The organism is Streptomyces sp. NPDC093149, assembly GCF_044754145.1.
In the GTDB taxonomy this organism is placed as follows: domain Bacteria; phylum Actinomycetota; class Actinomycetes; order Streptomycetales; family Streptomycetaceae; genus Streptomyces.
On sequence record NZ_JBIVON010000009.1, the window covers coordinates 57,672 to 285,663 of the forward strand.

A 227,992-nucleotide genomic window follows, 5' to 3' on the forward strand; every position below is an offset into this window, starting at 1 on the left:
CGTACTGCCCCAGCCGCAGACCCTGTACGGACTCGGCGGTGTCGGTAAGACCCAGGTCGCCCTGGAGTACGTGCACCGCTTCATGGCGGACTACGACCTGGTCTGGTGGATATCGTCCGAGCAGACCGACGACGTGGTGGCCTCTCTCGCCGAGCTGGCCGTGCGGCTCGGCGCCCAGGGCGGCGACGACATGGCTGCCGCCTCCCAGGAGGCCGTGGACCTGCTGCGGCGCGGTGTGCCCTCGGACCGCTGGCTGCTGGTCTTCGACAACGCCGACGACCCCGAGCGGCTCAGGCGCTACTTCCCGCAGGGCGGTTCCGGACACATCCTCGTCACCTCCCGGAACCAGGCCTGGTCCCAGCACGGCGACGCCCTGCCCGTCGACGTCTTCCTGCGAGAGGAGTCCATCGAACACCTTCAGCGCCGGGCCCCGGGGCTGAGCGACGAGGACGCCGCCCAGGTGGCCACCGCGGTCGGTGACCTGCCGCTCGCCGTCGAACAGGCGGCGGCCTGGATCGCGGAGACCGCCACCCCGATCGACACCTATCTCGAACAGCTGGCGCAGCAGGCCCCCGAGGTCCTGGCGCTCAACCAGCCGGCCGGTTATCCGGAGCCGGTCGCCGCGACCTGGAACATCTCCATCCAACGGCTCAAGGAGCGTTCCCCCGCCGCGGTGCGGCTGCTCCAGCTCTGTGCCTTCTTCGCTCCCGAGCCGATCTCGGGGAATCTCCTCTACAGCAAGGAGATGATCGAGGCGCTGAAGCCGTACGACGCCTCGCTCCAGGAGAAGCTGGTGCTGGGGCGGGTCATCCGGGAGATCGGCCGGTTCGCCCTCGCCAAGGTCGACCAGGTCTCCAACTCCATCCAGGTGCACCGGCTCGTCCAGGCCGTCATCCGGGCGCAGCTCAGCGAGCAGGAGCAGCGGGACGCCCGGCACGCCGTCCACCGCATTCTGGCCGGCGCCCGGCCCGACGACGACGAGCCGATCGACAACCCCTCGACCTGGCCGCAGTTCGCCACCATCTGGCCGCACCTCGGTCCGTCCGACGCACGTAACTGCAAGGAGCCCGAGGCCCGCAGACTGCTGATCGACCGGGTCCGCTACCTCTGGAAGCGAGGCGACTTCAGGACCGCCGCCACGCTCTGCGAGGAGCTGCGCGCCATCTGGAAGGAGACGCTGGGGGAGCGGGACATCCAGTACCTCTACCTCTGCTTCCACCTCTCCAACATCTACCGCTCGCGCGGCCGTTACGTGGAGGCGAGGGAACTCGACGAGATCACCCTGGCGACGCAGCGGGAGGTCCTGGGCCCGGAGCATCCGCACACGTACATGAGCACCAGCAGCCTGGCGACGGACCTCGGCACGCTCGGCGAGTACACCAGGGCGATCGAGCTGGCGACCGAAGCCACCGACGGGTTCAACCAGATCTTCCACGATTCCCACCCCAGGACCCTGGCGGCGGCCAACAACCTGGCGTTCACCCTGCGGTCGATCGGGCAGTACGCCAGGGCCAGGGAGATCGACCAGGACGTCTTCGACCGCCGGGTCGAGGTGCTCGGTGCGGAGCACCCCTACAGCCTCTCCTCGGCCATGAACCTGGCCCGCGACCTGCGTGACGTCGGACGGTACGAGGATTCCGTCGGCATCCTCAGCCGTACGTACGACAGCTACAAGGCCACGCTCGGCCGGGCCTTCCCCGGCACGCTGAGCGCGGCGAAGAGCCTGGCGGTGTCGCTGCGCCGGGCGGGCAGGCTGGAGGACGCCCGCAGGCTCACGGTGGCCACCCGGGCCCGGTACCGGGCCAAGTACACCGCCGCCAACCCGGAATGGCTCGCCTGCGACCTCAACCTGGCGGCGGACCTGTACGCGGCGGGCGAGGCGAGCGAGGCCAGGGACACGGCACAGGAGGTCGTCGACCAGTACATGAAGGTGCCGGGCGAGAAGCACCCGTACACTCTCGCCGCCCTGAACAACCTCGCCGTCTACCAACTGGGCGTCGGCGCGGTGGAGGAGTCGGAGCGGGTGCTGACCCGGGTGGTCGCGTCGATGCGGGAGGTGTACGGGCGGGAGCACCCCAACACCCTGTTCTGCGTCATGAACCTGGCCAACGCGACGGCCGAACAGGGCGACCTCGGCATCGTGCTGGAGACCGAACGGAAGGTGGCAGGACAGCTCAGGCGCGTCCTCGGGGCGCACCATCCCGAGACCCTGGCCATGATGTCCAACATGGCGGTCACGCTCGATGCGTTGGGCCGCAAGGACGAGGCGTCGCGGCTGCGGGCGGAGACGGGGGACGAGCTTGCCAGACAGCTCGGCGACGACCACCCGATGACCCGGATCGCCCGGAACGAGAACCGGTTCGAGCGCGAGCTGGAGCCGATGCAGGTCTGAGAGGGCGGGAGCGTCCGGCCGTCACCGGACGCTCCCCATTCTCCCGGGACTCACCTGACAGCGGGGTCCAGCAGCCAGTTGAGGATGTCGGGCAGGGCGTGCAGTGCGTCGAAGTGCGCGGCCGCCGGCTCCACCACGACGGTGGAGTTCGGGATGCGCCCGGCCAGCCAGCGGGAGTGACCCACCGGCGAGAACACGTCCTTCTCGCCGTGCCACAGCAGCACCGGACCCGTGATGTCCGCGGGGTCGAAGCCCCAGGGCCGGCTGAACGCGAGCGCGTCGTCGATCCATCCCCATGCCGAAGTACGCAGACCCTCACGGTAGTTGCGCAGCAGCATGGTGCGGACGCCGGCGTCGTTGACCACCATCCGGTCGGATTCGGTCAGCTCCCGGCGCAGATCGTCGATGAGCCGGACCGGGTTCTTCCTGATCACCGCGGACCGTGAGATGAACGACTCCGCGAGCTCGTCCGGATCGGCCGCCGCGGTGGAGTACGCGAGCACATTCGAGGCGGCCATCCCGTCGAACCAGTCGAGCCCGTCGGCGCCCCAGGGGGCCAGTCCGACCAGCGCGGCGGTGCGGGTCACCCGTTCCGGCATCAGCGCTGCGCAGGCCAGGGCGTGCGGGGCACCACCGGACCGGCCCACCACGGCGAACCGGTCCAGCCCGAGATGGTCGGCGATGGCCCGTACGTCCTGGACGGCGTCGGCGACACAGCGGCCCGGCAGCCGGTCGGATTCGCCGTATCCCGGCCGGTCGTAGGTGATCAGCTGTGTCTTGCGCTGGTACAGCACCATGCCGCGCGGAGCAGGCCCGAGCCTGCTGCCGGGCATTCCGTGCAGGAGGAAGACCGGTCTGCCACGGGGATCACCGAGACGCTCCACCACCAGATGCCGCCCGTCCGTTGCGCGCACCCGACTACGCACTCCGTGCCTCCTCCGTATGGTGCGGACACGGTGTGTCCGACTTTTCCCGCCCAAGTCGATGATGGCCCATCAGAGCACTTACCGGGACGGTGCGTTGGGAAACCGTGGAGGTCTTCGGGGGCGCGTTCGACCGCCCGGCCGGAGGGTCAGTCGACCGTCGAGCCGAACGGTGGACGGGCGGCGGCGGCGTCCGGTCCGCGGCGCATGGAGAGCAGGAGCGTGACGAGCGTGCCCGCCGCCGCCCACGCGGACAGCACCAGCAGGGGGCCGGTGACCGCGTTGCCCTTGAAGTACGCGATCGAGCGGGCCACCCAGGTGCCCGCCCCGGGCGGCAGTGCGGGGCCGATCGTGCGCCAGAAGTCCGGGAGCATCGGCAGCGGGAAGGCGCCGCCGGCGCTCGGGTTGCCCGCGATCACCACGATCAGGACGGCCAGCCCGATGCCGACGATGCCGGTGAGGGCCTGCAGGGCGAGGGTGAGCATGCCGACCGCGAAGACGGTCAGCGCCCCCAGTCCCGACAGGCCCCAGAAGCTTCCGGGCAGGGCGCCGAGGACCGGTCCGATGATGATCGCGCCGCCGATCCCGCCCACGACGGAGTACAGCGCCATGACGCCGGTCCGGATCAGCGCGCGGTGCAGGTTGGCGGGTTTGGACCCGGCGCTGATCGCCAGGATCGAGGCGCAGAGGTAGCCGCCCACGCACCAGCCCACGACCAGGTAGAAGGACGAGATTCCGTTGAAGTCCTGGTCGGAGGCGGGGGCCAGGTCCACGGTCCGCACGGTGCGCTGCCGGGCCAGGTCCACCTTCGTGAGGGTTCGCGTCAGGGTGTCGGCCATGGCGGTGCCCCCGCCGGAGGCGACGAGGACGGTGTCGGTGGTGCCGGTGGGGCCGACGATCAGGGCGCCGTCGATCTCGCGGTTCAGGATCTGCTCGCGGGCCGTGGCCGCGTCGGCGACCGTACGGGGGTCCAGCGGGCCGCCCGGGAGATTCTTCAACTCGGTGAGGAGTCGCGCGGACATCTGCCGGGGCGCGACGACCCCGAAGGGTACGTCCGTCGGCTTCGGCTTGTGCAGCGCCCCGACGTAGGACGCGATGAACAGCAGTTGCAGCCCGAGCACACCGATGACGAGCAGTGCGGCCCGTGGGGTGACGGCGTTCTTCACCTCGTCAGCGAAAGTCATGCCCCCACGCTCCGGGGCGTCGGCCATTCGTGCAGGTGGGGCTGGGCCGAATGGCTGAGAGGGCCGACGGTCCGGGCCGGGTGAGGGGCCCGCCCTTCGGGTATCGTACGAATGTTCGAAACTTGGTCTATGGTGGAGAGCGAGGGGGTGGTGAGTACGGATCGGTCCAGGAGGTGCGGGTGCCCGGGTTCACGCATCTGCACACCGTTTCCGGGTTCTCCCTGCGGTACGGGGCCTCGCACCCGGAGCGGCTGGCGGAGCGCGCCGCGGAGCGGGGGATGGACGCCCTCGCGCTGACCGATCGCGACACGCTCGCGGGGGCGGTCCGCTTCGCCAAGGCCTGCGAGAGGGCCGGGGTGCGGCCGCTCTTCGGGGTGGATCTCGCGGTGGGTTCCGCGGCGGCGGAGCATACGAGAGGCGACGGGCGTACGCATCGGCTGCGTCCCCCGGTCCGCGGCGGTGCCTTTGTCGACGAAACCGCACCCCGGGTCACCTTCCTCGCCCGGGACGGTGCCCGGGGCTGGGCGGAACTGTGCCGGCTCGTCACCGCGGCCCACGCCTGCGCACCCGACGGCGCCGGTGCCGGGCAGCCTCTGGTCGACCGGTCCGAGCTGCCCGCCGAAGGGCTCACCGTGCTGCTCGGCCCCGCCTCCGACGTCGGCAGGGCACTGGCCGCCGGCCGCCCGGACCGGGCCGCCGCGCTGCTCGCCCCCTGGCGGGAGATCCACGGGGACGACCTGCGCCTCGAAGCCGTCCACCACGGACGCGCGGGCACCGGCCCCGGGTCGCTGCGGCTCGCCGCCCGTACCGTCGGCTTCGCCGCCGATCAGGGGGTACGGGCCGTACTGACCAATGCCGTCCGGTACGCCGACCCCGGGCAGGGCCCGGTCGCCGATGTGCTCGACGCGGCCCGCGGGCTGGTCCCCGTCGACCCCCGCCGCGCCCCGCTCGACAGCGGCGAACGCTGGCTGAAGGATGCCCGGGCGATGGCGCGGACCGCCGAGCGGATCGCCTCCGCCGCCGGGCTCGGCCGGGACGCCGGGGCGCGGCTGCTCGCGGAGACCCGGCACACCGCCGATGCCTGCGTCGTCGACCCCGAGGGCGACCTCGGCCTCGGGGCCGTCCACTTCCCCGAACCGCATCTCGTCGGCGCCGGTCGGCGCACCGCCCAGCGGGTGCTGGCCTCCCGCGCCGCCGCCGGCATGGTGCTGCGCGGCTACGACCACAGGCGCGACTACTGGGAGCGGATGCATCAGGAGCTGGACATCATCGCCTACCACGGGTTCGCCTCCTATTTTCTGACGGTTGCTCAAGTCGTGGACGACATAAGGGCGATGAGGATTCGGGTCGCCGCCCGGGGCTCCGGCGCGGGTTCCCTGGTCAACCATCTCCTCGGGATCGCGCACGCCGACCCGGTCGAGCACGGGCTGCTGATGGAGCGCTTCCTCTCCAAGCGCCGTGCCGTGCTGCCCGACATCGACATCGACGTCGAGTCCGCCCGCCGGCTCGATGTCTACCGCGCGATCATCGGGCGCTTCGGCACGGAGCGGGTCGCGACCGTCGCCATGCCCGAGACCTACCGGGTGCGCCACGCCATCCGGGACGTCGGTGCCGCGCTCTCCATGAACCCGGCCGAGACCGACCGGCTCGCCAAGGCCTTCCCGCACATCCGGGCCCGCGACGCCCGCGCGGCCATGGCGGAGCTGCCCGAACTGCGTGAGGTGGCACGGGAGAAGGACCGGTACGGGCGGCTCTGGGAACTGGTGGAGGCGCTGGACGCCCTGCCGCGCGGCATCGCCATGCACCCGTGCGGGGTGCTCCTCTCGGACGCCTCCCTGCTGCGCCGGGCACCCGTCGTGCCCACCAGCGGCGAGGGCTTCCCGATGGTGCAGTTCGACAAGGAGGACGTGGAGGACCTGGGGCTGCTCAAGCTCGACGTGCTGGGTGTGCGGATGCAGTCGGCGATGGCGCACGCGGTCACGGAGGTCAAGAGGGTCTCGGGGCGTGACGTGGATCTGGACGCCGTACCGCCGGGCGATCCGGAGACGTACCGGCTGATCAGAAGCGCCGAGACGCTGGGCTGCTTCCAGATCGAGTCCCCCGGTCAGCGCGATCTGGTCGGCAGGCTCCAGCCCGCCGGTTTCCACGACCTGGTGGTCGACATCTCGCTGTTCCGCCCCGGGCCGGTCGCCGCCGACATGGTGCGGCCGTTCATCGAGGCCCGGCACGGCCGGGCGCCCGTGCGCTATCCGCACCCCGATCTGGAGGGGCCGCTGCGCGAGACGTACGGCGTGGTCGTCTTCCACGAGCAGATCATCGAGATGGTCGACATCATGACCGGCTGCGGCCGGGACGAGGCCGACCGGGTGCGGCGAGGGCTCTCCGACCCCGGGTCGCAGGGCCGGATCAAGGTGTGGTTCGCGCAGCGGGCGGCGGCGAAGAACTACAGCGCCGAAGTGATCGCCCGGACCTGGGAGATCATCGAGGCGTTCGGCAGTTACGGCTTCTGCAAGGCGCACGCGGTCGCCTTCGCCGTACCGACGTACCAGTCGGCGTGGCTCAAGGCGCACCATCCGGCGGCCTTCTACGCCGGGCTGCTCACCCATGACCCGGGGATGTACCCGAAGCGGCTGCTGCTCGCGGACGCCCGGCGGCGCGGGGTGCCGGTACTGGGGCTGGACGTGAACAGGTCGGCGGCCACTCATCAAATCGAACTGGTGTCTGATGCTGAAGGAGGGAAGGGGGCCTGGGGAGTGCGGCTGGCGCTTTCGGACGTCCATGGCATCAGCGAGGCCGAGGTCGCCCGGATCGTGGCCGGGCAGCCCTACACCTCGCTGCTGGACTTCTGGCAACGGGCCAGGCCGGGAAGGGCGGTGGCCGAACGGCTTGCCCAGGTGGGCGCGTTGGACGCGTTCGGCGCCAATCGGCGCGATCTGCTGCTGCATCTGTCCGAGCTGCGCCGCGCCCAGCGGGGCGCGGGTTCCGTCGCCGCCGGTGCGCAGCTTCCGCTCGGCGACGGACACCGGACCGGCTCCATCGGGCTGCCCGACCTCAACGCGGCCGAACGGCTCAGCGCCGAGCTGGGCGTACTGAGCATGGACGTCTCCCGTCATCTGATGAGTGATCACCACGCGTTCCTGAAGGAGCTCGGCGCGGTCTCCGCCAAGCGGTTGCGCGAGGCGCGGCACGGGGAGACCGTGCTGGTCGCGGGCGCCAAGGCGGCCACCCAGACCCCGCCGGTCCGCTCCGGCCGCCGGGTCGTCTTCACCACCCTGGACGACGGTACGGGCCTGGTCGACCTGGCCTTCTTCGACGACAGCCATGCCGCCTGCGCGCACACCGTCTTCCACTCCTGGCTGTTGCTGGTACGCGGAGTGGTGCAGCGGCGCGGACCGCGGAGCCTGAGCGTGGTCGGCGCGGCAGCCTGGAATCTGGCGGAGCTGGCCGAGTTGCGGCGCACCGGCGGACTGGACGCGGTCGCCGCCCGGTTGGCGGCTGAGCCCCCGTCCGAGGAGGACGCCCCCGAGGGGGCCGAGCCCGCTCCCGACGGCGACGGCCGGCGTATCCGGATGTCCACCGGATACGAGATGAACCCCTGGTCCGACCTCCAGCCGCCCGGCGAAGGCGTCGCCACCGGAAAGAAGTTGTGGCATCAGAGCCCGGGGAGCGCGGGATGAGCACGGCACACGACGAGCCAGGAATCCTGTACCTGCGGTTCCGCAGGATCGGCGGCGGCCTCCCGGACAGCGCCGGTTACGAGGGGCTGCTCGCCCTTCTCGGCGCGTTCACCCCGATGGTCGAGGCGGTCCCGCCCGACGGGGCGCTCGCCGATGTGCGCGGCGCACTGCGCTATTTCGGGCGGGATGTGACGGGGCTGGCCGCAGTGATCCGGATCCGTGCGCTCGCCCTGCACGGTGTGGACTGCGCGATCGGGGCCGCGGAGAACCCGATGCTGGCCCGGATGGCGGCACGGCAGGCCGCGCCCGGAACGACCTTCGTGGTGCCCGGGGGAGAGGGGGCCGGGTTCCTCGCGGCCAAGCCGGCCGCGGCGCTGGACGGCGTCGGGGCGGCGACGGCCCGCGCCCTGTGCGGGTACGGACTCGATTCCGTCGGCCGGATCGCGGCGACCCCGCTCGGCACCCTGCAGCGGATCACCGGTGTGCGGACCGGTCGCGAACTGTGGGAGCGGGCGCGCGGCATCGACCGCACGACGGTCGTTCCGGGCGCCGCCGCCCGGTCGATCGCCGCCGAACGCTCCTTCCCGCGTGACGAACTGGACCGGGAGCGGCAGCGCCGCGCGCTCATGTCGCTCACCGAGGAGCTGGGGGCCAGGATGCGCGGGGACGGACAGGTGTGCCGGGGGCTGGCGGTCTCCGTGCGCTATGCCGACCGGACCGGCTACTCGACGCTGACCCGCAGCCGTACGCTCCGGGAACCCACGGCCCACTCCGCGGCGCTCACCGAACTCGCGTACCGGATCCATGATTCGTTCGCTCTGCAGCGGGCCCGGGTGCGGGGGATCGCGCTGCGCGCGGAAGGGCTGATGGACGGCGAACGGGCCACGCACCAGCTGTCGTTCGACCCGGTGGACGAGCGGGCGCGCCGGATCGAGGCGGTGGCGGACCGGCTGCGGGCCAGGTTCGGCCCACAGGCCGTGATGCCGGGCCGGCTCGCGGGCCGATCGGCCCTGTGACGGCCTCTGGGAGCGCCCGCCGGGGAAAAGTTGTTGCCCGCGGCAGTGGATGGGGCGATCATGACGAAGATGTCGGATCTGCTTGAGCGCGTGACCGCCTTCCGCGCCGCCTTCGCCCGCCGCCAGGCCGCTGAGACAGTCGAGCTGCCCGGGGCCTTCGCCGTCCGCGACCCGGACTTCTCCCGATCCCAGGAGCACAACCGCCTGATCGTCGACGCCTCGGACGCCGACCCGGCGGCACTGCCCGAACTGGCTGCACAGGGCCTCGGGCCGCGCCGGCAGTACCGGATCACGGTGCTGGACGAGGCGCTCGGGGAGCGGGCCACCCCGGTGCTGGCGGCGGCCGGCTACGACCGGGACACCGAGCTGATACTGGCCCGGGAGACAACCGGCTGCGCGCTGCCCGAACCCGCCGCGCACCCGGTCGAGCTGGATGAGCTGCGAGCGGCGGTGTTCCGCCAGCAACTGGACTGGGGCTTGGACGAGGATCTCGCACGAGAGCTCACCGAGCGCCGCACCGCCCGCCTGCGCGGCTCCGAGGAGGTGTTCTTCCTGGCCGCCCGGACACCGGACGGGGAGATCGCGGCCTGGGCCGACCTCTACCTCGACCGAACCGCCGGGCTGGCTCAGCTGGAGGACCTCGTCACCGCCGTGCCGCACCGCAAGCAGGGCCACGGAGACACCCTGCTCGCCACAGGGCTGGCGTTGGCCGCCGCTGCGGGGATCCCGCAGCTCTTCCTCGTCGCGGACGTGGCCGACTGGCCGCGCGAGTGGTACTCCTGCCGCGGCTTCACCGAGCTCGGCCGCAGCTGCTCCTTCCTCAACCGCTGACGGCGGGGATGAACCGGAGCCCCCTGCTGCCGAGCACCCTGAGCCCAGGTCCGGCCGCAAACCAGTGACAGTGCGCCAACTCCCCCGAGGCGTATGCGAGTAGGCGATACTCGTCAGTCAACGACTTCCCCGTAGCCCGAAAGGCAGGGGAGGGGCCCGCTTCGCGTCGCCTACCTCCTCCGTCCTGCAGCTGCACGCACCCGGCCCCGCTCCTTCTCCCACCCTCATTTGCCGGCGGCCTTATTGATGAACCCTCAGTTTTTACCGACGCGTAACTTCCCACGCCGCTCTACTCGTGCGTAATTTGGCATGAGCGCACAGAAATTCAGCAGTCAGAACTTGTGGTCCGGGCCGCAGGGCGCACCGACATCGCAACTCCCTTGAGCCGCAAGGAGACCACACGATGCTGCCCCGGAACCGTGCGCCGCGCACCCCACGTGCGCGGAGAACCCTCGCCGCACTGCTCCTCGCCGTCGCCGCAGTCGCCACCCCCACGGCCGCTGCCGCTGCGGCCACCCCCACCGTCGCCACCTCCCGTGGCTGGAACGACTACTCCTGCAAGCCCTCCGCAGCCCACCCCCGCCCCGTCGTCCTGGTCCACGGAACCTTCGGGAACTCGATCGACAACTGGCTGGTCCTCGCCCCCTATCTCGTCAACCGGGGCTACTGCGTCTACTCGCTGGACTACGGGCAACTGCCCGGCGTGCCTCTCTTCAACGGCCTCGGCCCGATCGACAAGTCGGCCGGCCAGCTCGCTGCGTTCGTCGACAGGGTGCTCGCCTCCACCGGGGCGTCCGAGGCGGATCTCGTCGGGCACTCCCAGGGCGGCATGATGCCCAACTACTACCTGAAGTTCCTCGGCGGGGCCGCGAAGGTGAACGCCATGATCGGGATCGCGCCCGACAACCACGGCACCACCCTCCTCGGCCTGACGAAACTGCTGCCGTACTTCCCGGGAGCGGAGGACCTGCTGAACGCCAACACGCCAGGTCTCGCCGACCAGGTGGCGGGCTCGCCCTTCATCACCAAGCTCAACGCGGGCGGCGACACCGTGCCCGGCGTGCGCTACACGGTCATCGCGACCAGGTACGACGAGGTCGTGACCCCGTACCGCACGCAGTTCCTGGACGGGCCGAACGTACGCAACGTCCTGCTCCAGGACCTGTGCCCGGTCGACCTCTCCGAGCACGTGGCGATCGGCACCGTCGACCGGATCGCCTACCACGAGGTGGCGAACGCCCTGGATCCGGCCCACGCCACTCCCACCACCTGCGCCTCCGTCATCGGCTAGGCCTTTCGTTCGGACCGGAACGGAACCACGAGACGCCCCGCCCGTGGAACCCCGGGCGGGGCGTCTTTCCGGCCGACGGGCCGCCGCTGTCGGTGGCGGGTGGCACGATCGACCCATGACGACGATCGACTGGGACTCCGCTGCCGACTCCTTCGACGAGGAGCCCGACCACGGCCTGCTCGATCCGGCGGTCCGGCACGCCTGGGCGCGGCGGCTGGAGAGCTGGCTGCCCGGCGAGCGTTCCGAGGTGCTCGACCTGGGGTGCGGCACCGGAAGCCTTGCCCTGCTCGTCGCCGGTCAGGGACACCGGGTCACCGCCGTCGACCGGTCGCCGCGCATGGTGGAGCAGGCACGGGTCAAACTCGCCGGGACCGGCACCGGGGTGCACCTCGGGGACGCGTCCCAACCACCGGTCGGCAAGCAGCGGTTCGATGTGATCATGGTCCGGCATGTGGTGTGGCTGCTGCCCGATCCGGGGGCGGCTCTGCGCCACTGGTTCACCCTGCTGCGCCCCGGCGGGCGGCTGATCCTGATCGAGGGCGTCTGGGGCGGAGTCGGCCTCTCCGCCGAGCGGCTGACCGGACTGCTCTCGGGGCTCACCGAGCGCATCCACCACGAGCCGCTCTCCGGCGATCCGGCCCTGTGGGGCAAGCGGGTCGACGACGAGCGCTACGCCCTGGTGGCCCGCGCCGAACCGCCGCGGCGGCACACCGAGGTCGTCGATGTGCATCTGATCCTCCGCCGCGGCCCCGACGTCCTGCTCGCCCGCCGGGCCGGCACGGGGTACGCGGACGGGCTGTTCAACGGCCCGTCCGGACACGTGGAGGACGGTGAGGACGTCCGCGAGGCGATGATCCGCGAGGCCGCCGAGGAGATCGGCGTCGAGCTCGGCCCGGACGAACTGCGGGTCGCCCTCGTCATGCAGCACCGCGGCCCCGGCGGCAGCCCGCGGACCGGCTGGTTCTTCGAAGCGGAGTACGACCCCGGCCGCCCGCCGTACAACCGCGAACCGGACAAGTGCTCCGAGCTGGCCTGGTTCCCGCTGAACGCCCTCCCGGACGACATCGTCGCCTACTGCCGGGCGGGGCTCGACGGCTACCGTGCGGGTGAACACTTCCTGATCCACTGGCACGAGGACGGCGACTCCGTCGCGTACCAGCCGCACGGCATCCGCCGCGCCGTCCCGCTGCCGGCCGGCGGGGCCCGTACCGGCGGGGTGCACCACATCGAACTGTGGGTGCCCGACCTGCCGACGGCCGAGCGGGGGTGGGGCTGGCTGCTCGGCGAGCTGGGTCATGTCCCGTACCAGCGCTGGGAGAACGGACGGAGCTGGCGGCGCGGAGACACCTATGTGGTGGTCGAGCAGTCACCCGACCTGACCGGGCGGACGCACGACCGCCGCCGCCCCGGGCTCAACCATCTGGCGTTCCACGTCCGTGACCGCGCCACCCTCGACGCACTGGTGGCCGGGGCCCCCGAACACGGCTGGCGGCCACTCTTCCCGGACCGCTACCCCCATGCGGGCGGCGACGGGCACACCGCCGCCTATCTGGAGGACGCGGCGGGGTACGAGGTGGAGCTGGTCGCGGGCGTCGCGCCGGCCCGCCCGGGGCCGGAGGCCCCGGCGCCGCACACCGACGTATGGGCGTGGCGCCGGGACTGAAAGGGCGTTCGGCTCCGGTTCGGAGCGACTTCGCGCACCCCACACCGTGCGGGACGGCGGCAGGCCGGGTGCCGCACCGGTGGCGGGTCGACCTCGAAGAGCGGGCGGCGACTTGTCCGGGCGTGCCCGGCCCCGCGACGGAGCACCCGGTCCCCGGTTCCGGCGGCCTGACGTCACGTCAGAGCACCGGGACACTGCTCCAGGGCCGGACGGCCTCGATCGCCGCCGCGACACGGAACACCGTGGCGTCGTCGTAGGTGCGTCCGACGACCTGCACCCCCGTCGGTACTCCGGTCGACGCGAAACCGGACGGCACGCTCAGCACCGGGCAGCGACTGGCGATGTTGAACGCCGTGGTCATCGCGGATTCCAGGTAGAAGTCCAGCTCGACGCCGTTGATCACGACCTTGGTCGAGAGGTGGTCGTCGTCCGCCCTGAGCGCCGGGACGGCGGTCGTCGGGCACAGCAGGACGTCGTAACGGTCCAGCAGCACACCGAGCGTCGTCTGCACCGCGGCCTCGATCTCGAGGCCCTGCAGGAAGCTGCCGGGCTCGCGGACGGCCTCGGCGGCCCGCCGGGCGAAGTCGAGCGCGTACGTGGTGAGCCGGTCGCCGTGCTCGGCGGCGACCGAGGCGACGTAGGGGCCGAAGATCGAGCCGAAGTGGATCATCGACGCCCGCATCACGTCCGCCCGCATGATGGGGACCTCCACCTCCTCGACGACGGCACCGGCCGCGCGCAGCGCCTTTGCGACCGCGCGGGTGTTGGCCTCGACCTCGGGATCGACCGGCCAGTCCCCGAGGGTGACCGAAAGCGCCACCCGCAGGCCTTCGGCGCTCTCGAACCGTTCGGGCAGGACGAGTTCGGACCGCAGCGAGACGGCGTCCAACGGGTGGGGTCCCGCGATGACGTTCTCCAACAGGGCGCAGTCGGCGACGGTGCGCGCCATCGGGCCGTCGTGGCAGTACGTGTCGAGGTTGAACGGCGTCATCGCCGGCACACGCCCGTACGGCGGCTTGAAGCCGACCGTGCCCGTGCACGAAGCGGGGATGCGGATCGAGCCGCCGATGTCGGAGCCGGTCGCGAGCGTCGTCTCACCCGCGGCGAGTGCCGCGCCCGCGCCGCCCGAGGAGCCGCCCGGGGAGAACTCCGGGTTCCACGGGTTGCGTGTGACGCCCCACAGCCGTGATTGCGTGTATCCCGCGCAACTGAACTCCGGGGTCGTGGTCCGGGCGTGCACGATGCCGCCGGCGGCCTGGACCCGCTCGATCACCGGGTGCGTCTGCTCGGCGATCTCCCCCTGGAAGGCCAGGGAGCCGTCCGTGATGAGACGGCCCGCGATGGGCTGTTCCTCCTTCGTCGCGACGGCGAGGCCCTCCAGTGCGCGAGGTGCTTCGCCCCTGCCCCCGTACCGGGCCTCGGCCTCGCGGGCGGCGGCGAGTGCCTCTTCGAAGGTCTGCTCGGCAAGGGCGTTGACCTTCGGCTCGACGGCTTCGGCACGCGCGATGATCGCGGTCATCAGCTCGACCGGCGACAGGGAGCGGTCGCGGAAGCGGCGCAGGGCCTCGGTGGCCGGCAGATGGGCGAGGTCGGTGAGGTCGGTCATGTGAGGGTCCTTGGTGATGAATCAGATGGATCAGAGCAATCAGATGGATCAGAGGAACCGGATGAATCAGAGGAGTCGGGTGGGTGCGCGGCGCTGTTCGCCGGGTCGGACGGCGGTGCTGAGCTCGCCGTCGACGGTGGCGTCGCGGGCGGGGGTGAAGTAGGGCGACCGGCGGTGCCAGCGGGCCCACGCGGCGGCCAGCAGTCCGGAGCCGATCATCAGGACCGGGACGAGCAGTGCGAACCAGCCGTTGTCGGCGGAGACTTCGAAGTGATCGGCGGAGCGGTAGAAGGTCCAGGCGAGGTAGCCGCCGGTGGCGAGCAGCGCGAGCGCGCCCAGCACGGGTCCGACGACAGCGCGCAGGGCCTCCAGCGGCGACGTGCGCAGCAGGTGTCGGAAGCGCACCGCGGCAGCTGCGGCGGTGAGTGCGTAGTAGAGGGCGACGACGATGCCGATCGCGTTGACGGCGGCGAAGATCAGGTCGTTGACGGTGGGGATGACCAGCGCCATCGCGGCGAGGACCAGAGCGATCGCGGTGATCAGCAGGGTGCCGACGGCGGGGGTCCCGTGCCGGGGGTGCAGCCGCGTCCAGACGGAGCCGAGAACGCCGTCGCGGCCCATCGCGTACATCCCGCGGGCGGTGGGGATGACCGAGGCCTGGAGCGAGGCCACCGCGGAGAACATGAGGGCGATGAGCGGCAGCGCGGCCAGCGGCTGCTCGGCGAGCTTCATACCGAAGTAGGCGAGTCCTTGAGCGCCGTTGTCGGCCAGTTCGTCCAGTGGCAGGACCCGTTGGAAGGCGGTTCCGGCGAGCAGGAAGAGGAGCAGCATGACGGTCAGGGCGATGAACCCGCCACGGGAGGCGTCCCGCGGGTCGCTGACCTCTTCGCCGACGCTGAAGACCGACTCGAAGCCCCAGTAGCAGAAGACCGCGAGCACCATGCCCTGGGCGAGGGCCGCTGCTGACGGGATGTCGAAGGGGTTGAACCACTGGAGCGAGAAGGGCTGGTCCCCGGCGAACAGGCCATAGCCGCAGAAGGCGAGCAGCACGCCGTACTCGAAGATCAGCAGGTACTTCTGCAGACGTGCCGCGAGGTCGAGCCCGCGAACGGCGACCAGCGCGGCGGCGACCAGGACGGCCATGCCGAGCAGGGTGGACTGGAGGGTGGAGTCCGGATCGAGGGAGAGGCCGGCGACGCTGTGGACGGAGGCCTGGCCGAGGAGCTGGATGGTCGCCGAGCCCGTCACGGTCGTGGTGTAGGCCATGAACACGATGGTGCCGACGACGTTGACCCATCCGATCAGGAATCCCAGCCAGGGGCTGAAGATGTGGCCGACCCACTTGTAGCTGCTGCCGGCGTTGGGCTCGACGCGGTTGAGCCGCCCGTATCCGCCGGCTATGCCGAGCACGGGCAGGAAGGCCAGCAGCATGATCGCCGGTAGGTGCAGGCCGACGATGCTCGCCATCAGGCCGAGCCCGATGCCGATACTGCTGGTCGCCGCGGTGCTCGACGCGGCGAGGACGATGCCGTCGACGACGCCGATGGACTTCCGCATCGCGGCCTGTGGGGCCTGGACGCTGCTCCTCGGCGTGCTGCTTGCACTTTTCACTGGTACCACCAACGGTCGTCGCCTCGCTCGGGGAAGGTGGCCGGAGGGTCCGGATGGCAGGCCATGAAACCGTTGCCCTCTTCACACGTCAATGCTGTTGTCATAAGCTCCGCGCCATGAATGAGCGTGTGGTTCCGGAGCCGCAGCGGCGGCGCAGAAGGCCGACGAAGCAGGGCACGGTACTGTCCGAGCGGATCATCGTGGAGACGGCCCTGCGGCTGGTCGGTCAGCATGGTGCGGAGGCGCTGACGGTCCGGCGACTGGGAGCGGCTCTGGGCGCCGACCCCAGTGCGCTCTACCGGTACTTCCGCAACACCGACGACCTGCTGCTCGCGATCGCGGACGAGCTCATCGGCCGTGCCCAGCACGGCTGGAAGTCCACCGGTGAGTGGCGTACCGACCTGTGCGAGCTGGGTCTGCGCGTCCATGCCTCGTACCAGGCGCATCCGCAGGCCGCCCTGCTGGCGGCGCACCGGACGACCGGGCGGGACAACGAGATGCGGGCCGTGGAGACGATCCTCGGCGTGCTGCGGTCGGCGGGCTTCCGGGACGGGGAAGCGGTGCGGATCTATCACGCCTTCGTGGACCAGGCGCTCGCCTTCGCGGCCCTGGACGCGGCGGCGCTCGCCCTGCCGGCTCCCGCGCAGGCGGCCGATCTCCAGGTGTGGCAGGACCGCTACGGCCGCCTGGACGCGAGCTCCTATCCCCACATCGCCGCCACCGCGCAGCTGCTGGCGGCCGACATGATGCTCAGTGGCTATCCGTTCGCGCTGGAGCTGCTGCTCGACGCCGTCGAGGCCAGGCTGCCCCGGGCGGGCCGGGAGGCCGGTTGAGCCCGGATCGGGTGCTCGCGCCACGCGGCCCGCCCGGGCACGGGCCGGACGGGCACGGGCCGGGATCCTGGCCGTGCCGGCCTCCGTTCCGGGCGAGCCGCGGCGCCATGAGGCTTACGTCAACACCGTTGACACACTTCGCAGGGTGGCGTGTGATGGCGGGACCCATAGGCCCAGCCGCACAACGAACCACCCGAGGAGTCCTCCATGGATCCCGTCCACGCGCTCCGGGATGCCTGCCCCACCCCGTTCTGGCTGGACGACCCCGGTCGCCCGCAGGTCACATCGGCCCTGGTCGGCGACACCCGCTGCGATCTGCTCGTGGTCGGTGGCGGCTACAGCGGCCTGTGGACCGCCCTGATCGCCAAGGAGCGCGACCCCTCCCGTGACGTCGTCCTGATCGAGGGCGAGGAGATCGGCTGGGCCGCGTCCGGGCGCAACGGCGGATTCTGCGAATCCAGCCTCACCCACGGTCTGGGCAATGGCTTCGAGCGCTGGCCCGACGAGCTTGCCGAGCTGGAACGGCTCGGCATCCGGAACCTCCAGGCGATCGAGGACACGATCAGGGGTTACGGCATCGAATGCGACTGGGAGCGCACCGGCGCCCTCAACGTGGCGACCGAGCCGTACCAGGTCGACGACCTGCACGAGATGGCCGCGCTCGCCGCCCGCTACGGCTCCGAGCAGACGGTGCTCGACGCCGACCGGACCCGCGCCGAGATCAATTCACCGACCTTCCTGGGCGCGCTCCGGGACGACGAGGGCACGGCGATGCTCAACCCGGCACGTCTCGCATGGGGCCTCAAGCAGGTCTGTCTGGACCTCGGCGTACGCGTCCACGAGCGCACCCGGGCGACGGCCGTCGAGGAGTCCGGCCCAGGGATCACGGTGCGCACCCCGTACGGACGCGTCCTGGCCGACCGGGTCGCCCTCGCGACCAACGCCTTCCCCTCGCTGGTCAAGCGGCACCGCCTCTACACCGTCCCCGTGTACGACTACGCGCTGATGACGGAGCCGCTGACGGACGAACAGCTCGCCTCCGTCGGCTGGCACAACCGGCAGGGATTCTCCGACGCCGCCAACCAGTTCCACTACGTGCGGCTCTCGACCGACAACCGCATCCTGTGGGGCGGCTACGACACCCTCTACCACTACCGGGGCCGGGTGCGTGCCGAGCACGACCAGCGGCCGGAGACCTTCGCCACCCTGGCCCAGCACTTCTTCCGGACCTTCCCGCAACTGGAAGGGCTGCGCTTCACCCACGCCTGGGGCGGCGCCATCGACACCTGCACCCGCTTCTCCGCGTTCTTCGACACCACCCACCGGGGCCGGGTCGCCTTCGCGGCCGGATTCACCGGCCTCGGCGTGGGTGCGACCCGCTTCGGTGCCGAGGTGATGCTCGACCTGCTGGCGGGCGAGCGCACCGAGCGGACCCGGCTGGAGATGGTGCGGCGCAAGCCCCTTCCGTTTCCGCCGGAACCGGTCCGCTGGGCGGGAATCCAGGCCACCAGATGGTCTCTCGCCCGCGCGGACGAGAACTCCGGGCGACGCAACCTCTGGCTCAAGACCCTCGACCGGCTCGGTCTCGGCTTCGGAAGCTGATGTCCCGCCGCCCGGTCGAGGCCGTTCACCGGAAGAGTCGGACCGTTCGCTCCGGCCGGTGATCCGGTCGGGGCGGCGGCCGGCCCGACCGGCGGGGAGCACCCCGGCGCCCCCGGTGTACGCCCCCGTGCGTATCGCCGGCCGGTGCTCCTCCCGGCGGACGCGTACCGCCTCGGCGTTCTGCCCGACGGTCCGCTTCTCCGGGCGCCGGACGGCCCGACCCCGGTGGCGCAGGGGCCTGACCGCCCCTGCGACCACGGGACAGCCCTCAGGGCCTGTCCGGCCCCGACCCCCCGGGCAGGCCCCGGGGGCTGTCCGGGGCGTCGTGGCCCCGGCTCACAGGGTGCGCTCCAGGCGGTCGGCCATCAGCCTGACGAATCGCGACGGGTCGCCGAGTTCGCCGCCCTCGGCCAGCAGCGCCAGGTCGTGGAGGAGCTCGGTCGTCTCCTCCAGGCCGGTGCCGGACTCCTCGCTCCTCTCGGAGTGCGCCCGCCTGAGGCCGCTGACCAGTGGGTGCTCCGGGTTGAGTTCGAGGATGCGCTTGACGTGCGGGACGGGCTGGCCCATGGCGCGGTACATGTTCTCCAGCGCCGGTGTCACGTCGTGCGTGTCCGAGACGATGCAGGCGGGCGAGACGGTGAGGCGCGAGGAGAGCCGTACCTCCTTCACGGTCCCGCTCAGCCGGTCCGTCATCCAGGCGAGCAGATCCGCGTACTCCTGCTGCCGGTTCTCGCGCTCGGTCGCGGCCTCCTTCTTCTCCTCCTCGGTACCGAGGTCGACCTCGCCCTTGGCGACGGACCGCAACTGCTTGCCGTCGAACTCGGGTTCCGCCTCGACCCACACCTCGTCGACGGGATCGGTCAGCAGCAGCACCTCGACGCCCTTGGCCCGGAACGCCTCCATGTGCGGGGAGTTCTCGATGGCCTGCCGGGACTCACCCGTGAGGTAGTAGATGTGCTCCTGGCCGTCCTTCATCCGTTCCACGTACTGCCGCAGCGTGGTCGGCTCGTCCTTGTTGTGGGTCGTGGCGAAGGAGGCGACGCCGAGGATGGCGTCGCGGTTCTCGAAGTCGCTCAGCAGCCCCTCCTTGAGGACGCGGCCGAACTCCCGCCAGAGTGTGGCGTAGCGCTCCGGGTCGGCGGACATCATGTCCTTGACCGTCGACAGCACCTTCTTCGCCAGACGCCGGTGCATCAGCTGGATCTGGCGGTCCTGCTGGAGGATCTCGCGCGACACGTTGAGCGACAGGTCCTGCGCGTCGACGACACCCTTCACGAAGCGCAGGTACGGCGGCATGAGCGCTTCGCAGTCGTCCATGATGAAGACGCGCTTCACATAGAGCTGGATGCCACGCTTGTACCCCTGCATGAAGAGGTCCTGGGGCGCGTGCGACGGGATGAAGAGCAGTGCCTGGTACTCGAAAGTGCCCTCCGCCTGCAGCCGGATGGTTTCGAGCGGGGCGATCCAGTCGTGACTGATGTGCTTGTACAGCTCGTGGTACTCGTCGTCCGTGACCTCGTCGCGCGAGCGTGCCCAGAGGGCCTTCATCGAGTTCAGGGTCTCGGGCTCGCGCGGGGCGTCGCCGTCGGTCCCCTCGACGGGCTTCGAGGTGTCGTCGGAGGCGGTCTCCGCGGCCATGCGGACGGGCCACGTGATGAAGTCCGAATACCGCTTGACGATTTCCCTGATCTTCCACGGGGCGGTGTAGTCGTAGAGCCGGTCGTCGGCGTCCTCGGGCTTGAGCCGCAGCGTGACCGCGGTGCCGTGGGGGGCGCTGTCGACGGTCTCGATCGTGTACGTGCCCTCGCCGCTCGACGTCCAGCGCGTGCCCTGGCTCTCGCCCGCGCGCCGGGTCAGCAGCGTGACCTCGTCGGCCACCATGAAGCTGGAGTAGAAACCGACACCGAACTGGCCGATCAGCCCTTCGGCCGCGGCGGTGTCCTCGGCCTCCTTGAGTTCCCGCAGGAACTTCGCCGTGCCGGAGTTGGCGATGGTCCCGATCAGCTGGACGACTTCGTCGTGCGACATGCCGATGCCGTTGTCCCGCACGGTCAGCGTGCGGGACTGCCGGTCGGTCTCGATGTCGATGTGGAGGTCGGACACGTCGGCGCCGAGCGAGTCGTCGCGGAGTGCTTCGAGTCGCAGCTTGTCGAGCGCGTCGGAGGCGTTGGAGACGAGTTCGCGCAGGAACACGTCCTTGTTCGAGTAGATCGAGTGGATCATCATCTGCAGAAGCTGGCGCGCTTCCACCTGAAACTCGAACGTCTCAGTCGGCATAATCCGTGATTCCTTCTCAGGTCACCGGTGGGGAACTGGCCTGAGCACTTTAGACCGACCGGCACATGGGGGGTGGAAGAAGGAGCGGGGCCGGGTGCGTGCGGCTGCGAGGCGGAGGAGGGAGTCGACGCGGAGCGTTGGTGACCGGCGACAACGCCGCAGATGTGCGTGCCCGGCCCCGCGACGCCGCCCCCCATTGCCGGTCGGTCTCGGATCAACCGCTGATCACGGAAACCGCTCCCGGCCGGTGCGCAGGGGGGCGGGAGCGAATCCCGGACCCGTCGCCGTGCACGGGGCGCACGCCACCGCCCCGTGCACGGCGGACCGCCACGGCCGGGTTTCGACCGCCCGGGGTCCCGGCGGCGGGAACCCCGGCGGACGGACGGGGCTCGGCGCGTCAGGCCAGCAGCGCCGCGAGTCCCTCCGTGCGTGCCAGGTGTTCCAGTTCGTCCAGTGCCCGGCGGGCCGCCCCGGCCGCCGCCGGATCGCGTTCGGCGAGCCCGCTCTCCTCGAACTCGTCCTCGTCCAGCCGGAGCACGGACGAACCGTCCGCCGACACCCACAGATCCAGGTCCAGATCCTCGACCAGGAGCTCCCCGTCCCGCAGCACGGCGGGGCGGGTGATGTCGCAGTACCAGCCCTTGAGCCCGCCCGTGCTGCCACGGACCTCCTTCACGGCGAACCAGCGGTCGCGCCAGTAGTGCTCGGTGAACACGTCGCCCGGCTCGAACCGTACGAAGCCGAAGTCGCGGACCCCCGGTGCCGCCCAGGGCGCACGCACCGTCACCCGGGTGCCGTCGTCGCGGACCACGTCCGCCGGATAGCGGATCTTGGTCCGCCCGGCCTTCACCAGGGCGACCACCAACGCGGTCTCAGCCGAGCTTGCGGACATGGCGCACCTCCGTGGCGCAGATTTCGTAGCCGAACCATCGGTTGACGGCCAGCATCGGGCCGTTGTCCGCGTCGTTGCCGGTGTACGCGTCCGTGTATCCGGCGGCGCGCGCCCGGTGCAGCGAGTCGTTCTTGGCGAGCCTGGCAAGGCCCCGGTTGCGGTACGCCCGGCGGGTTCCGGTCATCCCCGACATGTAGCGGGTCAGTCCGTCGGTCTGCGCCGCGCTGAACGCCGCCACCTCCCCGTCCACCATCGCGACCGAGGTGAGCTCGTGGTCGAGCGCGGGGTTGCGCCAGGTGTGATTCAGCCAGTCCTCGTAGTCGGACAGTTCCATCGGGGTGTCGCTCGGCTCGTCGGCCGTGGTCTCGGCGTCCGCCTCGAAGAGCGGGCGCGGGTCGTCCGCGAAGTCGGCGGCGGTCCGCAGCTCGACGCCCCTCGGCAGTTCCTGACGGGGCGGCAGTGTCCCGTGGGCCAGGTCGAGGTGGAGGAAGTGGGCCGAGCGGCTGGCCGTGTAGCCGCGCTTCTCCGCGAAGGCGCGGTTCGACGGGGTGTCGAGCACCCAGGTGTAGATCGCGAGCGCGCCCTCCTGCGCCAGATGCTCCTCGGCCGCGCTCAGCAGCAACCCACCGGCCCCGCGCCCGGTGCGATCCGGATGCGTGTACGGGTTGAAGAACGCCTGGCCGGGTTCGGGGCTGTCGTGGACGAGGCCGACCTGCGCGGTCCCGATGAGCTCCCCGTCCTCCTCGGCGACCAGCAGCCGGTAGCGCTTGCCGGGATGGGCGCAGGACAGATCGAAGGCGACCAGCTCGGGAGTCGTCACGATGTAGGGCAGTGCGGCACGCCGGACCCGCACCCAGGCCTCGGCATCGGCGGGCAGGAAATCGCGAACGAGGACAGTCATGGGCCGGACGTTACGTGTGGGCACGCACGGGCCGCCCCTGATTTTCCCGCCGGTGGGGGAGAATCGGGGCGTGACCCTGAAGATCGCGCTTGATCCGGACGCCGGTACCGCCCCGTACGAGCAACTGCGCACGCAGATCTCCGAGCTGGCCCGCTCCGGCGCGCTGCCCGTCGGCTTCAGACTTCCGACCGTACGCGGCTTCGCCGAGGAGCTCGGCCTCGCCGCGAACACCGTGGCCAAGGCGTACCGGGCCCTGGAGACCGACGGGGTGATCGAGACCCGTGGGCGCAACGGCACGTTCATCGCTGCCGCCGGGGACGCGGCGGACCGTCATGCGGCGGCCGCCGCCCAGGAGTACGCGGAGCAGGCCCGGCGGCTGGGCCTGTCGCGGGCCGAGGCGCTGTCCCTGGCCGAGGACGCGGTGCGGGCGGCGTACGCGACGCGTTGATCCGTTGCCGTTGCCGTTGCCGTTGCCGTTGCCGTTGCCGTTGCCCGTTGCCCGTTGCCCGTTGCCCGTGCCCGTTGCTGTTGCCGGGGCCGGGGCCGGGGCCGACCGGTGGCGGGTCTGCCCTCGGTCGCCCGCACCGGCTCGGTCCTGCGGCCCGTCAGGGGCGGCCGAGGGCGGCGGGCCGCCGGGCTCAGAGGTACAGGCCCGCGTCCGCGCCTGAATCCTGCTTCGGCACCGACGCGGGACCGCTGCCGCGCCGCAGCGCGTACAGCTCGGCGAGTGTGGCGCCCTCGCGGCCGAGCCCTTCCTCCGTACCCAGCCAGCCCACCGCCTCCTTGCGGGTCAGCGGGCCCACCTCGATCCTGGCGAGGCAGCGGCCGGGCCTGACCACCGCCGGGTGGAGCCGCTCCAGGTCCTCGTTGGTGGTGACACCCACCAGCACGTTGCGTCCCTGGCCCAGCAGTCCGTCGGTGAGGTTCAGCAGCCTGGAGAGCGCCTGGCCCGCCGTGTGTCTGGCCTCGCCGCGGATCAACTCGTCGCAGTCCTCCAGGAGCAGCAGCCGCCAGCGGCCCTTCGCCGTGCCGTCGTCCTCGCCGATGGCGATGTCCATCAGATAGCCGACGTCGTTGAAGAGCCGCTCCGGATCGAGCACGCAGTCGACCTGGCACCAGTCCCGCCACGAGCGCGCGAGGGTGCGCAGCGCGGAGGTCTTGCCGGTGCCGGGCGGACCGTGCAGCAGGAGCAGCCGGCCCGCGATGTCATCGGGGGTGACCTTCATCAGCCGGTCCATGGCATCGGCCACGGGCGCGGTGTAGTTGGCGCGGACCTCGTCCCAGGCGCCGGCGGCGATCTGCCGGGTGGTGCGGTACGGGCCGCGTCGCGGGGACACGTACCAGAAACCCATCGTCACGTTCTCGGGCTGCGGCTCCGGTTCGTCCCTCGCACCGTCCGTCGCCTGGCCGAGGATCTTCCTGGCCAGCTCCGCGCTGGTGGCGGTGACCGTGACGTCGGCGCCGCGGTTCCACCGCGAGACGAGCAGCGTCCAGCCGTCGCCCTCGGCCAGCGTGGCGCTGCGGTCGTCGTCGCGCGCGGCACGCAGCACCTCGGCCGCCGGAGGCAGCAGGGTCGCCTTGGCCTTGACGCGATCCAGGGAGGAGCTGTGCGAGTACGGCTGCTCGCCCGTCGCGAAGCGGCCGAGGAACAGCGCGTCGACGACGTCGGACGGGGAATCGCTGTCGTCGACGGTGAGCCGGATCGGCAGCGCGGACTCGGGGTTGGCAGGCATGGCGCCCATGATCCGGCAAGGGGACACCCGACGCACCCGGGTTTCACCACCTTCCTCCCCGCTTCGGACGGTCGGGCAGCGGATCCGACGTGTCCTCAGGGGGGCGCGGAGGACAACTCGTTGGACCAACTTGGCATGGACACTTCCGGTAGAGGTGCAGGTGCTGCTACCACGGACTCGGCAGACCAGGCGGAGATCCTGCCGGTCGGTCCAAGGGAGGTTCCATGAAGATGTCCAGACTCGTGGCGTTCTCGTCATCGGTCCTGCTCGGTGCCGTACTCGCGCTGACCGGAGCGGCCACCGCCGATGCCGCCTCGTCCGTCCAGGCCGTCGACTACGTCGCACTCGGCGACTCGTACTCCTCGGGTGTCGGATCCGGCAGCTACGACAGCGCCAGCGGCGACTGCAAGCGCAGCACCAAGGCCTACCCCGCACTCTGGGCCGCCGCCAACTCGCCCTCGTCCTTCGCCTTCACCGCTTGCTCGGGTGCCCGCACGGGTGATGTCAAGGCCGGTCAGCTCGGCCCCCTGAACGCCTCGACCGACCTCGTCTCGATATCCATCGGCGGCAACGACGCGGGCTTCGCCGACGTCATGACCACCTGTGTCCTCCAGTCGGAGGCCACCTGCCTCAGCCGGATCGCCACGGCTCGCAGCTTTGTCGACACCACCCTGCCCGGCAACCTCGACTCGGTGTACTCGGCGATCCGCGCCAAGGCGCCGTCCGCCCGCGTCGTCGTCCTCGGGTACCCGCGCTTCTACAAGATCGGCGGCAGCTGCGTCGTCGGCCTGAGCGACAAGGTGCGTACCGCGATCAACGGTGCCGCCGACTACCTGAACGCGGCGACCGCCAAGCGTGCCGCCGACCACGGCTTCACCTACGCCGATGTCGCGGGGAAGTTCACCGGACACGAGATCTGCTCCGGAGACGCCTGGCTGCACAGCCTCAACTGGCTCAACATCGGTGAGTCCTACCACCCCACCGCGGCCGGACAGTCGGGCGGCTATCTGCCCGCGTTCAAATCGGCGGCCTGATCCACGCTCGTCATGCGCCGGGCCCGTCCGGCCGGCCGACGGGCAGGAGACCCCCGTCCGCAGGGGTCTCCGTCCGGCAGGCCGGCGGTCCATCGCGGACGAATCACTTCCGATCTGTCCAACTCGCCCTGGAATCGGGCGGATTCGGATGTCGACCGTCAACCTCCGTATGTGTGTGCTCAATCCCGCGACCGGGATACACGGGTGTCGTCGCGGGGGGTTAGGGTTAACCTGCCCGGGCCGGGTGCCCTCGTACGGGTGGGGAGTGACATGGAACAGATAGCGATGCGCAGCAGGCCGCGTGTGCCTGCCATCACATGCGGAAGCAGTGCGACGAGTTCGCGCCTCGACCGCCATCTCGCGGTGCTCGGCGGCCCTGCCGTCCCGCAGCGGGAGGCGGCGGAGGCGACACTGCTGATGCGCGAGCTCACCTCGCGCGACGCCGCCCACAGCCATCGGAGCAGGAGTGCGCGGGTCTCGCTCTTCGCGCCGCTGCGTCGGCTGCGCCGCTCGCTCTTCGGCAGCCGCCACTGACCCGACGGCCCGTCACGGCCCCATCGGTCCACTGCTCGGGCTCCCCGGCCAGGCCGCCCGCTCGGGTGACCACACCGTCCCGGCACTGCGCTGCTGTCAGTCCTCCCGTCATCCCCAGGGCTCGCAGCGGCGCTTCGGTGTGCTCGCCGAGGCATCCGGCCATGCCGAGCGGTATGCCGAAATAATTCGGTGCCGAAGTACTTACTAGACTGCTCGCATGCCCGAAAAGCGAGCCGCGCGCCTGAGCCCCGACGAACGAAGGGCCCAGTTGGTCGCCATCGGGCTCGACATGCTCGCCGACCGGTCACTGGACGAGCTCTCCACGGACGAGGTGGCGCGCCGCGCCGGTATCTCGCGGGGGCTGCTCTTCCACTACTTCGACTCCAAGCGGGACTTCTACCGCGCCGTCGTGCGGCAGGAGTGCGACGGCTTCGCCGCAGCCACGGAACCGGACTCCTCGCTGGAGCCCGTCCCCTGGCTGCGGTCGTTCATCACCGGCTTCGTGGCGTACGTACTGGAGCACCGCAAGGTGTACCTCGCCCTGGTCCGCGGCGCCGCCGGCAGTCAGCCGGCGGTGGAGGACATCGTCGAGCGCACCAGAGGCGTCCTCGCCCGGCGGGTGGAGGAGGCCCAGCGACGGCTCGGGATGCCGGACTCGCCGCGGCTGCCGGTCGCGGCCAGGGCCTGGATGGCGTTCGCCGAGGAGGCCGTCACCAGCTGGCCGTCCGGCGGGCCCGACGGTCCGGCGGAGCTCGGCGCCTTCCTGGAGTCGAGCTTCATCAGCCTGCTCGGCGCCCTGGACCGCCCCACCGCGCTGCCGCATTGACGGCGGTGCGCCGCGGTCATTCGCCGCCGCGCGCGTAACGCCGTACGGTCAGCGGCACGAACGCCGCGAGAAGCACTGCCGACCAGGCGAGCGTCCCGGCCACCGGATGGGCGACCGGCCAGGCGCCGTCGACGGACGGGGACGCGTTGCCGAACAGATCGCGGGTGGCCGAGGCCATGGCGCTGATCGGGTTCCACTCCGCGACCGTGCGCAGCCAGCCGGGCAGGTTGTCGGTCGGAATGTACGCGCTCGACATCAGCGGCAGGATGAAGGTGGCACTGCCCAGCTGGCCGGCCACCTCCTCGTTGCGGATCAGCAGACCCAGCCAGCAGCCGAGCCAGGACGTGGCGAACCGGAGGAGCAGCAGCAGCCCGAAGGCGACCGCAGCGGCGAGCGGGCCGCCCTCGATCCGCCAGCCCACCGCGAGTCCGACCAGGATCAGCGGAACCATGCCGATGGCCGTGGTCAGCAGATCCGCGGCGGTCTGGCCGAACGGTACGGCGGTCCGGCTCATCGGCAGCGTACGGAACCGGTCCATCACTCCGCGGTCGCAGTCCTGCGACGCCTGGAACATTCCGACCATGATCCCGTTGGCCGCCGTCGCCGCCAGCAGGCCCGGCACCAGGAACGCGCGGTACTCCTGGCCGGGCATGGCCAGCGCGCTGCCGAACACGTAGCCGAAGAACAGCAGCATCGTGATCGGCATGGTCTGGGTCAGGATCATCACGCCCGGCGCGGCCTTGATCCGCTGCAGATGGCGGCCCAGCATGGCCAGGGCGTCGGCGGCCGGGGTGCTCGTGGCGGACGCGACGGCCGGCTCGTGGGCCGGTGCGATGCTGCTCATGCTGCCGTCTCCTTCGGGGGCGGGGAGGTGCGGCCGTCGTTGCGGCCGGTCAGGCGGAGGAAGACCTCGTCGAGCGTCGGCGGGCGCAGGCTCGCGTCGACCAGCGGTACGCCGGCCGCGTCGAGTTCGCGGACGATGCGGGGGAGGGTGAGCGTGAGGTCGGTCGTGACGGCGCCCACGGTGCGGCGCTCGCGGTCGAGCACCGGTTGTGCGCCGGTGAGCTGATCGAGGACGGCTGCCGCCGGGACCAGCGCCGACTCATGGGTGACGACCACTTCGGCACAGCTGCCGATACGGGACTTCAGTTCGGCGGGGGTGCCGCGGTGGGCGGCCCGGCCCCGGTCGATCAGCACGATGTCGTCGGCCAGTCGGTCGGCCTCCTCCAGATACTGCGTGGTGAGCAGCACGGTGGTGCCCAGGCCGGCCAGCTCCCGTACCGCCGCCCAGATCTGGTTGCGGCTGTGCGGGTCGAGCCCGGTGGTCGGTTCGTCCAGGAAGAGCACCCGCGGCCGGGTCAGCAGACTGGCGGCGAGGTCGAGACGGCGGCGCATCCCGCCGGAGTAGGTGCGGGCCGGGCGGTCGGCGGCGTCGTCCAGTTCGAAGCGTTCCAGGAGTTCGTCGGCCCGGCTGCGCGCGGCCTCGCCGCGGAACCGGAGCAGCTTGGCGAAGAGCCGCAGGTTCTGCCGGCCGGACAGTTCGCCGTCGACCGAGGCGCTCTGCCCGGTGACGCCGATCGCCGCGCGCACCGCGCCCGCCTCGCGCACCACGTCGTGGCCCGCGACCCGGGCGCTTCCGCCGTCCGGCACGGTCAACGTGGTGAGGACCCGGACCGCGGTGGTCTTGCCCGCGCCGTTCGGCCCCAGTACTCCGCAGACGGTGCCCTCGGCGACCGCGAGATCGAGCCCGCGCAGCGCGTGGACATCGCCGTACCGCTTCTCCAGACCTTCACTAAGTACAGCGTACGTAGTTGTCATGCGACTCACCGTACCGCACTACGTACGGTGTACGTAACTACCATGGTGGGCGAGGTGATGATCCATGGTGGGGCGACCCGCTGTACCCGAAGTGATCTGGGCGCGCCCCGAGCGTGCGGGCCGCGGCCCCAGGCCCGCGTTCAGCCGCGCCGACATCGCGGCGGCCGCCGTCCGGATCGCCGACGCGGAGGGCTTCGACGCGGTCTCCATGCGGAAGGTGGCGGCGGAGCTGGGCTGCGGCACGATGTCGCTCTACAACTACGTGCCCCGCAAGGAGGACCTCCACGAGCTGATGCTCGATGCGGTCAGTGCCGAGTACGAGTACCGGGAGCCCACCGGCGACTGGCGCGCCGATCTCGTCGCGCTGGCCCATCAGGCCCGCGCGATGATGCGCCGTCACACCTGGGTGCCCCGGCTGATGTCACCCGTGTACGGTTTCAGCCCGAACTCCCTGCGGTATCTGGAGTACTCGCTCAGCTGCCTGGACGGGGTCGACGCACGGTTCGGCGAGAAGATGGAACTCATCGCCTTGGTCAACGGCGTGATCACCACCTATATGGCCAACGAGATCGCCACGGCGGAGCGCAGCCGGTCGCTGCCCTGGTCCGAGGAGCAGGAGCACGCCGTGCGCACCGGCTATCTGGTCAGCCGGATCGCGACCGGGAAGTATCCACGGATCGCCGCGGGATTCGCGGAGGATCCCGGACCGATCGATCTGGACGGGGTCTTCGACCGGATGCTCGACCGGGTGCTGGACTCCTTCGACCGGTAGCGCGCGGCCCCGGCGCCCCGTCACAGCAGCGCGAACTGCCCGTCCGGGCCCTCTTCCCGGTGATCGAGCACCGACGCGGGCCGCCGGGCCGCCGCCGGGGCCGGCAGGACGCCCGCCGCGCGGAGCTCGCCGGCCGTGATCCGCGGACCGTCGGCCAGGCCCTCCCGCCGGGGCCGGAGCCCGTCGAGCAGCGCGAGCACGGTGATCAGTTCCAGCAGCTCCGAGGTCCACTCCTGGGGCCAGACACGGGGCCGGACCGCTTCCAGAGTGTCCGTGCCCGCCGCTCCCGCGCCCGCGCGCCGCTCGAACCACAGCTCCAGCATCCGGACCCCGCCGACCCGGAACTCCCAGGCCCCGGCCGGCACGGGCGAGATCCGGCCCGTGCCCAGCGTGAGCGTCTCGTCTGCCGGGTCGTACCCCAGTGCGGTCGGTACGGGCGGAACCGAGGCCCGCACGTAGGGGCGGCGCCCACCGGGCAGCCGCGGGCGCTCCCCGCCACGGGCACCGCGCAGCTCCAGCCGCAGCAGCTCCTGTCCCAGCTCCACCCCCGCGGACCAGCGCTCCGGGTCGGCGGGCAGGGGCACCACGCAGCCGGCGGGGGAGTGGCGGGCCGCCGCGAGCGTCCAGGCCAGCACGGAGCGCTCGGTGACCGTGTCCCCGTGGCGGTCACGGAGCAGGGCGAGCAGTCCGGGGGCCAGATTGGGTTCGAGGCCGCCGGGGCGCCGGTACAGCGGCCGGATCCGGCCCGGCCGGCCGGCGGGGGAATGGCCGCCCGGCAGCAGCGCCGTCACGGACAGGGCGGGCCCGGTGTCCTGGGGCACGTACCCGTGCTCGACGGCGAAGAGCTGGTGCCCGTCGGCGACCCGCCACAGCTCGGGACGGGCGGCATCGATCAGCCGGTGGTCGGGGATCAGCCACTGTTCGTCGAACGGGCCGTGCAGGATCCGTACCGGCTCGGGACACGGCCCTGACTCGCGGGCGAACCGGCCGGTGCCGGTGGCCTGCCCGGGAAGCGCCGCCACCGGGGTCTGCGGGGTACGGGAACGAGTGGGCCGGAACAGCCGTTCGCGCTCGGCGGCCCCGGCCCGGACCAGCCGCTCCCAACGGGCCTTGAGCGAAGCGGCGTCCGGGGCGGTCACCCAGGGGCGACCGGTCCGCAGGGGCCGTACGGACCACGGCATGAGGTCGTCGAGCAGCGGGCTGTCGTCGTCCCCGCCGGCTCCGGCCGCCGCCTGTGCTGCCACCGTGTCGTCCTCCCCGTCGCCACGCCGCCCCGGCATCGTAACGGCGTCGGAGGGCGGACCGTCAGTGCGCTTCCACCGTCACCGAGAACGAGAACCGATCGCCCCGGTAGCGGATCTGCGCCACATCCACCACCTGTCCGCTCTCGTCGTACGTCACGCCCGTGTAGAACAGGATCGGGCTCAGCAGCGGTACCTGGAGGAGTTCGGCCGTGACCGGGTCGGCGAGGCGCGCCTCGACCGTGTCGGTGATGCGCGCGATCCGGACACCGACCCGGTCGCGCAGCACCTTGGTCATCGGCCAGCGTTCGAGATCGCGGACGTCGAGCCGGGCCGCGACCTCGGGACGCACCGCGTTCTGCGCCCAGTTGGTGGGCTCACCGCTGTCCCCGTCGCGGCGCAGCCTGCGGTAGCTGACCACCTCCGCGCACTCGGGGAAGTACTCGGTGAGATCGCCCGGTACGGCGACCGGGCCATGGCCGAGGACCGCGGTCCGCTCGCCCGACTGCTGGGCCACGATCGCGTCGATCGAGCCCAGCAGCCGGACCGGCGAGACGCGGCGGGCGCGCGGCTCGATGAAGGTGCCGCGCCGCCGGTGCCTGCTGATCAGCCCCTCCGTCTCCAGCTCCTTGAGTGCCTGGCGCATCGTCAGCACGCTGACGCCGTAGTGCGCGGCGAGCTGTTCCTCGGTCGGCAGCCGGGCCGAGGCGTCCTTGGCGCGCCCCAGTATCGAGGCGCGCAGGGACTGCGAGACCTGGTACCAGAGCGGCAGTTTGCGGTTCAGGACCAGCGAATCGGGAGCGAAGGCGGTCCCCTGGGACGTCTTGGGCATATGAGGCACCTGGGTCACCTGGTCTCTCCGTACTGCGACACGGTGGCCGCGACGACGCGGGGGCCGGGAAGCGGCGTCGTTGCCTACGGCCTGAAGTTGCGGCTCAGACCCTGCCACACGTCGTCGTAGCCGTGCTGAAGATGCCCGGCGGTCGCCGCCTGCCCGGTCGCCGTCACCGGCCAGCGGGTCTCGAACATGAAGGCGAGACCGTCATCGATCTTCTGCGGTTTCAGCTCCGCCGCGCTCGCCCGGTCGAAGGTCTCCCGGTCCGGGCCGTGCGCCGACATCATGTTGTGCAGCGAGCCGCCGCCCGGGACGAAACCGCCCTTGCCGGCCGTCTTCGCGTCGTACGCGCCCTCGATCAGGCCCATGTACTCGCTCATCACGTTGCGGTGGAAGTACGGGGGCCGGAAGGTGTCCTCGCCGACCAGCCAGCGCGGTGCGAAGACGACGAAGTCGACACCCGCCAGACCGGGGGTGTCGGACGGCGCGGTCAGCACCGTGAAGATCGACGGGTCGGGGTGGTCGTAGCTGATCGAGCCGATGACGTTGAAACGGTGCAGATCGTAGACGTACGGAGCGTGGTTGCCGTGCCAGGCGACCACATCCAGCGGCGAGTGGTCGTAGGTCGCGGACCAGAGATTCCCGCAGAACTTGTTCACCACCTCCACCGGGCGTTCGGCGTCCTCGTACGCGGCGACGGGGGCGAGGAAGTCCCGGGCGTTCGCCAGACCGTTGGCGCCGATCGGGCCGAGGTCGGGGAGTGTGAACGGCTGGCCGTAGTTCTCGCAGACGTAACCGCGGGCGGTGGCGTCGAGCAGTTCCACGCGGAAGCGGACGCCGCGCGGGATCAGTGCGATGTGCCCCGGATCGGCGCGCAGCAGCCCCAGTTCGGTACGGAGCAGCAGGCCGCCCCGCTCCGGGACGATCAGCAGCTCGCCGTCCGAATCGCTGAACACCCGGTCGGTCATGGGCGCGTTGGCGTGGTAGAGATGCACGGCCATGCCGGTGCGCTGCGTCGCGTCGCCGTTGCCGCCGAGGGTCCACAGACCGGCCAGGAAGTCCGTCCCGGGCGCGGGCTCGGGGAGCGGATCCCAGCGCAGCCGGTTGGGATCGGGCACGGATTCGGTGAACGGGGCGGTCCGGATCGCGCCGTTGTCGATGCGGGCGAGCGGTGGATGGGCGGCCGACGGACGGATCCGGTAGAGCCAGGAACGGCGGTTGTGCGCCCGTGGTTCGGTGAAGGCCGAGCCGCTCAGCTGCTCCGCGTAGAGCCCGAGGGGCGCGCGCTGAGGCGAGTTGCGGCCGATCGGCAGCGCTCCCGGCACCGCCTGTGAGCTGTGCTGATTGCCGAAACCGGCGGAATGTTCCAGCCCTTCCGCCGTCTTCCTCGCCTGCTCGATGCCGCTCATGTGCGCTCCCGGTGCCGAAGGAATCCTATGGACAACCGTAGGAATCGGAACGGGGTGCGTCAACGGTATTCAGGGCGCACAGGGGGGTTGCAAGAGTTGAACAATGCTCTACTCTCCCGCACATGTCGTGGACACGAAGACTCCTGGCGGTCCTGGCGGCGCTCGTCGCCGCCCTCCTCGCGGCTCCGGCCGCCCAGGCGCACGAGGAACGACCGGTCACCCTGCCCGACGGAACCGGCAGTGTCCCCGTGTATCGCACCGGCGAACCGGATCTGCTGGTCTGCAAGAGCGACCGGGCGGACTTCGAACGCCGCATATCCGGTTTTCCGCAGGAGCTGCGGTCCCGGAACCTGAAGCTGTTCGACCGCTGCCAGAAGTCCGGCTACCGCCATCTGCAGCAGGCCGTCGACGCGGTCGGCAGGCCCGGCATGAACATCGCGATCCTGCCCGGCCTGTACGAGGAGGAGCCCTCGCTGCCCAAGCCCACGGGGGAGTGCGCCCGACTGAAGGCGCCCGACTCCAAACTCGGCTACCAGATCCTGTCCTACGCGCAGCAGGCGCGGTGCCCGCACAACCAGAACCTGGTGGCGATCCTCGGGAAGAAGAACCTCCAGATCGAGGGGACGGGCGCCGAGCGCACGGATGTCGTCGTCGACGCCAAGTACCAGAAGCTCAACGCGATCCGCGCGGACGGCTCCGACGGCATCTACTTCAAGAACTTCACCGCCCAGCGCACCACGTTCAACTCCCTGTACGTCCTCGCCCAGGACGGCTTCGTCATCGACTCCGTCCTCACCCGGTGGAACGACGAATACGGCTTTCTGACCTTCGCGAGCGACCACGGGCTGTACAAGAACTGCGAGTCGTACGGCAACGGGGACTCGGGCATCTACCCCGGCAGCGCGTCGAACATCAACGACGGGTACGGCTACGAGGTGCCGCGCTACTCGATCGAGATCACCGGCTGCCGAAGCCACCACAACATGGTCGGCTACTCCGGCACCGCGGGTGACTCCGTCCACATCCACGACAACGAGTTCGACCACAACATGGGCGGCGCCTCGATGGACAGCGCCTTCCCCGGCCACCCCGGACTGCCCCAGAACCACGCCCGCTTCGAACGCAACCTGATCCACGACAACAACGCCGACTACTACCCGTACGTCGCCGACGGCACCTGCGCCAAGCCGCCCGTGGACCGGGGGTACGAGGACGGGGTCGTCTGCCCGCAGATCTCCATGCCGCCGGGCACCGGCATCATCACCGCGGGCGGCAACTGGAACCTGTACGAGAACAACTGGATCTACGGTCAGAAACGCGCCGCCTTCTTCCTGAGCGCGGTCCCGGCCTTCATCCGCGGCGAGAACGCGCTGTCCGAGCAGGCCGACACCTCCCACCACAACCGGTACGCGGGCAACCACCTCGGTACGGACAGGGCGGGCAACTCCCGGCCCAACCGCACCGACGTGTGGTGGGACGGCCAGGGCGACGGCAACTGCTGGCAGTCCGACACCGGTCCGTCCTCCCCGCGCGCCCTGCCCGTCTGCGGATCCGAGCGCGGCGCCGTGTCCGGGCGCACCGACCGGCTCGTCGGCGAGCCGGTCAAACTCGCCCAACTGCTGGTCTGCGCCGACTACGACGTGCAGGCCCGGCGGCTGCCGGCCGGCTGCGACTGGTACGGAGCACGGGGCATCGAGCGCATCGAGGTGCAGTCGGCGCTGGCGGTCGCGGTGGTGCTCGTGCTGGTCGGCGGGGTGCTGTGGTGGCGCAGACTGCGCGACAGCCGGCTCGCGACCGTGGCCACGGTGCTCGGTGCGATCGGCCTCGGACTGGATGTGGCCGGATCGACCATGGGGCTGGCCGCCACCCATGTGCCCGCGCTGGCCCTGCTGCTGACCGGGGTGTGGTGGACGGGGATCGGGCTGGCACTGCGGGGCGAACGGCCCTGGCTGGGCCGGACCACGGTGGTCCTGGGGGCGCTCACCCTGCTCGACGCCGTCGACAAGGCCGTGTTCATGATCCCGTGGATTCCCCTCAGCCCGGCCTGGGTGCGTGGACTGCTCGGTGTGATCTGGGTGGTGTGGGCCGTGGTGGCCTCCGCCCGGCACGGCGAACGGGGCGACGAACGCCACGGCGAACGGGGCGCGCCGGACGACGGCCCGGGTGCGTCGGACGGAAGGGGACCGTCGGCGCAGGACGCGGCGCCGGACGCGGGCGTGGCGCCGGACCCGGGCGCGGTGCCGGCCCGGGGCTCGGGCCGCGCCCCGGCCCCGGCGCAACCCGCCTCCCCGACGTCCGCTCCCGAAGGAGACGCATCATGAACCGCCCTCGCGGGCACGGGCGTTCCGACCGGTTCGCCCGGACCGCCCTCCGTGCCGTCACCGTGCTCACCGCAGGCGTCCTCGTGTTCGGTGCGAGCGCCTGTGGCGGGCGGGCCACCACCCACCACAGACCCGGCACCAGCCACGAGCAGGCCGGCGGCAGCGTCGGCCGGCTCCTGACGGCCGACGACGGTTCCGGCCACCGGCTGCGCCAGGTCGACGCCAAGGGTGCCCCCGCGGTGACGGTCGCCGTGCGGCCGGACTCCGAGGACGGGTGGAACGTCCATCTCTCCGTACGCAACTTCCGGTTCACCCCGGACAGCGTGGGCGGCGCCGCCCTGCTCGGGCGCGGCCACGCCCGGCTGTTCCTCGACGGCCGCCCCCTCGCCCGGGTCTACGGACCCTGGTACCACCTTCCCGCCTCCCTCGTCCGCAGCGCCGGTGGCGGCACCGGCCTCATCGCCCGGCTGTACGCCGACGACCACACCGCCTGGGCCGTCGGCTCCGCCCCCGTCCAGGCCGCCGCCTCCCTCGCCGCCACCGCACCGCCCTCCGCCCCTGTCGATCCCCGTCCCGAAACGTCCCCACCCGCATCGCCCCGGCCCGACACGACCCTGGAGATCGTCGTCTCCCACAACAGGGTCAGCCCGGCCCCCGGCCGCACCGAGATCGAGAAGGGCCGGACCGTCAGGCTCCGGGTCCGCAGCGACCGCGCCGACACCCTCCATGTCCACGGCTACGACGAGGAGGCCCGGCTGCCCGCGGGGAAGACCGTCACCCTCACCTTCACCGCCGACCGCACCGGGCTCTTCGAGGTCGAGACGCACGAGTCCGACCTGCTCCTGACCCAACTCGTCGTACGGTGAGCGTCCTCGCCCATGGCATCGGTGCCCAGCACGACCTTCCGCTGTCCCCCTTCTACGCCTTCGCCGGAGCCTTCGCCGCGCTCTTCGTCTCCTTCCTCGCGCTCGGCCTGCTCTGGTCCGCCTCCCGATTCCGCGGCGACCGGGCGGGCCGCCCGGTCCCGGCCGCCGTCCAGCGTCTCGCCGACGCCCGGCCCACCCGTACCGCCGCGCGCGTACTCGGGCTGGCAGCCGCCTCGTTCGTCACGCTCCACCTCCTCCTCGGACCGGACGACCCGGACCGCAACCCGGCCCCCGGTGCCGTCTACGTACTCCTCTGGGTCGGGCTCGTCCCCGCCTCACTGCTGCTCGGCCCCATCTGGCGAACGCTCAACCCGCTCCGTACCGTCCACCTCCTCGGCTGCCGCGCGCTCGGCCGTGACCCCGCCGCAGGCCGCCCCCTTCCCGAACGCCTCGGTCTCTGGCCCGCCGCGACCGGGCTCCTCGCCTTCACCTGGCTCGAACTCGTCGCCCCCGACCCCGCGTCGACCACCACCCTCCTGCTCTTCCTCTCCCTCTACGCCGCCGTCCACCTCGCCGGCGCCGCCCGGTACGGCGCCGGATGGTTCGACCGGGCCGACGCGTTCGAGGTCTACTCGGGGCTGCTCGCCCGGCTCTCCCCGCTCGGCCGTCGCACCACCGACCGCCGCCTCGTGCTCCGCTCCCCGTTCAACGGACTCGACGGCACCCCGCAGATTCCCGGACTCGTCGCCACCGTCTGCGTCATGCTCGGCTCCACCGCCTACGACGGCTTCTCCGACGCCCCCTCCTGGATCACCACCGTCCAGACCTCGCCCCTGGGCCGCACCACCGCCGCCACGCTCGGGCTCCTGGGCGCCGTCGCCCTCGTGGCCACGCTCTACGCCCTCTGCGCCGGCGCCACCCGGCTGATCTCCGGCCGACTCGCCCACCCCCTCACCTCCTTCGCGCACTCGCTCGTCCCGATCGCCCTCGGCTATCTCGTCGCGCACTACTTCACGCTCTTCGTCACCGAAGGGCCACGCACGGTCATGGTGGCATCCGGCACTGACAATCCGCTCCCGCCCGAGCCGCCGCTCGGGCCCGGCGGCGTCGCCACGCTCCAGGTCGCCGCGATCGTCCTAGGGCACGTACTCGGGGTCATCGCCGCCCACGACCGGTCCGTGCGCCTCTTCCCGCCCGGCCGGGCCGTCGCGGGGCAACTCCCGCTGCTGGTCCTGATGATCACCTACACCATCGGCGGGCTCTCCCTGCTCATCGCATGACGGCCGCGCCCCGCACCGACCCGTCACCCGCAGAGGAGACCCACGGCATGATGGAGCCCGTGCCCCAAGCGAACACGAACCTCCGCCGCGCCCCCGTGCAGCAGCGCAGTGCCGAACGCCTCGCGCGGATACTCGACGCCTGCGCCGAACTCCTCGACGAGACCGGCTACGAGCAGTTGTCCACCCGGGCCGTCGCCGTCCGCGCCGAGGTCCCCATCGGCTCCGTCTACCGGTTCTTCTCCAACAAGCGCGCGCTGACCGACGCGCTCGCCCGGCGCAACCTGGACAGCTACGCCGAACGCATCACCGTCCGCCTCGCCGCCATCGAGGCCGCCGACTGGCGCGGCGCCATCGACGCCGTCCTGGACGAGTACCTGGCGATGAAGCGCTCCGTGGCCGGTTTCGCGCTCGTCGACTTCGGCGCACCCGCCCCCGACGACGACCCGGCCAGTGAAGCCAACCGCCGGGTGGCCGGCCGGCTCACCGAACTGCTCTCCCGGCACCTCGGCAGGGCCCCCGACGACGACCTGCTCCGGACGGTCCTCGTCTGCGTCGAGGCCGCCGACGCCCTCCTCCAACTCGCCTTCCGCACCGACCCGGCGGGCGACCGGGCCATCGTCGCCGAGACCCGCGTCCTGATCCGGGCCTACCTGGCCCAGGTCCTGGACTGACCGGGAGGGCTCCTTCCAGGGATCGCCGACGGCGTCGCGACTGCGCCTCCCCGCCATGCGTACCGGTCCGTGTGGTCGACCGTGCCTGCCCGCGTACGCGCGCCACCGCTGCCGCCGCCCCGGGGAGGGCCCATGGCGCACGAACTCGGCAGCTCCCGCACCGCTTTGCGCATCTGCCCCCTGTGCGAGGCCACCCGCGGACTCGCCCTCACCGTCGAGGGGACGAGGGTCACCGGCGCCCGGGGCGACCGGTACGGACCGCGCGCGCTCCTTCTCGTCGGCCGCCGCCATCTTTGCGCGAGTCATTCCCACCACCCGGGACCGTGGGCTAATTTCGGCCCACTGCAGCCGCTGCTCACCGCTCCACCCCACCAGTCCCGGGCGGAACCACATGACTCGCGCCATCTCCCTGCACAATGTCAGCAAGACGTACGGACGGGCCACGCGTGCCGTCGACCGTCTCTCACTCTCCGTCGACCCGGGCGAATTCGTCGTCCTGCTCGGCCCCTCGGGATGCGGCAAGTCGACCGTGCTCCGCATGATCGCCGGCCTGGAGGAGATCACCGAGGGCGAGCTGTTGCTCGACGGTGAACACGCCAACGACCTGGCGCCCCGCGAACGCGGGATGGCCATGGTCTTCCAGAACTTCGCGCTCTATCCCAGCATGACCAACCGGGCCAACATCGGCTTTCCGCTGAAGCTGGAGAACCCCGGCCTGGACCACACCGACCGCGTCGAGCACACGGCCAGGATGCTCGGCATCGAAACGGTCCTCGACCGCTATCCCGGTCAGCTCTCCGGCGGTGAACGCCAGCGGGTCGCCATGGGCCGCGCCATCTCGCGCCGCCCCTCCGTCTTCCTGATGGACGAGCCCCTCTCCAACCTCGACGCGAAGCTGCGCAACCATCTCCGGGCAGAAATAGCGCACCTCACAAAGGAGTTGGGTGTCACCACCGTCTATGTGACGCACGATCAGGCAGAGGCGATGTCGCTGGGCGACCGGGTCGCCGTGCTGCGCGGTGGCCGGCTCCAGCAGGTGAGCCCGCCGCGCGAGGTCTACGCCCTGCCGGAGAACGTCTTCGTCGCCGCGTTCATCGGCACCCCGCGCATCAACCTGTTGCAGGCCGTCGTCCATGCCCCGCTGGAGGGGCGCATGTCGATCGACCTCGGCCGTCAGCGGCTGCCGCTGCCCGAACCGCTCAGCCCGGACCACCAACTGCTCCGCATCCAGCAGGGCCGCCCGCTCATCGTCGGACTGCGCTCCGAGGCCGCCAGGATCGCCCCGCCCAGCCAGGCCCGCCCCGGCGAGGTCGCGCTGAGCGGCATCGTCGAGCATGTCGAGTACCAGGGCCACGAGGCACTGGTCCACCTCAACACGGGATCGCGGCCCGCCGTGGTCCCCGAACTCGAATCGGCCCGCCCCGGCAGAGCCGCGCCACGTCGGCGCCGCACCGGCCCCGGTGGCGGGGTCGGCGTACTGGAACGCCTCAGGGAACGCACCATCGGGTACATCGGCGGGCCCGCCGTCGCCCTCGACGAGCCCGGCCCGGAGAACGACCCGAGCGCCACCCGGGGCCCGGACCGCCCCGCGATCACGGCAGCCGACCTCGTCGTCCGAACCGGCCCCGACATGCGGCTGCGCACCGGCGGACAGGTACCGCTCCTGGTCGACCTCGCCCATCTGTACGTCTTCGACCACCACGGCCGCCGGATCTGCCCCCTGCCCAAGGAGGTTCCGGGTCTCGACGTCTAGTGGCACGTTCCCGGCCGGTGCCCCTCCGGATCCGGGAAGCGGACCTCGGGAGCCGGTCGGACCCCGGCGTTGACCTCAAGTCCACTGGAGGTCTTACGTTCCTCCCATGAGCATGGAAGCCACCGCGTGGACGCAGCTCCACAACGTCATGAACGCGCAAGCGGACCGACGCCCCTTCGACCGAGCCACCCTGCGGCGCATCGCCGCGTTCGCCCGACCGCACCGGCGCCGGGTCGCCCTCTTCATGGTCCTGAGCGTGGCGACGGCGCTGCTCGCGGTCGCCACCCCGATCCTGGCCGGCCGCGTCGTGAACGCGATCGTGGCCGGAAAGGAAGGGGGCACCGTCACGCGGCTGTCCCTGCTCATCGCCGTGATCGCCGTGGCGGAGGCGGCGCTCGGCCTGGTCGGCCGGTGGCTCTCGGCCAACCTCGGCGAAGGGCTGATCCTGGATCTGCGCACCGCCGTCTTCGACCATGTGCAACGCATGCCGATCGCGTTCTTCACCCGCACCCGCACCGGCGCGCTCGTCAGCCGCCTCAACAACGACGTCATCGGAGCCCAACGCGCCTTCAGCAACACCCTGTCCGGCGTCGTCAGCAATGTCGTGACGCTGCTCCTCACCCTCGGCGTGATGCTCTCCATCTCCTGGCAGATCACCGTGCTCGCGCTGGTACTGCTGCCGGTGTTCGTACTGCCCGCGCGCCGCATGGGTGCCCGGATGGCGCGGCTCCAGCGCGAGGCGGCGGCGCACAACGCCGCGATGGGAACCCGGATGACCGAGCGCTTCTCCGCCCCCGGCGCCACACTGATCAAGCTCTTCGGCCGGCCCGCCGACGAATCCGCCGAGTTCGCCGCCAGAGCGGGCCGGGTGCGTGACATCGGGGTGCGTACGGCCATGGCCCAGTCCGCGTTCATCACCGCCCTCACCCTGGTGTCGGCTCTGGCGCTCGCCCTCGTCTACGGGCTCGGCGGGTTCTACGCGCTGCGCGGGCAACTGGACGCGGGCGCGGTCGTCGCCCTCGCCCTGCTGCTGACCCGGCTGTACGCGCCGCTCACCTCCCTCGCCGGGGCACGCGTCGAGGTGATGAGCGCCCTCGTCAGCTTCGAGCGGGTCTTCGAGGTCCTCGACCTCAAGCCGCTCATCGACCAGAAGCCGGACGCGCGGACGGTCCCTCAGGGCCCGGTGGCCGTGGAGTTCGACCAGGTCCGGTTCGGCTACCCGTCCGCCGACAAGGTCTCCCTCGCCTCGCTCGAGGACGTCGCGACCCTCGACACCCGAGGCGGCGGCGAAGTGCTGCGCGGGGTCTCCTTCCGCGCCGAACCCGGCCAGACGGTGGCGCTCGTCGGCTCGTCCGGCGCGGGCAAGTCGACGATCGCGCAACTGCTGCCGCGCCTGTACGACACGGACGGGGGTTCCGTACGCATCGGCGGCATCGACGTACGCGATCTGTCCGCCGACACCCTGCGCGACACCCTCGGCATGGTGACGCAGGACGGTCACCTGTTCCACGAGTCGGTCCGCGCCAACCTCCTGCTCGCCCGGCCCGAAGCCACCGAGGAGGACCTCTGGGACGCGCTGCGCCGCTCACGCCTGGACGGTCTGGTCGCCTCACTGCCCGACGGGCTCGACACCGTCGTCGGCGAACGCGGCTACCGGCTCTCCGGCGGCGAACGCCAGCGGCTGACGATCGCCCGGCTGCTCCTGGCCCGCCAGCGCGTCGTCATCCTGGACGAGGCCACCGCCCACCTGGACAACACCTCCGAGGCCGCGGTGCAGGAGGCGCTCACCGAAGCGCTGGCCGGACGTACCGCGATCGTGATCGCCCACCGGCTCTCCACCGTACGGGCGGCCGACCTGATCCTGGTCGTGGAGAACGGGCAGATCACGGAGCGGGGAACCCATGAAGAACTCCTCGCGGCGGGCGGACGGTACGAGGAGCTCTACCGCACCCAGTTCGAGAGTCCCGGCGCGGAGCCCGCGGAGCTCGGCTGACCGCCGCCACCGTCGCCCACCGCGCCCGCGGCGGTGTCGAGAAGGCCGGTGCCGGGACCCGCGCCCGGCGCCGTCCGCGCGCAGGCGGGCCGATCCCCGCCCCGGGACCGGGGGAGGAGCCCGTCACCGGGGAACCGCCGAGCGACGCACACCGGGTGCGCATCGAGGGGGCTCACGTGACGGGCGTCTCTGGCGCCCGAAAACCAACGGCGTTAATTTGGGCGCGGGTGGCACCGTCCGCAATCCGTGTCCGGGAGGAACAGCCATGAAGGCCCACGACGGCATGTACATCGACGGGACCTGGCGGCCCGCCGCGGGACGGGACACCATCGCGGTCGTGAATCCGGCGGACGAACAGGTCATCGCCCATGTCTCGGCGGGAACGGCCGAGGACGTCGACGCCGCGGTACGCGCCGCCCGCGCCGCTCTTCCCGCCTGGGCCGCCACCGCACCCGCCGAGCGCGCCGCGCGGATCGGGGCCCTGCGCGACGTGCTGGCCGCCCGCCAGGACGAGATCGCGGAGACGGTCACCGCCGAACTGGGCTCACCGCTCCCGCTGTCGCGCACGGTGCACGCGGGTCTGCCGGTCCTGGTCGCCGGTTCGTACGCGGAGCTGGCCGCCTCGTACGCCTTCGAGGAGAAGCACGGCAACTCCACCGTCCTGCTGGAGCCCGTCGGTGTCGTCGGGGCCATCACCCCGTGGAACTACCCGCTGCACCAGATCGTCGCCAAGGTCGCACCCGCACTCGCCGCGGGGTGCACGATCGTCCTCAAGCCCGCCGAGGACACCCCGCTCACCGCCCAGCTCTTCGCGGAGGCCACCGAGGAGGCCGGTCTGCCCGCCGGTGTCTTCAACCTGGTCACCGGCCTCGGCCCGGTCGCCGGACAGGCCCTCGCCGCGCACGAGGACGTCGACCTGGTCTCCTTCACCGGCTCCACCGCCGTCGGGAAGCAGATCGGCGCCGTCGCGGGCGGGGCGGTCAAGCGCGTCGCCCTGGAGCTCGGCGGCAAGTCCGCCAACGTCATCCTGCCCTCCGCCGATCTGGCTCGGGCCGTCAATGTCGGCGTCGCCAACGTGATGTCCAACTCCGGCCAGACGTGCAGCGCCTGGAGCCGGATGCTGGTCGACAGCGAGCGCTACGAGGAGGCCGTCGCCCTCGCCGCCACCGCCGTCGCCAAGTACGTGCCGGGGGAGCGGGTCGGCCCCGTCGTCAACGCCAAGCAGCAGGCCCGGGTGCGCGGTTACATCGAGAAGGGCATCGAGGAGGGTGCCCGCCTCGTCGCAGGCGGACCCGAAGCCCCTTGCGAGCAGGGCTACTTCGTCAGCCCCACCGTGTTCGCCGACGTGACCCCGGAGATGACCACCGCCCAGGAGGAGATCTTCGGCCCGGTCGTCTCGATCATGAAGTACGAGGACGAGGACGACGCACTCCGGATCGCCAACGGCACGGTGTACGGTCTCGCGGGCGCCGTCTGGGCCGCCGACGACGCGACGGCCGTCGCGTTCGCCCGCCGGATGGACACCGGGCAGGTCGACATCAACGGCGGCCGGTTCAACCCGCTCGCCCCGTTCGGCGGGTACAAGCAGTCCGGCGTGGGCCGCGAACTCGGTCCGCACGGGCTCGCGGAGTACCTGCAGACCAAGTCCTTCCAGTTCTGACCTTCCCGACCCCGCTCGCTCGCTGCCGACCGTCAAGGAGCCCGTTCGTGGTCCGCGCCGCCGTACTGCCCGCCGTCGGAGCTCCCCTGGAGATCACCGACATCGAACTCCCGGAGCCCGGCCCCGGCCAGGTGCGTGTCCGTCTCGCCGCCGCGGGGGTCTGCCACTCCGACCTCTCGCTGTCCGACGGCACCATGCGGGTGCCCGTACCCGCCGTCCTCGGGCATGAGGGCGCGGGCACGGTCGTCTCGGTCGGTGAGGGCGTCACCCATGTCGCACCCGGTGACGGGGTCGTGCTCAACTGGGCGCCTTCCTGCGGAAGTTGTCACCACTGCGGGATCGGTGAGGTCTGGCTCTGCGCCGACGCCCTGTCCGGTGCGGCGGGCATCCACGCCCGTACCGCCGACGGCACGGCACTCCATCCCGGCCTGAACGTGGCCGCGTTCGCCGAGGAGACCGTCGTCGTCTTCGGCATCGGCGGGGTGGGCCTCGCCGTGCTCCAGGCCGCCCGGATCGCCGGCGCCTCGAAGATCATCGCGGTCGATGTGTCCCCCGCGAAGGAGGAACTGGCTCGGCGGGCGGGCGCCACCGACTTCGTGCTCGCCTCCGACACCACCCCTCGCGCGATCCGCAAGCTCACCGACGGCCACGGCGCGGACGTGGCGGTCGAGTGCGTCGGGCGGCCCGTCACCATCCGCGGCGCCTGGGACTCCACCCGCCGCGGCGGCCGCACCACGGTCGTCGGCATCGGCGGCAAGGACCAAACGGTGTCCTTCAACGCCCTGGAGATCTTCCACTGGGGCCGCTCGCTGACGGGTTGTGTGTACGGGAACAGCGATCCGGCCCGTGACCTGCCGGTCCTCGCCGAACACATCCGGGCGGGCAGGTTCGACCTGTCCATGATGGTCACCGAGCGGATCGCGCTGGACGGCATCCCCACGGCCTTCGGCCACATGATCGAGGGCCGGGGCGGTCGCGCGCTCGTGGTGTTCTGAGCCCCATTCCGGTGTTCCGAGCCGTGGGGGCGGGCGGAAGCCCGCCCGCCCCCGGCCGGAGTCGAACCACACCGGCACCCCTGGACCGTCCGGCGTGATCACAGGCACCCGTGCCTCGTCGGTCTCGTGGGTCCGGTTCTCGTCCCGTCGCAGGTCGTGCGGCTCCTCGACCTGGCCGTCAGGGGTTTCGCCGTGTCCGCGGGCTGCGGATCCCCGCACGAGGTTCCGGAATCACGGTGGGTGTCGTGGCCTCGGGCGACTTCGGCTGCGAGCGCGCTGTCACTGCATGTTCTGCACGTGCGGGTGGTCGTAGGAAGCGGTGCACACGTACAGCTGCAGGCTGTGGCCACGGCCGATGTTGAGCTGCGTGGCACGGGCCGGGCCGAGGAAGTGCAGACCGGTGTAGCCGGCATCCTCGACCGGTCGCCAGCTCCCGCTGCCGCCGTCCCACTCGCTGCCGTCGATGGTGAGCAGCGGGCGGACGTCCGAGCCGCACTCGGGGCAGGCCATGGGGAACGGCTCCTCCTACGGCCGGCCGGTTCCTTGGCGCTGCGTGTCATGCCGGGGTCCCTCCACCGGCCGTGCCGGCTTCTTCCGCGTCGGGCCGGTGCCCGTACGCAACCGGGAGACCGCCACCCCGGCCAGGCAGAGCAGACCCCCGCCGACGGCCAGCGGCGCCGGTACCTCGTCCAGCAGCAGCCAGGACATCAGCACCACCAGGGCGGGCACCGCGTAGGTGGTGGCGCCCATCCGTCCCGCGGTGGTCCTGGCGAGTGCGTAGGCCCAGGTGGTGAACGCCAGCGCGGTCGGGAAGAGGCCCAGGTAGACCATGTTGAGGGTCGCGGACAGGGGTGCTTCGGCCACGTCGGAGACCAGCGCGCCGGCGAACGGCAGACAGCCGACGGCTCCGACCAGGCAGCCGAATGTGGTGATCTGCAGCGCGGAGCCGTACTGCAGCGCGGGCTTCTGGCCGACCACCCCCAGGGCATACGCCGCCGCGGCCAGCAGACAGAGCACCACGCCGAGCACCGATGTCCTTCCGTGCCCCGACATCGAGAGCCCGACCACCGCGGCGCCCGCGAACGACACGGCCATGCCCGTCAGCAGCCTGCCGGACAGCGCCTCCCCGAGCATCCCGGCGCCGAGCAGCGCGATCAGGAGCGGACCGATGTTCACCACCATCGCGGCCGTGCCCGCGTCGACCTGCTGCTCACCCCAGTTGAGGAGCACCATATAAAGGCCGAACCAGAGCAGCCCGGACTTCAGGATCCCGGGCCAGGCGGCCCGCGGCGGTATCCCCTCGCGCCGCAGCAGCAGGAGCGCGCCGAGCGCCAGGGAGCCCGTGAGCAGCCGGCCGAGCGCGAGCGCGCCGGGCGAGTAGGCCTCGCCGGCGCTGCGGATGGAGACGAAGGCGGAGGCCCAGAGCAGCACGGTGGTGCAGGCCGCGGCGGGGGCCCGCCAGTCACGGGGTGCCGAGGGCGTCGTCGTCGGGTCGGGTGTCGTCGTCATGGAGCCGACCGTAGGGCAGCGACCGTTCGGCCCCTACCGAATTGCCGACGCCTCGATGCCGAGGTGCTCGTACAGCGCCCGTTCCCCGGCCGGTGTCGCCTTCACCGCGCGCCCGGACCCGATCCGGACGCACCAGCCGGAGTCCAGCACGTGCCGGCACAGCGCGGCGCCCGCGACGCCCGCCAGATGCGGCCTGCGCTCCGTCCAGTCCAGACAGCTCCGTACGAGCGGACGCCGCGTCCTCGGTTCCAGCGCGATGCCCCGTGCCTCGAACCAGCCGAGGCCGTCGTCGGTGAGTGCGAAGCCGGTGTCCTGCTCCAGCAGCCCCCGGTCGGTCATGGCATCGGCGATCGCGATGCCGATGCGGCCCGCGAGGTGGTCGTAACAGGTGCGTCCGCGGGCCAGCGCGCTGCCCGCGCCGCTCGCGCCCAGGGAGCGCGGCCGCTCGGCCGTGGAGCCGGGGACCGCCTGGGCCGCCAGATCCTCGACGAGGTGCGCGGTCCGCTCGTCGGCGAGCCGCAGATAGCGGTGGCGGCCCTGGCGCTCCTCGGCCAGCAGCCCGCCCGCGACGAGCTTGCCGAGATGTTCGCTGGCGGTGGACGGTGCCACCGAGGCGTGCCTGGCCAGCTCGCCCGCGGTCCAGGCGCGGCCGTCGAGCAGGGCCAGGCAGAAGGTGGCGCGGGTCTCGTCGGCGAGGAGCGCGGCCAGGGCGGCGAGCCGGGGCGCGGCCGGGTCGGGGTGTGCCATGCGTGCCATGTTTTCCAGGATGCGTCAGGAACGCTTCGGTGCCGGCCGAACGGTCCCGGCGATTGCGAGCTGCTCGTACTGGAGGGAGAGCCCGTCGATCAGGGCCCGCAGCCCGGTCTCGAACGCCCCCTCGTCGACCTTCTGGCGGCGTTCGGCCAGCAGGTGGGCCTGACCGAGGTGCGGATAGTCCGCCGGGTCGTACGCCGTCTCGTCGTCGACGAAGCCGCGGGCGAACGAACCGAGGGCCGAGCCGGTGATGAAGTAACGCATGAGGGCCCCGATGTACGTCGCCTGGGCCGGCGGCCAGCCCGCCCTCACCATGGCGCCGAAGACCGCGTCGGCGACCCGCAGCCCGGCCGGGCGGCGGCCGGGCCCCTGGGCGAGCACCGGGACGATGTGCGGGTGCTCGGTGAGCGCCGCACGATAGGAGACGGCCCAGTCGTGCAGGGCGGCGCGCCAGCCGCGAGTGTCCGACGCGTCGAGCATCGACAGATCGACCTGGGCGGAAACGGCGTCCGCGACCGCCTCCAGGATCTCGTCCTTGTTGCGGAAGTGGTTGTAGAGCGAGGGTCCGCTGACCCCGAGTTCGGCGGCGAGCCGACGGGTGGAGACGGCGTCGAGCCCCTCGGAGTCCACGAGTGCGCTCGCCGTCTCGACGATCCGGTCTCTGCTGAGCAGGGGCGTGCGCGGTCGGGCCATGCGGCACATAGTAGGGCCTGTGCACAGAAAACTAGCAGTGCTAATCAACGTGGAGAGCCGAAGGATGAACCTGGAACCCGACGAGGAGCAGGAGGCCGTCCGGCAGCCCGCCAGGGGACTTCGTCGCCCATGAGATCGCTCCTCACGCCGTGGAGTGGGACCGGACCGAGAACATCGACGAGTCGATCGTGAAGAAGCTGGGCTCGGTCGGGTTCCTCGGGCTGACCGTGCCCGAGGAGTGCGCGATGCCCGGGTGATGACGCCGTACGAGGGCGCCGGCCAGATCCGGAAGCTCGTCATCGGCCGCGCGCTGACGGGGGTCTCCGCCTTCTGAGCCCCACGGTTCCCGGCCGCTTCGTCGAACGGGAGTCTGAGTACCGGACTGAGTACGGGGACGGATGTGGCGCACACCACGTCGGCCGATGCTGGGCGCCATGAGTGAGACAACATCGGTCAAGCAGCAGAGCACCGCGGCCTTCTACGGCCAGGCCGTCGCGTCCTTCGGGGTGGCGATGGCCGCGGTGGCACTCGGTATCTACTCACTGGACGCCGACGCCTGGGTCCGCGGATTCCTCGCGATCGGCGTCCTCTACCTCGTCACCTCCTGCTTCACCCTGGCCAAGGTCATCCGTGACCGTCAGGAGGCGGGGCGGATCGTCAGCCGCGTCGACCAGGCCCGGCTGGAGAAGATCCTCGCCGAGCACGACCCCTTCCAGAAGCTCTGACGATCCCGCCGGACAGGCTCTAAGCGCTTGCTCAGGTTCGGGGTATGGTGTTCGTCCTGCTGACGAGAGGGGCGAGTGACGATGAGCACGGCGGAGGAGACCGACGGCGACGGCGCGCCGTGGGCCGAGGTGACACCCGAGGCGGCCAGGCGGCTCCTCGTCGCCGCCGTCGACGCCTTCGCCGAGCGCGGCTACCACGCCACCACCACCCGTGACATCGCCGGCCGGGCGGGGATGAGTCCCGCCGCGCTCTACATCCACTACAAGACGAAGGAAGAGCTGCTCCACCGGATCAGCAGAATCGGTCACGACCGTGCACTGTTCGTCCTGGAGGCCGCCGCCGACGGCGACGGCACGGCCGCCGAACGGCTGGCCGAGGCCGTGCGGTCCTTCGTCCGCTGGCACGCCGAGCGGCACACCACGGCCCGCGTGGTCCAGTACGAGCTCGACGCCCTCGGCGAGGAGCACCGCGCCGAGATCGTCGAGCTGCGCCGCAGGAGCGACGCCGTGGTGCGCCGGATCATCAGCGAGGGCGTGCGGGCCGGGGAGTTCGACGTCCCCGACATCCCGGGCACCACGCTCGCGGTGCTCTCGCTCTGCATCGACGTGGCGCGCTGGTTCAACGCGCAGGGCAGCCGCACGCCGGACGAGGTCGGTGAGCTGTACGCCGGCCTCGTGCTGCGCATGGTCGCCGCCGAGCGGTGACGCCCACCGGTCGCGTCGTCGGAAGCGGGGGCGCGGCTCAGAAGTAGTAGCGCGACACCGACTCGGCCACGCACACCGGCTTGTCGCCGCCCTCGCGCTCGACAGTGACGACGGCGGTGACCTGCACACCGCCCCCGGCCTCCTCGACGCTCCTCAGGACGGCGGTCGCGCGCAGCCGGGAGCCCACGGGCACGGTGGACGGGAAGCGGACCTTGTTCGTCCCGTAGTTGATGCCCATCTTCATGCCCTCGACCCGCATGACCTGCGGCACCAGGGCCGGCAGCAGCGAGAGCGTGAGGTAGCCGTGCGCGATCGTCGTGCCGAACGGTCCGGTCGCGGCCCGCTCCGGGTCCACGTGGATCCACTGGTGGTCGCCCGTGGCCTCGGCGAAGAGGTCGATCCTCTTCTGATCGATCTCCAGCCACTCGCTGTGGCCCAGCTGCTCGCCCACTCCGTCGCGCAGCTCCTGTGCGGACGTGAAGATCCTCGGCTCTGCCATGTCCCTGCCCTTCCAGCTCTCGGCCATCCGGCGTGCCTGTCCAAGCGCTTGCTCAGCATGGTTGCCGGGTGCGTTCCTGTCAACGACGGACCGGCCGGGGGCGGGCACGTAGGGTGGGAGGGGTGCCCCAGATCCCACAGACACTTCATGAACTCACGGTCGGCCAGCTCTCCGCGCGAAGCGGGGCCGCCGTTTCGGCCCTGCACTTCTACGAGGCCAAGGGCCTGATCAGCAGCCGCCGCACCAGTGGCAATCAGCGCCGCTACACCAGGGACGCGTTGCGCAGGGTCGCGTTCGTCCGTGCGGCGCAGCGGGTCGGAATCCCGCTCGCCACCATCCGGGACGCCCTCGCCGAACTCCCGGAGGAACGCACCCCGAACCGCGACGACTGGGCACGGCTCTCGGCTGCGTGGCGCTCCGAACTGGATGAGCGCATCGAGCAGTTGGCTCGGCTTCGGGATCACCTCACCGACTGCATCGGCTGCGGCTGCCTGTCGCTGGAGAACTGTGTGCTCTCCAACCCGAACGACGTGTCGGGCCGACGGATCAGCGGCTCGCGCCTGATGCCGGAGCGCCCGTCGGCCGACTCCCGGTAGCGGCGCGGGCCCGCCCCATCGGGCGCCGGGCGGGCCGCCGGACGCTCCCGCCGCCCGTCACGCCGCCGACGCCAGGTCCCGGTGCCGCGCGTTCCGGGCCTTCCGCAGCGCCCCCGGCGCGAGCACCGGCTGCGGCACCAGGATCCCGCACCCCGCACAGACCGGCCCCGACCACGGCTCGGACCGCAGGTCCGGCCGCCAGGTGATCTCGGCGCCCGCGCACACCGGGCAGACCGTCCCCGGCTCCGACTCCAGGGCGGCGATCAGCCGGCCGAGAACCTCGGCGAGGGGTGCCGAGGGGTGAACCGTCGGATCCTCGCAGCGCGCGACCCCGTACCCGCCCCAGGTGCGCCGGTGCCAGTCGTCGAACGCACCGGGCCTGCGCAGTCCTTCGTGCTTCTCCCGCCTGCGGCGCTCGGCGAACCCCGTCTCGTATCCGAGCCAGACGGCCCGCGCCGCCTCCAGTTCGTCCAGTGCGCGCACCAGTCGCGCGGGATCGGGGGACCGGTCCTCGGGCTCGATCCCGTGCCGGACGCACAGGTGGTCCCAGGTCGCCCGATGCCCGTAAGGGGCGAACCTCTCCAGGCACTTGCGCAGCGAATACCGTCGCAGCGCCAGGTCGCCCAGCGGATCGCGGACCTGTCTCGCAAGACTCCGGAATCCGGCCATTGCACCGTCACCTCCGTCGCTCGTACTTCGGCGTCAAGTAATGGACGTACGACTGCCCGTTCCGGATCCACCGATGTGCGACGACGTCCACGATCCGGGACGTCCCACCGTCGTGAGGTCCGCGGCTGCGCATGTGACGATTCGGAAAAGGTGACTGTTGTTCACCTCAACGGTCGGTCATACCGCCGGTAACCTCCGGCGCATCGGCCTCTCGGAGGAGCACGCATGCCCCCACGCACCGTCAAGTTCAGAGCCGCCACCGTCGCGGCGGTTCTCGCGCTCGGCACCACCCTGCTCGCGGCCTCGCCGCAGTCCGGCGCCGCGGCGGCGGAACCAGCCCCCGTGACCGACTACTGCCAGGGGCAGTGCGACGACATCCTGCCACCCGGCGAGAACGGCAACGCCACCCTGGTCGACATCCTCGGCAACAAGGCGTTCGGTACGCACCCCGCCCACAGCGACGATCAACTCGACCGCTACAACGGCCTGGTGGCCGGACACGCCGGTCTCACCGACCAGAAGCTGACCGATTTCTTCAACGACGCCTCGTTCGGTGTTCCCAAGGACCAGATCGAGTCCGTCACCTCGCCGCGCGACGACGTCACCATCACCCGTGACAAGGCGTCCGGTGTCCCGCACATCAAGGGAACCACCCGCTACGGCACCGAGTTCGGCGCCGGATTCGCCGCCGGGCAGGACCGGCTCTGGCTGATGGACCTCTTCCGGCACATCGGACGCGGTGAACTCACCTCGTTCGCCGGCGGCGCACTGGCCAACCAGGGCCTGGAGCAGCAGTTCTGGCCGCAGGCGCCGTACACCGAGGCGGATCTCGAAGCGCAGGTCGAGTACATCCGGACCCACGAGGGCGACCGCGGCGAACAGGCCATGGCGGACGCCCAGGCGTATGTCGACGGCATCAACGCGTACCGCGAGAAGTCCAAGAAGGGCCGGTACTTCCCCGGCGAGTACGTGCTCACCGGCAAGATAGACGCCATCACCAACATCGGGGAGATCCAGCCGTTCAAGCTGACGGACCTGATCTCCATCGCCTCCGTGGTCGGCGGTCAGTTCGGCGGAGGCGGCGGCGGCGAGGTGCAGGCGGCGCTCTCGCTGCTCTCCGCGCAGCAGAAGTACGGCGTCGCCGAGGGCACCAAGGTCTGGGAGTCGTTCCGCCAGCGCGAGGACCCCGAGGCCGTACTGACGATCCATGACGGCACGGCGTTCCCGTACGCGGGCAAGCCCGCCACGGCGCGTGGCACCGCGCTGCCCGACGCCGGGTCCGTCACGGCCGAACCCCTGATCCACGACCGGACCGGCTCCGCGGGCACCGACAGGAAGGCCCCCGTCAAGGCCCCGGCCGCGCTCAGGAAGGCCCAGGGCATCTACGACGACGGGGTCGTCCCCGAGGGCTCGCTGCCCGGCTCCGGTTCCGGCGCCCAGAAGCGCGGCATGTCCAACGCCCTGCTGGTCTCCGGCAAGCACACCGCCGGCGGAAACCCGATCGCCGTGTTCGGGCCGCAGACCGGCTACTTCGCCCCGCAGCTGATGATGCTCCAGGAGCTCCAGGGTCCCGGCATCAGCGCCCGCGGCGTCTCCTTCGCCGGCGTCGGCATGTACATCCAGATGGGCCGCGGCCAGGACTACGCCTGGAGCGCCACCTCGGCCGGTCAGGACATCACCGACACCTACGCCATCGACCTGTGCGAGCCCGACGGCTCCGCACCCACCAAGGACTCCACGCACTACCTCTACCGCGGCACCTGCACCGCCATGGAGACCCTGGAGCGCACCAACTCCTGGACGCCGACCGTCGCCGACTCCACGGCGAAGGGCTCCTACCGGATGCAGGTCCGGCGCACGAACTACGGCATCGTCACCCACCGTGCCACCGTGGGCGGCAAGCCCGTCGCGTACACCTCGCTGCGCACCACCTACCGGCACGAAGCCGACTCGATCATCGGTTTCCAGATGCTCAACGACCCCGCGTACGTCAAGGACGCCGCCTCCTTCCAGCGGGCGGCGAGCAACATCGACTACGCGTTCAACTGGTTCTACGCCGACTCCCGCACCGCCGCGTACTACAACAGCGGCATGAACCCGGTGCGCGCGGCGGGCGTCGACCCGGCGCTGCCGGTGAAGGCCGAGCGGGCCTACGAGTGGAAGGGGTACGACCCGGCCGCCAACACCGCCGCGTACACCCCGTTCGCCGAGCACCCGCACTCCAGCGGCCAGGACTACTACGTCTCCTGGAACAACAAGCAGGCCAAGGGGTATGCCGCCGCGGGCTTCGGGCTCGGCGCGGTGCACCGGGCCGATCTGCTGGACGACCGGGTGGCGAAGCTGGTCGAGGAGGGCGGCGTGACCCGCGCCTCCCTCACCCGGGCGATGGCCCAGGCCGCGGTCACCGATCTGCGCGGCGAGCAGCTGCTGCCCGAACTGCTGAAGGTGATCCGTTCCCGGCCGGTCACCGACCCGGAACTGAACGCCGCCGTACAGCAGTTGGAGTCCTGGCGGGCGGCCGGCTCGCAGCGCAGGGAGAGCAGTCCCGGATCGCACGCGTACACCTACGCCGACGCGGTACGGATCATGGACGCGTGGTGGCCGAAGCTGGTCGAGGCCGAATTCCGGCCGGGCCTCGGCGACGGGCTGTACGAGGCGCTGACCGCCAACCTCGCCACCGACGAGTCCCCTGCGGCCGGCCACGGACCGAGCGGGGCGCACAGCGGTTCGGCGTTCCAGTACGGCTGGTGGGGCTTCGTGGACAAGGACCTGCGCCGGGTCCTCGGACAGCCCGTCAAGGGACCACTGGCCAAGGCGTACTGCGGGAACGGCGACCTGGCCGGCTGCCGCGACGCGCTGCTGTCCTCCCTGAAGCGGGCCGCGGCCGAGCCGGCGGCGGAGGTCTACCCGGGCGACGACAACTGCAAGGCCGGCGAGCAGTGGTGCTCGGACTCGATCGTCCACCGGCCGCTGGGCGGCATCGCCCAGAAGTCCGTCCACTGGCAGAACCGCCCGACCTACCAGCAGGCGGTGGAGTTCCCCGCCCACCGGTAGGCCGTCCGCGGACCGTCCGCCCTTCGGGGACGGAACGCGTGCGCCGGGTGGGCCCGGACTCCCGGACCCACCCGGCTCCACCGTGTCACCGGTACTGGAGATACCTCTTGCGGACCGACCGGAACGCGGCGAGGTCCTTCGCCCAGGCCCCGACCACCTCATCCGTGTCCGCCCCCGCGTCGATCATCGTGCGGACCCGGGTGTTGCCGGTGAGCTTGTCGATCCAGTTGTCCGAGCGCCACTCGAACCCGCTCCAGGTCCGTTTCGCCGTCACCAGCAGCGCGATCCCGGTGCGTACCGGGTCGAAGGCCGCACGGTCGTGGACGTGCAGCTGCAGCCCGCCGACCGTCTTGCCCTGGAACTTGGAGAACGTCGGCGCGAAGTACGCCTCGCGGAACGCGACCCCCGGCAGACCGAGCGCGTTCACGGCCGCCGCCCAGCGGTGGTCGATGCCCTCCGCGCCGAGCAGTTCGAACGGCCGGGTGGTGCCGCGCCCCTCGGAGAGGTTCGTCCCCTCGAACAGGCAGGTCCCCGAGTACACCAGCGCGGTGTCCGGCGTCGGCATGTTGGGGCTCGGCGGCACCCAGGGCAGCCCGGTCGTGTCGAAGAAGTCCGAGCGCTTCCACCCCGACATCTTCACGATGCGCAGGTCCACCGGCCGCTGGGTCAGGAACTCCGCGTTGAAGAGCAGCGCCAGCTCGGTGACCGTCATGCCGTGCGCCTGCGCGATCTCCCGCCGGCCCACGAACGTGGCGAAGGCCGGGTCGAGCACCGGTCCGAGCGCCGCCCGCCCGGTCACCGGGTTCGGCCGGTCCAGGACGACGAACCGCTTGCCCGCGAGAGCCGCCGCCTCCATGCAGTCGTACAGCGTCCAGATGTACGTGTAGAAGCGGGCTCCGGCGTCCTGGATGTCGAAGACGATCGTGTCCACACCGGACGCGGTGAAGACGTCCGCGAGCGGCTGACCGCTCTTCAGATACGTGTCGTAAACCGGGAGTCCGGTCGCCGGATCGTCGTAGCGTCCCTCCGAACCGCCCGCCTGCGCGGTGCCGCGGAACCCGTGCTCGGGCCCGAAGACCGCGACCAGGTCCACCCGCTCGTCCGGGTGCATCACATCGACGATGTGGCGTACTCCCCCACTCTCGGCTCCGCTCGAGCGGGAGGGGCCCCCTGAGGTGATCCCGGTCGGGTTGGTGACGACCCCGACCTTCTGCCCCTTCAACAGCGCGTAGCCGTCCGCGGCCAGCCGGTCGAAGCCGGTGAGGACCCGGCTCTGCCCCTTGCCGGTGGCGGGGGCGGCGCTCGCGCCCCCGGTCCCGGCGGCCGTCGCCGCGAGGGCCCCCACCGCACCGCCGGCGGCCAGCAAACCACGTCTGGACAGGCTCATTCGGCTACCTCCATGATCGCGACCTCTGTCATGGTCACGCACGCTAGCGCGCGTTCAGGCCATACGGAATGAGCCGGACGCGACGGGTGTGACAGGAGTGGCGTCCAAGCGGCGTCAACCTCTTCCACTGCGACATACCGACTGGTTAGTCTGCCGGTGCAGTCGGCTGAGAGAGGCGGGACCCGATGAGCACGGTGCACGGCGCGGGCGTAGTGGTCACAGGGGCCGGAGGCGGCATCGGAGCCGCCCTGGCCCGCCGGTTCGCCGCGGAAGGCGCACGGGTCGTGGTCAACGACCTCGACGAGGCCGGGATCGGTCCGCTGGCCGAGGAGATCGGTGCCACGGCCGTCGCCGGTGACGCCTCACGGATCGTGGACGCCGCCCGGGACGCGCTGGACGGCACCGTCGACATCTACTGCGCCAACGCGGGCCTCGCCTCGCCCGGCGACGCCTTCGCCGACGAGGAGGTCTGGGCCGCCGCCTGGGACGTCAATGTGATGGCCCATGTCCGTGCTGCCAGGGCGCTGCTGCCCGACTGGCTGGAGCGCGGCAGCGGCCGCTTCGTCTCGACCGCCTCGGCCGCCGGACTGCTGACGATGATCGGCGCCGCACCGTACAGCGTCACCAAGCACGGTGCCGTCGCCTTCGCCGAATGGCTCTCGCTCACCTACCGCCATCGCGGCGTCAAGGTCCACGCGATCTGCCCGCAGGGCGTGCGCACGGACATGCTCACCGCCGCCGGATCGGCCGGCGAGCTCGTCCTCGTCCCCGGCGCCATCGAGCCCGAGGCGGTCGCCGACGCGCTCTTCGACGCCATGGCCGAGGACCGCTTCCTCGTCCTGCCGCACCCCGAGGTCGCCGGGTACTACCGGGCCCGCACCAAGGACACCGACCACTGGCTCGGCAACATGAACCACCTCCAGCGGAAGTGGGAGGAGTCCGGCGCATGACCGAGTCCAGCTACCCGGCCGAACCCTGGATCCCGCTGCTCGGCGACGGGGTGCCCGGCGCGCTCTACGTCGTCGACCGGAAGAAGGACCTGATCAACGCCTCCGGCTCCGAGATCTGGTCGCGTGAGGTGGAGGACGTCCTCCGCACCCGCCCGGCGGTCAGGGAGGCGGCCGTCGTCAGCGAGGTCGAGATCCTGGCCGGACTCCCGAAGGCGGCGAGTGGGAAGATCCTCAGGTGGGAACCGCGTTCCCCCCGATAGACCGTCTCGGGCATGACGGACCGCTTCACGCACGGTGGTCCGCCCCACGCACAGCACGGATTCGCGCACGGTACGGAAGGAAGGTGGCGGCAATGGCCAAGGCGACGGACGGGGAGACGCCTCCCGTCCCTCAGCGGCTGCTGGCCGCCGCCACCCGGCTCTTCGCCGAGCGGGGCTACGACCGGACCTCCGTCCAGGAGATCGTCGAGGCGGCGGGCGTCACCAAGGGCGCCCTCTACCACTACTTCGGTTCCAAGGAGGACCTCCTCCAGGAGGTCTACGCCCGGGTGCTCCGGCTCCAGCAGGAACGCCTCGACGCCTTCGCCGACGCCGACGCCCCGGTCGAACAGCGGCTGCGGGACGCCGCCGCGGACGTGGTCGTCACGACCATCGAGAACCTCGACGACGCCTCGATCTTCTTCCGGTCCATGCACCATCTCAGCCCGGAGAAGAACAAGCAGGTGAGGGTCGAGCGACGCCGCTACCACGAGCGCTTCCGGGCCCTGGTGGAGGAGGGCCAGCGCAGTGGAGTGTTCTCCACGGCCACCCCGGCGGACCTGATCGTCGACTACCACTTCGGCTCGGTGCACCATCTGTCGACCTGGTACCGCCCCGACGGCCCGCTCAGCCAGCAGGAGGTCGCCGACCACCTGGCCGATCTGCTGCTGCGTGCCCTGCGCCCCTGAGGGCTCTCCCGCAGTCACCCCCGTCCGGGTCGGGCCGGGCTCGCGTCGCCGGTGCCCGGGGCCCGTCAGGTGGTCAGCCGGCCGAGGAGCGCCTGCGCCGCGGGGTTGCGCGGGCGGGGCGCCCTCCCCGCGAGCACCACCGTCCGCCCGGGTTCCGGCTGGCGGATGCCGACACACGGCAGCCCCGCGTCCTCACCGATCCGGCGCGGCACGATCGCCACCCCGATCCCGGCCCGTACGAGTTCGACGAGCAGCCGGATCTGGGTGACGTCACAGGTGATCCGGCGCTCCAGCCCGCAGTGCGCGGCCAGCCGCCGCACCGCGGTCTCCAGACCGGTGCCCGCGCGGAAGTCCACGAACGGCTCGTCGGCGAGATCCTTGATCAGGGTGCGTCCGGCCGCGGCCAGCCGGTGACCCGGCGCGGTGATCAGCACCAGGTCCTCGTGCCAGGTCGCGAACCCGACGATGCCCTCGGGGAGTTCGGCCGCGTCCGGCGCGACGAAGGCGAGGTCCAGCTCACCGGCCCGCACCCCCGCGACCAGCTCCGGCGTCGTCGCCTCGCGCAGCGAGATCTGCACCCCCGGCCAGAGCCGGTGGTACGCGGCCAGCTCGGCCGCCAGGTCCACGCAGGTCAGCGTCTGGATGGTGCCGATACGCACGCGTCCGGCCGTCAGCCCCGACACGGCGGCCACCGCGTGCCGCCCGGCCTGGGCCCCGGCGAGCACCGAGCGGGCCGACGGCAGCAGCGCCCGGCCCGCCTCGGTCAGGATCACCCGCCGGCCGGTCCGGTCGAACAACTCGGCACCCAGCTCCCGTTCCAGGTTGCGTACGGATGTGCTCAGCGCGGACTGGACGATCAGCTCCGCACGAGCGGCGGCGGTGAACGTGCCGTGCGTGACCACCGCCATGAAGTGGCGGAGCTGGCGAATCTCCATCCATCCACGATATCGATGACAGCCAGCTGAACCATCTGTTGGACCGACCTCCGGAACGGGTCGAAGCTGGTTGTATGACTCACATCCAGCGGTCCGCGCACGTCCCCGCGCTCTGGGCGGCGGCCTACGGCCCGCGCCACGGACCGGCTGTCCGCCTTGCCGCCCGGTGCCTGTTGCGTGTGAGGGCCTTCGCGCGCGACCTGGCCCTGGCGGATCACGTGCCGTTCGGCGGCTACTGACGGCGGAGAGGCGAATTTTGTTGGTGGGGCCGGGAACGACCCGGTTAGCATCCGACGGTGAAGACGCCGGCCGACGAACAGTTCCACGACACCGTCCACAAGGCCGACATCGGCCGATTGTCCCGGATCCTGGACGCGCACGACTGCTCGACGGCGGTGCTCGGACAGCTGATCCGGCACGACGACCCCGGCGTGCGTCATCTGGGGGCGGTCCTGCTCACCGAGCGCGTCGCCGCGGGACTCTCCGACGACGCGGAGACGGCCGAACTCGCCGCTCTGCTCCCGGTGTCGCTGATGGGGCCGCCGGAGGCGGATCTCCTCCTGGCAGGGCTCCACGAGCGGCTCGGCCCGCGGCTGAAGGACCGGCCCCGCCCGACCTGGCGCACGGCCGGGCCGCCGGTACGGGTGAGGATCGCATGGCTGCGCGCCGAACTCCTCGTCGAACCTGCGGTGATCCGTGACGAAGCCCCGGGCGAACTCCTCTACCAGGCGGCGCGGGAGGCGGACATCACCGCTGCGCACCGGCCGGCGCGCCTGGTGGGCGAACTGGCGGACAGCGGCGATCCGGTGCTGCAGGCCGAGGCGCTGCGGCTCGCCCGGCAGGGGCTGCACGCCGGACTGCTGGCTCCCGCGCTGGTCCGCGAGAGCCTGATCGGCCTGCTCGGCGCCGACAGCGACCGGGTCGTCGCCGACGCGCTGGGCGAACTCGCCGAGCCGTGGGCGGCGGTGGAGCCGCTCCCGCAGGGACGCCTCACCGCTTTTCTCGCCGCCGGTCCGGTCCTGACGAGCCCCGCGGTGGCCGACGCGGCCCTCACGGCCGCCGCTCGCCACGGCCACAAGGAGCTGCTGCGCCGGGCCGTCGCCGATCCGGACCTTCCGCCGCGACTGCGCCGACGGGGCATGGAACTGCTCGGCGATCTGGCGGACCGCGACGACATCGGTGGACTCGTGGCCGTCGCCGCGGACGACCCGCTGTTGTTCGGCGGACCGGCCATGGCCTGTCTGCGCGGACTGCACCGGCGCGGGCACTTCGTGGGCGGTCCGGACGTCGCGGCCGTCATCGGCCTGGCCCTGTCCGACCACTCGATTCCGCCCGGTGAGGTCGCGACGATCCTGTACACCTGCCGGAAGCAGGTGTTCGGGCTGCTGACGGAGGCGATCGCCGACGATCCGGGCCGGTCCCGACGGCTCGCCCTGCTGGTGGCTCTGGCCGGGCAGGGCACGGGCGAGCTCCCGATCGGCGAGGCGATCACCCGTGCGCTCTCCTCGACCGCCGTCCCCGGTCCGTTCCTCGAAGCGATCCGTGAGCTGCGCCACGCGGACGCCGAGGACGCCGTGCTCGCTGTGCTGCCCTCGGCCCCGGCGGCGGCCCTGGAGGCCCTGGAGGCCATCGGCGGGCAGCGGACGGTACTGGCCCTGCGAGAAGGACTGGGCCTGGGCCCGTCCCGGGACGTCATCGCGCCCCATCTGCGCGCCGTACGCCACCGCGCCCTCGAACTGCTGTGGCAGCTGACCCGGGACCCGGATCAACGGCACGACCTCCTCCTGCGCCTGGACCCCGCCGACCTGCCGGCGCGCATCGCGGCCGGCCTCGGCGGCCCGGACGAACGCGAACTGGCCCTGCTGAGCCTCCGCCCGGACCCGGACGAGCCGCTGGCGGCGCTCCGCAGGCTGGCGGCCCACGCCGGCCCCGGCACCCTGCCCGTCGTCGCCGATCTGCTGCTGCGCGTCGTGACCGACCTGGCGGCGTCGGCGGATCGGGAACACGGACGGCCGGGCGGTGAGCCCGTGGTGCCGCAGGAGGCCCTGGACGCCGTGCACGGCCTCGGCCGCCGGCTCCACGGGAGGGGTGCGATCCGGCCCGTCTGCCTGCTGGACACGGCGGACGCGCGAGAGGCCGGTCACGCGCTCGTCGCGACCACGGCTCTGGATCTGCTGGACCGGCCCGGTCTGTCCGACCGCGAACAGGCGATCCTGCTCGAACTGCTGGGGCGGGCCCCCTGGGCGGGCACCCGCGCCCGGGTGCACCGGCTGCTGCGCCACCGCGACCGGCATGTGCGCAAGCACGTCATCGCCCTGCTCGCCCGCGACGCCGACGGCGAGGACGCACAGGCGTTGTCGGCCGGCCTGATCGCGCTCACCACCGCCCAGGACATCCAGACCGTCCGGCAGGCCCTCCTCGCCCTGGGCCACGCACGGGCCCACTGGGCATCCACCGCGATCGCCGCCTGTCTCGGCCGTCCGAACATGAACATCAAGAAGACCGCCGCCGAGGCGCTGGTCCGCGCGGGCACGCCGGCGGCGCTGCCCGAACTGCTCTTCCGGCTCGGGCACCACGACAACCCGGGGCTGCGTGGAGCGCTCGTCGCCGCCCTGCGCGCCGTCCTCGGCGACGCCTACGCGGCGACACTCCTCGCCGCCGCCGAGCACAGCCGGGACGACCGTACCCGCGCACTGCTGCTGGAAGGGCTCGACGGCGTGCTCACGGCCCGGTCGGTCCTCGCGCTGGACGACCAGGCGTCACCGGTGGCGGCCGGCCTGCTCTCCCTGGTGGCCGAGGGGCGGGTGGGTCTGGCCTCCGGAGAGGTGAGGGAACTGGCGGTACCGCTGGCCAGGCACGGGATCACCGCATCGCCCGGCGGCCGACGGCCGGTGGCGGACACCGCGGCGGAGCGTGACATCAGGGCGCTGGTGGACGGCGGTTGGAGCCCCTCGGTGGCGTTGCGCGTCGTGGAGCGGGACGCGCCGCCGTGCCCCGAGCGGCTGAACGACCTGCGGCCGATGCTCGCCGACTGGCTCCGCCTGGCCGGTTCCCGGCCCGCAGTGCGGGACAGAACGGTGCGGTTCGCGCTGCGTGCCTGCCCCGCACCCCGCACGGCCGGGGAACTGGCGGTGTTCGCCCGGTCCACCCCGGTCCTGCTCGACGCGCTCGCGGACGCCCGGGACGAGGACCGGCACGACCTGCTCGCGGTACTCGAAGCGGTCGCGCCGGAACTGACGGCGGCCGGCCGGTCGGTCGCCGTCGCCGCGATACGGGCCCTGCGCCCCGCACCCGCGACGCCCGGCCGGTCCACGCTGACGCTGCTGCGCGGCCTCGGCGCGGTACTGGTCCGCACCGACCTCGACCAGGCACTGGAGTCGGCCCGGCTCGACGCCGACCCCCGGCGGGCCGGGACCGCCGTGCTGAGGGAGGCGTTCGCCGTTCCCGAGTCCGCCACCGCGGGCATGTCGGCCCGGGCGCGGGCATGGCGGGCGGCTCTGGACGCCACGGTGCGGGCCCCCGGCACACTGGAGGAGTTCCGCCGACGGGACGACGGCACGGTCGGCTCACGGGACCGGCTGAACGCGCTGATCGAGGTCCACCACGGCGCGGCCCCCGACGTCCGGGGCGAGCTGCTCGACTGGATGACGGCGCTCCAGCCCCTCGACGCACCGCCCTGGACCGTCGCCGAGACCGCCCGCACCCCCACGCCGCCGCCCCGGCAGGTGCATGCCGACGATCTCGACCAGCCCCGCTCGGCCGCGTTGCGGGAACGCCTGCTGGACATGCTGGAGTCGACCCGCCCGGAACGCAGGGAGACCGCCGCCCTGGCGCTGGCGCGGTGGCCCGAGCCCGAGGCCCGGCTGCCGGTGCTTCGCGCGTTCCTCCGGGGGCGCGTCGGCATACCCGTCGGCGCCGACCTCGCCCGCGCACTGGACGCCGTCGGCGAGGCGGAGCTGAGAGGGGACGACATCCTGCGCGACCGGGTGGCTCTCGTGGCCTCGAAGCTCGACCCGTGGGCACTGGAACCGCTCGTACCACTGCTGCTGGAGTGGTGGGAACAGGCTCCGCCCCCCGCCGGAGCCGTGATCGGCCACACACTGCGCGCGTACCCCGCCGACGCGCTCGCCAGGGCACTCGGCGACCGTCTCGACGCCGGGGCCTGGGGCTTCCTGGACCTGCTCCTCGGCCGCGGACTGCTGCGGACCCCGGCGCTCACGCGGACCTGTCGCCGGCTGCGCGCCGAGGGACGCGATGAACTCGCGGACCGGCTCCTGCTCGTCGACGGTCCGCTGCGCGGCCCGGACGCCCTTCCGCGGGACGAGGCGGCTTCGGCCGCGCTCCGCGCCCGTGCCGCTGCCGCGCCCGCCGGAGCCCCGCGCCGCCGGTCCCGGCGGGAACTGTTCGACCTGGCCAGAGCCGGTACTCCGGAACAGATGGGCCGGGCCCTCACGGAACTGGCCGAGGCGCATGCGGGCCCGGCGCCGGACGAGGATCCCGGACTGCGCGATCTGCTCGCGGAGTTGCTGACCCATCCGCGGGTCGGGGTCCGTCTGCGCGCCCACCGCACCTCACGGACGATGCTGGACCGGCAAACCCACCTGGGTCACACGATGCTGCTGCTGGACGACCCCCGTCCGGACGTGACGCGCGCGGCGATCCGCACTCTCTGCCACGCCGGCTGGGAGCCCGCGATCCCCGCCGTGACGGCACTGCTCGCGCACCCGCACCCCGTCGTGCGCAGGACGGCGGCCGAGGGGCTGGCCGGGATGGGCGAGGCGGCGATCCCGGCCCTCCGCAGGGCCGCCGCCCACGCCCGCCCCGACAGACGCTCCCTCTACACCGACGTCCTCGACCGGATCGGACGATCGGACCCGTACGGCAGCACCCCGGACGCGTCCGGGGGCGACGCGAGGCGACCCGGCAACGACCGGAGCCCGCGCGGGGATTGAGGACGATCGGTCACGAAGGGGCCCGGCGCCGAGGGCCGGGCGGCAACCGGGCGGGCCCCCGCACACCCCGCGCCGGGCCACCGCCTACATGTACCGCTTGATCTCGCGCCGTGCCAGGGACCGCTGGTGGACCTCGTCCGGTCCGTCCGCCAGCCGCAGCGTCCGTGCCGCCGCCCAGAGTTCGGCCAGCGGGAAGTCCTGGCTGACGCCCCCCGCGCCGTGCAGCTGCACGGCCCGGTCGAGGATGTCGACCACGGCACGTGGGGTGGCGATCTTGATGGATTGGATCTCCGTGTGTGTGCCCCGGTTGCCCACCGTGTCCATCAGCCACGCCGTCTTCAGGACGAGCAGCCGCAACTGCTCGACCGTGACCCGCGCGTCCGCGATCCAGTTCTGTACGACGCCCTGCTGGGCGAGCGGCTTGCCGAAGGCCGTACGGGACACCGCCCGCCTGCACATCAGCTCGATCGCCCGTTCGGCCATGCCGATCAGCCGCATGCAGTGGTGGATGCGGCCCGGCCCCAACCGCGCCTGGGCGATGGCGAAACCGCCGCCCTCCTCGCCGATCAGGTTCGCGGCGGGCACCCGTACGTCCGTGAGGACGACCTCGGCGTGACCGCCGTGGTAGTGGTCCTCGTAGCCGTACACCCGCATGGCGCGCCGCACTTCGAGGCCGGGTGTGTCGCGCGGGACCAGGATCATCGACTGCCGGCGGCGGACGTCGGCGCCGCCGGGGTCATCGGCGGTCGCTGTCTTGCCCATCACGATGAAGATCCGGCAGTCCGGGTTCATTGCCCCGGAGATGTACCACTTGCGGCCGTTGATGACGTAGTCCTCGCCGTCCCGCACGATCCGGGTCTCGATGTTCGTCGCGTCCGACGAGGCCACCTCGGGCTCCGTCATCGCGAACGCCGAGCGGATCTCCCCGGCGAGCAGCGGCTCCAGCCACTGCTTCTTCTGCTCTTCGGTGCCGAACTGGAAGAGCACCTCCATGTTTCCGGTGTCCGGGGCCGCGCAGTTGAGTGCGGTCGGGGCCAACTGCGGGGAACGGCCGGTGATTTCGGCGAGCGGGGCGTACTGGAGATTGGTCAGCCCGGCACCGTACCCGGCGTCGGGGAGGAAGAGGTTCCACAGCCCCTGCCGTCGCGCCTCGGCCTTGAGGTCCTCGACGATCCGCGGGGTGTCCCACGGGGAGGCCAGCTGTGCGCGTTGTTCGTCCGCGATCCTCTCGGCCGGGTGGACATGCTCGTCCATGAAGGTGAGCAGCTTGGCGCGCAGCTCCTCGGTACGGGCGTCGAAAGCGAAGTCCATGGCGGTGATCAGCCTTCCTGGAGGGTCGTGAGGCCGTGCTCGATGAAGACGGGGACGAGGTCGCCGATGCGGTCGAAGCCGGTGCCGACGGTCCGGCCCAGGGTGTAGCGGTAGTGGATGCCCTCCAGGATCACGGCGAGCTTGAACCAGGCGAACGCCGTGTACCAGGAGACGGCGGAGGTGTCCCGGCCGGAGCGCGCGGCATAGCGCTCGATCAGTTCGGCGGGAGCGGGGTGGCCGGCCGCGCCGCTGGTGGTGGAGACCGGGGACTTCTCCAGGCCGAGGTCGGAGCTGTACATCACCAGCAGGCCGAGATCGGTCAGCGGGTCGCCGAGCGTCGACATCTCCCAGTCGAGGACGGCCTTGATCCGGTCGTCGGAGCCGATCAGGACGTTGTCCAGGCGGTAGTCGCCGTGTACGACGGTGGGTGCGGGGGAGCCGGGCAGCTCACGGCCGAGCGCGGCGTGCAGTGCGTCGATGCCGGGCAGTTCGCGGTTGCGGGAGGCGTCCAGCTGCTTGCCCCAGCGGCGCAGCTGCCGGTCGAGGAAGCCCTCGGGGCGGCCGAAGTCGCCGAGCCCGACGGCCCCGGGGTCGACGGCGTGCAGTTCGACCAGGGTGTCGACGAGGCCGAGGACGGCCTTGCGGGTGCGTTCGGCGCCCAGCGGGGCGAGCTGCTCGGCCGTGCGATAGGGGGTGCCCTCGACGTACTCCATGACGTAGAAGGGCGACCCGGTCACCGAGTCGTCCTCGCAGAGCAGTACCGGTTCGGGCACCGGAACGGCCGTCGGGTGCAGGGCGCTGATGACCCGGTGCTCGCGCTTCATGTCGTGCGCGGTGGCCAGCACATGACCCAGCGGCGGCCTGCGGACGACCCAGCGGCCGGCACCGTCCGTGACGACGTACGTCAGGTTCGACCGGCCGCCCTCGATGAGCCGGGCTTCGAGCGGTCCGTGCACCAGACCCGGCCGCTCGCGGTCGAGATGTCCGCGCAGTCGGTCGAGGTCGAGACCTGGCGGGTGGACTGGGCTCATCGTGCGCACCTCCGGGGTGAAAGACGGTCGGTGCTCATGATGCCGACCAGTCGGTATGTCGTCCAGCGAACTGCCCGGATCCGGTGGGCGGACTCCGGTCCGGCGTGGCCCGGAGTCTGGTGTGGAGTCGTATCCCTGAATATGGTTCACGTATGAAACCAGAGCTCTTGATCGAAGACGTCCGGCTGACTCCGATCCTGATAGCCGACCCGCCCCTGCTCAACACCCAGGGCGTGCACCAGCCGTACACCCCGCGGCTCATCGTGGAAGTCGTCACTCGCGGGGGAGTGACCGGTGTCGGCGAGACGTACGGGGACGGCAAGTACCTCGAACTCGCCCGGCCGCTCGCCACCGCCCTCGTCGGACGCCCGGTCAGTGATGTGAACGGCCTGTTCGCACTGGCCGAGGCGGTGTGCGGTGATTCACGCGCGGCCGACGAGCGTGTCGACGCCGGGGGTCTGCGCGGCGTCCAGAGCGCCGACAAGCTCCGGCTCTCCGTCGTCTCCGGCTTCGAGGTCGCCTGCCTGGACGCGCTGGGCAGGTCCCTCGGCCTGCCCGTGCACGCCCTGCTCGGCGGCAAGCTCCGCGACGACGTCGAGTACAGCGCGTACCTCTTCTACCGCTGGGCCGCTCACCCCGAGGGCGGCGAACCGGACGACTGGGGCGCCGCCGTCGACCCGGCCGGAGTCGTCACCCAGGCCCGGCGCTTCGCCCGCAAGCACGGCTTCACCTCCTTCAAGCTCAAGGGCGGCGTCTTCGAACCCGACCGGGAGATCGCCGCGATCCGCGCGCTGGCCGAGGAGTTCCCCGGCCGGCCGCTGCGCCTGGACCCCAACGGCGCCTGGTCGGTCGCCACCTCGCTGTACGTCGCCGAGCGGCTGAAGGACGTACTCGAGTACCTGGAGGATCCGGCGAGCGGCACGGACCTGATGGCCGAGGTCGCCGCCGCCACCGACGTACCCCTCGCCACCAACATGTGCGTGACGACCCTCGCCGAGGTCCCGGAGGCCTTCGCCCGTGGCGCCGTCCAGGTGGTCCTCTCCGACCACCACTACTGGGGCGGGCTGCACCGCACCCGCGAACTGGCCGGGATCTGCCGCACCTTCGGCGTCGGACTCTCCATGCACTCCAACACCCACCTCGGCGTCAGCCTCGCCGCGATGACCCATGTAGCGGCCACCGTCCCCAATCTCGACTACGCCTGCGACAGCCACTACCCCTGGCAGACGGAGGACGTCATCACCACCCGCCACGTCTTCCGGGACGGCCGGCTCACCGTCTCCGACGCGCCCGGACTCGGCGTGGAGCTCGACCGCGATCGCCTGGCCGTGCTGCACCGGCGCTGGCTCGACGACGACGGCACGATGCGCGAGCGCGACGACGAGGCCGCGATGCGCAAGGCCGAGCCCGGCCGGCGCGCCCCCTCGGTCCCGCGCTGGTGACGGAGCGGTTCCCCGGGGCGCCCACGGCCTGAGTTGCGGGTCCCCCGGCCCGCGTCGAGGGTCGATACATGAAGGCGATCAGCTACAGCAGCTACGGCGGGGCCGACGTCCTGGAGTACGGGGAACGGCCCGACCCCAAGGTCGGTCCCGACACCGTCCTGGTGAAGGTGCGGGCCGCGGCGGTCAACCCGGTCGACTGGAAGGCCCGCGAGGGCCACCTCGACTCCGGTCTGGACGCCGTGTTCCCGGTGATTCCGGGCTGGGACGTGTCCGGTGTCGTGGTGCAGCCCGGCATCGCCGTCGACGAGTTCGCGGTCGGCGACGAGGTGATCGGCTATGTGCGGGAGGACTTCCTCTGCCGCGGTACGTTCGCCGAGTACGTCGCCGCACCCGTGCGCACCCTCGCCCGCAAGCCGCTGAGCCTGAGCTTCGAGGAGGCGGCGGGCCTGCCGCTGGCCGGCCTCACCGCGTACCAGGTGCTCCACCGCACCCTGAGGATCCGGGACGGCGAGACCGTGCTCGTCCATGCGGCGGCGGGCGGCGTGGGCTCGCTCGCCGTCCAGCTCGCCCGCCACGCGGGCGCCCGTGTGATCGGCACCGCGAGCGAACCCAACCACGACCATGTCCGGGCGCTCGGCGGGGAGCCGGTCGCCTACGGGGACGGCCTCGCCGACCGGCTGCGGGCACTGGCCCCGGACGGTGTCGACGCGGCGTTCGACACCGTCGGCGGGGAGGCGCTCCGCGTCAGCGCCGAAGTGCTGAGGCCCGGCGGCCGGCTGGCCTCCATCACGGACGCCGAGGTCCTCTCCTACGGCGGCCGCTACGCCTTCGTACGCCCGGACGCCAAGGATCTCGCCCACCTGGCCGAACTGGCCGAGCAGGGTGTCGTCACGGTCCATGTGGACCGGGTCTTCCCGCTGGAACGGGCGGCGGACGCCCACCGGCTGAACGAGCAGGGGCGCACCCGGGGAAAGATCGTCGTCACCGTCCCCTGGGAGACGCCGGAGGTCTGACCACCGCGGTGTGCCGGGCCCCGGAACTCAGAACAGCGTGGCCGCGGCGAACACCGCGAGCGCGACCGTGCACGCCGCCGCGGTCAGGGCGCCGGGCGCCGGGAGCGGCCGCGGCCGTGCGGTCCCCATCCCCAGCACCCGCCGGTGCGCCACGATCAGGAAGCCCAGCCAGGCCAGCGTGCTCAGCGACACGGCGAGGATCCCGACCGGTGTCGCGCCGCCGCGCAGCGCCTGCCGGACCGCCAGCAGCGCGACCACCGTGCAGGACAGCGTCGTACGCCGCCACGCCAGCCTGGTCCGCTCGGGCTGCAGCCCGGGATCGCGCCCGCCGTCCGTCACCGGCCCTCCCAGCCGAAGAGGACCACCACCACCATCGCCACGGCGACGACGGCGACCGCGAGACCCAGCAGCGACGGGAACCGGGAGACCGGCAGATCCTCCCCCCGTCGCATCGCCCGCTCGCACCGCACCCAGTGATTGACCGCCCGCAGCGCGCACAGCACACCGGCCGCCAGCAGCGCCAGCGCCAGCCCCGTCCGTATGCCCCACGCCAGCTCCGGAAGGAACTGGTCGACCGCGAAACCACCGCCGATCAGCGCGAGTGCCGTACGGATCCAGGCGAGGAAGGTGCGCTCGTTGGCGAGCGAGAACCGGTAGTCGGGGGTGTCGCCCTCTTCGCGGACGCGCTCCGGTGCGAACCACAGGCGCAGGCTCTGTACGAAATCGCTCACGTGTGAACCCTAACGGCCTCCCCCACGGCGGAGAGCGGACCAGCGGGCGGCCGGCCTCAGGAGGCTGCTCCGCCCGCCCGGAAGGCGCGCAGCCGGTGGTACGTCTCCAGCCCGTCCGGCACCCACTCCCAGTCGCCGAGCCGGGCCGCGAGCTCCGCGTCGGTGAGGAAGGTGTGCCAGGCGACCTCCTCCGCCTGCGGGTTCACCGGCAGCGCGCACCGCACCTGGTAGACGTGGCTCCACCAGGAGTGCTCCGCGCTCTCGTAGAGGAACTCGAACAGTGGCTCGGGGCGCGGGAGGCCGGAGACGCCCAGCTCCTCCTCGGCCTCCCGCAGCGCCGCTTCGTCGTACGACTCGCCCGCCCCGACCACCCCGCCGACGAACATGTCGTAGTGGGACGGGAAGACCAGTTTGGTGGGGGTCCTGCGGTGCACGAACAGTCGGCCCTCGGGGTCACGGACCTCGATGAAGACGCAGCGATGGCGAAGGCCCCGCGCGGTTGCCTCGCCACGCGGGGCCTGCCCCACGACCACGTCGTTCTCGTCGACGATGTCCAGGATCTCGTCAGAAGGAGACATGTCGGAAGGAGTCATGTCGGAAGGAGTCATGCCCCCCATCCAACATCGGACCACCGGTGGTGATCACTGACCCATGACGTACTTCACGGTCGGTCCCGTGGTCCAGCCGCCGTCCACGGCCAGCTCGGCACCGGTGATGTACGAGGCGGCGTCCGAGAGCAGGAAGGCGACCGCCTCCGCGATCTCCGTGGCCTCACCGACGCGGCCCATCGGGGTGTTCGGGTAATTGCCGTCGCCCTGCTGAATGCCGACGGACGCGGTCATCGGCGTGTAGACCATGCCCGGGTGCACGGAGTTCACCCGTATCTTCGCCGTGCCCAGCTCCACCGCGCCGACCTTCGACAGACCGCGGACACCCCACTTCGAGGCACCGTAGCTGGAGGTCAGGGCGAGGCCCATCAGCCCGGCGGCCGAGGAGATGTTGACGATCGAACCGCCGCCGTTCTCCTTCATCACCGGGATCACCGTCTTCATGCCGATGAAGACGGCCGTCAGGTTGATGTCGATGACCTTGCGGAAGTGCTCGACCGTCTCGGTCTCCAGCGGCTGACCGGTCGATACACCGGCGTTGTTGACCAGGCCGTCGATCCGCCCGAACTCGGCGACGGCGAACTCGGCGACGCGCTGCCAGTCCGTCTCGGAGGTCACGTCGTGGTGGAGGAAGCGGGCCCGCGCCCCGAGCTCGGCCGCGGTGGCGGCTCCCTCTTCGTCGAGCACATCGGTGATCACGACATTGGCGCCGCGCGCCACGGCGAGACGGGCGGCCTCGGCGCCGAGGCCCCGGGCGCCGCCGGTGATGACGACGGTCTTGTCGCTGAGCTTGTTCTGGTCGGTCATGACACTGTCCTTCGTGTGGTGCGGGTGATTCACGCGTCGCCCGGTACGGGCGCGTGCAGGAACGCGGTGGTGGTCTCGACGAGATCGGCGAGGAAGAACTCCTCGGCGGTCAGCGACCGGGTGCCGTCCAGGCCCTGGCGGGCGCGGTCGGCCAGCGCCGCGCCGATCAGGGTGAGCGCCAGATCCAGGCGCTCCAGACGCACGGGTCCGGGCAGAGCGCCGAGGCAGTCCCCGACGCGTCCGATGAGCCGCCCGTAGGCGGTGCCGTCCAGGGCGGGGTGCAGCCGGCCGGTGCGCAGCCCGGTCTCGTGGCTGAGCTGGGCCGAGATCCGCAGACAGCGGCGGCCCCGGTCGTCGGCGAGCAGGCTCGCCTCGGCCGTCACCAGCGCGGTGAGCAGTTCCCGTACGCCGCAGTCCGCGGCCAGTTCGTCGAGCAGCGGTGCGATCACCCGTTCGGTACGGGCCTGCCGCCCCTCCATCACCGCGTCGAGCAGCCCGGCCCGGGAGCCGAAGTGGTACTGGACCGCGGAGGGGTTGCTCTGCCCCGCGAGCCGGACGATGTCCCGCAGCTGGGCGCCGTCCGTGCCCTGCGCGGCGAAGACCTCCTCGGCCGCGCGGATCAGCTTGTCCCTGGTCTCTGTCCCTGACGTTCTCGCCATGGGGCCACTCTAATGCTGGCCATTATTAATAACCAGGGCGTTCGCCCCCTTGTGACCGGACAGACGCCGCTCAGTTCGGCTGGAGGCTCTTCTCCCGGCGTCCGCCCACGGGCCCCTCCGGCATCGCCGGATGCAGTCCCAGCAGGACGATCCCGACGACGATCGCCGCGAGGCCGGAGGCCTGCCAGGCCAGCGCGCCGGCGTCGGTGCGCAACTGGTCGCCGAGGAAGCCGACCCCGCAGGCGATCCCCGCCAATGGCTGGGACGCGGTCAACGGGGGCAACGAGACCCGCAGCGGGCCCGTCTCGAACGCGCTCTGCACCAGCAGCAGCCCCGTCACCCCCAGCACCACCACGCCGTACGGCTGCCACGACGTCACCAGTTCCATCCAGCCGCCCGCGGACAGGCGCTGGCCGCTGAGCCGGGTGAGGGCGTCCTGGAGTCCGTACAGCAGTCCGGCCGCCACCGCGAGCAGCGCCGGGGCGGCCCCGGACTGCGAACGCTTGGCGAAGGTGGTGAGCAGCAGGGCCGCGCCCACCACCGCGCCGATCGCCAGCCAGTGCCGCAGCGGATCGGTCACCGCCTCGCCGCCCCTGGGCTCGCCCGCCAGCAGGAACGCGGTGACCCCGCCGGCCAGCAGCCAGAGCCCGGACCAGCCCTGGCGGCCGAGCCGCTGCCCGGTGCGATGGCGTGACAGGGCCATCGCGAAGAGCAGGTTGGTGGCGAGCAGGGGTTCGACGACCGACACCTCGCCCTTGCCGAGAGCCAGGGCGCCCAGCACCATGCCGCAGACCATCAGCCCGATCCCGGCCAGCCAGCTCGGCACCCGCATCAGGTCGAGCAGCAGCCGGGGCGAGAGGTAGTCGCTCCTCGGGGCGTGCGAAGCGGCGGCCTGCTGAAGGACGAAACCGAACCCCAGACAGCAGGCGGCACTCACGGCGAGCACGAAGACCAGCACCGACACGCTTCTACCTCAAGTCAGGCCGGAGGCGGGTGATTTGTTTCGACGATAGCGCTTGCGCCCCAGGGGTGCGGCCGGAGTGCCGCCGACCGGGCGGTTGACGCCGCAGCGGTCGGTGCAGAGGATCTGACGCACGAGTAACTTCCGGCGTCCGAGCCGGACCGCCATCGTGGCCGTGACCGGATCGCCCCGAAAAGGATGGAACCCATGGCGTACGACGCTGATGTGATCGTTGTCGGGGCAGGGCTCGCGGGGCTGGTGGCCACCGCCGAGCTGGTCGACGCGGGCCGGTCGGTGATCCTGCTCGACCAGGAGCCCGAACAGTCGATCGGAGGCCAGGCGCACTGGTCCTTCGGCGGCCTCTTCCTCGTCGACTCGCCCGAGCAGCGCCGGCTGCGCGTCAAGGACAGTCATGAGCTGGCACTCCAGGACTGGCTCGGCACGGCGGGCTTCGACCGTGAGGAGGACCGCTGGCCACGGAAGTGGGCCGAGGCGTACGTCGACTTCGCCGCCGGTGAGAAGCGTTCCTGGCTGTACGCCCAGGGGCTGCGGCTCTTCCCCGTCGTCGGCTGGGCGGAGCGCGGCGGCTACGACGCGAACGGGCACGGCAACTCCGTGCCCCGCTTCCACATCACCTGGGGCACCGGGCCCGGCGTCGTCGCTCCCTTCGAGCGACGGGTCCGCGAGGGCGTGGCCAAGGGGCTCGTCCGGCTGAGGTTTCGCCACCGGGTCACCGGGCTCGCACGCACAGCGGGCTCCGTCGACACGGTGACCGGGGAGATCCTGGAGCCGAGCGCGGCCGCCCGGGGCACCGCGTCCAGCCGGGTGACGGCCGGCACCTTCGAGCTGAGGGCCCAGGCGGTGATCGTCACCTCCGGCGGCATCGGCGGCAACCACGACCTCGTGCGCAAGCAGTGGCCCGGCCGGCTCGGCACCCCGCCCGCGAAGATGCTCTCCGGCGTCCCCGCCCATGTCGACGGACTCATGCTCGGCATCGCCGAGGAGGCCGGCGCCCACCACATCAACCGCGACCGGATGTGGCACTACACCGAAGGCATCGAGAACTGGAACCCGATCTGGGCCAGGCACGGCATCCGGATCCTGCCGGGGCCGTCCTCGCTCTGGCTGGACGCCCACGGCAAACGGCTGCCGGTCCCGCTCTTCCCGGGCTTCGACACCCTCGGCACCCTCGAACACATCATGAGGTCCGGCCACGAATACACCTGGTTCGTCCTCGACCGGAAGATCATCGGCAAGGAGTTCGCGCTCTCCGGCTCCGAGCAGAATCCCGACCTGACCGGGAAGTCGGTCCGCGACGTGATCGGCCGGGCCCGCGCGGACGTACCGGCCCCGGTGCGGGCGTTCATGGACAACGGGGTGGACTTCGTCGTCGAGAAGGACCTCGGCGCGCTGGTCCGCGGGATGAACGCGCTCACCGACGAACCGCTGATCGACGAGGCCGGACTGCGTCGCGAGATCACCGCGCGCGACCGCGAGATCGCCAACCCCTTCACCAAGGACCTCCAGATCACCGCGATCCGCGGGGCCCGCACCTATCTCGGCGACAGGCTGATCCGTACGGCGCGGCCGCACCGCATCCTGGACCCCGAGGCCGGTCCGCTGATCGCCGTACGGCTCAACATCCTGACCCGCAAGTCGCTCGGCGGGCTGGAGACGGATCTGTCCTCCCGGGTGCTCACCGAGGACGGCACGCCCTTGTCCGGCGTGTACGCGGCGGGGGAGGCGGCCGGATTCGGCGGCGGTGGGATGCACGGCTACCGCTCGCTCGAGGGGACCTTCCTCGGTGGCTGCATATTCTCCGGCCGCGCGGCGGGCCGGGCGGCCGCGCAGGCGGTGGGGTAGGGCACGCGCGCCCTTGGAGCGACGGCTTCCGGGCCCCTCCCGGCTCACTGGGCATCGGCCGGGTGGGGGCCTCGCGCATTCCCTGGCCCGAGCAGGGTTGAAGGGACCTCGAAGTGAGCAGATACCGTCATCCGAATGATCTCAATCGTGTTGATCATCACGCCGTGATGACCGAACGTATGAGCTAGCGTTCCGAAGCGTGATCAAGAACTCGCTCTCCTCCGACCTGGCAGCTTCAACCGCTGCGGCGCTGAAACGGGCGCTGTTCGGCGAACAGATGGAGCAATTCCACGAGCCCTGGCGCAAGCTGTTCAGCACTGAGCCGTTCCGGTTCAGGGAAGGGCTGTCGCCCGACGAACGCGCCGCGCTGTCCTACGAGCGTTTACACCTGATCAACGACGCACTCGACAGCCCCGAGGACTTCGTGGTCGACGTGGAACGACTCGCGGCACTCCACGAGTGGGTCGGCCCGGTGGACGCGGGACTCGGAACAGTGGCGAGCATCCACTACAACCTCTTCCTCGGCAGCCTCCTCGATCACACGGCGGGCCCGGACCGTGATCTGCGGGAGTTCGCCGAGCTGCGGCGCACGGGAACGTTCCTGTGCACGGAGGCGGGGCACGGCAACAGCGCCGCGCAACTGGAGACCACCGCCACGTACGAACGGACCACCGGCGAGTTCGTGCTGAACACCCCCCATGCGGCCGCCCGCAAGTTCATGCCGAACACCAGCTCCACCGGCGGTCCCAAAACCGCTGTCGTCGCCGCCCGCCTCATCGTGGACGAGAAGGACCAGGGCGTCTTCCTGTTCCTCACTCCGCTCAGCGACGATGCCGGGCTCCCGATGCCAGGAGTCGAGATACGCAGGCTGCCGCAGACGGCGACTGCCCCCGTCGACCACTGCGTCACGTCCTTCGACCATGTCCGGCTGCCGCAGGAAGCGCTTCTGCAGTCCGACCACGGAGCTCTCACACCGGAAGGCGTCTTCACCAGTTCGATCGGCAGCCCCCGCAAGCGCTTCCTGCGTTCCATCGGCCGTGTCACCACCGGCAAGCTCTGTATGAGTGGTTACAGCCTCGGTGTCACGCGCCACGCGCTCGCCGTGGCCGTACGGCACGCCCACACGAGGCAGACTTCCGGCGTGTCGGCCCGTGGCAGCGTTCCGCTGTTCGCCCACCGCAGCCACCACACCCCACTCCTCGACGCCATCGCCACCACCTACGCCGCGACGCTCCTGCACCGCGCCGCGGTACGGCAGTGGGCGCAGGCGACGGAATCGGAGCGGGAGAACGGTGAGCGGTTCGCGGCCATAGCCAAGGGCTGGATCACCTGGCGGGCCCGCGCCGTCATGACCGAGTGCCGCGAACGCTGCGGTGCGCAGGGGCTCTTCCTGGCCAACGGAATCGCGGGCCAGCTGGCAGCCAACGAGGGAACCATCACGGCAGAGGGCGACAACCTTGTCATCTGGGTCAAGGCGGCCGGCGAGATGCTCCTCGGGCACTTCACTCCGAAGGCGTCCCATGATGCGGCGCCCGAGGACCGCGAGCTCGACGATCCGGTCTTCCTCCAGGACCTCTTGGCGGACATCGAACGCATCTGGCATCAGCGTGCGCGTACCCGTCTGCGCAGCGGAAAGGCCGGCGACCCGCTCAACCGATGGAACACCACCGTCACACCGGCGCTGGAACTGGTCGACGCCTACGCACACCGCCAGGCCGCACAAGCCCTGCTGGATGCCGCCACCGAGGCTGCTCATCCCGAGGCGCAGCGGCAACTGCGCTTGCTTCACCGTCTGTTCGCCCTGCGGCGCGTCGCGGCCCACAGTGGAGACCTGCTCGCGGAGGGGCACCTGACCAGTGATCAGGTGAGGCAGCTCCCCGACGCGGCCGAGAGTGTCGTCGCGGAGCTCGCACCCCAGGCCGTGACCCTCACGAACGGGTTCGCCGTTGTGGACGAGGTTCTCCTCGACCACCCGATCAACCGTCCTGAAGGCCTCGAAGGCAGTCCGCTGTCCCTGTGAGAGCCTTCTGGACCGGTCGGCGGAGGGCCGATTCGACACGGTCGGCGAGGGACGGGTCGCCCCCACCCCGGGGTGGGTGCGACCCGTCCCTCGCCGACCGTCGGTGCCGCCTTCGCCCGTACCGGCCGTCCCGGCACCGTCGCCCCCACCCCTGACCTGCCACGCGATCCCCGTCCCGCGGCCGTAGGGCCCGACCGGGTCCCGCCTACCGTTCCGCCGCGCCCACGACGGGATCGAGCAGTTCGACGACCCGGAACCGTTCGGCGACGACCATGGTGTCGTCGTCGACCGTGAACTCCGGGTCGCCGAGCGCCTCCCGCATCTCCTGGCTGTGCCAGAACTTCTCGTGCCCCGCACGCCACTGGGCCACCGAGGTGTCGCCCTCGCCCTCGTCGATCGCATGCTGAAGATCGATGTCCCCGAGGCGCAGCACCCGCACCTCCGTCACCTCCAGCACCGCGATCTCCCGGCCGTCCGAGTCGATCAGCGCGGACCGCTCACCCACCGGGGGCAGCTCCTCCTTCTCCGCCTCGTACTCCGCGAGCAACCCGGTCGTCGACACCTTCTCACCGGCGAGCACTGCCCCCACCAACCGGTCGCGCAGCGGCCCGGGGAAGGTGAGCAGAAAAGGCTTGAGAGGTTCACGGTTCGACATGGCGCCAAGTCTGACATGTTCGACCGGGCACGGCGCCGGGACGCGCCCCCGATCGGGGGTCGTCAACTGTGTGGTGGACGGGCGGAGTTGGCATCGGGCACGGGCAGGCGCCCGCGGCCCGGCGCCACGCGGTAACGGCCTCGCGATCGGGATCGTGCCGGCCGGGCACATGGCGAAGGCGCTCGCCGACCCGGAGGCACGCCGTGGCATGCGTACCGGGTCGGTCGAGCGCCATCGGGCACGGTCCCGTACGTGCTGTGGGGGGAGGACCGTGCGGGCAGCCGGTCACAGCCCAGGGCGTGTTTCGAAAGTCCCGCCTGCCGGGCGGCGTCCGGCACGCACGCTCGCTGCGTTGTCGGGCTCGCCCCGATACGACCGGTATCGGGGCGGCTCTCCGCCTTGCGATCGCACGCACCGGGCGCCGCCCGGCCCGCCCTGCGGGCGGACGACGCTACGTTCGAAACACGCCCTAGAGGACCAGCGAGAGCAGCAGGATGAAGGCCAGCGAGACCACGGAGATGATGGTCTCCATCACCGACCAGGTCTTGATCGTCTGACCGACGTTCATTCCGAAGTACTCCTTCACCAGCCAGAATCCGGCGTCGTTGACATGGCTGAAGAAGAGCGAGCCCGCGCCGACGGCGAGGACCAGCAGGGCGGCGTGGGACGTCGACATGTCCGCGGCCAGCGGGGCGACCAGACCGGCTGCCGAGATGGTCGCCACCGTCGCCGAGCCGGTCGCGAGCCGGATCGCGACGGCGATCAGCCAGCCCAGCAGCAGCGCCGGGATCGACCAGTCCTTGGAGAAGTCCAGGATCATCTGGCCCACGCCGGCGTCGATGAGCGTCTGCTTGAAACCGCCGCCCGCACCCACGATGAGCAGCACGCCCGCGATCGGGGCGAGGGACTTCTCGACGGTGGTGGAGAGCCGGCCCTTGGAGAAACCGGCCGCCCGGCCCAGCGTGAACATGCCGACTATGACGGCCGCGAGCAGCGCGATCAGCGGCGAGCCGATCACATCGGTGATCCGCTGGACGTGGTTCTCCGGGTCGTCCACGATGATGTCGACCAGGGCCTTGACCAGCATCAGCACGACGGGCAGCAGAATCGTCGCCAGGGTGGCGCCGAAGCCGGGACGATGGTCCAGCTCCTCCGAGGGGCGCTGCGGGATCATCTTCTCCGGCGCCTTGATGTCCACCCAGCGGGCGGCGTAGCGGGAGAAGACCGGGCCCGCGATGATCACGGTCGGGATGGCCACCAGCACACCCAGCGCCAGCGTGACACCGAGGTTGGCACCGAGGGCGTCGATCGCCACCAGCGGGCCGGGGTGCGGCGGGATCAGCCCGTGCATCACGGAGAGACCGGCCAGCGCGGGGATGCCGATCCGCATCAGCGAGTAGTTGCCGCGCTTGGCGACCAGCAGCACCACCGGGATCAGCAGCACGATCCCGACCTCGAAGAACAGCGGCAGGCCGATGATCGAAGCGATCAGGACCATCGCCCACGGCATGGCCCGCCCGCTCGCCTTCGCCAGAATGGTGTCGACGATCTGGTCCGCGCCGCCGGAGTCGGCGAGCAGTTTGCCGAGAATGGCACCGAGCGCGATGAGGACACCGACGCCCGCGACGGTCGAGCCGAGGCCGGCGGTGAAGCTGGCGATCGTCTTGGCCGGTGCGGCGCCGGCGAAGGAGCCGAGCGCCAGCGAGCCGATGGTCAGCGCGAGGAACGCGTGCATCTTGAACTTGGTGATGAGCAGAACGATGACGGCGATGCCCGCCAGGACTGCGATGCCCAACTGCGCGTTGCCTGCCGAAGTGATGGGTTCGACGGCGTCCGCTGCCAGCATCTCGACGCTGAGACTGGTCACGGTGGTGATCCTTAGTTATCGAGCCGGCGCAACGCGGCGACGGCTCGCTGGGTGATTTCTTCGGGGGTGCCGGACACATCGACCGAGACGCCGGCCTCGTCCTCCTGCAGCGGCTGCAGGGTGGCGAACTGCGAGTCGAGCAGCGCGGTGGGCATGAAATGGCCCTTGCGCTCCGCCATGCGCGCCTCGATCAGAGCCCGGTCGCCGGTCAGGTGGAGGAAGACGGCGCCGGGCGCCTCGGCCCGCAGCCGGTCCCGGTAGGCGCGCTTGAGCGCCGAGCTGCTCACCACTCCGCCGAGCCCCGCCCGTCCGTGCGCCCACTGGCCGATCGCATCGAGCCAGGGCCACCGGTCGGAGTCGTCCAGCGGCGTGCCGGCCGACATCTTGGCGATGTTCGCCGCGGGATGGAAGTCGTCGCCCTCGGCGTACGGAACGCCGAGTTCGGCGGCGAGCAGGGGGCCGATCGTGGTCTTGCCGGTCCCTGCGACGCCCATCACCACGACGACGTGGGGGGTGCTCATTGGTGGTGCCTCGCTGTCCTCTTCGACGTCTTCCTCGACATCGGTCCGTCGCGCTACTGAAACCCATACGTACGACTTATTCAAGATGCTGTGACATAAACGTCGTACTTTTTGTTCCCGAAGGGGGCCCCGTAGGCTGGTGCCCATGACCACACAGGGCCCTGGGCTGCATACACATGTGCTGGACACCCTGGGCCTGGAGATCGCCGCGGGGGAGCACCGGCCGGGACAGGTACTGCGCACCGACGAGCTGGCCCAGCGCTTCGACGTCTCGCGCACGGTCGTACGCGAAGTGGTCCGCGTCCTGGAATCCATGCACCTGGTCGAGTCCCGGCGCCGTGTCGGCGTGACCGTGCGTCCGACCGAGGCGTGGAACGTCTACGACCCGCAGGTCATCCGGTGGCGGCTGGCCGGCGCCGACCGGCCGCGCCAACTGCGCTCCCTGACCGTGCTGCGTTCGGCGATCGAACCGGTCGCGGCCGGGCTCGCCGCCCGTAACGCGACCCCGGAGCAGTGCGCGGCCCTCACCGAGTGCGCGCTCGGCATGGTCGCCACCTCGCGCGGCCAGCAGCTGGAGGGCTATCTGGAGCACGACATCGCGTTCCACCGGATCGTGCTCAACGCCTCCGGCAACGAGATGTTCGCCCGACTCGGCGACGTCGTCGCCGAGGTCCTGGCGGGACGAACCCACCATCAGGTGATGTTCGAGGACCCGGACCCGGCCGCGGTCACGCTCCACGTACGGCTCGCCGAAGCGGTGCGCGAGGGCGACGCGGTGGCGGCGGAGCGGCTGACGAAGGAGATCGCGGTGGGCGCCCTGCACGAGCTGGACGTACTCGCGCCCTGAGGCCCGTACCGCGAGCCCGGGGGATTCCCCTCCATGGAGCCTCCGTGCGCGGGTGCCGCAGCCGCGCCGCGCAGCCTCGGACCGGGGGAGCGCGGGTCGGCCGCCGGTCGCCCGCGGGACGCCGGGTGCGCAGCGTACGGCCGGGCGGGTCCAGGAGGTCCGGGACACACGACCGCCCCCGCCGGAAGAACGACACTGTTGGCGAGTCCGGGAGACGCGTGACGTCGCGGGGGGCTTCGCACGCTCGCCGGTTCACCGATTGGCGTTCGGTGACCCGTCTTGTCCTTCCCTCCCGGCAGTGGGGTGGATACGGTTTCGTCCACCAGTGATCGCAGATAGTCATGCTGTCAGGTTGCAGGGGAGTTGGGGGAAATGGTGTTGAGTAAGCGGGCCCGTACCCGCGGAGTTTCTGGGTTAGTTCTGTCTGTCCTTCTCACGACAGCCATCACTTCCTGTTCAGGCGACGACAGTGCATCGCCTGGGCCGTCCCGGCACGCGTCACACAAGCAGACGTCGGAGCAGCCCGCCCCTGCTGCAAGCGATGCGCCCAGCGACGACGATCTTCGCCGCATGCTGCCCACCACTGCGGAGCTGCCCGTGGGGTGGAAGCTCTCCGGATCGAATTCGGTCGGCTGGCGTGACGGCGATACGTCTGAGGAATTCGCCAAGTATCTGCCGTGCTCCGCGACGGCTCAGGAGTCCGCCGAGCGGCACGGCTACGGGAGCGTCGTGGTCGATAGCCCCGGCAACGGGGGCGAGGGGATCGACTTGCGCCTATCCGTGCCGCGGTCACCGGACACCTACGATGATGGGCCCGCGCCCAAAGCCGAGGCTGTCACCCTGGTCGAGGAGAACCTGACGCTTTACCGGAAGATGTACGACTGCTACAACCCCAAGAGTGCCAGCATCGGAGACTCCTCGATAGTGTTCACCACCGAGCGCTTCACGCACATCATCATGCGCGTAGGGCCGGTGGAAGTGGCCATCAATGGTGTTCCTGACGGTCGGCCGACGGCCGAGGAGTGGGCGCGCGTCATGACGGAGCGGGTGCGGGCGGTGCTGGACGGGAAGCAGCCCACCGCTCGGGTCGGCTGACCCACCTCCAACCACCGCACCCCCGCCGACACTACGACACGGTTGGCGAATCCGGCCCGCTGGTCTCGATTCCGGCCCGTCGAGTTCTACTCGGCGGCCTCAGCGGGTGCAGACCCTGCGCGCAAACCGTGCTTCGCGGCGGCCTGTAAGACCTGGTCCAGGAGCTTGATCCCGGCGTCTCCCGAGATCAGCCGGTCCCTGAACTCGGTGAGCACCGAGTAATCGAAGCCCGGATCGGCCAGCTCCAGCCCCAACAAATACTTCCAGTCCAGCCGTCCGCGGACCGCGTCCGCAGCCTGCCGGTCGGACAGACCCTCGGCGAACTGCATGACCGACACCAGCGCCAGCCGGCCCGGCGACCACGCCGGCTTCCCCCTGCTCGGATACAGGTCGGCGAAGTCCGCGTCCGAGAACAGCTCGCCCAGTTCGTCACGGATTCGCATCGCCAGGCTGCCCTTCGGGAACGCAGCCCGCGCTACCCGGGCCGTCTCCTCAGGAACCCCGTCGACCATCCTGGCGTGCAACGACACCGACACCCTCCCCAAACGCAACGTCGACCCCTCACGACCACAACGGGGTCGCGAGGGCGGACGTCACGTTCAGCCCCAGAATTCGCCAACAGTGTCGAAGAACCCGCGGGGGCGGTCGGCAGGAGCCGGGGCTGCGGGTCAGCCGCCGTGCCCCGGGTGGCCGTCGTGCCCGGCGCCGTGGTCGAACTTCATCGCCTCCGGCGGCATCACGACGAACGGCCGCATCATGCCCATGTCCTCGTGCTCCAGCAGATGGCAGTGGTACATGAACCGCCCGTACGCTCCGTCGAATGTGCCGAGCACCTTCACCAACTGCCCCTGGGGCACTCGGAAGACATCCTTCCAGCCCTGCTCGTTCGGCGGCGTCGGGATCTTGGTGCCGTGGTCGAACGCCACGGGGGAACGGGTTCCGCCGACCGCGGGATCGAAACCGTCCAGCGAGTACGCCTCCCGGCCCATCACCTGGAAGTCCGTCAGATGGATGTGCATCGGATGCGTCGGGCCGCCCAGGTTGAGGAACGACCACTGTTCGTACGCGCCCTCGCCGACGGTGAAGCCGAGCCCGTCGTTGAACGTCCGGGCGATCCTGCGGTACGTGCGCACCGTGCCGTCCTCGCCCCGCACCTGGATGACCCCGTCCGAGGGCACCCGCACATCGGCGCCCTCCTCGACCTCGGCCATCTCCCAGATCTCCGGGTGGCCACCGCCCCCGACCGTGCCCGGCGCCGTCAGCACGACGAGCCGGTGCCCGTGCTCCACCCGGCCGTGCTCGTACCGTCGGAAGGAACCGGACAGCACCTCGGGCAGCTCGAAACCGTCCCGCCGCCCCGTCTCCCGCACCCGGAACTCCATCACCTGCGGGAACGGCACACTCGCCGCCGGATCCGGCACGCCCGCCGCGAGCCTGCCCCGGTTGACCAGGCGGACCCGGCGGCCGGCCAGCGCCGAGAAGTCGATCAGCAGATCCATCCGCTCGGCCGGGGCGATCGTCAGCTGCGGCAGCACCTCGTCGAAGTCGACCGGCACCGGGCGCGGCAACAGTCCGCCGTCGCTGCCGATCTGCCGGATCACGCCCGGGACCGGGTTGTTCTCGTCGTCGACCAGCACCAGATCGTAGATCCGGGCATTGGACGCGTTGACGAGCCGGAAGCGGTACCACGCGTCGTCCACGTCGAGGTGCGGCCAGATGCGGCCGTTGACCGTCGTGTACGGGCCGAGGAACGGAATGGACACCGGCTTCCCGGTCTCCGGGTCGGCCGCCACGACCACCGTCGTCTTGTGCAGCAGCCGCCCGTTGAGCCGGCCGTCCTCGTCGGTGTCCAGGTTGCGGTCGGCGAGGACCAGCGGCAACTCCCGCTCGCCGGACGGCAGACCGAGCGCGTCCTCCTCGTCGTCCCTGATCAGATACGTACCGACGAGCCCCGCGTAGACATTCCACCGGGTGATGTTCATGGCGTGGTCGTGGTACCACCACTGGGCGGCCTGGTGGTCGTTCGGGTACTCCGAGAGCTGCGCGTCGCCGAAGCCGACGGCGTTGTCCGCCCAGCCGTCGTTCCCGCCACCGGTCTGCGCGCCGTGCAGATGCGTCACCGTCCAGGCGGGCAGCGCGGCCACGTCCGCGTTCGGCTCGACCCCGTCGCGACCGGGCCGGTTGTGCGGCAGCGGCTCGCCCGGCTTCACCGGGCCGACCTCCACGGCCGTGACCGGGTACTCGCTGCCCCTGGGGATGCGGTTGGTCCAGGCGATCCTGATCCGCTCCCCGCGCCGTACCTCGATGGTCGGCCCCGGCACCGTGCCGTTGTACCCCCACATCAGCGTCGGCGGCAGCTGCGCGTGCAGCCGCACCCAGGTGGGTGACAGGGCGATCTCGGTCTCGCGGAGCACGTCGCCGCTTTCCGGGCGCAGCACCGGCGGCACGGGCAACGCGTCGGTGTACGGCACGAGTCCGCCGACGGGCGCACCGAGCGCGGTCGCCCCGGGAGCCGGGCCGGGCCCGTCGGCCCGCTCGCTGATCTTCTCCGTGATCTCGGCAATCTCGGTCAAGGTGCTTCCCCCGTGATCCGTCATTCCTCTGCGGCCGGACCGACGAACCCCTGCCCCCGCAGGTTTCGGTTCCGCGGTCCCTCTGCATCGAAGGACCCCCTGAAGACCGGCGAAGTTCAGCAGTCGGCATCATTTGACCGGAACCGGTACATCCCGACGAGCGGACGGCAGTCGTTTCCCGCCAATGCGGCGCGCCGCCGTGACACCCTCGCGGGGCGTACGGTTGTTCGTGTTCGATCTTCGCGAAATGACGGAAACAGGGAGACCACGGTATGTCGCAGCAGGTGCAAGGGGTCATCGCACCGGGAAAGAACGAGCCGGTACGGGTGGAGACGATCGTGATCCCGGACCCGGGCCCCGGCGAGGCCGTGGTGAAGATCCAGGCATGCGGCGTGTGCCACACCGATCTGCACTACAAGCAGGGCGGCATCAACGACGACTTCCCGTTCCTGCTCGGCCATGAGGCCTCGGGCGTGGTGGAGTCCGTCGGCGAGGGCGTCACGGATGTCGAGCCCGGCGACTTCGTCATCCTCAACTGGCGTGCCGTGTGCGGACAGTGCCGCGCGTGTCTGCGCGGCCGCCCCTGGTACTGCTTCAACACCCACAACGCCCGGCAGAAGATGACCCTGCTCGACGGCACGGAACTCTCTCCGGCGCTCGGCATCGGCGCCTTCGCCGAGAAGACCCTGGTCGCCGCCGGTCAGTGCACCAAGGTCGACCCGGAGGTCTCCCCGGCCGTCGCCGGACTGCTCGGCTGCGGCGTGATGGCCGGCATCGGCGCCGCCATCAACACCGGGCAGGTCGGCCGCGGCGACTCGGTCGCCGTGATCGGCTGCGGCGGCGTCGGCGACGCGGCGATCGCGGGCGCGCGGCTGGCGGGCGCGGCGAAGATCATCGCCGTGGACATCGACGACCGCAAGCTGGAGACGGCGAAGGCGATGGGCGCCACGCACACCGTCAACTCCCGCTCCACCGACCCGGTCGAGGCGATCCGCTCCCTGACCGGCGGCAACGGCGCGGATGTCGTCATCGAGGCCGTCGGCCGCCCGGAGACGTACAAGCAGGCCTTCTACGCCCGCGACCTCGCCGGCACCGTCGTCCTGGTCGGTGTCCCGACCCCGGAGATGCAGGTGGAACTGCCGCTCATCGACGTCTTCGGCCGCGGCGGCTCGCTCAAGTCCTCCTGGTACGGCGACTGCCTCCCCTCGCGCGACTTCCCGATGCTCATCGACCTGCACCAGCAGGGCCGGATCGACCTGGGCGCGTTCGTCACCGAGACCATCGGACTCGGCGACGTCGAGCAGGCCTTCGACCGGATGCACGAAGGTGACGTGCTGCGCTCGGTGGTGATCCTCTGATGGCCGCCCGCATCGACCACCTCGTCACCTCCGGAACCTTCGCCCTCGACGGCGGGGAGTGGGACGTCGACAACAACGTCTGGATCGTCGGCGACGACAGCGAGGCGATCGTCATCGACGCCGCCCACGACGCCGCCGCCATCGAGTCCGCGCTGAACGGCCGTACGCTGCGCGCCATCGTCTGCACGCACGCGCACAACGACCACATCGACGCGGCCCCGGCGCTCGCCGACGCCACCGGCGCACCGATCCTGCTCCACCCCGACGACCTGCCGCTGTGGCAGCAGACCCACCCGGACCGCGCCCCGGACGGCGAACTGGCCGACGGGCAGGAGCTGGAGATCGCCGGGACGACGCTCCGGGTCCTGCACACGCCCGGTCATGCCCCGGGCGCCGTCTGTCTGTACGCCCCCGAGCTGTCCACCGTCTTCACCGGCGACACGCTCTTCCAGGGCGGGCCGGGCGCCACCGGGCGGTCGTTCTCGCACTTCCCGACCATCATCGACTCCATCCGGGACCGGCTGCTCGGCCTTCCGCCCAGGACCACGGTCCGGACCGGACACGGCGACTCCACCGCCATCGGCGTGGAGGCCCCGCATCTGGGCGAGTGGATCGCCCGCGGTCACTGAGAACGGCGGCTCACCGGTCCGGCCACGCGGAGAGCCGCAGCCCGCTCTCGAAGCGGCGCGGCTCGCCTGTGACCGGATCGGTGAATTCCAGCAACCGGGCGAGGAGCTGGAGGGGGTGCGACCAGTCGTCGGTCGCTCCCTCCGGCCGGACCACGGGGTAGACCGGGTCGTGGACGAGCGGCAGTCCCAGGCCGTTCATGTGGACCCGCAGCTGATGGGTGCGCCCGGTGGCGGGCAGCAGCCGGTAGCGGCCCAGCCCCTCCCGGTGCTCCAGCAGCTCGATCCGGCTCTCGCTGTTCGGCTCGCCCGGCTCCTCGCGGGCGGCGATGACACCGCGCTCCTTGACGACGCGGCTGCGCACGGTCCGCGGGAATTCCAGCCCGGGATCGTACGGAGCCACCGCCTCGTACTCCTTGCGCACCAGGCGGTCCCGGAACAGCGTCTGGTAGGCGCCCCGCTCCCCGGGCCGGACGACGAAGAGGACGAGACCCGCGGTCAGCCGGTCCAGCCGGTGTGCGGGCTGCAGCTCCGGCAGGTCCAGCTCACGGCGCAGCCGGGCCACAGCCGTCTCGGTGACGTGCCGGCCGCGCGGCGTCGTCGCCAGGAAGTGCGGCTTGTCGGCGACGACGAGATGTGCGTCGCGGTGGACCACACCGACCGGGAACGGTACCGGCTCCTCCGGCGCGAAGTCCCGATGGAACCAGATGTACCCGCCCGCGGCGTACGGCTCGTCGGCGGCCACCGGGCCGCGCACGGAGACGAACCGGCCCTCGGCGAACATGGCGTCCACCCGCGCCGCCCCGATCGCGCCCGCGAACCGCGCCAGCAGATGATCACGGACCGTCGCCCACCGCCCGTCCGGATCCTCGGGAAGGCGCAGCCGGACCGGATCGATCCCGTCCCGCTGCGGCAGCGGCGCCGACGGGGGCTTCGCGCGCCCCCTCATCGGAGTGCGCCTGCCGGTACGGCGGTGAACATGGTGCGGTGGGCCCCTCTTGTCGTCTCCCGGGTGTGCGCACAGTATCGCCCGTTCCGCCCGCCCGGCGGGGCCCTGCCCCCGGGCTCAGGCGCTCGGTGACGTCACCTTCTCCGGGCCGCACCCGATGCGCTCGGCCTCGGCGGCGACATAGCCGGGCAGCAGCCGACGGGCGAGGTCGATGTCCTTGTCCGTCGGCCGGCCCAGCTGCTCCACCATGAAGATCACGGGCCCGGTCTGACAGCTCGCCCGGTAGACGGCCCGCGATCCGTCGAGCCGGCCGAACCCCTTGGAGCCCTTGAGCGGCAGACCGGCCTTGTGCGTCTCCCCGGAGAAGATCTCGGTCAGCGCCGGGTCCGTCACCGTGGTCATCCGCACGATGGGTTCGTAGCCCCCACTCGCCTCGCAGACCCGGGCGGGCCCGCCGTCGTCGGTGACGCGAGTCCGGCTCAGAGCCTTGCGGTACGCTGCGGGGACGGTGAGGCCCTTGACGCCGCAGAAGGCATCGGTCTCCGTTTCCTGCCGGTCCGCGAGGGCGGGCAGGGCGCGAGGTGTCCGGTAGGTGCCGGAGCAGCCGAATTCGCGGATGACCCCATTCGTCGCCTCCAACACCGCACGGGTCAGGGCGGCGCGGTCCCTCCGGTCGTACTCCGACCCGTCGTCCGATCCGGCCGGTCCCATGCCGATGTCCACCACGGTGGGACCGGTGAACCCGTGCCGGCCCGTGCAGGTCTGCGGCAGCGCCAGCCAGGCGCGCGAGGCCGAGGTCATCCCGGGCAGCCCGTCGCCGAGCGACACCATGCCCGCCGCGAGGAACTCCTGCGGCCACTCGTGTGCGTCGGTGCCCCGGAGGCCGTCCAGCTCGTGCACCCGCAGGGTCACCTGACGGCGGGGATCGCCGTCCTTGTAGCTGGTGATGCGGCACTGCCCGAACGACGGCCCCTGCCCGCGCGGACTGGCCTTCAGGGACTCCTCCTCGACCTCGGTCCGGCGGTCGCCGAAGAGGTCCGACATCGTCGTGTCGCCGAGCGAGTCCCAGCAGGGCGCGGGACCGAGCAGCGGGAGCGTGTCCGTCCGCCAGGCCACCGCACCGGCGCCGAGGAGCGCGCCGACCAGACCGGCGGCGGTGACGGCGAGGGCGGTGCGGCTGCGGAACAGGCGGCGCGGTGCGGGCGGGCGCCCGGGAGCGGGCGACTGCTCGGGGGACGGGCCGGGCCGGGGCTCCTGCGCCTGTTCCCCCTGCTCTTCCCGTTCTCCCTCAAGCTCTTCCCGTTCTCCCTCCAGGGGAGCCGAAGGCCGTTCCCCTTCCCGAGGAACCGGGGTCTGCCCGTCGTCCACTGCCGATGCCCTGCTCTCCGCGGTCTCTTCGCCGTTCACGCGACCTCACCGGCCTCGCAGCCGATGCGCCTGCTCACGGACTCGGTGAAGTTCATGAACACCTGCCGCTCGTGTTCGCGCGCACCCTTCAGCCCCGACCGGACGTTTCCGTAGAACACCGTCTGCCGCCCATGGCACTCGGCGCGCACGAGCCCCTTGTCGGCTCCTTCGGGAAGCCCCTTGAACAGCGCGACCATGCGAGGCTCGCCCGCCATCACGAACTGCGCCGCCGGCTCGTCCGGTTCCCTCGGCGTGCGCCACACCACCGAACAGGTCTGAAGGCGCTCGGCGACCACCCCGACCTGCTCCCGGTACCGGGAGCCCTGGCCGAAATCGAGAGTCAGCCCGGGTATCCGGCACAGCGGGTTCCCGGCGGTCTCGTCGTCCTCGGCGACGGTCACGATGGGCGATGTCGCGCTCAGGGGCTTGTCCGGTGCGCAACCGGCCGCCCGCATACCGGTGTTGGCGGCATCCAGCAGCATCCGGGTGACGTCGGACCGGCTGCCGATCGTGAACGGCATGTTCACTCTGCCCAGATGGCCGTCACCGGCGCTCTCGCTGTGGATCGTCACCGTGGACGGCCTGCCGTCCACGTCGCAGCCGGCGGGCAGTACCAGCATGGCACGGTCACCGGCGACCAACCCGTCGAGCCCGTCGGGCAGTCGGGAGGCCGAGCCGTCGAAGTACCGGGCCGTCCAGGCGCGATGCTCCGCGACCCCGGTGGGAACGGGACCGTACTCGAGCGTCACCTGTTCCTTGAACCTGAGCGGCTCGTCCGAGTCGTCGTCGGGGACCGTGGAGGTCACCGCGACGGTGCAGCGGGCGTGGTGACGTCCGGCCGAGGGCGGCGCGGACTCGGTGGCGCGGCGCTCGGAGCCGGACTTGGCGACACCGCCGTCACCGAGGAAGGCCGCCCCGCTGTTCTGCTTCCACGCGCCCCAGCAGTAGCTGTCCCGGAAAGGCCAACTGTCCGTCGCCCAGAGCCCGATGCCGGAGACGAGCACCGCTCCGGCGACCGCCCCGGCGAGGAGCGTGCCGCGCCGCCTGCGACTGCCGCCCATCACTTCCCCCTTGCGAAGTACGAAGATCGCGCAAAACCTTGATGCTACGTCGTCCGGCTTCCGGGGCGGCTCCGGGCCTCGACCGCCCGGTTCGGCCGGGCACTCGGCGCGATCCGCCCGGCATCCGACCCGGTGTACCGGGCCCGCGGCGCCGGTCCGAGCGAACCGGGACCCATGCCCTCGTACCTCCCGTAACGGGGTGGGGCGGGTATATGTGTACGGCCCATGGGGCACGGTGCGGTGAACCGATTCAACAAGGACGGCCCGGCCGGGCCCGTGAACAGCCGGAGAGATGCAACGCAGAAGTGCCGATCAGGATCTCTCCTGATCGGCACTTGCTCTGTGTCCGAGGGGGGACTTGAACCCCCACGCCCGATAAAGGGCACTAGCACCTCAAGCTAGCGCGTCTGCCATTCCGCCACCCGGACAAGGTGTCTGTCTCGCGGGCCCGGCCCGTTCCGACGTGGAAAACAATAGCAAACATTCGGGGGTGCTCGATCACGCCAGGGGGAGTGTGAAGGGCGCATGACGGGGGGTGGGGGGCCTTGGGCGCGCGGGCCGGGCGCGGGAGGATGAGGGGGAGCACCTCAGCGACAGTGGAAGGAACCAGTGTGAGCGAGACCAACGCGGCCCGGACCGTCTCGGGCGAGGACGAGGTCGTGGACCTCTGTCGTGAGCTGATCCGGATCGACACCAGCAACTACGGGGACCACTCGGGGCCGGGGGAGCGGGTCGCCGCCGAGTACGTCGCGGAGAAGCTCGCCGAGGTCGGGCTGGAGCCGCAGATCTTCGAGTCCCACAAGGGCCGGGCCTCCACCGTGGCGCGGATCGAGGGCGAGGACCCGTCCAAGCCCGCCCTGCTGATCCACGGCCACACCGACGTGGTTCCGGCCAATGCCCATGACTGGACGCACCACCCGTTCTCCGGCGAGGTCGCGGACGGCTGTGTGTGGGGCCGCGGCGCGGTCGACATGAAGGACATGGACGCGATGACCCTCGCGGTCGTCCGTGACCGGATGCGCAGCGGGCGCAAGCCTCCGCGCGACATCGTGCTGGCCTTCCTCGCGGACGAGGAGGCCGGCGGCACGTACGGCGCGCGGTACCTCGTGGACAAGCACCCGGGCCTCTTCGAGGGCGTCACCGAGGCGATCGGCGAGGTCGGCGGTTTCTCCTTCACGGTGAACGAGAAGCTGCGGCTCTACCTCGTCGAGACGGCCGAGAAGGGCATGCACTGGATGCGGCTCACCGTGGACGGCACCGCCGGTCACGGCTCGATGACCAATGACGACAACGCGATCACCGAGCTCTGCGAGGCGGTCGGACGGCTCGGGCGCCACAAGTGGCCGGTCCGGGTGACCAAGACCGTACGGTCCTTCCTCGACGAGCTGTCCGACGCGCTCGGCACCCCGCTCGACCCGGAGGACATGGATGCCACGCTCGCCAAGCTGGGCGGCATCGCCAAGATGATCGGCGCCACGCTCCGCAACTCCGCGGCTCCCACCATGCTCGGCTCCGGCTACAAGGTGAACGTGATCCCCGGACAGGCCACCGCCCATGTGGACGGCCGTTTCCTGCCCGGATTCGAGGACGAGTTCCTGGCCGACCTGGACCGGATCCTCGGCCCGCGGGTGAAGCGCGAGGACGTGCACGGGGACAAGGCGCTGGAGACCAGCTTCGACGGCTCGCTCGTCGATGCGATGCAGATCGCCCTCAAGGCCGAGGACCCGATCGCCCGTGCGGTCCCCTACATGCTCTCCGGTGGCACCGACGCCAAGTCCTTCGACGACCTCGGTATCCGCTGCTTCGGATTCGCTCCGCTGAAGCTGCCGCCGGAGCTCGACTTCGCGGGCATGTTCCACGGTGTGGACGAGCGTGTCCCGGTGGACGGTCTGCAGTTCGGTGTGCGGGTGCTCGACCGTTTCATCGACAACTGCTGACTCCCGCCGCCCGGCTCCGGCGCCCGGCCGGTCCTGCGGTGATTCTCCGGCGATTTTTCGCGCCAACAATCGTCTGCGTGTGCGCATTTGACCGGAACGAGTGAAAGGAACCATACGCTCGTAGCCCAATTACCTCTTCCTCGTTACAAGTGATGCGGTCCGCGGCTGGGACCGCATTGTCAACTAGGAGGAATAATGATCAAGAAGGTCGTCGCTGCTGCGGCTGTCACTGGTGGTCTGGTGCTCGCGGGTGCGGGCATGGCCGTCGCGGACTCCGGTGCCCAGGGCGCCGCTGTCGGCAGCCCCGGCGTGCTCTCGGGCAACGTCGTCCAGGCCCCGATTCACGTGCCGGTGAACGTGTGTGGCAACACGATCTCCGTGATCGGGCTGCTGAACCCCACCTTCGGCAACACCTGCATCAACGCCTGACGTTGTGCGTCAACCCGTAAGGGTTTGAATCCGGTCGGCCCCGAAGTGCACACCATGCGCTCCGGGGCCGCTGGGTACCCCGCCCCCGCACGGTCGAGTCCGGGGGTACTCCGGAAGGCAGAAGGCAGGGAACAACCTATGCGACAGGTCACGCGTAAAGGCCTGATCACCGTGGCGGCCGCGGGCGGCGTGCTCGCGCTGAGCGGCGGATACGCGCACGCCGACGCGGGAGCGTCCGGCGGCGCATCGAATTCCCCGGGGGTGATTTCAGGGAATTCGGTCCAGATCCCGGTGCACGTACCGGTCAATGTCTGCGGCAACTCCGTGAGCGTCGTGGGACTGCTCAACCCGGCGGCGGGAAACGCCTGTGGAAACGGTTCGGGCAGCACCGCGCAGGGCCGGCACGCCTCGGGCAACCAGGTGTCCGGGGACCGGACCCAGGCCCACAGGGCGGGGACCGGCAAGCACCGGGCCGTCACGAGCGACGCCGGGAGCGGGGCGACGGCCGAGGGGGTCGCGCAGGGCTCGCCCGGTCTGCTCTCGGGCAACAACATCGCGGTGCCCATCGACATCCCCGTGAACGCCTGCGGGAACAGCGTCACCATCGGCGGGCTGCTCAACCCCGTCACCGGCAACGCGTGCGAGAACGGCACGGATGTCGTCACACCGCCGGTCGGCACTCCGGTCACGCCGGTCACCCCGCACAAGCCGCCGGCACCGGGACCGCGAACCGTGCCGAACACGCCCGAGGTGCAGAGCGTCGCGCAGCTCGCACACACCGGAGCAGGCGGGCTCGACCTGCTGATCCCGGCCGGTGCGGGCCTGCTGCTGGCGGGTGCGGGCACGGTCCTCTACCGCCGCGCCCGGATGTCCGCGTAACGGACCGGACCGGCGACGAGAGCACGGCGAAGGGAGCGGGTCCCGCGACTGCGGGGCCCGCTCCGTCTCACCAGGTGGCCCGGAGCTGGCGGATGATCCGTCGGCGCAGCCGCACCCTGCGGCTGCCGTCGCGGCGCAGCGTCAGTCGGTCCAACTCCCAGTGCCCGTACTCGGCGTGGTCGGTCAGCAGGCGTGCCGTCTCCTTGCGGGACACCCCGCGTGGCACGTACACATCGACAAATTCGTATTCCGGCATCGCATCTATTGTGCGGGCAGAGCCCGTGTACGGATAGCGTCTGCACTATGTCTGATGCTGCGCAGCCCACCGCTGCCGAGGTACGCGCCGCCGCCGAAGCGATCAAAGCCGCGCTCGACCGTCACCTCGATGCGGTCGAACGCCGGACCGGGAACGACGATCCCGCCGTCTACGAGGCGTTCAACGCACTGGCCGCCGCTGCCGAGTTCTACGACGAACTGCTCTACGACCGCTACGACGAGGTCACTCCCTTCGAGATCCCGGGTGCGGAGGACTCCCTGCCGCCGTACGCCGGCCCCGAGGAGCCGAACGCGCTCAGCGTGCTGATCCGGCGCGACTACGCGGTGGCGGAGCCGCCGCGCCTGCTCGCGCAGGCCCAGCGGATCGCCGACCTCGACTCGGACGACCGTGCGCACGGAAGCGCCGCGGTCGTCGGCTCCAGCGTCCACGCGGCGCTCGGGGTGCTCTTCGGTGAGTACGAACCGGACGAGATCGCTTCCCGGCACACGGAATTCGGTCTGGAGGAGGGCGACTCCACGCTCTGGGTCACGGCCGCGGAGGAGCTTCCCGAGGCCGGGGAGTGGCTCGGCGCACCGTTCGACGAAGCCGATCCCCAGCTGGTGGTCTGCCGCTTCGACGTCAGCGCCGTCTTCGACGAGGACGAGTCGGACGAGAAGCCGACGGGCCTGGTGGTGGACGGCTCCTGAGCCGCACTGCCGGACGGGCCCCGGGGCCCGTCCGGCAGTGCGGGACGGGCTCCGGCCCGGTCTCATCGGGCCGGAGCCTCCAGCAGGGTGCGCAGTCGTGTCGTGCGGTCCTGGGCCGGTGACTGGGCGACCGCGCGCTGGAGCGCCTGATCCACCCCGTGCACGACGGACAGATGCCGCTCCGCACGGCTGAAGGCGGTGTACACCCAGGGGCGGCTGAGACCCTGCGCGGCGTCGCCCGGCAGCACCACGACCACCGCGGGCCAGCGCATCGCGGCCGCCTGGTGGGCGCTGAGGGCCCAGCCGTGGCGCACGGACGCCTCCACCCGGCCCTGGGGCACGACGGTCTTCGTGCCCGCGCAGTCCAGGTGCAGGCCCTCGGCGTCGGCCGAGACGACCACCCCGGGCACGGTCCTGCCCGGCGTCGGGACGTGGACGACGCGGTCGCCGGGGTCGAAGCCGCCGAACCGCCCCGGACCGGGGTTGAGCCGCTGCTTCAGCGCCGCGTTCAACGCCCGGGTGCCCGCCGAGCCGCCATGGCCGACGGTGATCACCTGGGTGTCGGCCGACGGCACGCCGATGGCGCGCGGTACCGAGTCGGCGACCAGCTGCACGGTGCGGTGAACCGCCTCGCCCGCGTCGCGCACGGGGACGATCACCACCTCCTTGCCCGGCGCCTCGACCTGGTTCAGCTCACCGATGCCGATACCGGAGACCAGCTCGCCGATCGGCCCCGGATCCGGCGTACGGGACACGATCTGCGGGCAGGCGCGGGCCGCCAGCACGTCCGCGAAGACCCGTCCCGCACCGGCCGAGCCCAGTACGCCCGGGTCGCCGCTGAGGACCAGCCGGGTGCCGTCGGCCAGCGACTCCACGAGGACGGCGGCGGTCTCGACGTCCAGCTGCGGGGCGTCCAGCACGACGAGCAGATCGACGGCGATCGCACCCTCCTCGTCCCGGCCGGGGCCCTCCGTGCCGCAGAGCAGTCCGGCGAGGGTGACGGCCGCCGACGGATCGCCGGCCGCCTCGGCCAGCCGATGCCTGCCGTCGACGCTGTGCACGGCGCCCAGGGCGCGCAGTCCGAGGCCGCGTGCCGCGGCGAGCAGCGCGGCGGGCTCGGCCCTGGCGGCCTCGCCGCCGGTGTGTGCCACCAGGCCGTGGGCGGCGACCGCACGGATCAGCTCGGCCGCCGACGGGGAGGCCGCGGCCGAGGCCGCCTGTGTCCAGTCGGCGTCCTTCTCGCAGGCGTTGACGAGCCGGGCCAGACCGTCGGCGAGGCTCTCCTCCGCGAGCGCGTACCGATCGAGACCGAGCAGCACCTGTACCGGCTCCCGCACGCCTTCCTCGGCGTCCTCGCCGGGGCCCTCGGACGCTTCGGAATCCCTGACGTCCTCGTCGTCCTCGTCGTCCTGGAACACCAGGACGACGCCCTCGGCGACCGCGTGCCGGACGGCCGCCGCGGGGTCGGTCACCGAGCGCTCGGCGAGGGCGGCGCGAACCGCCGTCGCGTCGAGCGCCGTGTGGCCCTGGAGCGCGGCCCGCTCCAGCAGCCAGCCGACCAGGGCGGCGGTCCGCCGCTCGTCGTCCGGTCCGCACGCGGAGCCCAGCAGGGCGCGGGCGAACCCGTCGGCCTGCTCGGGCCTGACCCCCGGCACGGTCAGAAGCCGCCAGGGATCCTCGCGCAGTGCGTCGCCCGCCTGCTCACCGAGCGCCTCGGCCGCGGGGCCCGCCAGCGCTCCGGGAGCCCCGCCCCCGGCCAGCACGGCGGCTGTGGCGGCCACGGCCTCCGGCGAGGCGCCCTGCGGAGCCGGGGCCCGCTCGGGAATGCGGGGGCGGGCCGGCGCGGGTGCGGGAGCGGCCCGGCGGGGAGCGGTGGGCGCGGGCGAGTCGAAGAACGCGGCAGCGGGCTTCTCGCCGCTCTCCACGGCACGCACGGCCGCGAGCAGATCGGCCGCCCGGCCACTCAGCTTCGCACCGGCGGCGATGGGGCCGCCCTTCTCGGCCTTGCGCTTCTCGATCCTCTCCCGGAGCTCCCGCTGGGCGGCCAGCTCGGCCTCGGCCTCGGAGAGCGGCGCGGGGGCGTCGGCAGCCCCTTCCGCGGCGCCGTCGGCCGCGGTTGTCCGGTCGGTGTCGGAAGTGCCGTCGGTGTCGGTGGCCGCCGCGTCGGACTCGGCGTCCGCGCCCCCCGCCTCGTTCGCCCCGGAGCCGGAGCCGGAGCCGGAGCCGGAATCAGAGCCGGAATCGGTGCCGGCGCCGCCGTCCGTCTCCTCGGCGGCACCGACGTCGGCCGTCGGCGACCCCTCGCCCGCCTCGTGACCCTCGTCCTGCGCGGACGGTGCGGGCGCGGCGGTGGAAGGGGCCGCGACATCGGCGTCGTCGGCGGCCGGGGAGCCGGGGGTTTCCCCCCGGGGAAGCGCAGTCACAGCGTGCTCCAGTCCTGGTCGGGATAGCGGTGCACGGGCGCCGACACATCGTCGAGCGCCTGGCAGATCTCGTCAGGAAGACTAAGCGCCTCCACTGACAATGCCTCCGTGAGCTGCTGGGCGTTGCGGGCGCCGACGATCGGGGCCACCACTCCGGGCCGGTCCCGAACCCAGGCGAGAGCCACCTGGAGCGGCGTCGTGGCCAGACCGTCGGCGGCGGTCGCGACCGCGTCCACGATGCGGCTCGCCGGGTCGTCGAGATAGGGCTCGACGAACGGAGCCAGCAGTTCCGAGGCGCCGCGCGAGTCCGCCGGAGTGCCCGTCCGGTACTTGCCGGTCAGGACCCCTCTGCCCAGCGGGGAGGAGGGCAGCAGCCCCACCCCCAGATCGAGCGCGGCCGGCAGGACCTCGCGTTCCACGCCCCGCTGCAACAACGAGTACTCCATCTGCGTGCTCGCCAGCCGGGTGCGCACCCCGGGCGAGGCGAGCTGCCACGTGGCCGCCTTGGCGAGCTGCCAGCCGCAGAAGTTCGACACGCCCGCGTACCGGGCGCGCCCGGTGGACACCGCCATGTCGACCGCCTGAAGGGTCTCCTCCAGCGGGGTCACCGGATCGAAGGCGTGGATCTGCCACAGGTCCACGTAATCCGTGCCGAGCCGTTCCAGGGAGGCGTCCAGGGCGGCCAGCAGATGCCCGCGCGAGCCGTTGAACCGCCGGTACGGGTCGGCCACGCTGCCCGCTTTCGTGGCGATGACCAGATCGTGCCGTGGCACCAGGCCCTCGGTGAGCCGACCGAGCAGATATTCGGCCTCACCGCCGCCGTACACATCGGCCGTGTCGACCAGTGTGCCGCCCGCCTCCCAGAAGGCCTTCAGCTGTTCGGCGGCGTCGTGCTCGTCGGTGTCCCGGCCCCATGTGAGGGTGCCGAGCCCGATCCGGGACACTCGAAGGCCGGTGCGGCCGAGATGCCTCTGCTCCATGGGCGCTGAGATTACTGGCCAGAACCCCACTCGGCGGAAGCCTGTGGACAACCCGGCACCAAGTCGCCACTGCCGGATCACCTCGCCGCGCGCTAGAGTCCGGAGCTCAGGGACGTTACTGATCAGTAAGGGGAGCGGTTATGCGGCTCGGCATCAATCTCGGTTACTGGGGCGCGGGGATGGACGGCGACAACCTCGCCGTCGCCCAGGAGGCGGACCGCCTCGGATACGACGTCTGCTGGGCGGCCGAGGCGTACGGATCCGACGCACCGACCGTGCTCTCCTGGGTCGCCGCCCAGACCGAATCCATCGACGTCGGCTCCGCGATCATGCAGATCCCGGCCCGCCAGCCCGCCATGACGGCGATGACCGCCGCCACCCTCGACTCGCTCTCCGGCGGCCGGTTCCGGCTCGGCCTCGGCGTGTCGGGACCGCAGGTCTCCGAGGGCTGGTACGGAGTCAAGTTCGACAAGCCGCTGGCCCGCACCCGGGAGTACGTCGAGATCGTCCGCAAGGCGATGTCCCGCGAGCGGCTCTCGTACGAGGGACAGCACTGGACGCTCCCGCTGCCGGACGGTCCGGGCAAGCCCATCAAGCTCACCGTCCACCCCCAGCGCGAGCACATCCCGCTCTACATCGCCGCGATCGGCCCGAAGAACCTGGAACAGACCGGCGAGATCGCCGACGGCGCGCTGCTGATCTTCCCCTCCGCGGAGCACCTCGAGGACACCGCCGTGAAGTACCTGCGGGCGGGCCGGGAGAAGGCCGGCCGGACCCTGGAGGGCTTCGACGTCTGCCCGACGCTGCCGCTCGCCGTCGGTGACGACGTCAACGGTCTCGCGGACATGTTCCGCCCGTACACCGCGCTGTACGTGGGCGGCATGGGAAGCCGCAAGCAGAACTTCTACAACCAGCTTGCGCAGCGCATGGGGTACGAGAAGGAAGCCGCCGAGATCCAGGACAAGTACCTGTCCGGCGACAAGAGCGGCGCCGCCGCCGCCGTGCCGCACCGGCTGATCGACCAGACCACGCTGCTCGGTCCGGTCGAGCGGATCGCCGAGCGCATGCAGGCGTATGCCGCGGCGGGTGTCACGACGCTCACCCTGGCCCCGGCCGGCTTCACGCTCGACGAGCGGATCGCGGCGCTGCGGGCCGGTACGGAGGCGCTGGAGCGTTCCGGTCTCGCGTAGCGCCGACACCCGGCCCGGGGCTGCGGACGGCGCCACGGCCGTGGTGGGGGCTCGGGGGTCCTCCCCGCCACGGCCGTTACGCGGAACAACGCGTTCGGGCGCCCGGGGTTACGCCGAACGGTGCGCGGGGCCGAGGGCGTCGCCGTACGCGGCGGGCCGGAGCGGCCCCGTCCGGCGTAGCCGGGGGGCGTTCCTGTTGCCTGGCCGGGCGCGCCGCATTTGACTGGCGATGGTGTGACGCCGGTACGGAGGTGGCAGCGATGCTCTCGGCAAGGAACCTGTTCCAGGAGATTCTCGACGAAGACGAGTCGTTCCGGCTGTTCTGTTCCATCGCGGCCAGCGGGGAGTCCCAGGGCGGCTGGGAGAACGGCCGGATCGCGGAGCTCGTGCCCGAGAGCCAGCGGGCCCTCGCACCCAAGATCGCGCGGCACGGCGCCGACGAGGACAAGCACGGCCGGATCTTCCACGCGCTGCTGAGGAAGCGCGGACTGCAGCCCGTCGAGGTTCCGTACGAGACCGACTACACGATGCTGCTGGAGAAGCACGGCATCGGCCTCGCGCACGAGCAGCTGGGGCGCCGGGAACCGCTCTCCGAGCGCGACATCATCACCTACCTCGCGCACAGCCGGGTCACCGAACAGCGCGCCTCCGAGCAGATGGCGCTGTTGCGCAAGTACTTCGCCGACCACCCCGACGTCGGCCGGGCGGTGAGGATGATCTCGAACGACGAGGACAACCACCTGGCGTACTGCCACGAGGAGTTGCTCCGCTTCGCCCGCTTCGGGCACGGCCGTACGATCCAGCGCATCCTTCGCGAGTGCGCGCTCGCGGAGATCCGGGTGTACCGCGACGTCAGCCTCGCCGTGATGGACCACATGGGCCGCATCCTGCACTGGTCACGGGCCAGGGCGGCGGTGCTGGCCGCCGGGATCCACGGGGTCTACGCGTACGAGCGGCTCGTGGGATGGCGGCGCATGGTGAGTCTGGAGCCGCCCGAGCGGCGCGACGCGCTGGGCGGCCCCGCGGCACAGGCCCACGAGTTCGCCTGATCCGTCGTACCGGGCCGCCCCGAGCCGCGTCGTACGGTGTCCCGCCGGGCGGCCCGCGGGGGCGTGGCCGGGGCGCCGCGCCCGGCCCCCGTCAGAGCCAGCCGCGGCGCTTGAACTGCCGGTACAGGCCGAGGACCACCAGGAGCATCAGCAGGACCACCGCCGGATAGGCCCACACCCATCGGAGCTCCGGCATGTGGTCGAAGTTCATGCCGTAGATGCCCGCCACCATCGTCGGTACGGCGGCCATCGCCGCCCACGCCGAGATCTTGCGCATGTCGTCGTTCTGCCGCACGCCCACCTGGGCCAGGTGCGCCGAGAGGATGTCCGAGAGCAGCCGGTCCAGCCCTTCCACGTACTCGTTGGCGCGCGTCAGATGGTCGCTCACGTCACGGAAGAACGGCTGCGAGTGCTCGTGGACGAACGGCACCTCGGCGCTCGCCAGCCGGGCCATCGGGGCACTCAGCGGCCCGGCGGCCCGGCGGAACTCCATGATCTGCCGCTTGAAGGTGTAGATGCGGGACGCGGTGTTCTTGGTGTCCACGGTGCCGGTGGGCGCGAACACCTCGGTCTCCAGTTCCTCCAGGTCGACCTGGAGCTCGCCGGCCACTTCGATGTAGTGGTCGACGACGGCGTCACTGATCGCGTACAGCACCGCGGTCGGCCCGTGCTTGAGCACCTCCGGCTCCGACTCCAGACGGCGGCGCACCGCGGCGAGCGGCGCGCCCTCCCCGTGGCGGACCGTCACGACGAACGAATCGCCGATGAAGGCCATCAGCTCGTCGGCGGTGACCGTGTCGCTCAGGTGCTCGTACACCACCGGTTTGATGACCGCGAAGAGCGAGTCGTCGTACACCTCCAGCTTGGGCCGCTGGTGCGCGCTCAGGGCGTCCTCCACGGCCAGCGGATGGAGTCCGAACTCGCTGCTGACGCGTTCGACCTCCTTCTCCGTCGGCTCGTACAGGCCGATCCACAAGAACGCGTCACCGGTCGCCCGCGCCTCCGCGAGAGCTTCGGAGAGGTCGGCGGGGCCTTCGGTACGACGCCCGTCCCGGTAGATCGCACAGTCCACAATCACGGCGCGCATTCTTCCCTGCTCCGGTCCCCGGCGCACCTCACCGGCCCCGGCGGCCTACGCTGGCCCGTATGCCCACCCTGATCCTCGTACGTCATGGACGCTCCACCGCCAACACGGCCGGGGTGCTCGCGGGCCGCACACCGGGTGTCGCGCTCGACGAGCGCGGAGCCGCACAGGCCGCGGCGCTCCCCGGGCGGCTGGCCGAGCTGCCCCTCGCCGCCGCCGTCAGCAGCCCCCTGCAGCGCTGCCAAGAGACCCTGAAGCCGCTCCTGGACGCCCGGCCGGAGCTGGTGCTGCACACCGAGGAGCGGATCAGCGAGTGCGACTACGGCACATGGTCGGGACGCAAGCTGGCGGAGCTGACCGACGAACCGCTGATGAGCGTCGTGCAGCAGCACCCGTCGGCCGCGGTGTTCCCCGGCGGCGAGTCCATGCGCGCCATGCAGACGCGTGCCGTGGACGCCGTGCGGGACTGGAACGCGCGGATCGAGTCCGAGTACGGTGACGACGCCGTCTATGTGATGTGCTCGCACGGCGACATCATCAAGGCCCTCGTCGCCGACGCGCTCGGCATGCATCTCGACCTCTTCCAGCGGATCCACGCCGACCCCTGCTCGGTCACCGCGATCCGCTACACCAGGCTGCGGCCCTTCCTGCTGCGGCTCGGCGACACGGGGGATCTCGCCCCGCTGGCGCCGCGTGAGAGCACCGCCGGGACGGAGCCGGGACGGCGTCCGGCGGCGGAGAGCGATGCGGACGCGGCGGTCGGGGGCGGCGCTGGGGCGCCGTGATCGCTTCGCGCAGTAGGGTGGACGCGCCGTAGGCGCCTTCCCCGGGGGAATTCCCCGGACCCCGGCCGCCCCTCATCTGCCGTCAATTTTCAAGGGAGACAGGACGTGTCCCGTCAGGTGTTCCTCTACGACCCCCCGGACCGCTTCGTGGCCGGTACGGTCGGGTTGCCTGGACGTCGTACGTTCTTCCTGCAGGCCTCCTCAGGCGGACGCGTCACCAGCGTGGCCCTGGAGAAGACTCAGGTCGCCGCGCTCGCCGAGCGCATCGACGAACTGCTCGACGAGGTGGTGCGGCGGACCGGCGGAAACTCTCCGGTGCCTGCCGTGGCACCCATGGATGTCACCGACACCGCCCCTCTCGACGTGCCGGTCGAGGAGGAGTTCCGGGTCGGCACGATGGCGCTCGCCTGGGACGGCGAGGAACAGCGCATGATCGTGGAGGCGCAGGCGCTGGTCGAGCTGGACGTGGACTCCGACGAGGATCTCGCGGAGGCCGAGGAGCGGCTGCTGCAGGACGAGGAGAACGGTCCGCCGATGCTCCGGGTCCGCCTCAGCGGTGCCCAGGCCCGTGCCTTCGCCAAGCGCGCCCTGGACGTCGTGAACGCCGGGCGTCCGCCGTGCCCGCTGTGCAGCCTGCCGCTCGACCCGGAAGGACACGTATGCCCGCGCCAGAACGGGTACCGTCGCGGAGCCTGACCGACACCGAGCCGGCCACCGTGCTCACGGTGCTCGCCGAGGGGCGGCTCACCGTGCGCGGCCAGGTCCGCGGGGCGTCCAACGCGGTGCTCTACTGCACCGTCGCCCACGAGGGCGAGGAAGTGACCTGCGTCTACAAGCCCGTGGCGGGCGAACAGCCCCTGTGGGACTTCCCGGACGGCACGCTCGCCCAGCGCGAGGTGGCCGCGTACGAGATCTCCGAGGCGACCGGCTGGGGGCTCATACCGCCCACCGTGCTGCGGGACGGGCCGTACGGCCGGGGGATGTGCCAGCTGTGGATCGAAGCGGCTCCGCGGGACGAGGGGCCGGACGAGGCCGGGGAGCCCCCGCTCCTCGCGCTCGTCGAGGACGAGGAGCCGGGGGAGGGCTGGAAGGCCGTCGCCCTCGCCGAGACCGGGGAGGGGAGGACGGCCCTGCTGGTGCACGCGGACGATCCGCGGCTGCGGCGGCTGGCGGTCCTCGACGCCGTCATCAACAACGGTGACCGCAAGGGCGGCCATCTGCTGCCCGCGCCCGACGGCCGGCTCTACGGCATCGACCACGGCGTGACCTTCAACACCGACGACAAGCTGCGCACGCTGCTGTGGGGGTGGGCGGGGGAGCCGTTGACGGCCGAGGCCGTCGCCGTCGTGGAGCGGCTGGGCGCGGAGCTGGCGCCGGGGACCGCGCTCGTCACCCGGCTGGGCGAGCTGATCACCGCCGTCGAGATCGAGGCGTTGCGGGGGCGGGTGGAGGGGTTGAGGGCGTCGGGGAGACATCCGGAGCCGAGCGGTGAATGGCCGGCGATCCCCTGGCCGCCGGTGTGAGGACAGCGGGCCGGTCGAGGGTCGGGCAGAGCGGCGGTACGGGGCGGAGCGGCCGTACCCGAAACAGATGAAGCCACGAAGCGCAAGACCGCCTCTTCGGCCAGGTTCCGGTATCCGGTTCGTATCCGGAACATGCATCCGGTTACGCTCGTGGCATGCATGCCTGGCCCGCTTCTGAGGTCCCCGCCCTGCCTGGCAAGGGCCGCGACCTTCGGATCCACGACACCGCGACCGGCGGACGGATCACCCTTGACCCCGGTCCCGTCGCCCGCATCTACGTCTGCGGCATCACGCCGTACGACGCGACCCACATGGGTCATGCGGCGACCTACAACGCGTTCGACCTCGTTCAGCGCGTGTGGCTCGACACCAAGCGGCAGGTTCACTACGTCCAGAACGTGACGGACGTGGACGACCCCCTGCTGGAGCGGGCCGTGCGCGACGGTGAGGACTGGACCGAGCTCGCGGAGCGCGAGACGGCCCTGTTCCGCGAGGACATGACCGCCCTGCGCATGCTCCCGCCGAAGCACTACATCGGTGCCGTGGAGGCGATACCGGGCATCGTCCCGCTCGTCGAACGGCTCCGGGACGCCGGCGCCGCCTACGAACTCGACGGGGACGTGTACTTCTCCGTCGAGACCGACCCGCACTTCGGCGGGGTCTCCAACCTCGACGCCGAGGCGATGCGGCTGCTCTCCGCCGAGCGCGGTGGCGATCCGGAGCGCCCCGGCAAGAAGAACCCGCTCGACCCGATGCTCTGGATGGCCGCCCGTGAGGGCGAGCCGAGCTGGGACGGGGCCTCGCTCGGCCCCGGCCGGCCCGGCTGGCACATCGAGTGCGTCGCCATCGCCCTGGACCACCTCGGCATGGGCTTCGACGTCCAGGGAGGCGGGTCCGACCTGGCCTTCCCGCACCACGAGATGGGCGCCTCCCACGCCCAGGTGCTGACCGGCGAGTACCCGTTCGCCCAGGCGTACGTGCACGCCGGAATGGTCGCCCTGGACGGCGAGAAGATGTCCAAGTCCAGGGGCAACCTGGTCTTCGTCTCGAAGCTGCGCCGCTCCGGCGTGGACCCGGCGGCGATCCGCCTCGCCCTGCTGTCGCACCACTACCGGTCCGACTGGGAGTGGACCGACCAGGTGCTCGCCGATGCCGTCGAGCGGCTCGGGCGGTGGCGTTCCGCCGTCTCCCGGCCCGACGGACTGCCCGCCGAAGCCCTCGTCGAGGAGGTCCGCGAGGCCCTCGCCGACGACCTGGACGCACCGGCCGCCCTGGCCGCCGTGGACCGCTGGGCCGAGCGTCAGATCGCCCAGGGCGGTACGGACGAGGGCGCACCCGGCCTCGTCTCGCGCACCGTCGACGCGTTGCTGGGCGTCGCACTGTAGTGCCGCGCGCGGTGACGTTCCGCTGACCTTCATCCGCCGAGCCGGCCCTGGACTTCTTGACGAAGTTCAGGGCCGGTTCCGTTTTGTCCATGGTCAAGTGCTCGATGTTGCGCTAAAAGCGCTCTATGCAATCATCAACGAGCATCAGAACGGCGGCAGTTGCAGCCTTGCTGGGGCTGCTCGCCGTCTTCGCGGGGCCCGGCGCCGCCGAGGCCGGCGCCGCCGAACCGGACACCACCACGGTCGGCGACCTCACCGGATTCTTTGCCGACGGTCCCGTCTACCGCCTGACGGCCGGCACCGCCGAGGCCCGGGTCAGCTTCGTCTCCGACGAGACCTTCCGGATCGAACTCGCCCCGGACGGTGCGTTCTCCGACCCCACCGGCGACGACATCGTCCTGCCGCAGGGCACCCCGCCGCGCACCCGGTGGAAGGAGCGGGGCGACCGCTACGAACTCTCCACCGGCAGCGTCACCCTGCGCGCCTACAAGTCACCCCTGCGCTTCGCGCTGTACCGCGCGGACGGCACCCGGGTCTGGTCCGAGGCCAAGGGGCTGAGCTGGAACGGGAAGCAGACCACCCAGACCCTGGCCCGCGGCGCCGACGAGCAGTTCTACGGTGCCGGGATGCAGAACGGACGCGGCAACACCTCGCACCGCGACAAGACCGTCGAGGTCGGAGTCGACTACAACTGGGACGACGGCGGCCACCCCAACTCGGTGCCGTTCTACCTCTCCTCGGCGGGGTACGGCGTCTTCCGCAACACCTACGCGCCGAACACCTACGCCTTCACCGACCCGGTGACCACCACGGCGAAGGAGAAGCGTTTCGACGCCTACTACTTCGCGGGCGACGGCGCCAAGGACGTCATCGGCCAGTACACGAAGCTCACCGGCAAGCCCTTCCTGCCGCCCGTGTACGGCATGGAGATCGGCGACGCGGACTGCTACCTCCACAACGCCAACCGCGGTGAGCGCCGCACCCTGGACTCCCTGAAGGTCGCCGACGGCTACGTCGAGCACGACATGCCGAACGGCTGGATGCTCGTCAACGACGGCTACGGCTGCGGCCACGAGAACCTCGCCGAGACCGCCAAGGGCCTCCAGGACCGCGGCATGCAGCTCGGCCTGTGGACCGAGGACGGCATCGACAAGATCGCCGACCAGGTCAAGGCGGGCCAGCGGGTCGCCAAACTGGACGTCGCCTGGGTCGGCTCGGGCTACAAGTTCGCGCTCGACGGCTGCAAGGACGCCTACCGGGGCATCGAGGACAACAGCGACGCCCGCGGCTTCACCTACGCCCCGGAGAGCTGGTCGGGCGCGCAGCGCTGCGGTGTCCAGTGGTCCGGCGACCAGTACGGCACCTGGGACTACATCCGCTGGCAGATCCCGACCTACGCGGGCGCCACGATGTCCGGTCTCGCCTACACCACCGGCGACGTCGACGGCATCTTCGGCGGCAGCGCCAAGACGTACACCCGTGATCTCCAGTGGAAGATGTTCCTCGGCACCACGATGACCATGGACGGCTGGGCGGCCAGCGACAAGCAGCCCTTCCGGTACGGGGAGCCGTACACCTCCATCAACCGCGACTACCTCAAGCTCAAGGAGTCGCTGCTGCCCTACCAGTACTCCTACGCGCACGAGGCGACGAAGACCGGCGTCGGCATGGTCCGGCCCCTGGCCCTCGAATACCCGGACGACCCGAAGGCGGCGACGGACGCGGCGAAGTACGAGTTCATGTCCGGCGAGGACTTCCTCGTGGCGCCGGTCTACCAGGACAGCACCGAGCGCAACGGCATCTACCTGCCGAAGGGCACCTGGACCGACTACTGGAGCGGCCGCACCTACGAGGGGCCGACCACCCTCGACCACTACAGCGCTCCGCTCGACACCCTGCCGCTGTTCGTCAAGGGCGGTGCCAGTGTGCCGATGTGGCCGGGCATCCGCTCGTACCAGGACCGCACCGCCGACTCGCCGCTCGCCTGGGACATCTACCCGCAGGGCACGTCGTCCTTCACGCTGTACGAGGACGACGGCGTGACCCGGCAGCACCGCGACGGCAAGTACGCCACGCAGACCGCCGAGGTGAAGGCGCCGCTCCGGGGCGCGGGCGACGTCACCGTGCGGATCGGCGCGAGCGAGGGGCAGTTCACCGGCAAGCAGCGCACCCGTCCGTACGAGTTCAGCGTGCACACCGGCTCCGCGCCGAGCGCGGTCCAGCTCGACGGCAAGCTGCCCCGGCTGGCTTCGGCGGCCGCGTACAAGGCGGCGAAGCAGGGCTGGTGGTACGACCAGGACGACCGCGGCGGTGTCGTGAAGATCAAGACCCTGCCGCTCCCCACCGACAAGAAGTTCTCCGTGAAGCTGCGCGGGACGAGCGCGGTCGGCGGGCGGAACGCGGCGACCACGGCCGTCGTCTCCGCGCCGGCCGGGCAGGAGATCGGTGCCGGGGCCGAGGGCACCGTCGCCGTCGATGTCACCGCGGGCGACGCCGATGTGACGGACGCGGCGGTCACCCTGGACGTCCCCGAGGGCTGGCAGGTCGCGCGGCCCGCGACCGTGGACCGGATCCCGGCGGGCACCACCCGGCGGGTCGAGGTGTCGGTCACCCCGGCGAAGGACGCCGCGGCGGGGGAGGCGCGGCTCACCGCGCTCGCCCGGTACCGGGCGGCCGGTGAATCCCGCACCGCCGTCCAGCGGTTCGCGGCCGGAGTGATGCCACCGCCGCCCACCGGTGAGGTGTGGGCGAGCGACATGGTGTGGCTGAAGTCCGTCAACGGCTACGGCCCCGCCGAGCGGGACCGCAGCAACGGCGAGTCGGGCGCGGCCGACGGGCACCGGCTGACCCTCGCGGGCAAGACGTACGAGAAGGGCATCGGCACCCATGCCGACTCCGACATCGAGGTCTACCTCGGTGGGCGCTGCACCGTCTTCACCGCGGATGTCGGGATCGACGACGAGATCAATGGCTACGGCGAAGTTGCGTTCTCCGTCGAGGCGGACGGCAAGGTCCTGTGGACCTCGCCGAAGGTGACGGGGGCGTCGGCGACCGTACCGGTCGAGGTGAAGCTCGACGGTGCGCGCCATGTGCACCTGAAGGTCACGGACACCAATGGGTCCAAGACCGGTGACCACGGGGACTGGGCCGCGGCGCGGTTCACCTGTTCCTGAACGACCCGCACCGCACAGGAGCGCCGGGCGTGTGTCCGCCCGGCGCTCCGCCGGTTCCGTCAGTCCTCCGAAGGGTCCTCCGACGAATCCTGCGGGCCCTCGCCGTCGCCGTCTTCGTGCTCCTTGTCGGCCGCCCGCCGTCGGCCGGGCCCGCTCGTGGGCGGCGTCCCGGGACCGGGGGCGCCGTCGGCATCGGGCCGGACCGGCTTCGGCGGACGGGTGCGACCGCTGGAGGTGTCGCGCAGATACGAGGCGTCCCCGCTCTCCGTCGCGTGACCGCCGGGCGGCTGTCCCGGTCCGACGTCCCTGCGGCGCAGATAGCGCTCGAACTCCCGGGCGATGGCCTCGCCGCTCGCCTCGGGAAGCTCCGCGGTGTCCCGGGCCTCCTCCAGCGTCTGCACGTATTCCGCCACTTCGCTGTCCTCGGCGGCCAGTTGGTCGACACCGAGCTGCCAGGCGCGGGCGTCCTCCGGCAGTTCGCCCAGCGGGATACGCAGACCGACGAGGTCCTCCAGGCGGTTCAGCAGCGCGAGCGTCGCCTTCGGGTTGGGCGGCTGCGACACATAGTGCGGCACCGCCGCCCACAGGCTCACCGCGGGCACGCCCGCGTGCGTACAGGCCTCCTGGAGGATGCCGACGATGCCCGTCGGGCCCTCGTACCGGGTCTCCTCCAGGTCCATGGTCCGGGCCAGATCCGGGTCGGAGGTCACCCCGCTGACCGGTACCGGTCGGGTGTGCGGGGTGTCGCCCAGCAGCGCGCCCAGGATCACCACCATCTCCACGCCCAGTTCATGGGCGAAGCCCAGGAGCTCGTTGCAGAACGAGCGCCAGCGCATGGACGGCTCGATACCGCGGACCAGGACGAGATCGCGGGGCGTCTCCCCGCCGATACGGACCACGGAGAGGCGGGTGGTCGGCCAGGTGATCTTGCGTACCCCGCCGTCCAGCCAGACCGTCGGCCGGTTGACCTGGAAGTCGTAGTAGTCCTCGGCGTCCAGTGCCGCGAAGACCTCGCCCTTCCACTCCCGGTCCAGGTGCGCGACCGCCGTGGATGCGGCGTCACCCGCGTCGTTCCATCCCTCGAACGCGGCCACCATGACCGGGTCGATCAGCTCGGGAACCCCCTCGAGCTCGATCACCCAGGCCTCCTTCCGAAGTTCCCTTGCTTACGAACCAACCTTACGGCTTCCGGCCACTCCCGCCGCAGCCCCTGCGCACAGCCGGGTGAACCTGCTCCACGAGGGTGCATCACCGGTCGAATCAGGGCATGGCCTCTGGATACATCCGAGCTGTGTTCGGTCAATTTCGTACCGGCCCTGGACGTTGGGGCCTGCATGACGCTATACATCGGATGACCAGAACAGAGGTCCGATGTTATTCCCCTGGGGGCGCACATGAGTCAGACCGTCACGGATTTCGAGGTCCACGACATCCGTTTTCCGACCTCGGAACAACTGGACGGCTCGGACGCCATGAACCCCGATCCCGACTATTCGGCCGCCTACGTCGTACTGCGTACCGAACCCCTGCACGACGGCGCGGTCTTCGAGGGACATGGCTTCTGCTTCACCATCGGGCGGGGCAACGAGGTGATGGCCGCCGCCATCGAGGCGCTGCGGCCGTATGTGGTCGGACGTCCGGCGCCGCGCACCGCGGCCGATCTTGCGGCACTGCACCGCGAGCTCACCCACGACTCCCAACTGCGCTGGCTCGGCCCCGAGAAGGGCGTGATGCACATGGCGGCCGGCGCGGTCGTCAACGCGGCCTGGGACCTCGCGGCGAAGCAGGCGGGCCGGCCCGTCTGGCAGTTCCTGGCCGAGATGACGCCCGAGGAGCTCGTCTCCCTCGTCGACTTCCGCTACCTCACCGACGCGCTCACCCCCGATGAGGCCCTCGCGATCCTGCGCGCCGCCGAACCGGGCCGCGCCGAGCGGGCCGAGCGGCTGCGCGCCGAGGGCTACCCGGCGTACACCACCTCCCCCGGCTGGCTGGGATACACCGACGAGAAGCTGGTCAGGCTGGCGAAGGAGGCCGTCGCCGACGGCTTCACCCAGATCAAGCTGAAGGTCGGCGGCGACCTCGGCGACGACGTCCGCAGGCTCGCCCTGGCCCGCGAGGCCGTCGGGCCCGACGTCCGGATCGCGGTCGACGCCAACCAGCGCTGGGACGTGGCCGACGCGGTGGAGTGGATGACCGCGCTCGCGCCGTACGAGCCGCACTGGATCGAGGAGCCGACCAGCCCCGACGACGTCCTCGGCCACGCCGCCGTCCGTGCCGGGCAGCCGGTCAAGGTCGCCACCGGCGAACACGTCGCCAACCGGGTCGTGTTCAAGCAGCTGCTGCAGGCCGGGGCCGTCGACTTCGTCCAGATCGACGCGGCACGTGTCGCCGGCGTCAACGAGAATCTGGCGATCCTGCTGCTCGCCGCGAAGTACGGCGTGCCGGTCTGCCCGCACGCGGGCGGTGTCGGGCTGTGCGAGCTGGTCCAGCACCTCTCGATGTTCGACTATGTGGCGGTCTCAGGAAGTTGGGAGAACCGTGTGATCGAGTACGTCGACCATCTCCACGAACATTTCGCCGACCCCACCGTGATCGAGTCGGGCCGCTACGCCGCCCCGAGTTCCCCGGGCTTCTCCGCCCGGATGCTCCCCGAGTCGATCGCCGCACACCGCTATCCGGAGGGCCCCGTATGGCAGGCCCGCCGCACCACCGAGGAGGCTGCCCGATGACCGGCACAAGCGACTTCGAGGGAATGAACGCCCTGGTGACGGGCGGTGCCTCCGGCATCGGCGCCGCCGTCGCGACCATGCTGCTGGCGCGTGGCGCGCGGGTGGCCGTACTCGACCGGGAGACCGCGGGCGCCCCCGAGGGCGTGCTGGCCGTCACGGCGGACGTCACCGACGACGACGCCGTGCGCGAGGCGGTCGACCGGGCCGCCGCCGAACTCGGCGGCCTGCACACGCTCGTGTCCAACGCGGGCATCGGTTCCATCGGCACGGTCGAGGACAACGCCGACGAGGAGTGGACCCGGGTCCTGGACATCAACGTCCTCGGCATGGTCCGCACCGCCCGGCACGCCCTGCCCCATCTGCGCAGGGCGGCGGCCGACCGCCCCGGCGCCGTCTCCATCACCCAGACCTGCTCGATCGCCGCGACCGCCGGGCTGCCGCAGCGTGCCCTGTACAGCGCGAGCAAGGGCGCGGTCCTCTCGCTGACCCTCGCGATGGCCGCCGACCACGTCCGCGAGGGCGTCCGGGTCAACTGCGTCAACCCGGGCACGGCGGACACCCCGTGGATCGGGCGGCTGCTGGGCCAGGCCGACGATCCGGCCGCCGAGCGCGCGGCGCTCGACGCCCGCCAGCCGCTGGGACGGCTGGTCTCCGCCGACGAGGTGGCCGCCGCGATCGTCTATCTCGCCAGTCCCGCCGCCGCCTCGGTCACCGGCACGGCACTGGCCGTCGACGGCGGCATGCAGGGGCTGCGCCTGCGCCCCGCCCAGAGCTGATCAGGGGCGCGCGGCCCCGGGCCTGTCCGGCCCTGATCCGCCGGACGGGCCCGAGCCGCGTCACCGGGCCGCGCCCCCGGCACCACGCACCGCCGCTTTGCCCACAGAGCTCCGAGCCGGTACTCCACGAAGGACGGGACACCAATGAGAGTGCGCACGACGAGTGCGGCAGCCTGCGCCGTACTGCTGGCCGTCACTGCCCTCGCGGGCTGCAACCGCGAATCCACCGCCGACGGCGCGGGCGGCGGAAAGGTCGGGATCGACCTGCCGCGCAGCGACAGCGACTTCTGGAACTCGTACCAGAACTACGTGGAGAAGGGGGTCGAGGCGGGCGAGGTCAAGGCGCTGCCGCTGACCAACTCCCAGAACGACATCGGCAAGCTGGTCGCCAACGTCCAGACCTTCACCGACCAGGGCGCCAAGGCCGTCGTGATGGCGCCCCAGGACACCGGTGCGATAGCCGAGTCGCTCAACACGCTGAACGAGAAGAAGATCCCGGTCGTCAGCGTCGACACCCGCCCCGACAAGGGCGACATCTACATGGTGGTGCGGGCCGACAACAAGGCGTACGGGGCCAACGCCTGCAAGTACCTCGGCGAGCAGCTGAAGGGCAAGGGCAAGGTCGTCGAGTTCCAGGGCGACCTGTCGTCGATCAACGGCCGGGACCGGTCCGAGGCGTTCAAGGCCTGCATGGACAAGGACTTCCCCGGCATCAAGGTCTTCGAGCTGGCCACCGACTGGAAGGGCGACGTCGCCTCCGCCAAGCTCCAGGCCACCCTGGCCGCCAACCCCGACATCAACGGCATCTACATGCAGGCCGGCGGGGTCTTCCTGCAGCCCACCCTCGCGCTCCTGGAGCAGAAGAAGCTGCTGAAGCCGGCCGGTACGCCGGGCCACATCACGATCATCTCCAACGACGGCATCCCGGAGGAGTTCGACGCCATCAAGGCCGGGAAGATCGACGCCACGATCTCCCAGCCCGCCGACCTGTACGCGAAGTACGCGCTGTACTACGCCAAGGCGGCGCTGGACGGGAAGACCTTCAAGGTGGGCCCGACCGACCACGACTCGAACATCATCAAGATCCCGAACGGTCTGGAGGATCAGCTTCCGGCGCCGCTGGTGACCAAGGACAACGTCGACGACCCGAAGCTGTGGGCCAACCAGCTGGAGAAGAAGAGCTAGCCATGGACCAGGCACCACCACCCGCCGTACAGGCGGAAGGCGTTGTCAAACGCTTCGGGCCCACCGTGGCGCTCGACGGGGTCCGGCTCACCGTGCGGCCCGGTGAGTCCCACGCCCTCGTCGGCCGCAACGGCGCGGGCAAGTCGACGCTGGTCGGCGTCCTGACCGGGCTCCACAAGGCGGACGCGGGCACGGTCACGTTCGGCGGGGAGCCCGCGCCCGCCTTCGGGGACACCGCGGCCTGGCAGTCGAAGGTCGCCTGCGTCTACCAGAAGTCCATGGTCGTCCCCGATCTGACCGTCGCCGAGAACCTCTTCCTCAACCGGTTCGACGAAAACTCCCGCTGGATCAGCTGGGGGAGGCTCCGCAGGCGCGCGGAGCGGCTCCTGGCCGACTACGGCGTCCGGGTCGACCCCGGCACCAGGGCGCGCGATCTCGCCGTCGAGCAGCGGCAGTTCGTCGAGATCGCGCGGGCGCTGTCGTTCGGCGCCCGGCTGATCATCCTGGACGAGCCGACCGCCCAGCTCGACGCCCGCGGCATCGGGCGGCTCTTCGACAAGCTCAGGGAGCTGCAGAGCCAGGGAGTGGCGTTCCTCTTCATCTCCCACCATCTGCAGGAGGTGTACGAACTGTGCACGGCGGTCACCGTCTACCGCGACGCCCGCCATGTACTGACCGCCCCGGTCGCCGACATCGCCAAGGCGGAACTGGTGGCGGCGATGACCGGCGAGCAGTCCGCCGGCGCCACCGCCTGGCACGCGGGCGCCGACGGCGCGTCGGTACGGGACGAGTCGGCCGCGCCCGTCCTGCGTACCGAAGGGCTCACCCTGGAAGGCCAGTTCGAGCCACTCGACCTGGAGGTCCGTCCCGGTGAGGTGCTCGGCCTGGCCGGCTCCGCGGCCAGCGGCAACACGGCCCTGGGCGAGGTCCTGGCGGGCATGCGCAAGGCGGGCGGCGGCACGGTCCGGGTGCACGGCAGGGCCGTGCGCTCGGGCAGCGTGCCGCACGCGCTGGACGCCGGGATCGGCTACATCCCCGAGGACCGGCACGACCAGGGCCTCGTACTGGACCGCAGCGTCGCCGAGAACGCCACCCTCACGGTCACCGACCAGCTCGGCCCCTGGGGGACCGTACTTCCCTCCCGCACGAGGGAGTTCGCACGGTCGATGATCGCCTCGCTGGACATCAAGACACAGGGGCCCGAGCAGCCCGTCGCCGGGCTCTCCGGCGGCAACCAGCAGAAGGTGGTGGTCGCCCGCGCGCTGGCCCGCAGGCCCAGCGTGCTGGTGGCGGTCCGTCCCACCGCGGGTGTGGACATCAAGTCCAAGGACTCGCTGCTCGGGGTCGTACGGCGGGTGGCCGACGAGGGCGACGCCGCAGTGATCATCTCGGACGAACTGGACGATCTGCGGGTCTGCGACCGGGTGCTCGCCCTGTTCCACGGGCGCGTGGTCGCCACGTTCGCAAGCGGGTGGACCGACGGGGAACTCGTCGCCGCCATGGAAGGTGTGGGGGAAAGGGAATGACCGGCACGGTACGGCCCCCGGCGGCCGACGGCATCGACGGAGGGCTGAAGGGCTCCCTTACGGGCGAGAGCCCGCTGGACCGGCTGAAGCTGATCCGGTGGAGCGACTTCTCCCTGGTACCGGTGATCCTGGTGCTGATGGTGATCGGGTTCATCGTCTCGCCGGTGTTCCTGACCTCCGAGAACCTGATCAGCGTCGTCCAGCAGTCCTCGGAGCTCAGTCTGCTGGTCCTGGGCCAGGCACTGATCCTGATCTGCGGACGGATGGACCTGTCGCTGGAGTCGACGATCGGCATCGCACCGGTCGTCGCGATGTGGCTCGTCCTGCCCGCCGAGGGCGGCCGCTTCGCGGGCCTGGGCCTGCTGCCCACCTGGTCGGCGATCCCGCTCTGTCTGCTGGTGGGCCTCGCCATCGGGGCGGTCAACGGCTTCCTGATGCTGAAGCTGCGGGTCAACGGCTTCATCGCCACGCTCGGCATGCTCACCATGCTGCGCGGCCTCCACATCGGCATCACCGAGGGCAAGTCCATCACCGACGTCCCGGAGTCCTTCCGCTACCTCGGCAAGAGCGAGTGGCTCGGCGCACCGGCCGCCGTCTGGATCTGCCTGGCCCTGTTCGCCGTCGGCGGCGCAGCGCTGGCCTGGCTGCGGCACGGCCGCTCGCTGTACGCCATCGGCGGCAATCCGGAGGCCGCGCGCGCGGCGGGCATCCGAGTGGACCGGGTCACCTGGACCGTGCTCGCCATCGGCGGTCTGCTGGCGGCCTTCGCGGGCATCCTCTACACCGGCCACTACGGATCGGTCGCCGCGACCCAGGGCAACGGCTGGATCTTCCAGGTGTTCGCCGCGGCGGTGATCGGCGGCATCAGCCTCAAGGGCGGACGCGGCACCCTGTTCGGCGCGCTGACCGGTGTACTGACGCTCCAGCTGGTGGTCAATGTGATGACCCTCGGCGGTGTCCCGGCGCTCTGGAACCAGTTCCTCAACGGCGCGATCATCATCGTCGCCCTGGTCATCTCCCGCTTCGCGAGCGGAGAGAAGCAGGACTGAACGGGTCGGGTCCCGCCGCCGGCGTGCGAGCCGCGCGGTCCGGGGCGGAGTCCGGCAACGGGGAAGGGGCGGGCGGGGATTTCCCCGCCCGCCCCTTCCCCGTGACCGCGCTAAAGCGTCGACCGCAGCCACTGCTCCACGCTCGCCACATGCACCGTCGCCCAGGCCCGTGCCGCCTCCGCGTCCCGGTCGCGCAGCGCCGAGACGATCGCCCGGTGCTCGTGGAGCGTGCGGGTCACCGCGTCCTCCTGCGTCAGACCGCGCCAGATCCGCGCCCGCGTCGTCGGCCCCGAGAGTCCGTCGAGCAGCGAGCAGAGCACCGAATTCCCGGACGACTGCACGATGCCGCGGTGGAACTCCAGATCGCTGGCGACCAGCTCCTCCACCGATGGCTGCGCGCCGAGGGCGTCCAACTGGGAGCTGAGCACGTCCAGTTGGGCCTCGCTGATCCGGGTGGCCGCCATCGCCGTCGCGGCCGGTTCCAGGATCCGGCGGACGGCGAGGAATTCGAGCACCGTGTCGTCGCGGTGGAAGTCCACCACGAAGCTCAGCGCTTCCAGCAGCAGCTGCGGATCGAGGCTGGTCACATAGGTGCCGTCGCCCTGCCGCACATCGAGAATGCGGATCAGCGACAGGGCGCGCACCGCCTCCCTCAGGGAGTTGCGGGAGAGTCCCAGCTCCGCCGCGAGTTCGCTCTCCTTGGGGAGCCGGTCGCCGGGTCGTAGCGCACCCGAGACGATCATTCCCTTGATCTTCTCGATCGCCTCGTCGGTGACAGCCATGACGGTCCTCCTGGATCCGGACTGGAATCAGACATCCGATGTCTCTCCTCATTATGCGGGTCGGGGGAGCCGCATGAGCCAGGTCTGCCGCAGGTCGGGTCGTCCCGGGCAGGCGCCGGCCGGGCGATCATCGGGGCCGCCCGGTCAGTCCCAGAGTGCCGACGGCGCCTCACGCCGTACCACCGGGGCGATGTCCTCGGCGAACCGCTGCAGCGTCTCGATCTGCTCGGGGCGGCTCAGTCCGAAGCCGTCCACGGTGATCGACTGGAGGTCGTGCCCGTACACCTCGTGCCAGCCGAGGATCTTGTCGATGATCTGCTGCGGGCTGCCGATCAGCTGGGGCCCGTCCGCGATGGCCTCCTCGATGGTCCGGAACGGCGTGTTGTAGCCGGCCCGGCCTTCCAGATGCGGCCGGAAGGACTGTGCCACCTTCGCCTCGTACAGCTCCTTGTAGCGCTCCACCGCCTGCTGCGAACCGTCGGCGATCAGCAGCCCGCCGGATCCCGCCGCCACGTGCGCACGGGCCGGATCGTGTCCGTACGCCTCGAAACGCTCCCGGTAGTGGTCGACCAGCCGGGCATAGGCCGCACGGGGCTGGATGGCATTGGCCGTGAACAGCGGATCGCCGTGGAGCGCGGCCAGTTCGGGGGAGTTGAGGCTGGTGGCCGAGCCGTGCCAGATCCGCGGCGCCCCGGCGTACGGGCGGGGCAGGGTCGTCGTGTTCTTCAGCGCGGGCCGGAACTCGCCCTCCCAGTCGACGCCCTCCTCGGTCCAGAGCCTTCGCAGCAGCTCGTACTTCTCCTTCTGGAGGTCCCACTGCCGCTCCTCGTCGAGCCCGAACAGGTCGAAGTGACCCGCCTCCGCGCCCTTTCCGACGACCAGTTCGACGCGGCCCCTGGAAATCTGGTCGAGCGTCGCGAAGTCCTCGGCCACCCGCACCGGATCGAGGATCGCGACGACCGTGACACCGGTCAGCAGGCGGATGACGGACGTGCGGGCCGCCAGCGCGCCGAGCACCACGCTCGGGCTCGACGAGAGGTACGGACCGGCGTGCCGCTCGCCGATCGAGTACGCGTCGAAGCCGAGCCGCTCCGCGACGACCCCGGTTTCGATCACTTCCTCGAACCGGTCGGCGGGGGAGGGGAGTCGGTGGTCGAGCGGGTGCGGGGCATGGCCGATGAGGGAGAGCACGGAAAACTTCATGGCTCAACTGTCCCCGCGCCGTATTGCACCCGTATGGCAGCCGTATGGCGCGTTCACCGCACGGCGAGCCGCCGGACACATGCGGACAGGGCGGCTCCAGCGCTGGAACCGCCCCGTCCGCGTGTCCGGCCCCGTCAGTCCCGGTCGCCCAGCACGGCCTCGACACCGGCCCGGATCTCGTCCGTCGCCAGGCCCCGGATCGTCAGCGTCGTCCGGCGGCGCAGCACGTCGTCCGCCGTCTCGGCCCACTCGTGGTCACGCGCGTAGGCGACCTGCGCCCAGATCTCCGGCGCGTCCGGGTGGATGCGTTCCGCCAGCGCCGGGTTCTCGTTCGCCAGCCGTGCGATGTCGAAGGAGAGCGAGCCGTAGTGCGTGGCGAGGTGCCGCGCCGTGTCGGCAGCCATCCGCGGGCCCGGCGTACCGCCGTCGATCAGCAGCCGGTGCGCCACCGCGTTCGGGTTGGCGATGCCGGGCAGCGGGAGCTTCTTCGGCAGGTGCGACATCGGCTCCATGTCGTCCGCCAGGGGGTGCCCGGGGAGCGCGGCCAGCTTGTTCATCACCGTACGGCCGATGTGGCGGAAGGTCGTCCACTTGCCGCCCGCGACCGACAGCATGCCGCCGCGCCCCTCCGTCACGACCGTCTCGCGCTTGGCCTTGGACGTGTCGCCGGGACCGCCCGGCAGCACCCGCAGGCCCGCGAAGGAATAGGTGATCAGATCGCGCGACAGCTGCTGGTCCCTGACGGAGAAGGCGGCCTCGTCCAGGATCTGTGCGGTGTCCTTCTCGGTGACCGCGACGTCCGCCGGATCGCCCTCGTACTCCTCGTCCGTCGTGCCGAGCAGCAGCATGTCCTCCCAGGGCAGGGCGAACGTGATGCGGTACTTGTCGATCGGGGTGGCCAGCGCGGCCCTCCACGGGCTGGTGCGCTTCAGCACCAGGTGCGCGCCCTTGGACAGACGGATCGAGGGCGCCGCGTTCGGGTCCTCCATCGCGCGCAGATGATCCACCCACGGACCGGTGGCGTTCAGCACGAGCCGGGCGTCGACGCCGAACTCCGTGCCGTCCGTGCGGTCCTCCAGGTCGGCGCCCGTCACCCGGCCCTTGGTGAAGCGCAGCCCGGTCACCGCCGCGTGGTTGAGGACGACCGCGCCCGCGTCGACGGCCGCGCGGACCGTCATCAGCGCCATCCGGGCGTCGTTCATCTGGTCGTCGCCGTACACCGCGACGGCCTTCAGATTGTCCGTGCGCAGCTCCGGCACATCGCGCTGCGCCTTCGCCGGGCTGATCACGTGCCCGACCCCGTCACCGAACGCGGAGAGTGCCGAGTACGCGAACACACCCGCACCGAGCTTGGCCGCGCCGTGCGGTCCGCCCTTGTAGACCGGCAGGTAGAAGGTGAGCGGGTTGGCCAGGTGGGGAGCCACCTGACGGGACACCGCACGGCGCTCGAAGTGGTTCTCCGCGACCAGCTTCACCGCACCGGTCTGCAGGTAGCGCAGACCGCCGTGGAGCAGCTTGGAGGAGGCGGAGGAGGTGGCGCCGGCGAAGTCGCCGGCGTCCACCAGGGCCACCCGCAGCCCGGACTGCGCGGCGTGCCAGGCGGTGGAGATGCCCAGGATGCCGCCACCGATCACCAGGAGGTCGTACGCCGCCTTGGACAGCTGCTCCCGAGTCTCGGCGCGGCTCGGAAGGGAGCCGGAGGCCGGGTGTGTCCCGAGTGCCGGGACGCTCTGCAGGGTGGTCATGGTGATTACTCCTCGTCTTCGAGCCAGCCCATGGTCCGTTCCACGGCCTTGAGCCAGCTCTTGTACTCGCGGTCGCGGGTGTCCGCGGCCATGCGGGGTGTCCACTCGGCGGCCCGGCGCCAGTTGGCGCGCAGCGCGTCGGTGTCCGGCCAGAAGCCGACGGCCAGACCGGCGGCGTAGGCGGCGCCGAGGCAGGTCGTCTCGGCGACCATGGGCCGCACCACGGGTGCGTCCAGGAAGTCGGCGAGCGTCTGCATCAGCAAGTTGTTGGAGGTCATGCCGCCGTCGACCTTGAGGGCGGCGAGCTCGACACCGGAGTCCTTCGTCATGGCGTCGGTGATCTCACGGGTCTGCCAGGCGGTGGCCTCCAGGACGGCACGGGCGATGTGCGCCTTGGTGACGTACCTGGTCAGACCGGCGATGACGCCGCGGGCGTCGGAGCGCCAGTAGGGGGCGAACAGACCGGAGAACGCGGGCACGAAGTACGCGCCTCCGTTGTCCTCGACCGAGGAGGCCAGCGTCTCGATCTCGGCCGCGGACTTGATCAGACCCATCTGGTCGCGCATCCACTGCACCAGCGAGCCGGTGACGGCGATGGAGCCTTCCAGCGCGTAGACCGGCTTCTGGTCGCCGATCCGGTACCCGACGGTCGTCAGCAGTCCGTTGTACGAGTTGACGGGCGTCTCGCCGGTGTTCATGAGCATGAAGGTGCCGGTGCCGTAGGTGGACTTGGCCTCGCCCTCGGAGAAGCAGGTCTGGCCGAAGAGGGCCGCCTGCTGGTCGCCGAGCGCGGAGGCGACCGGGACACCGGCCAGGACGCCGCCCTTGGCGGTGCCGTACACCTCGGCGGAGGAGCGGATCTCGGGCAGCACGGCCGCCGGGATCTCCATGGACGCGAGGATCTTGTCGTCCCAGGCCATCGAGTGCAGGTTCATCAGGAGGGTGCGCGAGGCGTTGGTGACATCGGTGACATGGACGCCGCCGTCGGTGCCGCCGGTCAGGTTCCAGATGACCCAGGAGTCCATGGTGCCGAAGAGGATGTCGCCGCGCTCGGCGCGCTCGCGCAGGCCCTCGACGTTGTCCAGCAGCCAGCGGACCTTGGGGCCCGCGAAGTACGAGGCGAGCGGCAGACCGGTCTCGCGGCGGAAGCGGTCCTGGCCCACGTTGCGGCCGAGCTCCTTGCAGAGCGCGTCGGTGCGGGTGTCCTGCCAGACCAGGGCGTTGTGGACGGGCTCACCGGTGTTCTTGTCCCAGAGCAGCGTGGTCTCGCGCTGGTTGGTGATGCCGATCGCCTTCACGTCGGCGGCGGTGATGCCCGCCTTGACGACGGCGCCGGCGACGACTTCCTGGACGTTCTCCCAGATCTCGGTCGCGTCGTGTTCGACCCAGCCCGGCTTGGGGAAGATCTGTTCGTGCTCCTTCTGGTCGACGGAGACGATCCGGCCGTCCTTGTCGAAGACGATGCAGCGGCTGGAGGTGGTGCCCTGGTCGATGGCCGCGATGAACGGGCCGGTGGTGTGTGCGTCGGTCACGGTGTGCTCCCGGAAGTCTGTGTGGTCTGGAGGGTCACGGCTCTGTGCGTCACGGCTCAGGCGAAGGCGACGTTGTAGAGCCCGCCCGCGATCGCGCCGCCGATGAGCGGTCCGGCGACCGGGATCCAGGCATAGCCCCAGTCGGAACCGCCCTTGTTCGGCAGCGGCAGCAGCGCGTGCACGATACGCGGGCCGAGGTCGCGAACCGGGTTGATCGCGTAACCCGTCGGGCCGCCGAGCGAGAGACCGATACCGACGACGACAAGAGCGGTGACCAAGGCGCCGAGCGTGCCGAGGCCGTTCCCGTCGTTGTTGAGGCCCTGGGTGAGGATCGCCAGGACGAGCACGACGGTGGCGATGACCTCGGTGGCGAGGTTCTGCACGGCGTTGCGGATCTCGGGACCGGTGGAGAAGACGCCCAGGACCGGGCCGGCCTTCGGGGCGGAGGCCTGGTCGACCATGGCCTCTTCACCCGGCTGGGCGCCCGTGATCTCCGGATCCGTGAGATGCGCCCGGAACTGCCCGTAGTACGTCAGCCAGACCAGCACCGCGCCGATCATCGCGCCGAGCAGCTGGGAGCCGAGGTACAGCGGTACGTCGCTCCACTTGGTGCCGCCCTCGATCGCGAGAGCGATCGTGACCGCCGGGTTGAGATGCGCGCCGGAAACGCCACCGGCCAGATACGCGCCGGTCAGCACGGCGAAACCCCACCCGAAGGTGATGGCGAGCCAGCCGGCGTTCTGCGCCTTGGAGCGCTTGAGAGTGACGGCGGCACAGACACCACCGCCGAGCAGGATGAGTACGGCGGTACCTATGGTCTCGCCGATGAAGATGTCGGAGCTGGACACCCGCGACTCCTTTGTCCTTCGTCCAGGGAAGCCGAACCCCGGGTCCCTCCGGTGGTCCGCGCCCTCACGTGAGGGCGTTTTCCGGCCCTTGGCGCTGTCACACCCTAACGCGGATTTCCGTTAGCTGTTCGACAATGCCGACCGATGAACGGCAGTGTTTCTCCCAGGTGAATCAGGCGTCAAGGGTTGTGTGGCCTATAACTCGATTAACTCGATCGCCACCGCCGGCCGCGGCGGTCAGAAGGGCCGGGCGCCCAGGTCCCTGGAGACGGCGCGGGCGCAGTCGCGCACCGCGGCGATCAGCTCGGGGCGCAGCTTCCCGTCCGCGCAGACCCGCTCCACCGCCCCGGTCACGGCGACGGCGCCGACCGGCATCCGGCGCCGGTCGTGGATCGGGGCGGCCACCGCGGCCACGCCCTCCCAGGTCTCCTCCACGTCGGCCGCCCAGCCGCGCGCCCGGATCAGGTCGAGCATCGCCTCGAACTCCTCCGCGTCGGTGACGGTGTGCGGGGTGAAGGGCTGCCGCTCGGCCTCCAGGGCCTCGGTGTGCGCCACCGGGTCGTACGCCGCGAGCACCTTGCCCAGGGCCGTGGAGTGCAGTGGCTGCATGGCCCCGACCTCCAGGACCTGCCGGCTGTCGTCGGGCCGGAAGACGTGGTGGACGATGAGCACGCCCTGCTGGTGCAGGACTCCGAGGTGGGCGCTCTCGCCGCTGGAGCGGGCCAGGTCGTCCGTCCAGACGAGCGCGCGGGCCCGCAGCTCGTGGACGTCCAGGTAGCTGTTGCCCAGCCGCAGCAGCTCGGCACCCAGCTGATAGCGGCCGGACGCCGTGTCCTGCTCGACGAAGCCCTCGTGCTGGAGCGTGCGCAGGATGCCGTGCGCGGTGCCCTTGGCCAGGCCCAGTGAGGAGGCGATGTCGGACAGTCCCAGCCGACGCTCGCCACCTGCCAGCAGGCGCAGCATCGCCGCCGCCCGTTCCAGCGACTGGATGTTCTTGGCCATCGCGCCGTACTCCTCCACCTCGGTTCGACAATGCTGAACACTATCGGTCGATGCCGACCCATGCTCGATCACACAGGAAAACCGCGGGCACCACTCGATTCGGACATCCCCCCGCACAGCATGCCGTCCGTTCCGTGGGACGGAGTGACGGCCCCGGGTGCCGCCCGGCTAGGCTGGCCTGGTGCGCCTTCCACCGAAGCCGCAAAGCCGACAGCCGTCGCATCCCAGGGAGTACATCCATGGCCTCGTTGCCGACCCCTTCCGCCGACAGCCGGAACCGAGCCGAAGCCCTCCGTGAGGCACTCGCCACCCGGGTGGTGGTGGCCGACGGTGCCATGGGCACCATGCTCCAGGCACAGGACCCGACCCTCGAGGACTTCCAGAACCTCGAAGGCTGCAACGAGATTCTGAACATCACCCGCCCGGACATCGTGCGCTCCGTGCACGAGGAGTACTTCGCCGTCGGAGTGGACTGCGTCGAGACGAACACCTTCGGGGCCAACGCCTCGGCCCTGGGCGAGTACGACATTCCCGAGCGGATCCACGAGCTCTCCGAGTCGGGCGCGCGCATCGCCCGCGAGGTGGCGGACGCGTTCACCGCGTCGACCGGGCAGCAGCGCTGGGTGCTCGGCTCCATGGGTCCGGGTACGAAGCTGCCCACGCTGGGGCACGCCCCCTACACCGTGCTGCGGGACGGCTTTCAGCAGAACGCCGAGGGGCTGATCGCCGGCGGCGCGGACGCGCTCATCATCGAGACGACGCAGGACCTGCTGCAGACCAAGGCCGCCGTACTGGGCGCGCGGCGCGCCCTGGAGGCGATGGGCAGCGACCTCCTGGTGCTGTGCTCGCTGGCGTTCGAGACCACCGGAACGATGCTGCTCGGCTCCGAGATCGGGGCCGCGCTGACCGCGCTGGAACCGCTCGGCGTCGACATGATCGGCCTGAACTGCTCGACCGGCCCCGCCGAGATGAGCGAGCACCTGCGCTACCTCACGCGCCACTCCCGTATCCCGCTGCTCTGCATGCCGAATGCCGGACTGCCGGTGCTCACCAAGGACGGGGCGCACTTCCCGCTCGGTCCCGAGGGGCTCGCCGACGCCCAGGAGACGTTCGTCCGGGAGTACGGCCTCTCGCTGGTCGGCGGCTGCTGCGGTACGACCCCCGAGCATCTGCGTCAGCTCGTCGAGCGTGTCCGCGGCTCCGAGCTCACCTCCCGCGCGCCCCGTCCCGAACCGGGCGCCGCCTCCCTGTACCAGACCGTCCCGTTCCGCCAGGACACCTCCTACCTGGCGATCGGCGAGCGTACGAACGCCAACGGATCGAAGAAGTTCCGCGAGGCGATGCTGGAGGCCCGCTGGGACGACTGCGTGGAGATGGCGCGCGACCAGATCCGCGAGGGCGCGCACATGCTCGACCTCTGCGTGGACTATGTCGGCCGGGACGGCGTCGCCGACATGGAGGAGCTGGCCGGACGTTTCGCCACCGCCTCCACCCTGCCGATCGTGCTGGACTCCACCGAACTGCCGGTCCTCCGCGCCGGCCTGGAGAAGCTCGGCGGCCGGGCCGTTCTCAACTCCGTCAACTACGAGGACGGGGACGGCCCCGAGTCACGGTTCGCCAAGGTCACCGCGCTGGCCGTCGAGCACGGCGCCGCGCTGATCGCCCTGACCATCGACGAGGAGGGCCAGGCCCGTACCGTCGAGCACAAGGTCGCCGTCGCCGAGCGGCTCATCGCGGACCTGACCGGCAACTGGGGCATCCACGAGTCGGACATCCTCATCGACACCCTGACCTTCACGATCTGCACCGGCCAGGAGGAATCCCGGGGCGACGGCATGGCCACCATCGGGGCCATCCGCGAGCTGAAGAAGCGCCACCCCGACGTCCAGACCACGCTCGGCCTGTCCAACATCTCCTTCGGCCTCAACCCGGCCGCCCGGGTCGTCCTGAACTCCGTCTTCCTCGACGAGTGCGTCAAGGCCGGCCTCGACTCCGCGATCGTGCACGCCTCCAAGATCCTTCCGATCGCGCGCCTCGACGAGGAGCAGGTGAAGGTCGCGCTCGACCTCATCCACGACCGCCGCGCCGAGGGCTACGACCCCCTCCAGAGGCTGATGGAGCTGTTCGAGGGCGTCAGCACGAAGTCGATGAAGGCCGGCAAGGCCGAGGAACTCCTCGCCCTGCCGCTCGACGAGCGCCTCCAGCGGCGCATCATCGACGGCGAGAAGAACGGCCTGGAGGCCGACCTCGACGAGGCCCTGCGGTCCCGCCCCGCCCTCGACATCGTCAACGACACCCTCCTGGAGGGCATGAAGGTCGTCGGCGAACTCTTCGGCTCCGGTCAGATGCAGCTGCCGTTCGTGCTCCAGTCCGCCGAGGTCATGAAGACCGCGGTGGCCTATCTGGAGCCCCACATGGAGAAGTCCGACGCCGAGGGCAAGGGCACGATCGTGCTGGCCACGGTCCGTGGCGACGTCCATGACATCGGCAAGAACCTCGTCGACATCATCCTGTCCAACAACGGCTTCAACGTGGTCAACCTCGGCATCAAGCAGCCCGTCTCCGCGATCCTGGACGCCGCCCAGGAGCACCGGGCCGACGTCATCGGCATGTCCGGTCTCCTGGTGAAGTCCACCGTGATCATGAAGGAGAACCTGGAGGAGCTGAACCAGCGCAAGCTGGCCGCCGAATACCCGGTGATCCTCGGCGGCGCCGCGCTCACCCGCGCCTACGTCGAGCAGGACCTCCACGAGATCTACGAGGGCGAGGTCCGCTACGCCCGTGACGCGTTCGAGGGGCTGCGTCTGATGGACGCCCTGGTCGCGGTCAAGCGCGGCGTCCCGGGCGCCACCCTGCCCGAACTCAAGCAGCGCCGCGTACCCAAGCGCGACACGGCGGTGCTGGAGGTGGAGGAGCCCGAGGAGGGCGTCCGCTCCGACGTCGCCGTCGACAACCCGGTCCCCGAGCCCCCCTTCTGGGGCACCCGGGTCGTCAAGGGCATCCAGCTCAAGGAGTACGCGTCCTGGCTGGACGAGGGCGCGCTCTTCAAGGGCCAGTGGGGCCTCAAGCAGGCCCGCGCCGGCGACGGACCGACGTACGAGGAACTGGTCGAGACCGAGGGCCGCCCGCACCTGCGCGGCTGGCTCGACAAGCTCCACACCGAGAACCTGCTGGAAGCCGCCGTCGTGTACGGCTATTTCCCCTGCGTGTCCAAGGGCGACGATCTGATCCTGCTCCACGAGGACGGCTCCGAGCGCACCCGCTTCACCTTCCCGCGCCAGCGCCGCGGTCGGCGCCTCTGCCTGGCGGACTTCTTCCGCCCCGAGGAGTCCGGGGAGACGGATGTGGTCGGCCTCCAGGTCGTCACCGTCGGCTCGAAGATCGGCGGCGAGACCGCCAAGCTCTTCGAGGCCAACTCCTACCGCGACTACCTGGAGCTGCACGGCCTGTCCGTACAGCTGGCCGAGGCGCTGGCCGAGTACTGGCACGCCCGGGTCCGCGCCGAGCTGGGCTTCGGCGGCGAGGACCCGGCCGATGTCGAGGACATGTTCGCGCTGAAGTACCGCGGCGCGCGCTTCTCCCTCGGCTACGGCGCCTGTCCCGAGCTGGAGGACCGGGCGAAGATCGCCGAGCTGCTCGGGCCCGAGCGGATCGGGGTGCATCTCTCGGAGGAGTTCCAGCTCCACCCGGAGCAGTCCACCGACGCGATCGTCATCCACCACCCCGAGGCGAAGTACTTCAACGCGCGGTAAGACCGCGTTCAACGCGCCGTAGCAGGTCAAGTCGTACAATTGTCGGTCCAGTGCAGGCCGGTCGTCCTTCCCACGGGAAAAGACGGCCGGCCTTCTCGTCCCTTACGGAAGGTGTGCCGGATGACCAGCACGGTTCCCGCGTCCATGACCCGCACGGCCGAAGGCGCCGCGCTGCAGGCCGTCCTGCTCGACATGGACGGCACCCTCGTCGATACCGAGGGCTTCTGGTGGGACGCCGAGGTGGAGGTCTTCGCCGAGCTCGGGCACCAGCTCGACGAGGCCTGGCGGGACGTGGTGGTCGGCGGGCCGATGACCCGCAGTGCCGGCTACCTCATGGACGTCACCGGTGCGGACATCACCCTCGCCGAACTCACCGTGCTGCTCAACGACCGCTTCGAGGAGCGCATCGGCCGCGGTGTGCCGCTGATGCCGGGCGCGGCACGGCTCCTGGCGGAACTGGCCCGGCACGAGATCCCCACCGCCCTGGTCTCCGCCTCGCACCGGCGGATCATCGACCGCGTGCTGGACTCGGTGGGACACCACCACTTCTCCCTCACCGTCGCCGGCGACGAGGTCTCCCGTACCAAGCCGCACCCGGAGCCCTACCTCACCGCCGCGTCCGGCTTCGGGGCGGAGCCCGAGCGCTGTGCGGTCATCGAGGACACGGCCACCGGCGTCGCGGCCGCGGAGGCCGCGGGCTGCCGGGTGGTCGCCGTCCCGTCCGTCGCACCGATCGCCCCGGCGTCCGGCCGGGTCGTCGTACGGTCGCTGGAAGAAGTCGATCTCGCATTTCTCCGGGGCCTGGTAACGGGAATGCAGTGATCCGCGCACCGAGAGTATTTCTGTGAATGAACCGAAAAGCTCTCGGCGTCGAATGGTGCGCTTTCTGTCGTACGTCGGTGTGTGAGCCGGGCGCGCGGCAGGGACGAGAAAGGGGACTGGGGCGTGAGCTTTGTCACCCGAATCGCCACCGAAGGCTTTTCAAGATCCGCCCGCGTGTCCGTTTCGTGGTGTCGAACTGTCCCGGTTGGTGGGGACCTGTGCGAAACGGCCCTGGCGAGGGAAAACGGCTCGCCGTTATCCCCATCACCGTCCGATTACACATCCGGACAGCTCTGGTCCGGCATTGCCTACGGCGCGCACTAATCTCGCTGTCTCAATGCCGGGATGAGGGAGAGCGTCCAAGATGAACCGCAAGACTCTGGTGCTGCCGGCCGTCGTCGGCCTGCTCGCGCCCGTACTCGCCGCCTGCGGCGCATCGGGCGACGGGGACGACGGCAGGGCCGCCATCGTCGTCGGCACCACGGACCAGTTCGTCGCCTCCAAGGACACCCCCGCGCCGCTCGACCCCGCCATCGGCTACGAGGCGGGGGTGTGGAACGTGCTCCGGCAGACCGTGCAGACCCTGATGCACGTGCCGCGCGGCGGCGGGCAGCCGGTCCCCGAGGCGGCGCAGAGCTGCACCTTCACGGACACGCAGAACGAGAGCTACCGCTGCAAGCTGCGCAGCGGTCTGAAGTTCGCCGACGGCAGGGCCGTCACCGCCGATGACGTGAAGTACTCCATCGACCGCGTCATCCGCATCAACGCTCCCAACGGGCCCGTCGCCCTGCTCGCCAACATCGACACGGTCGAGACACAGGGCGAGCGGGAGATCGTCTTCCATCTCCGCACCCCGGACGCGACGTTCCCGTACAAGCTCGCCACTCCGGTCGCCGGGATCGTGCCGCGGAACAAGTACGCGGCGAAGTCCGCACGTACCGGATTCCAGGTGGACGGATCCGGTCCGTACACCATGAAGCCGGAAGTCGAGCACAATCAGGTCGTCAAGGTGGTCTTCACCAGGAACCCCCACTACAAGGGGGATCTGAAGGTGCGGAACGAGAAGGTCGAGCTGGATGTCTTCCCCGATTCGACGGCCATGGGCAAGGCCTTCGACGACAAGAAGATCGACATGATGACCCGCACCATGTCGCCCGAGCAGGCCCAGCAGTTGCTCGAAAAGCCCGAGGACGGTATCAAGCTCACCGAGATTCCCGGACTCGCCATCCACTTCCTGGGCTTCAACACCGACGACCCGGCCGTGAAGAACAAGGCCGTCCGTCAGGCCATGGCCCAGGTCGTCGACCGCGGAGAGATCGCGAGCAAGGTGTACGGCGCCACGGCCGAGCCGTTGTACTCGCTGATCCCGTCCGGCATCACCGGGCACGCCAACTCGTTCTACAACAAGTACAGCGAACCCAGCCCCACGAAGGCCGCGGCGATCCTGGAGGCCGCAGGCATCGACACCCCGGTGAAGCTCACCCTCCACTACCCGTCCGACCGTGCCGGCGCCGGCAACGCCGCCGAGTTCGAAACCCTGAAGAAGCAGCTCAACGGCACCGGCCTGTTCGACGTCACCGTCCAGAGCTCCCCCTGGGCGAAGTACCGCCCCGCACAGGTGCGCGGCGACTACGCCGTGTACGGCATGGGCTGGTTCCCCGACTTCCCGGACCCCGACAACTACATCGCGCCGTTCCTCGACAAGAACAACTTCCTCAACTCGCCCTACAGGTCGACGCTCGCCCAGAAGACGCTCATTCCGCAGTCGCGGCGCGAGGCCGACCGCAGCGCCTCCGCCAAGACCTTCGAGCGGCTCCAGGACATAGTCGCCGACGACGTCCCCGTACTGCCGATCTGGCAGGGCAAGCAGTACGTCGCGTCGCGCGAAGACCTCACCGGTGTCGAATGGGCGGTCAACTCCTCCGCCGACCTCCAGCTCTGGGAGTTGGGCGACGGCACCGTCCGAACCTCCTGAGCACGGACGACGCCCCGGCCGAACCCGGCCGGGGCGTCGTCCGTGCCCCGGACCGATTCCGGGGCCGCCGCTCGGGGCCGCTCACTGGGCCCCGGGGCGCACCAGACCGCTCTCGTAGGCGTACACCGCCGCCTGCACCCGGTCGCGCAGACCGAGCTTGGTCAGCACATGGCCGACGTGCGTCTTGACCGTCGTCTCACTGACGAACAGGTCCGCGGCGATCTCCGCGTTCGACAGCCCGCGCGCCACCAGCTTCAGCACCTCGACCTCACGGTCCGTCAGCGTGTGCAGGGTGTCGGGCACCGGCTCCTCGCCGGACGGCAGATGGTCCGCATACTTGTCGAGCAGCCTGCGGGTGATGCTCGGCGCCAGCATCGCCTCACCCGCCGCGACCACGCGGATCGCCTGCACCAGCTCATTGGCGGGAGCGTCCTTCAGCAGGAAGCCGCTGGCGCCCGCGCGCAGCGCCTCCACCACGTACTCGTCGAGATCGAACGTGGTCAGCACCAGGACCTTCGCCGGACCGTCCCGGCCGGGACCGGTGATCTGACGCGTCGCCTCGACGCCGTCCATCCGCGGCATGCGGATGTCCATCAGCACCACATCGGGCTGCAGCGCGCGCACCTGGTCGAGAGCCTGGAGACCGTCACCGGCCTCTCCCACCACCGCGAGATCACCTTCCGCCTCCAGGATCATCCGGAAGCCGGTGCGCAACAGCGGTTGGTCATCGACCAGTAGGACGCGGATAGCCACAAGGTCTCCTCAAGGTCCTTCGGGGGCCACAGGCCGGCCGGCCTCGGTACGGACCGGATCCATTCTGCCCTGCACGTCCTGCTCCGACTCCGCCGGGCGTACCGACAACGGATAGACCGGGGGAGTGCCGCCGAATTCGGGACAGACCGCCTGGTGGTCGCACCAGCCGCAGAGCTTCGTCGGCCGGGGCCGCCACTCACCCGTCTCGGTCGCCAGCCGGATCGCGTCCCAGAGCGCCAGCAGCTTGCGCTCCACCCGCTCCAGGTCCGCGACGACCGGGTCGTACGTCAGGATGTCGCCGCTGCCGAGATAGACGAGCTGGAGCCGGCGCGGCACCACGCCCTTCAGCCGCCAGATCACCAGCGCGTAGAACTTCATCTGGAAGAGCGCGCCCTCCGCGTACTCCGGGCGCGGCGCTTTCCCCGTCTTGTAGTCGACGATGCGGACCTCGCCCGTGGGCGCCACGTCGATCCGGTCGATCACCCCGCGCAGCCGCAGCCCCGACTCCAGCTCCGTCTCGACGAACAGCTCGCGCTCGGCGGGTTCCAGCCGCGTCGGGTCCTCCAGCGAGAACCACCGCTCCACCAGGTTCTCCGCCTCCGAGAGCCAGCGCGCAAGACGCTCGCCCCCGGCATCCTCCGAGAACAGCTCGGACAGCTCCGGCTTCGACTCCAGCAGCCGGTCCCACTGGGCGGGGATCAGCGCCGTGGCCCGGCCGGCCGTGCGCTCCGCCGCCGGGTGGTCGAAGAGCCGCTCCAGCACCGCATGCACCAGCGTGCCCCGGGTAGCTGCTTCGCTGGGCTTCTCGGGCAGTTTGTCGATGACCCGGAAGCGGTACAGCAGAGGACATTGCATGAAATCACCGGCCCGCGACGGCGACAGCGACGTGGGCGGCTGAGCGGGCCGCGGCAGGGAGGTCATGTCGAAGACCCTACGGCCCGCCACCGACACTCGGCGGCATACCATCGACCACACACTCCCGAACACTGAACGACCGTGCCGCAGGGCACCGACCGAAGGGACCTCGTGGACGAGAGCGGCGACAGCGGGCGGCCGCAGCCCGGCGCAGGGGGAACGGCCCCCGGCGCCGGCCCCGACAAGGGCGGACCGCGGCGACCCGAAGAGCCCGGAGGCGGCCTTCTCATGGGCCGTCCTTTCGGTGTGCCCGTGTACGTCGCGCCCAGTTGGTTCATCGTCGCCGCACTGATCACCTGGGTCTTCGGCGGCCAGCTCGAACGCGTGCTGCCCGAGCTCGGAGCGGCGCGCTACCTGGTCTCCCTCTTCTTCGCGATCGCCTTCTACGCCTCCGTGCTCGTTCACGAACTCGCGCACACGGTCGTCGCCCTGCACTACAAACTGCCGGTGCGCCGCATCCAGCTCCAGTTCTTCGGCGGTGTCTCCGAGATCGAGAAGGAGTCCGAGACCCCCGGCCGCGAATTCCTGCTGGCCTTCGTGGGCCCCCTGCTCTCCCTGGTGCTCGCCGGACTCTTCTACGCCGGGATGACGTTCGTCGCCCCCGGCACCGTGCCGGGAGTCCTCCTCGCCGGGCTGATGATCTCCAACCTCCTGGTGGCCGCCTTCAATCTCCTCCCCGGCCTCCCCCTCGACGGCGGACGCATGCTCCGTGCCGTCGTCTGGAAGATCACCGGCCGCCCCATGAGCGGCACCGTCGCGGCCGCCTGGGCCGGCCGCGCCCTCGCCGTCGTCACCCTCATCGGCCTCCCGCTGCTCACCCGCACCGGCTCCTTCGGGAACAACCCCCGCGACGTCAGCGGCATGGACACCGTCACCGACGCGCTGCTCGCCGCCATCCTTGCCGCCATCATCTGGACCGGAGCGGGCAACAGCCTGCGCATGGCACGCCTGCGCGAGCACCTTCCCGAGCTGCGTGCCCGCACCCTCACCCGGCGCGCCGTCCCGGTGGAGGCCGACACCCCGCTCTCCGAGGCCCTGCGACGCGCCAACGAAGCCGGTGCCCGCGCCCTCGTCGTCGTCGACGGCCTCGGCGAACCCATGGCCGTCGTCCGGGAAACCGCCATCGTCTCCATCCCCGAACACCGCCGCCCCTGGGTCGCCGTCAGCGGCCTCGCCCAGGACCTCACCGAGGGCATGAAGATCTCCGCCGAGCTGTCCGGCGAAGCCCTGCTGGACCGGCTCAAGGCCAGCCCCGCCACCGAATACCTCGTCCTCGAGGAGACCGGCGAGATCTACGGCGTGCTGTCCACCGCAGACGTCGAGCGGGCGTTCGTCGCGGCCCTGGCCAGGCCCGCCGCCTGACCGTCCGGCATCGTCCGGGCTCGCGGTCGGGGCGCGGGGAATCACCGGTAGGCTGGTCACATGTCTGAACCGACCGGTGCCGCCCGCCGACGCGGGCCCTTCAAGGTCGGGGACCAGGTCCAGCTCACCGATCCCAAGGGACGCCACTACACCTTCACGCTCGAAGCCGGGAAGAACTTCCACACCCACAAGGGTTCCTTCCCGCACGACGAGCTGATCGGTGCCCCCGAGGGCAGTGTTGTCCGAACCACGGGAAACGTCGCCTATCTCGCGCTGCGCCCCCTGCTCCCCGACTACGTCCTGTCCATGCCCCGCGGCGCCGCCGTGGTCTACCCCAAGGACGCGGGGCAGATCCTGGCCTTCGCCGACATCTTCCCCGGCGCCCGCGTCGTGGAGGCCGGTGTCGGCTCCGGCTCGCTCTCCACCTTCCTGCTGCGCGCCATCGGCGACCAGGGCATGCTGCACTCCTACGAGCGCCGCGAGGACTTCGCCGAGATCGCCCGGCAGAACGTGGAACGCTACTTCGGCGAACCGCACCCCGCCTGGCAGCTCACCGTCGGCGACCTCCAGGACAACCTCTCCGACACCGACGTCGACCGCGTCGTCCTCGACATGCTCGCGCCCTGGGAGTGCCTGGAGGCCGTCTCCAAGGCGCTCGTGCCCGGTGGCATCCTGTGCGCGTACGTCGCGACCACCACCCAGCTCGCGCGGACCGTCGAGTCCATCCGCGAGATCGGCTGCTTCGCCGAGCCGCAGCCCTGGGAATCGATGATCCGCAACTGGCACGTCGAGGGCCTGGCCGTCCGCCCGGACCACCGCATGATCGGCCACACCGGCTTCCTCGTCACCGCCCGCCGCCTGGCCGACGGGGTCGAGCCCCCGCTGCGCCGCCGCCGCCCCGCCAAGGGCGCCTACGGCGAGGACTACGACGGTCCCGGCAGCCAGAGCGGCTCCTCCCGCGGCTGAGCCGCACAACGTACCGACGCCGCCGCCGAGTTCCCGGACCGACCCGGGAACTCGGCGGCGGCGCCCTTTCGTTGCCCGTACGGAACGCACGTCCGGGCCGACCCCACCGTTCCACTGCTGCGCGTGGTGTGGCACGATGCTGGCCACCCCGCGCCATCGCGGACGTCCCACCGGCAGCAGCGCCCGCCCAGTTTCTCGAACCACAGGAACCACAGGAGACATCCCGCGTGCAGACCTCCGAGCTCCCGGACCTCGCGCACACCGACACCAAGCCGCTGCACTGGCTCGCCACCGCGACAGCCATGGCCGCGGTCGTCGCAGCCGCCGGCATGCTCCAGCCGGACCCCGCGGCCTCCGCCTCGACCCCGCATCGCACCACCGCGCAGCACGGCACGGCGCCCGCCGCCGCGCCCGATCCGGAGCGGGCGACCTACCCCCTGGAGTGCGGGGGAGCGGGGAACACCGTGGCCGAACAGCAGCCCGGCGACCTGGACGGCGACGGCCGGCCCGAGACGGTCGCCGTGGTCCACTGCGCGGCAGGCTCCGGCACCCCGCCCAGCGGCGTCTACGTCCTCACAGGAGGAAGCGGGGCCACTCCCCGGGTCGTGGCGACCCTGGTGGACCCCGCCGAGAAGCTGAGCGTCGGCGACTTCGCGGTGCGTGACGGGATCATCTCCGCCACCCTGTTCGGCTACTCCTCGGCCGATGTGCCGCAGTGCTGCCCCGACCAGCAGGAGAAGGTCACCTGGCAGTGGCGGGGCGGCGCCTTCGTCCGAGCCACCCGGTCCGCCCCGGGCAGTGCCTGAGCGGCCACTGCGCGTGCTCCACCGCCCGCAACCGCGACGTCACGCGGCCTCGGGGCCGTACACCTCGACCCTGTCCGAAACGCGACGTACATGGATGCAGTCGCCCGGGCACTCCTTGGCCGAATCGACGACATCCTGGAGGAGCGGCAGCGGCACCGGTGTCGTCGCGCCCTTGTCCTGCAAGAGTTCGTCGTCACCGCTCTTCACATACGCCAGACCGTCGATGTCCAGCTCGAACACCTCCGGCGCGTACTGCACGCAGATGCCGTCTCCCGTGCAGAGGTCCTGATCGATCCAGACCTCCAGATCCTGCGTGTCGCTGCCGGTGGGAGCGTCCTGCTGCACGGTCATTTCTCCTGCCGTTCCCTGCGTATCCGAACCAAAAGAAGCCAGCCCTGACGGGTGTTGACCGGTTCGACGATACAACCGGCCGCTTTCCGATGTTGAAGGGTGGGTATTCCCCTGACACGAGGGGGAACGCAAGGGTGAAGATCGGACACGCCCCGCAGTCTTTGTGATCTAGGGGTTTCAATCATCACCCACCCAGGTAGGGTCAGGAAGCGTCCAGCTCCCCTTGGAGGAGGTGAGGACCGTGGCAGCCCACGACGACGACATCAACCGCGGCATCCGGCCCGGGCGGGGGTCCGAAGACCCAGCCGGCCAGGTCGCCTATCTTGAGCAGGAAATCGCCGTCCTGCGACGTAAGCTCGCCGACTCTCCGCGCCATACGAGGATTCTCGAAGAGCGGATCGTCGAGTTGCAGACCAACCTGGCGGGCGTGTCCGCGCAGAACGAGCGGCTCGCCAACACACTCCGCGAGGCCCGCGACCAGATCGTGGCCCTCAAGGAAGAAGTCGACCGGCTCGCACAGCCGCCGGCCGGATTCGGTGTGTTCCTGCAGGGCAATGAGGACGGCACCTGCGACATCTTCACCGGGGGCCGCAAGCTCCGGGTGAATGTCAGCCCCAGTGTCGAGCTCGACGACCTCCGGCGCGGCCAGGAAGTCATGCTCAATGAAGCGCTCAATGTGGTCGACGCCATGGAATTCGAGCGGGCCGGGGACATCGTCACCCTCAAGGAGATCCTTGAGGACGGCGAGCGGGCCCTGGTCATCGGGCACACCGACGAGGAACGGGTGGTGCGGCTCGCCGAGCCGCTGCTGGACATCACCATCCGCCCCGGCGACGCCCTGCTGCTCGAACCCAGGTCCGGCTACGTCTACGAAGTGGTCCCCAAGAGCGAGGTCGAAGAACTCGTCCTCGAAGAGGTACCGGACATCGACTACGACAAGATCGGCGGTCTGGGCGACCAGATCGAGCTGATCCGGGACGCGGTCGAGCTCCCCTATCTCCACCCCGACCTCTTCAAGGAACACGAACTGCGACCGCCGAAGGGCATCCTGCTCTACGGCCCGCCCGGCTGCGGCAAGACGCTCATCGCCAAGGCGGTGGCCAACTCCCTTGCCAAGAAGGTCGCCGAGGTCACCGGCCAGCCGGCCGGCAAGAGCTACTTCCTCAACATCAAGGGCCCGGAACTCCTCAACAAGTACGTCGGCGAGACCGAGCGGCACATCCGCCTGGTCTTCCAGCGTGCCCGTGAGAAGGCGGGCGAGGGCACCCCCGTCATCGTCTTCTTCGACGAGATGGAGTCCCTCTTCCGCACCCGGGGATCCGGCGTCAGCTCGGACGTGGAGAACACCATCGTTCCCCAGCTGCTCGCCGAGATCGACGGTGTCGAGGGCCTGGAGAACGTCATCGTCATCGGCGCCTCCAACCGCGAGGACATGATCGACCCCGCGATCCTGCGTCCCGGCCGCCTCGATGTGAAGATCAAGATCGAGCGCCCCGACGCGGAGGCCGCGAAGGACATCTTCGCGAAGTACCTCACTCCTTCGCTGCCCCTGCACGCGGACGATCTCGCGGAGCACACCGGCTCCAAGGAAGCCGCCGCGCACGCCATGATCCAGTCCGTCGTCGAGCGGATGTACACCGAGTCCGAGGAGAACCGCTTCCTCGAGGTCACGTACGCCAACGGCGACAAGGAAGTCCTCTACTTCAAGGACTTCAACTCCGGCGCGATGATCCAGAACATCGTCGACCGGGCCAAGAAGATGGCCATCAAGGCCTTCCTCGACCAGGGCCAGAAGGGCCTTCGCGTCTCCCATCTCCTCCAGGCCTGCGTGGACGAGTTCAAGGAGAACGAGGACCTGCCGAACACCACGAACCCGGACGACTGGGCCCGGATCTCCGGCAAGAAGGGCGAGCGGATCGTCTTCATCCGTACGCTCGTCACCGGAAAGCAGGGCGCGGACACCGGTCGCTCCATCGACACGGTGGCGAATACCGGGCAGTACCTGTAGAACGCCGACCGGCTGCGGATGCCCGGCCGGGCATCCGCAGCCGGTTGCTTTCCGGACAGCTCGCGCGACACCGCAGCAATGACGTAATTGATCTCCCCACCACCGCAGAGTCGCTCTAGGCTCTTGCGTACCGCCCGGTCGCGCAGTGCGGGGACGGGCACCGCACACGCACCGGACAAGCAGCGGTACTTGAGCGCCGCCCCCTCGAGGGGGCGCCGCCGGGCAAGGAGGGCCGCATGACCGTACGGCGAGTAATGGGCATCGAGACGGAGTACGGGATCTCCGTCCCCGGCCACCCCAACGCCAATGCCATGCTCACCTCGTCCCAGATCGTCAACGCCTACGCAGCGGCGATGCACCGGGCGCGCCGCGCCCGCTGGGACTTCGAGGAGGAGAACCCGCTGCGGGACGCGCGAGGATTCGACCTCGCCCGTGAGACCGCGGACTCCAGCCAGCTCACCGACGAGGACATCGGCCTCGCCAATGTCATCCTCACCAATGGGGCCCGCCTCTACGTCGACCACGCGCACCCCGAGTACAGCTCCCCGGAAGTGACCAATCCGCGTGACGCGGTCCTCTGGGACAAGGCCGGCGAGCGGATCATGGCCGAGGCGGCCGACCGCGCCGCCCAGCTTCCCGGCGCCCAGCCGATCCACCTCTACAAGAACAACACCGACAACAAGGGCGCCTCGTACGGCACGCACGAGAACTACCTGATGAAGCGGGAGACCCCCTTCTCCGACATCGTGCGCCATCTGACCCCGTTCTTCGTCTCCCGCCAGGTGGTCACCGGGGCCGGACGCGTGGGAATCGGCCAGGACGGCCATGAACACGGCTTCCAGATCAGTCAGCGTGCCGACTACTTCGAGGTCGAGGTCGGTCTGGAGACCACCCTCAAGCGCCCCATCATCAACACCCGTGACGAACCGCACTCCGATGCCGAGAAGTACCGCAGGCTCCATGTGATCATCGGCGACGCGAACCTCTCGGAGATCTCCACCTATCTCAAGCTCGGCACCACGGCCCTGGTCCTCTCCATGATCGAGGACGGTTTCATCAACGTCGATCTCGCGGTCGACCAGCCGGTGCGCACCCTGCACCACGTCTCCCACGACCCGACGCTGAAGCACCTGATCACGCTGCGCAGCGGCCGTACCCTCACCGCGGTGCAGCTCCAGATGGAGTACTTCGAGCTGGGCCGCAAGTACGTCGAGGAACGGTACGGGTCGGACGCCGACGAGCAGACCAAGGACGTCCTGATCCGCTGGGAGGACACCCTCAACCGGCTGGAGAACGATCCCATGAGCCTGTCCGGCGAGCTCGACTGGATCGCCAAGCGGGAGCTCATGGAGGGCTACCGCCGCCGGGACAGCCTGGACTGGGACGCTGCGCGTCTGCACCTGGTCGATCTCCAGTACGCCGACGTGAGGGCCGAGAAGGGTCTGTACAACCGTCTGGCGGCCCGCGGGAAGATGAAGCGCCTGCTGGACGAGAACGACGTCGAGAAGGCCCGTACGGCCCCTCCGGAGGACACCAGGGCCTATTTCCGCGGCCGGTGCCTGGATCAGTACGCCGACGACGTGGCCGCGGCGTCCTGGGACTCGGTCATCTTCGATCTCCCGGGCCATGACTCGCTGCAACGGGTGCCCACCCTGGAACCGCTCCGCGGCACCCGTAATCACGTCAAGGAGCTCCTGGACCGCTGCCGCACGGCGGAGGAGCTGGTCCAGGTGCTGTCGGGAGGCTGAAACGGCCGCGATCGGGGAATCATCGGGATGACCCCCGGACGTCTGGACAAGTACCGGGCCAATGTCGGACCCCGTGGGTAGGGTCTGATCAAGTGCTTCGAACCGAGCGGGGTGAGCTAGATGGCGACCAAGGACACCGGCGGCGGACAGCAGAAGGCGACGCGCTCCACCGAGGAGGTCGAGGAGCAGGCGCAGGACGCGCAGGCGTCCGACGACCTCAAGGAGCGCCAGGAGAAGCTGAGCGACGATGTCGACTCGGTTCTGGACGAGATCGACGACGTACTCGAAGAGAACGCGGAGGACTTCGTGCGTTCCTTCGTTCAAAAGGGTGGACAGTAGTTCACGAATGTGAACTACTGCGGAGTGGGACGTGCGCGCGGTACGGGCCGGGTCGGCCCGTACCGCGCGGGCACAGGCGGGGCCGCAGGCCGGGCGGAGCCGCCCCTGCACTTCATGTGGATCACCGCCACGGGACGGGTAGGGTCCGTGGCGTAAACCGCATCGACTGCAATTCGGCCATCGGTATGTCGGGAGACGCTCCTGACACCCTGCGCAGGGCCGTCGCTTACCTGGAGGGAAACGCGTGGAAGCCAACACTCGTAGCACCGGGCGTCTACCAGCTGCCTTCCTGACGCCGGGATCCTCTTCGTTCATGGATTTCCTGTCCGACCATTCTCCCGAGATGCTCCCGGGCAACCGCAGCCTGCCGCCCCTGCAGGGGGCGATCGAGGCGCCGCACGGGACGACCATCGTCGCGGTGACGTTCCCCGGCGGAGTGGTCCTCGCCGGTGACCGGCGAGCGACCATGGGCAATGTGATCGCGCAGCGTGACATCGAGAAGGTCTTCCCGGCCGACGAGTACTCGGCGGTGGGCATCGCCGGTACGGCCGGCCTGGCCGTGGAGATGGTCAAGCTCTTCCAGCTGGAGCTGGAGCACTTCGAGAAGGTCGAGGGCGCCCAGCTCTCCCTGGAGGGCAAGGCGAACCGGCTCTCCACGATGATCCGCAGCAATCTGGGGATGGCCATGCAGGGCCTCGCCGTCGTGCCGCTCTTCGCCGGTTTCGACCTCGACCGCGAGAAGGGCCGGATCTTCTCGTACGACGTCACCGGCGGCCGTTCCGAGGAGCACGGGTACGCGGCCACCGGCTCCGGGTCGGTCTTCGCGCGCGGGTCGATGAAGAAGCTCTACCGCGAGGACCTGACGGAGCAGCAGGCACTCACCCTGGTCGTGCAGGCGCTGTACGACGCCGCGGACGACGATTCGGCGACCGGCGGCCCCGATGTGGCCCGGCGGATCTACCCGATCGTCACCGTCATCAACGACGAAGGCTTCCGGAGGCTGGACGAGGCGGAATCGTCCCAGATCGCCCGCTCGATCCTGGAACACCGGATGGAACAGCCCGACGGCCCGCGCGCCGCGCTGCTCTGACCGCCGTTCCGCTGCTTCTCCGATGCTCCAGTCACTGACAGAAAGGGACGGATAACCGGTGTCGACGCCGTTCTATGTCTCACCTCAGCAGGCCATGGCCGACCGGGCGGAATACGCCCGGAAGGGCATCGCCCGTGGTCGCAGCCTGGTTGTGCTGCAGTACGCCGACGGCATTGTGTTCGTCGGCGAGAACCCGTCCCGTGCGCTGCACAAGTTCAGCGAGATCTACGACCGGATCGGTTTCGCCGCCGCCGGCAAGTACAACGAGTACGAGAACCTCCGCATCGGCGGTGTGCGCTACGCCGATCTGCGCGGATACACCTACGACCGTGACGACGTGACGGCCCGTGGGCTGGCCAACGTCTATGCGCAGACGCTGGGCACCATCTTCTCCAGCGCGGCCGAGAAGCCGTACGAGGTGGAGCTGGTGGTCGCCGAGGTGGGGGTCGAACCCGAGGGCGACCAGATCTACCGGCTGCCGCACGACGGCTCGATCGTCGACGAGCACGGCTCGGTCGCGGTCGGCGGGAACGCCGAGCAGATCAGCACCTTCCTGGACCAGCGCCACCGGGACGGGATGACGCTCGCCGAGGCGCTCAAGCTGGCGGTGCAGGCACTGTCCCGCGATCCCAACGGCAGCGAGCGGGAGATCCCCGCGGAGCGGCTGGAGGTCGCGGTCCTGGACCGTACGAGGCCGCAGCAGCGCAAGTTCAAGCGGATCGTCGGCCGCCAGCTGGCGCGGTTGCTGGAGGCGGACGGCGGCTCCGCACCGACGGACGCGCCCTCCGACATCGAGGACGACGAGGGCGCTGGGTCCTCCGGGACGGCGTCCCCCGCGACGGACGTCACCAAGTCCACCGATTCCGGTGGGGACGTGGAGTCCTCCGAGGAGTAGCCGAGCACTGCGCCGGTGCCCCGGTCCGCCTTGTCCGGCGGGCCGGGGCACCGTCATGAGTGCGGGCCGTTCGCCGGTGGGGGCGCGGAGGAGCCGCGGGCCACCAGGTGCACCGGCAGGCTGCCGGGCTCTGCGGGGCGGCCGCCCAGGACCGCCAGCAGGGCCGCCATGCCCCGTTCGCCGACCTGCTCGGCGGGCAGCCGCACGGTGGTGAGCTCCGGTTCGACGGCCGTGGCCAGGGCCAGATCGTCGAAGCCGGTGACGGAGAGGTCGTCGGGGACGCGGAGTCCGAGCCTGCGAGCGGCCTTGCAGGCGCCCGCGGCGAGGATGTCGTCGTCGCAGACGATGGCCGTGGGCCGGGGGCCGGGGGCGGCGAGTGCCCGCTCCGTCGCCTCCCGGCCCGCGTGCACGTCGAGCGCCGCCGCGACGGTCCGCACACAGGTGCCCGGGGCTGCCGCCAGGGTGTCGTGGAGGGCTCGGGCCCGGACGGCGAAGGTCCAGGAATCGACCGCCGACGCGAGGTGGACGAATTTGCGGTGGCCGAGCGCGAGCAAATGGTTTGCGACCTGCCGCATGCCGTCGGCGATGTCCAGGTTGACCCGGGCCGCGACCCCGGTGTCGGCCGGGTCGCTGTCGAGCATGACCAGCGGTAGGCCGGCGCCGCGCAGCGCGTCGAGCGCGCCCGCGGCCATGGAGGAGGCGATCACCCCGTCGAGGGAGGCACGCGCCGAGGCGAAGGGGTCCCTGGCCGGCCCGGTGCCCTCGGGGGACGGGTAGAGGACGACTCCGAAGCCGTGCTCGGCGGCGACCGCGGCGGCGCCGGTGTAGACGCGCGCGAAGAACTCGTTGGTGAGCGCGGGGACGACCAGGAGCGCGGTCCTGGTGCGGCCGAGCCGGAGATTGCGGGCGGCGAGATTGGGCTGGTAGCCGAGGCCGCGGGCGGCGTCCCGTACGCGTCCGGCGGTCGCCTCGGAGACTCTTCCACGCCATTTGTCGCCGAGCACGAGGGAGACGGTGGCCTGCGAGACGCCTGCGGCCCGCGCGACATCGCGGCTGGTGGGCCGGGCCGGGGCGGGCTGTGGTGCGCTGGTCACTCGGGCCTCCGGGCCGATCGGGGGCAGGCGCCGTGCGGTGGACCTGCGGACTGGGCACATGGTACGTATGGACCTCGACGTTATACGTAAAACCTCAGGGCGCCGGAGCGTGCCCGAAGGAAAGGGCGGGACATGGCCGCGGGATATCTGGACATCCTCCGGGCGCGGCATGCCGCCCGGCTGCTGGCGGGGACCCTGGTGGGGCGGCTGCCGAACGGCACCGCGCCGGTCGCGATCGTGCTGTTCACCCGCGCCGAGGGCGGCAGCTACACCCTCGCAGGCGCGCTCGCGGCCGTGTACGGGCTCGCCACCGCGGTCGGGCAGCCGCTGCTGGGCCGCGCGGTGGACCTGTACGGCCAGCCCCGCGTCCAGCTCCCGGCCTCCCTGGCATCGGCGCTGGGCATGATCGTGCTGGCCCTGGTGGGCCTGGGGTCGCTGCCGCTGGCCTACGGGGCGGTGATGGTGGCCGGTGTCTTCACCCCGCCGCTGGAGGGCGGTCTGCGGGCCCTGTGGCCGTCCGTCCTCGGCAGCGAGGACCGGGTGCACCGGGCGTACGCGATGGACGCCGTCGCCCAGGAGGTCATGTTCACCGTGGGCCCGCTGCTGGTGACGGTGCTCGTCTCCCTCTGGTCACCCGCCGCCGCCCTGCTCGTCATCAACGTGATCGGCGTCCTGGGGGCGCTCTCGGTCGTCCTCTGCGAACCCTCGCGCGCCTGGCGTTCCGCGCCCCGCGAGGCACACTGGCTGGGCGCGCTGCGCTCGCCGGGGCTCCTGTCGCTGCTCGGCTCGTTCTTCTTCGTCGGGCTCGCGCTCGGTTCGATCACCGTGGCCGGGGTGGCCTACGCCGACGACCACGGCCGGGAGTCGGTGTACGGCTGGCTGATGGCCGCGCTCGGGCTGGGTGCGCTGATCGGCGGTGCGGTGTACGGGGCGCGCCGGTGGGCCGGGGCGCCGGAACGCCGGCTGCGGGTCATCGTCGCGCTGCTGGCACTGGGCTATCTGCCGCTGATGCTGACCCCCGGAGTGGTCGCCATGACCGTTCTGGCGGCGGTGTCCGGAGTCTTTCTCGCGCCCGCGATCGCCTGCTCGTTCATCGTGGTCGACCGGCACGCTCCGCGGGGCACGGTGACCGAGGCGTTCTCCTGGCTGGTGACGACGTTCGGGGTGGGTGCGGCGGCGGGAACGGCCGTGGCGGGCCCGGCCGTCGAACTGGGCGGCACGACGTGGAGTTTCGCCGTCGCGGGGGCCGGTGGGGTGGCGGCACTGCTGGTTCTGCTGGCCACGGGAAGGTTCCTCGCAGTTCCCGGACATACGTCTGTTGCCGTACGGGGATCGGAAAATGATCGAAACGGTGCTGTCGAACCCGGTTTCAGCTCAGGCCATCAGGCGTAATGTTCAGTCATGGACCGCCGCATTTTCGGGCTGGAGAACGAGTACGGCGTCACGTGCACGTTCAGGGGACAGCGCCGACTGTCCCCTGATGAAGTGGCGCGCTACCTCTTCCGCCGTGTTGTGTCATGGGGCCGCAGCAGCAACGTCTTTCTGCGGAACGGCGCCCGCCTCTACCTCGACGTGGGATCGCATCCGGAATATGCAACCCCCGAATGCGACAACCTGACTGAATTGGTCACGCACGACAAGGCCGGCGAGCGCATTCTCGAAGGCCTGCTCGTCGACGCCGAACGCCGCCTGCACGAGGAGGGAATCGCGGGCGACGTCTATCTCTTCAAGAACAACACCGACTCGGCGGGAAACTCCTACGGCTGCCACGAGAACTATCTCGTGGCGCGGCACGGGGAATTCTCCCGGCTCGCGGACATCCTCATTCCCTTCCTCGTCACGAGGCAGCTGATCTGCGGCGCGGGCAAGGTGCTGCAGACACCGCGGGGCGCCGTCTACTGCGTCAGCCAGCGTGCCGAGCACATCTGGGAGGGCGTCAGCTCCGCCACGACGCGTTCCCGCCCGATCATCAACACACGCGACGAACCGCACGCGGACGCGGAGCGGTACCGCCGCCTCCACGTCATCGTCGGTGACTCCAACATGTCCGAGACGACCATGCTGCTCAAGGTCGGGGCGACGGACCTGGTGCTGCGGATGATCGAGGCGGGCACCGTGATGCGGGATCTGACGCTGGAGAACCCGATCCGGGCGATCCGGGAGGTCAGCCACGACACCACGGGGCAGCGCAAGGTGCGTCTGGCCAGTGGCCGTGAGGCGTCCGCCATCGAGGTGCAGCGCGAGTACTACGAGAAGGCCGTCGACTTCGTCGACCGGCGCGGCATCCGTACCGGTACCGTCGCGCGGGTCCTGGAGCTGTGGGGCCGTACGCTCGACGCGATCGAGGCCGAGGATCTCGACCGGATCGAGACCGAGATCGACTGGGTCATGAAGTACAAGCTCATCGAGCGGTACCGGGCCAAGCACAACATGACCATGTCGCATCCGCGGGTCGCCCAGATAGACCTCGCGTACCACGACATCCACCGCCGTCGCGGGCTGTACTACCTGTTGGAGCGCAAGGGACAGGCCGCCCGCGTCTGCAACGACCTGAAGATCTTCGAGGGGAAGTCCGTGCCCCCGCAGACGACCAGGGCGCGGCTGCGCGGGGACTTCATCCGCCGGGCCCAGGAGCAGCGGCGGGACTTCACCGTCGACTGGGTCCATCTCAAGCTCAACGACCAGGCGCAGCGCACAGTGTTGTGCAAGGACCCGTTCCGTTCGGTGGACGACCGGGTGGAGAAGCTGATCGCGGGTATGTGAGCCGGCGACAGGACGACCTCGGCCTCCGACGCGACGCGGGCCCCGTACGTTCCTCGTACGGGGCCCTGCGTACGCCCTAGAGTGTCGGGGACTCAACCAACCGTGCCGTCTGAGATCTGAGGAACAAGTGCGCCGACTTGCCGGCCTTCTCGTCGTCCCCCTGTTGCTGCTGGCAGCGGCATGTGGCAACGAGAAGGGCTCCGCTTCAGCTTCCGCTTCTGCTTCCGCCGCGTCCGAGAACGGGTTCCCCGCCATCACCGCGGGCGCGAAGTTCGGCGAGAAGCCCACGCTGTCCAAAGGGACCGGGAACCCGCCCAAGGAGCTGAAGACCAGAGTCGTCAGCCAGGGTGACGGGGCCACGCTCAAGAATGGCGACGCGATCCAGGTCAACTACCTCGGGCAGGCCTGGGACTCCGACAAGCCCTTCGACAACAGCTTCGACCGCAAGCAGCCGTTCGATCTGACCCTCGGCGCCGGCATGGTCATCCAGGGCTGGGACAAGGGTCTCGTCGGCCAGAAGGTCGGCAGCCGGGTCGAGCTGGTCATTCCGCCGGACCTCGGCTACGGGGCGCAGGGCCAGGGCGACATCAAGCCGAATGCCACGCTCGTCTTCGTCGTCGACGTTCTGAAGGCGACGCAGATCCCGGCGTCCGCCAAGGGCACCGAGGTGGCCCAGGACAACGCCGACCTTCCGAAGGTCGGTACCAACACGGACGGCAAGGCCCCGAAGGTCACCGTCCCCACCAAGACCGCCCCGCCGACGAAGCTCGTCTCCAATTACATCCTGGAGTCCAAGGGCGATGTCGTGAAGGACACCGACAGCGTCGTCGTGAACTACGTGGGGCTGCTGTGGAAGGACGGCAAGACGTTCGACAGCACCTACTCCACCGGCAAGACACAGACCTTCCCGCTCGCCCAGGTCACCCTCAAGGGGCTCAAGAACGGCCTCGTCGGCAAGAAGATCGGCAGCCGCGTGCTCCTCGTCATTCCGCCGGACCAGGGTTTCGGGGACAAGGCGCAGCAGACCATTCCGGCGAAGTCCACGCTGGTCTTCGCCGTGGACATCCTGGCGAAGATGTAAGACTGTCCCGGTTGCCCAGTTCATCAGTAAGAGGAGCAAGTCAGTGAGCATCGAGAAGCCCGAGATCGACTTCCCGGGTGGCGAGCCGCCGGCCGACCTGGAGATCAAGGACATCTGGGAAGGCGACGGCGCGGTGGCCGAGGCGGGCGCCACCGTCTCCGTCCACTACGTGGGCGTGGCCTTCTCCACCGGCGAGGAGTTCGACGCCTCCTGGAACCGCGGCGCCCCGCTGCAGTTCCAGCTCGGTGCCGGCCAGGTCATCTCCGGCTGGGACAAGGGCGTGCAGGGCATGAAGGTCGGCGGCCGTCGCCAGCTGACCATCCCCGCGCACCTCGCGTACGGCGACCGCGGCGCCGGTGGCGGCCGTATCGCCCCCGGCGAGACGCTGATCTTCGTCTGCGACCTGGTCGCCGTCTGATCCGCGCCCATACGCCGCCAGGGCCCGTGCCGCAAGGCGCGGGCCCTCGCTTTGGCCCGGACACCGCGTAGCGGTACGGTCGACCGTCGTAGAGCAAAACAGAAAGGGCGTCGATGGCGATTGCCAAGGCCGAGCGGCTGATGAACCTGGCCCTGTGCCTGCTGGGGACCCGGCGCCCGCTGAGCAAGCGCGAACTGCGCGGCTCCATCGAGGCCTATCTGGAAGCGGGCTCCGACGACGCCTTCAACCGGATGTTCGAGCGCGACAAGGACGACCTGCGCGAGCTCGGTCTGGTCATCGAGACCGTGGAGAGCCTGGACGGCGACACGGGCTATCTCGCCCGCCGCGACAGCAACCGGCTGCCCCCCATCACGCTGGACGCCGAGGAGGCCGCCGCGCTGGGACTGGCCGCCAAGGTCTGGCAGCAGGCGCGGCTGGCCGGTGCAGCCAGCGGTGCGCTGCAGAAGCTGCGGGCCGCGGGCATGCCGGAGGCCGAGGACGACTACGAGGTGCACAGCGCCCTCGAACCCCGCATCCCCGTTCACGAGGCCGCGTTCGAGCCGTTGATGCTGGCCTGCCGGGACCGCCGCCCGGTGACCTTCGACTACCGCAAGGGCAACGCCGCCCGGCCCGAGCAGCGCCAGGTCGAGCCGTGGACGCTGGAGTGCTGGCGCGGTCACTGGTACCTGGCCGGCTGGGACCGGGACCGCGGCGCCGAACGGGTCTTCCGGCTCTCCCGGATCACCGGCCGGGTCCGCTCCCGGGCCGGAACCTTCACCGCCGAGGTGCCCGACGTCGTGACCGTCCGCGAGACGGTGGAGAGCTGGGCGGGGGAGACGGCGACCCGGACCGCGCTGATCAGGCTGCGGACCGGTGCCGGATACCCGCTGCGCTCGCGCGCCATATCGGTCCGGGAACTCGGCGACGGATGGGACGAGTTGGAGATTCCGTACGGACACGGTCTGGACGCCTGGCTCGTCGAGTTCGGTCCGGACGTCGTCGTACGGGAACCCGCCGATCTGCGGGCCGATGTGGTGGACCGGCTGCGCGCCGTGGCCAAGGACTGAGGGGGCCCGATCATGGCCACGAACGCGATCGACCAGACCCGCCGGATGCTCTCCCTGGTGACTTATCTGCGTGAGCGCCCCGGTGCCCACGTCCAGGACGTGGCCCGCGCCTTCGGGATCAGCGAGGACGAGCTGATCTCGGACCTGGACGTGCTGCCCATGTGCGGCACGAGCTTCCGCGGCGGGGACCTGCTGGACATCGACACCGACGGCGACCGGATCTGGTGGCACAACCCGGACGACGTCGCGGAGCCGCTGCGGCTCGCGGCCGACGAGGCGACGGCGCTGCTGGTCGCCGCCCGCGCCGTGGCCACGCTGCCGGGGCTGCGCGAGAGCGACCGGCAGGCGCTGCTGCGGGCCACCGCGAAGCTGGAGACCGCGGCCGGCGAGGTCGGAGCGGCGAGCTCGCGGCTCTCGGTCACCTTCGAGTCCGAGGGCGGCGTCTTCGCCGACGTCGACCGGGCGATCTCCGAGCGGCGCCGGCTGTGGCTGCGCTACTACTCGCCCGCGCGCGACGAACTCACCGAGCGCGAGGTGGACCCGATCCGGCTGTTCGCCGTGGGGCACACGTACATGGAGGCCTGGTGCCGGTCCTCGGAGGACCGGCGCACGTTCCGGCTCGACCGGGTGGCCGAGATCCGGCTGCTGGACGAACCGGCCGCGCCGCCCGAACTCGAACTGCGGGATCTGTCCGAAGGGCTCGTCCAGCCGGCGGCCGAGGACCCGGAGGTCGTGGTCGAGGTGGGCCCCGGCGGACGCTGGGTCGCCGAGTACTATCCGCACGACAGCGCCCAGGAACTGCCCGACGGAGGGCTGCGGATCACCCTGCGCACCCCCGACCCGGCTTCGCTGCGCAGGCTCGCGCTGCGGCTCGGAGGAGAGGGTCGCATCGTCTCCCCGCCGCAACTGGCACAGAGCGCGCAAAGAGCGGCCCGTGCGGCGCTCGCCGCCTACGACGACCCGGCCTGAGCGGATACCCGAGGGAGAAATGAGCAATATGCCTGTGGTGTCGGGCGTTCCGACCGTGGTGGTGCCCGAATCCGTACGGTTCAAAGCCGCATGCCCGGACTGTGGCGAACGGTTCGAACTGGCCGCCGGTGCCATCCGCCTCGCAGTGGGTGGCAGCCGCCGGACGACGTTCTACTCGTTCACCTGCCCGGCGTGCGGCGCGGCCGTCCGCAAGCCCGCCGGGGAACGGATAGTCGAACTCCTCACCGTCGGCGGGGTGCGGACGTTGCGTCTGCACACCAGCCTTTAGGCCGGCCGGCGTACCGGTCGATCTCGGAACTTCGGACACCTAGACACATTTGAGGCTCTGCGCATGTTCTGGCCCATGCTCGCCATCGCCCTGGGGTTTCTCGGGATCGCCGTCCTCGGGGTGCTGGCCGTCAAGGTATTCGTCGAGGCCCAGCGCCTGGGCCGTCAGGTGACCCGGACCACCCAGCGCATCAACCGGGCGGCCGAGGACCTCGAACGGGCTGCGACGGATCTTGCCGCCACGGGTGAATCGCTGCGCTGAGGGCTGTCCCACGGCCCCTGACACCCGTCAGGGATCATGGGACGGGCCCTGGGGCCCTCGCTCGGATCCTGCCGGGCCCGCGCGCCGGACGAACGACCCCGGATCCACCGACCCCACGTTCGTGCGAGGCTGTGAGCTGGGCCGATGGATCGGCGCGGGCGCGGCCTCCAGTTTCCCGGGTTCGGAGGGTACGCTGCTGACGGCGGCCCTGAGAGCGAGGCATGGGCCGTAATCGCAAGGATGCATGGGTATTGCCCTGCGTTTACTCCTGCGGGATACGATCGCTGACAGTACGACGATCGGACGTCCGTCCGACGTTCGGTCCGCCCCACCCCTGCTGCCTCGGTGAGAAGGTACACGCATATGTTCGGAAGGCTCGGCGCTCCCGAGATCATCCTGATCCTCGTCGTCATTGTTCTGCTGTTCGGCGCGAAGAAGCTTCCTGACATGGCTCGCTCGCTCGGCAAGTCGGCCCGCATCCTCAAGAGCGAGGCCAAGGCCATGAAGTCCGAGGGCAGCCCGTCGGCCACCCCGGCCGAGCCGGCGAACGACACCGCCCAGGACCAGGCCGCCCCGCGCACCATCAAGGCCGCGCCCGGCGACGTGACCAGTTCGCGTCCGGTCGCCGAGCCGACCGACTCGACCAAGCGCTGACAAGAACCGGGCCGACGCGGGCGCCGTGACCGGTGGGGCCTGCTGCACGAGATGAGGACGTGGGTTGCTCAAGTCTGCCCGCAAGCAGGAGACGGACCCAGAGGGCCGCATGCCCTTGGTGGAGCACCTGCGTGAACTGCGTAACCGGCTGGCGAAAGGCCTGCTCGGGATCGTCGTCGTCACGATCGTGGCCGCGTTCTTCTACAAGGGGATCATCGAGTTCTTCACCGACCCGGTACTGAAGTCGGTCGGTTGCGAGTCCAGCTTCGCCGAGCTCGCCAAGAAGGAGGACGGTACGTGCGCGCGTATCGTCCTGAACGGCCTCCTCACCCCGTTCACCCTCGCACTCAAGGTCTCCTTGATGGCAGGCGTCGTCCTCGCCTCGCCGGTCTGGCTCTACCAGCTGTGGGCCTTCGTCGCGCCGGGACTGCACAAGCACGAGAAGAAGTACTCGCTCGCCTTCGTCGGCGCGGGCTTCCCGCTCTTCCTCGCCGGCGGATTCTTCGCGTACAAGACCCTGCCCACGATGGCGCGGGTGCTCCTGGACTTCTCGCCGGGCGGCGTCGACAACCAGTTGCCGCTGGATGAACTGCTCGATCTGATCACGCGCATGGTGGTGGTCTTCGGGCTCTCCTTCGAGCTGCCGCTGCTGCTCGTCATGCTGAACTTCGGCGGGGTCATCACCGGCAAGCGGATGCTCGGCTGGTGGCGGGGCATGATCATGGGCATCACGGTCTTCGCCGCGGTGGCCACCCCCAGCACCGACCCGATGACCATGCTGATGCTCGCCGGACCCATCTGGTTGCTCTACTTCGTGGCCACCGGGATCTCGCTGCTCAACGACCGACGCAAGGCAGAGCGCGCGGCGGCGGGGCCCGCCGACGACGAGGCGTCGGAGCTGGACCTCACCCCCGAGGACATCGGTGAGATCGAACCCGTCTCGTCCAGCCGTTCGCTGCCCAACCAGGCGAACTCGGACCATGACCGGGTCAACGGTTACGACGACATCACCTGACCTTGTAGGGTCCCCGGGTGACCAGCGAGATCACCCTCTTCGTCAATCCCACCGCAGGTAGCGGCCGGGGCGCGCGCGCCGCGCAGCCGGCCGCTTCCGCGTTGCGGGACGCCGGATTCTCCGTACGCACGGTTCTCGGCGAGGACGCCGACGACGCGCTGCGACGGGCCCGTGAGGCCGTCGCCGGGGGGACCGGAGCGCTGATAGCCGTGGGCGGGGACGGCATGATGTCCCTCGCCCTGCAGGCCGTCGCCGGGACGACGACGCCGCTCGGAGTCGTCGCCGTGGGGACCGGGAACGACTTCGCCCGCGCGCTCGGGATGCCGATACGGGATCCGGCCGCTGCCGGACGGCTGGCCGCGGAGGCGCTCAAGGGCGGTGCCGTCCGCGAGATCGACCTCGGCAGGGTCGGCGAGCGGTGGTTCGGCTCCGTCCTCGCCTCCGGCTTCGACTCCCGGGTCAACGACCGGGGCAACCGGATGCGCTGGGTCGGCGGACGGTTCAAGTACGACCTCGCGATCCTCGCCGAACTCGCCGCGTTCAAGCCCATCCCGTACCGCGTCAGGCTGGACGGCGGACCGGTCCGGGAGATCGAGGCCACGCTCATCGCCGTCGGCAACGGGTCGACCTACGGCGGAGGCATGCGGATCTGCGCGGACGCCGCCATGGACGACGGCCTCTTCGACGTGACCGTCGTCGGGGACTGCAGCCGCACCACACTCCTCAAGGTCTTCCCCCGCGTCTACAAGGGGACGCACCTCAGCCACCCCCGGGTCACCGTGCACCGGGTCACCTCGATCGAGCTCGCCGCGGCCGGTGTCACCGCGTACGCGGACGGTGAGCAACTCGGGGCGCTGCCGCTCACCGCGACCTGTGTGCCGGGTGCGGTGCGAGTGCTGGCCCCGGGTTCTCCCGGCGGGATTTAAAGATCGCGTCACTGTCGGAGGTGGCGGGTAGGCTCATAAGCAAGATGACAGAGGACCTCTCACCAGCTGAGCGATACCAGGCTTCTCGGATCCGCGCCGCCGAGCTGGCCACCGCGCTCGCGCCCTTCCGCGAGCTGTACGAGTTCGATCTGGACCCCTACCAGATCGAGGCCTGTGAGGCGCTGGAGGCCGGCAAGGGGGTGCTCGTCGCAGCCCCCACCGGCTCGGGCAAGACGATCGTCGGCGAATTCGCGGTGCACCTCGCCCTCGAACAGGGCCGCAAGTGTTTCTACACCACCCCCATCAAGGCCCTGTCCAACCAGAAGTTCACCGACCTGGTCAAGCGCTACGGGCCCGACAAGGTCGGTCTGCTGACCGGGGACAACAGCGTCAACGGCGATGCCCCCGTGGTCGTGATGACCACCGAGGTGCTGCGGAACATGCTGTACGCGGGTTCGCAGGCGCTGCGCGGCCTCGGCTATGTGGTGATGGACGAGGTGCACTACCTCTCCGACCGCTTCCGGGGCGCCGTCTGGGAGGAAGTGATCATTCACCTCCCGGACTCCGTGACCCTGGTGTCACTGTCGGCGACCGTGTCCAACGCCGAGGAGTTCGGCGACTGGCTCGACACGGTCCGCGGTGACACCCAGGTCATCGTCTCCGAGCACCGCTCGGTGCCGCTCTGGCAGCACGTGCTCGCGGGCCGCCGGATGTACGACCTCTTCGAGGAGGAGACCGATCACGGCGGCCGGGGCACGGGGCGCCGTGAGGTCAACCCCGACCTCGTGCGGCTCGCCCGCATGGAGAACCAGCGGGGATACAACCCGCGTGAACGCCGTCGCGGCAAGATGGTCCGTGAAGCGGACCGTGAGCGCGAGCGGCGCCAGCGCGCCCGGATCTGGACCCCGGCCAGGCCCGAGGTCATCGACCGGCTGGACGCCGAGGGGCTGCTCCCCGCCATCACCTTCATCTTCAGCCGGGCCGGCTGCGAGGCCGCCGTGCAGCAGTGCCTGCACGCCGGACTGCGGCTCAACGACGAGGACAAGCGGCGCCTGGTCCGCGAGATAGTCGAGGAGCGGACCGCGTCCATCCCCGGCGAGGACCTCCACGTCCTGGGCTACTACGAATGGCTCGAAGGGCTGGAGCGGGGCATAGCCGCGCACCACGCGGGCATGCTGCCCACCTTCAAGGAAGTCGTCGAGGAACTGTTCGTACGAGGCCTCGTCAAGGCCGTCTTCGCGACGGAGACCCTCGCCCTCGGCATCAACATGCCCGCGCGTTCGGTCGTCCTGGAGAAGCTCGTCAAGTGGAACGGCGAGCAGCACGCCGACATCACTCCCGGTGAGTACACACAGCTGACCGGCCGGGCCGGGCGGCGCGGCATCGACGTCGAAGGCCATGCGGTGGTGCTGTGGCAGCGCGGCATGGACCCGGGCGCCCTGGCCGGACTCGCGGGCACGCGGACGTATCCGCTGCGCTCCAGCTTCCGGCCCTCGTACAACATGGCCGTCAATCTGGTGCATCAGTTCGGGCGGCACCGTTCGCGCGAGCTGCTGGAGACCTCCTTCGCACAGTTCCAGGCCGACCGGTCGGTGGTCGGGATCTCCCGGCAGGTCCAGCGGAACGAAGAGGGACTGGAGGGGTACCGGGAGGGCATGACCTGCCACCTCGGTGACTTCGAGGAGTACGCGCGACTGCGCCGCGACCTCAAGGAGCGGGAGAACGAGCTGGCCAAGCAGGGCGCGTCGCAGCGGCGGGCCGCCGCCGCGGCCTCCCTGGAGAAGCTCAAGCCCGGCGACGTCATCCATGTGCCCACCGGAAAGTTCGCCGGACTGGCACTGGTCCTCGACCCGGGGCTCTCCGCGGGACGCACCAACGGGCACGGGCACCGCGGGCTCGAATACCACGACGGACCGCGGCCGTTGGTGCTGACCGCGGAGCGTCAGGTCAAGCGGCTCGCCTCGATCGACTTCCCCGTTCCGGTGGCGGCCCTGGAGCGGATGCGGGTGCCGAAGTCGTTCAACCCGCGCTCACCGCAGTCACGCCGCGATCTTGCCTCCGCGCTGCGGACCAAGGCCGGGCACATAGCGCCCGAGCGGCACCGCAAGGGGCGCTCCGTCGCGGCCGACGACCGTGAGATCGCCCGCTACCGGGCGGAGCTGCGCGCACACCCCTGTCACGGCTGCGACGAGCGCGAGGACCACGCGCGATGGGCCGAGCGCTACCACCGGCTGCAGCGCGACACCAGGCAGCTGGAGCGGCGGATCGAAGGACGGACGAACACCATCGCCCGCACCTTCGACCGGATCGTCGCACTGCTCACCGAGCTCGACTACCTGCGCGGCAACGAGGTCACCGAGCACGGGCGGCGGCTGGCGCGGCTCTACGGCGAGCTGGATCTGCTGGCGAGCGAGTGCCTGCGGGCCGAGGTGTGGGAGGGCCTGAACCCCGCCGAACTCGCGGCGTGCGTCTCCGCGTTGGTGTACGAGGCGCGGCAGGCCGATGACGCGGTGGCGCCCAAGCTGCCGTCCGGGCCCGCGAGGACGGCGCTGGGCGAGATGGTCCGGATCTGGGGCCGCCTCGACGCCCTGGAGGAGGACTTCAAGATCAACCAGGCGGAGGGGGTCGGGCAGCGCGAACCCGATCTGGGGTTCGCCTGGGCCGTCTACATGTGGGCGTCGGGACGGACGCTGGACGAGGTGCTGGGCGAGGCGGACATGCCGGCGGGCGACTTCGTGCGGTGGTGCAAGCAGGTGATCGACGTGCTGGGGCAGATCGCGGCGGCGGCCCCGCGCGAGGGGAGTTCCGTGGCGCGCAGCGCGCGCAAGGCGGTGGACGCGGTGTTGCGGGGGGTCGTGGCCTACAGCTCCGTGGGGTGAGGGCGCGGTGTTGCGGGCGGAGCCGGACGCGCGGGGTGAACCTGCGGCCGTCCTGCCCCGCCCTCCGGGGAACCGGAGGGCGGGGGTGGGCTTCACCGGGCCGCCCCGCACCGCCGGTACTACGCGGCCGTACGGGCCGCGTCCCGCTTCGCCACTTCCTCGCGGACGATCGGGATGACATACCGTCCGAAGTCGATGGCGTCGTCCAGCAGGTCGTAGCCGCGGGCGGACAGGATCTCCACGCCCAGGTCGTAGTAGTCGAGCAGCGCCTGCGCGACCGTCTCAGGGGTGCCCACCAGGGCCGTCGAGTTGCCGGCCCCGCCCGTTTCCGCCGCGGTCGGCGTCCACAGTGCCCGGTCGTGGCGCTCCCCCTCGGCGGCCACCGCCAGAAGCCGTCGGGAGCCGGCGTTCTCCGGGCTGTTCGACGGGTGGCGGCGGTTCGGCGGCGCACCGGCCTTGCGGGCCTTGATCCGTGCCAGCGTTCGGTGGGCCTTCTCCCAGGCGAGTTCCTCGGTCGGGGCGATGATCGGCCGGAAGGCGACCTGGATCCGCGGTACGTCCGTACGGCCCGCCGCCTGCGCCGCTGCCTTCACCGAAGCGATCTGCTCCGCGGTCCGGGCCAGCGGCTCGCCCCACAGGCAGTAGATGTCGGCTTCGGCACCGCCGGCCGCGTACGCCGCCGGTGAGGAACCCCCGAACGAGACGCGCGGGCGGGGCTGCTGCACGGGGAAGGTGTCGCTCACGAAGTCGTTGAAGCGGTAGTGCGTGCCCTCATGGTCGAAGGGTTCGTGCGAGGTCCATGCCTTCTTGATGATCCGGATGGCCTCACGGGTGCGCGCGTACCGCTCGTCCTTGGTGAGGAAGTCGCCCTCGCGCTGCTGCTCGTGGTCGTTGCCGCCGGTGATGAAGTGCACGGCGAGCCGGCCGTCGCTGATCCGGTCCAGGGTCGCGAAGGTCTTGGCCGCGAAGGTCGGGTACGAGACGTTGGGGCGGTGCGCCACCAGGATCTGGAGCTTCTCGGTGCGCGCCGCGACGTAGGCCGCGGCCGGGGACGGATCCGGGGAGCCGGATCCGTAGGCGAACAGCACCCGGTCCCAGCCGTGGTCCTCGTGCGCGCGGGCCAGTTCGAGCGTGTATTCCTTGTCGAAGGACGCCCCGGAGCGGGGGGTCACCTCGGAACCTTCGTTGGTTGCTGCGATGCCGAGAAACTCGACGGGCATGGCGAAGCCTCATCTCGTGCTGCGGAAAACCGGTCGTGTGAAGTGCTGACGTCGGAGCTGTCAGGAACAACACGAGGCGGACCACACTCGACCGAAGTCGATGTGGTCACGGGTGACCAGCCGCAGCTGAGGGCGCATCTGCCCAGTGGAACAGGCGTGTTGGTGCCGCGTCAACCGTTTCTGGTGTCGACGGCCCCGGGACGCCCGCCGGCGTTCGCGGCAGCGCGGGAGTCAGGGCCCGGCGGCCGGCGGTGCGGACGGCTCGGCGGGGCGCGTGGACAGGCCCGCGCGGCAGGCCAGTTGGAGTGCGAGGCGGACATCCGGCTCGTTCAGATCGGCGCCCGTGAGCTGGACGATCCTGCGGATGCGGGCACCCACCGCGTTCCGGTGCAGATGCAGGGCCTGTGCCGCGCGGGCGGGCGAGTTGTTGTGGTCCAGGTACCCCTGGAGCGTGCGCAGCAGTGGCTCGGCACGCTCAGGACCCAACGCCAGGACCGGGGCGAGGAGTTCGGCCACCGCCTCGCGCGCCGTGTCCGAGGCGTACCACTCCATCAGCATGCGGTCGAGGCCCACCGCGTCGTGCGCGGCCACCGCCGCCCCCGCGCCGCGCGGTACGACCGCGCGGGCCTCACGGGCGGAGGTACGGATGCCCAGCGGACCCCGGTGCGGTGAGCCCACACCGCATCTCAGCCCGGCCTCCGGGCGCAGTCCGGCCAGCCGGTCCACCACGCGCCGGGCACGGGCCAAAGTGGCGTGCCGCCCGTCCGCCCCCGGATCGGCGGGCCAGGTGCTCAGCAGGACGAGGGCGTCGTCGACCAGGGCGGCGTTCCACTGAACGGTGTCCGCGGGCGGGGAAGCGGGCGTACCGGGAGACGGCGTCGGCCGGTCCCACGTCCGCAGCAGGGTCAGTGCCTGGGACATCACCGCGTCCAGGGTCCTCGGCCGGTCCGTCGCGTCGACGCCGCCCGCCTCCACCCGCAGCGCGATGTGCCAGCCGTCCACGGGCAGCGCGAGCGCCCGGCCCCGGGCGGCCAGCCGGGCGGCCTGGTCCTGCGGCGCCACGAGCAGCTCGGCCAGCAGCCGGCCACGGGAACGCACGGGGACGTCGCCGTGGCCGCCGCCCGCCGCGGCGAGGGCCGCCAGCGCGAGCACGGAACGCACCGCCGCTCCCGCGTGACCGGGGCGGGCCGGGGCCGCGAGCCGGATCTCGCCGTCCGGGCCCGCGGCGGCGGCACCCTCCTCGCCCGGACCCGCCGTCCGCAGCTCCACCGGTACGCCGAGGGCGCGGGTCGCCGCCGCGGCCACCCGGTCCGGGTCGCCCGCGACCGTCGTCACCTCCTGCGCCGCGGCGGCGACCCGGGCCAGCGCGTCGGCCGCGGACCCGGCCACCGCCCGTTCCACGGCCACCACGAGCGCGGCGAGATCCCCCTCCGCGTACAGCACCGCGACGCGGCCCCGCTCGGCGAGGGCCCGTGCCGTGGCCGTCACCTCGGCGGGCAGCCCGTGGGGTGCCTCCGTCACGCCGGTCAGCACCAGCGCGGCGGCCCCGGCCGCCGCCGCGTCCCGCACCGCCACGTCCAGCAGATGCCCCGGCACCGGCGTCAACAGCACGGCGATCGTCCCCGTGGGCATGGCGGCGAGCCGGTCCGGGCGCGGCTCCAGACGCACCCCCGTGACCTCCATCGCGTCGAGCGGACCCACCAGCGGGCGGACCTCGTCGAGTCCGGGGGAGGAGAGGAGCTCCAGGATGCTCGGCATGTGTTCAGTGTGCCGGAAGCACATCGACCCGTTCAATCATGGGCCATCAGCCCATTCGGGGCGCGTACCGTCTCCCTACGCTGGATTCATGCACGTGGACGCCGGAGCACTCGCCGACTTCGCGCGGGGCTGTGCCGTCCTGGGATCAGGGGGCGGCGGACCCGCCGATGTGACCCTTCCCGTCGCCGGACAGGCGATCGAGGAGTGCGGTCCGGTGCCGGTCGTCGACCCGGCCACGCTGCCCGTGGACGCGCTCGTCATGCCCGTCGGGCTGGTGGGGTCGCCCGCGGTCGCCGCCGAACGGATCGGCGGCCGGGACGAACCCGCACGCCTGCGCGCCCGCTTCGAGGCGCTGCACGGTGCGCCGGTGGCCGCGGTGATGAGCAGCGAGATCGGCGGCCTCAACGGCTGCGTGGCCGTCGCCTGGGCGGCCCGGCTGGGTCTGCCGCTGCTCGACGCCGACTCGATGGGGCGCGCCTTTCCCCGCATGGACCAGAACGTCCTGGAACTCGCCGGACTGCGCCCGGGACCGGCCGTCCTCGCCGACGAGCACGGCCACACCGTCGTCATCGACGAGGTGGACGGCACGCACCTCGAACAGTTCGCCCGCGCCGCCGTCGTCGCCTTCGGCGGGCGTGCCGCCTCCACCGACTACCCCCTCACCGCCGCGCAGGCGGCCCGGTACGCCGTCGCCGGATCGGTCACGCGCGCACTCGCCCTCGGCCGCGGTGAGGGGCCCGCCCCGCTGCTCACCGGCAAGGTCTCCTCGGTCCGCAGATACGCCACCGAGGACGCCGACGGCGACGACGCGACGGGCGTCCTGCTGGAGGGCGCGGGCCCCGACGCGGGACGGCTGGTGCTCGTCGAGGGCCGCAGCGAATTCGTCGCGGCCCTGGAGGACGGCACACCGCTCGCCGTCGTGCCGGACGTGATCGCCCTGGTCGACGTGACGACGGGCTGGGCCGTTCCGGTCGAGGAGGTCCGCTACGGTCTGCGCGTCCATCTCGTCACGATGTCCTCCGCCCCGGCCTGGTACACGCCGAGCGGCCTGCGCCTGGCGGGTCCGTCCGCCTTCGGCCTCGCGGGCCTCGGGGCCGGCGGAGGGGCCGACGGAGGGGCCGATGGTTCCCCGGGATCCCGTGGACGTGCGCGGGACGGCTCTTCGAGCACCGGCGGCCGCCCCTCGCAGGGAGGCACCCCGTGATCCTCGGAGTGGATGTCGGACCCACCAACACCGATGCCGTCCTTCTCGACGGCGACCGGGCGGTACGGGCCGTCAAGGTGCCCTCGATCCCCGGTGACGCCGTCGGGTCGCTCGCCGCCGCCGTCGGTGCGCTGCCCGCCGAACCGCGCCGCCGGGCCACCCAGCTCGCGGTGGGTCTGCGGGTCGCCGCCCGCGCGGTGCGGGAGCGGGACGGGCTGGCCCGGGTCGGAGTGCTGCGCGTCGGAGGCGCCGCCGCCGACGCCGTGCGGCCGCTGTTCGGCTGGCCCGAGGCGCTGCGCGACGCCGTGTGCGCCGGTACCGCGAACGTCGCGGGCGGCGGGGGCCTCGCACCCCGTGACACCACACCGCTCGACCGGGACGCCGTCGCCCGGTTCGGCGCCGCGCTCGCGGGCCGTGCCGAGGCCTTCGCCGTCACCGCCGTGTTCTCGCCCGTCGACGGCAGCCAGGAGCGGGAGGCCGCGGAGATCCTGCGCGCCGAGACGGGCCCGGACACGACCGTTCTGCTCTCCAGCGACGTCGGCACCCTCGACCTGCTGGCCCGCGAGAACGCCACGGTCCTCGACGCGGCGCTGTCCGTGCTCGTGGCGCGGGTCGCCGACGAACTGACCGCCACCCTGCCGGGCCTCGGCCTCGCTCCCGGCGCCGCCGTCCTCGTCACCCGCAGCGACGGCACGCTGATGAGTCTGGAGTATCTGCGCCGCCAGCCCGGACTCAGCCTGGGCAGCGGCCCGGCCTGCACCATCCGCGGCGCCGGGCTCCTGGCCGGACTCCGCGACGCCGTGGTCGCCGACATCGGTGAACTCCGCGCCCGGGTCGGCGCCCTGACCGGCGGCTACCCGCAGGAAGCCGGTCCCGGCGAGCGCATCGGCGGCGTCCCGGTCGCCCTGCGCTTCCCCGACCTGATCACCGTGGGCGCCGGCGCCCACCGCGAACTGGCCGAGGCGGCCGACCGGATGCGCCCCTCGGCCGGCCTGCTCCCGCTGATCCTGGTCGGCGGCGGCGCGGACGGCGTGCCCGGCCGCGTCCTGACCGGATTCGACGTCGTACGGCCCGAACACGGCGGCGTCGCCGGGGCGTTCGGCGCGGCGGCCAGCCCGGTCGGCGGGCAGTACGACCGCATCGTCCGCCGGGGCCCCGGCCGCCGTCTCGACGCCGTGCGCGACGAGGTGCGGGACCTGGCCCGCGCCGGTGCCGTACGGGCCGGGGCCGATCCCCGGCGTGTGCACACCCATGCGGAACCGGACCTGCCGGTGCCCTATCTGCCGGGCGCGGTGCTCCTTCGCGCACGAGCCGCAGGACCGCCGCTCCCGCTCTGAACCCCTCTCCCCACCCCCGATTTCTCCCCTTCGGAGCAGCCCGGTGCCGTGCTGCTGCGCCCTCCTGCCCGCCCCGCCCACCCGAGGACCGTCCCCATGACCCAGCAGTTCGATGTGCAATCACAGCCATCCGTGCGCCGACAGCCGGAGCGACAGGAGTCGCAGGCGGACGACGACTACCCGCTGGAGCGGGTGCCGCGCGCGGCCCGCTACTCCTGGTTCAACGTCGCCGTGCAGCGCTTCGGCCAGCTCTCCGACCTGACCCAGTTCCTGCTGGGCGCCGCGCTCGGCGCCGGGCTCTCCTTCTGGGGCGCGTTCTGGGCGTTCACGCTCGGCTCCGTGATCCTGGAGATCGTCTGCATCTTCGTCGGCATCGCCGGTATGCGGGAGGGCCTGTCCACCTCGATGCTGGTCCGCTGGACCGGCTTCGGACGGTACGGCTCCACCCTCATCGGACTCGTCATCGCGGTCAGCCTCTTCGGCTGGTTCGGTGTGCAGACGGCCGTGTTCGCGGCCGGACTGCACTCCATCGTCCCCGCGCTGCCCGTCTGGGCGTGGTGCCTGATCTGCGGACTCGGGGTCACCGCGCTCGTGCTGCGCGGCTTCCGCGCCATGGGCTGGACCGCGTTCGTCACCGTCCCCGCCTTCCTGGGCCTGGCGGGCTGGGCGATGGCGGTCGAGTTCTCCCGGCACGACATCGGCGATCTGGTGGCGTCCGCGCCGTTCGGCGCCCACATGTCCATCGCCACCGGCGCGACGATAGTCGCCGGCTCGTACATCGTCGGTGCCGTCACCACCCCCGACATGACCCGCTTCAACCGCAACACCGGCGATGTCGTCAAGCAGACCGTCGTCGGCATCAGCCTCGGCGAGTACGTCCTGGGCCTCGGCGGTGTGCTGCTCGCCTACGCGGTGAAGTCCTCCGACCTGATCGCCATCATCACGTCCTCCTCCGGCGTCATCGGCGTCATCGTCCTGGTCTCCGCCACCGTGAAGATCAACAACTGGAATCTGTACTCGTCGTCACTCGGCCTGATCGGCGCCGTCGAGGCGCTCTTCAAGGTCCGGCTGAACCGGGTCGGTACGACCGTCGCGATCGGTGTGCTCGGCAGCCTCGCCGCCGCGGCCGGAATCCTGGACCGCTTCACCGACTTCCTGACGGTGCTCGGCGTCCTCACCCCGCCGGTCGCCGGGATCATGGTCGCCGAGTACTTCGTGGTGAAGAAGTGGCGCCCGCAGCTCGACGCGTCCCGTTCCCTCGGACGGCTGCCCGAGACGGAACCCGGCTGGGTTCCGGCCACGATCGTCCTGTGGGCCGCCGCGTCCCTGTTCGGCTGGCTCGGCGACCACTACCAGTGGTGGGGGATCCCGGCGCTCGACTCCCTGCTGCTGGCCGGGCTCGGCTATGTCGTCCTCGGCAAGCTCGGCCTGGTGCGCGGCGCCCGGGAACTGCCGTTCGACCAGCCCGCACGCCCTGCCGCGGCGATCGAGGCGGAAGCCGGCACGGCCTGGTCGGCGAAGGCCACCGCCTGACCCGTACGCCCCACCCGAAACCCCACCCCCTACGAAAGACGGACACACCATGCGCATCGGAATCGACGTCGGAGGCACCAACACCGACGCCGCCCTCCTGGGGGACGACGACCGCATCATCGCGACCGCGAAGACCCCCACCACCTCCGACATCACCTCCGGTGTCACCTCGGCGATCCGGGCGCTCGACCCGCCGATGGACTCCGTCGACGCCGTGATGATCGGCACCACCCACTTCCTCAACGCCCTGATCGAGGGCGCCCGCCTCGCACCCGTCGCCGCCGTACGCCTCGGCCTGCCCGCGACGGCCGCTCTGCCGCCGATGACCGACTGGCCCGAGCGCCAGCGGGCGGCCGTCGGCGGACACGGCTACCTCTGCCACGGTGGACGGGAGTTCGACGGACGGCCGTTGTCGCCGCTCGACCCGGAGGAACTGAAGCGCACCGCCGCCGACATCGCCGCGCGCGGACTGACGTCGGTGGCCGTCTCGTCCGTGTTCTCCCCGGTCGCCGAGGACGACGAGCGCCGGGCCGCGGAGATCCTCGGTGCGGAGCTGGGACCCGGCGTCCACTTCTCGCTCTCGCACGAACTGGGCAGGGTCGGGCTGCTGGCCCGGGAGAACGCCACGATCATCAACGCGGCCCTGCGCGACCTGGCGACCGCGATCGTGGAGTCCTTCGCCAAGTCGCTCGCCGAGGTCTCGCTGACCGCCCCGTTCTTCCTGTCGCAGAACGACGGCACCCTGATGGACGTGGACTTCGCCCGCGCCTACCCGGTGGCGACCTTCGCCTCCGGGCCCACCAACTCGATGCGCGGCGCCGCGTTCCTCTCCGGTCTCGGCGACTGCGCGGTCGTGGACGTCGGTGGTACGACGGCGGACGTCGGCATACTGGCCGGCGGCTTCCCGCGCGAGGCGGCGGGCGAGAGCGAGGCCGCGGGCATCCGCACCAACTTCCGCATCCCCGACGTCCTCTCGCTCGGCATCGGTGGCGGATCCCTGGTGGCGGCCGACGGCGAGACAGGCCCCCGCTCGGTCGGCTTCCGGCTCACCGAGGAGGCGCTCGTCTTCGGCGGCAGCACCCTGACGGCGACCGATCTCGCGGTCGCGGCGGGCCGCGCCGACATCGGCGACCGCTCGCGTGTCGCCCACCTGGACCGTGAGTTCACCGCCCGCGCCCTCGACCGGATCGCCGAGCGGCTGGCCGAGACCGTCGACCGGATGCGCACCTCGGCGGGTCCGCTGCCGGTCGTCGCGGTGGGCGGCGGCAGCGTACTGGTGCCCTCGGCGCTGCCCGGCTTCGACGATGTGCGCCGCCCCGGCCACTTCGGCGTCGCCAACGCCGTGGGCGCCGCCATCGCCCAGGTCGGCGGAGAGGTGGACCGGGTCTTCCAGGTCCCCGAGGGGCGTCGGGACTCCGTACTCGCCGAGGCCCGCGAGGAGGCCGTGGCGCGGGCCGAGAGCGCGGGCGCCAGGCCCGGCACGGTCCGCATCGTCGACGTGGAGGAGGTGCCGCTCGCCTATCTGCCGGGCGGCGCGACCCGCATCCGGGTCAAGGCGGTCGGGGACCTCGACCTGAACGGCATCGGCAGCACCCACGCCCCGGCCGGGGCGCGCGACACCCATGGAGCAGCGTCACATGCGTGAGATCAACCTCGACAACCTGGACGACATCGCGCGCGGCGCGGGCATCCTCGGCACCGGCGGGGGCGGCGACCCGTACATCGGCAAGCTGCTGGCGCGGGAGGCCATCCGTGCGCACGGCCCGGTCCGGCTCGTCGCCTTCGACGAGGTGCCGGCCGACGCGACCGTCGTACCCGTCTCGGGCATGGGTGCGCCGACGGTGCTGCTGGAACGCGTCCCGGCCGGCGGCGAGGAAGTCGCGGCGCTGCGGGCCCTGGAGAAGCACATCGGCCGCCCCGCCACCCACATCGCCCCGATCGAGGTCGGCGGCGTCAACTCGATGCTGCCCATCGCCTGCGCCGCCGAGGCGGGGCTGCCGCTGGTCGACGGCGATGCCATGGGCCGCGCGTTTCCCGAGGCGCAGATGGTGCTGCCCGGCCTGATCGGAGTGGCCAACACACCGATGGCGCTCGCCGACGACAAGGGCAACAGCATCATCGTCGACGCCGTCTCCAATCACGCCGCCGAGCGCATCGCCCGAGCCGTCTGCGTGGAGCTCGGCTGTCAGATCTCCAGCGCCGACACCGTGATGCGGGGGGACCAGCTCGCCGACGGTCTCGTCCCGGCCACGATGACGCTCGCCGAACGTCTCGGCGCGGCCGTCCGCGAGGCGCGTGCGGCGCATGCCGACCCGGTGGGCGCGGCCCGTGCCATGCTGTCCGGCACCCATCTGCTGACCGGCAAGGTCGTCGACGTCAGCCGTCGCACCCAGGGCGGTTTCGCCCGCGGCGGGGCCCGTATCGAGGGCATCGGTGACGATGCGGGCCGGGTCCTGGAACTCGGTTTCCAGAACGAGCACCTGCTCGCCACCCGCGACGGCGAGACGGTCGCCACCACGCCGGACCTCATCTGCGTGCTGGACACCGACACCGGTGACCCCGTGACGACGGAGGGCCTGCGCTACGGCCTGCGTGTCAGCGTCCTCGCGGCCCCGTGCGACCCGCGCTGGACCACCCCGGGCGGTCTGGCCCTCGCCGGGCCGCGGTACTTCGGGTACGACGTGGACTACCTCCCGTTCCGGGAGGCCTGACCACCCACGGACCCGGGCATCGGACCGGCGTCACCGTTCCCGTCCGTCGACGGCCGGTCCGCTTCACGCGGACCGGCCGGGGCGCCTTGTTTCAGACCGACTTCCTGTTCCTGCCGCTCTTCATCGAAGCGCCCACGCAGACCAGACCCAGCAGCACGGTCAGTCCGCCGATGATGACGTTGTTGAGGATGACGCCGAGGCTCGGACCGCTGCCGACGACCCACGTCGAGATGATCATCCAGGCGCCGATCGCGCAGATGGCCCAGCTCAGGCCATACATCCGCTCCGGCATGACGGTGAACCCGAGGCCCAGCGCCGCGATCGCGATGCCCATGATCAGGTTGTGCGCCACGAGGGTGGGCTGAGTTGCCGTGAAGTGGAGCACCCAGGGCGAGATGGCACAGTACAGACCGATGAGGAACACCGGTGCGTCCACGAGGGCCACGTCACGGCCACCGAGCATTCGGGCATAGCGGTCGCGCATTTCGGAAACATCGGGGTGACCGGCCATGTCGCGTTCACGGCCGGCGTGCGAGAGGTTCGACATGGGTTCGTCTCCTTCGCTCGGGCAGGCCCGAATTCCGTTCTGTGCGCCGAATGGCCTGCATGTCCATTCTGCGCTTATCTCACCCTTATGTGTAGATTCAGGGTGTGCGGATGTCCGCCGAATCCGCAACGGGCGGGCCCGAGTCCAGCCGTCGGGCGAGGGAGGCGAGATCGGCAGTCCGCAGCACGCGGTCCCCGTATCCCGGCAGCGGCACATGCAGGGGCCCGGTCCAGCGCACCGGAATCGCGGCGAAGCCGTACACCGCCCCCGCCAGGCCACCGGTCACCGCCGCGACCGTGTCCGTGTCACCACCGACGTCGACCGCCGCGGCCAGGGCGTTCTCGAATCCACGTGTCGTGCGCAACGCCCACAGCGCGGTGCCCAGGCACGGCCACACCGCACCGTTGAACTCCGTCGCGGCGTCGGGGTGCCAGCCGGGCGCGAGGACGGTGGCCCAGCGCTCACGGTGATCCTCGTGCACGAGGTCCAGGACACCCGGCACGGCGGCGAGCGGATCGCCACCGTCCAGCGCCACCCGGATCAGCTCGTGCAGCACGGCGGTGCCCTCCCAGGCGGCCCGGTCGCCATGCGTCAGCGCGGCGATCCGGCGGGCGGCGTCCATCGTCGCCGCCCGGCCCGCCCGCGCGAAGTACACCGCCGGTGCGGCGGCCCGCATCAGCGAACCGTTGCCCGCCGCCCGCCCGCCGCTCTGGAAGTGCAACGCTGCCGCGATGTCCCACGGATCACCGCTCATCAGGACGGACTCGGTCTGCAGGCCGATGTCCTTCGGCTCACCCGCCGCCCATCGGCGGAACCGGCCGAACATGTCGGGGAGGTCGAGGCCGCCCCGTTCCAGCAGGGACTCGGCGGCCAGAACGGCCATCTGGGTGTCGTCCGTGGCCTCGCCCGGATCCCAGCCGCCGCCTGCGCACATGGCGCCGACGCCGTCGGGGAAGCGGGTCGTGTACGCGCCCGCGGGGCCGAACTCGAAGGGCGCGCCCAGCGCGTCCCCCACCGCCGATCCGACAACGGCGCCCACCGCCCGATCCTGCCGGTCGACCGCACTCCGACGCTTCATCCGGCCAGCGTACGGAGCGCGATCCACGGGGGTGCCCGCCGGGGTGGCGCCTCGTCCTGTGCCGGCGGCCCGCCGTTCGTACGGGTGCGGTGAGCCGTGCTCCGAGGAGCGGTCCGTGCGATCGGCGCGTGCCCCGGCTCAGGGCACGTCGACCACCACCGAGTGCCAGCCGGTCGCACCATCGGGTACGGTGCCGACGCGGTCGCCGGTCTGGGTCGCACCGGTCCCGTCGGTGGCGCGGACCTCCAGGGTGTGCCGGCCGGAGGTGGCGGGCCACTCCCACACCCACTGACGCCAGGTGTCACGGCTGTCCGCGGCGGCCAGCCGGGCCGTCTGCCAGCCCCCGCCGTCCACCCGGACCTCGACCCGGGAGATGCCCCGGTGCTGGGCCCAGGCGACCCCGGCCACCGGCACGACGCCGGCCTTCGGGGAGGCGAACGGGCGGGGGGTGTCGATCCGTGACTCGGTCTTGATCGGTGCCTGCTGCGACCAGGACCGTTCGACCCAGTAGGCGTCGTAGGCACCGAACGTGGTGAGCTCGATCTCCTTGATCCACTTGCAGGCCGACACGTATCCGTAGAGACCGGGAACGATCATCCGGACCGGAAAGCCGTGCTCGAAGGGCAACGGCTCGCCGTTCATGCCGAGAGCGAGCATCGCGTCGCGCCCGTCCATGACCGTCTCGACCGGTGTGCCGATCGTCATGCCGTCGACGGAACGCGCCACGATCTGGTCGGCCGGACCGCCTTTCGACGGGGGGCGCACACCGGCCTCGCGCAACAGATCGGCCAGCCGTACACCGATCCACCGGGCGTTGCCGACCAAGGGTCCGCCGACTTCGTTGGACACACACGTGAGCGTGATGTCCCGCTCGATGATCTCGCGGCGCAGCACATCCCGGAAGCCGATCTCCAACGGCCGCGCGACACCCCTTCCATGGATCTTCAGACGCCATTCGCCGGCGTCGACCCGGGGTACGACCAGAGCCGTGTCCACCCGGTAGAAGTCCTTGTTCGGGGTGATGAAGGAGCTCAGTCCCCGGATCCTGAGATCGGCGCCCGACGGGATGGCCGGTGCTGCGGAATCGGGTACCGGGAGGACCAGGTTGTGACGTGAGGCGGCGGCCCCGGCCTGGACGGATGACGTGAGCCGCCGACCCAGGAGTCCCGCGCCCGCGGAGGCCGCCGCCGCCGCGGTCGCCGCGACCACGAAGCCGCGCCGGTCGAAGGTGGCTTGCGCTTCCGTGTCCCTCTCCCCAGCCGCGGGAGAGGGGTACGGAACCGGTGCGAGCCGTCCGGCCAGGAGATGCAGCACTCCTGCGGCCACCATGGCACCGGCCACCGAGGGCAGGGCGTCGGCCGGTGCGCCTTCCGGACGTCCCACCGCCGACACGGCCCCGACCAGACCGAAGACCAGGACGGCAGCGGAACCGAGCCGCCGGTGCCGCAGCGCCAGCATTCCGATTCCGGCGGCGAACAGCGCCAGGAGAAGCAGAATGCCGAGCTGGAGCACCAGCTTGTCGTCGGTGCCGAAGTTCCTCACGGCGAAGTCCTTCACGGCCGGGGGAGTGCGGTCGATCACCGCACCGCCCACCGCCGTGACCGGTCCTGCCTCGGGACGTACGACAGCCGCGACCAGTTCGGCGACGGCCAGGGCGCAGAACCCGGCGATCAGACCGCTGAGCGCGGCAAGAGCCGCGCGTGCCCGGCGGGACCGCCCGGACCGTGCGGCCCCGGCCTGCTGCGAATCGTCTCGGTCTTCACTCACGAGGGGGATTCGTCGCCGGAGGCCGGACGGATTGGTCCCTCACCCGAATGGGCGTGAGCTCCTTCCGGCCGACCCGGCGGACGACCTGTGACGAACCATCACCGACCGGCATCCGGCAGATGCCGAAGACGCAGGACCGCCCGATGGGCGCGGACCGGGGTGGGGGAGCGGCACGGCCACGCGGCGGGACGGACGGCCGCGGTGGGCGGCAGGATGGCCGGGCCGGTCGCCGCGTGCATCCTGCGCACCGCCCACGACATGACGCTGTTCCAGGCGGACCACCAGGTCGGCGGACCACGGAATGCTCAGGCTCGGCGGACCTCCGGTGTGCCGGACCGTCACCGGGGGACGACACCACCGAGCCGTTCGGCGCGGTCGTCATCCGGATACGTTCCCCTGTCGGTCCAGGTCCCGCGCCCGCTCGAACCGGGCCCGTGCCTCCGCCAGGTCGACGAGCGGATCCGGGTAGTCGATCGCGGCCCGGCGCGCACCGGTCAGCTTCCACGGCTCATGGATCTCGCCGTCCGCCAGCTCGGCGAGCTCCGGCACCCAGCGGCGCACATACGCCCCGCGCGGATCGAACCGCTTGCCCTGGACCACCGGGTTCAGGATCCGGTTGGGGCGGGTGTCGGTGCCGGTACCGGCCATCCACTGCCAGTTGAGCTGGTTGTTCGCCAGGTCCCCGTCGACCAGGAGGTCCAGGAAGTGCCGGGCGCCGACCCGCCAGTCCACGTACAGCGTCTTGGTGAGGAAGCTCGCCACCAGCATGCGCCCCCGGTTGTGCATCCAGCCCTCGTGCGCCAGCTGCCGCATCGCCGCGTCGACCACCGGGTAGCCGGTGCGTCCCGTGCGCCAGGCCTCGATCTCGTCCACGTCGGACCGCCAACGGTCGTGCCGTGGACGGTAGTCGTCCCGGGCGGCGTCCGGCCGGGCGGCGAGCACCTGGTGATGGAAGTCCCGCCACGCCAGCTGCCGCACGAACGCGTCGGCGCCCGGCCCGCCCCGCTGCCGCGCCCGGTCGATCACTTCCACCGCCGAGACAGTGCCGAAGTGGAGATGGGGGGAGAGCCTGGAGGTCGCGTCGCCGGCCAGATCGTCGTGGCCGCTCTCGTAGTCGGCCACGGGGCCGTTCAGCCAGGAGGACAGCAGCCGGCGTCCGGTCCTCTCGCCGCCCCTGGCGAGCCCGGGGGAGACCCCGGCCACCTCGGCCCGTTCCGGCAGCGGCTCGGACTTCATGCCTTCGGGCAGCCGCACCGTGCGCGGGGCGGCCAGTGTCCCCCGTACCCCCGCCGCCTCCCAGCGGCGGAAGTACGGGGTGAACACCGCGTAGTGATCACGGCCCGCCGGGACGACATGGCCCGGTGCGAGCGCGGTGACCACCGCGTCATGGACGTGCAGCGTGCAGCCGACCTGGGTCAGAGCCGCGCGCAGACGCTCCTCGCGCCGTAGCGCGTACCCGCTCACCCCGCCCGCGATGTGCAGGCTGCGCGCGCCGGTCTCCGTGACCACGTCGAGGACGCCGGCCACGGTCTCCGCGTCGCGGACGATCAGCCGGCCACCGCGGCGGCGCAGCTCCGCGTCGAGATCGGCCAGGCAGTCGGCGAGGAACGCCCGCCGGTTCGGTGCGTCGAAGCCGGTCCGACGGATGCCCGCGTCCCGTACGAAGAGGGGGACGACACGGTCCGCGTCGCGCAGCGCGGCGTGCAGTACGGGGTTGTCGTGCAGCCGTAGGTCCGAGGTGAACAGTGCCACCGAGACGGTCATGGTCGAGTACCTCTCAGCGAAGGGTGGGTCGGGCGGTCGGGAAGGTCAGCAGGGCCGCCGGCGCGGATGTCGGTCGAGTGGACCCGCCGGCCGGTTCCATGGTGATGCCTGTGCCGGAGGCCCGGTCGACAGGGCCGTCCAGCAGCGTCGCGTACTGCGTCGTCGACGTGTTCGCCGCCTTCATGAGGCCCGCGGAGCGCATCGTGCCGGCGCCGTCGAACCACAGCTGGTACACCTTGCCGCCGGGTGGTTCCCGCATGCCCGACGCCAGGAGGACGGCGCGGTTCTCCTTCTCGGAGAAGACCATGGTGCCCCTCGCCCCGCCCCCCGGCGTGCGGGTCCCGGTACGGGCGTCCGGTGCTGCCAGGACTTGGGTCAGCTGCTCGTTCTGCCGCTGTGCGGTGCGGGCGTCCTGTCGCGCGGCGCGGGCCTCCTGGTGCTGCCGCACGGCGATCCCGCCGCATCCGGCGGCCGCCAGACATGCGGCGAGGGCGAACCCCGGCCACCGGCCCGTCCGGTTCGTACTGCCCCCGGTGCGCGACCGCCGGGTGTCCGACGGCGGCTCCTGCCGTACGGCCGCGATCTCCCGCAGCACCCGTTCGCGCAGGTCGCGAGGCGGGATCCCGGCCACCGCGAGCCCGAGCCGAACAGCGGTCCCGGACAGTTCCCGTACCTCGACGGCGCACGCCCGGCAGTCGGCGAGATGACGTTCGAACTCGTCGCGCTCGGAGTCCGGCAGCGCGTGCAGGGCGTACGCCCCCGTCAGCGTGTGCAGTTCGGCGTTGCTCATGTGCTCACCCCGAGGCAGTCGCGCAGCCGGATCAGTCCGTCGCGCAGGCGTGTCTTGATCGTCCCGAGCGGTACGGAGAGCAACTCCGACACCTCGCGATACGTCAGCCCCCGGTAGTACGCGAGGGTCACGGACTGTCGTTGCAGTTCGGAGAGGGTCCGCATGCAGCGGCGGACCTGCTCGCGCTCCAGCCGGCTCTCGACCTGCTCGGTGACCTCGTCGAAGGCCGGAGTACGGTCCAGCAGCGCGGCCCTGTGCTCGCGGGCCGCGGCTGCCTCGGCCGAGCGCACCCGGTCCACGGCCCGACGATGTGCCAGTGTCAGCACCCAGTTCATGGCGCTGCCGCGGGCGGCCCGGAACCGAGGGGCCGTGCGCCACACCTCGACCAGCACCTCCTGCGCGACCTCCTCGGACTGGGCGGGGTCGCGCAGCACGCTCCGCACCAGTCCGAGGACCGGCCCGCTGACCGCGTCGTACACCTCGGCGAAGGCGTCCTGGTCACCTCGGGCGACCATCCCCAGAAGCTTCTGGAGATCGGGCCCCGCCGGGGGCGCCCCGCCGATGTACACGGCTTCTTTCACGCGGGCTTCCTCCCTGATCGCACGTCTGCTCTCCAGGCGATCCGGAGCCGACGGCGGCGCGGATCGGTCAGTGCGCGAGATCCTTCCACGCCACGTTCATTTCGCGATACATCGTGGTTGACCCGTCCGGGTGAACGAGATATGTTCGCCCACGAGTATTCGACGACGAGGTGAAGGGCGGTGAGGGTCGGGTGGCAAGGCGGCGCAAGCTCAGCAATCCACTGGCACTCACGGTCATGGTGCTGCTCGCCGAGCGATCCATGCATCCGTACGAGATCGCCCAGACGCTGCGGCGACGCGGCAAGGAGCACAGCGTCAAGATCAATTTCGGTTCGCTGTACACCGTCGTCCAGAACCTGGAGAAGCACGGATACGTCGAGGTCGCGGGCGTCCAGCGACAGGGCAACCGTCCCGAGCGCACGCTCTACGGGATCACCGCGGCCGGGCGGGCGGAGATGCTCGAATGGCTCTCCGATCTGCTTGCCGTGCCGGCCGCCGAGTATCCGGTCTTCGAGACGGCGCTCTCACTTCTTCCGGTGCTCCCGCCGGAGGACGTGGCGGAGCTGATGGAGACCAGGGAGGCGGCGCTGGAGGTCCAGGCCGCGGCGCTCCGGGGAGTGCTCGGCCAACTGGGGGAGAAACTGCCCCGCGTCTTCGTCGTCGAGACCGAGTACCAGCTCCACATGATCGACGCCCAGCTGGAGTGGATCAAGAACTTCCACACGGAACTCACCGAATGCACGATCAGTGGCATCGACGAGTGGAAGTCCTTCCACGAAACCGGTGAAGTCCCGCGGAAATGGCAGGACCTGGACGAACAGGAAATCGTCCTGGACCCGGAGCGGAAGGCCTGACACAGGACCGAAGAAAGAGAAAGACCCCGGTGGAGGCTGTTGGAGCAGCGACCGCCGGGGTCTCGAACCCCGGACCGGCCACGCCGTGAAGGCGAGCCTGGCGATCGAGGTGCGGCACACCCAGGATAGCCCGGCGCTCTTCACGCGGATCGGCTCGGCATGCCCGAGTGCTCGGTGCACCCGAGCACCCCGCTGACCACAGGAGAGCTCTGTCATGAGCACCCGTGCGCCCGCAGTCGCGGCGCGACACCTGATCAAAACCTATCCCGGCGACGTCACCGCACTGGCCGGCATGGACCTCGACATCGATGCCGGCACGGTCTTCGGACTCCTCGGCCCCAACGGCGCCGGGAAGTCCACGACCGTCAAGATCCTCACCACCCTGGCCCGCCCCGACTCCGGCACCGCGAGCGTCGCCGGACACGACGTGCTGCGCCACCCCGACCGGGTCCGCCGCGCGATCGGCGTCGTCGCCCAGAAGTCCGGCGCCGACCCGGTCGCCACCGGCCGCGAGAACCTCCTGCTCCAGGGCCGGCTCCACGGAATGCGGGGCGCCGCCGTCCAGCGCCGCGCCGATGAGCTGCTGGACCGCTTCGCTCTCGCCGACGCCGCGAATCGCCAGGTCAAGGGGTATTCCGGCGGAATGCAGCGACGCCTCGACGTGGCGCTCGGCCTGGTCCACCGGCCCGAGGTGCTCTTCCTCGACGAACCCACCACCGGACTCGACCCCGAGGCCCGCACGGCCATGTGGGACGAGATCTCCCGGCTGGCCGGTGACGAGGGGCTGACCATCGTCCTCACGACGCACTATCTGGAGGAGGCCGACCGGCTCGCCGAACGCATCGCGATCGTCGACCGCGGCCGGGTCGTCGTCGAGGGAGCCCCCGACGACCTCAAGGGCGAACTCCGCGGCGACGCCGTCCATCTGGAGCTGCGTGCGGACGGCGACACGAGGGCGATCGGCGCCGCGCTCACCGGACTGCCCGGGGTGCACGAGGTGCTGGTCGACGGCCGCCGCGTGAGCGTCCGTGCCGAGGACGGCGCCGCGGCGGTCCCCGTCCTGCTCGCCGCCCTGGAGCGGGCCGGCGCGGCGGTCGCCGCCGCCACCGTGGCCCGCCCCTCCCTCGACGACGTCTATCTGCGCTACGCCGGACGCCGTTTCTCCGAGGCCGAGGCCGCGGATGCCCGGCAGGCCCCTGCCCCCACCCCCGCAGGAGACGTCCGATGAGCAGTCGAGCTCTGGCACAGACGTGGTACATGACGCAACGCCAGCTCATGGCGATCGTCCGGCAGCCGATCTTCCTGGCGATCTCCCTGGTCCAGCCGGTGATCTGGCTGTTCCTGTTCGGCAACCTCTTCAGGAAGGTCGTCGAACTGGGCGGCTTCGGCACCACGTCCTATCTGGACTACCTGATCCCGGGCATCGTGGTGATGAGCGCTCTCGGATCCAGCATGTGGGCCGGCATGGGAACCCTGGAGGAGATCGAGCGGGGCACGCTCAACCGCTTCCTGACCACCCCGGTCAGCCGTAACGCGCTGATGAACGCCAACGTCGTGCAGAACGGCATCAGCACCGCCGCGCAGTCCGTCGTCATCGTGCTGCTCGGCCTGGCCGCCGGGGCCACCTATCCGGGTGGCGCGGGCGGGCTGCTGATCCTGGTCGTGGCGTCGATCCTGCTCGGCACGGTCTTCGGCGCGCTCTCCAACGCCCTGGGCATGCTGGTCCGTGAGCGTGAGTCGATCATCGGCATCAACACCTTTCTGCTGCTGCCGCTGACGTTCCTCTCCTCCTCCTTCATGGCTCCGAGTCAGATGCCGTCCTGGATGCGGCACATCGCCGACTTCAATCCGGTCAACTGGGCTATGGTCGCGGGCCGTTCGGCGCTGAGCGCCGAGCCCGAATGGGGTGTGGTGCTCAGCCGCGGGGGAGCCCTGCTGCTACTCGCCGTGGTGGCGGTCCTGCTGTCGACCCGCACCTTCCGCTCGTACCAGAAGTCCGTCTGACGGACACCGCTGCGGCGACGCGCGGCCGGCCCGGTCCGGGGTCCCCTTCCCGGGCCGGGCCCTCGGCCCCGGCACCGCCCGTAGCGCGAGGAAGACCAGCAGCGCGATCGGCGACAGCAGAATCGTCAGTGCCAGCAACGGCCCCATCACCAGTGGAGAGATCCCCAGCCGGCGGCCCTCCAGGAACATCCACTGGCCCAGCAGCAGATCCCAGGCGATGACCTGCGCCCAGACCGCCCCCGCGCCGTTGGCCAGGGCCGTCAGATCGCGGAAGGTGTCGATGTCGGGGCTGCGCACCGCGTCCCAGAGCTCGGGGAAGACCGGCAGGGCCATGACGAGATGGACCGTCAGCACCGGCAGAACGGTGAGCGGGGAGGCGGCGAGGCGTGCGGTGGGGCGCCAGTTCGGCGCGAGGATCATGAGCAGCCAGAACGGGGCTGCCAGCAGGAACGAGATCTCGAAGAGCGCGCCGGTCATGCCGCAGCCTCCCGCTCGGCGGAACCGGAGTCCGCATCGGTACGGGCCGCCCGCGGCACCGGAGCCGACCGCAGTGCCCCGTAGCCGCACACGCCGGTCGCCGCCACGATCAGGGCCGCGGCGCCGAGTGTCGCGCCGTCCGGGTGGATCAGCGGTTGGCCGCGCAACGCCTGCCAGGTGACCAGTGCGACGAGCGCCGCGTACGCACCGGAGGCGACCATCACCAGCCGCAGCCGGACGCGTGGGTCGCGCAGCCGGGGGAAGCGTGCGGCCAGGGAGACCAGCGCGAGCAGGAAGAGCGGCAGCAGTTGGAGCGCGTGCATGCCGACGAAGTGCGGTATGCGCAGATCGCCACCGGTCGTCGACCAGCCGGTGAGGGGCATCGACGGACCGCCGTCCGGTACGCCGACGGAATGCGCGCCTATCACATCGGCGGTGTCCAGGTTCCCGGCCGCCCGCTGCTCGGGCGTCGGCCGCGTCATCAGGAAGCCGAATCCCGCGCCCACCAGGGCGAGCAGGACACCCGAGCGGATCGCCCAGGCGGCGGCCCGGTCGGCGATCCGGGCGCGGAGCAGCAGGACGGCTATGACCAGCGTGCCCACCCAGAGCACGGCCACCGTGACGCCCATGACGCTGAACAGCGTCTCGTCGAACGGGGTGGCGTGGTTGAAGTGGCTGCGCTTCCCCCGGATCACCTGACCGGTGATGATCACCATCTCGCCCAGGCCGGACAGGGCGACCACGGTCCCGGCCCACCATCCGGCGCGCCGGCCCCGGGTGACCGGCGTCAGCATCCAGGCGAGCGCGAGTGCGTACACGACGAACGAGACCGCGAACTTGAACGGTTTGAACCAGATCGCCGAGCCGGCCAGCACCCGGTCGTCGGCCACCAGTCCCACGGCCGAGACGACCGTCATCACGGCCATCGCCGCCGCGAAGAGGACTAACGGCCGATGCCAGGAACGCCAGGAAGTCATGAGGATCCCCCCTCGAAATTATGGATAGTGGAACTTACCGCTATCCGATAGCGGAACTATCTATGATGGTTCGGGGGGTTGGCAAGCGCGGAAGGAAGAACACGCGGTGCGCATCGGTGAGTTGAGTCGCCGGTCCGGGGTCCCGGTACCGACGATCAAGTTCTATGTACGTGAAGGGCTGCTGCCTGCCGGGCAGTTGACCAGCCCGAACCAGGCGAGCTACGACTCCGGGCATGAGCGCAGGCTGCGGCTGATCCGCGCGTTGCTGGATGTCGGAGGGCTCTCGCTCGCGTCCATCGGTGATGTGCTGAGGGCGGTCCAGGACCCGGAGCAGCCGGTGCACAAGGTGCTGGGCGTCGCGGCCAAGCGCCTTGCCCCGCTGCAGGGGGACGAGCCGGGGCCCGAACTGGACGACGCCCGCGAGGAGGTGGCGGAGCTGGTGGAGCGGCGCGGCTGGCGGGCCGAGGCGCACGGCCCGGCAGGTGAGTGTCTGGCCGGAGTGATCGTCGCGCTGCGGCGGGCCGGGCACGGCGGGTTCGTCGAACTGCTCGACGACTACGCGGCCGCCGCCGAGCCGGTCGCGCGGGCCGACCTCGACTATGTGGGGCGCCGGGTGGCGCGCGAGGACATGGTGGAGAGCGTGGTCGTCGGCACGGTGCTGGGGGAGGCGATGTTCAGCGCGCTGCGACGGCTCGCGCATGTGGACGCGTCCTCGCGTGCGTACAGCGACGGTGGTGGCGACGGCAACGGCGACGGTGTCGGTGCGGTCGGGGGCCTCGTCGGGGGCGGCCCGGGTGGCGGCGGGAGTGGTCCGGGCCGGGGCGGGGCGGGAGCCGACGGGCCGGGTCCGGTCCTGTAGGCCGCGAGGCCGGTCCGCGCGGCGCGAGACGGGGCCGGGCGGACGCGGGTCCGGCCGGGTCGACCGCGAGGCCGGTCCGGGCGGCGGCGACCGGGAACGGTGCGGGCGGCGGTGACCGGGGACGGTGCGGGCGGCGGTGACCGGGGACGGTGCGGGCGGCGGTGACCGGGGACGGTGCGGGCGGCGGTGACCGGGGACGGCGCGGGCCTCCGGTGAGTGTTCAGGCGGCCTTCCGGGACGGTGCGCCCCTCCCGGAAACACCTGTGCCCCGGCCTGCGGGCGGGGCACAGGGGCCGTGCGTGCCGGTCAGGCCGCGTTCTCCTGCTCGCGCTCCACCTGCGCGTTCCATTCGCGCTTGACCGAGCGCCAGGCGTCGTCGTTCTGGCCGAGCCGCCAGTAGCCGGAGATCGACAGCTGGGGCAGCGGGATCCGGCGGTCCAGGCGCAGATGGCGGCGGATCTCCTTCACGAAGCCCGCCTCGCCGTGGACGAACGCCTGGACGTCGCCCGCCGGGAACTCCAGATCCTTCACCGCGGCCGTCAGTGCCTCGCCGACCGGGCGCTCCCCGCGGTGCAGCCAGGTCACCTCCACCCCGTGGGGCGTCACGATCTTCTGCTCCTCCGTCGCGTCCGACACCTCGACGAACGCGTGCACCACCGCGCCCGCCGGCATCTGCTCCAGGGCCGCGGCGATGGCCGGCAGGGCGCTCTCGTCGCCCACCAGCAGGTGCCAGTCCGCCGACGCGTCCGGACCGTAGCCCCCGCCGGGGCCCAGGAAGGTCACCTCATCGCCCGGGGCCGCCCGCATCGCCCAGGGGCCGGCGAGACCCTCGTCGCCGTGGACCACGAAGTCGATGGCCAGCTCCCGGGCGACCGGGTCCCAGGAGCGCACGGTGTAGGTGCGCGTGGTCGGCCACAGCTCGCGCGGCTGCTCCTCGCGGATGCGGGCCACGTCGAACGGGTGCGGGTAGTCCGCGCCCTCGGGGGCGAAACAGAGCTTGACGTAATGGTCGGTGAACCCGGAGAGCCCGAAACCGGCGAGGCCGTCACCGCCGAGCACGACACGCACCATGTGCGGGGTGATCCGCTCGGTGCGCAGAACGCGGGCCCCTTGCGCCTTGGGTGCCTGCCGCGCCGGTCGTTCTGCCACGAGGTTCTCCCTGCTCCGATTGCTTAGGCTTACCTAAGCTAGCACCTCATGCGCGCAGTGTGGAGCGCAGGCGCTGCAGCGCACCGCCCAGTCCCCACCGCTTCGCGAGGGCTTCGAGGGCGTCGGGATCGCGCGGCTCGGCTGGCAGCGCGGGGTCGAACTCCGGCAGGGGCACGTCACCGGCGACGCGGACCACCCTCGGCGCGACGGCCACGTAGTCCCGGGCCTCGTCGAGCCGCTTGCGCTGCGAGGGCGTCAGCTTGGCGGCCGGGTCGTCGACCGCCGCCATGATCCCGTCCAGATCGCCGAACGCGTCCAGCAGCTTCGCCGCCGTCTTCTCGCCGATGCCGGGGACGCCCGGCAGTCCGTCGCTCGGATCGCCGCGCAGCAGGGCCAGATCGGCGTAGCCGGAACCGTCCACCCCGTACTTCTCCCGCAGCCAGGCCTCGTCGGTCAGCTGGAGCGAGCCGACCCCCTTCAGCGGGTAGAGGACCCGCACCCCGCGGGCGTCGTCGACCAGCTGATAGAGGTCCCGGTCGCCGGTGACGATGTCCACGGGGCCGGTGGCCAGGCCGGTGAGCGTGCCGATCACGTCGTCCGCCTCGTAGTCGGCGACACCGACGCGTGCGATGCCGAGCGCGTCGAGAACGGCCTCGATGACCGGCACCTGCGGGGCCAGGGTGTCGGGGGTCTCCTCCTCGTCGGGCAGCCCCTCGGCCGTCTCCACCGCCACGCGGTGCGCCTTGTAGGAGGGGATCAGCTCCACCCGCCAGTGCGGCCGCCAGTCGGCATCCATGCAGGCGACCAGCTCGTCCGGCCGGTGGTCCTGCACCAGGCGTCCGATGAAGTCGAGCAGCCCGCGCACGGCGTTGACCGGCGTTCCGTCCGGGGCGCGTACCGAATCGGGAACCCCGAAGTAGGCGCGGTAGTAGAGGGAGGCGGTGTCGAGGAGCATCAGGCGTCGCGTCACACACCGATCATGCCGCACCCCACTGACAGCGGCCGTCCCGTACACCGGTGGGTGTCGAGGTCAAGAGGTGTGCGGCCCCATGGCGGCTATTTATATGTGACTCGGGTCACTCTTCTGTTTGGCTCGTGTAAGTGGGGGCAGGCGCGCAGCCGGAGCGGATCACGTAGCAATTTCAACTGATGCACGTGCCATGCGGGCCGAATCCGTGCCGCTCCACGGTCTGCCGGAGGGGGTGGCGGACCGTTTTTCGGTTCAACGCGCGAGGTGTATGTGTCAAGGCTGCAAGCCGAGCACTTGTACAAAGTGTTCGGCAGACGACCCGATCAAGCCGTGCAGAAGCTCGAAAGCGGCGCCGACCGCGACGAGCTGCGCGCCGACGGAACGACCGCAGCGGTGATCGACGCCTCGTTCACCGTCGACCCGGGACAGATCTTCGTCGTGATGGGTCTGTCCGGGTCCGGGAAGTCCACGTTGCTGCGCATGCTCAACGGGCTTCTGGATCCCACCGCCGGACGCGTGTTGTTCGACGGCCAGGACCTGACCGCCCTGAGCCCCGCCGAACTGCGCCACGTCCGGTCCTCCAAGATCAGCATGGTGTTCCAGCACTTCGCGCTCTTCCCCCACCGGAGCGTGCTGGAGAACGCCGCGTACGGACTGGAGGTGCAGGGCGTGCCGCGCGCAGAGCGCGAGAAGCGCGCCGCCGAGGCGTTGGAGCTGACCGGTCTCGCCGGCTGGGAGAAGTCCTGGCCCGACGAGCTGTCCGGCGGCATGCAGCAGCGCGTCGGCCTGGCCCGCGCCCTGGCCACCGACGCCGACCTGCTGCTGATGGACGAGTCCTTCAGCGCGCTCGACCCGCTGATCCGCCGTGACATGCAGGACCAGCTGCTCGAACTCCAGAAGCGCCTGAAGAAGACCATCGTCTTCATCACCCACGACCTCAACGAGGCCATGCGCCTCGGGGACCGTATCGCCGTGATGCGCGACGGGAGGATCGTCCAGCTCGGCACCGCCGAGGACATCCTCGTCACCCCGGCCAACGACTACGTCGCCTCCTTCACCCAGGACGTCGACCGCACCCGGGTGCTGACCGCGGGCGCCATCATGGCGGAGCCGCACACCGTCATGGGCACCGGCACGGACGACGGCGAGGAATTGCGTACCGCCGACGACGTCCTCAGGGCGGCCCCGGCCACCGTCACCGAGTCCACGCCGATCATCGAGCTCTTCACGCCCTGCTCGCGGAGCGGAGTCGCGGTCGCCGTGACCGATGCCGAGGGCAAGCTCGTCGGCGTCGTGCCGCGGGCCCGGCTGCTCGCCGTCCTCGGCGAGCCGATGACCCCCACCGAGGCCCCCGAGGACGTCACGGCCACCGCGAAGAAGGTGGCCAGTGTTTAGGCTCCACCTGGGTGACTGGGTCGACTCCGCGGTCGACTGGCTGCAGACCCACCTGTCCTGGCTGTTCGACGCGATCAGCTCCGTCGTCAGCGGCATGTTCGACGGCATAGCCGCCGTCCTCTCCGCCCCCGCGCCGCTGCTCTTCGCGGGCATCGTCGCCGTCATCGCCTGGTGGCTGCGCGGTCTGCTCGCGGGGGTGCTCGCGTTCGTCGGCTTCGCCGTCATCGACTCCGTCGAGCTGTGGGACGAAGCGATGGACACCCTCACGCTGGTTCTCGTCGCCACCATCATTGCGCTGGTGCTGGCCGTGCCGGTGGGCATCTGGGCGTCCCGCTCCAAGACCGTCAGCGCGGTGATCCGGCCGGTCCTGGACTTCATGCAGACCATGCCCGCCATGGTCTATCTGATCCCCGGCGTCATCTTCTTCGGCGTGGGCGTGGTGCCCGGCATCATCGCCACGATCATCTTCTCGCTGCCCCCGGGCGTCCGGATGACCGAACTCGGCATCCGCCAGGTCGACGCCGAGCTCGTCGAGGCGGCCGAGGCCTTCGGCACCACCCGGCGCAACACCCTGCTGCGGGTGCAGCTGCCGCTGGCCCTGCCCACGCTCATGGCGGGCATCAACCAGGTCATCATGCTGGGCCTGTCCATGGTGGTCATCGCCGGCATGGTCGGCGGCGGCGGCCTCGGTGGCGCCGTCTACCGCGCCATCGGCAATGTCGATGTCGGCCTCGGCTTCGAGGCGGGCATCTCCATCGTCATCGTGGCGATGTATCTGGACCGCATGACCAGCGCGCTCGGCCGTGAGGTCTCCCCGCTCGCCCGGCGTGCGCTCGCCAGGGCGCAGGCGATGGCCGGCGGGCTGAAGATCTGGAACCACCGCCCGCAGCCCGTCGTCGCGGTCGCCGGCATCGTCGTCCTCGCACTCGTCGCGGGCGGCCTGGGCCTCTTCGGCTCCTCCCGCTCGGACAAGTCCACCGCCGCCGGCGCCTCGGACATCGGCGCGGGCAAGAAGATCAGCATGGGCTACATCCCCTGGGACGAGGGCATCGCCTCCACCTTCCTGTGGAAGGAGATGCTGGAGCGGCGCGGCTTCCAGGTCGACGTCAAGCAGTACGAGGCCGGTGCGCTCTACACCGGTATGGCCAACGGCCAGATCGACTTCGAGACCGACTCGTGGCTCCCGGTCACCCACGCGAGCTACTGGAAGAAGTACCAGGACCGCCTGGAGGACATGGGCTCCTGGTACGGCCCCACCTCGCTGGAGCTGGCCGTCCCCTCGTACCTGAAGGACGTCCGGTCGCTGGACGATCTCAAGGGCAAGTCCTCGCAGTTCAAGGGCCGGATCGTGGGCATCGAGCCGAGCGCCGGCGAGATGGGCCTGCTCAAGGACAAGATCCTGCCGGGGTACGGCCTGGACAAGGAGTACAAGGTCGTCGACGGCTCCACGCCGTCGATGCTGGCCGAGCTGAAGCGCGCCTACGCCAAGAAGGAACCGATCGTCGTCCCGCTCTGGTCGCCGCACTGGGCGTACAACCAGTTCGAACTGACGAAGCTCAAGGACCCCAAGAACCTCTGGGGCAAGGGCGACGGCATCCACACCCTGGCCCGCAAGGGCTTCTCGTCCGACAACCCCGAGGTCGGCACCTGGCTCAAGAACTTCAAGATGAGCGAGGACCAGCTCACCGGCCTGGAGGCGGAGATCCAGAAGGCCGGCTCCGGCAAGGAGCAGGAGGCCGTCCGTACCTGGCTGAAGGCCAACCCGGGCGTCGCCGACAAGTGGACCCCCGTCGCCGAGGCCGGTGCGGCCAAGAGCACGAACGGCAAGGACGAGCGCGACCGTGCCGTCGAGATGGCCTGGTTCCCCTGGGAGGAGGACATCGCCGCCACGTACCTGTGGAAGGCGGTCCTGGAGGAGCGCGGCTACAAGATCAACCTCAAGCAGTTCGAGGTCGGTCCTATGTACACGGCGATGTCCCGCGGCCAGATCGATGTGCAGTTCGACGGCTGGCTCCCGTACACCCAGAAGAACTACTGGGAGAAGTACGGCTCCCGGCTGACCGACATCGGGTCCTGGTACGGCCCGACCTCGATCGAGGTCGCGGTGCCCGACTACGTCAAGGACGTCACGTCCCTCGCCGACCTCAAGGGCAAGTCCTCGCAGTTCAAGGGCCGGATCATCGGCATCGAGCCGGGCACCGCCACGATGGAGAACCTCAAGAAGAACGTCCTGCCGACCTACGGCCTGGACAAGGAGTACAAGGTCGTCGACTCCTCGACGCCCGGCATGCTCGCCGAGCTGGAGCGCGCGTACGCCAAGAAGGAGCCCGTCGCGGTGCTGCTCTGGACGCCGCACTGGGCGTACGACGAGTTCGGCATGACCAAGCTGAAGGACCCGGAGAAGGCCTTCGGCGACGGGGACCGGCTGCACACGATCGCCAGCAAGGAGTTCCCGAAGCAGTACCCGCAGCTGACGAAGTGGTTCAAGGACTTCAAGCTGAGCGAGGACCAGCTCGCCGGCCTGGAGAACGAGATCCAGCAGCGCGGCACGGGCCATGAGGAGGAAGCCGTGAAGGCCTGGATGGAGAAGAACCCGGGTATCACGGACAAGATGGCTCCGCAGTAGGGCCCGGAGCACCGGAAAGGGGTGGGCGCCGCCGTCGGCGGGCCCACCCCTTCGGGCTGTCCGGACGCTCGTGAACCGGCCGACCTTGCGCAACCGTATGCGTAATGTGCCCGCAGCCGGAAGGATGACGAGTCGGGAGGGAGCCGGACATGGACGACAAGGAAGCACTCCGCGTGGGCGCCGCGGTCCGCCGACGACGCAGATCCCTGGGGCTCACCCTGGCGGCGGTCGCCGGCCGCAGCGGCCTGTCCGTGCCGTTTCTCAGCCAGATCGAGAACGAGCGCGCCAGGCCCAGCGCCCGGTCCCTGGACCGGGTCGCCGAAGCCCTGGAGACCACCACGGCACGGCTGCGGGCCGCCGCGGACTCGGCGCGCGCCGTCGACGTCGTGCGGGCGGGCGAGGGAGACGGGGTGCGCAGGGTGGTGCGCGGACGCCACCAGCTCAGCGCCCTGGAGTTCACCGGCGAACTCGACCTCGGGCGCGAGTTCCAGCACCGCAACGACGAGCTGATGTACGTGGTGCGGGGTGCGGCGGAGGTGGAGGCCGAGGGGCAGGCACACCGGCTGGAGGAGGGCGACACGCTGTTCCTGTCCGGCGGGGTACGACACCGCTGGCGGGCCACGATGCCTGGTACGCGGCTGCTGGTCGTCGCGGTCGCCGAGCACATCGACGCCACTTTCGAGCCACGTCGCTGAGGGAGGAGCAGTCGCCGTGCGAGTCGTCTCCCTGGTCCCCTCGCTCACCGAGGCCGTCGCCGTCACCGCCCCGGGCCTGCTGGTCGGCGTCACCGACTGGTGCACCCATCCGCCGGGCCTGACCGCCGCCCGGATCGGCGGCACCAAGAACCCCGACGTGGCCGCCGTCGTCGCGCTCCGGCCCGATCTCGTCGTCGCCAACGAGGAGGAGAACCGCGCGAGCGATCTCGCGGCGCTCGGGGACGCCGGGATCGAGGTGCTCGTCACCGAGGTCCGCACCCTCGACCAGGCCTTCGAGGAACTGGAAAGGGTCCTGGTCACCGCCTGCGGACAGGCCAGACCGCGCTGGCTGGACGAGGCCGAGGCCGCCTGGGCCGCGCTCCCGACGCCCCGCGCCCCGCGCCGTGCGGTCGTGCCCGTCTGGCGCAGGCCCTGGATGGTGCTGGGCCGTGACACCTTCGCCGGGGACCTGCTGGCCAGGCTCGGTGTCGACAACGTCTACGCGGACCACGCCGAGCGTTATCCCCGGATCCCGCTCGACGCGCTCAACACGGCGGGTGCCGATCTGGTCGTCCTGCCCGACGAGCCGTACCGCTTCACCGCGGACGACGGGCCCGAGGCGTTTCCCGCACTGCCCGCCGCACTCGTCGACGGGCGATTCCTCACCTGGTACGGGCCGTCGCTGGCGCAGGCGCCTTCGGCGCTGCGAGCAGCGCTCCGCTGAACAGCCCGCGCAGCGTCCGGAGCCCGGCCACCGCCCACGCCGTCACCAGCAGCACGTACAGCGCGACGGCCAGCCAGGTGTACGCCGTCAGCCCGGTGTGCCGGGCCAGACCCGTGGCGCCGGTGACACACGTACCGACCGGGAAGGTGAAGCCCCACCACGTCATGGTGAAGGTCATGCCGTTCCGCGCGGCCCGCACCACCATCGCGAGGGCCAGCGTCAGCCACATCAGCGCGAAGCCCATCACCGGCACCCCGTACAGCACGGCGAACGCCTTGAGCCCTGAGACATAGGGCTCCCCGATCGCGCCCGACGCCACATCGGCGAGCTGGTTGACAGCCGTCGTCGACTGGCCCAGCGGACCGAGGACCAGGAACAGCGTGGGCGTCAGCGCGAGCGGCAGCGGGCCCTCGTGGACGAGGCGGGCGAAGATCAGCGGCAGCATCACCAGCGTGGCCAGCAGACTCAGCCCGAACATCGCGTAGCAGGCCAGCAGCAGCGCCTCCCGCCACTGACCGGCGGGCAGCTCGGGCACCAGCAGTGGGCCGAGTGCCGCGGAGACCATCGGGGCCACCACCGGCAGCAGCCAGACAGGCGACGCGGTGCCGGGCGCGACCCGGTGGCGTACGACCATCAGGTACGGGATCGCGACCGCGGCGGCCAGCCCGATCAGGGTGCCCGCCGTGTACAGCACCACATCGAGCGCCAAGGCCGCCTGGTGCCCGATGACGTCCCGGCCGACCACCATCGTCGAACCGCCGACGGCGAGCAGGGCCATCGCGAGACAGCCGTAGAACGGGGCGACGGTCGGGTCGAGCAGATGGGTGCGGGCCTGGTCGCGATGGGCGATCCAGTGCCCGGTCCGGGCCGTGAGTATCACCGCGAGCATCACCGTGGCGAGCGCCCACACCACCGTGCAGGCACCCCGGAGTCCCGGGATGTGCACGGGCAGCGTCGCACCCGCGCTCGCGACGATCGAGGTGCCCATGACGCTTGCGTACCAGTTGGGGCCGATGTGCCGCAGGTGCGGGAGCCGTGGAGCGGGCGCATGCGTGGCTGGGGACTGCTGAGTCTGCGGAAAGATGGCCATGCCACGATTTTCGGCGCGCGGGTCCGGCCCCCACCAGGGATCCCGTCTCTATGAGGTCATAAGCTGACTTTATGTCCGGTGAACAGTACATTCCGCTCGGGCACCGGGTTCCCGACCTCGGTGCGCTGGAGCTGCTCCTCGCCGTCGCCCGGCACGGCAGTCTGGGGCGCGCGGCACGGGACGTGGGCGTCACCCAGCCCGCGGCCAGCAGCCGCATCCGGTCGATGGAGCGGCAGCTCGGCCTGGCCTTGCTGGACCGTTCACCACGCGGCTCCCGGCTCACCGACGCGGGTGCGCTGGTCACCGACTGGGCGCGCAGGATCGTCGAGGCGGCGGAGGCGTTCGACGCCGGAGCGCAGGCGCTGCGCGACCGGCGCGACTCCCGGTTGCGGGTCGCCGCCTCGATGACGATCGCCGAATACCTGCTGCCGGGCTGGCTGATAGCGCTGCGCGCCGAACGGCCGGACACCGCGGTCTCGCTGCTCGCCGGGAATTCGGCGGCGGTCGCGGGGCGGCTTCTCGTCGGTGAGGCCGACCTCGGTTTCGTGGAGGGCCTCTCCGTGCCGGAAGGGCTCGACGGCACGGTCATCGCCCACGACCGTCTTGTCGTCGTGGTGGCCCCGTCGCACCCGTGGGCCCGCCGCCGCACCCCCCTGACCCCGCAGGAACTGGCCGCGACCCCGCTGATCCTGCGCGAGTACGGCTCCGGCACCCGCCAGGTCCTGGACGCCGCCCTGGCCGTGCACGGCGGCCTCGCCCAGCCCCTGCTCGAACTCTCCTCGACCACCGCGGTGAAGGGGGCGGCCGAGAGCGGCGCGGGACCGTGCGTGCTGAGCGAACTGGCGCTGGGCGAGGAGCTGTCCGCCAGGCGGCTGGTCAAGATCCCGATCGCCGGAGTACGGCTCCGCCGTCAGCTCCGTGCCGTATGGCCCTCGGGCCACCGCCCGACCGGCCCGGCCCGGGATCTGCTGTCGCTCACGGGCCGCGACCTGTAGCGGTCCGGGCGGCGGGCACCGCGGCGGCGCGCCCTCAGGCCTCCGCCGTCCGCGGTGGCGTGAGGTCCGCGAGCGGCGTACGGGATCGGACCGGCCGGGTCGTGCAGGCCGTCACCAGTGCCTGTGTCAGCCGTGGGTCGTCGCCCATCTCCGGATGCCACTGCACCCCGAGCACCCACTGCGCTCCCGGCAGCTCGACCGCCTCGACCGTGCCGTCCGTCGCGTGCGCGGACGCCACCAGCCCCGGTGCCAGCCGCTCCACGCACTGGTGGTGGTAGGTGGGGACGTCGGTCTCCTCGGGCACGATCGACGCGTAGAGGGTGTCCGGTACGGGGGTCACGGGGTGGGTGCCGAGGAATCCGGTCGCGCCCAGTGGGCCGGCGTGCCCGTCGAGGTGCTGGACCAGGGTGCCGCCGAGCGCCACATTGAGCAGTTGCATACCGCGGCAGATGCCCAGCACCGGTGTGCCGGACTCCAGTGCGGCCCCGATCAGGGCAAGCTCCCAGGCGTCGCGCTCCCGCGCCGGCGGACCGGTCCGGAAGTCGCGCTCCGCGCCGTACCGTTCCGGTTCCACATCGGCACCGCCCGCGATCACGAGACCGTCCAGCCGGGCCACCGCGGCCGCCGCCCGGCCGGGGGCGTCCGGGGGGAGCAGCGCGGCGAGGCCGCCGGACCGTTGGACCATGCGTGGATAGGCGGCCGGGAGGAGGGCGGCGGGCAGCTCCCAGACACCCCAGCGCGCCACGGGCTCCAGATAGGTGGAGACGCCGATGAGAGGTTCGGACACGGGACGGTCCCTCCGGTCGGCCGCCTGTGCGGGCGGACTCGGTTCCATGATGTCAATGGTGGCAGAGGATACCTTTGCGATTCCGCGGGCCGGTACAGCAGCGACGGCGGTGCACCCGGCGGGCTCTCAGGTCAGGAACCCGCGCAGCAACGCGGCCGTGCCCGCACAGTGCTCGCGCATCACCGCACGCGCCGCCTCCGCGTCCCCGTCGAGAACCGCCTCGACCAGACTCGTGTGCTGATGCTGCGAATGCTCCAGGTTCCGCACCAGCAGCGGTATGCAGTCGAGCAGGTCGTTGAGCGTGGCCCGGACCGCCGCGTACTGCGCGGTCAGGGTTGCGGAGCCGGAGAGTTCGGCCAGGGTGAGATGGAACAGGGTGTCGATCCTGCGGTACTCGGGCAGAGGTGCTTCGTGAGTCGCCGTCAGAGCCGCACGCAGCCGGTCCGCGCCGTCGTCCGTCAATCCCTGTGCGGCGCACAGCCCGGCGGCCCCGGCCTCCAGCACCTCGCGGAAGCGCAGCACGTCCTCGATGTCGACGGACTCGACCTTCCGGCGCAGCTCGTCCTCGCCCGGACTGCCGGTGCGGGGCAGCACGAACGTCCCGCCGTACCGCCCCCGTCTGCTCTCCACCAGGCCCTGGTCCTGCAGGACCTTCAGCACCTCGCGCAGCGTGACGCGGCTGATCCCCATCAGCTCGGCCAGCTCGCGTTCGGCCGGCAGCCGCCCGCCGCCGGGCACCAGGCCGAGCCTGACCACCTGGAGGATCTGCTCCAGCGCCTCCTCGAAGCCGTTCCCCGCCCGGACCGGCCGCAGTACGGGCATCGGACGGTCGGTGAACTCGCTTTCCTCGGCCACGTCCCGATTTCCCTTCACAATTAATGGTTCTCTCGCATACCTTAAACGTTCCGGCTGACCGATGTTCCGGCCGACCGAAGGAGGAGTATCCCGTGTCAGACCGAACCCCACCGCTCGGGATCGAGGAGCTGCGCGCCCTCGTCGCAAGCGGTGAGATCGACACCGTCGTCCTCGCCTTCCCCGACATGCAGGGACGGCTGCAGGGCAAACGGTTCGCCGCCCGCTTCTTCCTCGACGAGGTCGTGGAGCACGGCACCGAGGGATGCAACTACCTGCTCGCCGTCGACACGGACATGAACACCGTCGACGGATTCGCGATGTCCTCCTGGGACCGCGGCTACGGCGACTTCGCCATGCACGCAGACCTCTCCACCCTGCGCCCGGCGCCCTGGAACGAGGGCACGGCCATGGTCATGGCCGACCTCACCCAGGAGGACGGCTCCCCCGTCGCCGCCGCGCCCCGGCGGATCCTGGGCCGTCAGCTGGAACGGCTGGCGGAGCTCGGCTACACGGCCCATGTCGGCACCGAACTCGAATTCATCGTCTTCAAGGACACCTACGAGCAGGCCTGGGACCGCAACTACCGTGACCTGACCCCGGCCAACCAGTACAACATCGACTACTCCGTCCTCGGCACCGGTCGCGTCGAGCCGCTGCTGCGCCGCATCCGCAACGACATGACCGCCGCGGGGCTCACCGTCGAGTCCGCCAAGGGCGAGTGCAACCCCGGCCAGCACGAGATCGTGTTCCGTTACGACGAGGCCCTGGTCACCTGCGACCAGCACGCCGTCTACAAGACCGGCGCCAAGGAGATCGCCGCCCAGGAGGGCTGCGCGCTCACCTTCATGGCCAAGTTCAACGAGCGCGAGGGCAACTCCTGCCACATCCACCTCTCGCTCCAGCCCGTCGGCGAGGCCGGGCACAACGCCATGGCGGACGAGGACGGCGGCATGTCCGCGGTGATGCGGCACTTCCTCGCCGGACAACTGGCCGCCCTGCGCGACTTCTCCCTCCTCTACGCGCCCAACATCAACTCCTACAAACGCTTCCAGCCGGGCTCCTTCGCCCCGACCGCCGTCGCCTGGGGGCACGACAACCGCACCTGTGCGCTGCGCGTCGTCGGCCACGGCCGCTCGACGCGCTTCGAGAACCGGCTGCCCGGCGGTGACGTCAACCCGTACCTCGCCGTCGCCGGCATGGTCGCGGCGGGCATCCACGGCATCGAGAAGGGGCTCGAACTCCCCGAGCCGTGCGGGAGCAACGCCTACACCGCCGCATACGACCACGTTCCCACCACGCTGCGCGAGGCCGCCGAACTCTGGGAGAGGAGCGAGATCGCCACGGCGGCCTTCGGCGACGACGTCGTCGCGCACTACCGCAACATGGCCCGCGTCGAACTCGAAGCCTTCGACGCCGCAGTGACCGACTGGGAGCTCCGCCGCTCCTTCGAACGACTGTGAGGCACTGAGTGACCACACCCGACCACCCGGTGGAACACCACGTACTCAACCCGGCGACGGAAGAACTCCTCGCCACCGTCGCGTCCACCACCGTCGCCGAGGTCGACGCGGCGGTCGTCCGGGCCGCGGCCGCCCAGCGCACCTGGGCCGCCCTCGCCCCCGCCGACCGCGCCCGGCTGCTGCGCCGCTTCGCCCTGGCCGTCGACGGCGAAGCCGAGCAACTGGCCCGACTGGAGGTTCAGGAGGCGGGCCACACGCTCGGCAACGCCCGCTGGGAAGCGGCCAACGTCCGTGATCTGCTCGACTACGCGGCCGGGGGAGTGGAACGGCTCACCGGCCGGCAGATCCCGGTGCCCGGCGGACTCGACATCACGCTCCTCGAACCCCTCGGTGTCATCGGTGTCATCGCACCGTGGAACTTCCCCCTGCCGATCGCCGCCTGGGGCGTCGCCCCCGCCCTCGCCGCAGGCAACGCCGTACTCCTCAAACCCGCCGAGACCACCCCGCTCACCGCCCTGCGACTGGCCGGGATCGCCCTGGACGCAGGGCTTCCGGAACACCTGCTCCAGGTGCTGCCGGGTGCGGGCGACGTGACGGGCGATGCCATGGTCGAGCATCCCGGCATCGCCAAGATCGTCTTCACCGGCTCCACCCGGGTCGGCAGGCACATCATGGCCAAGTGCGCCGCCCGGGTGAAGCGGCTCACCCTCGAACTCGGCGGCAAGAGCCCCAACATCGTCTTCGCCGACGCCGACATCGAGGCCGCCGCGGCCGCCGCCCCCATGGCGTTCCTGGACAACGCGGGGCAGGACTGCTGCGCCCGCACCCGCATCCTGGTCCAGCGATCCGCGTACGACCGCTTCCTGGAACTCCTCGCCCCCGCGATCGAATCGGTCGTCGTGGGCGACCCGTCCGACGAGAACACCCAGATGGGCCCGCTGATCTCCCGGGCGCAGCTGGAACGGGTCCGCGGCTACGTCCCCGAGGATGCGACCGCCCTCAGGGGCAAGGCACCCGAAGGCCCCGGGTTCTGGTTCCCGCCGACCGTCCTCACCGACGCCCGCCCGGACTCGCCCGTCGCCACCGAAGAGGTCTTCGGACCCGTCGCCGTCGTCCTGCCCTTCGACGACGAGGCCGACGCCGTCCGGCTCGCCAACGCCACGGAGTACGGCCTGGCCGGCTCGGTCTGGACCCGTGACGTGGGCCGCGCGCTGCGCGTCTCGCAGGCGGTCCGGGCCGGAAACCTCTCCGTCAACTCCCACTCCAGTGTCCGCTACTGGACCCCGTTCGGCGGCTACGGGCAATCCGGACTCGGCCGCGAACTCGGCCCCGACGCGCTCGCCGCATTCACCGAGACCAAGAACGTCTTCTTCAGTACGGAGGCCTGAGCCCGCATGACCACCACCGACAGCGAGAACATCTGCCGCCGCCTGGTCGGCCGCACCGCCGTCATCACCGGAGCCGCCAGTGGCATCGGCCTCGCCACCGCACGCCGCCTGGCGTCGGAGGGCGCGAACGTCGTCTGCGGGGACATCGACGAGAACGCGGGCAAGGCCGCGGCCGAGGAGGTCGGCGGCACCTTCGTACGCGTGGACGTCACCGACCCGGAACAGGTCGAGGCGCTCTTCAGGGCCGCGTTCGACACCTACGGTTCCGTCGACATCGCCTTCAACAACGCGGGCATCTCCCCGCCCGACGACGACTCCATCCTCACCACCGGCCTGGAGGCGTGGAAGCGCGTCCAGGACGTCAATCTGACCTCCGTCTACCTCTGCTGCAAGGCCGCCCTGCCCTACATGCGCCGCCAGGGCCGCGGCTCGATCATCAACACCGCGTCCTTCGTCGCGATCATGGGAGCCGCCACCAGCCAGATCTCGTACACCGCGTCCAAGGGCGGCGTCCTCGCCATGTCCCGCGAACTCGGCGTGCAGTTCGCCCGCGAGGGCATCCGGGTCAACGCGCTGTGCCCGGGACCGGTCAACACCCCGCTGCTCCAGGAACTGTTCGCCAAGGATCCGGAACGCGCTGCCCGCAGGCTGGTGCACATCCCGGTCGGCCGCTTCGCCGAGGCAACGGAGATCGCGGCGGCGGTCGCCTTCCTCGCGAGCGACGACTCCTCGTTCGTCAACGCCACCGACTTCCTCGTCGACGGGGGCATCTCCGGCGCGTACGTCACACCCCTCTAGTGCCGTGACCGGAAGGGTTACCGGCTCGCGGCGCCCGGTACGGCACCTCGCCGCGTTGTCGCATCACCCGAGTGCGTCCGGTACGAGGGCGATCCTCCGCCTTGCGACGCATCGCACCGGACGCCGTGAGCCTCCCGGCAAACCTTTCCGGCCACAGCACCGGACCCTTCCGCGCGAAGCGGCCGAAGCAGGCCGGCAGGGGCTCGAAGGGCCCCTGCCGGCGACCGAAACCCGGAGCGGGGGGACGAGCGACGCGCCACCGCCCGGCCGGATCCGCAAGCCGCGACGCCGGGCACCGATCCGGCCGATCGACGACGGCCGGACGAGCGGCGGCACGGGCAGTTCCGTGGCGCCCGGACCCCGGCCGGGGACCCCGGCTCAGAGAAACGTACGACCCTCGCCCCGGTACGTCGGCACGGCCGCCGTCACCCGGTCGCCCTCGATCAGCTGCAACTCGTCGAAGCGCTCGCACAGTTCACCGGCCTTCGCATGCCGGAACCACACCTTGTCGCCGATCAGCAGATCGTCGGCCGGGGCACCGAGCAGCGGGGTCTGCACCTCGCCCGGCCCCTCCTGCCCGTCGTAGCGCAGCCCCTCCGGCAGATACGGGACCGGCAGCCGGTCCGCGCCCGCGGGCCCGGACGCCGGATAGCCGCCCCCGAGGACCGTCACCACACCCACACCCGGCCGACGCACCACCGGCTGGGCGAAGAGCGCCGCCGGACGCGCCGTGAACGACGTGTAGTTGTCGAACAGCCGCGGTACGTAGAGCCCGGAGCCGGCCGCGATCTCGGTCACCGCGCGCTCCGCCGCCGTGTGCTGGACGCTGCCGGTGCCACCGCCGTTCACGAACTCCAGGTCCGGTGCCACCGCCCGCACCGCCCGCACCACCTCGGCCCGCCGGACAGCCAGCTCCCTGCGGCCCGTGGCCTGCATCAGCCGGATCGCCCGGGAACGCAGCGGCCGTCCCGCGACCGAGTCGCCGACCCCGGCGATGTGCCCCTCGTACGCCATCAGACCCACCAGCCGGAAGCCCGGCCTGCGTGCCACCGAGCGTGCCAGCTCGGCCAGTTGGGCGGGGGAGCGCAGCGGTGAGCGCAGGGCGCCGATCCTGACCCGGCCGCCGAGCAGCCGCAACGAGGTGTCCAGCTCCAGGCAGACCCGGATCTCCTCGCGGCCACCGGCCCGCGCCGCGTCGATCAGCTCCAGCTGCGCGTGGTCGTCCACCATCACCGTCACGGCGGCGGCCAGCTTCGGGTCGGCGGCGAGCTCCGCGAAGGCGGCCCGGTCGGCCGACGGATAGGCCAGCAGTACGTCCTCGAAACCGGCCCGCGCCAGCCACAGCGACTCGGCCAGCGTGAACGACATGATCCCCGCGAACCCGGGCCGCGCGAGCACCCGCTCCAACAGGGCCCGGCAGCGCACCGACTTGCTCGCCACCCGGATCGGTTTCCCGGCGGCCCGGCGCACGAGATCGTCGGCGTTGGCGTCGAACGCGTCCAGGTCGACGATGGCGATCGGGGCGTCCAGATGGGCAGTGGCCCGGTCGTAGCGGGTCCGGTCAGCGGCGCGGGCAGTCATGGCCGCAGCTTGCCAGACGTCCGTACCGCTGGGTAGGGGGATGATCTGCGCAGATCCTCCAGGGGCGGCGGCGTCCTGCTCCCGCAGGGGCCGTCCCACCCCGTAGAGTGACGGGCACGCGGCAACCAACAGGCCTGCCTGTGACGTCGATCCGCGCACGGTACGGAACAGGATCAGGGGGGCGGATGAGTACCGAGGCGCACCGTGCTCCCGTCCCGCCCCGCCCCACGACCCCGCCGCCATCGACGACCGCGGACCCGGCGCGACGTCCTGCCGACACCTCGGCCGCCGCACCTCTTCCGCCGCGTCCCGGGACCCCGCCGCCCGGAGCGCCGACGCCGAACCCCGGTCCGGCGGTTCCTGTGGTCCCGGCCGCCCCGGCGCCGCACTCCGCGCCCCGGCCACCGCAGCCGGAGCAGCAGCCGGATCAGCCGCCGCATCAGGGGCCGCGGCCGGTGGTGACACCTCAGGCGCCGCCCGCGGCCGGAGCGCCGCCCGTGGAGACGACGACCCGGCTCCGGCCCGTTCCCCCGGCCCCCTCACCCGTCGTCCCCTCCGCCGCCCCGCTCCGCCCCGGGCAGCCGCCCGCCCCGACCCGCCGGCGGCCCGTCGGTGCCGTGGACCTCACCCCGCACCCGGGTGCGGGGGCACCACCGACCGGGCCGACTCGTCTCCCGCACGCCTACCAGCAGCCCCGGCCGCACCCGTTTGGTCACCCGCCGCCCGAGACCCCCGTCGAGACCACGACCCGGCTGCGCCCGATCCGTACCCGCCACCCCCTCAGGACCGCGAGCGCCGCCGCCTGTGTGGTGCTCGGGCTCGGACTGATCGGCGGCGCGGCCACCGGCGCCTGGCTGACCAGCGATTCCTCGGCCGACCCCGCCGCCCACAGCGCCTACACCGTGGGTCGCTCGGCCTGGCACAGCGTCCCCGTGGACACGCTTTTCCCGCGCACGCTGGCCGGTGACGGAGCGGGGCCCGGCGGTGCCGACCGGGTCTGGACCCGGGTCGCCGTCGCCCCGGACGGCGGCTGCGCTTCGGCCCTGGACCCGCTGCTGGCCAGGACCCTCGCCCCCGTCGGATGCGAGCGCCTGCTCCGGGCCACCTACGCCGACGCCACCAGCAGCAGCGTCACCACGGTGGGGGTGATCTTCACCGAGGGCGACACCGACGCCATGAGGGCGCTGAGCACCCGCTTCACCGACCAGCACCTCGACCGGCGCGCGGATCTGATGCCCCGTGCGTACCCCGTCGAGGACACCGTCGCCGCCGGATTCGGCGACCGGCAGCGCGCCAGCTGGACCATCCACGTTCTGACCGAGGTCCCCGTCGTCGTGTTCGCCGTCTCCGGATTCGCCGACGGCCGCACGGTCCCCGATCCGCAACCCGCCGCCAGGGCCATGGCCGCGAACGCCACCACGGCCGCCGCCCAGGCCGGACTCGGTCATGAGGCCGAGGGAATCGCCGACCGGATCGAGCGCGGCCTGCGCCGGACCGTCACCGACCTCACGGAGAAGCCGGAATGAGCCGCCGCACACGCCGCCGCGTCCTGGGCGCCGTCTGTGCCGCCACCGCGTTCGCGTTGCTGCCCGCGGTGCCGGCCAGGGCAGACGCCATCCGGGACCAGCAGTGGGGTCTTCAGGCACTCCACACCGATCAGGCCTGGCGGACCACCAAGGGCAGGGGAATCACCGTCGCCGTCGTCGACACCGGGGTCGACGGGAGCCTCCCCGACCTGGCGGGCCAGGTGCTGCCCGGCAAGGACATGATCGGCTTCGGCGCCGGGCGGGGCGACCGCTCCTGGGCCCGGCACGGCACCGCGATGGCCGGGATCATCGCAGGTCACGGCCATGGCGACGGACGCGGCGACGGCGTCCTGGGCATCGCGCCCGAGGCGAAGATCCTTCCGGTCCGGGTGATCCTCGAAGCCTCCGACCCGTCTCGCGCCAAGGCCCGGGAGTCCCGGGGCACGGCCCTCGCCGACGGCATCCGCTGGGCCGCCGACCACGGCGCCGACGTCATCAACCTCTCGCTCGGCGACGACAGCGAGTCGGCCCACCCCGAACCGGGCGAGGACGCCGCCATCCAGTACGCGCTGAAGAAGGGTGCCGTCGTCGTCGCCTCGTCGGGCAACGGGGGCGAGAAGGGCGACCACATCTCGTACCCCGCCGCCTATCCCGGCGTGATAGCGGTCGCCGCCGTCGACCGGTACGGCACCCACGCCGCGTTCTCCACCCGCCGCTGGTACGCGACCGTCAGCGCCCCCGGGGTGGACATCGTCGTCGCCGCCCCCGACCGCCAGTACTACGTGGAGTGGGGCACCTCCGCCGCCGCCGCGTTCGTCTCGGGCGCGGTCGCGCTGGTCCGCGCCGCACACCCGGGACTGACCCCCGCCCAGATCAAGCGCCTGCTCACGGACACGGCGCGCAGCGCCCCCGCGTCCGGCCGGGACGACGCCCGGGGATACGGGATCGTCGATCCGGCCGCGGCGATCAGGGCCGGGGCCGCGCTCCGTCCGGCCGGCCTGCGCGCCGAGTCCGCCGAGGCCGGATACCGGAAGCGGTACTTCGGCGCCGGCCCCACCCCCGTGCGCCATGACAGCGGCCCCGCGGGCTGGCTCGCCCCCGCCGCGGGCGGTCTCGGAGCGGTCCTGCTGGCACTGGCCGTGGTGCTGTGGCGAGGCAGGAGCGGCAGACCGGCGACCGTGCGGCGCTGACCGCGGCACCCGCCCGTCGTCCGCTCACCGTGCGGCGTCGAGCACACCCACCGCCGCTCTCGCCACCGACTCGACGAGCGCGATGCCCGTCTCCTTCGTCCGCTGCCCGCCCGAGAGCACCGCCACCAGATAGGTGCGGCCGTCCGCCCGCACCTCTCCGATGCTGTTGATGTCCCACAGCCCGGTCGCCGTCCGGGGCAGCCAGCCGTTCTTCAGGGCCCAGTCGCTGCCCGCCGCCGACACCCCCCACTGCTGGTCGGCCACGACCTGCCCCATCAGTCGCCGCAGATAGGTGCGGGAGGCCGCGCTCAGTTCCGATCCCGTACCGAACACCGCCTTCAGCAGGGTCAGTTGATCCGCCGCAGTGGTACTGGTCAGGCCCCATGCGTGCGCGGCCGTCGTCCCGGTCAGGCCGAGGCGGGCGTTGGCGGCGTCGAGTGCTTCCGACCCGCCGATCGCTTGTAGCAGCGCGGTGGCGGCGGCGTTGTCGCTCCGCTCGATCATGGCGGCCGCGAGATCCCGCTCGTCGGAGGTGAGCACGCGCCTCTCGTCCTGGGCCCGGAGCAGCAGCGCCGCGAGTATGTCGACCTTCACGATGCTGGCGGTGTCGTACGCCCCGTCCCCGTAGACGGCCTGCGCCCCGCTCCCGGTGTCCAGCACCGCGACGGACACCTTCGCCTCCCCCGCGTCGGTCAGCAGCGGTTCCACCGCCGCGGCCAGCGCCGTGTCGAGATCCACCGTCGGCTCCTCACTCGTCGATGCCGGGGCCGGGGTGGCCCCGGCGGCGGGTACGGACGATACGGAGGCCGCGGCGCGGGGCTCGTGCTCCGACGACCGGCCGACCTGCCGGATGCCGCCCGCGGCCACGGCCGCGACCAGGATCGTGGCCGTCACGGACGAGGGCAGGGCGACACGGCGGAATCCGATGCGGGACATGGTCCGGACGTTAGGAACGGCACCTGGGAGCCGGCTGGGTCCGACCTGTCGGCAAGGTAGGAAACCCCAGGCACTACGCTCGCCCTGTGGCGCAGAAGAACATTCCGGACCCCGGTTACTCCGACGACGACGGCACGGCTGATCCGGCCCTGAGCGCGGCGCTGGCCGCGTGGGCGGCAGACCGGAAGGCCGTCGGCCCGGTCCTCGAAGCACTCAAGGGCACCCGGCTCCTGGTCCCCGTCGTCGCCGTGCTCGGGGAGGTGGAGGAGGACGAGAAGGGGCTGCGTCGCGAGAAGACCAGCGACATGGCCGTCCCCACCCTTCAGGCGGGAGACCGCCGGGCCCTGCCCGCCTTCACCTCGACCGACTCGCTGGCCCGCTGGGATCCGCAGGCCCGCCCCGTCGCCGTGCCCCTGCACCAGGCACTGCAGGCCGCCGCGCACGAGAAGGCGGACACCATCGTCCTCGATCTCGCCGGCCCGGTGGCGTTCGAGCTGACCGGTTCCGCCCTGCTCGCCCTCGCCGAGGGCCGCACCAGCGCCGATCCGCTGGACGACCCCGCGGTCACCTCGGCGGTGCGGCGGGCGGTCGCCGCGGAACCCGCGGTGCTCCGCGCCCACCTCGGTCCCGGGCGGGCGGACGGCACCCTCGCGCTCGTGCTCGCACCCGACGTGGACCCCGCCGACGCCGCCCGGCGGGTCGCGGAACGGCTGGCGGCCGACGAGGTCCTGCGCGCGCGCCTCGTGCGCGGCCTGGACCTGGCGCTGCTCCCGGCCGATGCGGCCGCGCCCGGTGAGGCCCTGTTCACGCGCTGACCGCCCGGTCCGTCCCGCGCGTGCATCCGTACGCGCAGGACGGACCGGGCGTACGGATGCGCGCGTCGACCGGCGTACGGACGGCGGTCTGCCGCCGGAGGGCTCCTCGGCCCCGGCAGGTGCCGGGGCCGGGGACGACGACGGCCGTGGACCCGGGCCCGGGACGGGCAGGGGCCCACGGCCGTGGAACGTTGTGGAGCAGTACGGACGAGCGGGTGGGCTCAGCGCCTGTCGGGGGCCACCCGACAGGTCTCAGCCGAAGACGGGACCGGTGTACTTCTCCCCGGGACCCTGGCCGGGCTCGTCCGGAACGAGCGACGCCTCGCGGAACGCGAGCTGCAGGGACTTCAGGCCGTCACGCAGCGGAGCCGCGTGGAACGAGCTGATCTCGGTGGTGCTGGCGTCCAGCAGGCCGGCCAGCGCGTGCACCAGCTTGCGGGCCTCGTCGAGGTCCTTGTGCTCGTCGCCGTCCTCGGTCAGCCCGAGCTTCACGGCTGCGGCGCTCATCAGATTGACCGCGACCGTCACGATCACCTCGACCGCGGGCACCTCCGCGATGTCGCGGGCCATGTCGTCGAAGCCGGGGGAATCGGTGGTGGGGGTCGCGTCACTCATGAGCCATACGATAGGCCCCCTGCCGTGCCCTCCTGTCTGCGGGAGCGGCGAGCGGCAGCCGGTTAGCGCGCGCCCGGGGGAGCTGCTAACCTTGTGTAACGACCGGCTGGGCAGCTATGTGCCCGGCCCACAAGTGGAGGCTCCGATCTCCCACCTGGCTGTCCTTGTCGGACAGCGGGTCACCGGTCAGGTGGCGCCCATCGTTCCGTACGGACGATGGAGCCGCCCGATGCGCCCCGCGGTTGACCGCGGCGGTGTTCCGGTTGTTCCAGGAGCCCCGCCTGTGTCCCGTCCGGGGCATTTTTGATGCGCTGGTGCGGTTGGTCTGACGAAACAGACGTTACGTGGCTGTCCGCCAGGCGGCCGCGTGGTGCTACCGAGGAGGATCCATCAGCGCCGAGCCCCGCATCAACGACCGGATTCGCGTGCCCGAGGTGCGACTTGTCGGTCCCAGCGGCGAGCAGGTCGGGATTGTTCCGCTTGCCAAGGCCCTGGAACTCGCACAGGAGTACGACCTCGACCTGGTCGAGGTGGCGGCGACCGCCCGTCCGCCCGTGTGCAAGCTCATGGACTACGGGAAGTTCAAGTACGAGTCGGCCATGAAGGCCCGTGAGGCGCGCAAGAACCAGGCGCACACGGTCATCAAGGAGATGAAGCTCCGGCCGAAGATCGACCCGCACGACTATGACACCAAGAAGGGTCACGTCGTCCGGTTCCTCAAGCAGGGCGACAAGGTCAAGATCACGATCATGTTCCGTGGTCGTGAGCAGTCCCGCCCCGAACTTGGCTTCCGACTGCTCCAGCGTCTCGCTTCGGACGTGGAGGAACTCGGCTTCATCGAGTCCAACCCGAAGCAGGACGGCCGGAACATGATCATGGTTCTGGGCCCGCACAAGAAGAAGACCGAAGCCATGGCCGAGGCCCGCGAGGCCCAGGCCGCCCGCAAGGCGGGGCGTCAGGGGTCCAACCCCGGCGCCGAGGCCGCGGGTGAGGCTGCCCCGCAGCCCGAGGCTTCGGCCGAGACACCTTCCGAGGCGTGACCTCAGGGGGCCGCCATCCAGGCGGCCCCGGGTCCCCCCGGAATCCCCACCAAGATCTGACGCCCCTGCTGTCCGGTGCCCGCACCGAGAGGGGCGCCACTGACGAGGAGAGAACGGCGCGATGCCGAAGAACAAGACGCACAGCGGTGCCAGCAAGCGCTTCAAGATCACCGGCTCCGGCAAGGTGCTCCGTGAGCGCGCCGGCAAGCGCCACCTTCTTGAGCACAAGTCGTCCAAGAAGACCCGCTCGCTGACCGGCACGGTCGAGCTGGCCCCGGCCGACGCCAAGAAGGTCAAGAAGCTTCTCGGCAAGTGAGGCCGAAGCCTCCGGTGCATCCGGAGGCGGCGACCTCGACCAGACCGGGACCAATTCGTTTCCGGGCCGTGTGAGTCCAACCACGGCCCCGCTACAAGGAGTTAAAAAGTGGCACGCGTCAAGCGGGCAGTAAACGCTCACAAGAAGCGCCGGGCGATCCTCGAGCAGGCCAGCGGTTACCGGGGCCAGCGCTCCCGCCTGTACCGCAAGGCGAAGGAGCAGGTCACCCACTCCCTCGTCTACAACTACAACGACCGCAAGAAGCGCAAGGGCGACTTCCGTCAGCTGTGGATCCAGCGCATCAACGCCGCTGCCCGCCAGAACGGCATGACGTACAACCGCCTCATCCAGGGTCTGAAGGCCGCCAACATCGAGGTGGACCGCAAGATCCTGGCCGAGCTCGCGGTCAACGACGCCAACGCGTTCGCCGCCCTCGTCGAGGTCGCCCAGAAGGCCCTCCCGAGCGACGTCAACGCCCCGAAGGCCGCCTGATCCAGGTCGCACTTCTTGGCTTCTGAGCCGGACCCGCAGGCGCTCGTCGTCTGCGGGTCCGGTGCGTTGCAGGACGTGTTCCGTACGTCCGTCACCTCCGTACCCGTCACCACCCCCGTACGCAGAGAGGCTCGCCGCCGACCATGGGCACCCCCGAACTGATCTCCCCGCGATCGCCGCGCGTCACCGCCGCCCGGCGGCTGGCCAAGCGCAATTTCCGCGGCAAGGAGCGCAGGTTCATCGCCGAGGGGCCGCAGGCCGTGCGCGAGGCCGCCGGGCACCGCGGCGACGACGGCCGGGCGACGCTGATCGAGCTGTTCGCCACCGTCGAGGCGGCCGAGCGGTACGCCGACATCGTCGAAGCCGCCCACGCGGCCGGTGCCCGGGTGCACCTGGCGGACACGGACGTGCTCGCCGATGTGTCGCAGACCGTCACCCCGCAGGGCCTGATCGGTGTCTGCCACTTCCTCGACTCGCCGTTCGAGGCCATCCTCGCCGCGAAGCCGAAACTGGTCGCCGTCCTCGCCCACGTGCGCGATCCCGGGAACGCCGGTACGGTGCTGCGCTGCGCCGACGCCGCGGGAGCCGACGCCGTCGTGCTCACGGACGCCTCGGTCGATCTCTACAACCCCAAGTCCGTCCGCGCCTCGGTCGGCTCGCTCTTCCACCTGCCGGTCGCCGTCGGCGTCCCGGTCGAGCACGCCGTCCGGGGGCTGCGGGAGGCGGGTGTCCGGATCCTCGCCGCCGACGGCGCGGGCGACGACGACCTCGACGACGAGCTCGACGCGGGGACCATGGGCGGGCCGACCGCCTGGGTCTTCGGCAACGAGGCCTGGGGCCTGCCGGAGGAGACCCGGGCGCTGGCCGACGCCGTGGTACGGGTGCCGATCCACGGCAAGGCGGAGAGCCTCAATCTGGCGACGGCGGCGGCCGTCTGTCTGTACGCCTCCGCACGCGCCCAGCGCCCGCGCGGTTAGGGCCTCTCGTTCGGATCGAGCCGGGGGCCGTCCGGCCCGCCCGTTCACGATCCCTCGGGCGAGAGGGCCGCATGATCATCGGCATCGGTGCGGCCCTGCTCCTGATGGTGATCGCGGCCTGCACGGCAGCCGGATCGTTCGCCTCCGGATCGCTCATGGGGCGGGAGCGGGCACCCCGGCCGGCCGGGGACCGCGTCGACGCCGTCGTCTGATGGATGCCGTGCCCCGTACCCCGCCCGACGGCGGACCGCGGCAGTGCGCCCCCGCAGGGTGTCGCTCCGTCACCGACGACTAGTAGGGTGACGAACTCGGGGGCCCACTGCACCGGTTCGAGAGGTGGGGTACGGGATATGGCTGTCGGCATGAGCAGGCCGCGCGACACACACACGGCCGTCGTGCGCCCCCGTGAGGAGCCCGGCCCGGTGGGCGGACCGGGCGACGGACCGGACCCGGGACCCTTCGACGTGGCCCTCGACCCCGACGATCTGCCCGACGGTCTGGTCGTCGCCGACGAGACCGGCCGGGTCATCTGTTTCAACGCCGCCGCGGCCCGGATCACCGCCGTGCCCCGGGCCGCCGCTCTGGGCCGCCCCCTGGAGCGCGCGCTGCCGCTGGAGGATCTCAAGGGCCGCCGCTGGTGGGCCCTGACCGACCCGTACGGCGGACTCGCCACCCGGGTCGGCCAGCCCGAGCGCAATCTGCTGCTGCCGGGCGGCCGGGAGGTCCTGGTCTCCGCACGGTACGTGCGCGAGCACCCGACCGGTCCCGTACGCCGTCTGGTGGTCTCGCTGCGCGGCACCGAGGCCCGCCGCCGCAACGAACGCAGCCACGCCGAACTGATCGCGACCGTCGCCCATGAGCTGCGCTCGCCGCTGACCTCCGTCAAAGGCTTCACCGCGACCCTCCTCGCCAAGTGGGAGCGGTTCACCGACGACCAGAAGCGCCTGATGCTGGAGACCGTCGACGCCGACGCGGGCCGTGTCACCCGGCTCATCGCGGAACTGCTCGACATCTCCCGGATCGACTCCGGGAGGCTGGAGCTGCGACGCCAGCCCGTGGACCTCTCCGCCGCCGTCGAACGCCACATCCGGACCCTCACCGCGAACGGCCAGACCCCGGACCGCTTCCTCGTCCGCACCTGCCAGCCGCTGCCCGTGGTCTGGGCCGATCCGGACAAGGTCGACCAGGTGCTCGGCAACCTGCTGGAAAACGCGGTGCGCCACGGCGAGGGAACCGTCACCATCGAAGTCGCACCCGCACCCGCGAAGAGCGACGAGAAGGGAACGGCCGTCACCGTGAGCGACGAAGGCCCCGGCATCCCCGAGGAATCGATGGGCCGTGTCTTCACCCGCTTCTGGCGGGGGAGCAAGCGCGGCGGTACGGGCCTGGGCCTCTACATCGTCAAAGGCATCGTCGAGGCGCACGGCGGCACGATCACGGTCGGCCGCGGTCCCGGCGGCGGCGCGGAATTCCGATTTATTCTGCCCGTGAGCGCGCCGGCCTATATGGGATAAGCGGGTTTGCGAAGAAATCGGGCAGGGCGACGGGAGGGCCTGAGCAGCCCACGGGCCTCCTGCACATCCTGTGACCCGTAGACTCGTCCTTTGGCACCTTTGCGTCCTCCAGCCGTCGAGCGGGGCCGCGGGGTCCGGGGTGTCCCCGGTTCAGAGCAGTATCAGCCAATCGGAAGCACGGGAAGAGATGTCGGCACCGAACAAGTCGTACGACCCAGTCGAGGTCGAGGCACTGAAACCGGAAGAGATCGAGCGCATGCGGGACGAGGCGTTCGCCGCCTTCGCCGCCGCCGGTGACCTCGACGCGCTCGCCCAGGCGAAGACCGCGCACACCGGTGGTACCTCGCCCCTCTCGCTCGCCAACCGGGAGATCGGCGCGCTGCCGCCCCAGGCCAAGGCCGAGGCGGGCAAGCGCGTGGGCCAGGCCCGCGGCGCCGTGAGCAAGGCCCTCGCCGCCCGTCAGGCGGAGCTGGAGGCCGAGCGGGACGCCCGCGTGCTGGTCGAGGAGGCGGTGGATGTCACGCTGCCCTACGACCGCACCCCGGCCGGAGCCCGCCACCCGCTGACGACCCTCATGGAGCGCGTCGCCGACGTCTTCGTGGCCATGGGCTACGAGGTCGCGGAGGGCCCCGAGGTCGAGGCGGAGTGGTTCAACTTCGACGCCCTGAACTTCGTGCCCGACCACCCGGCCCGGCAGATGCAGGACACCTTCTTCGTCCGCGGCGCCGACGGCGGCGACAACGACGAGTCCGGAGTCGTGCTGCGTACGCACACCTCGCCGGTCCAGGCCCGTACGCTGCTCGACCGCGAGCCCCCCGTCTACGTCGTCTGCCCCGGCCGCGTCTACCGCACCGACGAGCTCGACGCGACGCACACCCCGGTCTTCCACCAGATCGAGCTGCTCGCCGTCGACGAGGGCCTCACCATGGCCGACCTCAAGGGCACCCTCGACCACATGGTCCAGGCGCTCTTCGGCCCGGACATGAAGACCCGCCTCCGGCCGAACTTCTTCCCGTTCACCGAGCCGTCCGCCGAGATGGACATGGTCTGCTACGTCTGCCGCGGCGCGTCCGTCGGCAACCCGGACCGCCCCTGCCGCACCTGCGGCAGCGAGGGCTGGATCGAGCTCGGCGGCTGCGGCATGGTCAACCCCAAGGTGCTCATCGCCTGCGGTGTCGACCCCCAGAAGTACAGCGGATTCGCCTTCGGGTTCGGCATCGAACGGATGCTGATGTTCCGCCACAACGTAGAAGACATGCGAGACATGGTCGAGGGTGACGTCCGGTTCACCCGGCCGTTCGGGATGGAGATCTGATGCGCGTCCCGCTTTCCTGGCTGCGGGAGTACGTCGACCTGCCGGCGACGGAGACCGGCCGTGACGTACAGGCCAAGCTCGTCGCCGTGGGTCTGGAGGTCGAGAGGGTCGAGCAGATCGGCGCCGGCCTCAAGGGCCCGCTGGTCGTCGGACAGGTACTGACCATCGAGGAGCTGGAGGGCTTCAAGAAGCCCATCCGCTTCTGCACGGTCGACGTCGGCAACGCCAACGGCACCGGCGAGCCGCAGGAGATCGTCTGCGGAGCCCGTAACTTCTCCGTCGGCGACAAGGTCGTCGTGGTTCTCCCGGGCGCCGTCCTGCCCGGCGACTTCGCGATCGCCGCGCGCAAGACGTACGGCAAGACCTCGCACGGCATGATCTGCTCCACCGACGAGCTCGGCATGGGCGACGACGGCACGCACGGCATCATCGTGCTGCCGCCGGAGCACGAGGTCGGCACCGACGCGATCGAGCTGCTCCAGCTCGTCGACGAGGTCCTCGACATCGCCGTCACACCGGACCGCGGCTACTGCCTCTCCCTGCGCGGCGTCGCCCGCGAGACCGCCATCGCGTACGGGCTGCCGCTGCGCGACCCGGCGCTCCTCGACGTGCCCGCGCCGAACGCGTTCGGCTACCCGGTCAAGATCGCCGACCCGATCGGCTGCGACAGGTTCACCGCACGCACCGTCGTCGGCCTCCAGCCCGAGGCACGCTCCCCGATCTGGCTGCAGCGCAGGCTGCAGAAGGCCGGGATGCGTCCGATCTCGCTCGCCGTCGACGTCACCAACTACGTGATGCTGGAGCTCGGCCAGCCGCTGCACGCCTACGACCGCTCCCGCCTCGACGGGCCGATCGGGGTGCGCCGCGCCCAGCAGGGCGAGAAGCTCACCACCCTCGACGGCACGGTCCGCGTCCTGGACGCCGAGGACCTGGTCATCACCGACGACCGCGGGCCGATCGGCCTCGCGGGCGTCATGGGCGGTGCCAACACCGAGATCGCGGACGTCCAGGACGGTGCGCACAGCACCACCGAGGTCGTCATCGAGGCCGCGCACTTCGACCCGATCTCGATCGCCCGGACCGCGCGCCGCCACAAGCTGTCCTCCGAGGCGTCCAAGCGCTTCGAGCGCGGCGCCGACCCGCAGGCCGCGGCCGCCGCCGCGCAGCGCACCGTCGACCTCCTGGTACTGCTCGCCGGGGGTACCGCCGAGGCCGGGGTCACCGAGGTCAGCGCCCCGTCCGCGCCGCGCACCATCACGATGGCCGCCGACCACCCCGACCGGGTGGCCGGTGTCGCCTACGGCCGCGAGACCGTCGTACGGCGTCTCCAGGAGGTCGGCTGCGACGTCTACGGTCAGGACGAGCTGCTGGTCACCGTGCCGTCCTGGCGCCCCGACCTCGGCGAGCCCAACGACCTCGCCGAAGAGGTCATCCGGCTCGAAGGCTACGAGAACCTTCCGTCCACCCTCCCGACGCCGCCGTCCGGCCGCGGGCTCACCGACCGCCAGCGGCTGCACCGCAGGGTCGGCCGGGCGCTCGCCGGGGCCGGCTACGTCGAGGCGCTGAACTACCCGTTCATCGGTGACGCGGTCCTCGACCAGCTCGGGATCGACGCCGACGACGCCCGTCGCCGCACGGTCGAGCTCGTCAACCCGCTCTCCGACGAGGAGCCGGCGCTGCGCACCACGCTGCTGCCGGGCCTGCTCGGCGCGCTGCGGCGCAACGACGGCCGCGGCAGCCACGACCTCGCACTCTTCGAGACCGGCCTGGTCTTCAGGCCGAGGGGCACCGAGGAGAAGGCCGTACGCCTGCCGGTCGACCGGCGTCCCACCGACGAGGAGATCGCCGGACTCGACGCCACGCTGCCGCGCCAGCCGCGCCGCGCCGCGGTCGTGCTCGCGGGCGCCCGCGAGCAGGCCGGCTGGTGGGGCAAGGGCCGCCCGGCCGACTGGGCGGACTCCATCGAGGCCGCCCGCACCATCGCCCGCGAGGCCGGTGTCGAGGTGATCGTCCGGAACGACCAGCACGCACCGTGGCACCCGGGCCGCTGCGCCGCGCTGTACGTGACGGTGAACGGCGAGGAGACCCTCTTCGGGCACGCCGGCGAGCTGCACCCGCGCGTCATCAAGGAGCTCCACCTGCCGGAGCGCACCTGCGCCATGGAGGTCGAGCTCGACGTCCTGGAGCAGGCCGTCGACGGCGTGCTCCAGGCGCCCCGGATCTCCGCCTTCCCGGTGGCGACCCAGGACGTCGCGCTGATCGTCGCGGAGAGCGTCCCCGCCGCCGAGGTGGAGCGGGCGTTGCGCGCGGGCGCGGGTGAACTCCTCGAATCGCTGCGGCTGTTCGACGTCTTCACCGGCGAGCAGATCGGCGCGGGCCGCAAGTCCCTGGCGTACGCGCTGCGCTTCCGCGCCGCGGACCGCACGCTGACCGTCGACGAGGCCACGGCTGCCCGTGACGCCGCGGTGGCGCTGGCCGCCGAGCGGACGGGCGCGGTGCTGCGGGGCGCATAACACCGCACCTCACGCAGCGTGAATGAAGGGGCGTATCCGGAGACCGGATACGCCCCTTCCGTGCTCGCCGAGCGGCACAGAACCGCTCGCGGGCGCTCCCCGCGCCGTCCTCGCCGCCACGGAGTGCCGGGCAGGTCGACGGGGACGGACGGTGCGGGTGCGGGTCGTCGACTGTACGAGGGGGAGCAGACGACCCGGCCGCCTCTTGCGAGACGACTGATTCAACCGATCCACGCACCGGTGCAACAGCGTGCGCAGCGGGACGGTTGGGGCATTCCGTTCACACCCCGTGTGAATCGTGCTCCACTGGTGCGACACGCCTCGGCGTGCCGAACCACCGGAGGGGCGCATGGGGGCGACGGAGCCGAACATTCTGCTGGAGGCCCTGATCGAGGAGGCGGGGGTGTCCCGGGCGGGCCTCGCCGCGCACATCAACCTGGCCGGCCGCTCCCGCGGACTGTGCCTGCGGTACGAACACACCGCGGTGGCACGCTGGTTGAAAGGACAGCGCCCGCGCGGCCAGGTGCCGGACCTGATCTGCGAAGTCCTCGGGAACCGGCTGGACAGGCCGCTTTCGCTGGACGACATCGGTATGGCGACCCCGGGTGCCGGTGCGGCCGTGCCCGCGTCCACGCTCACCGGATTCGTGGAGCGGGCCACCGCGCTGTGGCGCTCCGACGAGCAGCAGCGTCCGCACGCACTCGCCTCGGCCGCCGTCACGGGCACCGCCGCGGTGATGCCCGTCTGGGAGTGGGAGAACCCGCCCGAGGACGTCGACGTCTCCCGCGGCGGCATCACCCGTGTCGGCACGGCCGACATAGTGATGTTGCGTGCGGCCCGTGCCCACTACGAACTGATGTACCGCAGGGCCGGTGGCATCGCGACCCGGTCCCGCATCGTCGGCTTCCTCAACGCCGAGACCGCGCCGCTGCTGCGCGGCGGCTACAGCGACGCGACGGGGCGCCAACTGCACCGGGCGACGGGCGGTCTGGTGGCCGTCGCGGGCATCTGCGCCTACGACTCCGACGCGCACGGGCTGGCCCAGCGCTACTTCCACCAGGCGCTGCGGCTGGCCAAGGCGAGCGGGGACCGGGCGCTGGGCGGATATGTGATCGCCCTGCTGGTCAACCAGTCGCTGTTCCTCGCCGACTACCGGCAGGCGGTGGCCTTCGCGCAGGCGGCGTTGCGGGCCGCGGGCGGGCACATCACTCCGGCGCTGGCCGCGGACCTGTACGCGATGCAGGCCAAGGCGTACGCCCGCATCGGTGACGCGGGCAGCGCCCTGGGGTGCATCCGGCGCGCCGAGTCGGAGGCCGAACGCATCCGGCCGGGCCATGAACCGGACGAGACCGGGTACGTCCAGCCGGGCCTGGTCGACGTGCAGGTGGCCGAGGCCCTGCTCAGCCTCGGCGATCTGCCGGGAGCCCGGGAGCACGCGGCGACGGCCGTGCGGACCCCGGCGCACGACCGGGGACGGGTGCACCGGCTGGCCATGCTGACCCATGTCGAGCTGCGTCAGGGCGAGGCGGACCGGGCCGCGGCCACGGCCGTGGAGATGGCGGAACGGGCCAGGGGCATGGAGTCGCGGCGGCTGCGCGACCGGCTGCGCGCGGTGCGCGAGGACCTGATCGCGAGCGGCTGCGCCGAGGCGGGGCGGGCCGCCGAACTGATCGACGGAGCGCTGCGCGTACCGCTGTGAGTACCGCCGCGCGTGCGGACCCGCGAGTACCGGTACGTTCCCCTCCGATGCCGATCCTGCTGCGATGTTGCCACCTACTTGTCGGAAGGTGGCAGAACTGTGCAATGGGCGAATCTGAACGAACAAACTGTGTATGAGAACCGCTGGTTCCGGGTCAACCTGGCCGATGTGGTCATTCCCGACGGCCGTCATCTCGACCACTACCTCATCCGGCTCCGCCCCGTCGCCGCGGCCACGGCCGTCAACGCGGCCGACGAGGTGCTGCTGCTCTGGCGCCACCGGTTCATCACCGACAGCTGGGGCTGGGAGCTGGCCGCGGGGGTGGTCGAGGACGGCGAGGACATCGCGGTCGCCGCCGCCCGGGAGATGGAGGAGGAGACCGGCTGGCGCCCCGGCCCGTTGCGCCCGCTGCTGACCGTGGAGCCGTCGAACGGCCTCACCGACGCCCGGCACCACCTCTACTGGTCCGAGGAGGCCGACTGGACCGGTCATCCCAGCGACGACTTCGAGTCCTCGCGCCGGGAGTGGATACCACTCGAGCTGGTGCCCGACCTGATCGCCCGCGGCGAGGTCCCGGCCGCGGGCATGGCGGCCGGGCTGATGATGCTCCATCACCTGCGGCTGGGGTGAGGCGCCCTGAAACCGCGGACGGGGCCGGCCGGGGGATCGCCCCGGCCGGCCCCGTGCGGGCACGAGAGAGGAATCAGGAGTACGGGTAGAAGCCCGAGCCCGTCTTGCGGCCGAGCCGGCCCGCGTCCACCATGCGCTGGAGCAGCGGGGGAGCGGCGTACAGGGGCTCCTTGAACTCCGCGTACATGGAGTCGGCGACGGAGGCCACCGTGTCGAGACCGATGAGGTCGGAGAGCTTGAGCGGTCCCATCGGATGGGCGCAGCCGAGCTCCATGCCGTTGTCGATGTCCTCACGGCTGGCGATCCCCGACTCGAACATCCGGATCGCGGACAGCAGATACGGAATCAGCAGCGCGTTGACGACGAAGCCGGAGCGGTCCTGGGCGCGGATCGGGTGCTTGCCGAGGACGTCCTGCACCAGGGCCTCGGCGCGCTTCACCGTCTCGTCGGACGTCGTCAGCGCGGGGATCAGCTCGACGAGCTTCTGCACCGGGGCCGGGTTGAAGAAGTGGATGCCGATGACCTGGTCCGGACGAGAGGTCGCCACGGCCAGCTTCACCAGCGGGATGGAGGAGGTGTTCGAGGCGAGGATCGCGTCCTGCCGGGTCACCACTTGGTCGAGCACCTGGAAGATCTCGGTCTTGACCTGCTCGTTCTCCACGACGGCCTCGATGACGAGATCGCGGTCGGCGAACTCTCCCAGGTCGGTGGTGAAGCTCAGCCGCGCCAGTGTCTCGTCGCGCTCCTCCGCAGTGATCTTGCCTCGTTCGGCGGCCTTCGAGAGGGAGTTGTGCAGCCGGGTGCGGCCGATCTCCAACGCCTCGCCGGTGGTCTCGGCCACCATGACCTCAAGACCGCTGCGGGCGCACACCTCCGCGATACCCGCGCCCATCTGGCCACAGCCCACCACTCCGACGCGTGCAATGTCGGCCATAGAGTCCGTCACCTCGTGCCTTTCGCTGTTCTGTGTGTCGCAGGTTCCCGTCTGATTCCGGTGCCCGCCCCGACCCCACGACGTTACTCCGCGGCCTACGGGTCATCGCGGGCCGGGGCGGGCATGCTCTGCGTTACGCCTGATTACAGGGGCGTCGGATGTTGACGACGAGGACAGAGAGACGGCAGGTGCATGGATATGCGGCAAATGGCCCGAAGAGGCTTTGTGGCGGGTGCGGCCGGGGTGGTCGCGGGTGTGGTCGGCGCGGTCGCAACGGCGGGTGCGGCCGCCGCGGCACCGTCCCGGCCGGGCGGTTCCGGGCAAACGGGCGCGCCGTCGCGCAGGGGCGGTCACCACGTCGACCGGCGTGAGGTGCGCGGCATGTGGGTCGCCACCGTCGCCAACCTCGACTGGCCCTCGAAGCCCGGTCTGACGGCGGCCGCGCAACAGGCCGAGCTGATCGCCTATCTCGACGAGGCCGTCGACCGCCGGATGAACGCCGTGATCCTCCAGGTCCGGCCGACCGCCGACGCGCTGTGGCCCTCCCCCTACGAGCCGTGGGCCCAGTACCTCACCGGGGTGCAGGGCAAGGACCCCGGCTGGGATCCGCTGGGCACCGCCGTCCGCGAGGCCCACCGCCGCGGCCTGGAACTGCACGCCTGGTTCAACCCGTACCGGGTCGCCAACCACACCGACCCGTCACGGCTGGTCGCCTCGCACCCCGCCCGGCTGCACCCCGACTGGGTTCTGCCGTACGGCGGGAAGCTCTACTACAACCCCGGGATCCCCGAGGTCCGTCGCTTCGTCCAGGACGCGATGCTCGACGCGGTCCGCCGGTACGACATCGACGCCGTGCACTGGGACGACTACTTCTACCCGTACCCGGTGGCCGGGCAGGTCTTCGACGACGACGCCACGTACGCGAAGTACGGCGCCCGCTTCCCGGACAAGGCCGCCTGGCGGCGCGACAACACCGACAAGCTGGTGCGCGAGACCGCCGAGCGGATCAAGAAGATCAAGAAGAACGTCCGGTTCGGGATCAGCCCGTTCGGGGTGTGGCGCAACGCCGCGACCGACCCGCTCGGCTCCGACACGAAGGCGGGGGTGCAGACCTACGACGACCTGCACGCCGACACCCGCGGCTGGATCAAGAAGGGCTGGATCGACTACATCTGCCCGCAGATCTACTGGAACATCGGCTTCGCGGCAGCCGACTACGCCAAGCTGCTGCCCTGGTGGAGCGAGGTCGTACGGGGCACGGGCGTCGATCTGTTCGTGGGTGAGGCCCTCTACAAGGCCGGTGACCCCGCACAGCCCGCCGCGTGGCAGGACCCGGCCGAACTCTCCCGCCACCTCGACCTGGCCGCCCAGTACGACCAGGTGCGCGGTCATGTCTACTTCTCCGGCAAGGACGTGGTGACCGACCGGAACGGAGCCATGGCCCGGGTGGTCGCCGACCACTACCGCAGCAGGGTGCGTCCACCCCGCTGACAGAAGAAGCGGAGGGGACGCACCTGGTGCTGTGGGCGGGCCGCCGGGCAGCCGTCGGCCCGCTCAGGTCCCGGGGGCGAGGAGCAGCGCGTCCGCCGAAGGCCGCTACGTGGTCTCCGGCGCCTGCTTCCGGACGGCGGCGTGCTGCACGACGCTGTCGGGACCGGGTGAAATGAGGTGTTCGTGCCCGTCCTCGGAGCGGACGCGGTACGGGGGAGTGCCCCCGGCACCGAGCACTTCGACGATTTCTGCGACATGGTCGTGCTGCCCCACGGTCCTGCCGTGCGTCAGCAGCCGGTCGCCCGCGTGTGCCTCCATCGGGAGTGACCTCCTCACGGGTGGCGGTCCTTGTCGACAAGTCTATGACCGAACGGTGACTTCGCCCGGTGGAGGAGCGAGGTTCTCATCCGGCCGGGCGGGTGCGTCCCGCCCGCTGGGTGGCCGCGATGCAGACCAGCACCGCGACCGCCGCCACCGGAGCGGCGGCCGAGACCTTCTCGCCGAGCAGGAAGAACGCCCACACCAGTGTCAGCAACGGCTGCGCGAGCTGGAGCTGGCTGGCCCGCGGCACCCCGATCTCCGCCATCCCGCGGTACCAGACGTACAGGCCGAGGAAGGTGGACCCGGCCGCCACCCAGACCAGTCCGATCACTCCGTGCGCGGTCAGCCGCACCGGTTCCGACGGCAATGCCACGGCCGCCCCCGCCACCGCGAGCGGCAGGGAGAGGATCAGAGCCCAGCCGACCACCTGCCAGCCCGGCATGATCCCGGCCAGCCTGCCGCCCTCGGTGTACCCCGCCGCGCACACCAGCAGTGCGCCGAACAGATACAGATCGCCGCCGGACAGCTCGCCGCCGCTCTGCTGCACGGTGAACGCGATCACCACGCAGGCCCCGGCGAGCGCCGCGATCCAGAAGGCGCGGGACGGCCGCGCGCCGGTCCGCAGCGAGGAGAACACCGCGGTGGTCAGCGGGAGCAGCCCCACCACCACGGCCGCGTGCGAGGTCGTCGAGGTCTGCAGCGCCAGTGTGGTCAGCAGTGGAAAGCCCACCACCACACCCGCCGCGACGACGACGAGTCCGGCCCGATGGCGGCGGTCCGGCACCGGTACCTGCCCCGCGAGCAGCGCACCGCCCGCGATCACGGCGGCGAGCAGGGTGCGCAGCGACACCAGTGACCAGGGGCCGAAACTCTCCAGGCCCCAGGCGGTGGACGGGAAGGTCAGTGAGAAGGCGACGACGCCGAGCCCGGCGAGAGCCACACCCCCACGGTTCGCCGTACCGGCCGTCATGGGGGCCGCCGATGAAGCAACCGCTATCGCGCTTTTACGAGTAGCGCTATTCTTGACTCTCATGCAAGAGCGTAGCAGCGTCGCTGAACTCGTGGAATCTCTCCGTGATGAGTTGAAGTGCTACTCACCTGGTGGAAAGCTGCCGTCCAGTCGCGCCCTGGTGGAGCGCTTCCGGGTCAGCCCCGTCACCGTCTCCCGGGCCGTCGCCCAGCTCGCCGCCGAGGGCCTCGTCGTCACCCGGCCCGGCTCCGGCGCCTTCCGGGCACGACCCCGTACCGATGTGCCCCCGCCGGGCGACACCTCCTGGCAGGAGGTCTCCCTCAGCGGCGACGGCGGTCCCGAAGCGGTGCCGCGTACCGTGAACGCCTCAGGCGTCCTGGTCACGCTCGCCGCGCCGCCGCCCGGCGTCATCGAGCTCAACGGTGGCTACCTCCACTCCTCGCTCCAGCCGGAGCGGGCGCTCGCCGCCGCCCTCGCCAGGGCCGGTCGCCGTCCCGGCGCCTGGGCCCGCCCGCCCACCGACGGCCTGACCGAACTACGGGCCTGGTTCGCCCGGGAGATCGGGCCCGCCGTCACCGCCGCCGACGTACTGATCACCGCGGGCGGCCAGAGCGCCCTGGCCGTCGCGCTGCGCGCGCTCGCCCCGCCCGGCGCGCCGGTCCTGGTCGAGTCGCCCACCTACCCGGGCATGCTGGCCGCCGCCCGCGCCACCGGCCTGCGGCCCGTGCCGGTGCCCGTGGACGCCGACGGCGTACGGCCGGAGCTGCTCGCCGCCGCGTTCCGGGCCACCGGCGCCCGGGTCTTCGTCTGTCAGCCGCTCTTCCAGAACCCGACCGGCGCGGTCCTCGCCCCCGAGCGGCGCGGCGAGGTCGTCCGGATCGCGCGTGCGGCGGGAGCCTTCGTCGTCGAGGACGACTTCGCCCGCCGCCTGGTCCACGACGACGCCGGCCCGCTGCCCGCCCCTCTGGCCGCTGACGACCCCGACGGTGTGGTCGTCCACGTCTGCTCCCTCACCAAGGTCACCTCGCCCAGCCTGCGCGTGGGTGCGCTCGCCGCGCGCGGCCCGGTGCTGGAACGGCTGAGGGCCATCCAGATCGTCGACAGCTTCTTCGTCCCCCGGCCGCTCCAGGAGGCCGCGCTCGAACTGGTCGGTTCCCCGGCGTGGAGTCACCATCTGCGCGCCGTGTCGGCCGAGTTGAGGAACCGGCGGACCGCCATGACCACGGCCCTGCGGCTGGAGCTCCCCGCACTCACGCTTCCCCTCGTCGCCACGGGCGGCGGCAGCCTGTGGCTGCGCCTGCCCGAGGCGGAAGCAGGCACGGACGAGTCCGCGGTGGTCTCGGCCGCGCTGCGCGCGGGCGTGGCCGTCGCACCCGGCCGCCCGTACTTCTGTGCCGAACCCCCGTCCCCGCACATCCGGTTGAGCTATGCCGCGGTCGCCGGGGAGGCCGAGATCGCCGAGGGGGTGCACCGTCTGCGCACCGCCTGCGCCGAGGTGCTGACCGGCTTCTGCGCGTGAACCCCGGCCTGACGCGACGGCATGCCCCCACGGGCACCCGCCGAGGGTGCCCATGGCGTTCACAGGAGGGGCGGCTTCAAGCCACGGAAGAACCCGAACCGGTGGGCGCGCTTCGGGCTCGGCCGAGCCCGAAGCGCTTGCGAGGGGGCCCTTGACCCGCGTGGCGTTCGGCTCCACGATCGCCGCCATGAATGTTCGAGTCTCGCTCGTCGCTGCGGCGCGCAGCTCCGCCCTGCTCGCCGAGCGCTTCGACGACGACCGGCCGCTCGACCACGCCGGCTGGCACGAGGTGCAGCTCGTCGCGCACACCCTCGTGCCCCTGGGCGCCGCCGAACTGCGCTACTGCTCACCGAACCCGCGCAGCCGCGCCACCGGCGAGGCCCTCGGCTACGCGCCGCTCGTCCAGCCCGCCCTGCGCGACTGCGACATGGGCCGCTGGCGCGGCTGCACCCTCGCCGAGGTCGCGGCCTGCGAACCCGCTGCCGTCGACGCCTGGCTCGCCGACCCCCGCTCCGCCCCGCACGGCGGCGAACCGCTGCTCGCCTTCATCTCGCGGATAGGGGGCTGGCTGGACACCCGCCCGGCGTGCGACGGGGCCATCGTCGCCGTCGCCGAACCGGCGGTCGTCCGGGCCGCCCTCGTCTACGCGCTCAAGGCCCCGCCTTCGACGTACTGGAACGTCGACGTCCGACCGCTGTCCGCCGTCACGCTCACCGGTATGCCGGGCCGCTGGAGCCTCAGGCTCGAAGCGGGAGCCCGCTGACCGCCCCGCCCGTGCGGGCCCGGTGCCCGAGGCGGGAGTCGCCGACGGCCCCGGTTCCGTGCGCGCAAGGAGCCTTCCCGCCGGTCCGATCGGTCGGTACGCCGCGCATCCATCGAGTCCGCCGGGACGTCCGGGGCGAGGAGGCCGCGCTTCCGGAGATCCACGGCCGCTGCGGCGACGGGTTCTGGGCGGTTCGCGGCGCGTTCGAAGCGAATTTCCGGGAGCGGGAGGAACCGGTCGCGGCCGTGGCCGTACTCGGACGGAGAACCCGTGGCCGATCTCCGGGGCGGCTGGGCCGACGGTGCGCGCACCCGCCCCCGGGAGTGGGGAGACCCTGGTCAACGCCTCGTCCACCACCGACGGGCCGGCCGTCCCGTGTGCCCGCATCCCCGTCGACCGGGCCTGCTCGATCTTGATGCCCCGGTCGCCGCGTACTGGCTGGAATTCGCCGCGGCGGACAAGGATGTCGTGCTCGTGCACGCGGTCCGGCCATCACGCCCTCGCGTACGCCGACAGCCCGCGGTTCCCGCGGGAGGCGGAGATCCCCGCGGCCGATGGCCACGGCACCGCCCTTGGCGCGCTGTACGGGATCCACGCCGGACGGGGGAGGTCGGGTGACCGGCGGATCTTCTCCGAGCAGGTCGTCGAGCGCCCCCGGCCGACGGGGTCGGCCGGGGGCTGCGGATGTCCGGGGGCCGGCCCAGGGGCGACGGTGCCGGGGCCCTTCCCCGTCGCGCGCGTCCCGGACGGTCCGGTGCCGGTCAGGCCTCCTTGTCCGAGGCGCCGGCGACGAGTGTGACGGCCTCGGCGATGCCCGTCTCGGCGGTCGCCTTGTCGAGGCCGAGACCCGTCAGCACGCCCGCGCCGTCCTCCTGCTCCAACAGGGCCAGGAGGATGTGCTCGGTGCCGATGTAGTTGTGCCCCATCCGCAGGGCCTCCCGGAACGTCAGCTCCAGCGCCTTACGGGCCCCGGCGTCGTAGGGGATGATCTCCGGCACCGCTTCGGCCGCGGACGGCAGCGCTTGAGCCGCGGCCCGGCGGACGTTCTCCAGCGTGACGCCCTGGGCCCTGATGAACGCGGGGCCGAGTGCCTCGGGCTCGCTGAGCAGGCCCAGCACGAGGTGCTCGGTGCGCACCTCGTCGTTGCCCGCCGCACGGGCCTCGTTCTGCGCCGCCATCACGACGTTCCTGGCCCGCTCGGTGAAGCGGCTGAACCCCTGGCTGGGGTCGAGGTCCGACGGCTCGCCCGGGTCCTTGGCGACGAACCGCTTCTGGGCTGCCTGCCTGGTCACCCCCATGCTCTTCCCGATGTCCGTCCAGGAAGCGCCGGAGCGCCGGGCCTGGTCCACGAAGTGCCCGATCAGGTGGTCGGCGACATCGCCGAGGTGGTCCGCGGCGATGACCGCGTCGGAGAGCTGGTCTAGGGCGTCGGTGTGGACCTTCTTGATGGCCTCGATCAGCTCGTCGAGGCGCACGGGATTGGTCATGCGTACGGGATTCACCATGTGTCAACCATAGGTTGACACCCCCACGCTGTCAACCGATGGTTGACAGTGTGAGCGACGTGCGGCGGCAGTGCAGGGCTCACAGCAGTGCCGTACAGAACAGGGTTCACAGCAGTGCCGTACAGAAGACGCATCCCTCCTGATGGTCCGGCGCGCACAGGACGCGGTGCCGCACGCACGAGGCCATGGCGGCCTCCTCCGGGCCGGGGAAGGAGGAGCGCTCGCTCCGCCGCTCGACGTCGGCCGGATCGAACGTCTCGACCATGTCCCGGTACTGCCGCAGGCAGTCCTCGGCGAACGGCGGCTCGTAGTCCAGCTCGTCCCACCGGTGCCTGCGCAGCGCGAGATCGAGCACCCGCAGGACGAAGTCCTTCGCTGCGGCCCGCTCGTGCGGCGAGCGGCCCCAGTCGACGTCCTCCAGATCGAACCCGACGGTGCCACGCCCCATGATGTTCTGGTCCTGCCAGGTCAGCAGCGTGGCGAAGCGGCGCTCCCAGGAGCTCTCGGCAAGATCGGACACGGCCAGCACGAGTACGTCGACGAACACGTCCGTGCCCCCGTTGGACATGGACAGACTGCGGCCCCCGCCATGAAACACGTTCCCCATCCCGGCACCGTATCGAGCGAAGGTGCCTGGCGCGGGCACCTTTTTGCCCGCCGGGTGCGACGGAGCGCGCCGCCCGACGGGGTCCGTCGGGCGGCGCGCTCGTGTCAGTGATCCCGCGTACGGGTCAGAGGGTGCCGCTGTCGGCGATGGTGATCTTCGCCGAGGGCCGGCCGCTCTGCGAGCCGAGGGCCTCGATCCTGGTGACGAGGTCCATGCTCTCCTGGTCGTCGACCTCGCCGAACACCACGTGCTTGCCGTCCAGCCACGACGTCACGATGGTCGTGATGAAGAACTGGGAGCCGTTGGAGTCGGGGCCGCTGTTGGCCATGGACAGCAGGCCCGGCTTGGTGTGCGCGAGCTTGAAGTTCTCGTCCGGGAACTTCGCCCCGTAGATGCTCTGGCCGCCGGTGCCGTCGCCCCGGGTGAAGTCGCCGCCCTGCAGCATGAAGGCGGGGATGATGCGGTGGAAGGACGACCCCTTGTAGCCGAAGCCCTTCTCGCCGGTCGCCAGCGCGCGGAAGTTCGCCGCGGTCTTGGGAACGACGTCGTCGAACAGCTTGAACGTGATCCGCCCGGCGGGCTCGTCATTGATGGTGATATCGAAGTAAACCTTGCTCGTCATGCGACCATCCTGACATCGACGCGCTCGGAGCCGACGGGCGGGCACGGTATCGGCGGGTGACCCGGCCGATGCGGAGGTGACCGATGCCCCTTCCGGCCGGTGCGCTCAGCACACCCGCCGGCCCGGCCGCTTCGGCGTACCCGGTGACGCTGCCGTTCGGGGTGCGGCTGTGGCCGGCCTTCCCTGAGCCGTACCTGCCCGTTCACGCGTCGGGCGGCATGCCCGACGGCGTCCTTCGCGACGACCCGCCCGCACGGCGCCCCCACCACGCGCTCCGGGTCGACCCGGAAGCGTTCCGGCACACCCTGGTCCGGCTGCCGCCCGTACGCAGCCCGTGGCTGCGCGAGATCCTCGGGAACCTCACGCAGCACATGCGCGCCCGCCTCTTTTAGGCGGTTGCCGGAAGGCGCCCGCGCCCTGCCGAAGACGTCCGACAGCTGGGACGAGAGCCTGCGGGTCTTTGCATAAAAGTTCGGTGATGCGTATAGTCATGCCATCGACGAGGAGGATTTCGATGGTGGTACGTGCAGCGGTGGCAGGGGCGAGCGGATACGCCGGTGGGGAGCTGCTCCGTCTCCTGCTGGTCCACCCCGAGGTCGAGATCGGGGCCCTCACCGCCAACTCCAACGCGGGACAGAAGCTCGGTGCGCTGCAGCCGCACCTGCGACCGCTCGCCGGCCGGGTGCTCGAGCCGACCACGCCCGAGGTCCTCGCCGGGCACGACGTCGTCTTCCTCGCCCTGCCGCACGGGCAGTCCGCCGCCGTCGCCGAGCAGCTCGGCGACCAGGTGCTCGTCGTCGACATGGGGGCCGACTTCCGGCTCAAGGACGCCGCGGACTGGGAGAAGTTCTACGGTTCGCCGCACGCCGGGACCTGGCCCTACGGCCTGCCCGAGCTGCCGGGCGGGCGCGCGGCGCTGGCCGGGGCCAGGCGCATCGCGGTGCCCGGCTGCTATCCGACCGCCGTCTCGCTCGCGCTCTTCCCGGCCTACGCGGCCCAGCTGGCCGAGCCCGAGGCCGTGATCGTCGCCGCTTCGGGCACCTCGGGCGCGGGCAAGGCGGCCAAGCCGCATCTGCTCGGTTCCGAGGTGATGGGCAACATGACCCCGTACGGCGTCGGCGGAGCCCACCGGCACACCCCCGAGATGATCCAGAACCTCAGCGCCGCCGCCGGTGAACCGGTCACGGTCTCCTTCACTCCGACCCTGGCGCCGATGCCCCGCGGCATCCTCGCCACGTGCAGCGCGAAGGCGAAGCCGGGCGTGAGCGCCGAGTCCGTCCGCGACGCGTACGAGAAGGCGTTCGCCGACGAGCCGTTCGTCGACCTGCTCCCCGAGGGGCAGTGGCCCGCCACCGCCGCCGTCGTCGGTTCCAACGCCGTGCAGATCCAGGTCGCGTACGACGAGGCGGCGGGCCGGATCGTCGTCGTCAGCGCCATCGACAACCTCGCCAAGGGCACCGCCGGCGGCGCCCTGCAGAGCATGAACATCGCCCTCGGACTTCCCGAGGACACAGGTCTTTCCACGATCGGAGTCGCACCGTGAGTGTCACGGCAGCACAGGGGTTCTCGGCGGCGGGCATCGCCGCGGGAATCAAGGAGAGCGGTAACCCGGACCTCGCCCTCGTGGTCAACAACGGTCCGCGTCGCGCGGCTGCGGGCGTCTTCACCTCCAACCGCGTCAAGGCCGCCCCCGTCCTCTGGTCGGAGCAGGTCCTCAAGGGCGGCGAGGTCAGCGCCGTCGTCCTCAACTCCGGTGGCGCCAACGCCTGTACGGGCCCCCAGGGCTTCCAGGACACCCACGCCACCGCCGAGAAGGCCGCCGAGGTCCTCACCGGTCACAGCGCGGGCGAGATCGCGGTCGCCTCGACCGGGCTGATCGGAACCCTGCTCCCGATGGACAAGCTGCTGCCCGGCATCGAGACCGCCGCCGCCGCGCTGAGCGAGTACGGCGGCGAGAAGGCCGCCATCGCGATCAAGACCACCGACACCGTCCACAAGACCGCGGTCGCGGGCGGCGAGGGCTGGACCGTCGGCGGTATGGCCAAGGGCGCGGGCATGCTCGCCCCGGGCCTCGCCACCATGCTCGTCGTCCTCACCACCGACGCCGACGTGGACGCCCCCGCGCTGGATGCCGCGCTGCGCGCCGCCACCCGCACCACCTTCGACCGGGTCGACTCCGACGGCTGCATGTCGACCAACGACACCGTGCTGCTGCTGGCCTCCGGAGCGAGCGGGATCACCCCGGAGCAGGACACGTTCGCCGAGGCCGTACGGACCGTCTGCGCCGACCTCGCGCGGCAGCTCATCGGTGACGCCGAGGGCGCCTCCAAGGACATCCGGATCGAGGTGATCAACGCCGCCACCGAGGACGACGCCGTCGAGGTGGGCCGGTCCATCGCCCGCAACAACCTGCTCAAGTGCGCCATCCACGGCGAGGACCCCAACTGGGGCCGGGTCCTGTCCGCGATCGGTACGACGAAGGCCGCCTTCGAACCGGACCAGCTGAACGTCGCCATCAACGGCGTGTGGGTCTGCAAGAACGGCGGCGTCGGCGAGGACCGCGACCTGGTCGACATGCGCTACCGGGAAGTCAAGATCACCGCCGACCTCGCCGCGGGCACCGAGTCGGCCGTCATCTGGGCCAACGACCTCACCGCGGACTACGTCCACGAGAACAGCGCGTACAGCTCATGACCGCGGCGCGGAAGCACACCGCACTCCCGAAGGCGCAGATCCTCATCGAGGCGCTGCCCTGGCTGACCCGGCACAACGGCAAGACCGTGGTCATCAAGTTCGGCGGCAACGCCATGATCGACGAGGAGCTGAAGGCAGCCTTCGCCCAGGACGTCGTCTTCCTGCGACAGGCCGGACTCAAGCCGGTCGTCGTGCACGGAGGCGGCCCGCAGATCAGTGCCCAGCTCGACAAGCAGGGTCTGGTGAGCGAGTTCAAGGCCGGTCTGCGCGTCACCACGCCCGAGGCGATGGACGTCGTACGGATGGTGCTGGCCGGACAGGTCCAGCGCGAGCTCGTCGGCCTGCTCAACCAGCACGGCCCGCTCGCCGTCGGCCTGACCGGCGAGGACGCCCACACGATCACCGCCACCCGGCACCGGCCGACCATCGACGGCGAACTCGTGGACATCGGCCGGGTGGGCGAGATCACCGCCATCGACACCGGAGCGATCCAGGCCCTGCTGGACGACGGCCGGATCCCGGTCGTCTCCTCCATCGCACGCTCCGCCGACGACAACCACGTCTACAACGTCAACGCCGACACCGCGGCCGCGGCGCTCGCCGCCGCGCTCGGCGCCGAGACGCTGATGGTCCTCACCGACGTGGAGGGCCTCTACGAGGACTGGCCCAACAGCGACGACGTGATCAGCCGCCTCACCGCCGACGAGCTGGAGAAGCTCCTTCCGGAGCTGTCCAGCGGCATGGTGCCGAAGATGCAGGGCTGCCTGCACGCCGTGCGCAACGGCGTCGAGACCGCGCGGGTCATCGACGGCCGGGTCCAGCACTCGATCCTGCTGGAGATCTTCACCGACGAAGGAATCGGCACGATGGTCGTGCCCGACGCACAGGGGGAGTCATGAGCAACCAGGAGCTCTCGCAGCGCTGGAGCCACGCGCTGATGGACAACTACGGCACCCCTCAGCTGTCCCTCGTCCGCGGCGAGGGGGCCCGTGTGTGGGACGCCGACGGCACCGAGTACCTCGACTTCGTCGGCGGTATCGCGGTGAACGCGCTGGGCCATGCGCACCCCGCCGTCGTCGAGGCCGTCTCCACCCAGATCGCCTCCCTCGGCCATGTCTCCAACCTCTACATCGCGCCGCCGCCCGTCGCCCTCGCCGAACGGCTGCTCCAGCTCTTCGGCCGCGAGGGCCGGGTCTACTTCGCCAACTCGGGCGCCGAGGCCAACGAGGCCGCCTTCAAGATCGGCCGGCTGACCGGACGGACCCACATGGTCGCCACCGACGGCGGCTTCCACGGCCGGACCATGGGCGCGCTCGCCCTGACCGGCCAGCCCAAGAAGCGCGAGCCGTTCCTTCCGCTGCCCGGCGACGTCACGCATGTCCCGTACGGCGACGCGGAAGCGCTGCGGGCGGCCGTGACCACCGACACCGCGCTGGTGATCATCGAGCCCATCCAGGGCGAGAACGGCGTGGTCGTGCCACCCGCGGGGTACCTGGAGGCCGCCCGGGAGATCACCCGGGCCACCGGCACCCTGCTCGTCCTCGACGAGGTGCAGACCGGCATCGGCCGCTGCGGCCACTGGTTCGAGCACCAGGCCCACCAGGGCGTGGAGCCCGACATCGTCACCCTCGCCAAGGGGCTCGGCGGCGGGCTGCCGCTCGGCGCGACCGTCGCGTTCGGCCCGGCGGCCGAGCTGCTGAAGCCGGGCCAGCACGGCACGACCTTCGGCGGCAACCCGATCGCCTGCGCCGCAGGACTCGCCGTCCTGGACACCCTGGCGGCCGATGGCGCCCTGGACCGGGTGAAGCGGATCGGTGAGAAGATCCGGGACGGAGTGGAGGGGCTGGGGCACCCTCTGGTCTCCCACGTCAGAGGCTCCGGGCTGCTGCTGGGTATCGTGCTCACCGAGCCCCTCGCGCCTCAGGTGCAACAGGCGGCTCAGGGAGCCGGAATCCTGGTGAACACGCCCGCCCCCGATGTCCTGCGGCTCATGCCGCCGCTGATCATCGGTGACACCGAGGCGGACGCGTTCCTCCAGGCACTGCCCGGCGCCCTCGACGCGGCAAAAGGGGACGGACGATCCGGAGAATGAGGCGACGACGATGACCGAGGCGCAGGAAACCGAGCACGGCGGGCCGTCCGTGCCGCAGACCCGCACCGCACGCCACCGCCGGATCGTGGACATCCTGAACCGGCAGCCGGTGCGCTCGCAGAGCCAGCTGGCCAAGCTCCTGGCCGACGACGGGCTGAGCGTCACACAGGCGACGCTCTCCCGCGACCTGGACGAGCTGGGCGCGGTGAAGATCCGCAACACCGGCGGCGAGCTGATCTACGCGGTGCCGAGCGAGGGCGGTTTCCGTACCCCGCAGGCACCGCTGGGCGGATCCGCGAAGGAGGAGCGCATGCGGCGCCTCTCCGCCGAACTGCTCATCTCGGCGGAGGCCTCGGCCAACCTCGTGGTGCTGCGTACGCCTCCGGGCGCGGCCCAGTTCCTCGCCTCGGCCATCGACCAGGCCGAACTGCACGACATCCTCGGCACCATCGCGGGCGACGACACACTGATGCTGATCAGCCGTGACCCGGCGGGCGGACAGGCGCTCGCCGACCATCTGCTGCGACTGGCGCAGAACGAGCGCTGAGCCGGCCGGGCCGTTCGGCGCCGTCAGTAGCGGGTGATCGCGGTCGGGCCCGACCGGGTCCCGATCGCGATGTGCGGACGGCGGACAGGGTCCACCCAGTCGAGGATCCGGTCCATCGCGGCCGCCGGTACGGAAATGCAACCGGCGGTCGCACCACGCCCGTTGACGTGGAGGAAGATCCCGGCGCCGCGCCCGCGCACCGGGCGTTCGTAGTTGAAGCCGATGACGAGCGCGCGGGCGTACTGCGTCGGATAGGCGATCAGATGCTCCGCCTCGGCCGCCCGGCAATCGGCGGGACGCGGCTCCACCCAGCGGTTGTAGGACCGTGCCGCGTTGTCCTCGCACCACCAGGACCGGTTGGTGACCCGGCGGTACGGGTGGACGGTGCCGGGCGGTGCGGCCCCGACCCCGAAGGCGTACGGCAGGTCGTACAGGCCGGTGGGCGTGGTGTCGGTGCCCTGCTTGCGCGATGCCCCCTCGGCGAGGCCCTTCGCGCCGAACCGAGCTGGTGCCGAGCCGCCCTTGACCCAGGTTCCCCGGCGCAGATTCCACCAGGTGACGGTGCCCGTGGTGGAGCCCGCGGCCGCGGCCTGTGCCGTGATCAGCTGGGTGCCGCCGCCGGTGTCGGCGAGCCGTGACGGAAGTGTCGGTGCCGCTGCGGGCCGGGCCGCGACCGAGCCCGCGAGCGCGAGAAGTACCGAACCCACCACCAGGAGTCTGCGCATGCACCGGACGCTAGACCTTCCGGCAAGCTTTGCCCCGTCGCGCCGTCCAGCATGCACGCTCGCGGCGTTGGCCAAAAGTCCTGGTAGCTCCGCTACAAGGACTTCCGGCCGCCTTGCGATCGCACGCACTGGACGACACTCCTTACGGGGCAAACATTGCCGGTCACGGCACTAGACCTTCCGGCGCAACGTCACCCGCGGACCTGCGCCGTACGGCTCAATCCCCTTTCCCGCGCGGCATGACCGGCAGCGGGAGCGGCAGACCGGGCAGCCCGTCGATACTCGTTGCGACGTGCTCCTTCTTCTCGAAGTAGGCACTGAGCGACGCGTCGTCCTCGCGGGCGAAGCGCTGGGCGTGCAGTGGCCGGTCCTCGTCGTAGGACATGAAGGGCACGGCGAATCCGCAGGTGTCCCGGATCAGCTCGGCCCGGACCACGATGACGGCGCGCAGCCCGTGCCGGCCGGGGTCCACCCCGGGGAAGTGGGTGAGCAGCGGGCCGAAGCGGGGATCGTCACGGAAGACGGGCTCGCCGCGGCCGTGCACCCGCACGATGTTGGGCGGCCCCTGGAAGGCGCACCACATCAGCGTGATGCGGCCGTTCTCGCGGAGGTGGGCGACGGTCTCGGCATTGCTGCCCGCGAAGTCCAGATAGGCCACGGTCAGGTCGTCGATCACGGCGAAGGAGCCGCTGATTCCCTTGGGGGAGAGGTTGACCGTGCCCTCTGCGTCCAGGGGTGCGGTAGCCGTGAAGAAGATGTGCTGTTCTTCGATGAAGGTCCTGATCCGCCCGTCGATACGCTCGTACGTTTTTCCCATGGCGGTCATTATCGCCGCCAACTCCGTTGGCCACCGGTCCGTTTCGGCTGATGGAACGCCGACGGGGCCTGTCGCCCGCGGTGGCCGCCGAGAAGCCGTACCGCTCGCGGCGGCCCCCACCGCTTCGGCCGGTGCACGCCGGGTGCCGACCACCCACCCTTTGACAAAACATGCGGAGCACTGCATATTTATGCCTATCAGTGATCGCGCCGTGAGGAGGAACCCGTGGCTGAGCGTGCCGTACTCGCCTGCTCGGGCGGCTTGGACACCTCCGTCGCCATCGGCCGGATCGACCTGGCCGAGGACCGGCTCGTCGGCATCAAGTCGTGCGAGGTGTACGAGGCCCCGGGCGCGGTCGCGCCGATCACCGCCCACCAGGAGCTGGAGAACGTCACCGTCGAGCGCGAGCCGGCCCGCCGCAAGAGGCAGGTCGAGCAGCGCTGGGGCGAACCGGTCCACGACGGCCTGTGGTTCTCGCCGCTCAAGCGTGCCCTGGACGGTTTCGTCGACGACGCCGGTCAGCACGTCACCGGTGACATCCGCATGACCCTGCACGCGGGGCGCGCCGTCGCCACCGGCCGCGGGTCCGGGCAGTCGCTCCACGACTTCGACCTCGCCACCCACGACTCGGGCGACACGTCCGACCAGTCCAAGGCGCAGGGCTTCATCGAGATCTTCGGCCTCTCGTCGAGGATCGCCGCGAGGCGTGACCTGCCCTGACCTCCATCCGTTACGTCACCGCCTCTCCGGCCCTCCGGGCGGGGAGGCGGTCGCACATCCACCCCCTTGTTCTTCCGAGGAGCACGCAGTGAGCAACGGCAACGGCAACAGCGACGTACGCCTCTGGGGCGCCCGCTTCGCCGACGGTCCGGCCGAGGCGCTGGCCAGGCTTTCCGCCTCCGTCCACTTCGACTGGCGGCTCGCGCCGTACGACATCGCCGGCTCCCGCGCCCACGCGCGCGTCCTGCACAAGGCGGGCCTGCTCACCGAGGACGAGCTGAACCGGATGACCGCCGGTCTCGACCAGCTCGAAGCCGATGTCGCCGACGGCTCGTTCACCGGCACCGTCGCCGACGAGGACGTGCACACCGCGCTGGAGCGCGGCCTGCTGGAGCGTCTCGGTCCGGACCTCGGCGGCAAGCTGCGGGCCGGCCGGTCCCGCAACGACCAGATCGCCACCCTCTTCCGGATGTACCTGCGCGACCACGCCCGCCTCATCGGCGGCCTGATCGCCGAGCTCCAGGGCGCCCTGGTCGGCCTCGCCGAGACGCATCCGGACGTCGCGATGCCCGGCCGTACACATCTGCAGCACGCCCAGCCGGTGCTCTTCGCCCACCACGTCCTGGCCCATGCGCAGTCCCTCTCCCGGGACGCCGAGCGGCTGCGCCAGTGGGACGAGCGGACCGCCGTCTCCCCGTACGGCTCCGGTGCGCTGGCCGGATCGTCCCTCGGGCTGGACCCGCAGGCGGTCGCTGCCGATCTCGGCTTCGAGCGCGGCTCCGTCGGCAACTCGATCGACGGCACCGCCTCCCGTGACTTCGTCGCCGAGTTCGCCTTCATCACCGCGATGATCGGGGTGAACCTCTCCCGGATCGCGGAGGAGGTCATCATCTGGAACACGAAGGAGTTCTCCTTCGTCACCCTGCACGACGCCTTCTCGACCGGTTCCTCGATCATGCCGCAGAAGAAGAACCCGGACATCGCCGAACTGGCCCGCGGCAAGTCCGGCCGGCTGATCGGCAATCTGACAGGCCTGATGGCCACGCTCAAGGCTCTCCCGCTCGCGTACAACCGCGACCTCCAGGAGGACAAGGAGCCGGTCTTCGACTCCTGCGACCAGCTCGAAGTCCTGCTGCCCGCCTTCACCGGAATGATGGCCACGCTCACCGTCAACCGTGAGCGCATGGAGGAGCTGGCCCCGGCCGGCTTCTCGCTCGCCACCGACGTCGCCGAGTGGCTGGTCAAGCAGGGCGTCCCGTTCCGTGTCGCGCACGAGGTCGCGGGCGCGTGCGTCAAGGAGTGCGAGCAGCAGGGCATCGAGCTCGACGAGCTGACCGACGAGCAGTTCGCGAAGATCTCCGAGCACCTCACTCCCGAGGTCCGCTCGGTGCTCAACGTGGCCGGTGCGCTCGCGTCCCGCAGCGGCCGCGGCGGGACGGCCCCGTCGGCCGTCGCCGTCCAGCTCGCCGAGGTGAAGGCCGACCTCGCCGTCCAGCAGGCGTGGGCGACCGCGAAGAACTGACGGCGGCGAGGACGGGATCCGGGCGGGGAGCGGCGGTGGGCTCCCCGCCTTCCGGTTTCCCCGAGCCGGGTTACGTTGGCGGGGCAGCGCCCCCGACCCACGAGGAGCCCACGATGTCTTTCGCCCTTCCCCGAGCTCTCGGCCTCGCTCGACGAGGGGAGGCCCCATCGGCCGCAGCGAAGACTCCGGCCGCCCGCATCGGGCTCGGCCTGGCGGCGGTCGGCAGGCCCGGATACATCAACCTCCACCGTGACCGCGATCTGCCCACGGACCGCAGTGTCGAAGCGCTGCGCGAGCGCACCCACGAGCTGTTGGACGCCGCCTACGCGCAGGGGGTCCGCTACTTCGACGTGGCCCGTTCCTACGGCCGTTCGGAGGAATTCCTGGCCGACTGGCTGACGGCGCGTCCGGAGGTGGACGACGTCGTCATCGGCAGCAAGTGGGGCTACACCTACACCGCCGGCTGGAGCGTCGAGGCCGAGGCGCACGAGGTCAAGGACCACGGCCTCGCCACGTTTCTGCGTCAGCGCGACGAGACCGACGCGCTGCTCGGCGACCGCCTCGACCTCTACCAGATCCACTCGGTCACCACCGACAGCCCGGCCCTCACCGACAAGGAACTGCACGCGCGGCTCGCCGGACTCGCCGCGGAGGGGGTCGGCGTGGGCCTGTCCACCAGCGGACCCGCCCAGGCCGACACCATCCGGGCCGCCCTCACCGTCACGGTCGACGGGGAGCCGCTCTTCCGTACCGTGCAGGCCACCTACAACGCCCTGGAGACCTCGGCCGGAACCGCGCTCGCCGAGGCCCATGACGCCGGGCTCACCGTGATCGTGAAGGAAGCCATGGCCAACGGCCGGCTCGCCGGAACGGATGCCCCGGCCATGGTCCGGGAGACCGCCGCCGAGGCCGGCGTCGGCAGCGACGCGGTCGCGCTGGCCTTCGTACTGCGCCGGCCGTGGGCCGGTGTGGTGCTCTCCGGTGCGGCGACCGTCGAGCAGCTTACAGGCAACCTGCAGGCGCCCGGCGTCGACCTCGACGAGGAGCGGTGCGGCCGGCTCGACGCGCTGGTGGAGGAGCCGGAGGCGTACTGGCGGCACCGCGCCGCGCTGCCCTGGAGCTGAGCGGGCCCGCCGGGACCCGCGGCCGGTGCGCCGCGCCGACGGCGGCGAGAGGCGCGGAACCCCTGTCACATCGATGCGGTCCCGTTCGTCATCGCAGGGACGGCACACTACGGAGGAATGTGACTGTGGACGGACACGAGATCCTGGCCCGGCGCTTCGAGGAGAACCGCACGAAGCTGAAGGCCGTGGCCTACCGGATGCTCGGCTCGACGAGCGAGGCGGAGGACGCCGTCCAGGAGGCATGGCTCCGGCTCAGCCGTTCCGACGACCGGGCGATCGAGAACCTGGGCGGCTGGCTGACGACGGTCGTCGGGCGGGTGTGTCTGGACATGCTCCGCTCGCGCCGCTCCCGGCGTGAGGAGCCCCTCGACACGGGGGTGCCCGAGACCCACGTCCCGGGCCCGGCCCTCGGCGCCGGCCCGGAGGCCGACCCCGAGCAGCAGGCGCTGATGGCCGATTCGGTCGGTCTCGCGCTGCTGGTGGTGCTCGAAACCCTGGACCCCGCCGAGCGGCTCGCCTTCGTCCTGCACGACATGTTCGCCGTTCCCTTCGACGAGATCGCCCGCATCGTGGACCGCACCCCGGCCGCGGCGCGGCAACTCGCCAGCCGGGCCCGCCGCAGGGTGCGGGGAGCGGACCCGGATCCGGATCCCGATCTCGCCCGCAGGCGCGAGGTCGTCGACGCCTTCCTGGCCGCCGCCCGCGGTGGCGACTTCGAGGCCCTCGTCGCTGTCCTCGACCCGGACGTGGTGCTGCGTTCCGACATCGGCGCCGGTGACTTCGGTGTGCCGGCCCTGGTGCGGGGCGCCCAGGCAGTGGCCCGTCAGGCGATGGTGTTCGCGCCGTTCGCCCGGTCGTCGCAGTCGGCCCTGGTCGACGGAGCACCGGCCGTCATCTCGACGCGGGAGGACCGGCGGTTCTCGGTCATGGTCTTCACGGTCGCGCGGGGGAAGGTCGTCGAGATGTCCGCCATCAGCGACCCGGCCCACCTTCCCGGCCTCGATCTCGTCGTCCTCGACGACTGACCCCGGGGCGGGGCGGGCTCAGCGCCCGTCGCCGCCCCGGCGGCCGTCCGCCCACGCGGCGAGCGCCTCGAAATCGGCCGGCAGCAGTCCGATCCGCGGATCGATCCACAGCAGCAGCGACTCGGCCGCGCCCTCGCCCTGCCCCGAGACCCACTGCCGGTCCTGCTCGGCGATCTCGTCGTCGACCCAGGCGAACGGCCGGCCGGCCGCGTACTCCACGACGTACTGCGTCTTCCAGTACGTGCCGTCCGGCGCGCTGCCGTGCATCGACGGCCAGTCGATGTACGGCAGCGGGGGCAGGCCGAGACGCGGCCCGATCCACTCGTTGGCCTCGTCCATCCAGGTCGTCGCCCAGACCAGTTCGAAACGGTCGGCGAGGGCCAGCAGCGCCCGCCCGTGGTCCGGGTTGAGCAGGACGGGCAGCGGCGGTCCGTAGTCCCATCCCGTCGGCCGCATCAGATGCCGCGCATAACCGTCCGGGATCCGGCGGAGCATGAATGCCGCGTACGGATTGAGCGGGCCGTCGATGTCGATCAGCAGCAGCGGCTTCATGACGACATGGTCCTCCCTCCCTTCCACGGGAGGCGATGCCTTTTTGGTGAGACATTCGTGTCTCATATGGTTTATGGTTGTCTCATGAGTCTCGACCGTGAGCAGGTGCTGCGCAGCGCCGCCGCCCTGCTGACCCGCAAATCGACCGCCACCATGGACGAGGTCGCCAGAGCCGCAGGCATCGGGCGCGCCACCCTGCACCGGCACTTCGCCGGTCGGGATGCCCTGGTCAAGGCGTTGGAGGACCTGGGCATCCGGGAGTTCGAAGCGGCTCTGGACGCCGCCGCGCTCGACGAGGGCAGCTGCGAGGAGGCCCTGCGCCGTCTGGTCGCGGCCATCGAGCCGAGCGCCGGACTCTTCTCCTTCCTCGTCACCGAGAACCAGCTCTTCGAGGGCGACGAGGTGAACGAGGGCTGGGACCGCCTCGATGCCCGGGTCTCCGCCTTCTTCCGGCGGGGCCAGGAGCGCGGCGAGCTCCGCATCGACCTCACCCCCGCGTGGCTGACCGAGGCCCTCTACGGGCTCGTCTCCACCGGAGCCTGGGCCGTCCAGGCGGGCCGGGTGGCCGGACAGGACTTCCAGTACATGATCGTCGAGTTGCTGCTCGGCGGCGCACGCCGGAGCGTAGAGCAATGAGCCGTCTCGAACAGCACGCGGAAACCACCCATGAGCTGCGTCGTCCGGGGCGGTGGATCGCGCTGGCCGTGCTCGTCCTCGCGGTGCTGCTCGTGGCCGTGGATGCCACGGTCCTCGGTCTCGCCACCCCCTTCCTCACCGAGGACCTCAAGCCGTCCGGCACGCAGCTGCTCTGGATCGGCGACGTCTACTCCTTCGTGATCGCCGGGCTCCTGGTCTCCATGGGCAGCCTCGGCGACCGCATCGGCCGCAAGAAACTGCTGCTGACCGGTGCCATGGCCTTCGGTGCGGTCTCCGTGCTCAACGCGTACGCGAGCAGCCCCGAGATGATGATCCTGGCGCGGGCGCTGCTCGGTGTCGCGGGCGCCACCCTGATGCCGTCCACGCTCGCCCTGATCCGCAATCTCTTCCAGGACCCTCGCGAGCGCAGCCTCGCCATCGGTATCTGGGGAGCCATGGCCTCCGCGGGCGCGGCCGTCGGCCCCGTCGTCGGCGGCTTCCTCCTGGAGCACTTCTGGTGGGGCTCGGTCTTCCTGATCAACCTGCCGGTCATGGCCGTGCTGGTGGTCGTCGGCGTCAAGATGATCCCCGAGTCGAAGAATCCGGCACCGGGCCCCTGGGACCTGGTCAGTGTGGCGCTCTCCTTCATCGGCATGATCGGTGTCGTGTACGCGGTCAAGGAGCTGGCCGCACACGGTACGAGCTGGGGGGTCGCCGTCGTGGGCCTCGGCGGCCTGGCCGCGCTCTGCTGGTTCGTACGCAGACAGCTCACGCTTCCCGCACCCCTGCTGGACATGCGGCTCTTCCACCACCGGGGCTTCTCGGGCGCGGTTCTCGCCGATCTGCTGACCATCCTCGGCCTGTCCGGGCTGGTCTTCTTCCTCTCCCAGTTCCTGCAACTGGTACAGGGACGAGGACCGCTGGAGGCCGGGCTCGCCGAACTGCCCGCGGCCGTCGGCGCGGTCACCGCGGGTCTGATCGCGGGCGTGGCGGCCCGCCGCTACTCGGTGCGGTCGGTGGTCTCCGGCGGGCTCGGGGCGATCGGCCTGGCGCTCGCCGCGGTCACCCTGTTCCACCGGGAGACCGCCTATCCGCTGATCGGCGTGGTGCTGCTGATCGTCGGAGTCGGCGCGGGCTTCGCCTTCACCGTCACCTCCGACGTGATCCTCTCCAGCGTTCCGAAGGAGCAGGCGGGTTCCGCGGGCGCGGTCTCCGAGACGGCGTACGAACTCGGCGCGGCCCTCGGTATCGCCCTGCTCGGCTCCATCGTCACCGGCGTCTACCAGGACTTCGCCACTCCGCAGGGCGTCCCCTCCGCCAACGCCTCGGCGGCCCATGAATCGCTGGGCGGCGCCGTCGAAGCGGCCCACGGCCTTCCGGCGCAGCAGGCGGGCGCGCTGATCTCCGCGGCGCAGGAGTCGTTCGTCGAGGGGTTGCGACTCGCCGCCGGGGCCGGTGCGGCGGTCCTGCTGGCAACGGCCGTCGCGGCCTGGTTCCTGTTGCGCGGTCAGAAGCTGGAGGACGGCATCGTCCACCAGTAACCCCGGACCGTACGGCCACCGAGGCATGCGGACGGGCCCGTACCACCGATCGGTGGTACGGGCCCGTCCACATGCCCTGCTCGCGCGTCAGCTCACGCGGCCTTGGCCTTCGTCGCATAC

General features: G+C 71.2%; 198 protein-coding genes, 1 tRNA gene and 7 pseudogenes (2 of these 206 only partly in view). 125 read left to right on the forward strand and 81 right to left on the reverse strand.

From position 1 onward, the window contains the following. Positions 1–2,392: the 3' portion of an FxSxx-COOH system tetratricopeptide repeat protein gene (gene fxsT / locus ACIQCZ_RS25690; RefSeq protein WP_402285163.1), read on the forward strand. Its footprint begins 1,544 nt before the window's first position; the window shows 2,392 of its 3,936 coding nt (coding positions 1,545–3,936); the start codon falls outside the window, past its left edge; it ends in the stop codon at positions 2,390–2,392. A 50-nt stretch (positions 2,393–2,442) separates the two neighbouring features. Here fxsT and ACIQCZ_RS25695 read toward each other — a convergent pair whose 3' ends face one another. Continuing rightward, entirely contained in the window at positions 2,443–3,318 is an 876-nt protein-coding gene (locus tag ACIQCZ_RS25695) for an alpha/beta fold hydrolase (protein WP_402285165.1), read from the reverse strand. A 146-nt stretch (positions 3,319–3,464) separates the two neighbouring features. After that, the gene (locus tag ACIQCZ_RS25700) at positions 3,465–4,499 is read right to left on the reverse strand and encodes a DUF3533 domain-containing protein (RefSeq protein WP_402285167.1); all 1,035 of its coding nucleotides are present in this window, start codon (positions 4,497–4,499) and stop codon (positions 3,465–3,467) included. 179 nt (positions 4,500–4,678) lie between these two features. On the opposite strand from ACIQCZ_RS25700, the gene ACIQCZ_RS25705 reads away from it, so the two are divergent. The 5 genes from ACIQCZ_RS25705 (at position 4,679) to ACIQCZ_RS25725 (ending at position 12,977) form a co-directional block, all read left to right on the forward strand. After that, a complete protein-coding gene (locus tag ACIQCZ_RS25705; RefSeq protein WP_402285169.1) occupies positions 4,679–8,176 on the forward strand; it encodes a DNA polymerase III subunit alpha in 3,498 nt (1,165 codons plus the stop codon). After that, positions 8,173–9,192, forward strand: a complete 1,020-nt coding sequence (locus ACIQCZ_RS25710) for a DNA polymerase thumb domain-containing protein (protein WP_402285170.1) — start codon at positions 8,173–8,175, stop codon at positions 9,190–9,192. The genes ACIQCZ_RS25705 and ACIQCZ_RS25710 overlap by 4 nt, the downstream gene beginning before the upstream one ends. 60 nt (positions 9,193–9,252) lie before the next feature. Continuing rightward, entirely contained in the window at positions 9,253–10,023 is a 771-nt protein-coding gene (locus ACIQCZ_RS25715) for a GNAT family N-acetyltransferase (RefSeq protein WP_402285172.1), read from the forward strand. Between the two features lie 403 nt (positions 10,024–10,426). Beyond that, the gene (locus ACIQCZ_RS25720) at positions 10,427–11,314 is read left to right on the forward strand and encodes an esterase/lipase family protein (protein ID WP_402285174.1); all 888 of its coding nucleotides are present in this window, start codon (positions 10,427–10,429) and stop codon (positions 11,312–11,314) included. Between the two features lie 115 nt (positions 11,315–11,429). Next, positions 11,430–12,977, forward strand: coding sequence for a methyltransferase domain-containing protein (locus ACIQCZ_RS25725; RefSeq protein WP_402285176.1), 1,548 nt, complete (start codon positions 11,430–11,432; stop codon positions 12,975–12,977). 178 nt (positions 12,978–13,155) lie between these two features. Here the strand turns inward: ACIQCZ_RS25725 and ACIQCZ_RS25730 are convergent, their stop codons facing one another. Both ACIQCZ_RS25730 and ACIQCZ_RS25735 read right to left on the reverse strand, forming a co-directional pair. After that, positions 13,156–14,583 (reverse strand): amidase, encoded by a 1,428-nt coding sequence (locus ACIQCZ_RS25730; RefSeq protein WP_402285178.1) that lies wholly within the window; start codon positions 14,581–14,583, stop codon positions 13,156–13,158. A 66-nt stretch (positions 14,584–14,649) separates the two neighbouring features. Then, complete coding sequence (locus ACIQCZ_RS25735) at positions 14,650–16,140, reverse strand: APC family permease (RefSeq protein ID WP_402285179.1); 1,491 nt, start codon at positions 16,138–16,140, stop codon at positions 14,650–14,652. Between the two features lie 170 nt (positions 16,141–16,310). Between ACIQCZ_RS25735 and ACIQCZ_RS25740 the strand changes: the two genes are divergently transcribed. After that, entirely contained in the window at positions 16,311–17,027 is a 717-nt protein-coding gene (locus ACIQCZ_RS25740) for a TetR/AcrR family transcriptional regulator (RefSeq protein ID WP_402285181.1), read from the forward strand. Between the two features lie 207 nt (positions 17,028–17,234). Continuing rightward, positions 17,235–18,629 (forward strand): NAD(P)/FAD-dependent oxidoreductase, encoded by a 1,395-nt coding sequence (locus ACIQCZ_RS25745; protein WP_402285183.1) that lies wholly within the window; start codon positions 17,235–17,237, stop codon positions 18,627–18,629. A 336-nt stretch (positions 18,630–18,965) separates the two neighbouring features. Here the strand turns inward: ACIQCZ_RS25745 and htpG are convergent, their stop codons facing one another. The 3 genes from htpG to ACIQCZ_RS25760 form a co-directional block, all read right to left on the reverse strand. Further along, a complete protein-coding gene (gene htpG / locus ACIQCZ_RS25750) occupies positions 18,966–20,906 on the reverse strand; it encodes a molecular chaperone HtpG (protein WP_402285184.1) in 1,941 nt (646 codons plus the stop codon). Positions 20,907–21,303: 397 nt separating this feature from the next. Next, positions 21,304–21,798 (reverse strand): DUF402 domain-containing protein, encoded by a 495-nt coding sequence (locus ACIQCZ_RS25755; RefSeq protein ID WP_402285186.1) that lies wholly within the window; start codon positions 21,796–21,798, stop codon positions 21,304–21,306. Next, complete coding sequence (locus ACIQCZ_RS25760) at positions 21,779–22,699, reverse strand: GNAT family N-acetyltransferase (protein WP_402285187.1); 921 nt, start codon at positions 22,697–22,699, stop codon at positions 21,779–21,781. The genes ACIQCZ_RS25755 and ACIQCZ_RS25760 overlap by 20 nt, the downstream gene beginning before the upstream one ends. Before the next feature lie 70 nt (positions 22,700–22,769). Between ACIQCZ_RS25760 and ACIQCZ_RS25765 the strand changes: the two genes are divergently transcribed. Next, complete coding sequence (locus ACIQCZ_RS25765) at positions 22,770–23,147, forward strand: GntR family transcriptional regulator (protein WP_376273859.1); 378 nt, start codon at positions 22,770–22,772, stop codon at positions 23,145–23,147. A gap of 190 nt (positions 23,148–23,337) precedes the next feature. Here ACIQCZ_RS25765 and ACIQCZ_RS25770 read toward each other — a convergent pair whose 3' ends face one another. After that, on the reverse strand, positions 23,338–24,432 hold the full coding sequence (locus ACIQCZ_RS25770; protein WP_402285189.1) for a DUF5925 domain-containing protein: 1,095 nt from the start codon (positions 24,430–24,432) through the stop codon (positions 23,338–23,340). A gap of 224 nt (positions 24,433–24,656) precedes the next feature. Between ACIQCZ_RS25770 and ACIQCZ_RS25775 the strand changes: the two genes are divergently transcribed. The 3 genes from ACIQCZ_RS25775 (at position 24,657) to ACIQCZ_RS25785 (ending at position 26,826) form a co-directional block, all read left to right on the forward strand. Further along, positions 24,657–25,466, forward strand: a complete 810-nt coding sequence (locus tag ACIQCZ_RS25775; RefSeq protein ID WP_402285191.1) for an SGNH/GDSL hydrolase family protein — start codon at positions 24,657–24,659, stop codon at positions 25,464–25,466. Positions 25,467–25,736: 270 nt separating this feature from the next. Then, on the forward strand, positions 25,737–26,000 hold the full coding sequence (locus ACIQCZ_RS25780) for a hypothetical protein (RefSeq protein WP_402285192.1): 264 nt from the start codon (positions 25,737–25,739) through the stop codon (positions 25,998–26,000). A gap of 217 nt (positions 26,001–26,217) precedes the next feature. Then, entirely contained in the window at positions 26,218–26,826 is a 609-nt protein-coding gene (locus ACIQCZ_RS25785; RefSeq protein ID WP_402285194.1) for a TetR/AcrR family transcriptional regulator, read from the forward strand. A 16-nt stretch (positions 26,827–26,842) separates the two neighbouring features. Here the strand turns inward: ACIQCZ_RS25785 and ACIQCZ_RS25790 are convergent, their stop codons facing one another. Together ACIQCZ_RS25790 and ACIQCZ_RS25795 are read right to left on the reverse strand one after the other, a co-directional pair. Further along, positions 26,843–27,595 carry an ABC transporter permease gene (locus tag ACIQCZ_RS25790; protein WP_402285637.1) on the reverse strand — a complete coding sequence of 251 codons (753 nt, stop codon included), beginning with the start codon at positions 27,593–27,595 and terminating at the stop codon, positions 26,843–26,845. A 71-nt stretch (positions 27,596–27,666) separates the two neighbouring features. After that, the gene (locus ACIQCZ_RS25795) at positions 27,667–28,644 is read right to left on the reverse strand and encodes an ATP-binding cassette domain-containing protein (RefSeq protein ID WP_402285196.1); all 978 of its coding nucleotides are present in this window, start codon (positions 28,642–28,644) and stop codon (positions 27,667–27,669) included. A 64-nt stretch (positions 28,645–28,708) separates the two neighbouring features. Here ACIQCZ_RS25795 and ACIQCZ_RS25800 point away from each other — a divergent pair, with 64 nt between their 5' ends. Next, positions 28,709–29,416 carry a TetR/AcrR family transcriptional regulator gene (locus tag ACIQCZ_RS25800; RefSeq protein WP_402285198.1) on the forward strand — a complete coding sequence of 236 codons (708 nt, stop codon included), beginning with the start codon at positions 28,709–28,711 and terminating at the stop codon, positions 29,414–29,416. 20 nt (positions 29,417–29,436) lie between these two features. Here the strand turns inward: ACIQCZ_RS25800 and ACIQCZ_RS25805 are convergent, their stop codons facing one another. The 3 genes from ACIQCZ_RS25805 to hmgA form a co-directional block, all read right to left on the reverse strand. After that, complete coding sequence (locus ACIQCZ_RS25805) at positions 29,437–30,660, reverse strand: type ISP restriction/modification enzyme (protein ID WP_402285200.1); 1,224 nt, start codon at positions 30,658–30,660, stop codon at positions 29,437–29,439. A gap of 61 nt (positions 30,661–30,721) precedes the next feature. Continuing rightward, positions 30,722–31,489: a GntR family transcriptional regulator gene (locus ACIQCZ_RS25810; protein ID WP_402285202.1), complete on the reverse strand. Its 768-nt coding sequence runs from the start codon at positions 31,487–31,489 to the stop codon at positions 30,722–30,724. An 83-nt stretch (positions 31,490–31,572) separates the two neighbouring features. Beyond that, positions 31,573–32,901: a homogentisate 1,2-dioxygenase gene (gene hmgA / locus ACIQCZ_RS25815; protein ID WP_402285204.1), complete on the reverse strand. Its 1,329-nt coding sequence runs from the start codon at positions 32,899–32,901 to the stop codon at positions 31,573–31,575. A 122-nt stretch (positions 32,902–33,023) separates the two neighbouring features. Between hmgA and ACIQCZ_RS25820 the strand changes: the two genes are divergently transcribed. From ACIQCZ_RS25820 to ACIQCZ_RS25855, 8 genes are all read left to right on the forward strand, one after another. Then, complete coding sequence (locus ACIQCZ_RS25820) at positions 33,024–35,222, forward strand: right-handed parallel beta-helix repeat-containing protein (protein WP_402285205.1); 2,199 nt, start codon at positions 33,024–33,026, stop codon at positions 35,220–35,222. Continuing rightward, a complete protein-coding gene (locus ACIQCZ_RS25825; protein ID WP_402285207.1) occupies positions 35,219–36,088 on the forward strand; it encodes a hypothetical protein in 870 nt (289 codons plus the stop codon). Before ACIQCZ_RS25820 ends, ACIQCZ_RS25825 begins: the two co-directional genes overlap by 4 nt. Beyond that, positions 36,085–37,368 (forward strand): hypothetical protein, encoded by a 1,284-nt coding sequence (locus ACIQCZ_RS25830; protein WP_402285209.1) that lies wholly within the window; start codon positions 36,085–36,087, stop codon positions 37,366–37,368. Before ACIQCZ_RS25825 ends, ACIQCZ_RS25830 begins: the two co-directional genes overlap by 4 nt. A gap of 50 nt (positions 37,369–37,418) precedes the next feature. Then, on the forward strand, positions 37,419–38,039 hold the full coding sequence (locus ACIQCZ_RS25835) for a TetR family transcriptional regulator (protein WP_402285640.1): 621 nt from the start codon (positions 37,419–37,421) through the stop codon (positions 38,037–38,039). A 391-nt stretch (positions 38,040–38,430) separates the two neighbouring features. After that, the gene (locus ACIQCZ_RS25840) at positions 38,431–39,792 is read left to right on the forward strand and encodes an ABC transporter ATP-binding protein (protein ID WP_402285211.1); all 1,362 of its coding nucleotides are present in this window, start codon (positions 38,431–38,433) and stop codon (positions 39,790–39,792) included. A 106-nt stretch (positions 39,793–39,898) separates the two neighbouring features. Next, positions 39,899–41,785, forward strand: coding sequence for an ABC transporter ATP-binding protein (locus tag ACIQCZ_RS25845; protein ID WP_402285213.1), 1,887 nt, complete (start codon positions 39,899–39,901; stop codon positions 41,783–41,785). Positions 41,786–42,050: 265 nt separating this feature from the next. Further along, on the forward strand, positions 42,051–43,445 hold the full coding sequence (locus tag ACIQCZ_RS25850; protein WP_402285214.1) for an aldehyde dehydrogenase family protein: 1,395 nt from the start codon (positions 42,051–42,053) through the stop codon (positions 43,443–43,445). Between the two features lie 47 nt (positions 43,446–43,492). Next, positions 43,493–44,440: a zinc-binding dehydrogenase gene (locus ACIQCZ_RS25855; RefSeq protein ID WP_402285216.1), complete on the forward strand. Its 948-nt coding sequence runs from the start codon at positions 43,493–43,495 to the stop codon at positions 44,438–44,440. A 279-nt stretch (positions 44,441–44,719) separates the two neighbouring features. On the opposite strand, the gene ACIQCZ_RS25860 is transcribed toward ACIQCZ_RS25855, so the two are convergent. The 4 genes from ACIQCZ_RS25860 to ACIQCZ_RS25875 are packed head-to-tail and all read right to left on the reverse strand — an operon-like array spanning position 44,720 to position 47,395. Then, on the reverse strand, positions 44,720–44,950 hold the full coding sequence (locus ACIQCZ_RS25860; RefSeq protein ID WP_402285218.1) for a hypothetical protein: 231 nt from the start codon (positions 44,948–44,950) through the stop codon (positions 44,720–44,722). Between the two features lie 15 nt (positions 44,951–44,965). Then, entirely contained in the window at positions 44,966–45,949 is a 984-nt protein-coding gene (locus ACIQCZ_RS25865) for a DMT family transporter (RefSeq protein ID WP_402285220.1), read from the reverse strand. Positions 45,950–45,982: 33 nt separating this feature from the next. Then, on the reverse strand, positions 45,983–46,705 hold the full coding sequence (locus ACIQCZ_RS25870; RefSeq protein ID WP_402285222.1) for an ArsR/SmtB family transcription factor: 723 nt from the start codon (positions 46,703–46,705) through the stop codon (positions 45,983–45,985). A gap of 15 nt (positions 46,706–46,720) precedes the next feature. After that, complete coding sequence (locus ACIQCZ_RS25875) at positions 46,721–47,395, reverse strand: TetR/AcrR family transcriptional regulator (RefSeq protein ID WP_402285224.1); 675 nt, start codon at positions 47,393–47,395, stop codon at positions 46,721–46,723. A 64-nt stretch (positions 47,396–47,459) separates the two neighbouring features. Between ACIQCZ_RS25875 and ACIQCZ_RS25880 the strand changes: the two are divergent. From ACIQCZ_RS25880 to ACIQCZ_RS25890, 3 genes and pseudogenes are all read left to right on the forward strand, one after another. Then, positions 47,460–47,634, forward strand: a pseudogene (locus ACIQCZ_RS25880) (acyl-CoA dehydrogenase family protein); the annotation flags it as partial. Positions 47,635–47,829: 195 nt separating this feature from the next. Then, positions 47,830–48,120, forward strand: coding sequence for a YiaA/YiaB family inner membrane protein (locus ACIQCZ_RS25885; protein WP_402285225.1), 291 nt, complete (start codon positions 47,830–47,832; stop codon positions 48,118–48,120). A gap of 81 nt (positions 48,121–48,201) precedes the next feature. Next, on the forward strand, positions 48,202–48,825 hold the full coding sequence (locus tag ACIQCZ_RS25890; RefSeq protein ID WP_365690923.1) for a TetR/AcrR family transcriptional regulator: 624 nt from the start codon (positions 48,202–48,204) through the stop codon (positions 48,823–48,825). 37 nt (positions 48,826–48,862) lie between these two features. Here the strand turns inward: ACIQCZ_RS25890 and ACIQCZ_RS25895 are convergent, their stop codons facing one another. Beyond that, entirely contained in the window at positions 48,863–49,324 is a 462-nt protein-coding gene (locus tag ACIQCZ_RS25895) for a MaoC family dehydratase (RefSeq protein WP_402285227.1), read from the reverse strand. 122 nt (positions 49,325–49,446) lie between these two features. On the opposite strand from ACIQCZ_RS25895, the gene soxR reads away from it, so the two are divergent. Further along, positions 49,447–49,920: a redox-sensitive transcriptional activator SoxR gene (gene soxR / locus ACIQCZ_RS25900; protein WP_351074866.1), complete on the forward strand. Its 474-nt coding sequence runs from the start codon at positions 49,447–49,449 to the stop codon at positions 49,918–49,920. A 57-nt stretch (positions 49,921–49,977) separates the two neighbouring features. Here soxR and ACIQCZ_RS25905 read toward each other — a convergent pair whose 3' ends face one another. Next, positions 49,978–50,589, reverse strand: a complete 612-nt coding sequence (locus ACIQCZ_RS25905) for a hypothetical protein (protein ID WP_402285228.1) — start codon at positions 50,587–50,589, stop codon at positions 49,978–49,980. Positions 50,590–50,814: 225 nt separating this feature from the next. Between ACIQCZ_RS25905 and ACIQCZ_RS25910 the strand changes: the two genes are divergently transcribed. After that, the gene (locus tag ACIQCZ_RS25910; RefSeq protein ID WP_402285230.1) at positions 50,815–53,643 is read left to right on the forward strand and encodes a penicillin acylase family protein; all 2,829 of its coding nucleotides are present in this window, start codon (positions 50,815–50,817) and stop codon (positions 53,641–53,643) included. An 85-nt stretch (positions 53,644–53,728) separates the two neighbouring features. Here ACIQCZ_RS25910 and ACIQCZ_RS25915 read toward each other — a convergent pair whose 3' ends face one another. After that, positions 53,729–55,030, reverse strand: a complete 1,302-nt coding sequence (locus ACIQCZ_RS25915) for an exo-beta-N-acetylmuramidase NamZ domain-containing protein (RefSeq protein WP_402285232.1) — start codon at positions 55,028–55,030, stop codon at positions 53,729–53,731. A 185-nt stretch (positions 55,031–55,215) separates the two neighbouring features. On the opposite strand from ACIQCZ_RS25915, the gene ACIQCZ_RS25920 reads away from it, so the two are divergent. The 3 genes and pseudogenes from ACIQCZ_RS25920 to ACIQCZ_RS25930 all read left to right on the forward strand — a co-directional run bounded on the left by ACIQCZ_RS25920 (position 55,216) and on the right by ACIQCZ_RS25930 (position 56,926). Further along, positions 55,216–55,980 carry an SDR family oxidoreductase gene (locus ACIQCZ_RS25920; protein WP_402285234.1) on the forward strand — a complete coding sequence of 255 codons (765 nt, stop codon included), beginning with the start codon at positions 55,216–55,218 and terminating at the stop codon, positions 55,978–55,980. A 56-nt stretch (positions 55,981–56,036) separates the two neighbouring features. Continuing rightward, positions 56,037–56,240 (forward strand): annotated as a pseudogene (locus ACIQCZ_RS25925) (long-chain fatty acid--CoA ligase); the annotation flags it as partial. Positions 56,241–56,332: 92 nt separating this feature from the next. After that, on the forward strand, positions 56,333–56,926 hold the full coding sequence (locus tag ACIQCZ_RS25930) for a TetR/AcrR family transcriptional regulator (RefSeq protein ID WP_351074876.1): 594 nt from the start codon (positions 56,333–56,335) through the stop codon (positions 56,924–56,926). Between the two features lie 65 nt (positions 56,927–56,991). Here the strand turns inward: ACIQCZ_RS25930 and ACIQCZ_RS25935 are convergent, their stop codons facing one another. Beyond that, positions 56,992–57,861, reverse strand: a complete 870-nt coding sequence (locus tag ACIQCZ_RS25935; protein WP_402285236.1) for a LysR family transcriptional regulator — start codon at positions 57,859–57,861, stop codon at positions 56,992–56,994. A gap of 74 nt (positions 57,862–57,935) precedes the next feature. Between ACIQCZ_RS25935 and ACIQCZ_RS25940 the strand changes: the two genes are divergently transcribed. Further along, positions 57,936–58,100, forward strand: coding sequence for a hypothetical protein (locus ACIQCZ_RS25940; RefSeq protein ID WP_376208660.1), 165 nt, complete (start codon positions 57,936–57,938; stop codon positions 58,098–58,100). A 57-nt stretch (positions 58,101–58,157) separates the two neighbouring features. Next, positions 58,158–62,813, forward strand: a complete 4,656-nt coding sequence (locus ACIQCZ_RS25945) for a HEAT repeat domain-containing protein (RefSeq protein ID WP_402285238.1) — start codon at positions 58,158–58,160, stop codon at positions 62,811–62,813. 84 nt (positions 62,814–62,897) lie between these two features. Here the strand turns inward: ACIQCZ_RS25945 and ACIQCZ_RS25950 are convergent, their stop codons facing one another. Beyond that, positions 62,898–64,124 (reverse strand): acyl-CoA dehydrogenase family protein, encoded by a 1,227-nt coding sequence (locus ACIQCZ_RS25950; protein WP_402285240.1) that lies wholly within the window; start codon positions 64,122–64,124, stop codon positions 62,898–62,900. A gap of 8 nt (positions 64,125–64,132) precedes the next feature. Continuing rightward, entirely contained in the window at positions 64,133–65,155 is a 1,023-nt protein-coding gene (locus tag ACIQCZ_RS25955) for a phosphotransferase family protein (protein WP_402285242.1), read from the reverse strand. A gap of 152 nt (positions 65,156–65,307) precedes the next feature. Between ACIQCZ_RS25955 and ACIQCZ_RS25960 the strand changes: the two genes are divergently transcribed. Continuing rightward, on the forward strand, positions 65,308–66,597 hold the full coding sequence (locus ACIQCZ_RS25960; RefSeq protein ID WP_402285244.1) for a glucarate dehydratase family protein: 1,290 nt from the start codon (positions 65,308–65,310) through the stop codon (positions 66,595–66,597). A gap of 68 nt (positions 66,598–66,665) precedes the next feature. Further along, positions 66,666–67,610 (forward strand): NADP-dependent oxidoreductase, encoded by a 945-nt coding sequence (locus ACIQCZ_RS25965; protein WP_402285246.1) that lies wholly within the window; start codon positions 66,666–66,668, stop codon positions 67,608–67,610. A 27-nt stretch (positions 67,611–67,637) separates the two neighbouring features. On the opposite strand, the gene ACIQCZ_RS25970 is transcribed toward ACIQCZ_RS25965, so the two are convergent. The 6 genes from ACIQCZ_RS25970 to ACIQCZ_RS25995 form a co-directional block, all read right to left on the reverse strand. After that, on the reverse strand, positions 67,638–67,949 hold the full coding sequence (locus ACIQCZ_RS25970; protein WP_402285248.1) for a DUF202 domain-containing protein: 312 nt from the start codon (positions 67,947–67,949) through the stop codon (positions 67,638–67,640). Next, positions 67,946–68,341 carry a YidH family protein gene (locus ACIQCZ_RS25975; RefSeq protein ID WP_402285250.1) on the reverse strand — a complete coding sequence of 132 codons (396 nt, stop codon included), beginning with the start codon at positions 68,339–68,341 and terminating at the stop codon, positions 67,946–67,948. The genes ACIQCZ_RS25970 and ACIQCZ_RS25975 overlap by 4 nt, the downstream gene beginning before the upstream one ends. A gap of 56 nt (positions 68,342–68,397) precedes the next feature. After that, the gene (locus tag ACIQCZ_RS25980; protein ID WP_402285252.1) at positions 68,398–68,919 is read right to left on the reverse strand and encodes an NUDIX hydrolase; all 522 of its coding nucleotides are present in this window, start codon (positions 68,917–68,919) and stop codon (positions 68,398–68,400) included. Between the two features lie 63 nt (positions 68,920–68,982). Then, a complete protein-coding gene (locus ACIQCZ_RS25985; RefSeq protein WP_402285253.1) occupies positions 68,983–69,756 on the reverse strand; it encodes a glucose 1-dehydrogenase in 774 nt (257 codons plus the stop codon). A 29-nt stretch (positions 69,757–69,785) separates the two neighbouring features. Then, a complete protein-coding gene (locus tag ACIQCZ_RS25990; RefSeq protein WP_402285255.1) occupies positions 69,786–70,415 on the reverse strand; it encodes a TetR/AcrR family transcriptional regulator in 630 nt (209 codons plus the stop codon). Positions 70,416–70,485: 70 nt separating this feature from the next. Further along, positions 70,486–71,379, reverse strand: a complete 894-nt coding sequence (locus ACIQCZ_RS25995; protein ID WP_402285257.1) for a DMT family transporter — start codon at positions 71,377–71,379, stop codon at positions 70,486–70,488. A 204-nt stretch (positions 71,380–71,583) separates the two neighbouring features. Here ACIQCZ_RS25995 and ACIQCZ_RS26000 point away from each other — a divergent pair, with 204 nt between their 5' ends. Together ACIQCZ_RS26000 and ACIQCZ_RS26005 are read left to right on the forward strand one after the other, a co-directional pair. Next, positions 71,584–73,239 (forward strand): FAD-binding dehydrogenase, encoded by a 1,656-nt coding sequence (locus ACIQCZ_RS26000; RefSeq protein WP_402285258.1) that lies wholly within the window; start codon positions 71,584–71,586, stop codon positions 73,237–73,239. A gap of 277 nt (positions 73,240–73,516) precedes the next feature. After that, entirely contained in the window at positions 73,517–75,259 is a 1,743-nt protein-coding gene (locus ACIQCZ_RS26005) for an acyl-CoA dehydrogenase (RefSeq protein ID WP_402285643.1), read from the forward strand. A 205-nt stretch (positions 75,260–75,464) separates the two neighbouring features. Here the strand turns inward: ACIQCZ_RS26005 and ACIQCZ_RS26010 are convergent, their stop codons facing one another. Beyond that, positions 75,465–75,914: an ASCH domain-containing protein gene (locus ACIQCZ_RS26010; protein WP_351084236.1), complete on the reverse strand. Its 450-nt coding sequence runs from the start codon at positions 75,912–75,914 to the stop codon at positions 75,465–75,467. Between the two features lie 139 nt (positions 75,915–76,053). Between ACIQCZ_RS26010 and ACIQCZ_RS26015 the strand changes: the two are divergent. Beyond that, a pseudogene (locus ACIQCZ_RS26015) lies at positions 76,054–76,155 on the forward strand (formate dehydrogenase); the annotation flags it as partial. A 228-nt stretch (positions 76,156–76,383) separates the two neighbouring features. Here ACIQCZ_RS26015 and ACIQCZ_RS26020 read toward each other — a convergent pair. Beyond that, positions 76,384–77,781 carry a gluconate:H+ symporter gene (locus ACIQCZ_RS26020; protein WP_402285260.1) on the reverse strand — a complete coding sequence of 466 codons (1,398 nt, stop codon included), beginning with the start codon at positions 77,779–77,781 and terminating at the stop codon, positions 76,384–76,386. Positions 77,782–77,792: 11 nt separating this feature from the next. Then, complete coding sequence (locus ACIQCZ_RS26025; protein ID WP_351084232.1) at positions 77,793–78,302, reverse strand: gluconokinase; 510 nt, start codon at positions 78,300–78,302, stop codon at positions 77,793–77,795. A 145-nt stretch (positions 78,303–78,447) separates the two neighbouring features. On the opposite strand from ACIQCZ_RS26025, the gene ACIQCZ_RS26030 reads away from it, so the two are divergent. Beyond that, complete coding sequence (locus ACIQCZ_RS26030; RefSeq protein WP_351084230.1) at positions 78,448–79,149, forward strand: FCD domain-containing protein; 702 nt, start codon at positions 78,448–78,450, stop codon at positions 79,147–79,149. Positions 79,150–79,719: 570 nt separating this feature from the next. Further along, complete coding sequence (locus ACIQCZ_RS26035) at positions 79,720–80,244, forward strand: hypothetical protein (protein WP_402285262.1); 525 nt, start codon at positions 79,720–79,722, stop codon at positions 80,242–80,244. Positions 80,245–80,366: 122 nt separating this feature from the next. On the opposite strand, the pseudogene ACIQCZ_RS26040 reads toward ACIQCZ_RS26035, so the two are convergent. After that, positions 80,367–80,756, reverse strand: a pseudogene (locus ACIQCZ_RS26040) (transposase); the annotation flags it as partial. A gap of 156 nt (positions 80,757–80,912) precedes the next feature. Continuing rightward, positions 80,913–82,841 (reverse strand): O-aminophenol oxidase PhsA, encoded by a 1,929-nt coding sequence (phsA, locus tag ACIQCZ_RS26045; RefSeq protein WP_402285264.1) that lies wholly within the window; start codon positions 82,839–82,841, stop codon positions 80,913–80,915. Between the two features lie 248 nt (positions 82,842–83,089). Between phsA and ACIQCZ_RS26050 the strand changes: the two genes are divergently transcribed. Both ACIQCZ_RS26050 and ACIQCZ_RS26055 read left to right on the forward strand, forming a co-directional pair. Beyond that, positions 83,090–84,175 (forward strand): S-(hydroxymethyl)mycothiol dehydrogenase, encoded by a 1,086-nt coding sequence (locus tag ACIQCZ_RS26050; RefSeq protein WP_402285265.1) that lies wholly within the window; start codon positions 83,090–83,092, stop codon positions 84,173–84,175. Then, the gene (locus tag ACIQCZ_RS26055; protein ID WP_402285267.1) at positions 84,175–84,804 is read left to right on the forward strand and encodes an MBL fold metallo-hydrolase; all 630 of its coding nucleotides are present in this window, start codon (positions 84,175–84,177) and stop codon (positions 84,802–84,804) included. Before ACIQCZ_RS26050 ends, ACIQCZ_RS26055 begins: the two co-directional genes overlap by 1 nt. Before the next feature lie 10 nt (positions 84,805–84,814). On the opposite strand, the gene ACIQCZ_RS26060 is transcribed toward ACIQCZ_RS26055, so the two are convergent. The 4 genes from ACIQCZ_RS26060 to ACIQCZ_RS26075 all read right to left on the reverse strand — a co-directional run bounded on the left by ACIQCZ_RS26060 (position 84,815) and on the right by ACIQCZ_RS26075 (position 88,646). After that, entirely contained in the window at positions 84,815–85,750 is a 936-nt protein-coding gene (locus ACIQCZ_RS26060; RefSeq protein ID WP_402285268.1) for a pseudouridine synthase, read from the reverse strand. A 117-nt stretch (positions 85,751–85,867) separates the two neighbouring features. After that, the gene (locus ACIQCZ_RS26065) at positions 85,868–87,157 is read right to left on the reverse strand and encodes a hypothetical protein (protein WP_402285270.1); all 1,290 of its coding nucleotides are present in this window, start codon (positions 87,155–87,157) and stop codon (positions 85,868–85,870) included. Next, positions 87,154–88,218, reverse strand: a complete 1,065-nt coding sequence (locus ACIQCZ_RS26070) for a hypothetical protein (RefSeq protein ID WP_402285271.1) — start codon at positions 88,216–88,218, stop codon at positions 87,154–87,156. The genes ACIQCZ_RS26065 and ACIQCZ_RS26070 overlap by 4 nt, the downstream gene beginning before the upstream one ends. Before the next feature lie 343 nt (positions 88,219–88,561). Further along, positions 88,562–88,646 (reverse strand) — tRNA-Leu (locus ACIQCZ_RS26075). Between the two features lie 183 nt (positions 88,647–88,829). On the opposite strand from ACIQCZ_RS26075, the gene ACIQCZ_RS26080 reads away from it, so the two are divergent. The 3 genes from ACIQCZ_RS26080 to ACIQCZ_RS26090 all read left to right on the forward strand — a co-directional run bounded on the left by ACIQCZ_RS26080 (position 88,830) and on the right by ACIQCZ_RS26090 (position 91,463). Next, positions 88,830–90,155, forward strand: a complete 1,326-nt coding sequence (locus ACIQCZ_RS26080; protein WP_351084217.1) for a M20/M25/M40 family metallo-hydrolase — start codon at positions 88,830–88,832, stop codon at positions 90,153–90,155. A 195-nt stretch (positions 90,156–90,350) separates the two neighbouring features. Beyond that, a complete protein-coding gene (gene chpH, locus ACIQCZ_RS26085; protein WP_402285273.1) occupies positions 90,351–90,584 on the forward strand; it encodes a chaplin ChpH in 234 nt (77 codons plus the stop codon). 138 nt (positions 90,585–90,722) lie between these two features. Next, complete coding sequence (locus tag ACIQCZ_RS26090; protein WP_402285275.1) at positions 90,723–91,463, forward strand: chaplin; 741 nt, start codon at positions 90,723–90,725, stop codon at positions 91,461–91,463. Between the two features lie 67 nt (positions 91,464–91,530). Here the strand turns inward: ACIQCZ_RS26090 and ACIQCZ_RS26095 are convergent, their stop codons facing one another. Then, a complete protein-coding gene (locus tag ACIQCZ_RS26095) occupies positions 91,531–91,719 on the reverse strand; it encodes a DUF5703 family protein (RefSeq protein ID WP_030918345.1) in 189 nt (62 codons plus the stop codon). A gap of 47 nt (positions 91,720–91,766) precedes the next feature. Between ACIQCZ_RS26095 and ACIQCZ_RS26100 the strand changes: the two genes are divergently transcribed. Continuing rightward, positions 91,767–92,426 (forward strand): hypothetical protein, encoded by a 660-nt coding sequence (locus tag ACIQCZ_RS26100; RefSeq protein ID WP_402285277.1) that lies wholly within the window; start codon positions 91,767–91,769, stop codon positions 92,424–92,426. 62 nt (positions 92,427–92,488) lie between these two features. Here ACIQCZ_RS26100 and ACIQCZ_RS26105 read toward each other — a convergent pair whose 3' ends face one another. Continuing rightward, positions 92,489–94,849 (reverse strand): helix-hairpin-helix domain-containing protein, encoded by a 2,361-nt coding sequence (locus tag ACIQCZ_RS26105; protein ID WP_402285279.1) that lies wholly within the window; start codon positions 94,847–94,849, stop codon positions 92,489–92,491. Then, entirely contained in the window at positions 94,846–95,829 is a 984-nt protein-coding gene (locus ACIQCZ_RS26110) for an aldo/keto reductase (RefSeq protein ID WP_402285281.1), read from the reverse strand. Before ACIQCZ_RS26110 ends, ACIQCZ_RS26105 begins: the two co-directional genes overlap by 4 nt. A gap of 140 nt (positions 95,830–95,969) precedes the next feature. Between ACIQCZ_RS26110 and ACIQCZ_RS26115 the strand changes: the two genes are divergently transcribed. Next, positions 95,970–97,019, forward strand: a complete 1,050-nt coding sequence (locus ACIQCZ_RS26115; RefSeq protein WP_402285283.1) for an LLM class F420-dependent oxidoreductase — start codon at positions 95,970–95,972, stop codon at positions 97,017–97,019. 260 nt (positions 97,020–97,279) lie between these two features. Then, positions 97,280–98,068 carry a ferritin-like domain-containing protein gene (locus tag ACIQCZ_RS26120; protein WP_402285284.1) on the forward strand — a complete coding sequence of 263 codons (789 nt, stop codon included), beginning with the start codon at positions 97,280–97,282 and terminating at the stop codon, positions 98,066–98,068. Between the two features lie 91 nt (positions 98,069–98,159). Here the strand turns inward: ACIQCZ_RS26120 and corA are convergent, their stop codons facing one another. Beyond that, a complete protein-coding gene (gene corA / locus ACIQCZ_RS26125) occupies positions 98,160–99,155 on the reverse strand; it encodes a magnesium/cobalt transporter CorA (protein WP_402285286.1) in 996 nt (331 codons plus the stop codon). A gap of 59 nt (positions 99,156–99,214) precedes the next feature. Between corA and ACIQCZ_RS26130 the strand changes: the two genes are divergently transcribed. The 5 genes from ACIQCZ_RS26130 (at position 99,215) to ACIQCZ_RS26150 (ending at position 106,018) form a co-directional block, all read left to right on the forward strand. Beyond that, positions 99,215–99,937, forward strand: coding sequence for a histidine phosphatase family protein (locus ACIQCZ_RS26130; RefSeq protein ID WP_402285288.1), 723 nt, complete (start codon positions 99,215–99,217; stop codon positions 99,935–99,937). A 105-nt stretch (positions 99,938–100,042) separates the two neighbouring features. Continuing rightward, positions 100,043–100,633 carry a DUF3090 domain-containing protein gene (locus ACIQCZ_RS26135; RefSeq protein ID WP_072484378.1) on the forward strand — a complete coding sequence of 197 codons (591 nt, stop codon included), beginning with the start codon at positions 100,043–100,045 and terminating at the stop codon, positions 100,631–100,633. After that, the gene (locus ACIQCZ_RS26140) at positions 100,597–101,460 is read left to right on the forward strand and encodes an SCO1664 family protein (RefSeq protein ID WP_402285289.1); all 864 of its coding nucleotides are present in this window, start codon (positions 100,597–100,599) and stop codon (positions 101,458–101,460) included. Before ACIQCZ_RS26135 ends, ACIQCZ_RS26140 begins: the two co-directional genes overlap by 37 nt. Positions 101,461–101,615: 155 nt before the next feature. Further along, positions 101,616–102,845 carry a cysteine--1-D-myo-inosityl 2-amino-2-deoxy-alpha-D-glucopyranoside ligase gene (gene mshC, locus ACIQCZ_RS26145; protein ID WP_402285290.1) on the forward strand — a complete coding sequence of 410 codons (1,230 nt, stop codon included), beginning with the start codon at positions 101,616–101,618 and terminating at the stop codon, positions 102,843–102,845. A gap of 125 nt (positions 102,846–102,970) precedes the next feature. Further along, positions 102,971–106,018, forward strand: a complete 3,048-nt coding sequence (locus tag ACIQCZ_RS26150; RefSeq protein WP_402285292.1) for an NPCBM/NEW2 domain-containing protein — start codon at positions 102,971–102,973, stop codon at positions 106,016–106,018. Positions 106,019–106,077: 59 nt separating this feature from the next. On the opposite strand, the gene ACIQCZ_RS26155 is transcribed toward ACIQCZ_RS26150, so the two are convergent. Beyond that, complete coding sequence (locus tag ACIQCZ_RS26155; protein WP_402285294.1) at positions 106,078–107,157, reverse strand: PAC2 family protein; 1,080 nt, start codon at positions 107,155–107,157, stop codon at positions 106,078–106,080. 255 nt (positions 107,158–107,412) lie between these two features. On the opposite strand from ACIQCZ_RS26155, the gene ACIQCZ_RS26160 reads away from it, so the two are divergent. The 5 genes from ACIQCZ_RS26160 to ACIQCZ_RS26180 all read left to right on the forward strand — a co-directional run bounded on the left by ACIQCZ_RS26160 (position 107,413) and on the right by ACIQCZ_RS26180 (position 113,283). After that, positions 107,413–108,747 carry an L-fuconate dehydratase gene (locus tag ACIQCZ_RS26160; RefSeq protein WP_376282219.1) on the forward strand — a complete coding sequence of 445 codons (1,335 nt, stop codon included), beginning with the start codon at positions 107,413–107,415 and terminating at the stop codon, positions 108,745–108,747. Further along, the gene (locus tag ACIQCZ_RS26165; RefSeq protein ID WP_402285296.1) at positions 108,744–109,523 is read left to right on the forward strand and encodes an SDR family NAD(P)-dependent oxidoreductase; all 780 of its coding nucleotides are present in this window, start codon (positions 108,744–108,746) and stop codon (positions 109,521–109,523) included. The genes ACIQCZ_RS26160 and ACIQCZ_RS26165 overlap by 4 nt, the downstream gene beginning before the upstream one ends. A 144-nt stretch (positions 109,524–109,667) precedes the next feature. Further along, entirely contained in the window at positions 109,668–110,708 is a 1,041-nt protein-coding gene (locus ACIQCZ_RS26170) for a sugar ABC transporter substrate-binding protein (protein ID WP_391740316.1), read from the forward strand. A 2-nt stretch (positions 110,709–110,710) separates the two neighbouring features. Continuing rightward, positions 110,711–112,234, forward strand: coding sequence for a sugar ABC transporter ATP-binding protein (locus ACIQCZ_RS26175; RefSeq protein ID WP_402285298.1), 1,524 nt, complete (start codon positions 110,711–110,713; stop codon positions 112,232–112,234). Next, positions 112,231–113,283: an ABC transporter permease gene (locus ACIQCZ_RS26180; RefSeq protein WP_402285300.1), complete on the forward strand. Its 1,053-nt coding sequence runs from the start codon at positions 112,231–112,233 to the stop codon at positions 113,281–113,283. The genes ACIQCZ_RS26175 and ACIQCZ_RS26180 overlap by 4 nt, the downstream gene beginning before the upstream one ends. Before the next feature lie 110 nt (positions 113,284–113,393). On the opposite strand, the gene ACIQCZ_RS26185 is transcribed toward ACIQCZ_RS26180, so the two are convergent. The 6 genes from ACIQCZ_RS26185 to ACIQCZ_RS26210 all read right to left on the reverse strand — a co-directional run bounded on the left by ACIQCZ_RS26185 (position 113,394) and on the right by ACIQCZ_RS26210 (position 120,395). Beyond that, on the reverse strand, positions 113,394–114,065 hold the full coding sequence (locus tag ACIQCZ_RS26185; protein WP_351086597.1) for a FadR/GntR family transcriptional regulator: 672 nt from the start codon (positions 114,063–114,065) through the stop codon (positions 113,394–113,396). A 144-nt stretch (positions 114,066–114,209) separates the two neighbouring features. Beyond that, positions 114,210–115,268: an LLM class flavin-dependent oxidoreductase gene (locus ACIQCZ_RS26190; protein WP_402285302.1), complete on the reverse strand. Its 1,059-nt coding sequence runs from the start codon at positions 115,266–115,268 to the stop codon at positions 114,210–114,212. Positions 115,269–115,402: 134 nt separating this feature from the next. After that, on the reverse strand, positions 115,403–117,013 hold the full coding sequence (locus tag ACIQCZ_RS26195; protein ID WP_402285303.1) for an FAD-dependent oxidoreductase: 1,611 nt from the start codon (positions 117,011–117,013) through the stop codon (positions 115,403–115,405). Between the two features lie 5 nt (positions 117,014–117,018). Then, on the reverse strand, positions 117,019–118,545 hold the full coding sequence (gene glpK, locus ACIQCZ_RS26200) for a glycerol kinase GlpK (RefSeq protein WP_402285305.1): 1,527 nt from the start codon (positions 118,543–118,545) through the stop codon (positions 117,019–117,021). 56 nt (positions 118,546–118,601) lie between these two features. Then, the gene (locus ACIQCZ_RS26205) at positions 118,602–119,393 is read right to left on the reverse strand and encodes an MIP/aquaporin family protein (protein ID WP_402285307.1); all 792 of its coding nucleotides are present in this window, start codon (positions 119,391–119,393) and stop codon (positions 118,602–118,604) included. Positions 119,394–119,630: 237 nt separating this feature from the next. Continuing rightward, on the reverse strand, positions 119,631–120,395 hold the full coding sequence (locus tag ACIQCZ_RS26210; protein ID WP_351086587.1) for an IclR family transcriptional regulator: 765 nt from the start codon (positions 120,393–120,395) through the stop codon (positions 119,631–119,633). Between the two features lie 239 nt (positions 120,396–120,634). Between ACIQCZ_RS26210 and metH the strand changes: the two genes are divergently transcribed. From metH to ACIQCZ_RS26225, 3 genes are all read left to right on the forward strand, one after another. Then, a complete protein-coding gene (gene metH / locus ACIQCZ_RS26215; protein ID WP_402285308.1) occupies positions 120,635–124,147 on the forward strand; it encodes a methionine synthase in 3,513 nt (1,170 codons plus the stop codon). Between the two features lie 120 nt (positions 124,148–124,267). After that, entirely contained in the window at positions 124,268–124,969 is a 702-nt protein-coding gene (locus ACIQCZ_RS26220; RefSeq protein WP_351086584.1) for an HAD family phosphatase, read from the forward strand. A gap of 364 nt (positions 124,970–125,333) precedes the next feature. Then, on the forward strand, positions 125,334–126,944 hold the full coding sequence (locus ACIQCZ_RS26225) for an ABC transporter substrate-binding protein (RefSeq protein WP_402285310.1): 1,611 nt from the start codon (positions 125,334–125,336) through the stop codon (positions 126,942–126,944). A gap of 81 nt (positions 126,945–127,025) precedes the next feature. Here ACIQCZ_RS26225 and ACIQCZ_RS26230 read toward each other — a convergent pair whose 3' ends face one another. Next, complete coding sequence (locus ACIQCZ_RS26230; protein ID WP_093541287.1) at positions 127,026–127,697, reverse strand: response regulator transcription factor; 672 nt, start codon at positions 127,695–127,697, stop codon at positions 127,026–127,028. Between the two features lie 9 nt (positions 127,698–127,706). After that, the gene (locus tag ACIQCZ_RS26235) at positions 127,707–128,552 is read right to left on the reverse strand and encodes a RecB family exonuclease (RefSeq protein ID WP_402285646.1); all 846 of its coding nucleotides are present in this window, start codon (positions 128,550–128,552) and stop codon (positions 127,707–127,709) included. Positions 128,553–128,723: 171 nt separating this feature from the next. Here ACIQCZ_RS26235 and ACIQCZ_RS26240 point away from each other — a divergent pair, with 171 nt between their 5' ends. The 3 genes from ACIQCZ_RS26240 to ACIQCZ_RS26250 all read left to right on the forward strand — a co-directional run bounded on the left by ACIQCZ_RS26240 (position 128,724) and on the right by ACIQCZ_RS26250 (position 131,746). Then, entirely contained in the window at positions 128,724–129,974 is a 1,251-nt protein-coding gene (locus tag ACIQCZ_RS26240) for a site-2 protease family protein (protein ID WP_402285649.1), read from the forward strand. Positions 129,975–130,034: 60 nt separating this feature from the next. Further along, positions 130,035–130,940: a tRNA (adenine-N1)-methyltransferase gene (locus ACIQCZ_RS26245; RefSeq protein WP_402285311.1), complete on the forward strand. Its 906-nt coding sequence runs from the start codon at positions 130,035–130,037 to the stop codon at positions 130,938–130,940. A gap of 227 nt (positions 130,941–131,167) precedes the next feature. Further along, complete coding sequence (locus ACIQCZ_RS26250) at positions 131,168–131,746, forward strand: hypothetical protein (protein ID WP_402285312.1); 579 nt, start codon at positions 131,168–131,170, stop codon at positions 131,744–131,746. A gap of 39 nt (positions 131,747–131,785) precedes the next feature. Here ACIQCZ_RS26250 and ACIQCZ_RS26255 read toward each other — a convergent pair whose 3' ends face one another. Further along, positions 131,786–132,097 (reverse strand): ferredoxin, encoded by a 312-nt coding sequence (locus tag ACIQCZ_RS26255; RefSeq protein WP_114243630.1) that lies wholly within the window; start codon positions 132,095–132,097, stop codon positions 131,786–131,788. A 241-nt stretch (positions 132,098–132,338) separates the two neighbouring features. Here ACIQCZ_RS26255 and arc point away from each other — a divergent pair, with 241 nt between their 5' ends. From arc to prcA, 6 genes and pseudogenes are all read left to right on the forward strand, one after another. Continuing rightward, positions 132,339–134,105 (forward strand): proteasome ATPase, encoded by a 1,767-nt coding sequence (gene arc, locus ACIQCZ_RS26260; protein WP_351087150.1) that lies wholly within the window; start codon positions 132,339–132,341, stop codon positions 134,103–134,105. 236 nt (positions 134,106–134,341) lie between these two features. Then, positions 134,342–135,853 (forward strand): depupylase/deamidase Dop, encoded by a 1,512-nt coding sequence (gene dop, locus ACIQCZ_RS26265; RefSeq protein ID WP_402285314.1) that lies wholly within the window; start codon positions 134,342–134,344, stop codon positions 135,851–135,853. Positions 135,854–135,973: 120 nt separating this feature from the next. Next, a complete protein-coding gene (locus tag ACIQCZ_RS26270; RefSeq protein ID WP_108011740.1) occupies positions 135,974–136,192 on the forward strand; it encodes a ubiquitin-like protein Pup in 219 nt (72 codons plus the stop codon). A 101-nt stretch (positions 136,193–136,293) separates the two neighbouring features. Further along, positions 136,294–136,485: pseudogene (locus ACIQCZ_RS26275) on the forward strand (endonuclease domain-containing protein); the annotation flags it as partial. After that, positions 136,437–137,282, forward strand: a complete 846-nt coding sequence (gene prcB / locus ACIQCZ_RS26280) for a proteasome subunit beta (RefSeq protein WP_402285315.1) — start codon at positions 136,437–136,439, stop codon at positions 137,280–137,282. The pseudogene ACIQCZ_RS26275 and the gene prcB, both read left to right, overlap by 49 nt. Before the next feature lie 58 nt (positions 137,283–137,340). Beyond that, entirely contained in the window at positions 137,341–138,177 is an 837-nt protein-coding gene (gene prcA, locus ACIQCZ_RS26285) for a proteasome subunit alpha (RefSeq protein WP_402285317.1), read from the forward strand. 53 nt (positions 138,178–138,230) lie between these two features. Here prcA and ACIQCZ_RS26290 read toward each other — a convergent pair whose 3' ends face one another. Further along, positions 138,231–139,271, reverse strand: coding sequence for a LacI family DNA-binding transcriptional regulator (locus ACIQCZ_RS26290; RefSeq protein ID WP_402285318.1), 1,041 nt, complete (start codon positions 139,269–139,271; stop codon positions 138,231–138,233). Positions 139,272–139,403: 132 nt separating this feature from the next. Here ACIQCZ_RS26290 and ACIQCZ_RS26295 point away from each other — a divergent pair, with 132 nt between their 5' ends. The 12 genes from ACIQCZ_RS26295 to ACIQCZ_RS26350 all read left to right on the forward strand — a co-directional run bounded on the left by ACIQCZ_RS26295 (position 139,404) and on the right by ACIQCZ_RS26350 (position 151,593). After that, positions 139,404–140,663, forward strand: coding sequence for an MFS transporter (locus tag ACIQCZ_RS26295; RefSeq protein WP_402285319.1), 1,260 nt, complete (start codon positions 139,404–139,406; stop codon positions 140,661–140,663). A gap of 9 nt (positions 140,664–140,672) precedes the next feature. After that, on the forward strand, positions 140,673–142,034 hold the full coding sequence (gene pafA / locus ACIQCZ_RS26300; protein ID WP_351079195.1) for a Pup--protein ligase: 1,362 nt from the start codon (positions 140,673–140,675) through the stop codon (positions 142,032–142,034). A 127-nt stretch (positions 142,035–142,161) separates the two neighbouring features. Next, positions 142,162–143,115, forward strand: coding sequence for an FKBP-type peptidyl-prolyl cis-trans isomerase (locus tag ACIQCZ_RS26305; protein WP_402285321.1), 954 nt, complete (start codon positions 142,162–142,164; stop codon positions 143,113–143,115). A 43-nt stretch (positions 143,116–143,158) separates the two neighbouring features. Next, entirely contained in the window at positions 143,159–143,533 is a 375-nt protein-coding gene (locus tag ACIQCZ_RS26310) for an FKBP-type peptidyl-prolyl cis-trans isomerase (protein WP_351079199.1), read from the forward strand. Between the two features lie 113 nt (positions 143,534–143,646). Further along, positions 143,647–144,600 (forward strand): helix-turn-helix transcriptional regulator, encoded by a 954-nt coding sequence (locus ACIQCZ_RS26315; protein ID WP_402285323.1) that lies wholly within the window; start codon positions 143,647–143,649, stop codon positions 144,598–144,600. Positions 144,601–144,612: 12 nt separating this feature from the next. Then, entirely contained in the window at positions 144,613–145,569 is a 957-nt protein-coding gene (locus ACIQCZ_RS26320; RefSeq protein ID WP_402285324.1) for a helix-turn-helix transcriptional regulator, read from the forward strand. A gap of 19 nt (positions 145,570–145,588) precedes the next feature. After that, on the forward strand, positions 145,589–145,858 hold the full coding sequence (locus tag ACIQCZ_RS26325; RefSeq protein WP_402285326.1) for a hypothetical protein: 270 nt from the start codon (positions 145,589–145,591) through the stop codon (positions 145,856–145,858). Between the two features lie 63 nt (positions 145,859–145,921). Continuing rightward, positions 145,922–146,119, forward strand: a complete 198-nt coding sequence (locus tag ACIQCZ_RS26330; protein ID WP_351079209.1) for a hypothetical protein — start codon at positions 145,922–145,924, stop codon at positions 146,117–146,119. Positions 146,120–146,482: 363 nt separating this feature from the next. Next, on the forward strand, positions 146,483–146,773 hold the full coding sequence (gene tatA / locus ACIQCZ_RS26335) for a Sec-independent protein translocase subunit TatA (RefSeq protein ID WP_351079211.1): 291 nt from the start codon (positions 146,483–146,485) through the stop codon (positions 146,771–146,773). 64 nt (positions 146,774–146,837) lie between these two features. Further along, positions 146,838–147,788 carry a twin-arginine translocase subunit TatC gene (gene tatC, locus ACIQCZ_RS26340; protein WP_402285327.1) on the forward strand — a complete coding sequence of 317 codons (951 nt, stop codon included), beginning with the start codon at positions 146,838–146,840 and terminating at the stop codon, positions 147,786–147,788. 17 nt (positions 147,789–147,805) lie between these two features. After that, complete coding sequence (locus tag ACIQCZ_RS26345; RefSeq protein WP_402285329.1) at positions 147,806–148,714, forward strand: diacylglycerol kinase; 909 nt, start codon at positions 147,806–147,808, stop codon at positions 148,712–148,714. 44 nt (positions 148,715–148,758) lie between these two features. Then, entirely contained in the window at positions 148,759–151,593 is a 2,835-nt protein-coding gene (locus ACIQCZ_RS26350) for a DEAD/DEAH box helicase (protein ID WP_402285331.1), read from the forward strand. Between the two features lie 119 nt (positions 151,594–151,712). On the opposite strand, the gene ACIQCZ_RS26355 is transcribed toward ACIQCZ_RS26350, so the two are convergent. Continuing rightward, complete coding sequence (locus ACIQCZ_RS26355; RefSeq protein ID WP_402285333.1) at positions 151,713–152,813, reverse strand: LLM class flavin-dependent oxidoreductase; 1,101 nt, start codon at positions 152,811–152,813, stop codon at positions 151,713–151,715. A gap of 231 nt (positions 152,814–153,044) precedes the next feature. Beyond that, entirely contained in the window at positions 153,045–154,571 is a 1,527-nt protein-coding gene (locus ACIQCZ_RS26360) for a PucR family transcriptional regulator (protein ID WP_402285335.1), read from the reverse strand. An 88-nt stretch (positions 154,572–154,659) separates the two neighbouring features. Between ACIQCZ_RS26360 and ACIQCZ_RS26365 the strand changes: the two genes are divergently transcribed. The 5 genes from ACIQCZ_RS26365 (at position 154,660) to ACIQCZ_RS26385 (ending at position 161,356) form a co-directional block, all read left to right on the forward strand. Continuing rightward, on the forward strand, positions 154,660–155,775 hold the full coding sequence (locus ACIQCZ_RS26365) for a DUF917 domain-containing protein (protein WP_402285337.1): 1,116 nt from the start codon (positions 154,660–154,662) through the stop codon (positions 155,773–155,775). Beyond that, a complete protein-coding gene (locus ACIQCZ_RS26370) occupies positions 155,772–157,112 on the forward strand; it encodes a hydantoinase/oxoprolinase N-terminal domain-containing protein (RefSeq protein WP_376210539.1) in 1,341 nt (446 codons plus the stop codon). Before ACIQCZ_RS26365 ends, ACIQCZ_RS26370 begins: the two co-directional genes overlap by 4 nt. A 96-nt stretch (positions 157,113–157,208) precedes the next feature. Then, positions 157,209–158,645 carry a purine-cytosine permease family protein gene (locus ACIQCZ_RS26375; protein WP_402285338.1) on the forward strand — a complete coding sequence of 479 codons (1,437 nt, stop codon included), beginning with the start codon at positions 157,209–157,211 and terminating at the stop codon, positions 158,643–158,645. 49 nt (positions 158,646–158,694) lie between these two features. Then, positions 158,695–160,290 (forward strand): hydantoinase/oxoprolinase N-terminal domain-containing protein, encoded by a 1,596-nt coding sequence (locus ACIQCZ_RS26380; RefSeq protein WP_402285339.1) that lies wholly within the window; start codon positions 158,695–158,697, stop codon positions 160,288–160,290. After that, a complete protein-coding gene (locus tag ACIQCZ_RS26385) occupies positions 160,283–161,356 on the forward strand; it encodes a DUF917 domain-containing protein (protein ID WP_402285341.1) in 1,074 nt (357 codons plus the stop codon). Before ACIQCZ_RS26380 ends, ACIQCZ_RS26385 begins: the two co-directional genes overlap by 8 nt. A gap of 91 nt (positions 161,357–161,447) precedes the next feature. Here ACIQCZ_RS26385 and ACIQCZ_RS26390 read toward each other — a convergent pair whose 3' ends face one another. The 6 genes from ACIQCZ_RS26390 to ACIQCZ_RS26415 form a co-directional block, all read right to left on the reverse strand. Beyond that, positions 161,448–161,903 carry an SPW repeat protein gene (locus tag ACIQCZ_RS26390; protein ID WP_376210551.1) on the reverse strand — a complete coding sequence of 152 codons (456 nt, stop codon included), beginning with the start codon at positions 161,901–161,903 and terminating at the stop codon, positions 161,448–161,450. Positions 161,904–162,000: 97 nt separating this feature from the next. After that, positions 162,001–162,981 carry an ADP-ribosylglycohydrolase family protein gene (locus ACIQCZ_RS26395; RefSeq protein ID WP_402285343.1) on the reverse strand — a complete coding sequence of 327 codons (981 nt, stop codon included), beginning with the start codon at positions 162,979–162,981 and terminating at the stop codon, positions 162,001–162,003. A gap of 138 nt (positions 162,982–163,119) precedes the next feature. Then, the gene (locus tag ACIQCZ_RS26400) at positions 163,120–164,748 is read right to left on the reverse strand and encodes a molybdopterin-dependent oxidoreductase (protein ID WP_402285344.1); all 1,629 of its coding nucleotides are present in this window, start codon (positions 164,746–164,748) and stop codon (positions 163,120–163,122) included. Positions 164,749–165,126: 378 nt separating this feature from the next. After that, positions 165,127–166,512, reverse strand: coding sequence for a cryptochrome/photolyase family protein (locus tag ACIQCZ_RS26405; protein WP_402285345.1), 1,386 nt, complete (start codon positions 166,510–166,512; stop codon positions 165,127–165,129). 13 nt (positions 166,513–166,525) lie between these two features. Further along, complete coding sequence (locus ACIQCZ_RS26410) at positions 166,526–167,302, reverse strand: anti-sigma factor domain-containing protein (RefSeq protein ID WP_402285346.1); 777 nt, start codon at positions 167,300–167,302, stop codon at positions 166,526–166,528. Further along, positions 167,299–167,883 (reverse strand): sigma-70 family RNA polymerase sigma factor, encoded by a 585-nt coding sequence (locus ACIQCZ_RS26415; RefSeq protein ID WP_402285348.1) that lies wholly within the window; start codon positions 167,881–167,883, stop codon positions 167,299–167,301. Before ACIQCZ_RS26415 ends, ACIQCZ_RS26410 begins: the two co-directional genes overlap by 4 nt. A 191-nt stretch (positions 167,884–168,074) precedes the next feature. On the opposite strand from ACIQCZ_RS26415, the gene ACIQCZ_RS26420 reads away from it, so the two are divergent. From ACIQCZ_RS26420 to ACIQCZ_RS26430, 3 genes are all read left to right on the forward strand, one after another. Further along, positions 168,075–168,737 carry a PadR family transcriptional regulator gene (locus ACIQCZ_RS26420; RefSeq protein WP_402285350.1) on the forward strand — a complete coding sequence of 221 codons (663 nt, stop codon included), beginning with the start codon at positions 168,075–168,077 and terminating at the stop codon, positions 168,735–168,737. 214 nt (positions 168,738–168,951) lie between these two features. Then, positions 168,952–169,965, forward strand: coding sequence for an ATP-binding cassette domain-containing protein (locus ACIQCZ_RS26425; RefSeq protein WP_402285352.1), 1,014 nt, complete (start codon positions 168,952–168,954; stop codon positions 169,963–169,965). Then, positions 169,962–170,741: an ABC transporter permease gene (locus ACIQCZ_RS26430; protein WP_402285354.1), complete on the forward strand. Its 780-nt coding sequence runs from the start codon at positions 169,962–169,964 to the stop codon at positions 170,739–170,741. Before ACIQCZ_RS26425 ends, ACIQCZ_RS26430 begins: the two co-directional genes overlap by 4 nt. Before the next feature lie 48 nt (positions 170,742–170,789). Here ACIQCZ_RS26430 and ACIQCZ_RS26435 read toward each other — a convergent pair. Together ACIQCZ_RS26435 and ACIQCZ_RS26440 are read right to left on the reverse strand one after the other, a co-directional pair. Next, positions 170,790–171,218: pseudogene (locus ACIQCZ_RS26435) on the reverse strand (ABA4-like family protein); the annotation flags it as partial. Beyond that, positions 171,215–172,144 (reverse strand): hypothetical protein, encoded by a 930-nt coding sequence (locus ACIQCZ_RS26440; RefSeq protein ID WP_402285356.1) that lies wholly within the window; start codon positions 172,142–172,144, stop codon positions 171,215–171,217. The pseudogene ACIQCZ_RS26435 and the gene ACIQCZ_RS26440, both read right to left, overlap by 4 nt. Positions 172,145–172,301: 157 nt before the next feature. Between ACIQCZ_RS26440 and ACIQCZ_RS26445 the strand changes: the two genes are divergently transcribed. Further along, positions 172,302–173,054: a MerR family transcriptional regulator gene (locus tag ACIQCZ_RS26445; protein WP_402285358.1), complete on the forward strand. Its 753-nt coding sequence runs from the start codon at positions 172,302–172,304 to the stop codon at positions 173,052–173,054. 306 nt (positions 173,055–173,360) lie between these two features. On the opposite strand, the gene ACIQCZ_RS26450 is transcribed toward ACIQCZ_RS26445, so the two are convergent. Both ACIQCZ_RS26450 and ACIQCZ_RS26455 read right to left on the reverse strand, forming a co-directional pair. Further along, positions 173,361–174,203, reverse strand: a complete 843-nt coding sequence (locus tag ACIQCZ_RS26450; protein WP_402285360.1) for a siderophore-interacting protein — start codon at positions 174,201–174,203, stop codon at positions 173,361–173,363. Between the two features lie 46 nt (positions 174,204–174,249). Continuing rightward, positions 174,250–175,158 carry a 5'-3' exonuclease H3TH domain-containing protein gene (locus tag ACIQCZ_RS26455; protein WP_402285652.1) on the reverse strand — a complete coding sequence of 303 codons (909 nt, stop codon included), beginning with the start codon at positions 175,156–175,158 and terminating at the stop codon, positions 174,250–174,252. Between the two features lie 345 nt (positions 175,159–175,503). Here ACIQCZ_RS26455 and ACIQCZ_RS26460 point away from each other — a divergent pair, with 345 nt between their 5' ends. From ACIQCZ_RS26460 to ACIQCZ_RS26475, 4 genes are all read left to right on the forward strand, one after another. Then, positions 175,504–176,568, forward strand: a complete 1,065-nt coding sequence (locus ACIQCZ_RS26460; protein WP_376464123.1) for a glycine betaine/L-proline ABC transporter ATP-binding protein — start codon at positions 175,504–175,506, stop codon at positions 176,566–176,568. Further along, positions 176,561–179,194 carry an ABC transporter permease/substrate binding protein gene (locus ACIQCZ_RS26465; RefSeq protein ID WP_402285362.1) on the forward strand — a complete coding sequence of 878 codons (2,634 nt, stop codon included), beginning with the start codon at positions 176,561–176,563 and terminating at the stop codon, positions 179,192–179,194. Before ACIQCZ_RS26460 ends, ACIQCZ_RS26465 begins: the two co-directional genes overlap by 8 nt. A 149-nt stretch (positions 179,195–179,343) precedes the next feature. Next, positions 179,344–179,889: an XRE family transcriptional regulator gene (locus ACIQCZ_RS26470; RefSeq protein WP_351079264.1), complete on the forward strand. Its 546-nt coding sequence runs from the start codon at positions 179,344–179,346 to the stop codon at positions 179,887–179,889. A 16-nt stretch (positions 179,890–179,905) separates the two neighbouring features. Next, the gene (locus ACIQCZ_RS26475; protein WP_402285364.1) at positions 179,906–180,613 is read left to right on the forward strand and encodes a helical backbone metal receptor; all 708 of its coding nucleotides are present in this window, start codon (positions 179,906–179,908) and stop codon (positions 180,611–180,613) included. Here ACIQCZ_RS26475 and ACIQCZ_RS26480 read toward each other — a convergent pair. Beyond that, positions 180,552–181,703, reverse strand: coding sequence for a TDT family transporter (locus tag ACIQCZ_RS26480; protein WP_402285366.1), 1,152 nt, complete (start codon positions 181,701–181,703; stop codon positions 180,552–180,554). The genes ACIQCZ_RS26475 and ACIQCZ_RS26480 overlap by 62 nt on opposite strands. Positions 181,704–181,774: 71 nt before the next feature. Here ACIQCZ_RS26480 and ACIQCZ_RS26485 point away from each other — a divergent pair, with 71 nt between their 5' ends. Beyond that, positions 181,775–182,698, forward strand: coding sequence for a LysR family transcriptional regulator (locus ACIQCZ_RS26485; RefSeq protein WP_402285368.1), 924 nt, complete (start codon positions 181,775–181,777; stop codon positions 182,696–182,698). A 34-nt stretch (positions 182,699–182,732) separates the two neighbouring features. On the opposite strand, the gene ACIQCZ_RS26490 is transcribed toward ACIQCZ_RS26485, so the two are convergent. Together ACIQCZ_RS26490 and ACIQCZ_RS26495 are read right to left on the reverse strand one after the other, a co-directional pair. After that, positions 182,733–183,485, reverse strand: coding sequence for a gamma-glutamyl-gamma-aminobutyrate hydrolase family protein (locus ACIQCZ_RS26490; RefSeq protein WP_402285370.1), 753 nt, complete (start codon positions 183,483–183,485; stop codon positions 182,733–182,735). Positions 183,486–183,611: 126 nt separating this feature from the next. Continuing rightward, positions 183,612–184,307, reverse strand: coding sequence for a FadR/GntR family transcriptional regulator (locus ACIQCZ_RS26495; RefSeq protein WP_402285654.1), 696 nt, complete (start codon positions 184,305–184,307; stop codon positions 183,612–183,614). 125 nt (positions 184,308–184,432) lie between these two features. On the opposite strand from ACIQCZ_RS26495, the gene ACIQCZ_RS26500 reads away from it, so the two are divergent. The 3 genes from ACIQCZ_RS26500 to ACIQCZ_RS26510 are packed head-to-tail and all read left to right on the forward strand — an operon-like array spanning position 184,433 to position 187,986. After that, positions 184,433–185,800: a glutamine synthetase family protein gene (locus ACIQCZ_RS26500; RefSeq protein WP_402285372.1), complete on the forward strand. Its 1,368-nt coding sequence runs from the start codon at positions 184,433–184,435 to the stop codon at positions 185,798–185,800. A gap of 8 nt (positions 185,801–185,808) precedes the next feature. Further along, entirely contained in the window at positions 185,809–187,188 is a 1,380-nt protein-coding gene (locus tag ACIQCZ_RS26505; protein ID WP_402285374.1) for an aldehyde dehydrogenase family protein, read from the forward strand. A 6-nt stretch (positions 187,189–187,194) separates the two neighbouring features. Then, positions 187,195–187,986, forward strand: a complete 792-nt coding sequence (locus tag ACIQCZ_RS26510; RefSeq protein ID WP_402285376.1) for a 3-oxoacyl-ACP reductase — start codon at positions 187,195–187,197, stop codon at positions 187,984–187,986. 378 nt (positions 187,987–188,364) lie between these two features. On the opposite strand, the gene ACIQCZ_RS26515 is transcribed toward ACIQCZ_RS26510, so the two are convergent. After that, complete coding sequence (locus ACIQCZ_RS26515; RefSeq protein WP_376210615.1) at positions 188,365–189,567, reverse strand: amino acid deaminase/aldolase; 1,203 nt, start codon at positions 189,565–189,567, stop codon at positions 188,365–188,367. A 617-nt stretch (positions 189,568–190,184) separates the two neighbouring features. Between ACIQCZ_RS26515 and ACIQCZ_RS26520 the strand changes: the two genes are divergently transcribed. Together ACIQCZ_RS26520 and mycP are read left to right on the forward strand one after the other, a co-directional pair. Beyond that, positions 190,185–191,093 (forward strand): hypothetical protein, encoded by a 909-nt coding sequence (locus ACIQCZ_RS26520; RefSeq protein ID WP_402285657.1) that lies wholly within the window; start codon positions 190,185–190,187, stop codon positions 191,091–191,093. Further along, entirely contained in the window at positions 191,090–192,283 is a 1,194-nt protein-coding gene (mycP, locus tag ACIQCZ_RS26525) for a type VII secretion-associated serine protease mycosin (protein ID WP_402285378.1), read from the forward strand. Before ACIQCZ_RS26520 ends, mycP begins: the two co-directional genes overlap by 4 nt. A 24-nt stretch (positions 192,284–192,307) precedes the next feature. Here mycP and ACIQCZ_RS26530 read toward each other — a convergent pair whose 3' ends face one another. Then, positions 192,308–193,219: a serine hydrolase gene (locus ACIQCZ_RS26530; protein WP_402285380.1), complete on the reverse strand. Its 912-nt coding sequence runs from the start codon at positions 193,217–193,219 to the stop codon at positions 192,308–192,310. Between the two features lie 86 nt (positions 193,220–193,305). Here ACIQCZ_RS26530 and ACIQCZ_RS26535 point away from each other — a divergent pair, with 86 nt between their 5' ends. Continuing rightward, positions 193,306–194,034: an SseB family protein gene (locus tag ACIQCZ_RS26535; RefSeq protein ID WP_402285381.1), complete on the forward strand. Its 729-nt coding sequence runs from the start codon at positions 193,306–193,308 to the stop codon at positions 194,032–194,034. Between the two features lie 252 nt (positions 194,035–194,286). Here the strand turns inward: ACIQCZ_RS26535 and ACIQCZ_RS26540 are convergent, their stop codons facing one another. Then, positions 194,287–194,649: a DUF1844 domain-containing protein gene (locus ACIQCZ_RS26540; protein WP_093896122.1), complete on the reverse strand. Its 363-nt coding sequence runs from the start codon at positions 194,647–194,649 to the stop codon at positions 194,287–194,289. A 344-nt stretch (positions 194,650–194,993) separates the two neighbouring features. On the opposite strand from ACIQCZ_RS26540, the gene infC reads away from it, so the two are divergent. From infC to ACIQCZ_RS26590, 10 genes are all read left to right on the forward strand, one after another. Beyond that, the gene (gene infC, locus ACIQCZ_RS26545; protein WP_402285383.1) at positions 194,994–195,689 is read left to right on the forward strand and encodes a translation initiation factor IF-3; all 696 of its coding nucleotides are present in this window, start codon (positions 194,994–194,996) and stop codon (positions 195,687–195,689) included. Positions 195,690–195,810: 121 nt separating this feature from the next. Continuing rightward, on the forward strand, positions 195,811–196,005 hold the full coding sequence (gene rpmI / locus ACIQCZ_RS26550; protein ID WP_114243588.1) for a 50S ribosomal protein L35: 195 nt from the start codon (positions 195,811–195,813) through the stop codon (positions 196,003–196,005). 108 nt (positions 196,006–196,113) lie between these two features. Beyond that, positions 196,114–196,497 carry a 50S ribosomal protein L20 gene (rplT, locus tag ACIQCZ_RS26555; RefSeq protein ID WP_018103794.1) on the forward strand — a complete coding sequence of 128 codons (384 nt, stop codon included), beginning with the start codon at positions 196,114–196,116 and terminating at the stop codon, positions 196,495–196,497. 143 nt (positions 196,498–196,640) lie between these two features. Continuing rightward, positions 196,641–197,474, forward strand: coding sequence for a TrmH family RNA methyltransferase (locus tag ACIQCZ_RS26560; RefSeq protein ID WP_402285386.1), 834 nt, complete (start codon positions 196,641–196,643; stop codon positions 197,472–197,474). A 71-nt stretch (positions 197,475–197,545) separates the two neighbouring features. Then, positions 197,546–197,686, forward strand: a complete 141-nt coding sequence (locus tag ACIQCZ_RS26565) for a hypothetical protein (protein WP_402285387.1) — start codon at positions 197,546–197,548, stop codon at positions 197,684–197,686. 138 nt (positions 197,687–197,824) lie between these two features. After that, on the forward strand, positions 197,825–198,988 hold the full coding sequence (locus ACIQCZ_RS26570; protein WP_402285389.1) for an ATP-binding protein: 1,164 nt from the start codon (positions 197,825–197,827) through the stop codon (positions 198,986–198,988). Between the two features lie 187 nt (positions 198,989–199,175). Further along, positions 199,176–200,303, forward strand: a complete 1,128-nt coding sequence (gene pheS / locus ACIQCZ_RS26575; protein WP_376210649.1) for a phenylalanine--tRNA ligase subunit alpha — start codon at positions 199,176–199,178, stop codon at positions 200,301–200,303. Further along, a complete protein-coding gene (gene pheT, locus ACIQCZ_RS26580; protein ID WP_402285391.1) occupies positions 200,303–202,816 on the forward strand; it encodes a phenylalanine--tRNA ligase subunit beta in 2,514 nt (837 codons plus the stop codon). The genes pheS and pheT overlap by 1 nt, the downstream gene beginning before the upstream one ends. A gap of 349 nt (positions 202,817–203,165) precedes the next feature. Then, the gene (locus ACIQCZ_RS26585) at positions 203,166–204,515 is read left to right on the forward strand and encodes a transcriptional regulator (protein ID WP_402285393.1); all 1,350 of its coding nucleotides are present in this window, start codon (positions 203,166–203,168) and stop codon (positions 204,513–204,515) included. Between the two features lie 99 nt (positions 204,516–204,614). Continuing rightward, complete coding sequence (locus ACIQCZ_RS26590; RefSeq protein WP_402285395.1) at positions 204,615–205,145, forward strand: NUDIX hydrolase; 531 nt, start codon at positions 204,615–204,617, stop codon at positions 205,143–205,145. Between the two features lie 73 nt (positions 205,146–205,218). Here the strand turns inward: ACIQCZ_RS26590 and ACIQCZ_RS26595 are convergent, their stop codons facing one another. Then, positions 205,219–206,079, reverse strand: a complete 861-nt coding sequence (locus ACIQCZ_RS26595; RefSeq protein WP_326764625.1) for a 3-hydroxybutyryl-CoA dehydrogenase — start codon at positions 206,077–206,079, stop codon at positions 205,219–205,221. A 198-nt stretch (positions 206,080–206,277) separates the two neighbouring features. On the opposite strand from ACIQCZ_RS26595, the gene ACIQCZ_RS26600 reads away from it, so the two are divergent. Continuing rightward, the gene (locus ACIQCZ_RS26600; protein ID WP_402285660.1) at positions 206,278–207,570 is read left to right on the forward strand and encodes a glycoside hydrolase family 10 protein; all 1,293 of its coding nucleotides are present in this window, start codon (positions 206,278–206,280) and stop codon (positions 207,568–207,570) included. Positions 207,571–207,675: 105 nt separating this feature from the next. Here the strand turns inward: ACIQCZ_RS26600 and ACIQCZ_RS26605 are convergent, their stop codons facing one another. Together ACIQCZ_RS26605 and ACIQCZ_RS26610 are read right to left on the reverse strand one after the other, a co-directional pair. Next, a complete protein-coding gene (locus tag ACIQCZ_RS26605) occupies positions 207,676–207,888 on the reverse strand; it encodes a DUF1918 domain-containing protein (protein WP_351079328.1) in 213 nt (70 codons plus the stop codon). 85 nt (positions 207,889–207,973) lie between these two features. Further along, on the reverse strand, positions 207,974–208,924 hold the full coding sequence (locus ACIQCZ_RS26610) for a DMT family transporter (protein WP_402285397.1): 951 nt from the start codon (positions 208,922–208,924) through the stop codon (positions 207,974–207,976). Here ACIQCZ_RS26610 and ACIQCZ_RS26615 point away from each other — a divergent pair. Together ACIQCZ_RS26615 and ACIQCZ_RS26620 are read left to right on the forward strand one after the other, a co-directional pair. After that, the gene (locus ACIQCZ_RS26615; protein ID WP_402285399.1) at positions 208,923–210,380 is read left to right on the forward strand and encodes a PLP-dependent aminotransferase family protein; all 1,458 of its coding nucleotides are present in this window, start codon (positions 208,923–208,925) and stop codon (positions 210,378–210,380) included. The genes ACIQCZ_RS26610 and ACIQCZ_RS26615 overlap by 2 nt on opposite strands. Before the next feature lie 187 nt (positions 210,381–210,567). Continuing rightward, positions 210,568–211,143, forward strand: coding sequence for a histidine phosphatase family protein (locus ACIQCZ_RS26620; protein WP_402285402.1), 576 nt, complete (start codon positions 210,568–210,570; stop codon positions 211,141–211,143). 761 nt (positions 211,144–211,904) lie between these two features. Here ACIQCZ_RS26620 and ACIQCZ_RS26625 read toward each other — a convergent pair. From ACIQCZ_RS26625 to ACIQCZ_RS26635, 3 genes are all read right to left on the reverse strand, one after another. Further along, on the reverse strand, positions 211,905–212,648 hold the full coding sequence (locus tag ACIQCZ_RS26625; protein ID WP_402285405.1) for a Clp protease N-terminal domain-containing protein: 744 nt from the start codon (positions 212,646–212,648) through the stop codon (positions 211,905–211,907). A 106-nt stretch (positions 212,649–212,754) separates the two neighbouring features. Then, positions 212,755–213,255 (reverse strand): hypothetical protein, encoded by a 501-nt coding sequence (locus ACIQCZ_RS26630; RefSeq protein ID WP_402285407.1) that lies wholly within the window; start codon positions 213,253–213,255, stop codon positions 212,755–212,757. 124 nt (positions 213,256–213,379) lie between these two features. Beyond that, a complete protein-coding gene (locus tag ACIQCZ_RS26635; protein ID WP_402285409.1) occupies positions 213,380–213,877 on the reverse strand; it encodes a peptidylprolyl isomerase in 498 nt (165 codons plus the stop codon). Positions 213,878–213,960: 83 nt separating this feature from the next. On the opposite strand from ACIQCZ_RS26635, the gene ACIQCZ_RS26640 reads away from it, so the two are divergent. The 6 genes from ACIQCZ_RS26640 to ACIQCZ_RS26665 all read left to right on the forward strand — a co-directional run bounded on the left by ACIQCZ_RS26640 (position 213,961) and on the right by ACIQCZ_RS26665 (position 219,210). Continuing rightward, positions 213,961–214,269 carry a hypothetical protein gene (locus ACIQCZ_RS26640; RefSeq protein WP_402285411.1) on the forward strand — a complete coding sequence of 103 codons (309 nt, stop codon included), beginning with the start codon at positions 213,961–213,963 and terminating at the stop codon, positions 214,267–214,269. A gap of 122 nt (positions 214,270–214,391) precedes the next feature. Next, positions 214,392–215,420 carry an N-acetyl-gamma-glutamyl-phosphate reductase gene (gene argC / locus ACIQCZ_RS26645; RefSeq protein WP_402285413.1) on the forward strand — a complete coding sequence of 343 codons (1,029 nt, stop codon included), beginning with the start codon at positions 214,392–214,394 and terminating at the stop codon, positions 215,418–215,420. Further along, positions 215,417–216,571 carry a bifunctional glutamate N-acetyltransferase/amino-acid acetyltransferase ArgJ gene (argJ, locus tag ACIQCZ_RS26650; RefSeq protein ID WP_402285416.1) on the forward strand — a complete coding sequence of 385 codons (1,155 nt, stop codon included), beginning with the start codon at positions 215,417–215,419 and terminating at the stop codon, positions 216,569–216,571. Before argC ends, argJ begins: the two co-directional genes overlap by 4 nt. Beyond that, positions 216,568–217,470: an acetylglutamate kinase gene (argB, locus tag ACIQCZ_RS26655; RefSeq protein ID WP_376222092.1), complete on the forward strand. Its 903-nt coding sequence runs from the start codon at positions 216,568–216,570 to the stop codon at positions 217,468–217,470. Before argJ ends, argB begins: the two co-directional genes overlap by 4 nt. Further along, positions 217,467–218,663, forward strand: coding sequence for an acetylornithine transaminase (locus ACIQCZ_RS26660; RefSeq protein WP_402285419.1), 1,197 nt, complete (start codon positions 217,467–217,469; stop codon positions 218,661–218,663). The genes argB and ACIQCZ_RS26660 overlap by 4 nt, the downstream gene beginning before the upstream one ends. 10 nt (positions 218,664–218,673) lie before the next feature. Continuing rightward, complete coding sequence (locus ACIQCZ_RS26665; RefSeq protein WP_093541137.1) at positions 218,674–219,210, forward strand: arginine repressor; 537 nt, start codon at positions 218,674–218,676, stop codon at positions 219,208–219,210. A gap of 23 nt (positions 219,211–219,233) precedes the next feature. On the opposite strand, the gene ACIQCZ_RS26670 is transcribed toward ACIQCZ_RS26665, so the two are convergent. Next, positions 219,234–219,935: a L,D-transpeptidase gene (locus ACIQCZ_RS26670; protein ID WP_402285421.1), complete on the reverse strand. Its 702-nt coding sequence runs from the start codon at positions 219,933–219,935 to the stop codon at positions 219,234–219,236. A gap of 217 nt (positions 219,936–220,152) precedes the next feature. Further along, a complete protein-coding gene (locus tag ACIQCZ_RS26675; RefSeq protein ID WP_402285423.1) occupies positions 220,153–220,752 on the reverse strand; it encodes a pyridoxamine 5'-phosphate oxidase family protein in 600 nt (199 codons plus the stop codon). Positions 220,753–221,031: 279 nt separating this feature from the next. On the opposite strand from ACIQCZ_RS26675, the pseudogene ACIQCZ_RS26680 reads away from it, so the two are divergent. The 4 genes and pseudogenes from ACIQCZ_RS26680 to ACIQCZ_RS26695 form a co-directional block, all read left to right on the forward strand. After that, positions 221,032–221,472, forward strand: a pseudogene (locus ACIQCZ_RS26680) (argininosuccinate synthase); the annotation flags it as partial. Positions 221,473–221,560: 88 nt separating this feature from the next. Then, positions 221,561–222,994 (forward strand): argininosuccinate lyase, encoded by a 1,434-nt coding sequence (gene argH, locus ACIQCZ_RS26685; RefSeq protein ID WP_402285425.1) that lies wholly within the window; start codon positions 221,561–221,563, stop codon positions 222,992–222,994. A 113-nt stretch (positions 222,995–223,107) separates the two neighbouring features. Next, the gene (locus tag ACIQCZ_RS26690; protein ID WP_402285427.1) at positions 223,108–224,118 is read left to right on the forward strand and encodes an aldo/keto reductase; all 1,011 of its coding nucleotides are present in this window, start codon (positions 223,108–223,110) and stop codon (positions 224,116–224,118) included. A gap of 125 nt (positions 224,119–224,243) precedes the next feature. Then, positions 224,244–225,143, forward strand: a complete 900-nt coding sequence (locus tag ACIQCZ_RS26695) for a sigma-70 family RNA polymerase sigma factor (protein ID WP_402285428.1) — start codon at positions 224,244–224,246, stop codon at positions 225,141–225,143. A gap of 18 nt (positions 225,144–225,161) precedes the next feature. Here the strand turns inward: ACIQCZ_RS26695 and ACIQCZ_RS26700 are convergent, their stop codons facing one another. Next, the gene (locus ACIQCZ_RS26700; protein WP_402285430.1) at positions 225,162–225,695 is read right to left on the reverse strand and encodes a hypothetical protein; all 534 of its coding nucleotides are present in this window, start codon (positions 225,693–225,695) and stop codon (positions 225,162–225,164) included. Between the two features lie 84 nt (positions 225,696–225,779). Here ACIQCZ_RS26700 and ACIQCZ_RS26705 point away from each other — a divergent pair, with 84 nt between their 5' ends. Together ACIQCZ_RS26705 and ACIQCZ_RS26710 are read left to right on the forward strand one after the other, a co-directional pair. Further along, a complete protein-coding gene (locus tag ACIQCZ_RS26705; protein WP_402285432.1) occupies positions 225,780–226,331 on the forward strand; it encodes a TetR/AcrR family transcriptional regulator in 552 nt (183 codons plus the stop codon). Further along, positions 226,328–227,872: an MFS transporter gene (locus ACIQCZ_RS26710; protein ID WP_402285435.1), complete on the forward strand. Its 1,545-nt coding sequence runs from the start codon at positions 226,328–226,330 to the stop codon at positions 227,870–227,872. The genes ACIQCZ_RS26705 and ACIQCZ_RS26710 overlap by 4 nt, the downstream gene beginning before the upstream one ends. 92 nt (positions 227,873–227,964) lie before the next feature. Here the strand turns inward: ACIQCZ_RS26710 and ACIQCZ_RS26715 are convergent, their stop codons facing one another. Beyond that, positions 227,965–227,992: the 3' end of a lysophospholipid acyltransferase family protein gene (locus ACIQCZ_RS26715; protein WP_402285438.1), read on the reverse strand. The gene runs 644 nt beyond the window's last position; only the last 28 of its 672 coding nucleotides appear in the window; the start codon falls outside the window, past its right edge; the stop codon is at positions 227,965–227,967.

Excerpts from the sequence above, each read along its gene's own strand:
- ACIQCZ_RS26700 (WP_402285430.1), bottom strand. The coding sequence starts at position 225,695 with ATGAAGCCGCTGCTGCTGATCGACATCGACGGCCCGCTCAATCCGTAC.
- ACIQCZ_RS25980 (WP_402285252.1), bottom strand. The coding sequence starts at position 68,919 with ATGTCTCCTTCTGACGAGATCCTGGACATCGTCGACGAGAACGACGTG.
- ACIQCZ_RS25930 (WP_351074876.1), top strand. The coding sequence starts at position 56,333 with ATGGCCAAGGCGACGGACGGGGAGACGCCTCCCGTCCCTCAGCGGCTG.
- ACIQCZ_RS26690 (WP_402285427.1), top strand. The coding sequence starts at position 223,108 with ATGTCTTTCGCCCTTCCCCGAGCTCTCGGCCTCGCTCGACGAGGGGAG.
- ACIQCZ_RS25775 (WP_402285191.1), top strand. The coding sequence starts at position 24,657 with ATGAAGATGTCCAGACTCGTGGCGTTCTCGTCATCGGTCCTGCTCGGT.
- ACIQCZ_RS26515 (WP_376210615.1), bottom strand. The coding sequence starts at position 189,567 with ATGACTGCCCGCGCCGCTGACCGGACCCGCTACGACCGGGCCACTGCC.
- ACIQCZ_RS25735 (WP_402285179.1), bottom strand. The coding sequence starts at position 16,140 with ATGCGGAAGTCCATCGGCGTCGTCGACGGCATCGTCCTCGCCGCGTCG.
- ACIQCZ_RS25820 (WP_402285205.1), top strand. The coding sequence starts at position 33,024 with ATGTCGTGGACACGAAGACTCCTGGCGGTCCTGGCGGCGCTCGTCGCC.
- ACIQCZ_RS26510 (WP_402285376.1), top strand. The coding sequence starts at position 187,195 with ATGACCACCACCGACAGCGAGAACATCTGCCGCCGCCTGGTCGGCCGC.
- ACIQCZ_RS26160 (WP_376282219.1), top strand. The coding sequence starts at position 107,413 with ATGAGTCAGACCGTCACGGATTTCGAGGTCCACGACATCCGTTTTCCG.
- ACIQCZ_RS26495 (WP_402285654.1), bottom strand. The coding sequence starts at position 184,307 with ATGCCCGTACTGCGGCCGGTCCGGGCGGGGAACGGCTTCGAGGAGGCG.
- ACIQCZ_RS25940 (WP_376208660.1), top strand. The coding sequence starts at position 57,936 with ATGACTCACATCCAGCGGTCCGCGCACGTCCCCGCGCTCTGGGCGGCG.
- ACIQCZ_RS26410 (WP_402285346.1), bottom strand. The coding sequence starts at position 167,302 with ATGAGCAACGCCGAACTGCACACGCTGACGGGGGCGTACGCCCTGCAC.
- ACIQCZ_RS26660 (WP_402285419.1), top strand. The coding sequence starts at position 217,467 with ATGAGCAACCAGGAGCTCTCGCAGCGCTGGAGCCACGCGCTGATGGAC.
- ACIQCZ_RS26595 (WP_326764625.1), bottom strand. The coding sequence starts at position 206,079 with ATGGCCGACATTGCACGCGTCGGAGTGGTGGGCTGTGGCCAGATGGGC.
- ACIQCZ_RS26385 (WP_402285341.1), top strand. The coding sequence starts at position 160,283 with ATGCGTGAGATCAACCTCGACAACCTGGACGACATCGCGCGCGGCGCG.
- ACIQCZ_RS26220 (WP_351086584.1), top strand. The coding sequence starts at position 124,268 with ATGACCAGCACGGTTCCCGCGTCCATGACCCGCACGGCCGAAGGCGCC.
- ACIQCZ_RS26565 (WP_402285387.1), top strand. The coding sequence starts at position 197,546 with ATGATCATCGGCATCGGTGCGGCCCTGCTCCTGATGGTGATCGCGGCC.
- ACIQCZ_RS25730 (WP_402285178.1), bottom strand. The coding sequence starts at position 14,583 with ATGACCGACCTCACCGACCTCGCCCATCTGCCGGCCACCGAGGCCCTG.
- ACIQCZ_RS26455 (WP_402285652.1), bottom strand. The coding sequence starts at position 175,158 with ATGCTCCTCGACACCGCCTCCCTCTACTACCGCGCCTACTTCGGGGTT.
- ACIQCZ_RS25840 (WP_402285211.1), top strand. The coding sequence starts at position 38,431 with ATGACTCGCGCCATCTCCCTGCACAATGTCAGCAAGACGTACGGACGG.
- ACIQCZ_RS26175 (WP_402285298.1), top strand. The coding sequence starts at position 110,711 with ATGGACCAGGCACCACCACCCGCCGTACAGGCGGAAGGCGTTGTCAAA.
- ACIQCZ_RS26585 (WP_402285393.1), top strand. The coding sequence starts at position 203,166 with ATGGGGGCGACGGAGCCGAACATTCTGCTGGAGGCCCTGATCGAGGAG.
- ACIQCZ_RS26170 (WP_391740316.1), top strand. The coding sequence starts at position 109,668 with ATGAGAGTGCGCACGACGAGTGCGGCAGCCTGCGCCGTACTGCTGGCC.
- ACIQCZ_RS26640 (WP_402285411.1), top strand. The coding sequence starts at position 213,961 with ATGCCCCTTCCGGCCGGTGCGCTCAGCACACCCGCCGGCCCGGCCGCT.
- ACIQCZ_RS26245 (WP_402285311.1), top strand. The coding sequence starts at position 130,035 with ATGTCTGAACCGACCGGTGCCGCCCGCCGACGCGGGCCCTTCAAGGTC.
- ACIQCZ_RS26675 (WP_402285423.1), bottom strand. The coding sequence starts at position 220,752 with ATGGGAAAAACGTACGAGCGTATCGACGGGCGGATCAGGACCTTCATC.
- ACIQCZ_RS26530 (WP_402285380.1), bottom strand. The coding sequence starts at position 193,219 with ATGTCCCGCATCGGATTCCGCCGTGTCGCCCTGCCCTCGTCCGTGACG.
- ACIQCZ_RS26610 (WP_402285397.1), bottom strand. The coding sequence starts at position 208,924 with ATGAGAGTCAAGAATAGCGCTACTCGTAAAAGCGCGATAGCGGTTGCT.
- mshC (WP_402285290.1), top strand. The coding sequence starts at position 101,616 with ATGCATGCCTGGCCCGCTTCTGAGGTCCCCGCCCTGCCTGGCAAGGGC.
- pheS (WP_376210649.1), top strand. The coding sequence starts at position 199,176 with ATGTCGGCACCGAACAAGTCGTACGACCCAGTCGAGGTCGAGGCACTG.
- ACIQCZ_RS26485 (WP_402285368.1), top strand. The coding sequence starts at position 181,775 with ATGTCCGGTGAACAGTACATTCCGCTCGGGCACCGGGTTCCCGACCTC.
- ACIQCZ_RS26150 (WP_402285292.1), top strand. The coding sequence starts at position 102,971 with ATGCAATCATCAACGAGCATCAGAACGGCGGCAGTTGCAGCCTTGCTG.
- ACIQCZ_RS25860 (WP_402285218.1), bottom strand. The coding sequence starts at position 44,950 with ATGGCCTGCCCCGAGTGCGGCTCGGACGTCCGCCCGCTGCTCACCATC.
- ACIQCZ_RS26235 (WP_402285646.1), bottom strand. The coding sequence starts at position 128,552 with ATGCAATGTCCTCTGCTGTACCGCTTCCGGGTCATCGACAAACTGCCC.
- ACIQCZ_RS26070 (WP_402285271.1), bottom strand. The coding sequence starts at position 88,218 with ATGGGCGGCAGTCGCAGGCGGCGCGGCACGCTCCTCGCCGGGGCGGTC.
- ACIQCZ_RS26120 (WP_402285284.1), top strand. The coding sequence starts at position 97,280 with ATGCTCTCGGCAAGGAACCTGTTCCAGGAGATTCTCGACGAAGACGAG.
- ACIQCZ_RS26605 (WP_351079328.1), bottom strand. The coding sequence starts at position 207,888 with ATGGAGGCACACGCGGGCGACCGGCTGCTGACGCACGGCAGGACCGTG.
- ACIQCZ_RS26405 (WP_402285345.1), bottom strand. The coding sequence starts at position 166,512 with ATGACCGTCTCGGTGGCACTGTTCACCTCGGACCTACGGCTGCACGAC.
- phsA (WP_402285264.1), bottom strand. The coding sequence starts at position 82,841 with ATGACGGATCACGGGGGAAGCACCTTGACCGAGATTGCCGAGATCACG.
- ACIQCZ_RS26100 (WP_402285277.1), top strand. The coding sequence starts at position 91,767 with ATGTCTGATGCTGCGCAGCCCACCGCTGCCGAGGTACGCGCCGCCGCC.
- htpG (WP_402285184.1), bottom strand. The coding sequence starts at position 20,906 with ATGCCGACTGAGACGTTCGAGTTTCAGGTGGAAGCGCGCCAGCTTCTG.
- ACIQCZ_RS26470 (WP_351079264.1), top strand. The coding sequence starts at position 179,344 with ATGGACGACAAGGAAGCACTCCGCGTGGGCGCCGCGGTCCGCCGACGA.
- ACIQCZ_RS25920 (WP_402285234.1), top strand. The coding sequence starts at position 55,216 with ATGAGCACGGTGCACGGCGCGGGCGTAGTGGTCACAGGGGCCGGAGGC.
- ACIQCZ_RS26635 (WP_402285409.1), bottom strand. The coding sequence starts at position 213,877 with ATGACGAGCAAGGTTTACTTCGATATCACCATCAATGACGAGCCCGCC.
- ACIQCZ_RS26430 (WP_402285354.1), top strand. The coding sequence starts at position 169,962 with ATGAGCAGTCGAGCTCTGGCACAGACGTGGTACATGACGCAACGCCAG.
- mycP (WP_402285378.1), top strand. The coding sequence starts at position 191,090 with ATGAGCCGCCGCACACGCCGCCGCGTCCTGGGCGCCGTCTGTGCCGCC.
- ACIQCZ_RS26050 (WP_402285265.1), top strand. The coding sequence starts at position 83,090 with ATGTCGCAGCAGGTGCAAGGGGTCATCGCACCGGGAAAGAACGAGCCG.
- ACIQCZ_RS25835 (WP_402285640.1), top strand. The coding sequence starts at position 37,419 with ATGGAGCCCGTGCCCCAAGCGAACACGAACCTCCGCCGCGCCCCCGTG.
- ACIQCZ_RS25885 (WP_402285225.1), top strand. The coding sequence starts at position 47,830 with ATGAGTGAGACAACATCGGTCAAGCAGCAGAGCACCGCGGCCTTCTAC.
- ACIQCZ_RS25760 (WP_402285187.1), bottom strand. The coding sequence starts at position 22,699 with ATGACTGTCCTCGTTCGCGATTTCCTGCCCGCCGATGCCGAGGCCTGG.
- ACIQCZ_RS26380 (WP_402285339.1), top strand. The coding sequence starts at position 158,695 with ATGCGCATCGGAATCGACGTCGGAGGCACCAACACCGACGCCGCCCTC.
- ACIQCZ_RS26190 (WP_402285302.1), bottom strand. The coding sequence starts at position 115,268 with ATGAAGTTTTCCGTGCTCTCCCTCATCGGCCATGCCCCGCACCCGCTC.
- tatA (WP_351079211.1), top strand. The coding sequence starts at position 146,483 with ATGTTCGGAAGGCTCGGCGCTCCCGAGATCATCCTGATCCTCGTCGTC.
- ACIQCZ_RS26360 (WP_402285335.1), bottom strand. The coding sequence starts at position 154,571 with ATGCCGAGCATCCTGGAGCTCCTCTCCTCCCCCGGACTCGACGAGGTC.
- ACIQCZ_RS25755 (WP_402285186.1), bottom strand. The coding sequence starts at position 21,798 with ATGTCCGCAAGCTCGGCTGAGACCGCGTTGGTGGTCGCCCTGGTGAAG.
- ACIQCZ_RS26210 (WP_351086587.1), bottom strand. The coding sequence starts at position 120,395 with ATGGCCAAGAACATCCAGTCGCTGGAACGGGCGGCGGCGATGCTGCGC.
- ACIQCZ_RS26185 (WP_351086597.1), bottom strand. The coding sequence starts at position 114,065 with ATGGCTGTCACCGACGAGGCGATCGAGAAGATCAAGGGAATGATCGTC.
- ACIQCZ_RS26625 (WP_402285405.1), bottom strand. The coding sequence starts at position 212,648 with ATGGTGAATCCCGTACGCATGACCAATCCCGTGCGCCTCGACGAGCTG.
- ACIQCZ_RS25785 (WP_402285194.1), top strand. The coding sequence starts at position 26,218 with ATGCCCGAAAAGCGAGCCGCGCGCCTGAGCCCCGACGAACGAAGGGCC.
- ACIQCZ_RS25745 (WP_402285183.1), top strand. The coding sequence starts at position 17,235 with ATGGATCCCGTCCACGCGCTCCGGGATGCCTGCCCCACCCCGTTCTGG.
- ACIQCZ_RS26570 (WP_402285389.1), top strand. The coding sequence starts at position 197,825 with ATGGCTGTCGGCATGAGCAGGCCGCGCGACACACACACGGCCGTCGTG.
- ACIQCZ_RS26600 (WP_402285660.1), top strand. The coding sequence starts at position 206,278 with ATGCGGCAAATGGCCCGAAGAGGCTTTGTGGCGGGTGCGGCCGGGGTG.
- ACIQCZ_RS26110 (WP_402285281.1), bottom strand. The coding sequence starts at position 95,829 with ATGGAGCAGAGGCATCTCGGCCGCACCGGCCTTCGAGTGTCCCGGATC.
- rpmI (WP_114243588.1), top strand. The coding sequence starts at position 195,811 with ATGCCGAAGAACAAGACGCACAGCGGTGCCAGCAAGCGCTTCAAGATC.
- argB (WP_376222092.1), top strand. The coding sequence starts at position 216,568 with ATGACCGCGGCGCGGAAGCACACCGCACTCCCGAAGGCGCAGATCCTC.
- ACIQCZ_RS25715 (WP_402285172.1), top strand. The coding sequence starts at position 9,253 with ATGACGAAGATGTCGGATCTGCTTGAGCGCGTGACCGCCTTCCGCGCC.
- ACIQCZ_RS26425 (WP_402285352.1), top strand. The coding sequence starts at position 168,952 with ATGAGCACCCGTGCGCCCGCAGTCGCGGCGCGACACCTGATCAAAACC.
- ACIQCZ_RS25740 (WP_402285181.1), top strand. The coding sequence starts at position 16,311 with ATGAATGAGCGTGTGGTTCCGGAGCCGCAGCGGCGGCGCAGAAGGCCG.
- ACIQCZ_RS25955 (WP_402285242.1), bottom strand. The coding sequence starts at position 65,155 with ATGAGCCCAGTCCACCCGCCAGGTCTCGACCTCGACCGACTGCGCGGA.
- ACIQCZ_RS26055 (WP_402285267.1), top strand. The coding sequence starts at position 84,175 with ATGGCCGCCCGCATCGACCACCTCGTCACCTCCGGAACCTTCGCCCTC.
- pafA (WP_351079195.1), top strand. The coding sequence starts at position 140,673 with ATGGACCGCCGCATTTTCGGGCTGGAGAACGAGTACGGCGTCACGTGC.
- ACIQCZ_RS26320 (WP_402285324.1), top strand. The coding sequence starts at position 144,613 with ATGGCCACGAACGCGATCGACCAGACCCGCCGGATGCTCTCCCTGGTG.
- ACIQCZ_RS25710 (WP_402285170.1), top strand. The coding sequence starts at position 8,173 with ATGAGCACGGCACACGACGAGCCAGGAATCCTGTACCTGCGGTTCCGC.
- ACIQCZ_RS26095 (WP_030918345.1), bottom strand. The coding sequence starts at position 91,719 with ATGCCGGAATACGAATTTGTCGATGTGTACGTGCCACGCGGGGTGTCC.
- ACIQCZ_RS25905 (WP_402285228.1), bottom strand. The coding sequence starts at position 50,589 with ATGGCCGGATTCCGGAGTCTTGCGAGACAGGTCCGCGATCCGCTGGGC.
- ACIQCZ_RS26165 (WP_402285296.1), top strand. The coding sequence starts at position 108,744 with ATGACCGGCACAAGCGACTTCGAGGGAATGAACGCCCTGGTGACGGGC.
- ACIQCZ_RS25865 (WP_402285220.1), bottom strand. The coding sequence starts at position 45,949 with ATGACGACGACACCCGACCCGACGACGACGCCCTCGGCACCCCGTGAC.
- ACIQCZ_RS25725 (WP_402285176.1), top strand. The coding sequence starts at position 11,430 with ATGACGACGATCGACTGGGACTCCGCTGCCGACTCCTTCGACGAGGAG.
- ACIQCZ_RS26295 (WP_402285319.1), top strand. The coding sequence starts at position 139,404 with ATGGCCGCGGGATATCTGGACATCCTCCGGGCGCGGCATGCCGCCCGG.
- ACIQCZ_RS25850 (WP_402285214.1), top strand. The coding sequence starts at position 42,051 with ATGAAGGCCCACGACGGCATGTACATCGACGGGACCTGGCGGCCCGCC.
- ACIQCZ_RS26030 (WP_351084230.1), top strand. The coding sequence starts at position 78,448 with ATGACCACACAGGGCCCTGGGCTGCATACACATGTGCTGGACACCCTG.
- argC (WP_402285413.1), top strand. The coding sequence starts at position 214,392 with ATGGTGGTACGTGCAGCGGTGGCAGGGGCGAGCGGATACGCCGGTGGG.
- ACIQCZ_RS26090 (WP_402285275.1), top strand. The coding sequence starts at position 90,723 with ATGCGACAGGTCACGCGTAAAGGCCTGATCACCGTGGCGGCCGCGGGC.
- ACIQCZ_RS26560 (WP_402285386.1), top strand. The coding sequence starts at position 196,641 with ATGGGCACCCCCGAACTGATCTCCCCGCGATCGCCGCGCGTCACCGCC.
- ACIQCZ_RS25825 (WP_402285207.1), top strand. The coding sequence starts at position 35,219 with ATGAACCGCCCTCGCGGGCACGGGCGTTCCGACCGGTTCGCCCGGACC.
- ACIQCZ_RS26355 (WP_402285333.1), bottom strand. The coding sequence starts at position 152,813 with ATGCCCGTCGAGTTTCTCGGCATCGCAGCAACCAACGAAGGTTCCGAG.
- ACIQCZ_RS26705 (WP_402285432.1), top strand. The coding sequence starts at position 225,780 with ATGAGTCTCGACCGTGAGCAGGTGCTGCGCAGCGCCGCCGCCCTGCTG.
- ACIQCZ_RS25965 (WP_402285246.1), top strand. The coding sequence starts at position 66,666 with ATGAAGGCGATCAGCTACAGCAGCTACGGCGGGGCCGACGTCCTGGAG.
- ACIQCZ_RS26390 (WP_376210551.1), bottom strand. The coding sequence starts at position 161,903 with ATGTCGAACCTCTCGCACGCCGGCCGTGAACGCGACATGGCCGGTCAC.
- ACIQCZ_RS26060 (WP_402285268.1), bottom strand. The coding sequence starts at position 85,750 with ATGAGGGGGCGCGCGAAGCCCCCGTCGGCGCCGCTGCCGCAGCGGGAC.
- ACIQCZ_RS26180 (WP_402285300.1), top strand. The coding sequence starts at position 112,231 with ATGACCGGCACGGTACGGCCCCCGGCGGCCGACGGCATCGACGGAGGG.
- ACIQCZ_RS25935 (WP_402285236.1), bottom strand. The coding sequence starts at position 57,861 with ATGGAGATTCGCCAGCTCCGCCACTTCATGGCGGTGGTCACGCACGGC.
- ACIQCZ_RS26330 (WP_351079209.1), top strand. The coding sequence starts at position 145,922 with ATGTTCTGGCCCATGCTCGCCATCGCCCTGGGGTTTCTCGGGATCGCC.
- ACIQCZ_RS26615 (WP_402285399.1), top strand. The coding sequence starts at position 208,923 with ATGCAAGAGCGTAGCAGCGTCGCTGAACTCGTGGAATCTCTCCGTGAT.
- ACIQCZ_RS25910 (WP_402285230.1), top strand. The coding sequence starts at position 50,815 with ATGCCCCCACGCACCGTCAAGTTCAGAGCCGCCACCGTCGCGGCGGTT.
- ACIQCZ_RS25895 (WP_402285227.1), bottom strand. The coding sequence starts at position 49,324 with ATGGCAGAGCCGAGGATCTTCACGTCCGCACAGGAGCTGCGCGACGGA.
- ACIQCZ_RS26480 (WP_402285366.1), bottom strand. The coding sequence starts at position 181,703 with ATGGCCATCTTTCCGCAGACTCAGCAGTCCCCAGCCACGCATGCGCCC.
- ACIQCZ_RS25800 (WP_402285198.1), top strand. The coding sequence starts at position 28,709 with ATGGTGGGGCGACCCGCTGTACCCGAAGTGATCTGGGCGCGCCCCGAG.
- ACIQCZ_RS26325 (WP_402285326.1), top strand. The coding sequence starts at position 145,589 with ATGAGCAATATGCCTGTGGTGTCGGGCGTTCCGACCGTGGTGGTGCCC.
- ACIQCZ_RS26025 (WP_351084232.1), bottom strand. The coding sequence starts at position 78,302 with ATGAGCACCCCCCACGTCGTCGTGGTGATGGGCGTCGCAGGGACCGGC.
- ACIQCZ_RS26395 (WP_402285343.1), bottom strand. The coding sequence starts at position 162,981 with ATGAAGCGTCGGAGTGCGGTCGACCGGCAGGATCGGGCGGTGGGCGCC.
- ACIQCZ_RS25950 (WP_402285240.1), bottom strand. The coding sequence starts at position 64,124 with ATGGACTTCGCTTTCGACGCCCGTACCGAGGAGCTGCGCGCCAAGCTG.
- chpH (WP_402285273.1), top strand. The coding sequence starts at position 90,351 with ATGATCAAGAAGGTCGTCGCTGCTGCGGCTGTCACTGGTGGTCTGGTG.
- metH (WP_402285308.1), top strand. The coding sequence starts at position 120,635 with ATGGCCTCGTTGCCGACCCCTTCCGCCGACAGCCGGAACCGAGCCGAA.
- ACIQCZ_RS25810 (WP_402285202.1), bottom strand. The coding sequence starts at position 31,489 with ATGCCCAAGACGTCCCAGGGGACCGCCTTCGCTCCCGATTCGCTGGTC.
- hmgA (WP_402285204.1), bottom strand. The coding sequence starts at position 32,901 with ATGAGCGGCATCGAGCAGGCGAGGAAGACGGCGGAAGGGCTGGAACAT.
- ACIQCZ_RS25720 (WP_402285174.1), top strand. The coding sequence starts at position 10,427 with ATGCTGCCCCGGAACCGTGCGCCGCGCACCCCACGTGCGCGGAGAACC.
- pheT (WP_402285391.1), top strand. The coding sequence starts at position 200,303 with ATGCGCGTCCCGCTTTCCTGGCTGCGGGAGTACGTCGACCTGCCGGCG.
- ACIQCZ_RS26115 (WP_402285283.1), top strand. The coding sequence starts at position 95,970 with ATGCGGCTCGGCATCAATCTCGGTTACTGGGGCGCGGGGATGGACGGC.
- ACIQCZ_RS26665 (WP_093541137.1), top strand. The coding sequence starts at position 218,674 with ATGACCGAGGCGCAGGAAACCGAGCACGGCGGGCCGTCCGTGCCGCAG.
- ACIQCZ_RS26270 (WP_108011740.1), top strand. The coding sequence starts at position 135,974 with ATGGCGACCAAGGACACCGGCGGCGGACAGCAGAAGGCGACGCGCTCC.
- ACIQCZ_RS26130 (WP_402285288.1), top strand. The coding sequence starts at position 99,215 with ATGCCCACCCTGATCCTCGTACGTCATGGACGCTCCACCGCCAACACG.
- ACIQCZ_RS25870 (WP_402285222.1), bottom strand. The coding sequence starts at position 46,705 with ATGGCACGCATGGCACACCCCGACCCGGCCGCGCCCCGGCTCGCCGCC.
- ACIQCZ_RS26350 (WP_402285331.1), top strand. The coding sequence starts at position 148,759 with ATGACAGAGGACCTCTCACCAGCTGAGCGATACCAGGCTTCTCGGATC.
- ACIQCZ_RS26540 (WP_093896122.1), bottom strand. The coding sequence starts at position 194,649 with ATGAGTGACGCGACCCCCACCACCGATTCCCCCGGCTTCGACGACATG.
- ACIQCZ_RS26630 (WP_402285407.1), bottom strand. The coding sequence starts at position 213,255 with ATGGGGAACGTGTTTCATGGCGGGGGCCGCAGTCTGTCCATGTCCAAC.
- ACIQCZ_RS25845 (WP_402285213.1), top strand. The coding sequence starts at position 39,899 with ATGAGCATGGAAGCCACCGCGTGGACGCAGCTCCACAACGTCATGAAC.
- ACIQCZ_RS25770 (WP_402285189.1), bottom strand. The coding sequence starts at position 24,432 with ATGCCTGCCAACCCCGAGTCCGCGCTGCCGATCCGGCTCACCGTCGAC.
- ACIQCZ_RS26010 (WP_351084236.1), bottom strand. The coding sequence starts at position 75,914 with ATGTCGAACCGTGAACCTCTCAAGCCTTTTCTGCTCACCTTCCCCGGG.
- ACIQCZ_RS26620 (WP_402285402.1), top strand. The coding sequence starts at position 210,568 with ATGAATGTTCGAGTCTCGCTCGTCGCTGCGGCGCGCAGCTCCGCCCTG.
- ACIQCZ_RS26255 (WP_114243630.1), bottom strand. The coding sequence starts at position 132,097 with ATGACCGTGCAGCAGGACGCTCCCACCGGCAGCGACACGCAGGATCTG.
- ACIQCZ_RS25960 (WP_402285244.1), top strand. The coding sequence starts at position 65,308 with ATGAAACCAGAGCTCTTGATCGAAGACGTCCGGCTGACTCCGATCCTG.
- ACIQCZ_RS26035 (WP_402285262.1), top strand. The coding sequence starts at position 79,720 with ATGCTGCCCACCACTGCGGAGCTGCCCGTGGGGTGGAAGCTCTCCGGA.
- ACIQCZ_RS25915 (WP_402285232.1), bottom strand. The coding sequence starts at position 55,030 with ATGAGCCTGTCCAGACGTGGTTTGCTGGCCGCCGGCGGTGCGGTGGGG.
- ACIQCZ_RS26315 (WP_402285323.1), top strand. The coding sequence starts at position 143,647 with ATGGCGATTGCCAAGGCCGAGCGGCTGATGAACCTGGCCCTGTGCCTG.
- ACIQCZ_RS25990 (WP_402285255.1), bottom strand. The coding sequence starts at position 70,415 with ATGGCGAGAACGTCAGGGACAGAGACCAGGGACAAGCTGATCCGCGCG.
- ACIQCZ_RS25875 (WP_402285224.1), bottom strand. The coding sequence starts at position 47,395 with ATGGCCCGACCGCGCACGCCCCTGCTCAGCAGAGACCGGATCGTCGAG.
- ACIQCZ_RS25890 (WP_365690923.1), top strand. The coding sequence starts at position 48,202 with ATGAGCACGGCGGAGGAGACCGACGGCGACGGCGCGCCGTGGGCCGAG.
- ACIQCZ_RS26140 (WP_402285289.1), top strand. The coding sequence starts at position 100,597 with ATGCCCGCGCCAGAACGGGTACCGTCGCGGAGCCTGACCGACACCGAG.
- ACIQCZ_RS25700 (WP_402285167.1), bottom strand. The coding sequence starts at position 4,499 with ATGACTTTCGCTGACGAGGTGAAGAACGCCGTCACCCCACGGGCCGCA.
- ACIQCZ_RS25780 (WP_402285192.1), top strand. The coding sequence starts at position 25,737 with ATGGAACAGATAGCGATGCGCAGCAGGCCGCGTGTGCCTGCCATCACA.
- dop (WP_402285314.1), top strand. The coding sequence starts at position 134,342 with ATGACCGTACGGCGAGTAATGGGCATCGAGACGGAGTACGGGATCTCC.
- ACIQCZ_RS26000 (WP_402285258.1), top strand. The coding sequence starts at position 71,584 with ATGGCGTACGACGCTGATGTGATCGTTGTCGGGGCAGGGCTCGCGGGG.
- corA (WP_402285286.1), bottom strand. The coding sequence starts at position 99,155 with ATGCGCGCCGTGATTGTGGACTGTGCGATCTACCGGGACGGGCGTCGT.
- ACIQCZ_RS25985 (WP_402285253.1), bottom strand. The coding sequence starts at position 69,756 with ATGACCGACCAGAACAAGCTCAGCGACAAGACCGTCGTCATCACCGGC.
- ACIQCZ_RS26005 (WP_402285643.1), top strand. The coding sequence starts at position 73,517 with ATGGAGCAATTCCACGAGCCCTGGCGCAAGCTGTTCAGCACTGAGCCG.
- ACIQCZ_RS26710 (WP_402285435.1), top strand. The coding sequence starts at position 226,328 with ATGAGCCGTCTCGAACAGCACGCGGAAACCACCCATGAGCTGCGTCGT.
- ACIQCZ_RS25795 (WP_402285196.1), bottom strand. The coding sequence starts at position 28,644 with ATGACAACTACGTACGCTGTACTTAGTGAAGGTCTGGAGAAGCGGTAC.
- ACIQCZ_RS26225 (WP_402285310.1), top strand. The coding sequence starts at position 125,334 with ATGAACCGCAAGACTCTGGTGCTGCCGGCCGTCGTCGGCCTGCTCGCG.
- ACIQCZ_RS26375 (WP_402285338.1), top strand. The coding sequence starts at position 157,209 with ATGACCCAGCAGTTCGATGTGCAATCACAGCCATCCGTGCGCCGACAG.
- ACIQCZ_RS26195 (WP_402285303.1), bottom strand. The coding sequence starts at position 117,013 with ATGACCACCCTGCAGAGCGTCCCGGCACTCGGGACACACCCGGCCTCC.
- ACIQCZ_RS25790 (WP_402285637.1), bottom strand. The coding sequence starts at position 27,595 with ATGCTGGGCCGCCATCTGCAGCGGATCAAGGCCGCGCCGGGCGTGATG.
- ACIQCZ_RS26440 (WP_402285356.1), bottom strand. The coding sequence starts at position 172,144 with ATGGCCGTGATGACGGTCGTCTCGGCCGTGGGACTGGTGGCCGACGAC.
- ACIQCZ_RS26365 (WP_402285337.1), top strand. The coding sequence starts at position 154,660 with ATGCACGTGGACGCCGGAGCACTCGCCGACTTCGCGCGGGGCTGTGCC.
- ACIQCZ_RS26670 (WP_402285421.1), bottom strand. The coding sequence starts at position 219,935 with ATGCGCAGACTCCTGGTGGTGGGTTCGGTACTTCTCGCGCTCGCGGGC.